At 55.9% G+C, this 230,686-nt stretch carries 160 protein-coding genes and 3 tRNA genes (1 of these 163 cut by a window edge); 74 read left to right on the top strand and 89 right to left on the bottom strand.

Translation table 11 applies throughout. The features are described 5' to 3' along the window. Positions 1 to 24: 24 nt before the first annotated feature. Positions 25 to 924 carry a hypothetical protein gene (locus Pan97_RS16810; protein ID WP_144974522.1) on the bottom strand — a complete coding sequence of 300 codons (900 nt, stop codon included), beginning with the start codon at positions 922 to 924 and terminating at the stop codon, positions 25 to 27. 103 nt (positions 925 to 1,027) lie between these two features. On the opposite strand from Pan97_RS16810, the gene Pan97_RS16805 reads away from it, so the two are divergent. The 5 genes from Pan97_RS16805 (at position 1,028) to Pan97_RS16785 (ending at position 6,805) form a co-directional block, all read left to right on the top strand. After that, on the top strand, positions 1,028 to 2,422 hold the full coding sequence (locus Pan97_RS16805) for an MBL fold metallo-hydrolase RNA specificity domain-containing protein (protein WP_144974520.1): 1,395 nt from the start codon (positions 1,028 to 1,030) through the stop codon (positions 2,420 to 2,422). Then, complete coding sequence (locus Pan97_RS16800) at positions 2,419 to 3,285, top strand: LOG family protein (RefSeq protein WP_144974518.1); 867 nt, start codon at positions 2,419 to 2,421, stop codon at positions 3,283 to 3,285. Before Pan97_RS16805 ends, Pan97_RS16800 begins: the two co-directional genes overlap by 4 nt. Further along, on the top strand, positions 3,282 to 4,079 hold the full coding sequence (locus Pan97_RS16795; RefSeq protein WP_144974516.1) for an SDR family oxidoreductase: 798 nt from the start codon (positions 3,282 to 3,284) through the stop codon (positions 4,077 to 4,079). Before Pan97_RS16800 ends, Pan97_RS16795 begins: the two co-directional genes overlap by 4 nt. Positions 4,080 to 4,231: 152 nt before the next feature. Further along, on the top strand, positions 4,232 to 6,130 hold the full coding sequence (locus Pan97_RS16790; RefSeq protein WP_144974514.1) for a TlpA family protein disulfide reductase: 1,899 nt from the start codon (positions 4,232 to 4,234) through the stop codon (positions 6,128 to 6,130). Between the two features lie 165 nt (positions 6,131 to 6,295). Next, complete coding sequence (locus Pan97_RS16785) at positions 6,296 to 6,805, top strand: peroxiredoxin family protein (protein WP_144974512.1); 510 nt, start codon at positions 6,296 to 6,298, stop codon at positions 6,803 to 6,805. Positions 6,806 to 6,807: 2 nt separating this feature from the next. Here the strand turns inward: Pan97_RS16785 and Pan97_RS16780 are convergent, their stop codons facing one another. The 3 genes from Pan97_RS16780 to Pan97_RS16770 form a co-directional block, all read right to left on the bottom strand. Next, positions 6,808 to 7,770 (bottom strand): transglutaminase-like domain-containing protein, encoded by a 963-nt coding sequence (locus Pan97_RS16780; protein ID WP_165698810.1) that lies wholly within the window; start codon positions 7,768 to 7,770, stop codon positions 6,808 to 6,810. Continuing rightward, complete coding sequence (locus Pan97_RS16775) at positions 7,763 to 8,728, bottom strand: transglutaminase-like domain-containing protein (protein ID WP_165698809.1); 966 nt, start codon at positions 8,726 to 8,728, stop codon at positions 7,763 to 7,765. The genes Pan97_RS16780 and Pan97_RS16775 overlap by 8 nt, the downstream gene beginning before the upstream one ends. A gap of 356 nt (positions 8,729 to 9,084) precedes the next feature. Next, positions 9,085 to 9,324, bottom strand: coding sequence for a hypothetical protein (locus Pan97_RS16770; RefSeq protein WP_144974506.1), 240 nt, complete (start codon positions 9,322 to 9,324; stop codon positions 9,085 to 9,087). A gap of 217 nt (positions 9,325 to 9,541) precedes the next feature. Here Pan97_RS16770 and Pan97_RS16765 point away from each other — a divergent pair, with 217 nt between their 5' ends. Continuing rightward, a complete protein-coding gene (locus tag Pan97_RS16765; protein WP_144974504.1) occupies positions 9,542 to 10,549 on the top strand; it encodes a hypothetical protein in 1,008 nt (335 codons plus the stop codon). 124 nt (positions 10,550 to 10,673) lie between these two features. Here Pan97_RS16765 and Pan97_RS16760 read toward each other — a convergent pair whose 3' ends face one another. Next, positions 10,674 to 10,910, bottom strand: a complete 237-nt coding sequence (locus Pan97_RS16760; RefSeq protein ID WP_144974502.1) for a hypothetical protein — start codon at positions 10,908 to 10,910, stop codon at positions 10,674 to 10,676. A 367-nt stretch (positions 10,911 to 11,277) separates the two neighbouring features. Between Pan97_RS16760 and Pan97_RS16755 the strand changes: the two genes are divergently transcribed. Further along, positions 11,278 to 14,286 (top strand): CHAT domain-containing protein, encoded by a 3,009-nt coding sequence (locus Pan97_RS16755; RefSeq protein ID WP_144974500.1) that lies wholly within the window; start codon positions 11,278 to 11,280, stop codon positions 14,284 to 14,286. 2 nt (positions 14,287 to 14,288) lie between these two features. On the opposite strand, the gene Pan97_RS16750 is transcribed toward Pan97_RS16755, so the two are convergent. After that, positions 14,289 to 15,389 carry a GNAT family N-acetyltransferase gene (locus Pan97_RS16750; protein WP_144974498.1) on the bottom strand — a complete coding sequence of 367 codons (1,101 nt, stop codon included), beginning with the start codon at positions 15,387 to 15,389 and terminating at the stop codon, positions 14,289 to 14,291. 501 nt (positions 15,390 to 15,890) lie between these two features. On the opposite strand from Pan97_RS16750, the gene Pan97_RS16745 reads away from it, so the two are divergent. From Pan97_RS16745 to Pan97_RS16735, 3 genes are all read left to right on the top strand, one after another. Then, positions 15,891 to 16,832, top strand: a complete 942-nt coding sequence (locus Pan97_RS16745; RefSeq protein ID WP_144974497.1) for an AAA family ATPase — start codon at positions 15,891 to 15,893, stop codon at positions 16,830 to 16,832. A 66-nt stretch (positions 16,833 to 16,898) separates the two neighbouring features. Next, entirely contained in the window at positions 16,899 to 18,146 is a 1,248-nt protein-coding gene (locus tag Pan97_RS16740; protein WP_144974495.1) for a DUF58 domain-containing protein, read from the top strand. Beyond that, entirely contained in the window at positions 18,143 to 20,608 is a 2,466-nt protein-coding gene (locus tag Pan97_RS16735; protein ID WP_144974493.1) for a transglutaminase TgpA family protein, read from the top strand. The genes Pan97_RS16740 and Pan97_RS16735 overlap by 4 nt, the downstream gene beginning before the upstream one ends. Here the strand turns inward: Pan97_RS16735 and ychF are convergent. The 11 genes from ychF to Pan97_RS16680 all read right to left on the bottom strand — a co-directional run bounded on the left by ychF (position 20,598) and on the right by Pan97_RS16680 (position 39,972). Continuing rightward, the gene (gene ychF, locus Pan97_RS16730; RefSeq protein ID WP_144974491.1) at positions 20,598 to 21,689 is read right to left on the bottom strand and encodes a redox-regulated ATPase YchF; all 1,092 of its coding nucleotides are present in this window, start codon (positions 21,687 to 21,689) and stop codon (positions 20,598 to 20,600) included. The two genes, Pan97_RS16735 and ychF, sit on opposite strands and share 11 nt — an antisense overlap. A 198-nt stretch (positions 21,690 to 21,887) precedes the next feature. Further along, positions 21,888 to 27,695 (bottom strand): hypothetical protein, encoded by a 5,808-nt coding sequence (locus Pan97_RS16725; protein WP_144974489.1) that lies wholly within the window; start codon positions 27,693 to 27,695, stop codon positions 21,888 to 21,890. Positions 27,696 to 27,836: 141 nt separating this feature from the next. Beyond that, positions 27,837 to 29,309: a type IV pilus modification PilV family protein gene (locus Pan97_RS16720; protein WP_144974487.1), complete on the bottom strand. Its 1,473-nt coding sequence runs from the start codon at positions 29,307 to 29,309 to the stop codon at positions 27,837 to 27,839. Between the two features lie 3 nt (positions 29,310 to 29,312). Beyond that, a complete protein-coding gene (locus tag Pan97_RS16715; protein WP_144974485.1) occupies positions 29,313 to 30,509 on the bottom strand; it encodes a prepilin-type N-terminal cleavage/methylation domain-containing protein in 1,197 nt (398 codons plus the stop codon). Further along, positions 30,506 to 31,495: a type II secretion system protein gene (locus Pan97_RS16710; RefSeq protein WP_144974482.1), complete on the bottom strand. Its 990-nt coding sequence runs from the start codon at positions 31,493 to 31,495 to the stop codon at positions 30,506 to 30,508. The genes Pan97_RS16715 and Pan97_RS16710 overlap by 4 nt, the downstream gene beginning before the upstream one ends. A gap of 13 nt (positions 31,496 to 31,508) precedes the next feature. Continuing rightward, on the bottom strand, positions 31,509 to 32,450 hold the full coding sequence (locus Pan97_RS16705) for a type II secretion system protein (RefSeq protein ID WP_144974481.1): 942 nt from the start codon (positions 32,448 to 32,450) through the stop codon (positions 31,509 to 31,511). Positions 32,451 to 32,611: 161 nt separating this feature from the next. Then, positions 32,612 to 34,003 carry a type II secretion system F family protein gene (locus Pan97_RS16700; RefSeq protein WP_144974479.1) on the bottom strand — a complete coding sequence of 464 codons (1,392 nt, stop codon included), beginning with the start codon at positions 34,001 to 34,003 and terminating at the stop codon, positions 32,612 to 32,614. A gap of 72 nt (positions 34,004 to 34,075) precedes the next feature. Next, on the bottom strand, positions 34,076 to 35,800 hold the full coding sequence (locus Pan97_RS16695) for a GspE/PulE family protein (RefSeq protein WP_144974477.1): 1,725 nt from the start codon (positions 35,798 to 35,800) through the stop codon (positions 34,076 to 34,078). 60 nt (positions 35,801 to 35,860) lie between these two features. Then, a complete protein-coding gene (locus Pan97_RS16690) occupies positions 35,861 to 36,961 on the bottom strand; it encodes a type IV pilus twitching motility protein PilT (RefSeq protein WP_144974475.1) in 1,101 nt (366 codons plus the stop codon). A 346-nt stretch (positions 36,962 to 37,307) separates the two neighbouring features. Beyond that, positions 37,308 to 39,032, bottom strand: a complete 1,725-nt coding sequence (locus Pan97_RS16685) for a GspE/PulE family protein (RefSeq protein ID WP_144974473.1) — start codon at positions 39,030 to 39,032, stop codon at positions 37,308 to 37,310. Between the two features lie 265 nt (positions 39,033 to 39,297). Next, positions 39,298 to 39,972 carry a hypothetical protein gene (locus Pan97_RS16680; RefSeq protein WP_144974470.1) on the bottom strand — a complete coding sequence of 225 codons (675 nt, stop codon included), beginning with the start codon at positions 39,970 to 39,972 and terminating at the stop codon, positions 39,298 to 39,300. A 172-nt stretch (positions 39,973 to 40,144) separates the two neighbouring features. Between Pan97_RS16680 and Pan97_RS16675 the strand changes: the two genes are divergently transcribed. Beyond that, entirely contained in the window at positions 40,145 to 40,999 is an 855-nt protein-coding gene (locus Pan97_RS16675; RefSeq protein ID WP_144974468.1) for an outer membrane beta-barrel protein, read from the top strand. 179 nt (positions 41,000 to 41,178) lie between these two features. Here the strand turns inward: Pan97_RS16675 and Pan97_RS16670 are convergent, their stop codons facing one another. Beyond that, complete coding sequence (locus tag Pan97_RS16670) at positions 41,179 to 41,646, bottom strand: hypothetical protein (RefSeq protein WP_144974467.1); 468 nt, start codon at positions 41,644 to 41,646, stop codon at positions 41,179 to 41,181. Positions 41,647 to 42,503: 857 nt separating this feature from the next. Next, the gene (locus Pan97_RS16665) at positions 42,504 to 43,784 is read right to left on the bottom strand and encodes a hypothetical protein (RefSeq protein WP_144974465.1); all 1,281 of its coding nucleotides are present in this window, start codon (positions 43,782 to 43,784) and stop codon (positions 42,504 to 42,506) included. A 219-nt stretch (positions 43,785 to 44,003) separates the two neighbouring features. On the opposite strand from Pan97_RS16665, the gene Pan97_RS16660 reads away from it, so the two are divergent. Then, positions 44,004 to 44,087 (top strand) — tRNA-Ser (locus Pan97_RS16660). A gap of 95 nt (positions 44,088 to 44,182) precedes the next feature. Here the strand turns inward: Pan97_RS16660 and Pan97_RS16655 are convergent. Both Pan97_RS16655 and Pan97_RS16650 read right to left on the bottom strand, forming a co-directional pair. Further along, entirely contained in the window at positions 44,183 to 44,944 is a 762-nt protein-coding gene (locus Pan97_RS16655) for a glycosyltransferase family 25 protein (protein WP_165698808.1), read from the bottom strand. A 174-nt stretch (positions 44,945 to 45,118) separates the two neighbouring features. Further along, positions 45,119 to 45,895, bottom strand: coding sequence for a DeoR/GlpR family DNA-binding transcription regulator (locus Pan97_RS16650; RefSeq protein ID WP_144974461.1), 777 nt, complete (start codon positions 45,893 to 45,895; stop codon positions 45,119 to 45,121). A gap of 234 nt (positions 45,896 to 46,129) precedes the next feature. Between Pan97_RS16650 and rpe the strand changes: the two genes are divergently transcribed. Genes rpe through Pan97_RS16635 form a run of 3 tightly spaced genes read left to right on the top strand, consistent with a single transcriptional unit; the run spans position 46,130 to position 50,077 of the window. After that, positions 46,130 to 47,815, top strand: coding sequence for a ribulose-phosphate 3-epimerase (rpe, locus tag Pan97_RS16645; RefSeq protein ID WP_144974459.1), 1,686 nt, complete (start codon positions 46,130 to 46,132; stop codon positions 47,813 to 47,815). Positions 47,816 to 47,874: 59 nt separating this feature from the next. Beyond that, complete coding sequence (locus Pan97_RS16640) at positions 47,875 to 48,951, top strand: galactitol-1-phosphate 5-dehydrogenase (protein ID WP_144974457.1); 1,077 nt, start codon at positions 47,875 to 47,877, stop codon at positions 48,949 to 48,951. A gap of 22 nt (positions 48,952 to 48,973) precedes the next feature. Continuing rightward, the gene (locus Pan97_RS16635; protein ID WP_144974455.1) at positions 48,974 to 50,077 is read left to right on the top strand and encodes a zinc-dependent alcohol dehydrogenase; all 1,104 of its coding nucleotides are present in this window, start codon (positions 48,974 to 48,976) and stop codon (positions 50,075 to 50,077) included. Between the two features lie 3 nt (positions 50,078 to 50,080). Here the strand turns inward: Pan97_RS16635 and Pan97_RS16630 are convergent, their stop codons facing one another. Then, a complete protein-coding gene (locus Pan97_RS16630) occupies positions 50,081 to 55,006 on the bottom strand; it encodes a PVC-type heme-binding CxxCH protein (protein ID WP_144974454.1) in 4,926 nt (1,641 codons plus the stop codon). A gap of 297 nt (positions 55,007 to 55,303) precedes the next feature. On the opposite strand from Pan97_RS16630, the gene Pan97_RS16625 reads away from it, so the two are divergent. The 3 genes from Pan97_RS16625 (at position 55,304) to Pan97_RS16615 (ending at position 60,082) form a co-directional block, all read left to right on the top strand. Beyond that, complete coding sequence (locus Pan97_RS16625) at positions 55,304 to 56,638, top strand: right-handed parallel beta-helix repeat-containing protein (protein ID WP_206668899.1); 1,335 nt, start codon at positions 55,304 to 55,306, stop codon at positions 56,636 to 56,638. Positions 56,639 to 56,744: 106 nt separating this feature from the next. Then, positions 56,745 to 57,881, top strand: a complete 1,137-nt coding sequence (locus Pan97_RS16620) for an HlyD family secretion protein (protein ID WP_144974450.1) — start codon at positions 56,745 to 56,747, stop codon at positions 57,879 to 57,881. Then, a complete protein-coding gene (locus tag Pan97_RS16615) occupies positions 57,878 to 60,082 on the top strand; it encodes an ABC transporter permease (protein ID WP_144974448.1) in 2,205 nt (734 codons plus the stop codon). The genes Pan97_RS16620 and Pan97_RS16615 overlap by 4 nt, the downstream gene beginning before the upstream one ends. A gap of 66 nt (positions 60,083 to 60,148) precedes the next feature. On the opposite strand, the gene Pan97_RS16610 is transcribed toward Pan97_RS16615, so the two are convergent. The 14 genes from Pan97_RS16610 to Pan97_RS16545 form a co-directional block, all read right to left on the bottom strand. Then, the gene (locus Pan97_RS16610; RefSeq protein ID WP_144974446.1) at positions 60,149 to 60,655 is read right to left on the bottom strand and encodes a DinB family protein; all 507 of its coding nucleotides are present in this window, start codon (positions 60,653 to 60,655) and stop codon (positions 60,149 to 60,151) included. Positions 60,656 to 60,775: 120 nt separating this feature from the next. Beyond that, complete coding sequence (gene acpS / locus Pan97_RS16605) at positions 60,776 to 61,186, bottom strand: holo-ACP synthase (RefSeq protein ID WP_144974444.1); 411 nt, start codon at positions 61,184 to 61,186, stop codon at positions 60,776 to 60,778. Between the two features lie 16 nt (positions 61,187 to 61,202). After that, complete coding sequence (trpS, locus tag Pan97_RS16600; protein WP_144974442.1) at positions 61,203 to 62,186, bottom strand: tryptophan--tRNA ligase; 984 nt, start codon at positions 62,184 to 62,186, stop codon at positions 61,203 to 61,205. A 134-nt stretch (positions 62,187 to 62,320) separates the two neighbouring features. After that, the gene (locus Pan97_RS16595) at positions 62,321 to 63,238 is read right to left on the bottom strand and encodes a dihydroorotate dehydrogenase (protein ID WP_144974440.1); all 918 of its coding nucleotides are present in this window, start codon (positions 63,236 to 63,238) and stop codon (positions 62,321 to 62,323) included. A gap of 193 nt (positions 63,239 to 63,431) precedes the next feature. Continuing rightward, on the bottom strand, positions 63,432 to 63,650 hold the full coding sequence (locus Pan97_RS16590; protein ID WP_105356031.1) for a hypothetical protein: 219 nt from the start codon (positions 63,648 to 63,650) through the stop codon (positions 63,432 to 63,434). Between the two features lie 124 nt (positions 63,651 to 63,774). Next, positions 63,775 to 64,215 (bottom strand): HU family DNA-binding protein, encoded by a 441-nt coding sequence (locus tag Pan97_RS26685; protein ID WP_206668898.1) that lies wholly within the window; start codon positions 64,213 to 64,215, stop codon positions 63,775 to 63,777. A 337-nt stretch (positions 64,216 to 64,552) separates the two neighbouring features. Further along, complete coding sequence (locus Pan97_RS16580; protein ID WP_144974438.1) at positions 64,553 to 64,984, bottom strand: YkgJ family cysteine cluster protein; 432 nt, start codon at positions 64,982 to 64,984, stop codon at positions 64,553 to 64,555. Between the two features lie 62 nt (positions 64,985 to 65,046). Then, positions 65,047 to 66,207 carry an aminotransferase class V-fold PLP-dependent enzyme gene (locus tag Pan97_RS16575; RefSeq protein WP_144974436.1) on the bottom strand — a complete coding sequence of 387 codons (1,161 nt, stop codon included), beginning with the start codon at positions 66,205 to 66,207 and terminating at the stop codon, positions 65,047 to 65,049. 147 nt (positions 66,208 to 66,354) lie between these two features. Beyond that, positions 66,355 to 67,362 (bottom strand): GTP 3',8-cyclase MoaA, encoded by a 1,008-nt coding sequence (gene moaA, locus Pan97_RS16570; RefSeq protein ID WP_144974434.1) that lies wholly within the window; start codon positions 67,360 to 67,362, stop codon positions 66,355 to 66,357. A 4-nt stretch (positions 67,363 to 67,366) separates the two neighbouring features. Continuing rightward, complete coding sequence (locus Pan97_RS16565; protein ID WP_144974432.1) at positions 67,367 to 67,810, bottom strand: molybdenum cofactor biosynthesis protein MoaE; 444 nt, start codon at positions 67,808 to 67,810, stop codon at positions 67,367 to 67,369. 9 nt (positions 67,811 to 67,819) lie between these two features. Continuing rightward, on the bottom strand, positions 67,820 to 68,065 hold the full coding sequence (locus tag Pan97_RS16560; protein ID WP_144974430.1) for a MoaD/ThiS family protein: 246 nt from the start codon (positions 68,063 to 68,065) through the stop codon (positions 67,820 to 67,822). Then, positions 68,062 to 71,043, bottom strand: a complete 2,982-nt coding sequence (locus tag Pan97_RS16555) for an anaerobic glycerol-3-phosphate dehydrogenase subunit C (protein WP_144974428.1) — start codon at positions 71,041 to 71,043, stop codon at positions 68,062 to 68,064. Before Pan97_RS16555 ends, Pan97_RS16560 begins: the two co-directional genes overlap by 4 nt. A gap of 281 nt (positions 71,044 to 71,324) precedes the next feature. Beyond that, a complete protein-coding gene (locus tag Pan97_RS16550; protein WP_144974426.1) occupies positions 71,325 to 72,452 on the bottom strand; it encodes a hypothetical protein in 1,128 nt (375 codons plus the stop codon). A 153-nt stretch (positions 72,453 to 72,605) separates the two neighbouring features. Continuing rightward, positions 72,606 to 74,201 (bottom strand): hypothetical protein, encoded by a 1,596-nt coding sequence (locus Pan97_RS16545; protein WP_144974425.1) that lies wholly within the window; start codon positions 74,199 to 74,201, stop codon positions 72,606 to 72,608. A gap of 270 nt (positions 74,202 to 74,471) precedes the next feature. On the opposite strand from Pan97_RS16545, the gene Pan97_RS16540 reads away from it, so the two are divergent. The 6 genes from Pan97_RS16540 to Pan97_RS16515 all read left to right on the top strand — a co-directional run bounded on the left by Pan97_RS16540 (position 74,472) and on the right by Pan97_RS16515 (position 81,186). Further along, positions 74,472 to 75,422 carry an AAA family ATPase gene (locus tag Pan97_RS16540; RefSeq protein ID WP_144974423.1) on the top strand — a complete coding sequence of 317 codons (951 nt, stop codon included), beginning with the start codon at positions 74,472 to 74,474 and terminating at the stop codon, positions 75,420 to 75,422. Continuing rightward, on the top strand, positions 75,419 to 76,735 hold the full coding sequence (locus Pan97_RS16535) for a DUF58 domain-containing protein (RefSeq protein ID WP_196782125.1): 1,317 nt from the start codon (positions 75,419 to 75,421) through the stop codon (positions 76,733 to 76,735). Before Pan97_RS16540 ends, Pan97_RS16535 begins: the two co-directional genes overlap by 4 nt. A gap of 110 nt (positions 76,736 to 76,845) precedes the next feature. Beyond that, positions 76,846 to 78,738 (top strand): DUF4129 domain-containing protein, encoded by a 1,893-nt coding sequence (locus Pan97_RS16530; protein WP_144974421.1) that lies wholly within the window; start codon positions 76,846 to 76,848, stop codon positions 78,736 to 78,738. Between the two features lie 75 nt (positions 78,739 to 78,813). Further along, complete coding sequence (nth, locus tag Pan97_RS16525; protein ID WP_144974419.1) at positions 78,814 to 79,464, top strand: endonuclease III; 651 nt, start codon at positions 78,814 to 78,816, stop codon at positions 79,462 to 79,464. A 188-nt stretch (positions 79,465 to 79,652) separates the two neighbouring features. After that, positions 79,653 to 80,225 (top strand): dCTP deaminase, encoded by a 573-nt coding sequence (gene dcd / locus Pan97_RS16520; RefSeq protein ID WP_144974417.1) that lies wholly within the window; start codon positions 79,653 to 79,655, stop codon positions 80,223 to 80,225. Between the two features lie 34 nt (positions 80,226 to 80,259). Further along, entirely contained in the window at positions 80,260 to 81,186 is a 927-nt protein-coding gene (locus Pan97_RS16515; protein ID WP_196782124.1) for a TIM barrel protein, read from the top strand. Positions 81,187 to 81,211: 25 nt separating this feature from the next. Here the strand turns inward: Pan97_RS16515 and Pan97_RS16510 are convergent, their stop codons facing one another. The 15 genes from Pan97_RS16510 to Pan97_RS16440 all read right to left on the bottom strand — a co-directional run bounded on the left by Pan97_RS16510 (position 81,212) and on the right by Pan97_RS16440 (position 110,284). After that, positions 81,212 to 82,051 carry a hypothetical protein gene (locus Pan97_RS16510; protein ID WP_144974416.1) on the bottom strand — a complete coding sequence of 280 codons (840 nt, stop codon included), beginning with the start codon at positions 82,049 to 82,051 and terminating at the stop codon, positions 81,212 to 81,214. Positions 82,052 to 82,183: 132 nt separating this feature from the next. Next, positions 82,184 to 83,320: a 5-(carboxyamino)imidazole ribonucleotide synthase gene (locus Pan97_RS16505; RefSeq protein ID WP_144974414.1), complete on the bottom strand. Its 1,137-nt coding sequence runs from the start codon at positions 83,318 to 83,320 to the stop codon at positions 82,184 to 82,186. Continuing rightward, positions 83,317 to 83,811, bottom strand: coding sequence for a 5-(carboxyamino)imidazole ribonucleotide mutase (gene purE, locus Pan97_RS16500; protein WP_144974412.1), 495 nt, complete (start codon positions 83,809 to 83,811; stop codon positions 83,317 to 83,319). The genes Pan97_RS16505 and purE overlap by 4 nt, the downstream gene beginning before the upstream one ends. A 253-nt stretch (positions 83,812 to 84,064) precedes the next feature. Next, positions 84,065 to 85,090, bottom strand: coding sequence for an NAD(P)-dependent alcohol dehydrogenase (locus tag Pan97_RS16495; protein WP_144974410.1), 1,026 nt, complete (start codon positions 85,088 to 85,090; stop codon positions 84,065 to 84,067). A gap of 50 nt (positions 85,091 to 85,140) precedes the next feature. Beyond that, on the bottom strand, positions 85,141 to 85,596 hold the full coding sequence (locus Pan97_RS16490; protein WP_144974408.1) for a cupin domain-containing protein: 456 nt from the start codon (positions 85,594 to 85,596) through the stop codon (positions 85,141 to 85,143). A gap of 298 nt (positions 85,597 to 85,894) precedes the next feature. Beyond that, positions 85,895 to 89,611, bottom strand: a complete 3,717-nt coding sequence (locus Pan97_RS16485) for a hydantoinase B/oxoprolinase family protein (protein ID WP_241676316.1) — start codon at positions 89,609 to 89,611, stop codon at positions 85,895 to 85,897. 176 nt (positions 89,612 to 89,787) lie between these two features. Continuing rightward, positions 89,788 to 91,182 (bottom strand): hypothetical protein, encoded by a 1,395-nt coding sequence (locus tag Pan97_RS16480; protein ID WP_144974405.1) that lies wholly within the window; start codon positions 91,180 to 91,182, stop codon positions 89,788 to 89,790. 26 nt (positions 91,183 to 91,208) lie between these two features. Beyond that, positions 91,209 to 92,690 (bottom strand): class I adenylate-forming enzyme family protein, encoded by a 1,482-nt coding sequence (locus tag Pan97_RS16475; RefSeq protein ID WP_144974403.1) that lies wholly within the window; start codon positions 92,688 to 92,690, stop codon positions 91,209 to 91,211. Further along, positions 92,675 to 94,027 (bottom strand): aspartate aminotransferase family protein, encoded by a 1,353-nt coding sequence (locus tag Pan97_RS16470; RefSeq protein ID WP_165698806.1) that lies wholly within the window; start codon positions 94,025 to 94,027, stop codon positions 92,675 to 92,677. Before Pan97_RS16470 ends, Pan97_RS16475 begins: the two co-directional genes overlap by 16 nt. Positions 94,028 to 94,076: 49 nt before the next feature. Continuing rightward, on the bottom strand, positions 94,077 to 95,567 hold the full coding sequence (locus tag Pan97_RS16465; RefSeq protein WP_144974399.1) for an SDR family oxidoreductase: 1,491 nt from the start codon (positions 95,565 to 95,567) through the stop codon (positions 94,077 to 94,079). Positions 95,568 to 95,588: 21 nt separating this feature from the next. After that, on the bottom strand, positions 95,589 to 96,353 hold the full coding sequence (locus tag Pan97_RS16460) for an SDR family oxidoreductase (RefSeq protein ID WP_144974397.1): 765 nt from the start codon (positions 96,351 to 96,353) through the stop codon (positions 95,589 to 95,591). Continuing rightward, the gene (locus tag Pan97_RS16455) at positions 96,350 to 97,513 is read right to left on the bottom strand and encodes an aromatic ring-hydroxylating oxygenase subunit alpha (RefSeq protein WP_144974395.1); all 1,164 of its coding nucleotides are present in this window, start codon (positions 97,511 to 97,513) and stop codon (positions 96,350 to 96,352) included. The genes Pan97_RS16460 and Pan97_RS16455 overlap by 4 nt, the downstream gene beginning before the upstream one ends. Further along, the gene (locus tag Pan97_RS16450) at positions 97,504 to 98,187 is read right to left on the bottom strand and encodes a 4'-phosphopantetheinyl transferase family protein (protein WP_144974393.1); all 684 of its coding nucleotides are present in this window, start codon (positions 98,185 to 98,187) and stop codon (positions 97,504 to 97,506) included. Before Pan97_RS16450 ends, Pan97_RS16455 begins: the two co-directional genes overlap by 10 nt. Beyond that, positions 98,184 to 108,983 (bottom strand): type I polyketide synthase, encoded by a 10,800-nt coding sequence (locus tag Pan97_RS16445; protein ID WP_144974392.1) that lies wholly within the window; start codon positions 108,981 to 108,983, stop codon positions 98,184 to 98,186. The genes Pan97_RS16450 and Pan97_RS16445 overlap by 4 nt, the downstream gene beginning before the upstream one ends. Before the next feature lie 467 nt (positions 108,984 to 109,450). Then, positions 109,451 to 110,284, bottom strand: coding sequence for an MBL fold metallo-hydrolase (locus tag Pan97_RS16440; RefSeq protein WP_144974390.1), 834 nt, complete (start codon positions 110,282 to 110,284; stop codon positions 109,451 to 109,453). 141 nt (positions 110,285 to 110,425) lie between these two features. Between Pan97_RS16440 and Pan97_RS16435 the strand changes: the two genes are divergently transcribed. After that, positions 110,426 to 112,699, top strand: coding sequence for an efflux RND transporter permease subunit (locus Pan97_RS16435; protein WP_144974388.1), 2,274 nt, complete (start codon positions 110,426 to 110,428; stop codon positions 112,697 to 112,699). 9 nt (positions 112,700 to 112,708) lie between these two features. Here Pan97_RS16435 and Pan97_RS16430 read toward each other — a convergent pair whose 3' ends face one another. The 11 genes from Pan97_RS16430 to malQ all read right to left on the bottom strand — a co-directional run bounded on the left by Pan97_RS16430 (position 112,709) and on the right by malQ (position 129,288). Next, positions 112,709 to 113,809, bottom strand: a complete 1,101-nt coding sequence (locus Pan97_RS16430) for a hypothetical protein (RefSeq protein ID WP_144974386.1) — start codon at positions 113,807 to 113,809, stop codon at positions 112,709 to 112,711. A 29-nt stretch (positions 113,810 to 113,838) separates the two neighbouring features. Beyond that, entirely contained in the window at positions 113,839 to 115,209 is a 1,371-nt protein-coding gene (locus Pan97_RS16425) for an FHA domain-containing protein (RefSeq protein ID WP_165698805.1), read from the bottom strand. Positions 115,210 to 115,214: 5 nt separating this feature from the next. Further along, positions 115,215 to 116,900 carry an FHA domain-containing serine/threonine-protein kinase gene (locus Pan97_RS16420; protein ID WP_165698804.1) on the bottom strand — a complete coding sequence of 562 codons (1,686 nt, stop codon included), beginning with the start codon at positions 116,898 to 116,900 and terminating at the stop codon, positions 115,215 to 115,217. A 365-nt stretch (positions 116,901 to 117,265) separates the two neighbouring features. After that, positions 117,266 to 117,883 carry a PepSY-associated TM helix domain-containing protein gene (locus Pan97_RS16415; protein WP_144974380.1) on the bottom strand — a complete coding sequence of 206 codons (618 nt, stop codon included), beginning with the start codon at positions 117,881 to 117,883 and terminating at the stop codon, positions 117,266 to 117,268. Further along, the gene (locus Pan97_RS16410) at positions 117,880 to 119,400 is read right to left on the bottom strand and encodes a DUF2271 domain-containing protein (protein ID WP_144974378.1); all 1,521 of its coding nucleotides are present in this window, start codon (positions 119,398 to 119,400) and stop codon (positions 117,880 to 117,882) included. The genes Pan97_RS16415 and Pan97_RS16410 overlap by 4 nt, the downstream gene beginning before the upstream one ends. A gap of 72 nt (positions 119,401 to 119,472) precedes the next feature. Further along, positions 119,473 to 122,340: a DUF3386 family protein gene (locus Pan97_RS16405; RefSeq protein WP_165698803.1), complete on the bottom strand. Its 2,868-nt coding sequence runs from the start codon at positions 122,338 to 122,340 to the stop codon at positions 119,473 to 119,475. Between the two features lie 64 nt (positions 122,341 to 122,404). After that, positions 122,405 to 123,112: a hypothetical protein gene (locus Pan97_RS16400; RefSeq protein ID WP_144974374.1), complete on the bottom strand. Its 708-nt coding sequence runs from the start codon at positions 123,110 to 123,112 to the stop codon at positions 122,405 to 122,407. A gap of 46 nt (positions 123,113 to 123,158) precedes the next feature. Continuing rightward, positions 123,159 to 124,496, bottom strand: a complete 1,338-nt coding sequence (locus tag Pan97_RS16395; RefSeq protein WP_144974372.1) for an outer membrane protein assembly factor BamB family protein — start codon at positions 124,494 to 124,496, stop codon at positions 123,159 to 123,161. A gap of 418 nt (positions 124,497 to 124,914) precedes the next feature. Further along, positions 124,915 to 125,820, bottom strand: coding sequence for a fructose bisphosphate aldolase (locus Pan97_RS16390; RefSeq protein WP_241676315.1), 906 nt, complete (start codon positions 125,818 to 125,820; stop codon positions 124,915 to 124,917). Beyond that, the gene (gene pgi / locus Pan97_RS16385; protein WP_241676314.1) at positions 125,817 to 127,538 is read right to left on the bottom strand and encodes a glucose-6-phosphate isomerase; all 1,722 of its coding nucleotides are present in this window, start codon (positions 127,536 to 127,538) and stop codon (positions 125,817 to 125,819) included. Before pgi ends, Pan97_RS16390 begins: the two co-directional genes overlap by 4 nt. A gap of 211 nt (positions 127,539 to 127,749) precedes the next feature. Then, entirely contained in the window at positions 127,750 to 129,288 is a 1,539-nt protein-coding gene (malQ, locus tag Pan97_RS16380) for a 4-alpha-glucanotransferase (protein WP_144974370.1), read from the bottom strand. 446 nt (positions 129,289 to 129,734) lie between these two features. Between malQ and Pan97_RS16375 the strand changes: the two genes are divergently transcribed. The 7 genes from Pan97_RS16375 to Pan97_RS16345 all read left to right on the top strand — a co-directional run bounded on the left by Pan97_RS16375 (position 129,735) and on the right by Pan97_RS16345 (position 139,441). After that, positions 129,735 to 131,381 carry a GntP family permease gene (locus Pan97_RS16375; protein WP_144974368.1) on the top strand — a complete coding sequence of 549 codons (1,647 nt, stop codon included), beginning with the start codon at positions 129,735 to 129,737 and terminating at the stop codon, positions 131,379 to 131,381. Between the two features lie 55 nt (positions 131,382 to 131,436). Further along, entirely contained in the window at positions 131,437 to 133,167 is a 1,731-nt protein-coding gene (araD, locus tag Pan97_RS16370) for an L-arabinonate dehydratase (RefSeq protein ID WP_144974366.1), read from the top strand. Positions 133,168 to 133,196: 29 nt separating this feature from the next. Further along, entirely contained in the window at positions 133,197 to 134,111 is a 915-nt protein-coding gene (locus Pan97_RS16365; RefSeq protein WP_144974364.1) for a dihydrodipicolinate synthase family protein, read from the top strand. 147 nt (positions 134,112 to 134,258) lie between these two features. Continuing rightward, entirely contained in the window at positions 134,259 to 135,893 is a 1,635-nt protein-coding gene (locus Pan97_RS16360; RefSeq protein WP_206668897.1) for an isochorismatase family protein, read from the top strand. 555 nt (positions 135,894 to 136,448) lie between these two features. Continuing rightward, positions 136,449 to 137,096, top strand: coding sequence for a sulfotransferase family protein (locus tag Pan97_RS16355; protein WP_261342356.1), 648 nt, complete (start codon positions 136,449 to 136,451; stop codon positions 137,094 to 137,096). Position 137,097: 1 nt separating this feature from the next. Then, a complete protein-coding gene (locus Pan97_RS16350; RefSeq protein WP_144974358.1) occupies positions 137,098 to 137,718 on the top strand; it encodes a hypothetical protein in 621 nt (206 codons plus the stop codon). 595 nt (positions 137,719 to 138,313) lie between these two features. Beyond that, complete coding sequence (locus Pan97_RS16345) at positions 138,314 to 139,441, top strand: ISAs1 family transposase (RefSeq protein WP_144970136.1); 1,128 nt, start codon at positions 138,314 to 138,316, stop codon at positions 139,439 to 139,441. A 569-nt stretch (positions 139,442 to 140,010) separates the two neighbouring features. On the opposite strand, the gene Pan97_RS16340 is transcribed toward Pan97_RS16345, so the two are convergent. Further along, positions 140,011 to 140,100 (bottom strand) — tRNA-Ser (locus Pan97_RS16340). Between the two features lie 226 nt (positions 140,101 to 140,326). On the opposite strand from Pan97_RS16340, the gene Pan97_RS16335 reads away from it, so the two are divergent. After that, entirely contained in the window at positions 140,327 to 141,901 is a 1,575-nt protein-coding gene (locus Pan97_RS16335) for a M20/M25/M40 family metallo-hydrolase (RefSeq protein ID WP_165698802.1), read from the top strand. A gap of 279 nt (positions 141,902 to 142,180) precedes the next feature. Here Pan97_RS16335 and Pan97_RS16330 read toward each other — a convergent pair whose 3' ends face one another. Beyond that, positions 142,181 to 142,948: an AraC family transcriptional regulator gene (locus Pan97_RS16330; RefSeq protein ID WP_144974354.1), complete on the bottom strand. Its 768-nt coding sequence runs from the start codon at positions 142,946 to 142,948 to the stop codon at positions 142,181 to 142,183. Between the two features lie 184 nt (positions 142,949 to 143,132). On the opposite strand from Pan97_RS16330, the gene Pan97_RS16325 reads away from it, so the two are divergent. Then, positions 143,133 to 144,191, top strand: a complete 1,059-nt coding sequence (locus tag Pan97_RS16325) for a DUF1559 domain-containing protein (protein ID WP_144974352.1) — start codon at positions 143,133 to 143,135, stop codon at positions 144,189 to 144,191. A 102-nt stretch (positions 144,192 to 144,293) separates the two neighbouring features. Continuing rightward, positions 144,294 to 144,701: a carboxypeptidase-like regulatory domain-containing protein gene (locus Pan97_RS16320; RefSeq protein ID WP_144974350.1), complete on the top strand. Its 408-nt coding sequence runs from the start codon at positions 144,294 to 144,296 to the stop codon at positions 144,699 to 144,701. Here Pan97_RS16320 and Pan97_RS16315 read toward each other — a convergent pair. After that, on the bottom strand, positions 144,698 to 146,245 hold the full coding sequence (locus tag Pan97_RS16315) for a cryptochrome/photolyase family protein (protein WP_144974348.1): 1,548 nt from the start codon (positions 146,243 to 146,245) through the stop codon (positions 144,698 to 144,700). The two genes, Pan97_RS16320 and Pan97_RS16315, sit on opposite strands and share 4 nt — an antisense overlap. Positions 146,246 to 146,872: 627 nt before the next feature. On the opposite strand from Pan97_RS16315, the gene Pan97_RS16310 reads away from it, so the two are divergent. Then, positions 146,873 to 147,400 carry an opioid growth factor receptor-related protein gene (locus tag Pan97_RS16310; RefSeq protein WP_144974346.1) on the top strand — a complete coding sequence of 176 codons (528 nt, stop codon included), beginning with the start codon at positions 146,873 to 146,875 and terminating at the stop codon, positions 147,398 to 147,400. Positions 147,401 to 147,407: 7 nt separating this feature from the next. Here the strand turns inward: Pan97_RS16310 and Pan97_RS16305 are convergent, their stop codons facing one another. Further along, positions 147,408 to 148,451 (bottom strand): FAD:protein FMN transferase, encoded by a 1,044-nt coding sequence (locus tag Pan97_RS16305; protein WP_144974344.1) that lies wholly within the window; start codon positions 148,449 to 148,451, stop codon positions 147,408 to 147,410. 188 nt (positions 148,452 to 148,639) lie between these two features. Here Pan97_RS16305 and Pan97_RS16300 point away from each other — a divergent pair, with 188 nt between their 5' ends. The 7 genes from Pan97_RS16300 (at position 148,640) to Pan97_RS16270 (ending at position 159,658) form a co-directional block, all read left to right on the top strand. Continuing rightward, positions 148,640 to 150,028 carry a Gfo/Idh/MocA family protein gene (locus tag Pan97_RS16300; protein ID WP_144974342.1) on the top strand — a complete coding sequence of 463 codons (1,389 nt, stop codon included), beginning with the start codon at positions 148,640 to 148,642 and terminating at the stop codon, positions 150,026 to 150,028. Between the two features lie 195 nt (positions 150,029 to 150,223). Beyond that, a complete protein-coding gene (locus tag Pan97_RS16295) occupies positions 150,224 to 152,011 on the top strand; it encodes a sensor histidine kinase (protein ID WP_144974340.1) in 1,788 nt (595 codons plus the stop codon). 171 nt (positions 152,012 to 152,182) lie between these two features. Beyond that, entirely contained in the window at positions 152,183 to 152,872 is a 690-nt protein-coding gene (gene phoU / locus Pan97_RS16290; protein WP_144974338.1) for a phosphate signaling complex protein PhoU, read from the top strand. A gap of 34 nt (positions 152,873 to 152,906) precedes the next feature. After that, entirely contained in the window at positions 152,907 to 153,665 is a 759-nt protein-coding gene (locus tag Pan97_RS16285; RefSeq protein ID WP_144974336.1) for a response regulator, read from the top strand. Between the two features lie 271 nt (positions 153,666 to 153,936). Continuing rightward, the gene (locus tag Pan97_RS16280; protein ID WP_144974334.1) at positions 153,937 to 157,380 is read left to right on the top strand and encodes a pyruvate carboxylase; all 3,444 of its coding nucleotides are present in this window, start codon (positions 153,937 to 153,939) and stop codon (positions 157,378 to 157,380) included. A gap of 488 nt (positions 157,381 to 157,868) precedes the next feature. Next, the gene (locus Pan97_RS16275) at positions 157,869 to 158,798 is read left to right on the top strand and encodes an IS110 family RNA-guided transposase (RefSeq protein WP_144971316.1); all 930 of its coding nucleotides are present in this window, start codon (positions 157,869 to 157,871) and stop codon (positions 158,796 to 158,798) included. Between the two features lie 71 nt (positions 158,799 to 158,869). Further along, positions 158,870 to 159,658 carry a biotin--[acetyl-CoA-carboxylase] ligase gene (locus Pan97_RS16270; RefSeq protein WP_165698801.1) on the top strand — a complete coding sequence of 263 codons (789 nt, stop codon included), beginning with the start codon at positions 158,870 to 158,872 and terminating at the stop codon, positions 159,656 to 159,658. Here Pan97_RS16270 and Pan97_RS16265 read toward each other — a convergent pair. The 8 genes from Pan97_RS16265 to metE all read right to left on the bottom strand — a co-directional run bounded on the left by Pan97_RS16265 (position 159,635) and on the right by metE (position 169,426). Further along, positions 159,635 to 160,468: a TrmH family RNA methyltransferase gene (locus Pan97_RS16265; RefSeq protein ID WP_144974330.1), complete on the bottom strand. Its 834-nt coding sequence runs from the start codon at positions 160,466 to 160,468 to the stop codon at positions 159,635 to 159,637. The genes Pan97_RS16270 and Pan97_RS16265 overlap by 24 nt on opposite strands. A 293-nt stretch (positions 160,469 to 160,761) precedes the next feature. Next, entirely contained in the window at positions 160,762 to 161,316 is a 555-nt protein-coding gene (locus Pan97_RS16260) for a hypothetical protein (protein ID WP_144974328.1), read from the bottom strand. A 97-nt stretch (positions 161,317 to 161,413) separates the two neighbouring features. Continuing rightward, positions 161,414 to 162,871, bottom strand: coding sequence for an OprO/OprP family phosphate-selective porin (locus Pan97_RS16255; protein WP_165698800.1), 1,458 nt, complete (start codon positions 162,869 to 162,871; stop codon positions 161,414 to 161,416). Positions 162,872 to 163,290: 419 nt separating this feature from the next. Continuing rightward, positions 163,291 to 165,003 carry a SulP family inorganic anion transporter gene (locus Pan97_RS16250; protein WP_144974324.1) on the bottom strand — a complete coding sequence of 571 codons (1,713 nt, stop codon included), beginning with the start codon at positions 165,001 to 165,003 and terminating at the stop codon, positions 163,291 to 163,293. A gap of 28 nt (positions 165,004 to 165,031) precedes the next feature. Further along, positions 165,032 to 165,646, bottom strand: a complete 615-nt coding sequence (locus Pan97_RS16245) for a carbonic anhydrase (protein WP_144974322.1) — start codon at positions 165,644 to 165,646, stop codon at positions 165,032 to 165,034. A 225-nt stretch (positions 165,647 to 165,871) separates the two neighbouring features. Beyond that, positions 165,872 to 166,192, bottom strand: a complete 321-nt coding sequence (locus Pan97_RS16240; RefSeq protein ID WP_144974320.1) for a hypothetical protein — start codon at positions 166,190 to 166,192, stop codon at positions 165,872 to 165,874. A 291-nt stretch (positions 166,193 to 166,483) separates the two neighbouring features. After that, complete coding sequence (locus tag Pan97_RS16235) at positions 166,484 to 166,906, bottom strand: Dabb family protein (RefSeq protein ID WP_196782123.1); 423 nt, start codon at positions 166,904 to 166,906, stop codon at positions 166,484 to 166,486. A gap of 231 nt (positions 166,907 to 167,137) precedes the next feature. After that, positions 167,138 to 169,426 carry a 5-methyltetrahydropteroyltriglutamate--homocysteine S-methyltransferase gene (gene metE / locus Pan97_RS16230; protein WP_144974318.1) on the bottom strand — a complete coding sequence of 763 codons (2,289 nt, stop codon included), beginning with the start codon at positions 169,424 to 169,426 and terminating at the stop codon, positions 167,138 to 167,140. Between the two features lie 167 nt (positions 169,427 to 169,593). Here metE and Pan97_RS16225 point away from each other — a divergent pair, with 167 nt between their 5' ends. Next, a complete protein-coding gene (locus Pan97_RS16225) occupies positions 169,594 to 171,045 on the top strand; it encodes an aminotransferase-like domain-containing protein (protein ID WP_144974316.1) in 1,452 nt (483 codons plus the stop codon). Here the strand turns inward: Pan97_RS16225 and Pan97_RS16220 are convergent, their stop codons facing one another. Then, entirely contained in the window at positions 171,046 to 171,987 is a 942-nt protein-coding gene (locus Pan97_RS16220; protein ID WP_144974314.1) for a YihY/virulence factor BrkB family protein, read from the bottom strand. It abuts the gene before it with no gap. Between the two features lie 208 nt (positions 171,988 to 172,195). Here Pan97_RS16220 and Pan97_RS16215 point away from each other — a divergent pair, with 208 nt between their 5' ends. Then, positions 172,196 to 174,220 (top strand): ATP-dependent helicase, encoded by a 2,025-nt coding sequence (locus tag Pan97_RS16215; RefSeq protein ID WP_241676313.1) that lies wholly within the window; start codon positions 172,196 to 172,198, stop codon positions 174,218 to 174,220. A 217-nt stretch (positions 174,221 to 174,437) separates the two neighbouring features. Here the strand turns inward: Pan97_RS16215 and Pan97_RS16210 are convergent, their stop codons facing one another. Next, positions 174,438 to 175,310, bottom strand: coding sequence for a hypothetical protein (locus tag Pan97_RS16210; RefSeq protein ID WP_144974312.1), 873 nt, complete (start codon positions 175,308 to 175,310; stop codon positions 174,438 to 174,440). A 562-nt stretch (positions 175,311 to 175,872) separates the two neighbouring features. On the opposite strand from Pan97_RS16210, the gene Pan97_RS16205 reads away from it, so the two are divergent. The 3 genes from Pan97_RS16205 to Pan97_RS16195 all read left to right on the top strand — a co-directional run bounded on the left by Pan97_RS16205 (position 175,873) and on the right by Pan97_RS16195 (position 183,145). Then, positions 175,873 to 177,093, top strand: coding sequence for a metallophosphoesterase family protein (locus Pan97_RS16205; protein ID WP_144974310.1), 1,221 nt, complete (start codon positions 175,873 to 175,875; stop codon positions 177,091 to 177,093). A gap of 50 nt (positions 177,094 to 177,143) precedes the next feature. Continuing rightward, positions 177,144 to 181,004, top strand: a complete 3,861-nt coding sequence (locus Pan97_RS16200) for an AAA family ATPase (RefSeq protein WP_144974308.1) — start codon at positions 177,144 to 177,146, stop codon at positions 181,002 to 181,004. 98 nt (positions 181,005 to 181,102) lie between these two features. After that, positions 181,103 to 183,145 (top strand): prolyl oligopeptidase family serine peptidase, encoded by a 2,043-nt coding sequence (locus tag Pan97_RS16195; protein WP_144974306.1) that lies wholly within the window; start codon positions 181,103 to 181,105, stop codon positions 183,143 to 183,145. A gap of 76 nt (positions 183,146 to 183,221) precedes the next feature. Here the strand turns inward: Pan97_RS16195 and mqnC are convergent, their stop codons facing one another. From mqnC to Pan97_RS16180, 3 genes are all read right to left on the bottom strand, one after another. Continuing rightward, the gene (gene mqnC / locus Pan97_RS16190; protein ID WP_144974304.1) at positions 183,222 to 184,349 is read right to left on the bottom strand and encodes a cyclic dehypoxanthinyl futalosine synthase; all 1,128 of its coding nucleotides are present in this window, start codon (positions 184,347 to 184,349) and stop codon (positions 183,222 to 183,224) included. Then, on the bottom strand, positions 184,327 to 185,145 hold the full coding sequence (locus Pan97_RS16185) for a menaquinone biosynthetic enzyme MqnA/MqnD family protein (RefSeq protein WP_196782122.1): 819 nt from the start codon (positions 185,143 to 185,145) through the stop codon (positions 184,327 to 184,329). Before Pan97_RS16185 ends, mqnC begins: the two co-directional genes overlap by 23 nt. Before the next feature lie 137 nt (positions 185,146 to 185,282). Next, positions 185,283 to 185,867: a hypothetical protein gene (locus tag Pan97_RS16180; protein WP_144974302.1), complete on the bottom strand. Its 585-nt coding sequence runs from the start codon at positions 185,865 to 185,867 to the stop codon at positions 185,283 to 185,285. 315 nt (positions 185,868 to 186,182) lie between these two features. On the opposite strand from Pan97_RS16180, the gene Pan97_RS16175 reads away from it, so the two are divergent. Continuing rightward, positions 186,183 to 186,902, top strand: a complete 720-nt coding sequence (locus Pan97_RS16175; protein ID WP_144974299.1) for a hypothetical protein — start codon at positions 186,183 to 186,185, stop codon at positions 186,900 to 186,902. 13 nt (positions 186,903 to 186,915) lie between these two features. On the opposite strand, the gene miaA is transcribed toward Pan97_RS16175, so the two are convergent. Next, positions 186,916 to 187,875, bottom strand: a complete 960-nt coding sequence (miaA, locus tag Pan97_RS16170; protein ID WP_144974297.1) for a tRNA (adenosine(37)-N6)-dimethylallyltransferase MiaA — start codon at positions 187,873 to 187,875, stop codon at positions 186,916 to 186,918. A 187-nt stretch (positions 187,876 to 188,062) separates the two neighbouring features. Between miaA and Pan97_RS16165 the strand changes: the two genes are divergently transcribed. From Pan97_RS16165 to Pan97_RS16155, 3 genes are all read left to right on the top strand, one after another. Beyond that, a complete protein-coding gene (locus Pan97_RS16165) occupies positions 188,063 to 188,419 on the top strand; it encodes a phosphoribosyl-ATP diphosphatase (RefSeq protein ID WP_144974295.1) in 357 nt (118 codons plus the stop codon). Positions 188,420 to 188,455: 36 nt separating this feature from the next. Further along, complete coding sequence (gene hisG, locus Pan97_RS16160) at positions 188,456 to 189,307, top strand: ATP phosphoribosyltransferase (protein WP_144974293.1); 852 nt, start codon at positions 188,456 to 188,458, stop codon at positions 189,305 to 189,307. Between the two features lie 104 nt (positions 189,308 to 189,411). Further along, positions 189,412 to 189,783 (top strand): endonuclease domain-containing protein, encoded by a 372-nt coding sequence (locus Pan97_RS16155; RefSeq protein WP_144974291.1) that lies wholly within the window; start codon positions 189,412 to 189,414, stop codon positions 189,781 to 189,783. A 63-nt stretch (positions 189,784 to 189,846) separates the two neighbouring features. On the opposite strand, the gene Pan97_RS16150 is transcribed toward Pan97_RS16155, so the two are convergent. Both Pan97_RS16150 and Pan97_RS16145 read right to left on the bottom strand, forming a co-directional pair. Next, a complete protein-coding gene (locus Pan97_RS16150) occupies positions 189,847 to 192,474 on the bottom strand; it encodes a protein-disulfide reductase DsbD family protein (RefSeq protein ID WP_165698799.1) in 2,628 nt (875 codons plus the stop codon). Between the two features lie 199 nt (positions 192,475 to 192,673). Beyond that, positions 192,674 to 193,681: a phosphotransferase gene (locus tag Pan97_RS16145; protein ID WP_144974287.1), complete on the bottom strand. Its 1,008-nt coding sequence runs from the start codon at positions 193,679 to 193,681 to the stop codon at positions 192,674 to 192,676. Between the two features lie 384 nt (positions 193,682 to 194,065). Between Pan97_RS16145 and Pan97_RS26895 the strand changes: the two genes are divergently transcribed. The 3 genes from Pan97_RS26895 (at position 194,066) to Pan97_RS16130 (ending at position 198,616) form a co-directional block, all read left to right on the top strand. After that, the gene (locus Pan97_RS26895) at positions 194,066 to 196,963 is read left to right on the top strand and encodes a zinc-dependent metalloprotease (RefSeq protein WP_196782121.1); all 2,898 of its coding nucleotides are present in this window, start codon (positions 194,066 to 194,068) and stop codon (positions 196,961 to 196,963) included. Between the two features lie 253 nt (positions 196,964 to 197,216). Continuing rightward, positions 197,217 to 198,164 carry a DUF1559 domain-containing protein gene (locus tag Pan97_RS16135; RefSeq protein WP_144974285.1) on the top strand — a complete coding sequence of 316 codons (948 nt, stop codon included), beginning with the start codon at positions 197,217 to 197,219 and terminating at the stop codon, positions 198,162 to 198,164. 59 nt (positions 198,165 to 198,223) lie between these two features. Then, the gene (locus Pan97_RS16130) at positions 198,224 to 198,616 is read left to right on the top strand and encodes a hypothetical protein (RefSeq protein WP_144974283.1); all 393 of its coding nucleotides are present in this window, start codon (positions 198,224 to 198,226) and stop codon (positions 198,614 to 198,616) included. A gap of 223 nt (positions 198,617 to 198,839) precedes the next feature. On the opposite strand, the gene Pan97_RS16125 is transcribed toward Pan97_RS16130, so the two are convergent. Continuing rightward, positions 198,840 to 199,643: an endonuclease/exonuclease/phosphatase family protein gene (locus tag Pan97_RS16125; RefSeq protein ID WP_144974281.1), complete on the bottom strand. Its 804-nt coding sequence runs from the start codon at positions 199,641 to 199,643 to the stop codon at positions 198,840 to 198,842. Positions 199,644 to 200,184: 541 nt separating this feature from the next. Beyond that, positions 200,185 to 200,754: a DUF1802 family protein gene (locus tag Pan97_RS16120; RefSeq protein ID WP_165698798.1), complete on the bottom strand. Its 570-nt coding sequence runs from the start codon at positions 200,752 to 200,754 to the stop codon at positions 200,185 to 200,187. Between the two features lie 171 nt (positions 200,755 to 200,925). Here Pan97_RS16120 and Pan97_RS16115 point away from each other — a divergent pair, with 171 nt between their 5' ends. The 4 genes from Pan97_RS16115 to Pan97_RS16100 all read left to right on the top strand — a co-directional run bounded on the left by Pan97_RS16115 (position 200,926) and on the right by Pan97_RS16100 (position 208,275). Then, entirely contained in the window at positions 200,926 to 204,210 is a 3,285-nt protein-coding gene (locus tag Pan97_RS16115) for a PSD1 and planctomycete cytochrome C domain-containing protein (protein ID WP_144974277.1), read from the top strand. A 42-nt stretch (positions 204,211 to 204,252) separates the two neighbouring features. Beyond that, a complete protein-coding gene (locus tag Pan97_RS16110; RefSeq protein WP_144978462.1) occupies positions 204,253 to 205,641 on the top strand; it encodes a DUF1501 domain-containing protein in 1,389 nt (462 codons plus the stop codon). A 183-nt stretch (positions 205,642 to 205,824) separates the two neighbouring features. Beyond that, positions 205,825 to 205,897 (top strand) — tRNA-Lys (locus tag Pan97_RS16105). A gap of 881 nt (positions 205,898 to 206,778) precedes the next feature. Further along, on the top strand, positions 206,779 to 208,275 hold the full coding sequence (locus Pan97_RS16100; protein WP_144974275.1) for a cytochrome-c peroxidase: 1,497 nt from the start codon (positions 206,779 to 206,781) through the stop codon (positions 208,273 to 208,275). Between the two features lie 62 nt (positions 208,276 to 208,337). Here the strand turns inward: Pan97_RS16100 and rsmH are convergent, their stop codons facing one another. Next, a complete protein-coding gene (rsmH, locus tag Pan97_RS16095; RefSeq protein ID WP_144974273.1) occupies positions 208,338 to 209,225 on the bottom strand; it encodes a 16S rRNA (cytosine(1402)-N(4))-methyltransferase RsmH in 888 nt (295 codons plus the stop codon). A 483-nt stretch (positions 209,226 to 209,708) separates the two neighbouring features. Then, positions 209,709 to 210,830 carry a glycosyltransferase gene (locus tag Pan97_RS16090; RefSeq protein WP_144974271.1) on the bottom strand — a complete coding sequence of 374 codons (1,122 nt, stop codon included), beginning with the start codon at positions 210,828 to 210,830 and terminating at the stop codon, positions 209,709 to 209,711. Positions 210,831 to 210,958: 128 nt separating this feature from the next. Between Pan97_RS16090 and queA the strand changes: the two genes are divergently transcribed. From queA to Pan97_RS16070, 4 genes are all read left to right on the top strand, one after another. Next, complete coding sequence (gene queA, locus Pan97_RS16085; protein ID WP_144974269.1) at positions 210,959 to 212,005, top strand: tRNA preQ1(34) S-adenosylmethionine ribosyltransferase-isomerase QueA; 1,047 nt, start codon at positions 210,959 to 210,961, stop codon at positions 212,003 to 212,005. A gap of 250 nt (positions 212,006 to 212,255) precedes the next feature. Next, entirely contained in the window at positions 212,256 to 212,873 is a 618-nt protein-coding gene (locus Pan97_RS16080; RefSeq protein ID WP_144974267.1) for a phosphoesterase, read from the top strand. Between the two features lie 38 nt (positions 212,874 to 212,911). Continuing rightward, positions 212,912 to 214,120, top strand: a complete 1,209-nt coding sequence (locus tag Pan97_RS16075) for a cysteine desulfurase family protein (RefSeq protein ID WP_144974265.1) — start codon at positions 212,912 to 212,914, stop codon at positions 214,118 to 214,120. Positions 214,121 to 214,284: 164 nt separating this feature from the next. Continuing rightward, a complete protein-coding gene (locus tag Pan97_RS16070) occupies positions 214,285 to 214,617 on the top strand; it encodes a HesB/IscA family protein (protein ID WP_105358952.1) in 333 nt (110 codons plus the stop codon). An 87-nt stretch (positions 214,618 to 214,704) separates the two neighbouring features. Here Pan97_RS16070 and Pan97_RS16065 read toward each other — a convergent pair whose 3' ends face one another. Next, positions 214,705 to 215,679 carry a phosphoglycerate dehydrogenase gene (locus Pan97_RS16065; protein ID WP_165698797.1) on the bottom strand — a complete coding sequence of 325 codons (975 nt, stop codon included), beginning with the start codon at positions 215,677 to 215,679 and terminating at the stop codon, positions 214,705 to 214,707. 128 nt (positions 215,680 to 215,807) lie between these two features. On the opposite strand from Pan97_RS16065, the gene cbiE reads away from it, so the two are divergent. Together cbiE and Pan97_RS16055 are read left to right on the top strand one after the other, a co-directional pair. Next, positions 215,808 to 217,064 (top strand): precorrin-6y C5,15-methyltransferase (decarboxylating) subunit CbiE, encoded by a 1,257-nt coding sequence (gene cbiE, locus Pan97_RS16060; protein ID WP_196782120.1) that lies wholly within the window; start codon positions 215,808 to 215,810, stop codon positions 217,062 to 217,064. 57 nt (positions 217,065 to 217,121) lie between these two features. Beyond that, on the top strand, positions 217,122 to 217,913 hold the full coding sequence (locus Pan97_RS16055; protein WP_144974261.1) for a PIG-L family deacetylase: 792 nt from the start codon (positions 217,122 to 217,124) through the stop codon (positions 217,911 to 217,913). Here the strand turns inward: Pan97_RS16055 and Pan97_RS16050 are convergent. Then, positions 217,871 to 218,827: an RluA family pseudouridine synthase gene (locus Pan97_RS16050; RefSeq protein ID WP_144974259.1), complete on the bottom strand. Its 957-nt coding sequence runs from the start codon at positions 218,825 to 218,827 to the stop codon at positions 217,871 to 217,873. The genes Pan97_RS16055 and Pan97_RS16050 overlap by 43 nt on opposite strands. A gap of 87 nt (positions 218,828 to 218,914) precedes the next feature. Beyond that, positions 218,915 to 219,973 carry a tetratricopeptide repeat protein gene (locus Pan97_RS16045; RefSeq protein WP_144974256.1) on the bottom strand — a complete coding sequence of 353 codons (1,059 nt, stop codon included), beginning with the start codon at positions 219,971 to 219,973 and terminating at the stop codon, positions 218,915 to 218,917. Between the two features lie 305 nt (positions 219,974 to 220,278). Here Pan97_RS16045 and mch point away from each other — a divergent pair, with 305 nt between their 5' ends. The 9 genes from mch to Pan97_RS16000 all read left to right on the top strand — a co-directional run. Next, complete coding sequence (mch, locus tag Pan97_RS16040) at positions 220,279 to 221,226, top strand: methenyltetrahydromethanopterin cyclohydrolase (protein ID WP_165698796.1); 948 nt, start codon at positions 220,279 to 220,281, stop codon at positions 221,224 to 221,226. An 8-nt stretch (positions 221,227 to 221,234) separates the two neighbouring features. Continuing rightward, positions 221,235 to 222,128, top strand: a complete 894-nt coding sequence (locus tag Pan97_RS16035; RefSeq protein ID WP_144974252.1) for an ATP-grasp domain-containing protein — start codon at positions 221,235 to 221,237, stop codon at positions 222,126 to 222,128. Positions 222,129 to 222,270: 142 nt separating this feature from the next. Further along, on the top strand, positions 222,271 to 223,944 hold the full coding sequence (locus Pan97_RS16030; protein WP_196782119.1) for a fatty acid CoA ligase family protein: 1,674 nt from the start codon (positions 222,271 to 222,273) through the stop codon (positions 223,942 to 223,944). A 282-nt stretch (positions 223,945 to 224,226) separates the two neighbouring features. Further along, positions 224,227 to 225,177, top strand: a complete 951-nt coding sequence (locus Pan97_RS16025) for a zinc ribbon domain-containing protein (protein ID WP_144974248.1) — start codon at positions 224,227 to 224,229, stop codon at positions 225,175 to 225,177. Between the two features lie 43 nt (positions 225,178 to 225,220). Then, positions 225,221 to 226,216 carry an NAD-dependent epimerase/dehydratase family protein gene (locus tag Pan97_RS16020; protein WP_241676429.1) on the top strand — a complete coding sequence of 332 codons (996 nt, stop codon included), beginning with the start codon at positions 225,221 to 225,223 and terminating at the stop codon, positions 226,214 to 226,216. Between the two features lie 64 nt (positions 226,217 to 226,280). Further along, entirely contained in the window at positions 226,281 to 227,534 is a 1,254-nt protein-coding gene (locus Pan97_RS16015) for a beta-ketoacyl-[acyl-carrier-protein] synthase family protein (RefSeq protein ID WP_144974244.1), read from the top strand. Between the two features lie 28 nt (positions 227,535 to 227,562). After that, positions 227,563 to 227,814, top strand: coding sequence for an acyl carrier protein (locus Pan97_RS16010; protein WP_144974242.1), 252 nt, complete (start codon positions 227,563 to 227,565; stop codon positions 227,812 to 227,814). A 182-nt stretch (positions 227,815 to 227,996) separates the two neighbouring features. Then, a complete protein-coding gene (locus Pan97_RS16005; RefSeq protein WP_144974240.1) occupies positions 227,997 to 229,388 on the top strand; it encodes a phytoene desaturase family protein in 1,392 nt (463 codons plus the stop codon). Positions 229,389 to 229,639: 251 nt separating this feature from the next. Continuing rightward, positions 229,640 to 230,686: the 5' portion of a phytoene desaturase family protein gene (locus Pan97_RS16000; RefSeq protein WP_144974238.1), read on the top strand. 405 nt of this gene lie beyond the right edge of the window; the window shows 1,047 of its 1,452 coding nt (coding positions 1-1,047); it begins with the start codon at positions 229,640 to 229,642; the stop codon falls past the right edge of the window.

The following is a 230,686-nucleotide window of genomic DNA, read 5'->3' as shown; positions in this document are numbered from 1 at the left end:
GACGATCGATTTGTCAAACGAAGCCTAGTCCGTCGCGACCCATTGAATTACTTCGTCATGTCCCGAGACCGACCCCACCAGCAGCCGCTCTCCCGCATCACCGGTCTCGTGCATGGCCGTAACGCGAACCTTATCTCCGGGGAGAAAACTCATTTCGTAGCCGATGTGATAGGAGACCAGTGGAATGCCGCTGGTGGTGTCATACGAAACGGGAAAGAGCAAACTGTCGTCACGTCCGCTGATTTCAAGCTCGCATTGTCTGGGCTCTGCAGACCGGAATGGGGTCTTTCTCTCGGGAGCCCACAATAGTTCTTCGTCCGTCAGGACTCCGCGAATGCTGAAACGCGTTCCGCGATAGAATCCTTGATTGCCCTTCCGCTTTAGCATTACCTCGAAAGTTCGATCGTCGACACCTGGGGGACGTTGCACGAACTGTTGGTCGATGTGTTCGATGTCATCGAACTGAAATAGCTCGTGCGAAGTGGTCAAGAAGCGTGTGGTTACGTCGCTCCCATAGATGACCAGGTCGACGTCGGAACTCTCGTTGCCAGTGCCCCAGAGTAGTGAGTCGGTGATGCCGATTTCCGATGCCGGAACGTCACAGTGCTCAGCAAGGATATGGACCAGGTCGATGGCCAACGTAAGAAGCTCGGAAGCTTGCTGCTGTTGGGCCAACAAGTGTCGCGTACGCTCCTGCGGTTTCAGGTGTTGCTGGACGCGATCGACGGGGACGCGAATCTTGCCGTCGGCATACGCGGGAAAGGAATCTCTCAGGAAGCGGGCCGCATCGTGGTAACTGTCGAGCCACTTCTTGCCGTTTGCATATTTCAAGCCAGCTGTTACAAATCCCGCGTCGTGTTGGTCTCCGAGTACGTTGAAGATCAGATCGTCTTGGGTCAGCAGGTAGTCTTTGTCGCGATACATGGAGCGTTTTCTCGTTATAAGGACATCCCATTGTAAACCGAACGCGGGTGGATCAGATTAGAGAAAGAGGAAGCCAGGCACCATAGGCACATGAGGTAGTCGAATGACGCGATTGACGTTTCACGGAGCGGCGGAAACAGTCACTGGATCAAAGTATCTGCTCGAAGCGGATGATGCAAAGGTCTTGATCGACTGCGGATTGTTTCAAGGACTGAAGGAATTACGTTTACGAAATTGGGACCCACTCCCATTCTCCGCCGACTCGCTGGATCGAATCGTGCTGACGCATGCCCATATCGATCATACCGGCTACCTGCCGAGAATCGTCAAGGATGGCTACCACGGCCCTATTCTTTGTACGCCAGGGACAAAAAAGCTTACGGAACTTCTACTGCTTGATTCCGCCGAAAACCAGGAGCGTGACGCCGAGTATTTCAATTTCAAGGGGTTGTCGAAGCATAAGCCGGCGTTGCCGCTGTACGACCCGAAAGATGCTCGCAAAGCAATCAAGCAGTTGACGGCTAAGCCACGTTCCCAGTGGCATCATGCGGCCGGTCCAATCTGGATTCGATTTCACGACGCGGGACACCTGTTGGGGTCGAACATGATCGAGGTCGAGATTCGTAATCAGGATCCTCCGCTGAGATTACTATTCTCCGGGGATGTTGGTCGCTACAACGCCCCGCTATACCACGACCCCCACGATCCGCCACGATGCGATTTTCTGATTTGCGAGAGCACTTATGGGAATCGCGATCACCCTGAAGGGGACGTGCTCGACGACTTGGAAACGACCATGAACGAAGCGATCGAGCGCGGAGGCGTGATTCTGATGGCTTCGTTTGCCGTCGGACGGGCTCAGCAGTTGATCTACCTGCTTCAGGTCTTGATGCACGATGGCCGAATTCCCAAGATTCCAATCTACCTGGATAGTCCGATGGCGATCGATGCTACCGAGATCTTCCGCGACTTCGCCGAAGACCACGACCTTTCTGAAGGGAGATTGAACGGCCCCGACAGCGTTTTGAATGCATCCAATGTGCACATGGTGCGTAGTTCCAAAGAGTCAAGGGAGCTGAACAAGTTGAAGGGGCCTGCGGTGATCATCGCTTCTTCAGGCATGATGACTGGGGGGCGAATACTATTTCACTTGCGGCAGCGACTCCCATGGCCACAGAATACGCTCCTTGCTGGGGGCTTCATGGCAGCTGGCACCTTGGGACGCAGGATCCAGGAAGGGGAGAAGACCGTCCGGATTCATAAAAGGGATATCCCGGTCAACGCTCATTTGGCGTCGATGTCTGGCCTGAGTGGTCATGCCGGTCAAAGCGAACTATTGCAATGGGTTTCGGGGCTTCCCAAACCGAAACTCGTCTTTCTGACGCACGGCGAACCGGAGAGTGCGTCGGTGTTGTCAGGCCTGATGCGGCGACGGTTCGGCTTTCGCACGCTCATTCCACGGATGGGAGAATCGTTCGACTTAGAGGAGCAAACATGATGAACCCCCAAGAACAAGAAAACCTAGAGCAAATAGTAAATTCCCCCAGCTATGTCCTGCCAGAATTGGATACCGATTTCCTCCAGAGCGAGGAAATGCGCGGCCTACGGATGCAGTTGGAGTACACCAAGCCTGAGTTGTATCTGCGGCGAAAAAAGATCAACTCGACGATCATCCTGTTCGGAGGAACGCAGATCGTCGAACAGTCGAAGGCTCAAGAGCACCTCGACAAGCTGAGGCATCAGCGAGAGCGAGAAGGAGGCCGCCCGGAGTTGGAACGTGCGATCCACCGAGCCGAACGGCAATTGGCCAAATCGAGGTATTACGACGAGGCACGTGACTTCGCCTCGCTTGTTTCACGGCACTCGTACAACAACGATCGTTACGATTATGTGATCGTCACTGGGGGGGGGCCCGGCATTATGGAAGCGGGTAATCGCGGGGCCCATGACGTGGGAGCCCCGAGCATTGGGCTCAACATAACGTTGCCGGAAGAACAACATCCTAACCCGTATATTACGCCAGGCTTGTGCTTTATGTTTCATTATTTCGCGATGCGGAAGATGCACTTCCTGATGCGAGCCAAGGCCTTGGTCGTGTTTCCCGGAGGTTTCGGAACGTTCGATGAATTGTTCGACGCATTGACTCTTCGCCAGACCGACCGGATGCAAGCCATCCCCATCATTTTGTATGGTAGAGAATACTGGAAGCAGGCCATCAATTTCGAATTCCTGGCCGACGAAGCGGTTATTCGGGATGAGCATCTGGAACTGCTCAGCTTTGCCGACTCGCCAACGGAGGCTTGGAAGATCATTCAGAAGTTCCACGAAGCGAATCCGGAAGCCAAGGTGATCGCCCCATGATCAACGGCAAGCAAAGAACATTCGGCGACGTTCGTCCTGTTGCCCTGGTTACCGGTGGTGCGAAACGTGTCGGGCGGGTGATCGCGCAGCATCTCGCCGATTGCGGCTATCGAATCGCCGTTCATGCCAATACATCGATCGACGAGGCAAAACGCTTTGCCGAGAGCTTGAAAGAGCAGGGGATCGAGGCCAGTGCATTCAAGGCGGACCTATCTCGAGAAGATTCCATCAAGGACATGGTGGATAAGGTTCACTTTTACTTCGGTCGAATCGACGTGTTGGTCAACTCGGCGTCCATCTTCTTTCCGACGCCGCTCGATGAGTTAACTTCCGAAGACGTCGAATCGTTGTTTCAGGTGAACACGTTTGCGGTCCTCAGCTGCAGTCGCTTCGTTGCTCAGCGAATGAAGGAGCAGGCCACCGGTGGGGCGATCGTGAACATCGCCGACTGGTCGGTGCAGCGTCCGGCCAAAGGGTTCTCGGCGTACATTGCCAGTAAAGGGGCGCTTGTTACGCTTACCAAGAGTTTGGCCATCGACCTGGCTGCTGAGAATCCGGCTATTCGCGTGAATGCCGTGTTGCCAGGGCAGGTTCTTTTGCCGGAAGACGCCGGCGAAGTCAAACGTCAAGCGGCAATCGATGCGACGCTCGTCAAGCGACTGGGAGAGCCGGAGGATGTTGCTCAGGCGGTTCAATTCCTGGTGGAAAGTCCCTTCGTGACCGGGGTTTGTTTGCCGGTGGATGGCGGCCGGACTATCTTCAGCGGGCAATTTGACGACGCTAGCGTTCACTGAAACGTCAAACTCGCCCCCTTTCTCGGTGGGTAGTTGCCAGCAGAATCGTCTGAAATCGGCGCTGTGTCCAATTGGCGATTGTTTTACAATCCCGCCGCGACTTTCCGTGGGCAATCGGAAAGGATCCGAGAAATTTCATCAGGAAGTGTTCCATGCGAGTTCGAGTGTTGCTGAACAAGTGTTGCTGGTCCGCGGTATTTGCGGCTTCTGCTGGACTGACTTTGGCCGGTTGCGGCGGCGGTGAAGCGAATCCACCAGCGGTGAGTATTGAACAATCGGGTAACCCTGCGGCATCGGCACCGGCTTCCACTCCGGCTCCGATTCATCAGCCTGCTGTTGAGGTCACCGCTTCCAGTTCTGTAGAAGCCCCGGCCAATCCCGCCACGGCTGCGGCAACGCAGCGTACGACTCCGGCTCAGTTAACTTCCACTCAGCAGCCACAAGCTGGTGGTGCTCAGGCTGCGAACATGGCGGCCCAGGGTGCTGCGGAGATGCAGATTAATGCCGGCGGGAACCCCGCCGCCGGTCAGCCCGAACTTCCACCGCCGCTTACGGCAGCCGAACTGGCGGCCGAGATGAACCTGGACAACGTGCCAGACGGAACGCCCACGGAACTGTTGACCTACATGAACAACCTGACGGCCGTTCCGTTTCCCGATAACGCCACGCCCCAGGAGCTGCGTCAGTTTGCGACCAAGGTTTATTCCAACGTGATCACGGCCGCCGACAAACTACTGGTCAGCCAGGGAGCCACTTCCGAAGAGCGTCGCAACGCGGTTCAGTTCAAATTCAATGCGTACGAAATGTTGATTCAGATTCTTCCGAATCAAGCAGAGCAGATTCGCCAGGAACGCATTCAATTTGCTCAGAACATTGCCCAATCGAACGATCCGGAGGTCTCGCGTTTTGCTCGCTTGTTCCTCTTTGAGCAGATGTTGGCTCAATTTGCTGCCGGAGAACCTTCGCTGTTTCAGCCTGTGCTGGAAGACGCGCGATATATCATCGAGGATCCCAACGCCGACATCATGCACTTCGGTGTCGCTGAAAACGCAGCGACGGTCTTTGCCCGGATGGGACATACCAACGAAGCCGTTTCGATATTGACGATGATGAAGAATTCCTTCACTGGGGCCAAGGACGAGAAGCTCGCTGCCCGTGCCGCCGAGTTGGACGACATGATCATGCAGTACAAAATCCTCGGTACGATGATGGCCGCCGCCAATGGTAACGAAGCCGCCGAGGATCAACTGATCGCTGCTGTCCGAGCATGGATTGCCACCAAGCCGAAGGAAGATCTTGAACCACTGCAAATGCTCTCGACCATCGAAATGCAGATGGAAGATTACCGCAAGATGCAGTTGGCTCGTAAGCTGGCCAACCTGATGCTTGAGTTCTACGGCAATCACCCTGATCCGCAGGTTGTCGAGTCGGTGAAGGTTTCGGTTTCCAACGCTGAAAAACGCACGGGCCTGATCGCCAAGCCATTCGTTGTCGAAGGCAACAACTTGAACGGCACCCCTTTCGACTGGAGCCAGTACAAAGGGAAGTGGGTTCTGGTCGACTTCTGGGCGACCTGGTGTCCCATCTGCATCGAAGAAATGGAAAACATCAAGCAGGTCTATCAGAAGTACCGTGCCAAGGGCTTTGAGGTGGTCAGCGTCAATCTGGACGACGATCCGCGTGCTCGTAGTGCGTTCTTCCAAAGCAATGCCCTGCCTTGGCCGACGGTGATCAGCGCCGACCCGGACAACACCGGTTTCGGGGATCCCAACGCCCAGCGCTGCGGCGTCGAGGCCTTGCCGTTCCTGGTCTTCGTTGGTCCGGACGGAACGGTCGTCGAAATCAATCCGCGTGGCGAACGCCTGGAAGAACTCCTGCAAAGTGTCCTGAACCAAGGGGCTGGCGGCGTTCGATCTCTGTCCAATCCGAGTGTGGGCGTCATGCAGCAGGTGCCAGGGGCCACGGCACCTGCCGGTCGCGGCCAAGTGTCGCCCCCGCAACAAGTTCCGTCCACTGCCGATGCGGACGTAAGCCTGAAGGTTGTCCGTTAATAACGCAGCGCCTTCAAGTCACTAGACACGATCGAAAGCCACGGATGATGAATATCCGTGGCTTTTTTTGTTGGAAGTGAGCCACGGCACGGTTCGAAAGTGGCATGGGTGTAACTCTATAATGGAACTTACCCTTCCACTTCCTCAAACACAGGAGAGTCTTCCATGTTTGCCAAATGGATTATTACTAGCCTCAGCGTTCTTGCCATTGCAGTCTTGGCATCGCCGATCATGGCTGACGAGTTGAAAGTCGGGGATAAGGCTCCTGAGTTCTCCCTGAGTGGAGAAGGGGCCGACACGATCAACCTGACGGACTTCAAAGGAAAGAAGCTGGTGATCACGTTTAATCGTGCCAACTGGTGTCCGTTCTGCATGAAGCAAGTGGTCGACTTGCAGAAGAATTATGACGCCATTAAAGATGCCGGTGCCGAACTGCTGATCATCTGGCGAGAAGAAGCGACGGGTTCGGACGGCCTTAAGAAGATTCGCGAGCGCACCAAGGCGACCATGCCATTCGCGCTGGATCTGGAAGCCGAAAAGACCGGTGCCTACAGTACCGAAGGCTTCGATGCATACGTCCTGGACGAAGAAGGCAAAATCACGGCAATCCTGGAAGGGACCAAACCAGATCGTGCGTTGGGGGAAGAGATTCTCACCGCGCTTAAGAAAAAGTAAGCCTAATTTGCCTGGGGGGGGTCTTTCCCGGGCGTGGGTAACCAAGTGACTACCGGGGGCGTTGACCCCTTGTAGTCGCGAATGGCAAGTTCTTGCTTGACGTAATGCTGCGGTTTTCGACTTCCTGGTATGCGGAAGTTGTCTCCCTTTTGCAGGATCGGTCGCTTCTCAGGCGATTGCCCGAATGGCCAGTTACCGGTCATTTCGACGGCCACCCAGCGATCGGTTCCGTCGTCGGTCTTGGTCAGGAATTCAGGGTAGCAATGACCAGGCACCCAAACCGTTCTCGCGGGAACTTCACCAGCACGACAGAGGGCGACGAACAAGGTCGTCATTTCTTCACAGTCTCCACGACCTTCATCCAGTGCAGCGACGGCTCCCTTCATGGGGCCGTTCTCGTAAGTCACGTTTTGGTGCACAAAGTCGTAATAAGCTTTCACTTGCTCCCAGGGGGTGGCATCGGGTAGCGCCAGTGAGTTGGCAACGCCTGTGATCTTCGCGTCGCGGCTTTCGACAAACGGGCTGGGTAGCAAGTATTTGCGTTGATCGCGATCCAGATCTTTGGTCGCGGGAAGCGTCAATTGTTGCGGTTCACTTGGTGGGGTGATGGCTTTTCGGGCAACTCGAAACCGAAGCAGTACCTTGGCGGTATCGCCGCCGGACAGGCGCGGAATATCGACGCGTGCCTGACGCGTGCCGTCCAGATTGACGAACCGCAAGTTCGCCCCGTTGGGGTGAAGCTCTTGATGCACCAGTTCGGCCTGTTGGTCTTCCCAATTCGTAGGAACGGGAAACGTGGCCGTGACTCCCAGTGCCTGTCCAGAGACTTGTAAGGTGAACCCGGTCTCAAACGTATCGCCATCGGCAAGCTGCGCGGCAGGGGTTTCAACCGGGCCGAACTGGGCGATTGCATTAGTACAGATCGCCAACAAGATCACCAGTGAGTAAGAGAGATTCTTAGCCACCGAGCACCTCGCGGACGAATTCGACCTTCGGTTTGCCACCGCCACGGATGGCTTTGCCACTTAGTTTCTCATTGACAAATCGAACGGGATCCTTGCGACCGGGGACGCGGAAGTTGTCTCCCTTTTGCAGAATCACTGGATGATCCGGCATTTCGCCGAATGCCCGGTCGCCGGCGACGCGGCAAGGATACCAGTGACCTTCTCCTTCTGCGTCTTCCAGGTAGAACTCAGCGTAGCTGGAACTGGGGATCCACACCGTTCGAGCAGGGATGTCCGCGGCACGACAGAGGGCAATGAACACGCCGGTGACGTCTTCGAAGTCCCCTTTCTTTTCGCGCAGGGCAGTGACGGCGTTGGTTGGTTTCATTGAGGTGAAGGTAATGTTCTCGCGAACCCAGTCGTAAATCGCTTCGACCTTTTCCCAATCGGAATCGATGTCTTCAATGATCTCGTTGGCCTGGCGGCGGATCTCACCGTGGCGTGACTCGATGTAAGGGCTCGATCCGAGGTAGCGTCGCATGGCCAGCGGAAGGCGCTTGGGAATCGTCAGGCCGGACGTGTCCTCCGGTGGTGCCGCCGAGCGTCGTTCGACCTCGACGGTAATGACGGCGACGGCTGTTTGTCCGGGATTGATGCGAGGAACCGTAATCATCATTTCTTTCACGGTTCCTTCCACCAGGCGGTAGCCCACGTTGCCAATCTCTGGCGAAATCTGTTCGTCGGCCAGGCGTACCGATTGTTCTGGCCAATCGGCTGGTACGGGGATGGTCGCCGTGAGCCCGCCACAGGGGCCGCCGACCGCTGCGATTTTCACGCCGACTTGGTATTTCGTCGTTTTTGACGTTCCCAGAACCGTGGCAGACTTAGCTTCGTCCGGCTGGACGTTCTCGAACTGAGCCCATGCCACTTGGGGACAAAGGACGTATAAAAAGAGCAGGGCAATGGTAGATCGGAGCATGAAACACAAGCGAGGTTGGAAGATCGAAAGGGGGTTCGTCTCCTCCATAAGAACCGTCGGGCAAGCACTCCTTCTCCCACCGCTCTCTACTCTATCTTAGTCAGACCGTGCGTGGCGGGGTAATCTGGGGCAGCGATTCTTGAGAGTTGGTAGATTGCCGGGGTGTTCTAAGTACGGCAACTGTTTTGATAGTCGTACTGGTTGCGCGGACTGGTGTAGATAAGCCGGGGCTTAGGCCATGAATGGTCCGAAGAGAGGTTTAGCCAACAAAAAAGCCCCCTCAGCATTGAGTTGATCTCAACACTGAAGGGGCCAATTGACCGTGTGTCCCTTGATGTTAGGTCAAGGTGATCCGCTTAGCGGGCAGGGGCCGGCAAAACGGTTTCCGGGGATACGATCACGGATGAGCCGTCGCCGTACGAACCGTCGTACGAGATGGCAGGATCGTAGGTGGTTACTGCAGGGCCGACTGTTTCAACCGGTCCGCAGCAACCATCGTTGCTCGATCGACCGCCGAAAAAATTACCCCCGCAGCGGCAACCGGCGGTCGCGGCAAGTAATGCCACGCACGTCAGTAGTAGCGTAAAGCGCTTCATGGGAGTTCTCCTCATGGGAACGTTGCGACTGGGGAAATGAACTAAGCACAGATTTGGCTGCCAAACACTACCCCATAAATAACGATGTGCAACTTCAACATGAGAAATTCCTGCAACATTGAATGTTGAAAAAAATCATCACATCGCACTTTTTAGATGGTAGAGTTGGTGCGATGGATTGCGTGACCGCCAAACTCCCCCCAAGCCAGCAACTTTGATGAACGCTTACGCTTTGCCTGCCTGCTCAATTCGTTTTGGTTTGTTCGCCATCGTGTTGTCGTCGGTTTTCTGCGCAAACCTCTTTGCCGAATCGGCTGGGTTTCGTCAGTCGATTGACGGTTATCCGTGCGGCTATGCGTGCAAGACACCACGCCCAGGCGACGAGATCTTTCTAGTCTCGACTCGCTGTCTGCCGGGAGGCTGTGGGTGGGAATTGCCAGTCGAGAAAATTCAGGTCTCGCAGTACCTGCCTGGGGAAGGCTGGGTTTCGATCGACTGGGAGACCTTCACGCAATCGTCATCTCCTGGCGGACTAACCAGCATTTACGTCCATGGTAACTGGATGAGCAGCTATTGGGCCGAACGTCGCGGGTGGGAGATGTACCACGAAGTGACGCGGAACCTTTCGATGGATCAGAAAATCCGCCACGTCATGTGGTCGTGGCCGACGCAGGAAGAACCTAAACCGCTGCAAACAGTTAGACAACATGCCGTTCGAGCGGACGACGATGCCTATTACCTGGCATCGTATCTCATGACCATACCAACCGAAGAACAGGTCTCGATATCGGCGTTCAGCTTGGGCTCGCGCGTGGCCATGGGAGCGTGTCATTTAATGGCAGGCGGATCGCTTCGCGGTCGAGTGCTTCCCGAGCATGAAACCAATGTGCATGGTTATCGCGTGGCCATGTTTTCCGCTGGCGTAACGTATTCCGCGATCTACCCGACCGGACGTAACGGCCAGGCGCTTGACGTGATCGATCGCATGTACAGTGCATTCAATAGTGCGGACAAAATCCTGCGTTTTTACCGGATGGCTAGCCAACGCAAGGGGGATGAGGCCGCTGGTTCCATTGGTTTCAGCCTGGCCTACGATCAGCGACAAAAGGTCGAACAGGTCAACGCCGCGAACATCCTGGGGAAAGAGCACAGCTGGGATAACGTCGTTTGTGCCTACTGCTTGATGGAACGGGCACGTGACTATTTGCAGTGGAAAGAGATTTAGTGGTCAGTTGCCCAGTCATGATCGGGTGACTGAATTCGATTCAGCCGGGCGCGCAGCAAAACACCGCGCTGCCGGGTGAATGCAACGCGGTGCTCCGTGTTGTTTGCTCTGTCGTGAAAGCGACTTAGTAGTTGCCTTCGAGGGCCGCTTGTTCCGCCTTGTAGGCTTCCATGGCGTCCGATTCACGTTGCAGTTTGAATTCCGGTCCTTCGGAATAGTACTGAACGTCGTCGCTCATGTAATAAGGGCTGGGAAGTGTCTGTCCACCGACATCCACTTGGCAACCAGTACCGGCCAGCAGAGCTAGACATCCGAGACCGGAGTACAACGTGGTCTGAATCCAGGTGCGTTTGGTTTCCATCCTTGGAAGTCTCCACCAGGTCGGCGACAGGTTCGTCCTGAACCACATCCAAATTTCGCCGCGGGCTGAAAGGGTCGCGTGAATGAACAACGCATGTGATGCGTAAAGTCGTTACATTCGGTATCGACCCTTCGTGGGCGAAACTTTGCACCAAAAAATGGAAAAACCCGTACAAGCATCCAAATCGGTTTATTCGGTGCAAATTGACACCGCTGGGATAGCCCGATCACCCCGGATGGGGTTCGTGTGGGCATTCATTTTGATGGTTAGGTGCCTAACGTTTGTGTCTTTTTCTGTGAAACGTTTGCATGTGGGGGGTAGAATGGCGTTATCACCACCGTTGACGCTAATCCCAAGGAGCTTGCCGATGTCATTGGCTAGCAGCCGCATATTCCTCGCGCTTATCCTCGCTATCAGTGCTGGTCTCGTGACGCCCACGCCGGGCTGGGCTCAAAATAGGGGAAGTTCGGTCGTCCCCAACGATGCCTATTACGCGGGGTTCATCCCTTTCTATCAGGGAGACTACCAAGGGGCAGGGGAAATCTTCAACGCTGCCGGGCGTGCGGGGGTTCGCTCTACGGAGGGGCGTTGGATTGACTCGATCTGTTACGCCACCATGCTCGGCGAATGCCACTTCCAGATGGGAAATAATGCCCAGGCACTCGAGAACTACAACACGGCGCTACTTTTATTCGTTCAGCATTCCAACTGGATGCTGCGTATCAATCCGGAGAGCTTACAACCCATCGGTCCTGTCAGTAATGACCTTCGCGCTAATGTGACTTGGGGAAAGTCGGGGCGAAATACGCTGATCGGAAATTACCCCGACTCGCTTCCGACATTCCAGGGGCAGACCGATGCCCAAAACCAGGCTGCCGTTCGCGGTGGCGGCGTTCTTTCTGCCGGTCGGATCATGCCTGTTCGCGCCGGCGAGATCGCGCGATGCATTGCCTTGGCGATTTACCGCCGACAAGAGATCATGGGCCCGATCAGCAAATATGACGGGCTGACCGGAAACCTGGTTGGCATCTTGCAGCGTCGTCCTGCCCCGCCGAACCATTGGACCGGGGCCTGGGTTGATGTTCAGCACGGCTTGGCATTGGCGGCGGCAGGCAAGACGGATGAAGCAGTCCAGACTCTCCAGCGAAGTCTTACGACTGCCGGCCAATACGATCACGCTCTGACTTCGTTGGCTCTCTTGCAACTAGGAAGAATCGCTCTCGAACAGCAAGACTTCGCGGCCGCGCAGACTTACTTCTTGGAAGCATCTTACTCGGCGGCGGCGTTTCAGCAGTATCAGCAGGTCGAAGATGCCCTCGATGGGCTGGCGAAGGTCAGCATGATCACCAAGGCAGGTCAGATGCCGCAGGGCTTGCTGGCGATGGCGAATTGGAACGAGCTTCGCAAGCTTGACGCGTTACGGGCCAAGCTGAATCTGGCACTGGCCGAGGCCAATTCGTACATGGGAAATCTTCCCGCTGCCAGCGGTGCGTTGGAAGACGCCAGACGAGCGATGAACCGCCGCTCGATGAGCAAAGGGCGAGTTGGCATCCGTTATGGGTACCTATCGGCTCTCTTGGCTTTTCAGGGAGGGAACGCTTCGGCGGGTACCAGCAACTTTGCTTCCGCGGTCGCTGCCAACCGATCCGCTTCGACTCGCGTCTATCAGACCGAAATGACCAATCAGTTGTTCGTGTCGAATACCATCACCGAGCGTTCGGCCCAGCTCCTCTACGATGAACTCCTGCGCGAGCCAACTGACGCCGATTGGATTTCGGAGCCATTTGAAACACTTACCGTCCTGCTGACTCCTAACCCGACGGCAATGGAGAATTGGTTCAACACGGCCATCATGCGTAAACAGCCGGAACTGGCTCTAGAGCTTGCCGATCGTATCCGACGTATGCGTTTTTTTGCCACGCTGCCCCTGGGGGGGCGTTTACTAGCGCTGCGCTGGGTGCTTGAATCGCCTGACGCCACGCTCGATACCAAGGGGAAATTGCAGCGGCAGGATTTGTTGGCAAAACATCCTGAACTGAAGACGTTTCAAGACGAAGCTAAACGACTCAAAGGAGAACTGCTGCAAGTCGACTTGCAGCCAGACGACAAAGAAACGTTTGTAAAACAACGAGATCTGGTCGAGAAATTGCAGAACGTTTCTGATGGTTACGAAGTGCTTTTGGCGGCCATCGCACTGAGACGGACGCCAAGCCAGTTTCTCTTTCCCCCTTTGAAGTCGACCGCCGAAATCCGCGAGAAGTTGGAAGATACGCAACTCGTGCTGACGTTCTTCTCGACGACACGCAGCGTCCACGCGTTTTTGTTTACCAAGAAAGACTATGTCCACTGGACGCTCGATAACCCTCGCGAGATTAAAGGGCAGATCGGAGACCTGCTGAAGCAGATTGGTTTGGTAAAACGTGACGCACCGGTTCAAGCAAAGGATCTGGCTGAGACCCAGTGGAAGACGACGTCAGCCGAACTACTCAAGCGGTTCATTCCGACACTCAAGCCAGGCTTTTGGAATACTTATTCCGAGTTGGTAATCGTGCCGGACGATGTGTTGTGGTACGTTCCCTTCGAAGCTCTTCACACCGATGACGGTCTCGGGGCAGGGCATACGGTCCCGGTCTCAGAGGTAATTCCGATTCGGTATGCGCCGACGGCCAGCCTGGCGGTTCCGCAAAAGGATGCCCGTCCGCGTCCGCAAAACACGGCAATCGTTGTGGGACGTTTGTTTAACTCGGATGACTCCGAAATTACGATCGAGCAGTTCGATCAATTAAAGGATGTCTTCGTCGCTCCGGATAAGATTGACCGCCCCCCGGTTGGGCCTTCGAGCCTGTTGGCCAAGGTCTGGGATCAGCTGGTTGTGATCGATGACAGTGAAGACGCCAATCGAGGCGACGTCTGGAACTGGTCGCCGGCGCAAGCCGATCGAAGCAAGCCCGGCAGCGAGTTAGCCGCGTGGCTGCGATCTCCTTTGGGGGGACCGGAAGTGATTTACCTCCCTGGATTTCACACCGGTGCTGAGGACGCATTGAAGGGGAACACGACCGGCAACGATGTCTTCCTGACGGCACTGGGACTCATGGCGACCGGTTCGGAAACGGTTGTCCTCAGTCGCTGGCATTCGGCTGGATCAGCCAGCGTGGCAACGGTAGAAGGGATTGCCAGCCGCATCGCCGAGATGCCTGCAAGCACGGCTTGGCAGGAGACGATGGAGGACGTCCGAAAGTTATCGCTCGATCCGAAAAAGGAACCGCGCCTGAAAGGAAGCGGAGTATCCATCCCCCAGACGCTTGATCATCCTTACTTTTGGGCCGATATGATGCTGATCGATACCGGCATCAACCCGAAGAAAGAGATGCCGTAGCGTCACGCCGCACCGCGGTGATACTTCCACCAGTGCCCCATCCGCAACACGTTGGCGGAAAGTGAGAGCCGGGCGTAGTGGCAAATCCGCTGCGATTCGAGCGTACGATTGATCCAGCGTGATTTGATTTCGTAGTGTTCGGGACCAAGATCGATGATCCTGTCTCCTCGCTCGATCGAGTCGCGAATCTGGTGCGACATCATCACGGTTCCGGGGCTAAGTTGCTTGCTATCCAACTCGTACCCCATTCGCATGCCCAGGATGTTGCCCAGATGATGAAAGTTGTAGCTAAACGCAATCATGCGATCTTTCTGGCGAAGCGTCATCATGTCGATCATCCCCAGTCGCGAGGCCTGAATAAAGCAGTCGCGAAAATAGTCTGCAGCTTCGGGATGTGAGATGGTCGTTCCGGTAGTGCTACACGCTTGCCACGTTCGTCGCGCGAGTAACACACACTCGTCATACAGGTCGAGATTGGGTTCCGCGTTTTCCGTTGGACAGACCATTGGCCGGTAACGATCACTGGTCACGCCCGCTTCGTTTGCTTTTCGAAGAGTTCGACGAATCACCGCGCGAAACTTGGAACTGCGCGTTGAAACGAACTTCTCAAAGTCATCGGGAAGCTCGATCGCGTACGAAGGATTCCACGGCAACACCTTGGGTGTCATCCCATGACATCGCATCGTATTAAAAATCCGACCGCGGTCGACGGTTGGGTCAACATAGCGGAGGTCGAGCAGATCCCAAGTGCGTGGCGTTGCTTGTAAGTACTGCATAGCCGCATAGAGTGTGGCGGTTTGATCACTGCCGATGGGACCGTAGAAAGGGCCCCAGCCATCCAGCGGGTAGGTGAGGATCCGTACGGGACCTGCCTTGGTCCGCTCGATTTGTTCGATAAGTGGTACGATTCCTTTGATCTCACAGTCGACCTGAACCAGTAATACCCGCAAGTTCTTTCCGTGACCAAAAAACTTCCAGTAAGTTTCCAACCAGGGCAGGGTTTGAAAGAATGTCGCGTTGGGGGTCTTGGCGTGCAACCGGTTCCAGAAGCAAGCGTAGCCTTGCAGCTCTTCGATTTCGTTGATTTCGATCACTTCTGACATAGCTCTTTCCCCGGATGAAGCAGCAGCAATGGCCCTGGGGAAATGACCTGCAACGCAGGTGCCACACCTGGGGGGATGCCATGGAATGTCCGCTGAAAAAATCCTAAGTCTCTGTCGATAGGCGGTTTAGGATGCACGGCTGCTTGTAAGTCAAAACCATAGAGAATGTTTCCGAAAATCAACGTTGTTTCGCGGCGGCAACATCGATGGGGCAATCTGCGGGTCGGCGACAACTGATTTTGCGTGCGGTAGTAACACTTGAAACTTTGCGGGGTTACAAACGGTAATGCGGTCAATCATGAGAATCTTTTCGGAGACTCTCGTTCTGAAACGAATCTCGGAACACTACTTTTCCACATTGATTCGCTATAATGAGGCAGCTCAGACGAATGGTGACGTGTCGAACCCATTGGACACCTCGTCAGCGTTCGTCGGGTTCGCCCACCACGAAGCGACACCGATGAATGATTAGTGAAGATCCGCACGCTCAAGGGATGTTGAATGCCAGCCGAGCTCTTAAGTCTCGTATCCGAGTTGGAAGCGAATATCAATCAGGTTGTGGTAGGGAAACCCGAGGTCGTGCGGAAATGTCTCGTGGCTCTACTCGCGGGCGAGCACATCCTGCTTGAGGACGTTCCGGGCGTTGGCAAGACCTTGGTTGGTAAGGCGCTTGCCCGTAGCGTATCCGGCCATTTCTGCCGATTACAATTCACACCCGATCTCTTGCCGAGCGATATCGTCGGCTCGAATATTTTCAACTCGAAGACGAACGAGTTCGTATTCCACTCGGGGCCGATATTCTCGAACATCGTGATTGCGGATGAAATCAATCGTTCGTCTCCACGAACGCAAAGTGCTTTGCTGGAAGCGATGAGTGATCGCCAGGTTTCGATTGATGGCGATACCCACAACCTGCCACGCCCCTTTATGGTGATCGCCACGCAAAACCCGTTCGAGTTCGAGGGTACCTATCCGCTTCCCGAAAGCCAGTTGGATCGTTTCTTGATGCGGATCTCGATGGGCTACCCCGACCGTGCCGCCGAACGCACGATTTTGGAATCGCACCGTATTGGCGAACCCGTGGAAGAGCTATCGCCGGTGGTGACGTGTGATCAGATCGCACAACTGCAGGATTCGGTGCGAAAGATCGAAGTCAGTGAGACCATCAGCGAATACTTGTTGGACATCATTGACGGTACTCGAACCAGTGATGACCTGGAGGTTGGGGCAAGTACCCGAGCCGGTCTCAGTCTGTTTCGGGCTGCCCAGAGCCATGCGTTGTTAGACGGTCGCGAATACGTCGTTCCAGACGACGTGAAGCATCTTGCCGTATCGGTGCTTGCTCACCGGGTGATCCCAAAAGGATTTCTCCATGCCGGGCAGCGAGAAGCGGTCGAATCGATGGTCGGCCGGATTGTGGAAGAGATTTCGATACCTGTGTAAGGATGTTCGGGCCGTTGATTCTCGCGGTCGATCGCATCCACACTGAAAGGACTAAGCAGCAGGCTTATGTCGGAAGCCGGTTCGAGGATGTTCTCATGGTTTCGCTTGCGTGGTGTCTCCATTACGCAAGAAGGAACATACTATTTTCTGGTATTCATCTTCATTCTGGCCGGGGCGATCGTCCGTAGCAACATCCAGTTGCTGATGATCTTGGCCTGCATGTTGTTGGGCCCTTTGCTGTTCAATTTATGGGTTGTTACAAGCAGTCTGCGCAACTTGAAGTTCTCGCGACGGGTTCCTTCGCTGCTTTCGTGTGACGACCCATTTTTCGTCGAACTTACCGCGAAGAATGGGGGGCGTCATGCCACGTACGCGGTTGTTATCGAAGACAAGCTTATGCAAGTCGAAGGGTACGACCCGGAGCCTGCTCAGGAAGTAGACGTCTTCTTTGCCAAGATCGGCAACAAGGACGAAGCGGCCATCTCGTACAAAGCGGTCATTCGCAAACGGGGTAAGTACCAACTGGGGCCCCTTTCGGCAACGACCGCATTTCCGCTGGGGCTGATGCGGAGCACGCGCTTGGACACGCTGGTTACCACCATCGTCGTCATGCCCCGTCTAGGACAGATGACGCCGGCCTGGCGAAGGATGATCCAGCAGGAGAAGTCCGGCTTCGCCTCGTCACGTCGTCAGCATGGTTTGCTGGAGGGGGACTTTTACGGCCTGCGAGAATGGCGAAACGGAGACCCCAAACAGTGGATCCATTGGCGTAGCAGCGCCAAGCAGGGAGAACTGGTCGTCCGGCAATTCGAGAAGCAGAACCAGCAGGACTTCGTGTTGATCGTTGATGCGTGGCTACCCGAAACGCCAACCGACGAAGACAAAGATCGTGCCGAACGCATTATCAGCATGGCTGCTACGGCGGTTCGCGAGTTGGCCGTCGTCGGGGGATGCCAACTACAGCTGATCAGTTGCGGTGAGTCGACCGAGAGCATCGTCGGGAACGTCTCGCAGGCATTCGTCGTTCAAGCGATGCATGATTTGGCTGTTCTGGTACCTACTGACGAGCATGACATCGGGTCGACGATGGCCAACTGTTTACGAACTTCTCGGCCAGGGTCACGCGTGATTCTTCTTACCACACGTAAGACCGATTTGTCAGATACGGAAGTCTTTGCCCCTGTCTGGAACGACGCAAAGCTGCGTAGTGAACTCGGACGAGTGAAAACGGTCTCGGCGGGACGGGGAGACGATGCCATGTTCTTTCACATGCCAACCCCGCGAAACACCAGGAAAACGGAGAGCTTGTCATGAAAGTAGAGCGGCTTCTCCAAATTAGCGTTGCCTTGTTGGCAGCCCTTGGTTCTCTCTTTCTCGCATTCGGACAAGGCGGTAACTCCGCGCTGCCTCTCTTGGCGACCATCGGTGCATTCCTGTCGGTTTACCTGACCGATATCAAGGGATGGATTACGCTGAATCGAAATCTGGCGAACTTCGCGGCGCTGATCGCAGTGGTGTTTTCTTTTTTCGACTTTTGGGACGATGGGAGTTCCAAGCTGGTTGCGATCGCGAAGCTGCTCATTTACCTGCAAGTCGTTTTGCTGTTCCAGCCGAAAACGACCCGCGTCTACTGGCATTTAGCGGTCTTAAGCCTGCTGCAAGTGGTGGTGGCTGCTGCGCTTGACTTTGGGGTTACGTTCGGCCTGATGCTGATTCCCTATATGTTCACCGCGCTCACGACGCTTTGTCTGTTCTTTGTTTATCGCGAGACGCTGCGCGTTGATCCAGAACTCAAAGCGGCTCACGATGCCGTCGAGAATCGCCCGTTGTTTTCCTTTATGGCCAAGAAGCCGGTCGAGTCGAATGACTCCACGGTTGTTTCCGCGCCGGTGATTTCGCTATCAGGACAACTGCCGGGCAACCTGGCTTCTGTCTTCTCGAGCGGTAAGATGTTTGCCCAAGTTTTGAAAATGGGCTTCTTCACGCTTTGTGCTACGGTTGTGTTGTTCTATTGCTTCCCGCGATTTGATCAGGGGCAATTGTCACAGTCTTTCGGTGGTGAATTTGGAGCCACGACGGGATTTAAAGACCAGATCTCGCTGAACGATATGGGGCATATCCTTCAAAGCGATCGATTCGTGATGCGGGTTAGACTGTCGGATTTAAACACCGGAACAATTATTGACACGGAATACGAGCCTTACTTCCGCGGAACGTCTCTCAGCACTTACTTTCCTAATAGCAAGACGTGGATTGTAGGCAACCTGAAGAACTATCAGGTTAGCGAACTGAAGCCTCCGCCGTTAAAGACGAACCTGGTTCGTCAGCAAATAGCTACGAATCAATCGATTCATTTCGATCGAACCAACGAAGGCGTGCTGCTGTTCAGTATTTATCCAGCTTATTCGTCACTGAACACGGCTCGCGACATCGTGGACAATCAAACGCTCGGTATCGTCTCGATGGCAACCGACGCGCAGGCCCAGGTTCGGCAGCCGGATCAATACGAAATGCTGGTTCCCTGGAATCCCTTTGGTGCGGATGCCGACCTAATCCCTTGCCGTCATCCACTCAGAGATCGCCAGTTCCATCACTACGTTCAAAACGATTTGACGCAGGTACCGCTCGATAAGGAGTTTGCCGATACGCTGTTTCATGGTTTGACGGAGACGGCCGACGAATTGGTAGCCGATATTCCCGTTAATGGGGACGAAAAGCCAACCCAATTCGCAATTGCCCAGCGTATGGAGCGCCACTTCGTGCTGGACGGCAACTATACCTATTCGTTGCATGTACCTGTGCATATGAAGAACACCCGTTTGGATCCCATCGAAGACTTCGTGGTGAATCACCGAACAGGGCACTGCGAGTTCTTTGCGAGTGCCTTGGCCATCATGCTGCGAACGCAGAAGATTCCTGCTCGGGTTGTCGTGGGCTACAAAGGGGGCGAGTTCAACTCGGTCGGCGGTTACTACGCCGTCAAGCAGAAGCACGCGCATGCGTGGGTCGAGTGTTTTCTTAGTCCCGACAATCTTCCTGTTGGGATTTCCAAAGAAGATTACCCCAATGGGGCCTGGCTGCGGCTGGATCCTACGCCTGCGTCACGTCCTTCACCGAACAGAAAGGATAGTGGTACCATCTTCGACACCTTCCTAGATTGGTTTGACTACGTCGAACTGGCCTGGCGTGACTATGTGGTGGGCATGAATAGCGAGCGCCAAGAGAAGGACATCTATAAACCCCTGACCGATAACCTGGTCAAGCCATTTGAAGGCTGGGTCAGCCGCGAGCAGTGGTCTAAGTTTTTCCGCGACAGCCTGGCCTCGATGGGCATTCACATGAGTGATGAATGGTTTAGCGGATTTGCATCGATCTTTACGATGCTAGTATTGCTCTTGTTAGTGGTGATCTTCGAGCTGATACGGACCCTCTTCCGACGCTATTGGACGAGCATCAAACGCTTGTTCTTGCGGTGGTTCCCAAGTAAGTCGCACCGCACGGGCTTCTATTTCAAGGTTGAGAAGCTACTTTCTAAAGCTGGGTGGCAGCGGAAAGAATCAGATACGCCGCGCGAGTTTATTACATCGGTTATCGCCGATTGCAAGACTCGTGGGATTGCCAGTGAGATGCTTTCCCCGCTGTCCGATCTTACCGATTGGTACTATCAGATCCGCTACGGCAGCAAAGATCTGGCGCCAGCTCAGCAAGACGCCATCAGCGAACATCTGCTGCTGATCGAGCAGCAGACGCTCGCCATGCGAAAGATTAAACGTTAAACAGGAAGTGAACGATGTCCCCATCCTTCATGACGTAGCTCTTGCCTTCGACGCGCAGCTTACCAGCTTCGCGAATCGCCTTTTCACTCTTGTACGTTTCCAGATCTTCTAGCGAATAGCATTCTGCCCGTATGAAGCCCCGTTCGAAGTCAGAGTGAATCACGCCGGCAGCTTGCGGTGCCGTCGCTCCAATTGGAATCGTCCAGGCTCGAACTTCTTTCTCACCGGCGGTGAAATAACTTTGCAGGCCAAGAAGCTTGTAGGCTGCCCGGGCGACAACCGCTAAAGCTGGTTCGTCCAGGCCAACGCTTTCGAGCATCTCTTTTCGATCGTAGTCGTCCAGTTCGCTCAGTTCCGACTCGATCTTGGCACATACGGGGACCACTTCTCCCCCTTCGGCCGCGGCCCGTGCACGAACTCGATCGACCACTTCTCCTTCGCCGGTCAGGTTGTCTTCGTCAACATTGGCCAGATAAAGAACGCTTTTGGCAGTCAGCAGCCCGTAGTTACGCACGATATTGAACATTTCAGGATCGTGCCAATCCGCCGAACGCAGAGGCTTACCTTCGGCGAGCAGGGTCTGGCATTGATTTAGAATCTCGACCTTGGCCTTGGCGTCCTTATCACCGGAACGGGCCGTTCGGGCGGCCTTGTCACGAGCCGATTCCACCGTTTGCAGGTCGGCCAGCATCAACTCGGTATCGATTGTTTCGATGTCGCGAATCGGGTCGACACTTCCGTCCACGTGGATAACGTTGGGCTCTTGAAAACAGCGGACGACATGTATGATGGCGTCGACCTCACGGATATGGGACAGGAACTTATTGCCCAGGCCTTCCCCTTCGGAAGCGCCCCGCACGATGCCAGCGATATCGACTAGGCGCAAAATGGCGGGAATCACCTTCTGGGTCTTGATGAAGCTCTGAATCACATCCAAGCGAGGATCTGGGACAGATACAATCCCCACGTTCGGTTCGATCGTACAGAAAGGGTAATTTTCGCTGGCGATGCCCGCAGCAGTTAACGCGTTGAATAGGGTCGATTTACCGACATTCGGCAGCCCGACGATTCCGGCTTCCATGAACTCTCGCTTGATTTGGCAAAAGATTCGCTTTTCGAGGCACTTTCGACGGGAACGTGCCTGCTAGACGTGGGATCCAAACCGGTGATTTTAACCGAAATGAAAAAGGCGACTAGTCGTCATGACCGGTCGCCTTCGCGTGGTGTTCAGATTAAGCCCCGCTCCTTTAGGCAGGAGAAGGGCCAAAGTGCCGATCGCTTACTCGATGAATCGCTTCAGCATGATCGTATCTTCGACGTTCAAGTCCTCGCCCGGGACATAACCGACCGGGATCGAGCGGTCGATGATGTAGAATGCACGGTGACGATTGATTTCGCCGGTGTCATTCCCAAGTTCCTCGGCCAGACGCCAGCCATCTGGGTGTGTCGGGCTGACCGCGACCGGTTCGACCTCGAAGTAGCCAATTGTGATCCAGACGGCAAAGACGTTTGACTGGGTACCAGCAATGTTGCCAAGACGCTGATAGGCCTGGTAGCGAAGCATTGGGTTGTCGTCGGTGCGGTAGTGCCGCATCTTGTCGTTGCCGAGGCTGCCATCTGCCAAGCGCAGATCGAACAGCGGTGTTCGATCTGCTTGGGACGAGGCATTTCGATCGACCGAGCGAAGAAGACCGGCTTCTTCTGGCGGAACGAGTAGCTTCTTATCCCCACCATGCAGCACCGGCATCATTTCGGCCGCGGCAGCAGGTCGGAAAGGATTCGAGAAGCCAGACGGGTAGGATGTATCATAACTACCCGTGTAACCGCGGCGGCTCTGCTTGAACTCATCCCAGGTTGCAAAATTGAAGTCCGTGCTTTGCCAGAAGGTCGGATCGAAGATCGAATCGTAGACCGCTTGGGATGGAATCGTATTCAGGTTGATCTTGCCTGGCTCGCGGAATTCGGATTGGCGGTTGAAGGGGAACATGTACCCCAACCGAGCATCCTCGGTCTTCGTGCTAAGGTTGCGAAGATCACCGGAAGTAGGATTAAACTGCGTGATGTCAAACCACTTGTTGGTGCCGTTGAACCGCGAAGGGACGTGTACGAAGTCGAACAGACGAACCAGTTGCATCGCCTTGTCGTCGTTGGCCGGAGGCGTTGCTGGATTCAGTCCATCGGTTTTGGTGCCGTGGAAGAAATTGAACAGGTACGCGTACGGTGCCAGTTGAACGGCAAGATTGTCGCCGTTGGTTGAGCCAGAATCGAAGTGGAAAGGTGTATCTGCGGTATTCGTATCGTTCTTGCGAGCGCCCGAATACTCGAACAGCAACCGTTGGGGCGAACTGGTTGGCACCATCATCAGATCGTATTTGCTGACATAAGGTGCGTTGGGCCAGTTGAGGTAAGACAGCGGGTTATTTTCGCAGTCGAATGCGGTACCCACTGTGTATGGATTAGGCTGGCGGCCACTTTCCAATGGAAGGGGGCTGTACTGATAGGCGGAGTTCACTGCAATCGCCGACTTGATCTGAGCACCCAGGTTGTGATTGACATACCCCATGGTATGCACCAGCTTACGGCCAAAGTGTTCGTCGGTAGCAGGGGCACCAGCGACTAGCGTCGTATCGACCGGAGCTGGGTGAATGGGAGGCGTCTGGTTGTATTCCTGGATCATATTGGAAAGATCTGTGGCGAGCGTACCGGTGATCTGCTTAATCCGCTTAAGCGTTCCCAGGTAGTTTCCGCTGGAATAGCTCGGTGTGGCCGATGAACCTTCCAGTTCGGCGATGGGTGGGTTATTGGCATGGTTATTGTCATCTCGACGTCCCTTTTCGCGGCTAGCGAAATAGACGTCATTGGAGCCACGGGCATGGTCGCCATCCGTATCTCCAGATTCATCGGGATCCCAGTCATCTTGGTTTGGGGCGCCGGCGTAGGTGGCGGAATGGATCTGGTAACTGTCCTCGCCGTTGAAGACGGTGATGTCGATGCCGAGGTGATCGACCGTGATGTAGGGATTCAACGCGGCATTGTGGTTGGACAAAGGGTTGGCCAGCCGCTGCAAAATGGCGGTCTTGTAATCCTTGATGACCGCGGTGTCTCCCTTGTCGCTCTTGTCGGGGTGAGTACCTGTATCGTGGAGTGCTGCACTTAGGCTAAGTGGGTAACCACGTCCACCGTCCGAATCGAACGGGGTGTCCGGGCACGTCACCGTAGGAGCGGCCAAAGGGTCGTCGCCATCGGTGTACAGGTCGTAGATCACCAAATTCGGAGCCAGGTTCTCAACGGTGGGCTCAGGGTAGTAACTAGTGTCCGGTAGCGGTTCTGTGACGCTGAGCCCAATCCCAGTGGGGAGACCATCGGGATCGTAGGCATTGGCATAGCTGGTCGGCAGGGCAGCCGTTACGGCGAAGTCGGTGTCACTAGCCCGGCGTAGTCCGCTGGGGGACTGGGTATTGTTGAACGTGTAGATGCCCTCGGTGTTACCCGAGAGAACGATCGACTGCGAACCCGGTTCGTTCACCCACTGATTCGCCGGATCCGTTCCGTTGCCTTGGAAAGGCTTCGATCCCAGGTAGGTCGTCTTACGCGGACCGATGATCGAGTAACCATCAGGCGCGATTCGCAACGAACTACTGCCACGATAGTAGAACGTCTTGGTCGGTTCGGCGATGGTGGTTGCCGGAGCGGTCGTAGGATTGCAGAACCAGATGATTCGTTCGATATCGTAGTTCTCGTCTGGCGTGCCATCTCCATCCAACATGGCAAAGTATGCGGGGTCGGTCGTATCGGTGATCAAAGTACGAGGCTGAAAATTGATCGTGTCGGGACGCGAGGCGATCTCGTCAAGGATATTGGTGCGAGCCGCCGGAGAAGTATCCAACTCATCATTGGTGATGACGATCCGCCAAACAGGATCACCGCCAGGCGTCTTGGCATCGAGCTTAAGCCCGCTGCTGTCATAAAGTTCAGGCGGAAGGTAATTGTTGTTTGTGGTCAGGTTGCGGGGATTATACAACTCGATGAAGAGCGAGCCTTGCGGGATACGGTACTGGTCCAGGTCAGGATCTTCCATCATCATGCTGGACTTACGCGTCTTTTCCGAGCGAGCGCTATCGTCCCAGGCCGTGTCCTTCGTGCGGCGATCGTGGAAGGCGAGCGTTTCCGAAAGCACCAGTTCCGGAGCTTCGGCTCCCCAAACAACACGGCGGAACGCAACGTCTTCCGTCGTCGACAAATTGCCATCGACGTTCCACGGATCATCGTTCGTGCCGTCATCATCCTTGAATGGATTGAGGTCGTATTCAAATGGAGTCATCACCGCATCGCGATCACGGAAGTCAACCACGTTGATTGCCCACTGGGCAATACGGCGTTGAGTCAACTCTCGTTTCTGGGTATCCGTCAGACTGGGGTCGATGGTTGGCAAGTGGTAGTCCGGTTCCATCAGCAGCAGAACCATCACGTAAAGGTAACGAGCCATCAACTGACGCGACGCACTATACGAAGTCGGGTTGGTTGCGTTGATCGGAGTCGGCAGGGTGGGGGACTTGCACCCGACGCCGGTCGTTCCGTTCAGCCAGTTCACAAACTGTGAATTCGGTGAGTTTGCGGCCGAGGTGCCGTACTTCGTCTGGAAGGTAATGTCGGCGACTCGCTGCAGTTCGAAGATGTCGTCGGTGCCGTTGCCATCCGCGGGGGCTTCCAGCAGTCGATTCAAATCGAACGGTTCACCCCGGAAGATCTCAGGCGGAAGCAGTTGGTAGATCTTTTCCTTGAACAACTTTTTGTCTGCTGCCGTTGTTGGGTCCCAACTGTTGTCTTGACGCAAACGTTCCTGCAGCAGCGTAACCAGGGTTGGAGCAGGGCGACGAGACAAGTAGCTCTTGCCATCAAACATCATGTTCTGCGGCGTGCCGGACATGTTGTTGGCTTCATCCCGTAAGTCGAAAGGAATGTCGACACGGTTGGCCGTGGGTACCTGGAAGCTGGCCGTGGTGATCAATCGGCGACGAGTTTGTGCCTCAACGGTAGACGTTGGTGTCGTCGAGTTTTGGGTTAGTGACAGCTGGGCCAGGTCCATCAAGCGGTCGTCCGACTGCGCGACTGTGCTTGAGTCGTATTCTTCATAGCGCAGAACGCGTTCCAGTTCCTGGTAGGTGAACGGCGTGTCGTAGCGATAACCGTGGATCGGGTCGAATTCGTACGGGTCATCCGTTCGTTGGCCAAAGCTGCCTGGCGTGGGCTGCGAGGTCAGTGCGCTACCGTCGACACGCGGTTGGAAACGGGGTCGCCCAGCGTAGTCGATGTACATCCGCCCCAGCCCCAGGCGATCAGGCGGAGTGCCGAACCGGTTGTTGGTCGTCGTGTTGAATGCGTCGGCCAGCCCAACGTTGTCCATGCGGCTACGCACGTCGTCCGTCGCGTCTTGGCCTGGCGTACCGGTGGTCGAGGTGAAGCTCGTTTGGCCTTTGTAGCGCGCATCCATCAAGTCGAACGCGTTTTGAGCCGTGAAGATCTGACGCAAACTCACTTCAGCAGGACCATAGCCGCTGCCCAGGGCAAGTTGCATGTCTTTGGGCTCGTAGGCCATTCCCATCGAGTCGAGATCCCACGAGGGAGAGAACTGATTGTGCTTATTGGTCATGCCGGAAGACGCTTGCAGTAATGTCGTCGCGTCGGTGGGCGTGCCCGATGGTGGGAACGTACCCTCGAACGATGCGAACTGCGAGTAGAATCCGTGCGTGTTCACATTGATCAGCCCGTCCAGGTCTTTCACCATGATGGCGGCCAGCGGCCGGTAGCGGCGACCTTGACGATCAGTTTTCAGAGGCAGACCGACGTCGATCCAAATACTGTCGGCAATGCCGTCCAGGTCGTTGTCGATGTCCCAGCGGGCGTTTGAGGCTGTACCCAGAATGTCATAGTTCGCGTTGCTGCCGGTGAAATTTGGATGGTCGGTCTTGCTGGGGCGAAGCGTGAACTTACGGCGGAACGCCCAGGCGGCATCACGCTGGGCCTGGGTTGGTGCGCTCATCCAACTGCTTGTGTCGAGATCCGGGTTTTGCATGAACGCGTCCGGATCGTCAAACATCCCCACGGTCATGGAGTTCGCGGCGATGTACTGCCGGAACCAATAACGAACCAGATCAGGGCGATGGAACGAGGGCAAAATGTCGGCCGTGACCGTGGTGCGGCCACCGTCGACATAGGCCAAAAACATATTCTGGACGTCTGGGGCATCGTACGGTTCGTCCGCCCCACCAGCCTCAATTGAAACGGCGCCTGCTCGGCCATCGGGGAAGTTGTACAGGATATTGGGGAGCAGCGCGACCGGGTCGCTGCCACTGAGAAGGCTAAGCGTACGCTTGTTGCTACCAGTTGGGGCGGTTGGGTCAAAGCCCAGGCCGGTACCGTTGAATGGAGGGTCGTTCACGACGAAGCCGTCGCCATCGACGGGGGCGATGCCGCCATCACCATTCGAGTCGACCAGGTTTTCGCGGGGTACGATTGGATCCTGGTCGATGACAAAGACCACCCCGTCCTGGGTCACGGTCCCCATCATGTCCGTCTGGAACTTCATGCGGTAATGCAGAATGCGATGCGACTGCCCCTTCAACTCACCAGAGGTGAATGTCAGGACCGAGCCGGTGTAGTACTGTTCAATGCGGAAGAGATTGGAAGGCACGACGTTTTCGTCAACTTCAATCTCCCAAAACTGAGTGATGTCGTTGGAAGAGGAATCCTTGGGGCGATCGATGTCAATCTGGGCGGCCGTACCGCTGATGACCACTGACTGATTGCCCCACATATCACGGAGGATCTCGTGCGACAGAATCGAACTGGCCGTGCCGGGGCGGGGGCCACGCAGCAATTGCATCATCACGGCATCGGCTTCGTTAGGAGCCTCGCCAGATTGGCGGTTGCTTTCCAGGTTGGCCTGGGCGCCGGTGTTGAAGGCCAACGCCGACACGACGAAGGTCAGTCCGACCAGCGCGAAGAGGACCAGAATGCTGAGAACCACCAGTAGCAAGGCACCGCGGCGCGGCTGCTTGGTTTTCATGAAGTTCTGGGTGCGTTTCATAAGTCGTCTATCCTTGCTCACTCAAAAGGAAACCAGCCCCCGCAAAGTTTCCGAGTTTGCTTTCTATGTCAGGCTCGGCCTGGCTCGCCGAGTTTTAGGTTTGGCTATAAATGGGAACAGGAATCGTGATGAGTTGCCTGATCACGGAGACCAGGGTGTTTGCGTTTCCAATCGAACCCGCTTCGAGTACACGCCCACGACGCCGTCGACAATGATCGCATGGGTGGGAACGCTCAGCAGCGTACCAGCGGTACCGTCGGCGTCAGTTTCTTCCACCGGCCAGTCGGGACCGTTGATCGTCAAGCGACGACTGTAGTTGCCACTGCCATCGGGAACCACGTCATCGACCATGACGACTTTATACCATTGGTAAATATCGCCACGCGGATAACGTGAGTTGGTTCGCGTGGGTGGCATCCCAGGGAAGATGCGACGTGATGGTAGACGCCGTGCCAAGCAAATCCAATCTCCGTTGCTAATCTTCAGTGTTTGGTCTTCAGCTTGTTCGAGCGTGCCGCCTTCTTGAAAGATCGTGACTTCTCCGGTCGAGAAACCGCCACTGCCGAAGAAATCGGTCACTCGTAAAACGCGTTCGTTGGTGTATTCGAGCGATTCGGGGTCGGATGTGTCTTCGCCATCCACCGCACCGGATGGAGTCGTGGTGGTATCCCCATCCGGAATCAGGCCCAGTCGGTTACGCATGATGATCACGTGAGCCGTGTATTCGTCGGTTGCCTTGGCCTCGACGATGCTTCGTAAATCTGCACGAACGGCGGTCGTGACCGTGGAATCGATATGGTTGTAATTGATCGGAGGATTCAGCCAGTTTTCGTAGGGACGGGTGACGGTGTTGCTCAACGAACCGCGGCACTCATAGGTCTCGGTTGGTTCGGGAACCAGCATCACCATCCAGCTGTATTCCCCTAAGGCCTGCCGTCGAACTCCGCTTCCGCCACGCTGATAAAAACGCTGGAATGAGGAGAGGTCGCCATCATCTGGGCGTTCGAAGGCGAGGTCGTCGTTCGACTGAAAAGCAAACTTAGACTGAGCAAGCGACAAGCCAACACCCGATGAGCGCTCGACGCCGAGACGCCACATTCGAATCAACTTGTCGCCATCGGAACCTACACCATTGATGAGGGTCGACCCATTCCAGGTCGTGGTCATGTTGGCGTCGGTATAGGCATCGGGAGTCGTTGAACTGTCGTTACGGGCAAACGTCGTCGGATACGGAAAGTAACGTCTTGAGGGATGAACGGCTGTCCCGCCGAAGAAAGTTGGGTCAATTAAGTAAGGCTGACGAACCAGCATGGCCGGTTGTGTTTCAGTCATGAACGCAAGGGTTTGTTCGCCGGAGGGGGTCGTCGTTTGCGTGACCCAGTTGTTCGGATTGAACACGCCGCGGGCACGGGCTTCGTGGAAGGCACGCGGACCCAGGCTGGCGATCCGGTCGGCGCGAACGCCCCGCTCGGTCAGGTGGGTCCCCAGCGGAATCAGCGCGACCAGGCCTAAGATGCCCAGGCTGACCACCATGGTGGACATCATCACCTCGATCAGCGTAACGCCGAGATGCACGCGGTGATGAATCATCTTGGGATGTGGCAAACGAAACATAAGTTAGTTATCCCCTTGTCCCTGAACGATCAGAACGCTACGGGCAAAGTCGCGCGATTCGGCCAGGATGGCCTGATTCTTTTCCGACTGCGACAGCGTCGTAAACGTGCCGCTGTTGAGGAACGAATTCTGAATCAACTTGTTCCGCGTGGTTGTGATTTGCCCTGTCAGGAAGTTCACCGATACCCACATGGCCGTGGCATCGGCAAGATTAGTGTTCAAATCAGTATTGGATGGAGTGAGGTAGTCTTCGTAGTTCACCCCGCCAGCCATCGGAACGACGGTTACTTCGTTGATTCCATCGGTACCCATCACGTCGAGCGCGTCGACGGCATAGTCGTACTTGCCAACCAACATGTGCAGGTTGCCTGCTGGGATTCCCCAGGTGCTTCCGTTGACCGAAACACGGTCGACATTCCCGCGCGGGCTGAACAAGAACCGAATCGAGTTGTTGGATCCAGCGACCCAGTTAGCGAACTCATTGCCGACGTTGCCGATGCCTGAGCATGTCAGATCGATGCACATATCGGTCGGCAGTTGAAGCGGAGTCGTACTGGTACGGCCCGGTTGCAGGTAGATCTGAAAGGGGACGAACTGTCCCGTGTAAAACACCTCGCGATTGTCTGCCGGCAGCGTGACCCGAAGTCGGAATGGAGTTGCTGGCATGCCGCTAGAGTGCATGGTTATCACTTCCGCGGGGTATTTCGGTCCCCGATAATTCAAGCGAATTTCCACAATATCGCCTGCGCTTAATAGCGTAGAAGCCGATGTCGCCACTCGATTGCTCGGGTCATCAATCAGGTCGATTTGCGTGAGTGACGGTGAGTCGACGTAAAGCCCTGCGGAAACCGTATCGCCAGCATAGGGGGGCGGGGTTTCGATGGTATACATCAGCAGCGAGGCGTTCCCGATCCCGGTATCCGTGCCAGAGGTAAAGTCACCGCTGTCATCGACATCAGTCAGGTTACGAACGATCTCAATCCCCACACGACGATTGACTTGCTGTGCTTTGGCTTGGGCTGCCGCGATGTAAGCGTTCACCTGGCGAGCCGCTTCCCGCTGTTTCTTGCCACGCGTACCGGTTTTGACCGCCGTGGCGGCGATGCCCAGCAGAATGGCAAGCACACCCAGCACGACGAGCAACTCCACAATCGTCATGCCGTGGCGAACTTCGCGGTGGTTTCGCTTGTATAAGCTCATTGACTATTCCCCGCGATCACGAGTACATGATTGGTGATGTTGTCGAGTTCTTCGCCCGAAGTGTCGGCGATCTGCCCAACTCGTTGCGGAGGCGTTCCGGAGACCTCCATGTAAGGATTGTTGGGAGGTGTCGTTGTGCTGTAATCCTGGCCAATATCCACTTGAATGTTGTAAAGCCCGTCGGGACCAGCAGAAAAAATCAACGGATAAAGTGGAAAGTGTGCGTATTCGATTCGAGGCGACGTGGATGTCGTCGTGCGGCCACCGCGAACTCCGAGAGGATCGAACGGATCGGGTGACGTGTTGTCCATCAATTGGGACAACCCATTGCGGCGTTCACCCGATGTCGAGGTAGCGATTTCCGGATACCCGAAGGGCCATCGGATGAACAGAATCGGTTGTCCCCACCCGTCCAGAATCTCCGGCACTCCATCATCGTCGGTATCGCCAATTTCCGATGGCTTGAAGAAATCAAGTCCGTTCGTCTCGCCACTCTGGATCGATGCCAGAATCATGTAGAGACATTCGGAACTTTCATGGTCACTTGTCCAAATCGATTGGGCTGCCGTGAAATTCGCAGCGCCGGTCGCATTGGTCACCGCTCGCTGATAGCGAAGCTGCAACGCAGGAGTGCTGTTCAGCGAAACGGGAGCATCAATGACGTCGGACATGCGGTCCGGCATCTCGATACGCATCATTTCGCGAATCCGATCCACCCGAGCCGTTTGCCGGGCCCGGACATTTCCCGATTTGCTGGCTTGCACTCGGCGATACCGATATTCTTCCCACCGCGGCATCAGCAGCTCGTGGATTTTTTGGACCTGGCTGCGAGTGCGGTTGGCGCGGGCCTGTTCGGCGGCCGATGAGAGGCCGACCAAAACCAGGCTGCTCAGCATCGCGAGCACTCCCATCACGACCAGCAGTTCCACCAGGGTGAACGCGGGACGCGTCAGGCGTATTGCGAATTGTCTTGCCGTAATTGGCATCGGAAAATTCCTCTTACAAATCGGTGTCGCTCTCGAGCGTAGCGGCCTCGCCGAAGTTCACGATGTTGTCGAAGTCTTCCAGCGAGTAGGCAACGCTGGTCGAGGCGACGCTTTGCGTTGTGCCGGATGGGTACATCTTCATTTCGTCGGGGTCGGTGTAGCTGCCGAAATGGCCATCGAGCCCGGCACAGATCAGCTGAAACTTGCCATCTTCGGCCCAGGCAAAATCGCCGTTGGCGTTGATCGTGCCGTAGGGGCGGGCGATGCCGTCGGCCAGGCCGGGATCGCTGGTGAAGTCGTATTCGGCGACGTTTGTTCCGTCGTCGTAAGTCTTCGCGTTGAAGTAGACGTATTCCGCTTCAGTAAATTTCGGATGATACGACCACCAGCCATCGTCGTCTTCGTCGGTCAGGCGAGTTTCATCAAACTCAAAAATTGGCGTGCGTTCGCCGGTGCCGGTGATCGGGTTTTCGACGTCGGGGCTGAAACCCATCAGAAACAAGACGTAGGCTTCGGTCGGGTCGAGCGCGGCGAAGTTGTACGCGTCGGTGTCCATGGCCCCGTCCCAGGCACCATCACGAATGATGCCGGTGTCTTCTGCAATCTGCTTGATGTAATCGCGCCCCGTCGAGGTGCTGGTATCAAAAACGTCCGTCCCGCTATTTCGTTGAGGGAAGATCTTTTGCAGGTGTCGATTCAACGCGGTCGTACGCTGGGTCGCAGTGAGGACGATGGTGTTGCCATCTGGCGGGTAAGCACCATTATCTTGCTTATAGAGGTCGAGTGCCTGGGCAATGTTGGCGACTTCAACTTTCATTGCCGCATTCTGTGCCGCGACAACGGCGGTTCGGATGCCGACCAGGGCGAGACCTGCCAGAATGCCGATGATGGTGATGACCACCAGCAATTCGACGAGGGTAAAGCCACGATGGCATGCGCGTGGACGGGATGTCATGGTAGACCTTTCCTAGTACGAAGCGGAGCTTCGCCTCTGTGTTGGTAAATGGACTGACGCTACGGCGCCGGTCTGGTTGTTGGATGTCAAGATGTTGGATTCCCAGTCATGGCGTCCCGAAACCCCTGAAACCGGGACGCCGTGTGAGTCGCCGGATATCCTTAACTCAGGTTCTGAATCAAGTCGACCAGCGGAAGGAACAGTGCGATCACGATGAACCCGACGGAAAAGCCGAGGAACACGATCAGCAGCGGTTCCATGATTTTGGTGAGCGAGTCGGTGAGAACCTTGACGTCTTCGTCGTAGGTATCGGCCACCTTGTACAACATGGTGTCGAGTTCACCCGTCTCTTCCCCCACGTCGATCATGTTGGTAACAAACAGTTCCACCATTCGTCGCCGCAGCGTGAGGAAGTACCAGCCGGCCCCAACCGCACCGGCCACGCCGACTGCCTGCCAGGCAAACGGCTGCATCGCGGGAATGAAAAAGAATGAAATGAAGGGGGCTACCGGGAAGATAACCCACAGGAAAAGCGCGATCGGATGGAAGGGTGCTCGGCAGTTCTCTTCCATCGGTTTAAAAATCGATTCACCCTCTTTCACCGATTCCGAAACGTTGTGATACATCCGCTCGAACATGGCGTTGCCGCTCGTGTCACGGGCGATGTTCAGGCATTCCAGAATCGGAACACCGGACGAAATCAGCGTGCCTAGCGTACGCGTGGTACGGGCAAGGACGTTCTTCTCGACCAGGCCGCCGAAGATGGGGATGTTCAGGAAGAACAAGTCCCAGCCCATGCGGCCATGTTTGAATTTGCGGAGTAATTTAACGAACAGGAACACGGCCACCGGAATCAGCGGGATGCAGTACCAGTAGTTGACCACACCGTTACTGATGGTGATCAGCAGCTCGGTCATGGCCGGCAGATCTAACTCGAATTCCTCGAAGATCTGACGGAACGTCGGCACGATCTTGATCATGATGAACGTCAAGATACCGACGGCGACCGTGATCACCACGCACGGATAGATCATCGCACCTTGCACCTTGCGGCGAAGGTCGGCGTCGCGTTCCATGAAGTCGGCCAGACGCATCAGAATGACTTCCAACGCACCGCCCGCTTCACCAGCACGAATCATGTTCACGTATAGGCGATTGAAGCACTTGGGGCACTTGGCCATCGCTTCGGAAAGGCCGGCACCTGATTCGATGTCTTCGCAGACGTCCATCAAGCTGTTTTTGAGTCGGCCTGGCTTGGCTTGTTGTTCGAGAATTTTCAGGCTTCGCAGAATCGGCAGACCGGCGTTCTGCAGAATAGCCAACTGACGCGTAAACGTGGTCAATTGACGATGGCTGACGCCGCCGATGGCGAAGCCGCGGTTGGCCTTTTTCCCCTGGGCCTTCTTTTCTCGCGATTTCTTTTCGTTGATGCGAGTAACGAAGTAGCCCATCTGCCGAATAGTAGCCTGGGCATCGTCTTCGGTTGGGGCCTCGATGACGTCGCGGATCTCCTGACCTTGAGCGTCCATCGCTTCAAATTGATAGGTTGGCATGGCTACGTCCGGCTCTTGCTATTGGGGTCAAATTTGGGTGTACGTTGATTGCTGGCCAGCAATATTTGTGCGTTAATCGACGACCGTTTCGCGAAGCACTTCGTCCAGGGTGGTTAGCCCGTCAAAGGCAAGTTGAAGCCCGGCATCGCGCAGGGGCGTCATGCCAAACTTCCTGGCTTCGTCTCGCAATTCGTCGGTGGAGGTATTTTGCATGATCAACGAGCGAAGCTCATCGTTCATGATCATGAGTTCAAAAATGCCAATACGGCCTTTGTATCCGGTTCCGTTGCAGTTTTCGCAGCCGGTTCCCTTGAAGAACTTTCGCCCTGCCAGCTCTTCTTCTTTCATTTCCAAAAGGAAGATGGCATCCTTCGAGGGCTCGTGTTCCTGACGGCATTGGCTGCAAACACGGCGGACCAGACGCTGGGCCAAAATGGCTTCGACGGTCGCCGTGATCATGAACGTGGGGATCCCCATGTCCTTAAGTCGCGTGATCGTGGAGGGGGCGTCGTTGGTGTGCAGCGTGCTGAACACCAAGTGCCCGGTGAGGGAGGCCTGAATGGCGATTTCGCCGGTCTCCAGGTCACGAATCTCACCCACGAGAATCACGTCGGGGTCTTGTCGCAAAATGGCTCGCAGGCAGTTGGCAAAAGTATTGCCGATGTCTGGATCGATGGGAATTTGGATGATGCCGTCGATGTCGTACTCGACCGGGTCTTCGGTCGTGATCAACTTTTCGCTGACTGAGTTAAGTTCGCTCAGCGCCGAATAAAGGGTCGTGGTCTTGCCTGAGCCAGTCGGGCCGGTCACCAACACGATTCCGTTCGGCTTGTGCATCACCTGACGGAATTCCTTCAGGGTTTCGTCCCCCATTCCCACTTTCTCGATGTTGAGCGAAACCACGCTACGGTCTAGGAGCCGCATAACAACGCTCTCGCCAAACATGGTCGGCAGCACGCTCACGCGAAGGTCGACCGGGTGACCACCCACCGTCAATTCGATACGACCGTCCTGCGGCATACGACGTTCGGCGATGTCGAGGTTGGCCATCACTTTGATACGCGTCGTGATCGCGAAGGCCAAGTGGCGCGGCGGTGGAACCATTTCAAAGAGAACGCCGTCCGCTTTGATGCGGATACGGAACTCTTCTTCGAAGGGCTCGAAGTGGATATCGCTCGCATGGTCCTTGATGGCCATCAAGAGCACCATGTTCAACAGCTTGCGAACCGGGGCGCTATCGGCGAGGGCTTCGGCATCGGTAATATCGATCGGGCCGTCCCCTTCCAGGGCCGCGGCCGCTTTGGCAAGGTCGTTGTCATCTTCCAGGTCGCGGACGAGACCTTCGAAGCTCTCGGAATCTTCCGAGTAGTATCGATCCAGCGTCTTTTGAATATCGCGTTCAGTCGAAACGACTGTTTTGACTTCGTAACCCAAAAACTGCCGCAATTCGTCTTGCGTCGACAGGTTCTGTGGTTCACAGGTTGCCACCGTCAAGCGGTTGAGATCTTCCTCGTACGAAACCGGGATGACCTTGTATAACTGAGCCATCGGCTCGGTGATACGGCGGAGCAGGTCCGGGGCAATCGAAACGTCGTCGAGACTGATCACCTGCATGTGCAGTTGTTCGGCTAGCGCCTGAGCCAACTGGTCGTCGGTAATCAGATTCATATCCTCGGCGATCTTGCCGAGGGGCTGATGTTCGGCCTGGGCTTCTTGCTCTTCCAGCAGCAGTACGAGTTGCTCGTCGCTGATGAAGCCAAGGTCGACCAGAATCTGTCCAAGTCGGCGAACTGCCATGAAATCGTCTCGTTGTCCGTCAGGTAGTAAAAAGGAAAAGGAGAGAGGAGAAGCGGTTGATTACGCAGCACCTTCTCGATCGTCGACATTTCCGCGTCGGGCGTCGGCGATACGCTTTGCCAGGTCATTGGGGTTTTGGGCTTTAGCCAGCGCGTCTTCCATGGTGATGCGGTCGGCCCGCCAGTGATTAAAAAGGGAGTCGTCCATCAGAATCATCCCGTGCTTCGAGCCGGTCTGAATCATCGATGGAATACGGAATGTTTTGTTTTCACGAATCAGGTTGGAAATACCGGAGGTGACGTTCAAAAGCTCGTAAGCAGCACAGCGTCCACCGCCGATCTTGGGGCACAGCGTTTGAGCGAGCACGCCCAAGAGGGCCGAACCTAACTGCGTACGGATCTGATCCTGCTGACCGGAGGGGAACACGTCGATGATACGATCGACGGTACCTGCCGCACTGTTGGTATGCAGCGTCCCGAACACCACGTGCCCGGTTTCCGCCGCGGAAATAGCAGCCTCAATGGTTTCCAGGTCACGCATTTCACCCACGAGGATCACGTCGGGGTCCTGGCGCAACGCACGACGAATGGCTTCCGAGAACGAAGGGACGTCAACGCCGATTTCGCGCTGATTGACCGTCGACTTTTTGTGGTAGTGATAAAATTCGATCGGGTCTTCGATCGTGATGATATGGTGGTCGACGGTTTCGTTGAGGTGGTTGATCACGGATGCCAACGTGGTCGACTTACCAGAACCCGTCGGACCGGTAACCAGGAACAAGCCGCGCGGCCGATGGCAAAGCTCGAGGACTTTTGCCGGCAGGCCCAGCTGTTCGGGGGTGAGCATGTCATTGGGAATCTGCCGCAACACCATCGAGATGTTTCCGCGCTGACGGAAAATCGACACGCGGAAACGGGCCAGGTCGGAGAACGCGAAACCAAAGTCGGAACCCCCCGATTCCTGGAGCTCTCGTTGACAGCGTTCGGGCGTAATACTCTTCATCAGCGAAACGGTATCGTCTGGTTCCAGCGATTTCGTATCGAGCTGTCGCATGCGACCGTGCAAACGAAACACCGGCGGCTGACCCACCGTGATATGGATATCGCTTGCGCCCTGCTTCACAGCAGCCTGCAACAACTTGTCAATAAGAATCGTCGCCATTGGCTCCCTTTACCGCTGAAGGATTTACCACCTTGGCGGGGCATCATGAATGAGCCCTGCTGAGGAAGAAGATCCAGCCTCTTTCGGATCGCGGTCGCTGAGATGATGTCTGTTTCGGGCATCGCCCATCCGAGGCGAACGCGTAAACTCCCAGTGTGCCGACCCGACCGTGAACTGCTGATGAATTTAGGTTGAAAAGCGTTGGAAAAGCTGTCCCGATGGCAGAATTGTTGGGGCCTGCGATCGAAGACTCAAATAAGTCGTATCATTTTCGCGTTGACACACCTAACGTGCGTAAACGCTTGTTTCTTCTTGGTTTGCTGTTTCAGCGGACGTGAAAGAACTACTAAGCCTTCTCGACCACCTTGGCCACGCGGAAGACTTCTTCCAATGTGGTCTTGCCCAGCATGGCCTTTTTCACCCCGTCGTCAAACAGGGTGTCCATGCCGGTAGCAATGGCCGCCTTGCGAATATCCTGCGTTGCAGCCCCTTGGAATGCCAGCTCTCTAAGTCGTGCGTTCATAGGCATTAACTCGAAAATACCCATACGTCCCTTGTAACCACTTCGCTGGCAGTTACCACATCCGCGACCCTTCATGAAGGTCGCTCCTTCGGCCATCTCAGGCGTGATCCCGGCAGCCTCCAGGGATTCCTTGGTAGGCTTGATCGGGGCCTTGCATTTCTCGCAGATCACCCGGACCAGGCGCTGTGCCAGCACTCCAATAATTGTACTGGAAACGAGATAAGAGGGAACACCCATGTCGATCAAACGTGTAATGGCACCGGGCGCATCGTTCGTGTGTAGTGTACTGAAAACCAAGTGTCCAGTTAGTGAGGCTTGAATCCCCATGGAAGCTGTTTCACTATCGCGCATTTCACCGACGAGGATGATATTGGGTGCCTGACGCAGCATTGCCTTAATAATCTTCGCAAAATCGAGCCCAATACTGTGACGTACCTGGGTCTGGTTGATGCCTGGCAGGTAGTATTCGACGGGGTCTTCGGCGGTGATGATTTTGGTGTCAGGCCGGTTAAGTTCGTTGAGGGCCGCATAAAGGGTGGTCGTCTTCCCCGAACCGGTGGGGCCGGTTACCAGCACGATCCCATTGGGACGCTTGATGAGGTTGTTGAACTTGACGAAGTTTGAGTCCGAAAGACCCAGCTGGCGAATCCCCACCTTGATACTGTCTTTATCCAGAATCCGCATCACGATCGATTGTCCGTGATTGGTGGGGATCACGCTCACGCGGAGGTCGATGGTCTTGGTGCCGACATCGGCCTTGATACGTCCGTCCTGACAGCGACGCCGCTCGGCGATGTCGATACCCCCCAAAATCTTTAGACGGGAAAGGATCGCCCCTAGCATACGTCTGGGGGGGCTGTCACGTTCGATTAAACGGCCGTCGATGCGATAGCGAATGCGAACTCGATCTTCAAAGGGTTCGACGTGAATGTCGGATGCTCGCAGCTGAACCGCTTCGTTGATCATCAGTTGGACCAGCCGAACCACGGGAGCGCTCGTCTCGTCGATCGTTTCTTCGCCGGCCATCGTCATGGTGTCTTGTTCCATGGTGTCGGTGAAGTCGATCGCCGTATCGGTGAATTCCTGCAGCATCGTATCTGCGGATTCACCTTCCTGTTGACCGTAGTATCGGTTGATCGATTCGAGGATGTTTTCGCGCGGGGCAAGCGCGATTTCGACCTTACGATTGAGAATGAATCGGAGCTTGTCGATCGTTTCCAGGTCGAGAGGGTCGGCGATGATAACCTTCAGGGCACCATCGTCTTCGGCCATCGGCATCACCACATTTTCACGGGCGACCGATTCCGGCACCAATTCGACGGCCGACATGGGGATCCGGACTTCGTCCAGGTCAATGAACTCAAGGCCGTGCTCTTCCGCGACCGCTCGCATTACGTCGTTGGCGCCGACATAACCAGAGCGGATCAGCGCCTCGGGAACCGGGATTCCCTGGGCATCGGCCATGGTTTCGGCCTCGCGCAATTGGTCAGGACCAACAAGGCCGCGTCGAATCAGAATGTCCGCAAAATTTCCCAGGGTTCCAGCCAAAGCGCTATCCTCCGAGCGGAATAGAGATAGGGAGTTGTGATCTAGAGAAAAAAGATAAGTGCATACTAAGCCTACCATGAGGCCGAGAATGCCGTTAAGCCTTTTGTGCGTGAAATTTACGTCTATCTACGCAATCTTATCATCCTTAAAGCCAAGGGGCTTCGTCAAGCTCCTGCTCTTCTAGGGGGGATCTACTGCATTTCATGCCTGACGCATGTTATATAGCGACAGGCACGGACGTCCTCTTTGGAATCAAAGTTGGTGATTAGCGTGTTTTGGGTTCTGAGGAGCTAGGAACACCGAATTGCTGGCTGGGAGCTGAGGGAGCACGATAAGTTGGAGCTGGTTCCCGAGGGCGATTGTTGGTGGGGGGATGATACTCTGGGGGAGCCCAGTGCGGAGTTGCCACTACGGGCGGGGCGGCATGAGGCGGAGTCGCCTGCCAAGGGTTGTGATATTGCCGAGTAGAGCGGGGTTTCGATAATTCTCGCGCGTGTTCCCATTGATGGCGAGCCATTTCTCTCAGTTGGTCCGCGAGGCCGTACTCGGACATCTGTTCGGCTTGGGCTGCTAGTTCTTCCAGGTGCCTGGCATTGTGGCGGAATTTGCCTACCAACTCGCGAACCTCTTGGTAGAGCTGTGTACCAGGCCAATCTTCGGTAGGACGCCACTCATCGTCGGCGGATTGCGGTTCCCTTCGGTCTCGCTCAATCCCCAGCTCTTTAGATTCAATGGAAAACTCGGGCCCAAGTTGTTTGCGGATTTCTTCCACTTCCTTCAGTGCTGGCCCGCCAGGGACTTGGTCGAATTTCCGATTCTCATGCTCCGTATTGGATGGCCTCGATTCCTCATAGATTGCAGGCTCCTTGTCGTCTGCTAGCAAAAGATTGGAGGCCAGAAGCGTCAGGGTCGCCGCCAAGAGTAACTGGTTCTTCATCATGCCATTCCATGAGTTGAGGGGTGAACTACTAGCAAGCAGCCTTAAAATTAGCAAATCCAATAAAGTTTACCAACTTTGACTTAAGAATCTGCATTGACGCCAGAGGAGGACGTTTCGATAATCCGCTGCCCAATTGGGGTAGCTATCAGTGGATGTCCGCGAAGGTTGGTGGATGGGTTGCAAGTTTAGCCAAGGTTTCTCGATGCTGTTGACGCTCAGCGTCATGGCTTGCGTTGCGCTGGTATCAAACGCTCAGGAGATGTCCCCTTCCGAATCCCCCGCGTTTGAAGAGATTGAGCCCCTGCCAAAGTCGATTCTTGAGGCGGACACGATCGACGTCGACCCTGTTCAAACCTACGAGAAGCCAGGTTCCACTGAAAATTGGTTTGGTGGAAAGCATGGCCACGGTCAATTCGCTCATCGGTTCGATTTGGTGCATAGTCATCCCGATGATCCGGCTCGGCATATTGGCTTTGGGCAACCTCTTACTGGAATGAGTTGGCGCAATCGCCCCATTCATGCGGACTTATTTGCCGGCGCGATCATGTTGCAGAATCTGATTCCAGGGGAAGTCGAGCAGGAAGGGGCGTTCTTCGATGGGGTTCGCTTGGGATACGACTTCGATCATTACTGGGGTGCCGAGGTTCGATTAGGTATCGCAGAAGGGCGTCTCAACTATCCAACCAATGCCTTTTCGTCAGGAAAGAGCCAACTGATCTTGCTTGACTACAACGTGCAGTTTTATCCCTGGGGTGATTCTGCCTGGCGACCCTATGCCACGATGGGTTTGGGAGCAGCCATGTTTCAGTATGAAGACGCACTGGGGCGCGATCGTGGTCAAGCCCAGGTTTCGATGCCCTTTGGGTTGGGGCTGAAGTACTTCCTGCATAAGCGTCTGGCTCTGCGATTTGAACTGCTCGACAACATGACTCTTGGCGGAACCGATGCAATGTCGGCGAGCAATTTCTCTGTCACCGGCGGATTCGAATATCGCTTCGGTGGAAGTGCCCCAGGCTACTACCGCTGATCTCTATCACGACAGAGAAATAGGTAAGTTCCTCCTGTTTAGCGGTTGCGTCTTTTCTTTTATCTCGAGCGAAGGTGGAGATAGGGCATTCATCGCAAAGGGCCGTTGGCCAAGAAAAAAAGAGACGCGGTCCCAATGTGACCGCGTCTCTTCAAAAGCCCCCCTGGCTATTAGTTTGATTACATGCTTCCGCGACCGAGGTTGTGCGGATGGCGTCCAGTGGTGGACGTGGGGTAGCTTTGCATCGTTCCGGCGTTCATTTCGTACGTCATCTGATCGGATGGCGATGCGGGCGTTGGTGTGCTGTACGGCATGGAAGATTCCGAGTCGTACAAGATCGTCGATTCGCCAGGGAGCATCTGTTCGTAGCTCACAATTTGTGCCTTAGCCTGACAAGCACAGCTATTACATGGGATGCCTTGATCGCACATGCTCGAGCAGCAATCGTCGCCGCGGCGAATGCCAATGATGCCAGGACGGCAACGGCCGCCAACGGGGCCAACATAGTGTCCGAAGCAATCGCATGGATCGCACTTCGGTGGATCGGAAATCCATTCACCCCAATACACTTCATCCGAACAACCGGCTGTACAAGTCAGGTTGTTACGCAGGTGTTGGCGAATCTCGGCGAAGGGGGGCTTGGGCAAGCAGACTTCATAATTTGGCCCGCAACTTTTACCGCAAGTCGATGCGCAGCCGCACGAACTTCCGCAGGTGGCACCGCAGTCGTCACATGCGCAACTGGAGTTTGGGGCAACTTGTCCCATGTGACACGAGTTACAGCTGGGAACGGTTCGACATCCGACTGCGGCCAGCAGCACAGCGGTGAATAAACAAGGGATCAAGTGGCGTGACATCATGTCGAGACTTTCCTGGTTCACATCAAACGAACCACCCTGAAACAGCAGGGCAGGGGGGAGTGGGAACGTGACTCAAGAACGGGTATCGGTCAGAAAAGTTCGCATAATCGAGAGAATTGCCGTAATCGGCAAAGTTTGCCACAAAAAGGCGTCGATGCCATCAGTGAATGCATAGTCGTCAGCGCATGAAAAAACCGTTGTGATCCGCCCCCAGATACACAACGGCTTCCTGCTCACGATCGAGATCGCGGCATATCGGTTATAAGAACATCGGTCAGCCTGATAGATGGCGCGGAAGGAGTTGCCACGAAATTCGGGGAACCGCAGCACGCCACGTTAGTGGATTGCGCGAAAAAAAAGCCGTCAAGTGGGGCAGGTACTTGACGGCCTTGACCAGGCAACCGAAGTCACCCGTCATGATTTCTGTGAACGGACAGCGTCCGTGTGGAGTTTAATCGGCGTTCTTCTCAAAAGAAAAGATCACAATTGAGATTGATGTTAAAACTTAGCCTATGACAGAGAATTTGAAGGAATTAGCTTGCTGATTTGCTGAAGAATTTGAAAATCTGAAAATAGTCAGAATTAGGTTTTACTGGTTAAGCAGTTGAATCGCCCTGCCGATTTGGTTGTACGGCATGTGATGGTTATTCCGACGCAAGATCATCTGGCTTGGGGGCGCGGTGGAAGAAGCTTTTCCAAAGCGTGTTCCAGGCAGACTTGGCCATTGTGCTCAATCGAAAGTCATGAATCTCACTCGTCTTGAACACTGCGGCTAGAGCTTCTTCTTGTCCGCGATAGGAAGCCGCGAAACGAACCACCAGTTGGGCGCCTTTGTCGGTTTGAGCCAGAAGTCCGGGGAATAGCGAGCCTTTGGCAATGACATAGGGGCCTGGTGTAATCGTGATCGAATGCGTGGGGCCTATGGAAAATCTGCGATAGGTAAACGTCCAAGTGTCGTCCTTTTTGATCAGCTTGCCGAGGGTTATCCAGGGGAGTAAGCCGCCAAAAGAAGCGAACGCCGTAAGTCGCTCGGAGTCTTGTTCGACCTTGTCTGAGCGGAACAGAATGACATCGCCGGCAAGGCGAAAGCCGAGAAACATCGTTCTCAAGGACCGCTCGAAGGTAATGAGAGATACGATCAAAATGGGAAGGGCAATGATGCCACCAAGAGCCGGATGGATCCAGCACGCAGCGTACATCACGAGAAGAACGCAAATCCGGCTGACGCGCAGAAACGTGTCCACCAGCGGAAATGGGTTGATGAGAATCACCACCTCGAACACGTTGCTCAGCACCCACACGCTCGTATAAAACGCAAACATCAAAATGATGATCGCGACCGATAATACGGTGCCCAGCGGACCTCCTTCGCCTCCGAGGTTGATATCCAAAAAATGGTAAATGAGTCGGAAGCCAAGCAAGAAGCCGATCAAGTGAAACAGGATGCCCAGAATGTCTAGGGGCATCTTCAGGTAGCTGGCAAACGTCAGTACCGTGTCCTTGAACGCCATCAACATCGTTACCAGGATGATGGGAATGAAGAACCACGGTTGGTAGAGGAAGATCAACTCGCCGCGCTGGTCTGCTTCGGTCAGAAAGTAAACCACGGGTGAAGCAATCGAAAGGACCAAAAGTGGTGATAGGCCTGTGGCCGTGATGCCGACCAGGTCTTCCAGCCCATTGACCACCATGCCAGCCCGACGTCTTCCGAAGAAATCCGCCAAGATGCTTTGCGGTGACGTGTAGACTTTGTCATTTTCGTCGTCATCCAGCACATCGACTGGAATTGAGTAGGCTTCTTCGCCCCCGGTGCTGGCGTCCTGTGCGGAGGCCAGGGGTACATGATCAGATAGGCTCCAACCGGCTACCAGAAGCAACAGGCAACCGATCCAAGTTCTGGGGTTTCGATGCGTGAGATAAGTCATACGAGTTAGCTTGGATTCACATCGTGGTTGGTCTTACTCTGGCCTATCATAACGTTATTGTGCTGCCGAATTCGATTCTTGAGCGAGGCACGCAAGAAAATGAAAAACGCGGCTTGTTGAAAGGCATGATGCGGCCGGGCAATCGTTGTAACCCAGCCAAGTAGGCCTGCGTCCCGTTGACATAAATCCCGGGGCTCGTTAGCGTTAACGAAGATAAAAGGAGGCGAGCCGAATTGGTTAGGGAGCGGATTTGAAATCCGTCGCCGGTTACGCCGGTTGCAGGTTCGAGTCCTGTCGCCTCCGCTTAAGAAGCCTCGTTGCCATTTTCGGCAGCGTGGCTTTTGACTTTTCGAATGGAAGCGAACGTTAGATCCGCAGCGCTTTGCTGACGTGATTCGTTAGGCCGCCTGGCATTCATGCCAGAACCGCTCTTCACAGGTCTCATTCATGATATCGCTGTGGTCGGCCGCTTGGCCGACGAGCCATGTCGTGGGAGCGTAGACATTTGACTGCAAAAGCCGATGAATCGCGCCGAAGTGATGGTCGACGTGAATCGACTTTTCTGCGTTCGACTTCGACCAGAGGCTTTTGGGACGTGTAAGGACACGCTTCGCGTAACGAGCAACGGGGCTCGAGTTGCGTTGCTGATATTGATCGATGGTCGGATAGGAAATCAAGTAATCGTACGCCTCACGGAGGTAGTCACCACGCAGTGCATGGGCATGGGTGCGGTGGACTTGGATTCCACGGACGACATGATCGTTGATGGCAATCGGCGGTTTCATGTGCTCGCCGCCGAAGTAGAGGTGATCCCAGTCGTCCGGGACGTGCTGTAAGAAATCGACGATTCCCTGTAGTGTTTTGCTATTGAGCAGGGCATCGTCTTCCAGGATCAATATTGAATCGTGTTGGTCAAGTAAAGCATCCTCGAGGATGCGGAGGTGGGACTGATAGCATCCCCATGCTCCGGGGCAATCACGATAGCGGCCTCGCACCCAAGGCGGTGGAGGGCAGACGCGACCGTCAACTGCTCGGAATCTTTCGATCTTTGCAAACGGCCAATCGACTCGAGCTAAATTCTCACAAAAGCGATCCCAGCGGTCTGGTCGGCTATTCAGGTTGATGCAAACAACGCGTGAGAAAACTGCTTTCAGAGACATCTGTTCGACTTTCTGCGTTGAGGTTTCGGGCCAATCATTGCGAGTGAATACCGGATACTCCTTCGGTTGGGGGTTGTACTGAAAAGCCCGGACACGCGTCAACGCGAACAAAAAAGTCAGTGTTCGGTGGGGCATTTCACCAAACATGCATTGATTTTCGGTGGTTCTGAGAGTCTAGGGGAACTGACTCGTATAGATCAATTTAAGCTTCGTTCCTCGGCGACCCTCAAACGGCAACGAGGCCTCAGTTCGCCGATTGGTGACCAAGTAGTCGAGTTGATCCAGGTTCGCAATGTGGCGCATCGCGTGATGTCCGAACTTGGATTCGTCGGCAAGAACGGCAACACGATCGGCGTGTTTGATCATCAGACGCTCGCTCTCAACCACGTGCTCGTTGTCGTTGAAGATGCCAGTCTCGGTGATGCCCCCGGTTGAAAGGAGTGCCCAGTCGGCGTGGTATTGGGCAATCGAGTATTGCGCGCTTGGTCCCACCAGTAGGCCTGTTCCGGGGAAGAGGTATCCGCCGGTCAGAAAGACTTCCCATGGTCCCCTTCCCATCATGCGTCTTTCGATCGCGGCGGCCAGGGTCAAAGAATTCGTAATGATGCGAAGTTTGATCGGTGGAAGGCTGTGAGCCAACTGAAGGGTGGTCGTTCCTCCATCGACGAATACGACGTCTCCTTCGCTCAGCAACGCCGTCGCTCGTCGGGCAATCTCCAACTTCTCGCCAGAGTTCTTCACTTCACGGGCACGAAACGGAAGAAGATCGACTTGATTGACGAGCTTGATCCCACCACGAATACGTTCGACCAGTCCGGCTTCCGCCATCTGATTGAAGTCTCGGCGAATGGTCGCTGGGCTCGATTCCAGACGCGCAACCGCTTCCTCAACATGCAGTTGGCCGGTCTCTGAGAGGAATCGCAGAATCTGCTCTTGTCGGGTAGGTTTCATGAGCCAATTTTATACCAGTCAATATCAATCAAGAATGGTCACTCTTCATGGTCTTTTCTGATTGAAGTTGAGGCGAAATTTCTAAAGTTGGATAGAGTTTGTCGAAATATAGGCTAATTTTACGTGTATGGATAGTGATCGTAGTTGATTGTTTTTGATTGATTCGTACGATACGGGCGTTCTTTCCAGTGACTTCGATTCCCCTCAATTGTCCGTCATGCGGAGCGCCCCATCATGGCTCTTAAGCTAAATCTTGGTGTTAAGACCGACCCGATTGAGTACCGCTACTCGTTTCCTTGGCTCTTTCGATTGTTGGCCGAAGAAGGAATTCAGCTCGTTCAGCTGGGAACTTGGTTTGAGCTATATCAACTGCCGGACGAGTTCTTTCTGAACCTTCGTCGCGAAGCTGAAGATCACGGCATTCAGATCGCCAGCATGTTTACGGCCCATCGCGAGTTGGGAGGCTTCTTCCGCACGGAGGCTGGTTTCGAGCAAGTTGCCCGACGGAATTTCGAGCGACTGATCGAAGTGGGCGCATTGCTCGGGGCGAAGTCTGTCGGCTCGAATCCTGGGGCTGTCCTGCGAGATCAGATGGGGACGAAGCCCAAGGGGGTGGGCTGTTATGTCCGCCACATGAAGGAACTGATGCATCTGGCACACGAGAAAGGTCTTTCATGGTTGACGATCGAGCCGATGTCATGCCTGGCGGAGCCGCCGACGTTGCCGGAGGAAGTCGCTGACATGGGGCGGGAGTTGACGGAGTATCACCGTCAAAATCCCGGCTCGACCGTGGCCATTGGCTATTGTGCAGACATCGCCCACGGCTATATCAATCAGCAGGATCAAGTGGGATACGATCACATCCAGCTGTTTGAAGCCACCTATCCTTGGCTCTACGAAGTCCACCTGAAGAATACCGATACGCGATTCAATTCAACCTTCGGCTTTGGTCCTGCGGAACGCGAAAAAGGAATTGTGGACGTTCCTCACTTTCGTGACTTGCTGAGAAAAAACGCCGACAAGTTGCCTGTTCAAGAGATGACCGGCTACCTCGAAATTGGCGGTCCGAAATTGGGACGCGACTACAGCGACCATCAATTGGAAGACCAATTGCGTAGCTCACTTCGCTATTTGAAGGAAGCGTTCCTTGGGGACACGACAGTAACACCAGCGATTCATGCGATCCATGAGTCAGCCGGATCCACCCCGGCGAAAGCCCCAGTTGAAATCTCACCATCGATGATGTGTGTCGATGCCCTCAACTTCGAGTCGGCGCTCCGCCAGGTAGAGTCGCTTGGCGTCGATATGCTGCACATGGATATTATGGATAGTCACTTCGTCCCCAACATGCCCATGGGGTTGGCAGTGCTCGAACGCCTGCAAGACGCGACGCAGTTGCCGCTGGATGTGCACTTGATGGTCTCCAATAACGACTTCTTCGTGCAGGAACTGGCCAAGATGAGGGTGAGCCAGATATCGGTTCATCTAGAGTCGGCCCTTCATCTCGATCGGACGCTCTCGCATATCCGTGATCTGGGGATCAAGGCCGGTGTTGCGATCAATCCAGGCACGCCACTATCGGCAATCGATTATGTGCTGGAGCGGATTGATTACGTGCTGATAATGACGGTAAACCCCGGTTACGCCGGGCAAAAGATGACGCCGGCATCGCTGCGGAAAATCGCCGATTGTCACAAGCTACTCTCGGCTCGTGGCTTTGATTTGCCGATTCAAGTCGACGGTAACGTCAGCTTCGAGAACATCCCGGGTATGGTCGCTGCCGGGGCCACGAATCTTGTGGCAGGCACCAGCAGTATCTTCCACAAGTCGGGTTCAATGCTGGAAAACAAGCGGCGCATGCGCAAGGCAATCGAGGAAGGCCTGGCGGCTCGCAAGAAGCCAGAACTTGCCACTGTGTAATGCCTCTTGCTCCGACGGTTCTCGAAACCAGCAAACCATCTGCCTACATGTGAAACGATATGAGTACAACTGAAGACAAGAAGATGGAAGCCATCGTCCTGCATGCCGTGGGCGACCTGCGGTACGAAGAAGTGCCGGTTCCCGAGGTCGAGCCTGGCAAAGTACGCGTGCGAATTGGTTTCTGCGGCGTTTGTGGATCGGATATCCCACGCTGTTTCTCGAAGGGGACCTATAGTTTTCCCACCATCTGCGGTCATGAGTTCGCCGGTACTGTCGAAGCCTGCGGAGATGGCGTTCAGAACTTTCAGCCTGGGGATCGTGTGGCCGTGTTTCCTCTGCTTTGGCGAGATGATCACGCTGCTTGCGAACAAGGGAAGTATGCCCAGTCAGACGGCTACGATTACCTGGGATCGCGTAGCGATGGCGGTTTCACGGAATTTGTGATCGCTCCTGAGCGAAACCTGATTCGGGTGCCAGATAACGTCTCGTTAGAGGAAGCCGCGATGACTGAACCAGCGGCCGTTGCCCTGCACGCGGTGCGCCGGGCCAATGTTCGCTTGGGGGACTCGGTTGCCGTGTTTGGCCTCGGGCCCATCGGCTTGATGGTCGCCCAGTGGTTGAAAGCATCGGGAGCAGGTCCCATCCTGCTATTCGACATTCAGCCAGAGAAGCTGGAAATCGCCAGGAAGCTTGGCTTCGAGCATACGTTCGATAGCCGCGACGGCAACGTGAACGACGTCGTCAAGCAGCACACGAACGGTCACGGCGTTCATGTGGCAATCGAAGCGGCTGGTGTCCCGCCAACCATGTTGGCGACGATTGAAGTCGTCCGTCGATCAGGCCGAGTGATTCTGCTGGGAAATCCGGCAGCGGATGTTACTTTGCCGGCGCCACTTATATCCCAGGCAATGCGCCGCGAGATCGACATGCTCGGTGTGTGGAACTCCGACTTCAGCGTCTACAGCGATGATGACGACTGGCGAACGGTCCTCGCCGCGATGAGCAGCGGAATACTCAATCTCAAGCCGCTCATCACACATCGTGTTCCCTTGGGCGAAGGAATTGCTGCACTAGAAATGATGCACAAGCAGTCCGAGTTCTTCACCAAGGTCCTCATTCATCCCCAAGCAAAGTAGCCCCCAATAGCACGCAAATACCATGAATGCTCAAGTTCAATATCTCGATCAGCCCGGCGGAACGTTCACGACGACTTCTCAGGAGATCGCAGCCCCAGGCCCTGGCGAGATTCGTCTTCGCACCGTGACGACTTCGGTTTGTCAGTCCGACGTAGTGATTTACAAGCAGGGACTGCCGCGGATTAAAAAGTGGCCTGCGATTCTGCTTCACGAAGCGGCTTGTGTCGTGGATGAAGTTGGGGAAGGAGTTTCGCAATTTGAACCGGGCGACCTGGTTGGTCTGGGCTGCGATATTCCTTGTGGCGATGCCGAGTGCATTTACTGCGGCGAAAACGGAACCGGCGATTGGACTAGTTGCCCTAATACCTGGGCGACTGGCCACGAGTTCGACGGCTTTGCCCGTTCGCATGCGGTGCTGCCAGATTGGTTCGTGAAGTATGGTCCGATTGTCAAGTTCCCCAAAGACTTCAATCCTTCCCATGCCTGTCAGTTGGAGCCGCTCGCGTGTTGCTTGGAAGGGATGACGCGCGTTAACCACTGCATCGAGAATCGGATCGTGGTTTTGATCGGGGCTGGCTCGCAAAGCACATACGCTTTGCAATGTGCCCAGGCAATGAATGCTCGAAAAATCATCATGATCAACCGAGGACAGGAGCGGCTCGAACGGGTGATGCGAGATTTCGGCGCAGATAACGTTGTCGGGATTCGTTGGGACGAGAACGTTGTCGAAAACGTCTATAAAGAATGTCAGCCGTTCAACGAACCGCACTTCGTGATGGTGAACGCTCCGGTCGCGGCCGCCTACGAACTTGCTCCCAAGCTGATGGGCTACGGAACGGTAATGGACGCCCATGCTGGCGTTAAGGGGGCGAGCGGCAAGCCGCGACTGGCCTACGAAGTCGACTTGAATAACGACATCCACTACCGCTTGCAGTGTTACCAGGCCACACACGGCTCGAGCATGCGTGGCATTCGACTGGCTCACGAGTTTCTTGCGGAAGGACGGCTGCCGAAAATCGACTTGATGACGAATGATACCGAGCGATTTGGCAGCGACGATATTCAGGCAGCCATTGCCCGGGCCGCAGACCCGGACAGCCTGAAGGTGATCGTTCACTGGGATTAGCCGTTATTTCTTCGGCAAGGGAGATTTCAAAAACTCGAGCAAGTTGGCCATATGTTCCAGGGAAATCTCCTTTTCCAGGCCCTCGGGCATAAGCGATTGATCGCTTGTGTGGAAAAGTTCAATCTCACTTCGTGGGATCTCCTGCGTCTTGCCATCAGCCAGTTGCAATAGGATGGCCTGCGGAGACTGATACATGACGATTCCACTGTAAGTCTGACCATCGACAGTCAGGATTTGGCTGGCAGCATACTTCGGTTCGACCTTTCCACTGGGATTGAGTATGTCGAACAAGATGGCTTCCGGTGGTCGATTAGAGGAATCGGCAAGATCGGGGCCGACACTTGTCTGTCCGGCTTCCCCTGGTACATGGCACTTCGCGCACTGCTTCAAGAAAACCTCGCGTCCAGCCAAAGGACTGCCGATCGTCCGCGTAGCCGATTCGTACTTCTGAAGAACAGCGGTTCGGTCGCTACTTGCTACGCGCCCCAGCAATTGCTCGGCGCGTTTGCGGATGGAATCATCACGATGTTTTTGGAGTAGTGACTGTTGGTCAAGACTCAAGGAGGTCGTACTTACGGTTCCTTTCTGAAGGCCGGTAAGGATGAATTCGACTCCGCGTGTTGTCTTCAATAAAAGTGAAAGCGCCGTCTGCTTGGTGGATGGTTCTAGTTCTGGCCAGAGGTCTGCAAGCAAAGTTTCTCGAGCACTGGTGAGCGAACCAGCGAGTGCGGTAACGGCGGCCTGCTGTACCAATGGTGGTTCACGCGACGAACATAGGTTGGCAAAGAACTCGTCTTCGGCAAGCGATGAGAAACGAAGCAGCCCGATGGCATCGCTACGCATCTGTGGTGATTGGTTCTCTGCTTGAGCCCAATCTAGAAGCTTCTGCGTGAGATCGTGCTTGCCGTTGGGGACACGGGAAACGATAGCCTCGAAGCGTTTCCCTTGGGCCATTCCGTCCGCGAGTCCTCGGAGCACCGCTATCTGGTGATGGGAATCGTCTTGCTGCAGGGCTACTTTGAAAGTCGTTTCCGTTTCAACTTCGTTGGATTTGGCTCCCACTATTTTCGCCAACCGATAACTGAGATCACTGGCGTTTTTGCTATTGCTGTTGGCGAGAACCGAAGCGGCGCACTCTTGAGAAGCGGCGACGATCGCGTCTGCAAACGTGGGGTCTTTTCCGTCGTGAGATATCAACGCACTAAGAACATCAACCTTGCGAGGGTCACTGGTCAAGCCCATGGCCAGAGCAAGTTGATAGCGGACCCAAGGTGAGGGGTCATCTGTCATCGTGAAGACACTTTTTAAGGTCTCTGGTCGTTCGTCCCAATGGCGCGAGGCGAGACGAATCGCAGCTGCACGGACCTCGCTGTGTTCGTCATGGAGCGCCTTGCCAATGGTTCCATCGTCAAGCTGGTTCAATCCTTCCAAGGTCCACAATGCGTGGAGGCGTGCCAGAGGCGATTTTGAACTGCTGGCCAATGCGATCAGGGCATCGGTTGCGTCCGTATCCTGCTCTTCGACAAGAAGCTGCTGAGCCGTGCGCCGCCGCCAGCCATTGGCGTCTTCGAGCATCTGGACAAGTCCCGTGGTCGTTTTCGGGAGCTTGTAGCTCGCCTGAGAAGCCGTGTTATCCGGCACAATTCGCCAGATTCGTCCGCGGTCGTCACCAGCTCGCCAGTCGAGTTGGGCCGCGATTTCCGGTGGAAGGAATTTAGGATGCTCGACCCAAAGTCGATACATGTCAGCCAGGTACAACATCCCATCAGGTCCGTTGGCCAGGCTCGCGGGACGAAACCATGTATCGGTCGACGCAATGAAGTCCGCATCTTCTCGGGCACGCTGCGATGAAAGCTTGGCTCCGTCACGCTTGACGATCGCTCTGGTAACGAGGTGTCCAATCGGTTCGCAGGCCAGAACGCTGTTTTCCATGGCTGGACCTAGGCCATCGCCAACATAGGCCGTAGTGCCACAGGCCGATGTGTGGGTTCCGGCGTGCGAAAGCCAGTTGCTTTTCATGGCCACCAGGGGGAATACCTTCGAGTCGCCGCCAGACGGAGCGACGTCATATTGAACGCGATGAAGCGGGGCGTAACGATTGCGGGCCGCTTCTTCGGTCGACATCGTGGTGGCGATGATGGGATTGCGATTGGTACTGAACAGCCGGTCTCCCCAGGCCGTAAACGTATTGCCATATTGGCCTGTTCCACTGGCGGAACCAAATTCATAGGTGAGCGGATTAATCCAGAATTCCGTACGACCAATCGTCGTGGGTTCCTGCTGGCCTGGGCCTAGAATCTTTCCTACTCCGTAGTTGAAGTAGATGCGATTGTCCAAACCCCAGCGTGGACAGCCGACTTGCATCTGAGGATGTGCTGGTTGAAAGCCGCGAAAGAGCACTTCCCGCGAGTCTGCGACGTTGTCGCCATTCTGGTCCTTGAGGAGGATCAATTCGGTTTGAGCACACGCTAAGATCCCCCCCTGAAGCGGCATCAAACTATGGCAGAAGTTCAGCTTGTCGGCAAAGACGGTTCGCTTATCCATCTGGCCGTCGTCGTTCGTATCTTCTAGAAGCACGATTCGAGATAGTGGTGGTGCTCCTTCTTCGGATGGGCCGATGGGGTAGTCGCCGTATTCCGCGACGAACATTCGCCCTTGGGCGTCGAATGCGACCGCAACGGGGTCCATTACCAGCGGTTCCGCGGCGACCAGTTCCAGGCGGAAACCGGGCTCGACTTGGAATGTCTTCAATTGCTCCGCGGCTGACTTGGGTAGCGGTGTCGCCTCGTCTACCCAGTGGCGTCCGCCTTTGGTTTTGTCTTCCTCGCTGAGCTTGGCGGTTGTGTCACTGGGTGTGGCTCGACCATCGTCCGCGAGGGTGGAGATTTCTTCTGGGGATAGGGTTCGATCAAAAATCGCAACTTCATCCAGGCGGCCTTCCCAGTTACTGGTGTTGTTGGCATGTCCGCCGATGTAAACCTGATCCGACCCTGAAACGGAGCCGGCCTGGGATTCGATTTCCAATTTTCCGTTCAGGTAAACGCGTAGAGTCTCGCCGGAGCGAACCAATACGACGTTCGCCCAGGTCCAACGTTCGATGGGCGTTTTGCCGTACGAAAACTTAGAATCCGATGTTTCCAGAATGAGTTTTCCTGCGTGATCCCCCTGACCAGCGATTCCAAGTGTCACGCCATGGGATAGAAACCAGCCTGCGATCGGCCGGGCCTTCAGGTCGAGGCCGTTCCAGATCCACTGACTGATCGTGAATGAATCTCCGATCTCAGGAATGTCGGCAATGATCCGACCATTGGCGAAATGTGCAGCACGATTCAACTCGGAATCTGTCGCCAGAGCCGGCCCATCGGCGCCCTCCAAAAAGAAGACGACTCCGTCCTCGATGGATGCCGGTTTCGCATTGGGAGAGAAATCGCGGGCAGTGGGTCCTTCCATGTCGTGCAATGGGAAATAGCGAATGGGTTTCAGCATCCGAATCGATGCCGCCATCTTGCTGTCCGGGGGAAGGGACTCACGGCGAGCTTTTCCTACGACCTTTTCCAGTAGTTCCAGGTCGGCCTCGACAATCTTAGGCTCGGCGGTTGTTTCCAGACCTGCGGAACGAGCCGCCCACGTGTTGTAGCCTCCGAGGATATGTTGCTCTGGCGGAGGTATGTAACCATCGCCACCGTTGGCAAGTTCGATCACCATCGTCTGTGGCAGGGGACTACGGCGTTTGAGCTTGAGGCCAGTCAGTGCGTATGTCTCGTTGGGAGTGGTCGCAATCGCAATCGAGCCAATTCGCAGGGCCTGGAGCACGATCTCCGTTGATTGCCGTTCATCCAGAATGATTTGCTCGCGGGCATAAACTTCCGCTGGCGTTTTGGGGCCTCGATCTCCCATCTCGGCGACGATCCCCTTGGCCCATTCGAGACGCTCGGCGCTGGGAACCCGGTAGTTCAAACGCATTCGGGTTTCAGCCATCGCTAAAGGTGCATCGCGTTGGTACTCGATCCCTTCCAAGGCGTACTGGGTCTTCGCGACCATTCCGTCGACGAAGCCATCAAAGGTTTGGTTGGTGCCGGTCCGGTAATCGACGCGCCAGATATCGCCGCTGCAGCCATGAGACATCACCGCAACGAAATTCGGCCCGTCCTTACCGTTGTTCCCCAAAGCTTCTTCGAGTTTCTCGCAATAAGCACCAAAGTAGTCGGCCGCGCCGCCGCCACTGAAGTAGTGCATCGAAAAATTGGCCAGCAAGGCGATTGGCTCACCTTCCAGCGATTGAAATGAAATAACCGACAACTCGGGGTCTTCGGGGCCAGACTCTCCGGTGACGTTCTCAAGGTTGTTTTTGGCCGTGTGCATGCTCGCGCGGACGGTCTTTTCGCCGAAGGGGTCTTCTCGCTCTTGGCCAGGACGCAGGATCCATCTTCGCAAGGCGGTGAACTCGTTGGCGTCTGTCGAACCCCAGCCTACCTGGGCAGGCTGCAGGTTCTTTTCGGCTTCCAAGATCGCTTCCGCCAACTTGATTCGAAGGTAAGGGACGTAGGTCGGATCGGCATCCGTTCCCAGGGCACCCATCGAGGATGGTGCCGTATGCGTATGGGTTGCCGAGATGAGCATATGATCAGGCCGAATCTTTGCCCGCTGGGCGGCGAGTTGCTTGGCGCTGTCAACCAGGTCCTTCGGCAGCATGCAACTATCGGTAACGACGATGGCGATCCGCGTTTCGCCATCGTCCATGACGATCGCCCTGGCATGAATATCCTTGGGTTCCCCTTGACGAGAATAAAAGCCGCCGTTGATCAAGACCGGAAAGGATTGCGGAGTGATGTCGACCGAAGCGGCACCGACTTGTAGTTCGGCTTGAAGCGCAAGTGGAAACACCAATAGGAAGAGCAGTGCGAAAGCAACGCAACCACGAAGTCGCATAGTGTGATCTCCGGTCGAGGATACCGAATTGTTGGAAGGAGGGATGCGATGTCAATATGCCACTTCGCCCGCGCTGACGCAAACATTCTTTTGGCTCTGAAAGCGTTTGCGGAACAAAAAATTGAGAAATATGATGTCTCGTGGTATGTTTTTAGACGTTTGGCGTCACAGGGCGCAACAATAACCGTTCACAAGAGGGGTAACGTGATGTCGCTCGACCAGTTTCTGAGAGACCGCATGAACCGCAATTTTAAGCACAGAGCTTGCTCACGCAGTCAAACGACTGGCCTGCGCCCAATGTTGCTGGCCATCATCGTAATGAGCGTGAGCTTGGCGAACGCGGATGAGCCGGAACCAATCCCGCTGACCATGGTAGACGTCGATACGACCGTTCGAGCGTTCGGTGCCGGTGGCGATGGCGTCAGTGATGATACCGAAGCCATCCAAAACGCAATCAACGCAGGCTCAACTGCGATTCGCTTGCCGCGAGGAACGTATCGGATTTCCAAGCCGCTGGTCGTGGACCTCGACAAAGTCGGAGTAACGTCGATTGTTGGCGATGGAACGGCCCGCATCATGATGACCGGGCCCGGGCCGGCCATTCGATTCGTGGGAACGCACCAGGGGACGGCGTCCCCTAAGACCGTCAAGTCAAATGTGTGGCAAAAAGAGCGCATGCCACTAGTCGATGGAATCGAAATCATCGGCACTCACGACGAGGCCGACGGAATCGAGGCGGTGCGAACCATGCAGTTGACGATCTCTCGCGTCATCATTCGCCATACCCGCCATGCGATTCACCTGGTCGAGCGGAACCGCAATGTCATTCTTTCCGACTGTCACCTCTACGAAAACCACGGCGTCGGCGTGTTTCTCGACAATGTGGACCTGCATCAAATCAATCTTTCGGCGTGCCATGTCAGCTACAACGATGGCGGTGGGTTTGTCTCGAAGGGGGGCAATGTGCGAAATATTCACATCAGTGGATGTGACCTGGAAGCGAACGTTCAGAATGTTTTGATCGACAGTGACGGATCCAAGTATGGAACGGCCGAAGTTGCGATAACAGGCTGTACGATCCAGCATTCTGGCGGACCAGGTTCAGCCAACGTGCGTTTTATCGGCGCCAACCCAGAGGGTGAACGTTGTTGGGGACTGGTGACCATCGCCAACAATATCTTGAGCGATGTCGAAACGAATATCGACATCCAGCAGGCCCGCGATGTGATCATCAACGGAAACACGATTTCCAGCGGTTACAAGTTCAATCTTCGCGTCGAAGACAGCATGAATGTCGTGGTTGGCCCTAATGTTCTGGCCAGGAATCCGCCGTATCGCGATGAGGACACGTGTGACAATGCGGTTCTGTTTCGCAATTGTAATGGTGGGACGATTACCGGATTACATGTCCATGAAACACGTCGTACGGAAGCCGGAATCATGCTGGATGCTTGCCGACGGTTCCACATGACCGGCTGCACGGTGCTAGATTGCGACAATGCCGGCCTCTTGTTGAAGAATCTGGAAGATTGCCAGATTACCGGCAATATGCTGCGTCATGGGACAGCAACCAAGGAAAAATGGCAGCCGATGATCGTACTGGGAGGGAGAGAGACAAAGATCGCCCCTTAGCGTAAGTATGGTGCCTGTGTGACCGTCGTGTGGGACTCGGTAGAATGGTAGGCAAAGCCTGGCGTTCTGTACGAGTTCACTTTCTACGCATAAAAGATCGGCATCGATGATATACCGTTTCCTGGTAATTGGTTTGGTGATTATCGTTCTGGGCGGATTGGTCGCGTACAGCAAGTTGGTGCCTGAGCCCAATATGGTCTCAGGTTTTCTGGAGGCCGACGAGATAAGAATTGGTTCTCGCGTTGGTGGCCGCGTGAAGTCCGTGCTCGTGGAAGAGGGAGATCCTGTCGCGAAAGGGCAGCTTCTGATTGAGCTCGAACCTTTTGATCTTCTTCAACGAGAGCAAGAGGCTGTCGAATTACTGGCTCAGCGAGAGGCCGACTATCAGCGTTTGAAGGCCGGTTTTCGCGTTGAGGAAATCGCCCAGGCTGAAGCACGCTCCCTGCAAGCCCAGGCCCACCTCGACAAACTGAAAGCAGGTCCGCGCGAGCAAGAGATCCAAGCGGCTCGCGGACGAGTAGAAGTCGCCGACGCGGCATTGGTACTCGCAAAACAGAACTTTGCTCGTCGTAATGAACTTTTTGAGAAGAACACCATTTCTCGCGAGGAGTTCGATTCTGCCACCAAGGAGTTAGAAGCCGCGAACGCGGAGGTTGCGGTTCGTCGCCAGGAACTCGATTTGCTTAAAGCAGGGACGCGTGAAGAAGAGATTCGTGAGGCGGAAGGTCGACTTGCCGAGGCGAAAGCTGCCTGGGAGCTGATGAAGAATGGATCACGTGCCGAAGATGTTGCCGCGGCAAAAGCCGCTCGCGATGCAGCCCAGGCATCGGTCGAAGTGATTCGTGAGCAAAAGAGAGAATTACAGATCACTAGTTCCGTTAATGGATTTGTCGAGGCGCTCGATCTTCAGCCTGGTGATCTCGTTGGCGCCAGTGCGCCGGTGCTCTCGGTGCTCGATCAAGAGAATCTTTGGGTACGTTGCTACGTCCCACAGAATCGACACGCGATTGAAGTTGGCGAAAAATTGCGTGTGACCGTCGATGGATTACCTGAAGAGGAGTACGTCGGCGAGGTCGTCTTTGTCTCGCGACAGGCTGAGTTCACACCTAGCAATGTGCAAACGCTGGAGGACCGCTCGAAACTCGTCTTTCGCACGAAAGTGGAACTGAATGAAAAGGTCGGACGGCTTCGTCCTGGAATGACGGTCAACGTATCGCTTGATCCCGTTGAGGAAACTCCATGAACGACAGTGATGTGGTCATCGAGGTTCGGGATTTGACGCGACGATTTGGCGACTTTACCGCGGTTCGGAATGTCAGCTTCGCGGTCAAGAGAGGAGCGATCTTCGGGCTATTAGGCCCCAATGGCAGCGGTAAGTCGACAATTATTCGCATGTTGCTGGGGATTCTGCCGCCTAGCGATGGCGGGGCTACTGTCCTCGGCAAAGATGCCTACGTTGATTCGGAAAGCATCAAGCCGCGTGTCGGATACATGTCCCAGCACTTCAGCTTGTACGCCGACCTGACGGTTCGAGAAAATCTGGAATTCTACGGCCGCATCTATGGGCTAAGTTCCGAGCGGCTCGAACAACGCAAGAAAGCGGTCATGGATTTGACCGGCATTAACGACTTTGTGAACCAATTGGCTGGAACACTTTCAGGAGGTTGGAAACAACGCTTGGCACTGGCTTGTTCCTTGATTCATGAACCGGACCTGTTGTTCCTCGACGAGCCAACGGCTGGGATCGATCCGGTGGCACGACGGCATTTGTGGGACCTACTGTTTGAACTATCTGGCCGCGGCGTTACTCTGGTGGTCACGACACATTACATGGACGAGGCGGAACGCTGCACGGACGTGGGTTATCTCTATATGTCTCGACTGCTGGTCCTGGGGAAGCCGGGCGAGTTGAAAGCGTTACCTCAGATCACGCCTGAAGGCACCAAAAGATATGAAGTGAGAGTTCCCCGCGCGACCGAGCAACTTTCTATGCTGCGCCAGCAACAAGGCGTTCGTGACGCTACCCTCTTCGGCGAGACGTTACATGTGCTGATTGACGAAAGCGTTTCGCCTGAAAAATTGAAAGAGCATCTTGGGCTGTCCGATCAAGAAGTTGAACTGCGTCCAATATCCCCTTCGCTGGAAGACGTCTTTGTTACGCTGACAGCCAATGCTGAAAAAGAAGGAGCGGACGAGTTAAAAGAGGAGATCGCCGAAGAGTTATCGGATGAACCAGGTGAAGCCCAGGTTGGCCCAACTTCTATGCCCAAATCGGTTGCGAAGCGCAAGCCTGGCAAAACCCTGTTTGGGCTCTGGGCAATTCTGATGAAAGAGTTCTTTCATATCCGCCGACAACCGATCACTCTGTTTTTTATGTTGGTGGTTCCAGTAATGCAGACCATCATCTTCGGATATGCCATCGATACGGAAATCGAAAACATCCCCATGGTCGTATTGGATCTCGATGGTCGACAGCATGCCCGCGAGGTTGTAGCGGCATTTCTCAATACGCGAAAGTTTCAACTCGAGCAGCGCGTTTATGATTCGGAGTCGTTTCATCGTGCCCTTACGTCAGGACGGGCAAAGGTCGGATTAAAGATCCCTCCGAACTTCTCGGATCAATTGCTCAGAGGAGAGCAGGTTCAACTTCAAGTGCTGATCGACGGAAGCGATTCGCAGGTTGCCACTACGGCACAAAGCACCGCTCAACTACTCGGGCTGAACCTTTCGATGGGAAGGGCCAAGAGTGTTGCTGAAACCCTCAGTGTTGCCCCGGCTCGTGATGAAAATGGAGAGATTGCCCTGCCGATTGATACGCGTACGAGACTGCTCTACAACCCGGATCTCGACAGTGCCCACTTTTTTGTACCGGGGTTGATTGGGATCATATTGCAACTGGTAACCCTGTTTCTGACGTCATTCGCGATCGTGCGAGAACGCGAACATGGAACACTCGAACAACTCTTCGTCACGCCAGTCGGCCGAATGGGGCTACTTTTGGGAAAGCTTTTTCCCTACGCGATGATTGGCTTTGTCGAACTTTTGATCGTTTTGTCGGTGATGATTTACGCTTTTGGCGTCCCCGTGAACGGTAGCATCTTGCTTTTGCTTGCACTGTCCATGTTATTCATGGTTTGCTCGCTAGGGCTTGGATTGTTTGTCTCCACGGTAGCCACAACGCAGCTTGAAGCCGTCCAGTTTGCGTTCATCATCATGCTGCCATCGGTCTTGTTGTCCGGATTCATGTTTCCGCGAAGTGAAATGCCGCTACCTATTTACGTGATTACGTTTGCGATTCCCGTAACCTACTTCATTGAAATACTTCGCGGCATCGTATTGCGGGCCGCCGACTTTTGGGATTTGATTCCGTCAGTATTAGGATTAACCCTTTGTGGACTTGCCGTTCTTTCAGGAAGCGTAATGAGATTCCAGAAGCGACTCTAAAAGCAGAGCGATCAGGCGTCACAGAGGACGAAGGACGCCTGATCGCCAGCAAGTCATGCTTCCTGCTTACATCGACTCGTCACCCGACGGTCCGTACAAGGCGGGGACAGGTACATCGTTGACGCGGAAATAAACCGTGAGAATTGCACGATGATGCACGAGGTGATTGATGACAAATGTCCGCATTACAGCGAGTTTGGGCATAGTGAACAGAACATTCCCACCATCAAGCAGTGACCAAGGTTTACTCAAGTCTTCTTCAGTGATGTTTGCGATTGCAGCTTTCGCGGAGGCCACGTTCTTGTCGAAAAGTGCCAAGGCATCGGCGTGACTGTTTAGCAGCGGTGGCTGGTAACCAGGACCATCTGGAGGATTCATATCCAATTGGTCATGATTCCACGTCGATGCGGTCCAACCAGGGATTTCGGCCAGGTGGCCAGCGACCCAGCCGATCGTGTTCGACTTTTCGTGGATTTTCCAATCCCATTTATCGTCAGGCACACGCTCCAGCGTTTTACGTGTGTTGGCGATCTCTTGGTCAAAATCGGCAAAGACAATTTGACTGAGGCTCATAGCAGTCGTCCCTAATTCAAGAGTGAATCTAATAAAACGAGTTCCTGCCCCCAGAACGCTTGCAATGTATACAAACGTTCAGTATAGTGCAACTGGTTCTACGAGATTTCTCTTGAGCGTTTAGGGCCGGGGATTGCTCAGCTGAGACGTGTCCCCTAAGGCTAACGCATAGGCGACGGCATGCGTGCGGCAGTGACTGATGCTGATCTGAACTTCTTCGATCCCGCGTCGTTTGGCGGAATCCAATGCTCCGCCATAGAGGTGAATGATCGGCTTGCCGCCAAATTGATTGGCAACTTCCACATCGCGCCAGGTGATCCCTTTGATCCAGCCGGTGCCGATGGCTTTGAGTACCGCTTCCTTAGCGGCCCAGCGACCAGCGTAGTGCTGCGTAGCTGCTTTGCGTTCGCTGCAGTATTCGATTTCGTGCTGTGTGTAGACGCGGTTGATGAACATCTCGCCGTGGCGCTCGATCATTTGAGCGATCCGCAGGCACTCGATAATGTCGGTTCCGATTCCGATGATTTCCATGGACATAGTCGCCTGCCTACTTCAGTTTTGCGTGCCAGCTGGAAATACCGGAAGCCTCTTGTGCCCGGGTGAGGACTTCGCGGGCCTTCTTTCGCGCGACCTGGGCACCATCCCCCAGAATCTCTTTCAAGCTAGCCGGATTGGCAACCAACTCAGCGCGGCGCTGGTGCGCTTCAGCAAAATATGATTCCGCGGCATCGGCCAACGCCTTCTTCACATGCCCATAGCCGAAGCCACCTTTGCGGTAAAGGTCGGCCATTTCCTGCAGCGGTTCTGGTTCGGCAAACAGCGAGTACAACTGATAAAGGTGATCAGTCTCTGGATCTTTGGGATCTTCCATCGGGCGCGAGTCCGTCACGATCCGCATGATCTTCTTGCGAGCCTGCTTGGGTGGCTCGAACAATTCGATTGTGTTGCCATAGCTCTTGGACATCTTCTCGCCATCGGTGCCAGGGACCTTGGCCGAGGCGTCCAGCACTTTTGGCTTAGGCAGCACGAAGACTTCGCCGAACTGATGATTAAAGCTTTGTGCAATGTCGCGAGTGACCTCGATGTGCTGGACCTGGTCTTGCCCGACCGGGACAATGTCGGAGTCGTAGCCCAGGATGTCGGCCGCTTGCAAAACAGGGTATGTAAAGAGCCCCGCGTCTGCTTTAAGTCCGTTGTCCTTTTTGTCCTTATAACTGACGCAACGTTTCAAAAGGCCCATGCCGGTGCCGGTCATGAGGATCCAGCACAGCTCGCTGATTTCAGGCACATCCGACTGGACGAACAACGTCGCCTGATCGGGATCTAAGCCGAGGGCCAGAATATCGAGGGCCATGTCGATGGTTGCTTGCTCGAGCTTCTCACGGTCACGGACCGTTGTCAGGGCATGCAAATTGGCGATGAAGTAGAACGACTGCTCGTTGCCTTGCAGATCGATATACTGCCGAATCGCACCAAAGTAGTTGCCCCAGTGGGGACGTCCTGTCGGCTGAATACCGGAAAGAACACGCATGGATCTTGTCAGATTACGGGGAGGAACAAAGTCAAAACCAGCGGGTCATTATGACGAACAATCGGGGAAAGTGTCACCCCGGGGCAAGAGAAGGGAACCGCCGATAAGACGGGTGCAGTGAAATGCGCAGCAGACTACGAAGGGAGTTGGAGCGTCCCGACGACTTCCTTCATGCTGGATGCCCCTAGCGTGCTGATTGCCCCAGGTAGTTTGTTGACTATTCGGTTAGACAGCGTCGGATCGAAATAGTTCGCCGTACCAATCTGAACGGCCGTTGCTCCAGCGACCAGGAATTCCATGACGTCGTCCAGGGTGCTAATTCCGCCGATACCAATGATCGGAACACTTGTTGATTGGGAAATCTGAAAAACACATCGCAGGGCGATCGGCTTGATGGCCGGACCGGATAGTCCACCAATCACGTTGCCCAGCATGGGCTTCTTGCGTTTCCAGTCGATCGCCATCCCTTGAACGGTATTAATTGCCGAAACAGCGTCAGCCCCGCCCGCCTCGGCCGCTTTGGCAACCGCAGCGATGCTGGTGACATTAGGGGTCAGCTTGGCGATGATCGGATGGGGACACGCGGCCCGGACTTCTGCTACTAATTTCTCGCAGGTGGCGGGATCGGTTCCGAAGTCGATGCCCCCACTGACATTGGGGCACGAGATGTTCAATTCGATGGCGGATACCTGGGCGTGCTCCCCCAATTGAGCGGCCATGTTGACGAAGTCCTCCTTCGTCTTGCCAGCGATACTTACGACCAGTGGCGAACCAAGCGAACCTAAGTAGGGGAGGTGATTGGCAATGAAGTAGTCGATGCCATCGTTATCGAGCCCGATGCTGTTAAGCATCCCTCCGGTGGTTTCGACCGTCCGCCACGGCTTATTACCTGGACGCGGGCTGCTGGTGATGGTCTTCGGCAAGATACCACCCAGCCTGGCCAGGTCGACAATGCCAGCCATTTCCTTCGCGTAGCCAAACGTACCGGAGGCGACCAAAACAGGATTGGGGAGCATCAGTCGCCCCAACTGAACGGCAAGATCAACAGACATGCGTTTTCGCTGGCGAAGGAATCGATTGGGCGCGGTCTTTACCGCAGAAAGCTACGCCAATCGTATCGGGGCATATTGGATCTCGCAACGAGGGCGAAACGGCATGGCGCAAACGAAAAGACACCACCAACCTGCGCAGCGGCAGACCGGTGGTGTCTCGTTTCACGGTTTCGGAGTTTTCGTGCGAGCGGCGTTAGATAATACCGCCGTGGGTACGGTACGGAGCCAAGTGGCTAGGCTGGTCGAGGAACCAGATGCGTTGCCATTCTTCCAGAACGTGCCGCAGGTTTTCCGAGGTGTAGATCAATTCGGTCGTTCGAACGCTTGGGTCGGCCGAGTAAATCGGCAAGAAGCAACCGGTGTTGCTCATCAAGGCGAATCCAAGCAGCAAAGCGATGATGAAGTTACGCATCTCATTTCCTCCGTGAAACTTATGAAGCGGCCATCCTGACCGTTTGCGTTCATTTATCCATCGACCAAGGATTGAATCTTGGAGAGTTCGGAGAGACCTAACTTACCGTATGCTGCCACTCAGCTCAGCCGCTGTAGTCACCGGGTCCAGAACTCGGTGGGTTGGGCGGGCTGGGATAAGCCGATGGGTAACCGGGCCCGTCATTCGACTGGGGAGGGGAGTAGGGCTGCTGCTGAGGTGGTGCCGATTGTTGCTCGGCTTCGAGTCGGCCCTGTCGGTCCTTCTCTTCCAACTGTCGCACCCGTTCTTCCATCTCCTTGCCAGGCTTGAAGGTAACGACGTACTTTTCGTCGACGTCGACCTTGGCACCTGTTCGCGGATTGCGGGCCTTGCGAGCGGCACGCTTCTTGACCTCGAAAACGCCAAAGTTTCGCAGTTCGATGCGACCATCCTCAACGAGGGTAGTTACGATAGCATCGAACGTCTTCTGGACGATCTCTTTCGTCTTGAGTTGTGTGAGCCCGATCTCTTCAGAAATCGTCTTCACAATCTCTTTTTTGGTCACGAGGCGACTCCCACACGAGGATGAATTGAGTTGTCGTAAGTTTTCCAGACTTCCGTCAGCAATTGCTCCAAGTGTAAGTGCCACAAGCACTAGAGTCAAGCTCATTCTGGGCTTGCGCAGATTTAACGCGATACCAGCATCTTGACTTCCGCCCTTTTTCAGGCTTCTCCGAACTATCCAATTTTCAAAGATCCAAGGGTCCGGAGGCCGCAATTTCAAGCGAAAAACAAGACTTTTCAGGCTCGCCGTTCGAACGTACCGGTCTCCGTGCAATCGTTATCGACGGAATAATCGGTAAATCTTCAATCCAAACCGGTCAGTTGGACCCGAAAATTCCTTAAATCCGGATCTCGCTCGCTCGGTCCTGGATTTCCTCGAGGCTGTAGAGACGCCCCTTACCGCTGCCGGGACAGAAATCGCAGGTAGCCTGCCAGTCTTCCGGCGTCTTGATGTTTGAGTCCCAGAATGGCCAAGTACGGCACTGTCGGGGCCTTGCCGAATAAACGGTACAGCCCTTACTTTCGGTATCGAGAAAAACACAGTCGCCAGTTGAGTATTCCTTCAAACTCTTTCGCAAACCGACTTCACGGACATAGACCGACTCGAATTGCTCGACGGTCATGCCTGCAAAGTCTGCCATGGCTTGGATTTCGGTCGCATTCACCCAAACGTAACCAGGGCCACCGGTGCAGCATCCGCCGCACTGGGTGCACTCAAACTGGAGGCCATCCTGGTACCAAGGTTTGCTTTGATCGGGTTTCTTATTCATGGCGATGTTTTGAAATCCATCCGTGTGTTGCACCGTCGGCATACGGCTTATGTGCCCAGCTGCTATCGCACGATTGCCTGCATTGCTTCCAGGGTGCGATCAATCTGTTCAGCCGTGGTGAAGATACTCAGGCTGAATCTCAGTGTACCGCCCGAGCCCAAAGTGCCCAGGTGCTGGTGCATCAGAGGGGCACAGTGTAGTCCTGCTCGGCATTGCACGCCGAACGCGGAATCGAGGGCCGTCGCAAGTTCGTGCGGGTCGAATGAATCGACCTGGATGCTAACGACCTCCGTACGATGCTCCAGATTCTGCGGTCCCAAGATGCGTACCTGGGGCATCGATTGCAGACCTTCAATCAGCCGGCTGACGTTTTGCATGGTATGACGATGCAGGGCCGTGACCGTTTGCTCGCGAATGTATTCAACACCGGCACGGAGCCCTAAGATGCCGGTGACATTTGCGTTGCCACTTTCAAACTTGGCGGGCAGTTCGTTGGGCTGCTCGTCCGATTCGCTCTTGGTGCCGGTTCCGCCTTGGCGCTGAGAGTGCAACAACTCCGCCACTTCTGGCTGCAGAATCATCGCGCCGGTTCCTAGCGGCCCCAACAGACCTTTGTGTCCGGAAAAAGCCACCATGTCGACCGGTGTCTCGCCCAAATTGAGGTCAAGATGCCCTGCCGACTGCGCCGCATCGACGAGCATGCGGACGCCGCGATTCTTAGCGACCTGGAAAATCTCTTCCACCGGCTGGATCGCACCTGTCACGTTCGACACATGGGTGAGTGCGACAAGACGCGTATTATCTTGGATTGCGTTTTCGATCGCATCCACAGAGACACGGCTATCTTCGCCAGCTTCGACGTGAGTCACTTCAATTTCAAGCATTCTTTTCATGGTCGAAAGGGGACGCAGGATCGAGTTGTGTTCGACCGTGGTAGTGATGACGTGATCACCCCGCTGCAAGAACCCATGCAAGGCCAGGTTCAGCATGTCGGTGCCGTTGTAGCCGAAGATGACGTGCTCTTGCGAATGGGTACCGAATAAGTAGGCGATTTGTTTCCGCGTATCCCCGATCAGTCTTTCGACTTCGTTGGCCTCGCGATAGCCACTTCTGCCGGCACACGCCCCCAACTCGGTCATATGGTGCTGCACGGCTTCCACAACGCTGGCAGGCTTAGGCCAACTTGTTGCCGCATTGTCGAGGTAGATTCGTTCTCTTGCCACCGTGATGTCGTTTCCTTCTTGACCGTTAATTCCCCGATTGCATCGCAAGGTTGGGGAGGCAGTGTGAAGTATTTAACGCTAGACTTTCAATGAAAGTTGCAATCTTTAGTTACTGGATTGCGACTGCCGAGAATTCAACGTCTATTGCTATCCCCCGATTTGGTACATGGCTCGCTCTGGTGGAACGAACTCAGGGGAGTCCATTCCGTGCGAGGGCTTCTTGGCCTGGACGCAGTCGTGCAATCGTGCGGACAAGTCGGCGTCTGTTCCGCTGTTTCTCAAAACCTGGCGTGCATCCCATTCTTCGGTTCCGAACAGGCAGTTTCGCAGTTGTCCTTCCGCCGTAATTCGGAGTCGGTTGCAAGTTCCACAAAACGGCTCGGTTACGCTGTTGATAAATCCAATTCGTTGTCGACCATCGGCATAGTCGTAGTCGACTGCCGGTTGGCTTTTGTCTGGGCGATCGACGTCTCTTAAAGGAGCGACTTCTCTTGAAATAATCTCCCGCAACTGTCGTCCGGATAGAACCTGGTTCTTATCCCAAGCTCGATCCGCATCCAAAGGCATGAATTCAATAAAACGTAAATGGAGATCGTTTTCACGCGCAAAATTCGCCAACGGCACAATTTCGCACTCGGTGAGATTCTGAATCGCGACCGCGTTTAAGCGTATATTGCGGAAACCAACTGCTTGTGCTGCTGCAATTCCGTCCAATACCTTCTGAACGCCTTGGCGGCGAGTGATTCGCTCGAACATCGCTTCACTCATGGCGTCGAGACTGACATTCAATCGATCAAGACCCGCTGACTTTAAGTCTGCGGCCTGATCGGTCAGAAGGATGCCGTTGGTGGTGAGGGCAATTTCCTGGATGCCCGGCACCTCTTTGAGCATCCGAATGAGATGAGCAAGGTTCGATCTTACCAGAGGTTCCCCTCCGGTAAGTCGCAATTTTGTGATCCCGTGTTCCGCGGCTACACGAACGACACGCGTCATCTCTTCAAATGTCAGCAATTCGTCACGAGGTTTGAAGCGAACATTCTCTAGCGGCATGCAATAGAAGCAGCGAATATTGCAGCGATCGGTCACACTAATGCGCAAGCTTGTGTGCACGCGTCCCAGGCGATCGATCAGTGGTGTGTTCGGTTCGATAGACATACTACTATTGTAACGTATTTTCGTTCGGTCGCTGAACCAATCCGGGATGAACCCAGTCAGTCGATCCACCTGACCAATGCTCTTTTTTCCATACCGGGACCAGCTCTTTGAGGCGGTCCATCAGCCAACTGGCAGCTTCGAAGGCATCGCGCCGGTGCGGTGTGGACACTGCCACGGCCACGCTGGCCTCGCCGATGGGGACTTCCCCCAGACGATGAATGAGAACGCATTGATCGATGGGCCAACGTGCTTTCGCTTGCGACTCGAGCTTTTCCATCTCGCTGGTTGCCATGGGGGCATACGCTGTGTAGGTCAGCGTGACGGTCTCCTTGGCGTCGGTAAACTGCCGTGTGGTTCCCAAAAACAAGACCACCGCCCCCGATGTGGGCGAAGTCACCGTGCCGGTGATCGCCGGAACATCAATTGGCTTTTCGGTAAGTTCAACCATCGCGGATCGTTACCCTCCACTTACCGGAGGCAAGCAAGCAACTTCATCGGTCTCCTGGACCATGACCGAGTCCAGGGCGTACTCATTGTTTACCGCGAATGCGCAGCTGCCGAGTACCGGTTGCAAGACCTCAACCGATTCACCCAGGTTTTTACGAATAGCACCGACCGTGACAGGCTCTTCCAGGTCAAGTGACACTTCCTCGCATCCCGCCAGGTCTTGGGTCAAGGCAAACAGTTTGACGCGTACGATCATGTCACAAACAAATCATGAGGAGACTGAGTGAACAGGTCGGAGTCTGGCTCAAGGACACCGTACGACTTCGCTAAAAGTTTGATCGGGTGAACAACGGCCTTGTTACCGGCCTGCTCGATCTGCATCTTACAGGCACTGCATTCCGTGGAGCCAATTTGAATTTGCTTGGCCCGCATCGCCACGATCAAGTCCCAGCCAATTCGCAGGCTGCTGCGGAAATTGTTGCGAGTCAGGCCAAACGTACCGGCCATGCCGGAGCAACCTTTTTCGATGGGGCGCACTGAAAGACCAGGAATTAACTGCAAAATGCGTTGGCCGTACGAAGCCTCGTGCAAGGCGCGTAGATGACATGGGACATGGAATCCAACGGTAAGGTTCATGGGTTTCAAATCGAGTTCTAACTCGCCATGGTGATGGAGGTCCCACAGGAATTCACATGCTTCACGGGTATTTTCGGCCACAATCTTGGCGTCATCAGAGTCCAGCAGGTTGAGGTATTCGTGTGTCAGCGCCATTACGGCAGAGGGTTCGGTTGCGACGATCGTGTAGCCTTGGCGAACGGCCTCGGCTAACGCTTTCACGTTTTTGTGGGCCAAGCGTGCCGCCATCGTGACGGCCCCTTGCGAGATCGACGGCATCCCGCTGACCTGTTGGTTGGGGTGAACGTAGACCGATATGCGATTGTGGTCTAACACGTTCACAAAAGCTTGTGCGAGTTGCGTATCGAAAAGGTTCGCGTAAAGATCCACAAAGTAAAGTACTTTACGACCAGTGCGGCGGGTAGCAGTCGTCAGGCCTCTTCGCGCGGCTTGCTTTACGAAGCTGCGATTGGCCAACCGCGGCAGCTTACGCTGTTTGGCCAGCCCGATAAAGCGTTCCATCAACCAACGCATAACACGATTGCCCAGGGCCCAGTTGGCGATGCGAGGAAAGCGATTACCCCAGAGGGCCCAGCGATGAATCTTGGCTTGCAGCGATCCATCCTGCGTTAGGCCATTGGCATCGACGTTTCGTGCTCGCATTTCGAGAACGATGTTAGGGATGTCGACGTTGGATGGACAATCGATTCGACATTGGTGGCAGTGGAAACAGGTGTCAAGGATTTCCTTGGTTTCCGCCGAGTCCAGGCTTTCCGGCGGAAGCTGACCGGAAAGAACGCCACGCAGCAAGTTGGCTTTGGCCCTCGGCGATGCATCTTCGCGAGAGTCAAAGCGGAAGACTGGGCACATCCGCGTATCGGCACCGTACGTACGGCAACGACCACAGCCGTGACAACTTCGCGCCGCGGTTGCCATTTCCTGTGGTGACCAGGTGAGAATGGGAAGCTCAAATTCGGAGGTACCGTCGTCTTTCTTTTTGGTCGAATTCGTGGAATCGCTGTCTGATTCCACTTGAGGGACTAACTCGACACGCCGTACCAGTTCCATGGGAGAGAATGTCGATGAAAGGACTTTCTTTCCCGGATTCAAGATTCCGGCCGGATCGAAAAGGCGTTTGATTCTTCCGAAGAGATCGTATAGCGGTCCGTATTGCCTCGGGAGGTAAGGCGTGCGGCTGATGCCGTCGCCGGACTCGCCGCTAAGTGAGCCGCCCACCCGGAACAACTCTTCGTAGGTCTCGTCCGCAATGCGTTCCAGTTTGGCCAGGTCGTCCCGGTCAGCCATGTTCAAGAGTGGACGAACGTGAAGATGTCCGTGAGCCGCATGAGCAAAGATTGACGCGATCGTCTCGTGCCGCTTCATCACATCCTGAACTTTCGTCAGGAAGTTCGGTAGTTGATGCGGCGGAACGGTCATGTCTTCAATGAACGGAAGAGGACGCGTATTTCCCTTCAAGCGGTAGAGGATCGGCGTCATTCTACGAGCCAATTCCCAGTAGGTACCGACTTCTTTTGGGCTTGTGGTAATCAGCGAATGAAATGCCAGCTTGCGACGTCGACGAATTCGGTCCGCGATCTTTTCTAGTTCCGCGTGAACATCCGCTTGGGTTTCGCCAGAGAATTCAACCAGAAGCATGGCTTCGGTATTTTCTGGAATCAGGTTGGAGTAACGTGGATCGGTTTCCCGGGCGATTGCCAGGATTCGGCGATCCAGCAAATCGCAGGCGCTGATCCCAGCGGTGCCCAACTGCACAGCTGCTTTGGCGGCGTTGTCCAATCGCTCGAAGAAAAGCAACACCAAACCGCGTGACTTGGAGCGAGGCGATGTCCGCAGTTTGGCCTGTGTTATCAAGGCCAGGCTTCCTTCAGAACCGGCAAGAATCTTTGCCAGGTCAACGACTTCGTTTTCGACCACGCCTGAAAGTCGATACCCACTACCTTGGTTGAAAGTTTTGGGCAAATTGCCTTGAATTTTGTCGGCATGCGATTCCATCAATTCGGCAATGCCTGAAGTGATCCGCACCAACTCAGGCGATTCCAAATGAGCCACTCGATCGAGATGCGTCGGTTTGATCGTGACGACTTCGCCGTTGGCCAGGACGACCTGGAGTTCCAGGATGTGATCTCGGGCGGATCCGTGTTGCGGCCAGTGACTGCCTGAGGCGTCCAACGCAATAACACTTCCCAGGGTCGTCACGCTACGTGTCGCTGGATCAGGACCGAAGATGCGGTCTCGCTGAGCGAGATGCCGATTCAAGTTCGCCAGCACGACACCGGGTTGAACGCGGATCCAGTCGTCGCCCGTTTCCAGGATCCGCCGCATCGAGTGGGCGAAGTCGAGCACGATACCGGTGCCGAGTGATTCGCCGGCCATTCCTGTGCCGGCTCCGCGAGCGTGAACGGGTATCTGGTTTTCGGCCGCATACTGAACCGTTGCCGAGACATCGGACGTGCGCCTGGGACGTACAACTGCCAGCGGTTTGACCTGAAAAAGGCTGGCGTCGGTCGAATAGAGTTCCAGGAACGTATCATCACAGCGGATCTCACCATCGAGGACACCACGGAGATCGGCTCGTATTCGTTCTCGTTCTAAATCCATTCGGTTGCGAGTCTGAAGGGACCCGTCATAGAGCGAATCCCGCAGCTTACCTAATACTCAGGTTCAGGCTTGATTGAAATGAAAGTGGGGCCTGCGAGACTGAAAACGCCGAAGCTGCCCCCGACGTTTCAATGGTAATCCCCAGAAGCGACTCTGCACAGGGATCCCCTTACGGCAAAGCAAGTTACGTCAGCCGTTAAGGATTAACCTGATCGCCTGGCTTGTTGAGCAATTATTGGTGCCTGATGCTCGGAATTCTATAGCGAAAATTGGAGTTTGCTTTAGCCGTAGAATTTCTTTGACAGCAAGGTCAACGCTCCGATCACCACGATCGCACCGCCGACAATGTATAGGACAGGGTAGCGGACGTACCAAGGGTCGACCGGAGGCCCAGTGCCAGGGGTGACCCATTCTTCGAGGAAGACATTACATCGCGGGCAGTGATCCCCAGGACCGACACCTTGGGGAAGTTCCATGCGGCAATTGGGGCAGTATCCTGGCTGAACTCCATTGGACTTGTTCCGAAAACGATTGCTAAAACCTGGGGAAGAGTCACCACCACCGGTTTGAGAATTCGCATCGGTACCGCCATTGTTGGGTACATTGGCCGCGACCATCCCTTCGCCAAAGCCATTGCCGGGAGTGTTGATATTCGCGGAATTGTCGTTCCCATTTTGATTAGGATCGGAGGATGCGCCGGGGTTGGATGACATCGGACTGGTCGGGTTTCCGCCAGAATTCATGTTCTCGCTCGGCGGCTGGTAGGGAGCGTTCTCTGGAGGAACGTAAGCTGGCGGTCGCGAATCGACAGGCTGGTTGTTTCCTGATTGGCCAGTGCCTGGAATCGTAGCACGTCGGGCCATGTATTGATCCATTTCCTTATGGACATCCGGATCATCCAATTCCATTTCTTCCCGCGGGATGATTTGATCCTCTTCGCCCCGCTTTTGTAGGTGAGCTCGAAGCCAATCCTGGTCTTTCTTGTTCAGGATGTAGAACGAGACTTTTTGAGCATTGGCACCTTGCAGCAGGATTACATAACCCTCGTGCATACGCACGAATTTGGCCTTAATGGACTCGTCTTTGTAGTCGCTCCAGTTGCGATTCTCGAAAAGCGTTTCGTCGCTCTTGTCGATCTTGGGCTTCGGCGACGTCATCGGTTTGCTGGCGTTGGCTTGCTGCTGCTTGGCGTATTGTTGGTCCGCCTCGATAAAGGCAGTCAGCGGAATCACGAAGATCTCACCGTTGGAATCAATGCGGACGTTATTCTCCGCCGTTAATTCCAGGAATTTTCCGCTCAGAGTTCGGCCGTTGGCGTCCGTCCACTCACGAACTTCTTGCGCATTGGCAACGACGACAAAAAGGCAGATCAGAAAAGGCACATATAGAAAATGTCGGCTGGCCAACATCGGTGAAACTCCCAGGTTCAGGGATGAATGGACAAGTTGGATGGATGATTGAGCGAGGGGCGATTCAGGATGAACCCTTCGTATTGGATTAACTCTACCTGAGAAGATATGTCTTCACATAGGTAAAGCCAATCACAAATGTTTCGGCTGAGTCTAGCTTACGCCCATCAAAAGGCCAAAGCCCCCCAACGTGAGGCAGATACCAAGCAACATTCCCAGCAAAGGAACACTCGACTTTTCCGTATCGGAAAATCCTTGAACAATTGCCATCCCTGGGATCAAGCTACGCAAGCCGACTTCAAGGCTTTCCAGAAACGCCAGGGCGATCAGCCAGAGGTAACCTCCTGCGATCATTAAACTGCCCAGTGCCAGTAGCATGACACCAAACATCTGCAGATTCCAGTCAGCCGTCGTGAATTCACGGTCTTCAACGGTTTGCAGTGGAGAGAAATCGGAACTGGGTGTATAGGTATGCGTTTTGAAATCTTCGTCGGAAACCGAAGGTGTATTCGATCCGCTGTTTGGAGATGAAGTTTTCGCTCCATTCGTGGGTGGAGTGCCGGTAGTCGAAGTTGGTGACGTCGGCGCCATGTTGTCTGGCGACTGGGGGGAACCTGATGAATCGGCGGGAGTCGCCGAGCCGAATCCATTGGACCGACTGGGGACCGAAGCTACATCAAAAAGTGGACGTTCCGAAGTTTCCGATTGAGCACTTGAGTTATCAGTGATGGTCGATGAGGGGACGCCCACTTTGCCGGAATTGGTTGACGACGGAGTTGGAACGGAACTGAACGACCCGTGATCTTCCGTCACCTCGGACGGTTTGCCCACACTTCCAAATCCGCCGGAAGGTAGTTTCACGGTCGAATCCGAAGAGGAATCTACCTGACTTGACGAGGACGGCGTTCCGAAGCCGGACGGTGGCAGCTTTACGTTTGATCCTGAATCGCTTGAGGCGGGGCTTCCGAATCCGCCAGGCGGCAACTTCGTTGTTTCCTCAGCGGCGCCAAAGCCGCCTGGTGGTAGCTTGACGTTGTCGCTGGCACTACCAAATCCGTTATCAGGAAGATTCACTTGGGTTTGTGCTGGGGGAGACTTCACCGGGGCAGGCATGGGCGAAGATGGAACCGGTGGATGATCGCGATAGGAAGGAACATCGCTCGTTTGCGGTTCGGCATCCAAAAGGTCTGGCCGTACCGGCGGAATCAGCGCTGCTTTTCCAATGGCTTTATGGGCATCAGCAAGAAACTGGCGATCGTCGACGGAAAGATCGTAGAACTGAATGCGATGGTAGCGGGCCCCTTCACGCAGAATGATGGTTCCTTGAACCATACGGATAAACTGGGCTTCCACCGCAACCCCTTCGCGGGAACGCCAAATGCGTTTGGCCTTTAGCCGAACCGGATCGGCTTCGTTATCTTTGTCTCCTCGCTCGTCTTCCGACACGGCCTCGTCGATCTCTCGTTGTAGCTCGGCATCAGATAGCGTTGGCATCGAGTCTTGCAGGCCCTGGATGTACCCCCGATCTTTCGGGGATAGTCGTTCCAAAGGGACCGTGAATCGATTGCCCTTCACGTCCAGAATTACGGCTTTACCATCCTGGACGACTTCGACCAGTTCAGCTTCGACCTCTTTCCCCTCCAATGTCGTCCAGGTGCGTGCGTGCGCGCTGGAAAGAAGGCAAAGCCCTGCGCAGACTGCGATTAGAGCCCAGTTGTACCGCCAGAAGTCGGTTGGTTGCCTGAACATGGGAGTCTCTTTGATGCTGGCCAAGGGAGTAAATGCCGCGCACATTTCCCCCAGGTATCATTCGTTATACCATCGTTTCGATAGCTATGACGAAATTGCTTGGGAAACGGATTTCGTTACACCTCTGAAGAGGTATTTGATGATATTCTTCGTGGTGTACGCCCGTCAATTAGAAAATTCCAATCTTAACGCGGGCAATTCACCCAAATCTTTAGATAATAACGATATTCGCGAATCGACCGCCTTAACTCGCCTCAGAAACTAACTTCTATGGATGTCGCCTCAACGGTCAAGAAAATTTTAGGGAATGTTGAAAAAGTCATTCTCGGGAAACGACAGCAAGTTGTCTTCTCGCTCGTCGCCTGGCTTTCCGAGGGGCACGTTCTCATGGAAGACGTCCCTGGCGTCGCGAAAACGATGCTAGCGAGGGCACTCGCTAAAAGTGTCGGTTGTACACTCAAGCGGGTGCAGTGTACCCCTGATCTCTTGCCCAGTGACGTTACAGGCACGTCGATCTTCAATCAGAAGACTTCGGAATTTGAGTTCCGCCGTGGCCCTGTCTTCACCAACATCCTGTTGGCCGACGAAATCAACCGTACGACTCCCCGTACTCAGGCCGCTTTGTTGGAAGCCATGGCCGAGTCACGCGTTACTATTGATGGTGAGACGCACGAACTCGAGCCGCCGTTCCTTGTTTTGGCCACACAAAATCCAATCGACCACGAGGGAACCTTCCCACTACCCGAGGCCCAACTCGATCGCTTTCTGATGAAGTTCAGTCTGGGCTATCCGAATCTGGAAGACGAACTCAAGATGCTCACGGCTTCGCGAAAGCAGCATCCGTTGGAAACGATTGAGGCGGTAGTCTCCAAGGAAGAACTGCGAGCCTGTCAGAAGGCCAGCCGCAGCGTCAAATTGCACGAGAAGGTCCAGCGTTACATTGTCGAACTGGTCCACGCGACCCGGCGGCATGATCAGCTTTTGCTGGGCGCAAGCCCCCGGGCATCGCTCGCACTGTTTCGTACCAGCCAGTCGTTGGCGGCAATCTTGGGACGCAACTATGTTCTTCCCGATGACGTCAAGCGAGTCCTTACGCCGGTGATGGCCCATCGCTTGATCCTTCGTCCCGAAAGCCGTCTTCGCAAAGTGACAACTCAAGACGTGCTGGACGACATTTTGCAGGAGGTCCCGGTCCCGATGCTCGACGAGGCGACGGTATGATGCGTTGGGTCTTGGGAACTGCGATCCTGCTCGCTCTTTCCTTTGCTTTTGGCCTGGGACTGATGACCTATGCCATGTATGCATTGGTAGCGGTGATGCTCGGTTCCAGGGTTCTGGTTCGCTATTGGCTGCGTCACCTTTCGGCGACTCGACATGTCAGTCAGGTGGATGCCGAAGAGGGAGACGTCATCACGGTCGCTCTGACCGTGCGCTACTCCGGGGCCATTCCTATGCCATGGATTCTAGTCGAAGACCTCTTGCCTCGGCACGCCGTAATCACGCGGCCAGCGGCGCTGGAAGTGGAGGGGAAGCGGATATTCCTGGCGATGCTATGGCCTCGTGCGACCAAGCTACTGACCTACCGAATTCAATGCAATCGCCGCGGGTACTATCAGATTGGGCCTGCCGTACTCGAAACGGGAGATGTGTTCGGCCTCTACAAGCAGTTCAAGATGATTGCCGAGCCTGAGTTCATTACCGTCGAGCCTGCCATTATTCCCCTGGAAGGTTTCGATCTCGTTTCGAAGCGTCCCTTGGGCGAGATCAAGATGCAATCACGGCTGTTCGAGGATCCGTCGCGCATTGCTGGTATTCGTCGATATCAGTTGGGTGATCCTCTCAATCGCATTCATTGGGCCTCAACGGCTCGTACCGGCCAACTGCATAGCAAACAATACGAAGCAACTTGCATCGCTGGTGTGAGTATTATTCTTGACTTGCACCCGGATAGCTTTCCGGAAAAAAATGAGCCGATTCGTAGTGAGTTAGCAATCAAATGCGCCGTGGCGATCGCTAACTCGGTTCATTTGATGGATCAGCAAGTGGGTATCTTCACGAATTCCGTCGATGCGGCGCAGCGGATGAAGTATGAAGGTTGGGATTTTGATGCCCGCACACGTGACGCAGCCAGAAAGAGCGCCGGGCGAATTGATCGCGATCCTCGCTTAAGCCCCCAGAAGGTGCGAACCAAACGGGGGGCCCACCAGTTTCAGCAGATCCGGCATATGATGGCCCGAAGTGAAAAGAATGAAGGCCTGACACTGCCTTCGCTCCTGCTGGAAATCGAAAGTGACTTGCCACGCGATGCTACCGTCGTTCCGATCCTGAGCAAAGTTACGCCTGAGGTCGCGATGGCATTGGGTAACCTGGTCCGCGGAGGCTACGCGGTAACACCGATCGTCAATTGCTGGGATGAATACGAATTCGCCCAGGCCGCCGGAATGCTGCTCGCCGAACGCATGCTTGCCAAACAACTCAAATCGTTGGACACCATCAGTCAGATCTGCCAGGAACAGGCTTACCCGTTGTTTTAGAAGGAGTGTGAAGTGTTCAGTTTTCGGTGTTCGGCGAGGCAGATTTGATGACGACGGTCACTCGCTTGTTGAACTGAAAACGGAATACTTCCAACGGAAAACCAATTACCATGCGTCCCCGACTCACCGAACTTGACTATGCCATTATCGCCGTTGCCCCGGCGCTGATCATGGTATTGGTCGGTAGTTTGGTGCTGTTTACGGTGGGGGTATTTTATGACGGCCCCCATGACTGGCGGCTCAATTTCATCATGTGCATGTTCGTGTTGGGGATCGTCGCGAATGCTCGCGTCGGGATCGAGGAAGGCGGAGCGAGAGCCGTCATGCTCGGAGGAATCCTCGGTGTTTGCGTCCTTGCGGCCGTGATGCGTTTCGTTCCCGAGGCGGTCATCTTAACGGCTATCCTGCTGGGGGTCATCTGGTGGCTGAGTACCCGCCTGGTGTACGACTGCACGGTGATGGCGGGCTCGGTCGATGCTTCGAAAAAGGGGCTTATGCAGTGGATTCGTCGAGAGCAACCGGATGAAGATTCCCAGGAGAAAGTTCCCCAACCCATTGAAGAAACGCAGGGCGTCACAGGGCAATCGGAAGAAGATTCACAAGACCCAAAAACCTTCCTGCAAAAGCTTGATGCCTGGGTAAATCCCACGAATACGAAGTTTGCTCCAGGTGCATGGGTAGTCTACTTCTCGCTGGCAGCGCTTCCCATTTTTGGCTTCGGCCAGGCACTTGCCGGCAGTCAGGTTGCCGACAAGAAGTGGTATCTGTTTACTCTGCTGGTCGCTTACGTCTTCGCGGCGTTATGCCTGTTGGTGACGACAAGCTTCTTAGGCCTTCGGCGTTACTTGCAGACGCGAGGTTTAATGATGCCGTTAAGCATGACCGGCACGTGGCTTGGGGTGGGGTTCGGTGTCGTGGCGTTGGTGCTGATCGTGGTGTCGATTTTGCCGCGGCCCAACGCCGAATACGAACTGGCCCAGTTACCCTTCTACCAGGACGAGCAAGAACGAAAAGCATCGCAGGTTGCCGTGAATAAAGACGGCACCAAAGACAATCGCCAAGATCGGTCAAAGACGACTGACAACCAAGAGCGTACCGATAAGAATTCACAAAAGTCCAACGAAACAAAAAAAGACGGAAAAGACCCCAGCAACCAAACCGATCCGAACGCTGAAAAAAAGAAGCCTGGCGAGTCGAAAGAAACGGATCAGCAACAAAGCGAGAACTCCAAAACCAACGACAAAAGTAAAAGTGAAGACAAAAAAGAATCGGAGTCTCAGGAGAAGTCCTCCGATCAGTCGAAGTCACAAGAGGGTGAATCAGAACAGAAACAAGGCGACGAATCTTCCGAGAAGTCTGAGCAATCGCAGCAGAATCAAACGCAGTCAGACGCGAAACAAAACGAATCGGAGGAAAAGGGCTCCCAAGAAGAATCGACAGAAGAGTCATCGCCAGAGCAATCCAATCAACCACCTCCTGAGTCGCCTGGTTCCTCGTTTTCCAACCCGCTGGCTTCTTGGGGAGATTGGCTGAAGGTACTGGTCTACGCAGCGGTGATAGGGGTTGTGGCCTTCTTTGTGTGGAAGTTCTGGGACGATATCGTCAAAGCGTGGAATGAATTCTGGGCGAGTCTCTTGGGCGGAAAGAAAGAGCAAGAGCCCCAGGAAGAGACTGCTCCCGAGCCGGTAAAGAAGCCTCGGCTTGCGTTCTCAGCCTTTCGCAATCCATTTCACGACCCGAGTTGGAAAACGAAACCGCTGGAAGAGTGGGTTCGGTATTCCTTCGCTGCGCTCGAAGCCTGGGCGGCAGAGCAGGGGAGCCAGCGCCGAGAAGAGCAAACCCCTGGGGAATTCGCCTCAATGCTGGAAATGCAGCATCACGAACTTGCCAGCACCGTCAGGCCCACTGCCGATCTGTACGGCCAGGTAGCGTATGGCAGTGGCAAGGCCCCTAGGGAAACACTCGAAATTCTGCGAAAACTGTGGGAGAGACTAAATGGTTGAGAGAGCATCTGTCGTGGTCGATTCGCCTCTCTTCCACTGAAAACTGAACACTTCCATTTGAAAATCTCTCTCCCAATGATCCAAGACCTCCAAGAGCGTAAAGCTCAGGCCCGTCGAGTCGTCCGACAGTTGAAAAAGGACTACGCCGGTGCTGAGTGCGCGTTGAATTACGAGACCCCCTTTCAACTGTTGATCGCCACGATTCTATCGGCTCAGTGTACCGATGTGCGGGTCAACATCGTGACGAAGGAGTTGTTTGCCAAGTATCCCGATGCCGACACCATGTCGCGGGCACCGGTTAAGACGTTGGAGAACATGGTCAAGACGACAGGGTTCTTCCGGAACAAGGCCAAGAATATCCACGCCGCATCCCAGGCGATTGCCGACGAGTTCGACGGTGAGGTGCCGCAGGATTTAGCAACCTTGGTTGCCTTGCCGGGCGTCGGTCGCAAAACGGCAAATGTCGTGCTGGGGACCGCGTTCGGAATTCCTTCTGGCATTGTGGTCGATACCCATGTCGGCCGGTTAACCTGGCGGATGGGCCTGGCCGACAAGGGGGACGCAGTCAAGGTCGAACGCGAGCTGATGGAGGTCGTCCCCAAGAAAGAGTGGATCGATTTCTCGCATCGGCTGATCCACCACGGCCGGGCAGTCTGTGCGGCCAGAAAGCCCAAGTGCGAAGGATGCCATTTCCTGAAGTTCTGTCCACAGATTGGCGTAAAGTAAATCCGCCGGAAACAGGGCCTCAGTCGAGGGGAAAAGGGGGCGTTAAGGCCTATCACGGATTCTCTTCTCAAGGAAAGAAGTCCGTTTTAATTTCGTGAGATCCCTCTATAATCAGCACTTCGGCATCATCCAGGACTTTTCGCTTACGCGGCTCATGACGACCGTGGCGGACAACCCAAGGCCCATCCATGATTCTTTCCGGTAACGAGATTCGGAAACATCTCGGCAGCAAGATCTTTATCGAGCCTTATGACGAAAGTCGTTTAAATCCCAATAGTTACAATCTGACGCTCAATGAAGAATTGATGACTTACGAGGAACTTATCCTCGATATGCGCCAGCCTCACCGGATCCGGCGAATTACAATACCGGAAGAAGGTTACGTGCTGAATCCAAATCAACTGTATTTGGCGCGGACCAATGAGATGACCGAAACGCACGGTTTTGTCCCCATGATCGAAGGTCGTAGTTCGATCGGGCGACTTGGGCTTTTCGTGCATGTCACCGCCGGCTTTGGCGATGTGGGGTTCAAGGGTTTTTGGACCTTAGAGATGTTCGCCGTTCAGCCGATTCGGATTTATCCGAACGTGCCTATTTGCCAGATCTTCTATCATGAGATCACCGGCGACATTACCGAATACGTCAGTGACAAGTACCAGAACAATCATGGAATTCAGCCCAGCCTGCTGTTCAAGGAATTGAATCCCGGGGCCCAGCCACCGGATGAATCGCAGTTGGCCTTTCCCTTTGATAACTCCTAAGCTTCCCCTCCAATAATCAAGCGAGAGCACTGCCATGCCTCAAGACAAAACTCGCCTATCTCGCCGTGATCTGATCAAGTCGGCCGTTGGTACCTCCGTGGCTGGATTGGTCATGGCGTCAACCGTCCAGGCCGCTGGGCCTTCCACGGAAACCAAAGTACCGGCGGAAGACTTCAAAGCAACGGGAAGGAACATCAAACAGTCGGTGATGGCCTGGTGTTTCAATCCGATGCCTATGGAAACCTTCATTCCCGCGTGCGCAAAGATGGGGCTCCAGGCAATGGAAGGTCTGGACGTCAACTGGTACCCACTGATGAAAGAGCACGGCTTGAAGGTTTCGCTGTGCTCCGGACACGGCTTCAAAGATGGTCCGGTCAATCCCGACAATCACGCGATGTGTACCGAGAAACTCAAGGGAGCGATCGATACCGCCGTGAAATGGAACTGCCCTAGCGTGATCACATTCACCGGGATGAGCGAAAAGGGAATCGGATTCGAGCAAGGCACCAAGAACTGCGTCGACTTTTGGAAGTCGGTTATTCCCTACGCCGAAGAAAACAACGTTCAGCTTGTACTCGAGCATCTCAACAGTCGAGATGATTCGCACCCCATGAAGGGGCACCCGGGCTACTTCGGCGACGATGTCGATCATTGCCTGGACATGATCAAACAGGTCGATTCACCCAAGATGAAGCTTCTGTTCGATTTCTACCACGTGCAAGTGATGAATGGCGACGTCATTCGACGTTTTCGCCAAAGCCTGCCCTACATCGGGCACATTCACACGGCTGGCAATCCAGGTCGAGGCGAACTGGATGAAACACAAGAGATGAACTATACCGCCATCATCAAAGCCGTTGCCGAATCGGACTACGATGGCTATGTCGTCCAGGAATACATCCCAACCTGGGACGATAAGCTTGCCTCGCTGCGGCACGGCGTCGCATTGTGCGACGTTTAAGATCATGTCGCTTTGATGGGGTTCGTCAGCGAGCCCCATGTTCTTGCAGGCTTTGCTTCAGAGCCGAGTAGAAGGCCCGCTGTTGCTCGTATTGGTCTTTTGGGATCTGGTACTGGAAATAGTCCAGGTAGTCGAGCATTTGCTCGGTCAGGCCGGTGTACGAGTAGTTGGAATCGGCCTGCGGATTAACCCAATTCGGATCGCCAGGCTCGGTATGGCTGACGTAGCGTCCTTGGTCATCGACATGAATGTTGGCCAGCAGCGTGGGAAGCTTCATCTGCAGTTCGTAGAAGCTCTTTTCCATCGGGTCCATGTCGGCGGTCGTCTCGTTCCAGGCATTGACTACCGCTTCTGGTGTACGGCTATCAGGGAAGCGAATCATGTAACCTTCCCCAACCTGAGTTAAGCCATCGTAATTCAGGTCGATTTGTGCCGGTCGTGGGATCAACAGGTTTAGTGCGGCTTCCGGGGTCAGGTCATCCACGTTGATCGGATCGGCCAGGCGGTTCACATGTTGCACCGTAGCCAATTCATCTTCGGACAGGCTCTTCAGAAAACCTTGCGGGTCGGCGTAACCCCCTTCGTTGTAGGTACGAACAAGCAAATCGCCGTAGTTGCCTGGAAGGGCTTGGGCATCGACTTCAGTCGAATAGTTGCCGGTATTAGCCACAGAGAACCAATCGTCCCAGTCTTGCCGGATGTCGTCCTGGATCGAATTCTCAGACTCGTATTTTTCTGCCGAAGCGTAACCAGGCTGGCCAGCCGCGGTCAGGATTTCATTGAAGAGATTTTGAAGCTGCTCGCCTGCGGCATCCTGCTTTTGCTGGCGGGTAAGCGTAGACGAAGGTTGAGTCTCGATGCGCATCACAAAGTCTCAAAAGGCCGAAGTTTGTATCTAGGTAACATCTTCGGTCGCTCAGCAGTGCGAATTCAGTCTGAATCCCCACTGCAGCAGTTGACTGTTAGGATGCAGGCTCGGCGCAAACTGGAGAAGCTGTCACTTGCCTATGAGGCGGGATTTGGCGGCATAGGCAGACTCAATAGCCGCATCGACTGATTCCGCCGTAACGGTCATGTGCCCCATCTTTCGGCCTATTCGTGGTTCGTGCTTGCCATAAAGGTGCAACTTGACGTCTGGATTAGAACACGCGGCTGCCCAATCGGGTGGACCTGGTTCCCAGACGTTTCCCAGCAGATTGATCATCGCAGCTGGTCGCAGTTGCCGAGTAGAACCCAACGGAAGACCACAGATCGTACGAATTTGTTGCTCGAACTGACAGGTAACGTGGGCATCAATCGTCAGGTGGCCTGAGTTGTGCGGACGTGGGGCAAGCTCGTTGATCAGCAAGGTATCGCCAGGAGCCAGAAAGAACTCAACACACAGTACGCCTACCACATCTAGCTCGGTCAAAACTGCCTTAGCGATCTCCATCGCCTCGGCCGTTGCTTTCTCGGAAAGTCGGCCGGGTGAGACCGAGACATCCAAGATGTGATTCACATGGATGTTTTCGATTGGCGTAAAGCACTCGACGTATCCATCCATTCCCCGGGCAGCAACCACTGAGAACTCCTTCTCGAAGGGGACGAGTTGCTCGAGGATAGCTTCCTGCTTGAGTTCGTCTTTCCATGCGGTATTCAGTTCGTCGCGATTGGCAACTTTGACTTGCCCTTTTCCGTCGTACCCCCAGGCAGCTGTCTTGAGTACGCCTGGTAGGAGTTGATCGGGAACCGCATCGAGATCGGCAGCTTCGCCAATGGCGTGGAAGTTAGCGACCGGAAAGCCATGGTCACGCAGAAACGTCTTTTCGCGAAGTCGATGCTGCGTCGTATGCAGGACGCGTCCGGCTGGTCGGACGGGCACCTTCTGGTTTACCACATCGACAGTTGCCAGGGGAACGTTTTCAAACTCGAACGTGACGACATCGACCTGCTCGGCGAAGCGGGCAACTGCGTCCAAGTCGTCATAGCTGGCGGTGATCTCTACGTCAGCGACTTGCCCTGTCGGCGTGTCCGTTTCCGGAGAAAGAACGTGAACGCGGTAGCCCATGCGACGTGCGGCAATGGCGAACATTCGACCAAGTTGTCCACTGCCAAGAACTCCGAGGGTTCCACCGGGAAGGATGGTCTTTGTCACAGTTGGGAATCCTCGAGAACTTTCTGCGTTTGTTCTTCCTGAAACTTGGCGAGCCGCTTCTGGAGATCGGAATCAGTCGTTGCCAATATCCGTACCGCCAAGAGGCCAGCATTCTTAGCACCCGCATCACCAATCGCAAGCGTGCCGACAGGAATGCCGCCGGGCATCTGGACGATCGAAAGCAGCGAGTCTAGGCCATTGAGAGCACGACTTTTTACAGGTACACCCAAGACTGGAAGAGTCGTCTGCGAGGCGACCATGCCTGGCAGGTGAGCCGCCCCGCCTGCTCCAGCGATAATGATCTTGATCCCGCGACTTTGTGCCGTCGTGGCATATTCATTCATCCACGCAGGTGTACGGTGCGCAGAGACGACCCGTTTCTCGTAGGGGACGTCAAATGATTCTAAAATCTCACAGGCATTCCGCATCGTTTCCCAATCGGACTTGCTGCCCATGATTACGCCAACCAGCGGTTGGTTTGGTTGGGACATTCCTGCACTCTCCATCGTCGGTCTTGACCGAGCATCGACGAAACGTCGCGATGCTCCAAAGGTCAAATGTTAACCCGAAACGCGACTTCTCGCACCGGGATAGGGTGCATCATGAGGTCAAATTTCCGCACGGCACACGGCATTTTTCGGAAAAGCAGCAAAGATTACAGGTAACGGAATTAGCGATCCGCGCATAAAAAAGCAGCGAAGACCCGGGGGGAGGTCTTCACTGCGAGGGGCAGAACCGAAGGTGCTATTGTTCTGAATGCGGTCGTTCGTCTGGTATGTCTTTCAGAACATGCAGTACGATCTTGCCGACGACGTGCCCCCCTTCGCTCTTACGGTGTGCCGCGGCAACTTCATTGAGTGGAAAAACCGTGTCCAATACCGTGCGTAGTTTCCCCTCATTCACCAAGGCAGCCAGCGACTTTAGGATATCTCCATCAGGTCGAGCCAAAACGACATGGCACGACTGCTTCTGAAATTTCGAGATCAACGACATGCCCACGCTTTCCACGGAAGGCAAAGTGGCAATATAGTGCCCCTCTGGCTTCAAGATTCGCCGGCATTCGTGGAACGACGATTTGCTCACGGCATCGAACACGATATCAAATGTTCGAGCAATTTGGGTGAACTGGGTTGCGTGGTAGTCAATGGTTTCGTCCGCGCCTAAATCACGAACCAATGCGTGATTGTCGGAACTACACACGGCGGTCACTTTGGCGCCTAATGCCTTGGCGATTTGAACTGCGAACGACCCGACCCCACCGGAGGCACCATTGATAAGAACGTCGTCCCCTGCATGAAGTTGGCCGAGCTTGACCAATGCTTTCCAAGCCGTGGTCGCAGCCAGCGGAATGGCGGCGGCTTCTTCGAAGGAGCACTTCTCTGGCTTGGCAACGATCACTTTTGAGTCGACGGCAACATATTCGGCGTAACCGCCACCGAACGTCTTATCGGAAAACGCCATCACGTGATCACCGGTATTCCAGCCCTGTTGTTTGGCGCTATAACCGACTTCCGCTATCTCTCCGGCGACGTCAAAGCCGAGGACAGCCGGTAGCTGTTCCGGAAGGATCCACTTGAGCATGCCCTGACGAACCTTCCAGTCAATTGGGTTGACGCTGGCAGCGTGAACGCGGATTAGTACTTGATCGGCGGTAATCTTTGGGCGGGGAACGCTCTTGATCTTCAGATTCTCTTCGCCGCCGTACTGATCGAGGACGACCGCCTGCATCACGTCGGTATGAACTTCAGGATCTGCTTCTGCTGTGGCCACTAGAATTCTCCTTGGTCGTTACGTTTAGTCCAGGGCAACGTTTTGGGTCACTAAGTAATCGTCGAGTTGTAACTCGGGGGATCACTCGCTGGAAAAGATTCTTCCAATGCTTCCTGAACCTCGTCATCTCGGTGAACCGACGATGAATGACTTGCAATTGTTCCGTTGCTCAGGTTTGATTTGGCAGCCAGTGAAGTTACCAAAACGGCACTATCGACTCGTGCTTCGAGTCGGAAGGGGCATCCAGCCGGAACGTGCAATAGTTGATTGGGTTCAAGCACGTGGTGATGTTGATGAACTTTCGCGTCGAGCTTACCTGCAACGCAGAAAATCAATACTTCGCCAGCGGAAGCATGGGTTCCAATATGTTCGCTTTCCCTCAGCGGTAGGTATCGCGCCTCTGCTTTTACCTGCGCGAGCGCATCCGAGGGCAGTTCAAATATGGGTGTTTTTTCGCCGAGACCAGGTAAGTCAGCAATGGCAAAGTTCGTAGATGAGGTAGACATGGCAAACTCCTTATGTGAGTGCAAGCTAAATCATAGAGGTGCACATCGCATACCAATGCCATATTGGCGGTTCAAAGTGGAGAGGAGGCCAGCCGATCCTATTGAATTGAGAATTGGTCCTGCTTACGGCCCGGCATTTGCCTCTTGGAGTTCGTAGGTGATTCACCTAACTTTCAAGCAAGCAACGCGGTCATTACGGTTTCCCTAGGTACGGCAAGCGTTGGTAAGTGCGCGATCATCTTGAGCGGATGGTGATCAGGAAGCTGCGCAGGGTAGGCAAAGAATAGGCCATAGATGGTTATTCCGTTTCTGGTTTCCCGAATCCGCCGCCGCCAGGCGTCCTCACGATGAGGATGTCTCCTGTATTTACCGACAGACTGGTCGTATTGGGTAAATGAGTTTCTACCTCGTTCTTGCGTTGAATCAAATTTTCGCCACACATCCCAGGCCGCCCTCCATTCAGACCGTACGGTGGATAGGGGCCGCGGCGCTGAGTGAGAAGTGAGACCTCAAGCGGTCGTAAGAATTCTATTTCACGAATAATCCCATCACCACCGCGATGGTAACCGCCTCCGCCTGAGCCCCGGCGTACGGCGAACCGTCGAATTCTCGCCGGGAAGCGTAGCTCAAAGACTTCAGCATCCGTGAGTCGCGTGTTGGTCATATGGGTATGAACGGCAGATGCACCGGGAGCATTTTTCGTCGCCCCGGATCCTCCACAGATCGTTTCGTAGTAACCGAACGTCGCGTCTCCAAAGGTCAAGTTGTTCATGGTTCCTTGGCTGGCGGCTGCCATGCCGAGCGCTCCCAAGAGGACATCCACGATCCGCTGCGACGTCTCCACGTTACCGCCGGCGACAGCTGCGCACATTTCTGGTGTTGGTTGCTTCGGTGGATTCAGGAAACATTCAGGAAGAATGATCTCGACCGGTTCGAGCACGCCTTGATTCAAGGGAATGTCTTCACTGAGTAGGCACCGCAAGCAGTACATGACCGCCGCCGTTACAATCGCTCGATTCGCGTTGAGATTGCCGGGTAGCACAGGCCCGGTGCCAGAGAAGTCGATCGTTGCGGTTTCTCCCTGCAGGTCGATGGCAACGCACAGAGGAGAGCCATCATCCAGGTGGTCGATGAACTCGTAACGCCCTGGTGGGATCTTCGCGAGTGCCGCACGTGTTTTTCGGGAGGCGGCCGCCTGAATATGCTTTGCATAGGCCACCACGGTATCTAACGAGTTTTGATGCACCATCCGTTTGAGGTCTTCGATCCCGTGATGATTCGCGGCGATCTGGGCGGCAATGTCAGCCAGGTTGTCGGAAACTTTGCGAGAGGGAAATGGTGCCTCGGTGAGAATCTTTTCCAGTTCTTCCCAGTGTGGAGTGCCTGCCTCGATCAACCGGAAATTTTCGATCAGGACGCCTTCTTCTGCCAGGTTCAGCGACCCAGATGGCATCGAGCCGGCGGCAATACCTCCGATCTCAGCGTGGTGTGCCCTGCTGGCGGCGAAAAAAGTGGGCCGGACATCGGAATCACGGACGAACATTGGCGTAATCACCGTAACGTCTGGCAGATGGGAACCGCCATGGTACGGATCGTTGGTAACGAACACATCGCCACTTCTCATGTTCGGGTGATATGCAATCGTTGCTTTGACCGTTTCCGCCATCGCACCTAGGTGAACCGGTATGTGAGGTGCGTTCGCGATCAAGTCGCCAGCAGAAGTGAATAACGCACAACTAAAATCAAGACGTTCCTTCACGTTTACGCTGACGGATGTGTTTTGCAGGGCAACGCCCATTTGCTCGGCAATGGCCGCGAATTGATTGTTGAGGATCTCGAGCAGGATCGGGTCGGGAATGTTGAGTGAATCTAAGGAGCCCTGATCGTCTGACTCGTTTTGACGAGCAACTCGCCGCGCCAGCAGTTCACCTGCACTTAGCATTTCCGCTTCCCAGCCTGGGTCGATGACGGTCGTCGCCAACGGCTCGGCTATGAGCGAAGGTCCGACTATCTTTGCCCCTGGCCGCAGTTGGTCTCGGTCGTAAACCTTGGTGTCGACTTGATCTCCTTGGAACACAAGAGGAACGACCTTGACTGCCTCTGGTTCGTACGAAGGGCGAGGCTCGCTGAGAACCGAGTCGGTAGTGCCGTGGCTGATCGCTTCGACACGGGCCGCGACGACCTCGATCGGGTGTTCGGTACGATCATAACCGTAGCGGCGGCGATGCTCCGCGTGGTAGCGTTGCTCAAGGCTGTCGAGGGGGTCTGCCTCAATCGTCAGCGAAGCTTCAAGCCCTCGATACCTTAATTCGATCTGCTTCTGATAGGTAATCGAATTCTCGTCGACGTCTTCTTCATGAAGCTGGGTATTTGCGGTCTGTTTTAATGCCTCAAGTGAAGATTCCAGCTCTGGGGATGCCTCCTCGAAAGCCAGGTAGAAGGGTTGGGTTGCGAACCGGGATGTCTCCGCTGCACCGATGCCCACAGCGCTAAGGATGCCGGCGTTGGGGTGAAACAAAAGTTGTCGAGCCTCAAGGATTTCTGCGACGGCACAAGCATGTTGGCCGGCCGCTCCACCGAAGGGGACGAGCAGGTAGGATCGCGGATCATAGCCTTTGGCGACCGAGATCGTGCGAATCGCTTCGGCGATGTTGGCATTGGCAATCTGTAGGAAACCAGCAGCTAGTTCCAGTGGCGTTCGCTTATGACCGGTTGCTACTTCAACCTGTTGGCAGACTTCCGCCAATCGTCGATCAACCGCTTCGGCATCGAGCGGAAAGGGAAGCCGGGCTGCTTGTAACTTGCCGAGGGCATAGTTGATATCAGTAACCGTTAAAGGACCGCCTCGGCCATAGCACGCCGGACCGGGGTCAGCACCGGCGCTCCGTGGGCCAACCACCAATTTCACGCCATCAAATGCGCAGATCGAGCCGCCACCCGCTGCGACCGTTTCGATTGCCATCATGGGCGCGACGATTCGCACGCCTGCCTTTTCTGTTTCGAATTGGCGTTCGTAGGTGCCATCGAAGCGGGAAACATCCGTACTGGTCCCTCCCATATCGAAGCCAATGGCTTTGTTGAATCCAACGGCTCTCGCAGCCGCTGCAAACCCCACAACGCCACCGGCCGGCCCGGAAAGAATGCTGTCCTTGCCCGAGAAAGATTCCGCAGCGACCAAGCTCCCGGCGGAAGTTAACAAGCGAATCTGGCTGCTCGGATCTAGCTTCGATTGAATTTGCCGGACGTAGTCCCTGAGAATTGGGTTGAGGTAGGCGTCCACTACCGTGGTGTCCCCGCGCGAAACGATCTTAATCAGCGGAGCGGCCAAGTGGGAAACGCTGACATCCGTGAATCCGACTTCGCTTGCAATCTTTGCCGCGATTCTCTCGTGCTTGGGTTCGCGGTAAGCGTGTAGGAAGCAAATCGCCACGCTGCGTATGCCGGACGCGTAAAGACTAGTCAGCTTTTCTTGGAGGTCGACCTCATCGATTGAAACAAGGGTGCTGCCTTGAGCATCGAGTCGTTCTTTCACTTCGACGATTCTCGATACGAGCGAACTTGGCTTCTTGATGTCCAAGTTGAAAAGATGCGGGCGACTTTGTGAACCGATTTCTAGAATGTCGGCGAAGCCTTCGGTAATGACCAGGCCGACGTCGGCGCCGGTCCGTGTCAGTAGGGCATTCGTGCCGCGCGTTGTTCCCAGGCGAATATTCACCGCAGGAGTGGGATCACTTAGGGATAGCCCGAGCAAGTACCGAATGGATAGCAGAGGTGCTTCTTCGTGCCCCGTCAGTTGGTAGACATTTCCCGGTTGCGGCATCTCGGCGAGCGGACCTGAGAGCATTAACTGACCGCTGGCAGGGTCAAACTCCGAAACTAACTGCGACTCAATCCATTGGCCACGGTGGTCAAACAGCTCGAGGTGATACCCGCGCCATATGCCGGGAGGATCTTCGCACCGAATCGGATCGAAGATGGAATGACGGGTACTTCCCTTGCCAATGGTTCCTTGCATTTTGCCGGAACTAAGGACCTTTTTTCGGCGAGTCGCTTGACCTGTTAAGTGAAGCAGGCAATCTGTGAACGTTCCTCCAACATCAATCCAGAACTCAGGGCGCATGTATCCGTCGCAATTGGCTTTGAGAATTAACGAGTTTCCATGGAAACCCTTATGATAGGCCAAAATAGCGCTTAGGCGGAAGGACCGACGGCGCTGCTGGTAATCTGGTCGATATAGCGCGAGAGCAGTTCGTGAGATTCATCCAGCGTGTAATGAAACGGATCATGCTTCAGACTGACGAAGATTTGATCCGCCGAAGTGCAGACGCAGAATGCCGCTGCCGTATTGGGGCGGCAAGGTGGCGTTCCGGTAAGGCCATCGTACACGAGATTGCCCGCGGTGAGGCCACCCTCGGCTGGAGGAAGTTTCGCTTGAAATCGTCGCCACGAGTTGCCGAAGTTTGTAAGTACGGCCGTCGAAAAACAGGACGATCCATTGAGCATCCATGGAAGGAGCCCCAGGGATTGCACCGCGGCAAGGCCACCGATGAAATGGCGGGAGAGATTGTCTTTGCGAATGGCCGCCGTCTCCGGCGCGAGTGATCTTAACAGGTCATCGGGTGTGCGAATGAGATCGCCACGGCGTGCCATAAACGCGAAGCCGATGTCGTTCGTGGTTGGCATCGCTCCGTCACCTCTTCCTCGCAGGCTTTGCGGCATGAGGATTCTCAGGTGACGCGAGCCAATATCGATGCCTTGGTCCGACATCCAGTCATGAAGCGTAACGAACAAGTCGCGTAGCAAAACGTCATTAACCGTGACCTTCTCAGCGGAGGTCCATTTGCGCATGGCCAATGTGGCTTCCGAACTGACCGCCTTGGTGATGTGTCCGTTCTGTTGTCGCGTCGCGTCGTCTGCCAGGGACGAGTGCTTGGCGGTCATCGGCAGGGGGCGTTGCAGGAAAAAGTTGCTGGCCCCGTAAATGCCGCAATAGACGTCGTACAGGCCTCGTCTCCAGCCTGGGTTGTCTAACGAGGAATTGCAGCGGTTGAGTAAACGCTCAGGTTCCCACTTTCTGGGCTTAACGAATTTCGTGCCAGGGGTCGCATTGTGGTAGGCCGTCAACAAATCTTCGACAAACGCGATCGAACCGACGCCATCAGAAGTGGCATGATGAAAATGTAGAAGAAACGAGGATCTATCGCTTCCCGATCGAACGAAAATGCGGAGCCCCAACTCTTGAAAGAGATCGACAAGCGAGTCGTAACCATTCAAACAGGGAACGCCGAATTCATCCCATTCGACTTCTGGCATGCGATTGGTCAGCTGCCAGACTAAACCGCGTTTCTTGTCTTTCTCGACAATGCTTTGAAAGAAAGGGGCCCGTTGAATGGCAAACGCGAGGGCTTCCTCAAATGGCCCGCGTTCGATGGTCCCTTGGACATGGACTTCGATGTCACACATCATAGGGTACTGCGAGCGTCCGTCGGCCAGCATGAACGCTTCGACTGGTGAAAGAGGCAAGGGAAACAGCTTGGCCAACTGAGACTTGGTTTCGGAATTGGGCTGCATGGCAAGCTGTGACATATGGATATCCTGCGGGTGCTAAGCGATCAAGGAAGCTCTTTCACTTGAATCTTGCCTGCGGGGTTTCGGGGTAGCTTGTCGACAATCGCAAAGTCTCGCGGACGCTTGTAATAAACAAGATGTTCATCGCAATAGGCCTTCAAGGCGGCCTCATCGACTCCGTCATCGACGGCTACCGCGGCTTTGACGATCTCTCCCTTGGACTTTAGCTGCCCGGCATAGACTTTGACTTCACGAACGCCAGGCATCGCCGCGATGACCTCTTCGACCTCGCATGGTACGACCTTCAGCCCCAGGACATTGATCATTTCGCCGGTGCGACCGCGAAGATGAATCACACCGTCTTCCACCACCTTCGATAGATCGCCCGTCTCGAAGAAGCCATCTTCGTCCCATGGTGTGAGCACTTCACCGGTATCGGAAAGATATCCAGTCATCATGGAAGAACTCTTCACGTGTAGCTTGCCTACGCCGGGTTCAAGCCCAAGTTCGTCGGCATTGGCGGGGGGGTGTACGCGGACTTCGACACCGTCCATCGGTGGTCCGACGCGTCCATCAACATCTTGGCCATCCGCAATCGTCGCAACTGAGATGCCCCCTGTTTCCGTGGTGCCGTACAAGGGACAAACTGTTACGCCAGTCTTTTTGCGGAATTGCACGGCCGACCGTTTTGGCATCATCGAGCCCGCGGTCAGCAGCCATCGTAGGCGTCCGAAATCGATGCCACCGCCGAAGAGGAGGATATCGATGTGAGCAGGAACCATCGGCAGTACGGTTACGGGGAACTCACGTAAGACGCGTGCCAGTTGCTTGACGCTGAACTTTGCCGTGGTGACGATACTCGCCCCAGTCAGCAGGGGCACCATGGTCGTCACGCCGTAGCCATAGGCATGGCTCATCGGCGGAATAGCCATCATGCAATCATCTTCACAGATGGCCATTGTTGCCGTGTAATGACGGGCTTCTTCCATCGCTGGAAAACCCGGACGAAGCGCAATCTTGGGTAGTCCCGTCGATCCAGACGTGGGATGGAGGGGCACTCCGCGTAGCTCGGGACCTGGAATGCTGGTCGGTTCGGGAAAACGTCCCAACAAGAGGCTCCAGTCATCGCCAGCGAAGATCATGCCATGTCGTTCGAGAACCGACTCGGCTTGTTCGTCACCGCCTGAAGAGATGAGCCACTTCACGCCGAATCGTTGGGCATAGCGAGCCAACTCGGCAGGGGGCGTCATCACGTGCACCAACAGGGGAGAAGCTTCGCACTCGAGCAAAGCCGTGAGTGCGATCGGGAATATCGGTCCATTAGCGATCGTGACCAGAACACGATCGCCAGCAGCGATGCCTTTCTGCTTCAGGGTTTGAGTGAGTTGTTGTCGCAGGCGTTGAAATTGATCGGAAGAGACACTGCGGCCAGAATCTATGTCAAAGATCTTACCGCGATAGCTCTCTGCTGCCTTTAGTATGGGAGTGGGGCTCCATACTGATTTTGGCGTTAACGTACCAGGCATTGGCGTGCACCTTCTTCCCAACGCTCGAGGACTTCGTCGATGTCACGCGACGAATGAGCGATGGACAGGAACATCGGTTCGAACTCGTTGGGGTGGAAATAGACGCCACGCTGTTGCATCCAGTGTTGGAACTGAATGTAGCGATCAAAGTCGGCGTGACGACGAACATCGCGATAGTTGTAGAGACCTTCCGTCTCTTCCTTCGTAATCATGGCTGCCATCAGCGGACCCAGGTGATTGACCTGAGCCGGAATGTTCAGACGCGAGTAGATGTCCTTCACGCCATTGGCGAGCTGGTCGGAAACGGCATTCAAGTGACCGTAAATGCCCTCTTTGTCTGCCAGGACCGTATCGAGGACGGCTTCCGCGGCCGACATCACAATCGCATTTCCAGAGAAGACGCCGCCATGGAACAGTGGGCCTTTCACGATGCACTGCATCATCTCGGCCGAGGCACCAAACGCGCTGACCGGGTAACCACCACCCATCGCCTTGGACATGACGGTGATGTCAGGGCTGACCAGGTAATGCTCTTGGGCACCACCCGGCGAGACTCGCATGCCGGTGATAACTTCATCGAAGATGAGCAAAGCACCACAATCGTGGGCCATTTCCCGGACCGTTGCCAGGTAACCATCCTTGGGCATCAGCAAACCGGCGTTGCCTGAAATGGGTTCCATCATTACCGCGCACACTTCGTCGCCGTGTTCGGCTAGGGCTCGTTCCAGAGCATCCAGGTCGTTCCACTGAACCGTGATAACGTCCTTAATGCTATCCCCCATGCCGGAAGTGCCGGGAATGGCCTGACCGTAGCCTTTCTCGGGAAGCTCATCCAGGGGAGCATGGTACTTGGTAAATACTGCTTCGCTCCAACCGTGGTAATGGCCTTCAAACATGATCAGCTTGTTCCGGCCGGTATACGTCTTGGCGAGACGTACGGCGGAAGCACATGCTTCGGTTCCTGAATTGGCGAAACGAAGTAGCTCGATGCTCGGGAAGAGCTTCTTGATCTTTTCAGCCACACGCATCGTGACTTCCGTTGGGAAGCCGAGTTGGCTGCCTTGCTCCGAGATTTGGCGATAGACCGCTTCGATCACGGCCTTGGGGCGGTGACCTAATAGCAAAGGGCCGTACGACATGTTGAGGTCGATGTATTCGTTACCGTCAACATCCCATAGTCGGCACCCTTGGGCACGGTCGGCAACTAGTGGAATGTGGTAAGGCAGAACCCGCATAGTGCTGCTGTCGCCACCAGCCAAGCTTTTTTTGGCGCGGTCGAGGACCTGCGAGCTTACGGTGCAATTGGCGGCTTCAAACTTGGAAACAGTACCGGACATAATAAAACCCCTGTGATTCGCTGACGATGTTGTCGATCGTGTCTTGTATTTATTGGATGAAACTGGAAGGACTCTCGGCCTTGGTGGCGGTCGAGAACTCTTGGAAACATCGGGCGATTTCTTCGGAACTGGTAGCATTTCCAGCTGTGAACAATCGTCCTGATTGCAGTGCGGCTTCCCAACTAAGCTGACCGCGGGTGAGGCGATGGAATGTATCGGAGTTGAGATAGCAGGTTGAGCTGTCTCCGTTTTTCAGGCCAGATCCTACGCCCACCAGACGGCCGTGATCCAAAATCATGTGCCACTGGCCACCGCCGTTTCCGCTAATACGCAGGCTGACGTAACGTCGATCATCGGAGTTGTCCGACGAATCGCTGGGACTCATCCAGGGGGCCAGCTCTTCGGCAATGGGGAACTTGCGGCTGACTGGCGTTTCCCGCGGCCAACCGAAGTTCTTGTCGATGGCGTACTTCACCAACAGGTCCATCAGTGACTGATCAACCTGGGGACAGGGCAGGTGAGGCAAACACGTTTCCGTGCGCGTACTATCGAAGGTTGGGTCATCACTCCAATAGGACTGATAGACCTTCATCTGATCGCGGAACGACTGCATCATCTTTTCCGCGTCTTCCGAGAGCTTCGATTGATCCGCTGCTTCATGCTTGGCCAAATCAAGAACCGCTTCTCCCATCGATGCCAGCATGTCTGCGACCGTCGCTGCCTTGGGATTGGTGAAGTGATAGGTCTCGCCATGAAGATCTTCACGAGCGATCACTTCGGTCATCGCAGCCGAAACCCAATCGACGGGAACCAGGTTCTTTCGTTCGTCGCCTGAGAGTGCCAGCGTACCTAGCCAGTCTCCCTGGGCAATCACATCCCATGGCAAGGTCGTAACCAGCGTATGCACCAGGCGAAGCGGCGTGTAAAAGCCGTGGTATGAAGTGGTAAAGCCCGTTTGGGAGTCTCCTACAATGATGGACGGTCGATGAACCGTTAACGTATCGAAGCCTGCGGCACGAACCTCCTTTTCCGCCGTAATCTTGCTTGCTTCGTAGTCGTTGCTGGGAAGTTGGCCGACATCCAACTCATCTTCGCGAATGACTTCCCGTCGCTGACCACAAACGTACGCGGTCGAGACGTGATGGAATTTGCGAATGCCCGTCTTGCGGCAGAGTTCGAGCATGTTTCGGGTGCCATGGATGTTGCTGCGCCACGGTTCCCCGTCGTCTTCTTCCGCATAGAAGGTCAGCGAGGCCGCTGAGTGAACGGCGGTATCGCAGTATTCCTGAACCCACCGTTGATCTTCAGGGGACAGGCCACACATCGGCTGCGTGATGTCGCCCTCCAGGACGATGGGCCGCACCAGTGCGTGTCCCAGTTCCCTTTCCCAGTAGGTCATGGCCGTCTCAATGCGACCCAACGCGGATTCAATTCGCGAGGGGCGCACGATGACCGCCAGCGGAATATCCGCCAACGTCAGGTCGCGAAGTAGGTAGCGGCCGAGTAAGCCTGTGCCGCCAGTTAACAGGTGATACTTCATAGTTGCCTATACTTTGCCTGCTTAAACGTGAACCGCCGCGCCGCCATCGACGACCAGCGTTTCTCCTTGAACCAAGTCGGAAAGAGGAGACGCCAGGAAGATCACCGCGTTAGCGATGTCTTCGATGGAAAGCATGCGATCTCCCATCATCGTCTTGTCCTTGCGGTGGGCGAACATCTGATCCGCGCCGGGAAGCCGCTTCGTCGAATCGGTTTCGACGAGACCGGACTTGACGATGTTAACGTTGACTCCTTTGTCGCCGACTTCGAGAGTCAGGTGACGCGCCAGGCTTTCCAAAGCGGCCTTCGAGCTTCCGATCAAGCCGTACCATGGCAAGGCCATGTCACTGCCATGGCTGCTGATGCCAATCACCTTCGCGCGGCCCTTACTCTTTTCCAAAAGTGGCATGCCGGCTTGAACCAGGTACAGCATGGCTAGCACGTTCGTGTGGTACGTGTTCTCGAAATGCTTTTCATTCGCGGCAAGCAGGGGGCGGAATCCACCCGTGGCTGCGTTGCTGACGATGATGTCCAATTGCTGGATATGTTCGCCGATGTATTCCATCATCGATTCGACATCATCCTTTTGGCTGACGTCGGCCTTCACGACGAACGATCGACGACCCATCGCGCGAATTTCCTTGGCCGTTTCCATGGCAGCGGATCGGGAGGTCACGTAGTTCACAATGACATCCGCCCCTGCTTCCGCCAGGCGAAGCGCACAAGCACGGCCCATGCCTCGCGAACTACCGGTGACAAGTGCCATTTTTCCGGTCAAATCAATCATGAAGTCTTACCTTTATAGTGAATCGGAATAGTGTCTCGTGCAGGCTCGCCGCGTCGGTCGTTCACGGCGCGGTCGACGTAATGCTGAAAGTGATATACGCGTTCTTCGCGCGTTGAAATCAGGCCACCCAAGGGCTGGTCGATGGAGCTTAGTCCGTGCTGGACTTGTGTCATGACCTGGGCATCTTCCTCACCCACTTGGCACAAGAAGTCTTTGGCCCAGCGGCTAATCAGGTAGCGATTCCAGAGCCGCCGTAGTTGCCCTTTCTGCCCGACGTGGCACATCAGGCGGACGATCGAGGTCGAACTACCAGGCGATACTGGAATCACGCATTCCACCCAGCGGTAAAGCGAAAGGTGGGCGATCATGACGTTCGGATAGTGGGCAACGTGGCGATACACTGGGGTTCGCTGGTGACCGACGAGCCAATGGCCAAACTTGTCGAGCGATGCTCGAAAAGACTTTTCCTGGCTAAAGTCGACTTTGAGGACGCTTCCCCAGTCTTCCAATTGATGTTCGCAGTCCTCCTCGGAAGGGGACTCGCCAAATGTCTTGGGGTGGACCTCGGTCGTGTGATAGCTTTCCAGGGCGTTCTCGACCAGGCACTTCCAATTTGCTTGAATCGGTCGATTGAGGATGATTGCCGTATGCATGTCAGGAGAAAACCACTCCTGGTACGTCGAGTACATCTCGCCCAGGAATTCCCGTAGCGAAGGACCCTCATCGACAAGGTTGATGAAGATCAACTCTCCGCAAGTTTCCAGGCGATACTTCTTTAGGCCCAGCATGCCCTGCTTCAGCGGGCGAAACGACTTGGCATCGGGGATTTTGCGAACATTGCCGGTCTCGTCGAATTGCCAACCGTGATATTGACAACGAAGACGTTCACAGGTGCCACACGCATCGCTACGCAGTTTCGAGTAGCGGTGTGAGCAAACATTCAAGAAACAGTGGAATTGGTCGTCGTATCGCCAAAGAATAAGCGGACGACCATACATCTCGAACGTAACGTAGCTTCCGTTTTTAGGAAGCTCACTCTTGAGGGCAACTGCATGCCAAGCGGGAAGAAGAACGGAGTCGATTTCTTTCTGCAAGACTTCTTCGCTGGTGTAGCAGTCGCGCGACAGGATCTGTGGATGGTGCTCAGTGCTTAAGAACATAGCGTCACCTCCTGGTTTGCCGTGTCGCTCCAGACCGCGGTTGCGGCCCCGGACCTTGTGGTACGGACCCACATCGTAAGCGGAGCGACATCGACGCCATGAATACGGCTATGGACACGATTCTTATCGATCGCAACAAGCTCGACCGACCGAGGGTCCCACTTGCGCTCGTTGCCGCAAGCCTTGAAGATCGATTCCTTCAACGCCCAGGCAACCGGCAAGCGAATTGGAGTGTTGGTTTCAATCCACTTCACTTCCTTGTCGTTAAACCAGCGGGATCGAAAGCCGGGCGTCAGGGGGACTCCCGAGGCCACATCGACGCCAATCCTCGCATCGCTACTAGTCATTCCAACCAGAATCGCCTGATTGCTGTGCGAAATCGAAAGACGGCATGAAATGCTGATTCCGCCAACGGTAATCGTTGGACTCTTTCCAAGGCCGTCTTTACCTCGGGATAAGATCTCCACTTCACGCAGTAGGTCCACATTCAACGAGCGAGTAACAAGACGCTTGGCGAGCCAACGCCCGGCCAGCCACTGGTTTCGTCGTGACGAGTCTTTCCAATAGGAAAGCTCCGACAATTCCAGGTCGGTCAACCAGGATTGTGCTGGGAGAATGCCCAACTTCTCGGAATTCGAAACGTAGCGAACAATGCGTGGGTAGGTGGAAATCATTTGACCTCCCCTCGCATGAGAATCACCTTCTCGTAGCCAGATGCTTTCAGGATGACGGTGCCATCCTGCCCGACGACAACCATGTCGTACAACGCGGACTTTTCGGCGATGTTGCGACAAGTGAAATGGACGTAGCAGTTCTCGCCATCTTGAGGAACGCGTCCCAGTTCAAGCAATTCGATTTTGCGTGGCAGAGAAACCGCTCCCTCGCCATGCAGATACAGGTGGCATCCGCAAGCGTAAAGAGCCGAATCGAGAACACACGAAGGAATGATCCAGCCGTCACGCTTCGACTCGCCGGTCAAATCAACCAAAGGTTGCGCCAAAATGTGTCCCCAACCACTGGCCGCTTCACAGCTAATCGCTTTCAAGCAGCGGAAAGGTTGGCCATGATAAATGGCGCTGTCTTCCGGGTACTGAACCGCGTGCCACTCACTTGGAAACGTGGGTAGGGTTGTTGTCGGCGTGGAAGGTTCGTCGGCCACGACGGCTTTGGCTTCCAGGTAAAGTCGATCCTTTTGAATCAGCCCCCCGGTACGGTTGCGGAAGTCGCACGTCCAGCGGCACTGAACCAGTTGATCGTCGATCACTTCTCCGCGGGCCTGGGCCGTTTGCGGACAATCGGTATGGAAGACGAGGCCGTCCACCATGTCGACGTCACGGAAAGCTACCACGGTCTTACCACTGGCAAGGGCAGCCGCTTCACGCAGGGCTTCCAGAGTTGCCACAACCGGCATGATGGGTTTGCCACGCAGGCGATGTTGGATCAGGAATGGATCCGCCGTCGGGTCGAGTGGAACGTCTCCAATTAACTCATTGCCTTCGCGACGGGTCGACTCGATCAGTGGAACGTCGCTGGCTTCTTCACCCGAACGTGGTTGAAATTCCCCAAGCGGGTATTGCTCTTCGGGGTAGAACATCGGATAGAAATCGCCAAACGTGTAGAGCGTTTCGGCTTTCTTTCCGCCACCGGCCATTTCTTCTTCCAGCCGGCGAACGCCTTCTTCCGGCAGCATGTATTTCATCTTCATGACGCTGCGCGGACCCCAGGCAAAACGGGACAGAGTCGCAATCCCGGCTCCTTCCCAAGATTCCCAATGAATGCACAAAGTGGTGCAATCTGGGCGGGCTTTGCGATGCCAGTCGAGGGCCTTCGACATCGAGTCGTTCCCGGCGGCGTAGTCGCTGAGTCCGTTACCACCGAACCGACCGCTGATCGAACCGAAGCCGATGCAGTGCGTCAGAGGATCATTTTTGGTGAGTGCCAGCAGGTGCATGAGTCCGTCGAACTTCGTGCGGACGAGCTTCTCGACGAAGCCACGCCGCTTATGCTCAAATCGACCTGGCTCGATGAGCCCGGCACCATGCATGAGCCCTGTCACCGGGCCGTCGGTAGCCCGGACCTTATCTAGTGCGGCCGCAAGTTCTTCTCGGCTGGTAACGTCACACTGATGGTAAGTTGCCTGGATACCTGCTTCAGCAAACTTTTGCAGATTGTTGAAGATCTCGCAGTCCTTCAAGACTCGGTCCCAGGCCGCCCCGGGGGATTGCCCATCGGCGACCGCCTGACGGGTAATCTGGGTCTTGTAGGTCTTGAGTTGCTCCTCGTCGAAATTACGCCATGGGGCGTTTTCGATCGGTGGCGGACTCTTGCCGAAGAGATGGAGTTTCCAGCCATAGCGTCGAGCAAGTTCTCTTGCTGCAATTGCCGTGATGCCTCGTGCACCGCCCGTCACTACCCACACGCCACCCTGGGGAATGTTGGCAATTGGCCCCAAGGGAAGATCAACCTGAATCGGGCGGACGACGCACCGTTTGCCAGCGACCCAGCTCACTTCGACTTCAGGGCGATCCGATGCCGCTTCGCGAAGCAGAGCGTCGGCAACGGTTTGTGGCGTCTCGTTGGCAGGAGTATCAATCACTTTGCAGCGTGCGGCACGCTCTTCTCGCCGTGAGTCTTCGATATGCAGCGATTTGACGAAGCCAGCCATGCCACCGCCATCAGGCAGCGAAACGGTTGACTCGAAGCCAAAGTCACCACCAAGACTCGTCGCCGCGACAAGTGTGCCAGGACCGTACTCCGGCGACTTGATCAGCCGTTTGTACCAGGCTTGGGCGATAAAGAACGGAGCGATGATCCCATCATGCCTCCGCTTCTCGATCGCTTCGGCCGAGAGCATATCCCCCTGCACCGCATCGCGAGTCGAGAGGAGGAATAAGTGACCCGCGGGACGATCGGGATGCAACCCTTCCAACTCGGCCAACTGGGCATCGAGGTCTTCGCGAACACCAAAGCGATACACCTCGGCGCCGAGTCCGGCCAATTTAGCCTCCAGCGCAACAGCATCCGCGTTCTCTCCCACAATCCATACCGGAGTTCGGAAAGTTGGAGTCGCCGGACTGCCGTCAGCCAGAGGAGCTTCGATCAGTTTCAGCTCGCAGCGCTGCGTACGTAGCTCGACCGATGCATCGGCAGGACCTAGCGGCTCGGTTGATGGGAGCGAAGGTGCTACCTCTTGGGCTGGATTGTCGCGTTTGCTTTCTGCCAACTGACCGAGGCCATCGGCGAAACGCTTCCAGTGACGACGTTCGGTGATCAGAATCTCGCTTCGTGGCGTGTCGGCTTCGATTTCGCGTATGAAGTGTCCCAGTCCCTCGGCCAATGGCATGAGAGTCAAGTCACTCTTTTCCTGCAAAACGCTTTGCGTTTCCGGACGAGCCGCCATGCCGACTTCGTCCCAGCCATGCCAGTGGAAGCCCACGGCACGAACCCAAGGGCGCTGGCGACGGTAGGCACCCAACAACTTGCATAGAAGATCGCTGGCCTGGCAGTAATCAGCCTGACCGAAGCTACCCAGGCGGCCGGCGATCGAACCGAATCCGATCACATGACGAATCGGATCCTTACGCGTAAGAGCCGCCAGGTGAACCAAGCCGCCAGCTTTGATGCCGATCGTGGCATGGACGACGTCGAGTTTTTTCTTTTCAAAGCGACACGATTTATCAATGCCGGCGCCGTGCAAGATTCCGGTGATTGCCCCATCGGTACGACGAATGTGCTCAAGCACGTTGGCAAGCGAATCGCGGCTGGAAACATCGCAAACATGGTATGTCGCCGAAACGCCGGCTTCGTTAAACGCTCGCAGTGAACGATCAATCTCGAGACTCTTCTGCACCCGTTCCCATGCTTGAGGAGCCGGTTGTCCAGCCTTGCGGGCAGCGATCATTGTCTCTGCTTTGAGCTTCTTCAGTCCTTCGTCATCCAGGGACCGCCAGCTTGGGTCGATTTCTGGAAGGGGGCTGCTTCCCAGCAGATGAAGTCGCAAACCATATCGTTTGCCTAGTTCCAAGGCGCAAGCAGCGGTAATGCCACGTGCACCACCGGTAACTACCCAGGCACCATGAGGAAGACTCGAGTCGGCAGCGACGCTCTCTGCGGCGATATCGACGGCAAACGGAACACGCCGCGAACCGCCTGACCATGAGACCTCGTAGTCGAGGTTTCCGGAGGCCAGTTCGCGGAAGATGTTTTCGGTAACTTGAACTGGGCAATCGCTTGCGCAAGTATCGAATGCTTTCACGCGGGGGCCTTGGCCGCCACGCATTACCGTGTACTCGATGAAAATGGCTTTCATCAGCCCGGTCAATGCTCCACTATGAGCACCGATTGAACCCGAGTTAAAGCCAAAGTCGCCACCGAGCGAGGTCGTGGCAACCGCGGTAGCTTGGGGTAACCAGCCTTGCTTGTCGGCGATCGCCAGCCACTTCTGGCAGACGAATAGCGGCGTCTCCATGCTTGATCGTTGCTGCGACTCCCACTTCGCCTGGTCGGCCATCGCGACGGATGAATGGCCATCTCGCCCCGTGGTGATAAACAGGTGAGGTGCGGGCCCCGCTTCGCAGATTGCTTCCACTTGCGAAACGGCTGCATCCAGGTTCATCGCATCTGCGACGTGATGGACGACGACACCGCTATCTCTCAGCTTCGCGAGGAGAGCATCGGCCATTTGTCCCGAGCCCAATACGATAGCGGCCCCATGCCAAGTCATGCGCGCTACCGCTGAAGCCGACAACGGTGCATCACGCATCTCCATCTCGAAGCGGGCCGTGACATTTGGTGGCGTGAGGGGGAGACGGGCGACGGTTCTCTGACTTCGCAATCTCGGCTCAGGCGTCGCTTTCAATGCGGCAAGATTGTATGGGACTGCCTCTGATTGACCAAGGCGATGCTTTACCGAAAGCGTTTCCGCGGCGAAATCGAAGGTGATGACCAATGCGTCCTGGTTATCTTGTTCGACCAGTTGACTTGGCTTTTCATCACTCCAATTGGAATCGGTCATCGAGAGAGACGAAACAGTGGAGACAGCAACCAATTCTGGTTGACGCTGCCGCGCAACGGGACCGTCACTGGCAATCTGAACACCTTGCGGGGCAAGTTCAAGCGTCGCGAGGCGCTGCGTCCTTGGCTCGCTGAGAGTTACGTTTCCATACGGGTGACTTCCTAGCGAAGATGTCGTGTCGATGGCCTCTTCGAGGGATGGTGATGTACCCAGGATTTCGAACAAATTGGGATCGCCGGTTGCCGTAGCGGCAAGACCATCGCGGTTCATCCCACCCACGCAATAAACCGTACCAATGGCGGTAACGCCGACGTGAGGGATGCCTTCCAACGGCTGTCGCAGGAACGTCGCCAGACGAATGGTTTCCCGTAGAGGTCCGGTTGCTTCGGATAGGATCCTGGCGGCATGCGTCATGCCCGATTCATCACCTCCTTCGGCAGCAACCTGTTCGGATTGAGACAGGAGTTCCGCCGTGACGAAGTGATGAACTAGTAAATTAGTCAGAGGAACTTCGACCGCATCCGCAATTCCTTGCAGTTCATCCAGTTGGTCTGGAGAAAGCAACTGATAGGCTTGCTGACAGCGACGCGATCCCGGCAACTCGTCGACCGATTCACCTACATACTCAGCATATGTTTGCAAAGTTCGACGGATAACGCTACGGAACACGCTGCCGTGGGTATAGCCCATTTCATAGGGGGTACCAGCGACCGTTTGCAGGGACGAAGTGCCCTCGTTCGACTCATTATCAGTAATGTCCGTAGCTTCAACTTCCGTGGAAGGAGCAGCTACGGCCGGCGCGATGGTTTTAGTTTCCCTGGCCGGCGCCGGAGCGGCCGGGGAAAAAGACGATGCCTCGTTGGCGTTGGAGTTCGCGGAGACTTGTTGGCCGTTTGCCGACAGGAAGTCGAGCACGTGCCTGAGCGTTGGGAAATCGTCGAGCGACAACTCGGTAGCCGAGGTACTGATCTCGAAGTATTCCTGCAACTCGCCGAACAGCTGAGCCTTCTTGATGCTGTCGATACCCAGGTCAGCTTCCAGGTCGGCGTCGAGGTCGACCACTTCCGGCGGGTAGCCCGTCTGCTCGACGACGAAGTTTACCAGGAACGATTCCAACTCGGCTGGGTTGGCGGAAGATTCCGACGCCGGGGTGGTTGATCCGTTTGTGGCACCATTGGTTAAAGGTGCTGGTATGGGGGGAGAAGGTTCCGGCGGTGGCGGCGGAATTGGTGCGGCCATAGCGGCTGGGGCAGGAGAGGCCGCTGCGGAACTCGAAGCCTGTCCGTTGGCCGACAGGAAGTCGACAACGTGACGCAGCGTCGGGAAATCATCGAGCGACAACTCGGTGGCCGAGGTACTGATTTCAAAGTATTCCTGCAACTCGCCGAACAGCTGAGCCTTCTTGATGCTGTCGATACCCAGGTCAGCTTCCAGGTCGGCGTCGAGGTCGACCACTTCCGGCGGATAGCCCGTTTGCTCGACGACGAAGTTTACCAGGAATGCTTCCAGTTCGGCTGGGCTCGTGGAGTTTGTCGGAGCCGCTGGTTCCGGGGAGACGGCTGGGGGTGCTGGTGCAGCTACCGGAGGAGCAATTGGCTGCGGAGCTGGAGCCGGAACCGGAGGCGCGGCAACTGGCTGTGGGGCGGCGGCTGCCGGCGTACTGGCTGCGTCCCCATTGGCTGACAGAAAGTCGACGACGTGCCGTAGGGTTGGGAAGTCATCAAGCGACAACTCAGTGGCTGAGGTACTGATCTCGAAGTATTCCTGCAACTCGCCGAAGAGCTGAGCCTTCTTAATGCTGTCGATACCCAGGTCAGCTTCCAGGTCGGCGTCGAGGTCGACCACTTCCGGTGGATAGCCGGTCTGCTCGACGACGAAGTTCACGAGGAACTTTTCGAGATCCACCGCGTTGGACTTTGGAGCGGACTTGGCGGCTGCGCCGTTGGCCGAACCGTTCGCCGAGCCATTGGTATAGTGGTTCCCCGAACCGTTCATCGACGGCGTGGCTGGTGGAACAACCGGCTGCGGAGCCGCAGGGACTGATGGCGGTGTAATTGGTGGGAGCGGCTTAGTAGGGGCCGGTTGAGTCGGCGTCGATACCTTGGGCGGGCTGACTGGCGGCGGAGCAACAGGCTGAGGCGGAGTTGCCGGAGGGGCAGGTTGTGCCTGCGGTGCGGCAGCTACCGGGCGATCCGAAGCTCCTCGCATCTTTGCTCTTCGACGTTCGGTCGCATCAAAGTGCGGAATATCGTCCATCAGGTTCATCTCGTGGGAAGGTGTTAACGCGGATTTCGCAGCACGCTGCGGTGCTGTAGAAGTTTCAGAAACAAAGTTTGGTTTGAAAGGTTTGGGCTGGGCCGAAGCCTCCCCCACGCCGAGGCAATCAAGCAGTGCTTGAACGCCCAGTAGGGACTCCAAGGCCCCTCGCTTGGGATTGTCGACAGCGATGACGTTGGCCTCGGCCGACAAGATCTTTCGGTTCAATTTGGTCAGCGTCTGTTGAGGGCCGACTTCAACGAACACAGTGGGAGCTTCTTGATCAAGCTGCTCAATCAAGGGGACGTATTTAACAGGGGTCGTTAATTGAATCCCCAGATTTCGCTTGATGCGTTCGACATCGGTGATTTGTTGATTGTCGACCGTGCTGACAAATGGAGTCGAAGGAGGAGCAAGTGACGCGGTTTCCAACGCTTGTTGCAAGAGCCGGCTGGAGCCTGCCATGAGGGGCGTATGGAACGCCGCCGGTACCGCCAAAATACGAGCTGGGTAGGATTTTGCTTTAAGCGCCGTTGCCAACTGTTGCAGAGCGACCAGCTTTCCGCCGATCACGGTCTGGTCGGGAGCATTGAAGTTGGCCAGGTAGGCCTGGCAACCGCAATCGGCAATGAGCCGCTTGATCTCGTCAGGAGCGGCAGTCGTTGCCAAGAGTCCGGCATCGTTCTTGGAAGTTGCCAGAATGCCATCGCAGCGAGCTTTCGTCATGCGAATGACATCGTCCAGGTTCCAAACGCCAGCGGCGTACAGTGCGGGAAATTCTCCGTAACTGTGTCCTAGAACCAAATCAGGTGTAATCCCTTGTTGCTTGAGCGTTGCCAGGCACGTCAGGTCGGCCAGCAGCATGGCGATCTGCGTTTGAAACACGTCCTTGCCAAGTTGGGTGGGAACTTCCCAGGCCAACTGCGAAAACGTCGGGAATCCCTGACGCTGCATGGCCGCGTCCGCTTCGGCGACGGTCTTCGCTGCTTCTGGCGAGACGGCGACTAGTTCCTTCAGCATTCCTTCGTATTGCGAACCTTGCCCCGGAAACACGAATGCAACGCGAGGTGGTGTTTGTGGCCGCTGACGATAGAAGATGCCTTGTTGTTCCAGAACCTGCTGAGCCGAGGCATTCCCCATTTGGCTTGACGCCATCACGAGCTTCTTGGAAAAACTAGCGAGGCTATCCGCAACGATCGCCAGTCGAAACGCATCACCAGGGTTGAACTTCTCGGAAGACGGACCATTCCAGATCGACTCGGCGCGGCTCACGGCATCGCTAAGACGCTCAAGCAATTGTTGGTGGCTGGTCGCACCAAGCCGGATGATCTTCGCCTCAGAATTTACTGGTGCCTGATCAACGACAGGAGTCGCGGCTTCTGGCTTGGGCGTAACGTGCGAACCGTTGTCCAGCAATAGATAGAAAGCCTGACCCTTGGCCCAGTTGGCGACACCACCGAGGCCTCGTTGGCTCAGCTTGGTGTTTCCGCGAAGCACGGATTCCAGGTTCGGGCCCGTTCCTTTCCGAACACCGATCCCTTGTGCGACTTCCTGTTTTTGCGACTCGAGTGCGGCTTTAACCAATGCCAGCATCGGACCGCCGCCACCCATTTGGCCGAACTGGGCGGTGGTCGATGCGAGATTGAGCGGATGCTGCCGTGTTCCCTCGACGTGAGAATGAGCAAGCATCGCCAAGGATGACGAGCAAACTTCACGGCTCTCGTCTGTTTCTAGATCGACGAATTCGACTTCTGATGGGTCGATGCCCGCCATCACCGAGGATCGCTCAACAGCCAAACGCATGGCTTCAGCCGGGTTGTCATGCGTGCCGACGCCAAGACCTCGAATAACCGCGCGAATCTTGTCCCCGTCCCGACGGGCATCGGCAAGACGCTTCAGTACGACGACTGCAACCCCTTCACTTGGGACAATGCCACTGAATTCGGCGTCCCACAAGTCTTTCGCTTGGCCATCTGTGCTGAGCAAGCCAGCCGCTTTGAGACCATCGTAAATGGTAGGGCCCATGCGTCGTTGACCAGCGGCGCAAATCATCATGTCGTTGTCGCCGGAGAGCAATGAGTCGATGCACAAGGCGATGCCGGACATGCCACTGGTGGCGCCACTGTCGATAGCGACGGCTCCCCCTTTGAGGTCAAGCGTTTTACTAATCCGCGAAGCCAACGTACTGCTGGTAAAGCTGCCAGTTTCATCAACTAGCGCTGGCCACTTCTTCAACAGGTGCTTGCTGAAGTTCTCGTTGATGGTACTGATTTGCTCAGGCGGCAATCCCTTTTCGGCCAGCCGCCGCGCAAGGATGGCCTGCATTTCGGGAATTCGAAGTCCCATCTCGAGTTGATCAGAAAAATCGCCACCGAATTCAGTACAGACGACGACGCCTGCGAGTTCTTTCGGGATGGAGTCGCGATCGTAGCCGGCATCGGCCAAGGCCTTCTCGCTGGCATCGAGAAACATGAACTGAAGCGGATCCGCTTCCTGGACTTGTTTGGGAGGGACGCGATGTTTACGCCAATCGTACTCGTACTTTTCGATGAAGCCCCCCAGCGGAGAATAACCTTCCCGGTTTGCTCGCTCGCGTGACTGTTCGGACCAGCGATCAGCAGGTGGCTGGCTCTTGGGATCGGTGCCTGATTGAACGAGGTTCCAGAGTTGGTCGAGTTCATCAGCACCTGGAACGATACACCCCATGCCGACGACGGCGATGGCTCGATCCTCGGCCGATTCCACAGCAGGTTTACTTGGTCCGCAAATCTGTTCGGTCGTCTGGCCGACGTATTCATCGATCACGACATGCATGTTCAGTCCGCCGATGCCAAACGCATTGACGCCGGCACAGCGTGGGCCGCCATCTTCCGGGGCTTCCCAAACAGCGGGTTTCATCGGTACGAAGAATGGAGAATCGTCCCACGGTACTTTCGGATTCAACTGCTGAATGTTGATTGCGGCGGGGAACTGCTTGTGCTGCATGCACAAGATCGTCTTGATCATCCCCGCGATGCCAGCAGCTTCGAGCGAGTGCCCAATGTTGGCTTTGGCACTGGTAATCGGAATCTTCTTCCCCGGTGCGAATTGGGGCTGAAGCACTTCGCGCAGCGTTTCCAGTTCGGTGGCATCACCAACCTGGGTCGCGGTCGCGTGGCACTCCTGATATTGCAAACGCGAAGCATCTGCACCGCTGCGATAAGCACGACGCATCGCTCGCATTTGGCCTTCCTTCCGCGGTGCCCAGAGGCTTTTGCCGCGTCCGTCGGTGGCTACACCCAGCCCGCGGACGACTGCCTGGATCGGGTCACCGTCGGCAATAGCTCGGTCGAGCGTCTTCATGACCAATGCGACGTACCCTTCCGACATGATCAGACCGTCGGCATTGGCATCGAACGGACGGCTGTCATCCTTCGTCAAGGTTTGCGCGTTGGAAAAGAGTACCAGCGAGTCTGATTTGCAGTCGGAGGCTCCACCCACAACCACGGCGTCGGCACGACCACGCTGCAGGGCCCGGGCACCCATCAGCATCGCGTGAAGCGAAGACGCACATGCCGAGTTCAATGCCAGCCAGCTACCATCGAGGCCGAAAGCCTTGGCGACGGTCCCGGCAACCATGTTGCAATTCAGAAAGCGTGTGGAGTCAGGACCCGGCGGCAACTGCTGATTCAGTTCGGCCAGCAATTCCCGCTCGGCGGCTTGGCGCATTTCAAGCGGCAGTTCCTGGAAGCCTGGCGTTTGTTCCAGCAGGGCAATCGCATCATCCAGGTAGGTCTGGAACGTTAACTCTCCCAGCCGAGAGCTTCCCTGAGCGTGACCGATAAAGACGGAAACGTTTCGATTGGGCAGTTGAAACGGATCGTAGCCTGCGTGCCGAAAGGCCTCGGCAGCGACCTCCGTCATAAGTAGATGCGTGTTATCGACCGACTCGATCAGCGATTGCGGAAGCGGGCAACGCTGACGGTTGAACGTACGATCGGTTAGGAGAGCAGCCTTGGTGGAGTATGTTTTGCCCCGAGTTCCCTTTTCGGGATGGTAATAGATTTCTCGATTCAGTCGATCCGGCGGTACCTCGCCAACTGCGGACTTGCCCTGAGAAATAAGTTGCCAGTACTGCTCTAGATTTGCCGCGCCCGGAAGCCGGCAAGCCATACCAACAATCGCTACCGGAACATCGGTTCGATCGGTCGTGATTGACATCGAAAAATCCTGAAGGCCGACCGTGACACCTCCTTTCGTTCGGTCATAGCGCAATGGAACATTGATTTACTCCATCCGTGTCGTGTCTGCCTGATGCGTGCACATGTGTACACACCCGATCGCTGCAGTTCCAAGCTGCTGGAACTAAGCAAATATTAACGATTGGGTAGGACTTGCTAGCTACATCGCTAAAGGCAGGATCAACGAAGCTCTATAATTACACAGAATGGGTAAAGAAGGCAATAAACACCGGGGGTTTTCCCATGGAAAATCATGGGGGGTAGGCTCAGCAAGTGTCTGAAATAAAAGAGATTTGGTGGAAATCCTTCTTGGTTATGTGGGGTACGATTCCTCAAAAACGCGAAAACTGGGGGGTAATGTTCCGTACCGCGAATATCGAGCGTCACACGTTTGTTTGCGTGCTTGGATAAGGGCATACCAAGTTTTTACTTGCGATCTGGGAAAATCTAAATCTCAACCAGATATTCACGTTTCGGATGCACGGCAATCCGGCTCACGGGCACATCAACATCATGATTCCATACAACGCGATAAGAGTTCTGAGCGGCGAAGTCAAATAGTTGCTTTTTGACCTCTCGCGTGCGAATCAGATCAAGGTCGTATGATGTGCACCACAGTTTTCTGATGTGGTGAGACGTGGGACCGATGTCTCCGAGGTAGATCAGGCCGTTTCCTTTGGACTCAACGAGCACGGCTTGATGCCCCAGGGTATGCCCTCCGGTCTGTAAGACCTGGATACCCGGCACGACCTCTTCCAGGTGATCCACTAACCGTAGCTGTCCTGACTCGTCGAGCGGTAGGAAATCCGCCGGCATGTAGCCGCCGGATCTCTCAACTTGTCCCGAGGTAGCGTCAGCCCACTCTTGTCGATTAACGACGTACTGGGCGGAGGGAAATGTGGATTGAATCGAACCATTCACCTTGGAGGTTGCTCCCCCGCTATGATCCCAGTGCAAGTGACTGAGGACGACATGGTCGACCTGCTGGGGCGTGACACCCAGCCCGGCAAGCTCGTCGAGCAGCGGCCAACCAGGCAAAAGTCCGTGCGATTTCCGATCCAGAGGCGAAAGCTTGGAACCATGCCCGGTGTCAATAAGTACGCAGTGTGAGTCGCTTCGGGCCAGGACGCAGTTCATCGCCAAGGGAACCAGGTTCTGCGAATCGGCTGGCTGGACGGTCTGCCAGATCGACTTGGGGACAATCCCAAAAAGCACGCCTCCATCGTGTAAAAAGCGTCCGCCAGAGACGATGTCGATTTGCCATTTTCCGACTTGAATCATGAATTGTTCCCGAGAAATGCCGAGTTCGCCATGCTAGTCCTTCCTATTTCATCCTATTTCAAGCACGATGCATGTGTTATTCTCAATCGACGAATTTCGCAGCTAGTCGTCGCCCATTGATTCGCAACCTGGTTTTTTTTCATGTCCCAATCCTCGTGGCAGGACCGATTCGGTTGGTTCATCCTGGTATTCTTTCTGGCCGTAACTCCCATCGTCATGATCGGGACCAAAGGGGCATGGGACGGCATCAAGAATCGGGTCGAAGACTGGTTACCGGAAACGTTTGAAGAAACGCAGCGGTTGATATGGTTCTACGAGCGATTCGGTACTGACGAATTGCTGATGGTGAGCTGGAAAGGATGCACGCTGGAAGACCCTCGGGTCGCTCAATATGCTCAGGCAATTGGCTCAGCAATGGAAGTCGATGGCAAGGAAGTTGTTTGGTTTGGTAAGGTGATCACCGGACCAGATGCCCTGAAATCGTTGACCTCCGAGCCGCTGGAATTACCGAAGAGCCTGGCAATAGATCGACTCAAGCAGTTGTTGATCGGTGAAGATGGGGAGCAGACGTGTGTTGTCGCCGTCGTCTCGCCCCAAGGGGAAGAGGACCGAGCCGCGGCGATTGAATTCGCGCTTGAGGCGGCCAATCAGGTTGATGGGCTAAGTCGCGAAGATCTCATTGTCGCAGGTACCACGCTGGACGGCGTGGCGATTGATCAGGCCAGCAAAGGTTCGTTGGCCGCATTGAATCTTGGTTCATTCGCCGTGTGCATTCTCATCATGGCGGTCAGTTTTCGCAGTGCCAGGGCAACGATCATCGTTTTCGTTCTGGCGATCTTCTGCGAGCAACTCAGCATGGCCATCATGTATTTCAGCGGCCAGCAAATGGACTCGGTGCTCACGCTTGCCTCGAACCTGACGTACGTCTTGAGCATTTCCTCAGGCGTGCACTTGATGAACTACTATCGAGAGTCGCTTGCCGAGCGTTCTGCGAAGGAATCGGTCGGGTGGGCACTACGTTCCGCGCTGGTTCCTTGCTTGCTTTCAGCCGGAACGACGGCGGTCGGGATGTTGTCGTTAACCGTCAGTCAGATCCGTCCAGTGACCAACTTTGGGGCGTATGCGGCGGCATCCATCCTGGCTGCAGCGGTCGTTTTGCTGATTTGGGTACCCGCCGCGATGTACAAGTTTCCCATCGATCCAGCGACCTGGCATCACAAAAGCACGTCGGCTTCCCGGCTGCAACCGGTTTGGGATGCGCTTTCGCGAGACATGAGTTTTGCCAAGTGGCCCATCTTCGTAGGCTCTCTCGTCGTCCTTTTAATTTCAATGTTTGGTGTGCGGAAGATCTCGACGTCAGCTCAACTGCATGATCTGTTTTGGTCCGATGCGCCCATCTTGCGAGATTACGACTGGTTGGAAGCAAACGTAGGCCCTCTCATTCCGATTGAAGTCGTCCTGCGAATCGACCAGCCGGAGGAAATTCAAACGGACGAACGATTCCGAATCATCGATCACGTGCAGCAAAGCATCCAGGACGTCGAAGGAGTCTCGGCAACCATGTCCGCCGCGACATTTGCCCCGGTGATTCCTCCCAGGGACGAGAAAGGGTTCCGCGCCGTGATGCGCCGTGCATCGATTCGCAAAATCCTGGAAGGACGCCTGTCGAACTATGTCGATATGAATTACCTGAGACTCGAAGATGGGGACGAGCTTTGGCGAATCAGTGCTCGCGTGCATGCGGCCGACCGTTTGGATTATGGTGCGCTGATGGAACGGCTGCGGGCAAGTGTTGATCAGTCCCTGGAAAACTATCCGACCGTCGAGCCCATTTACTCCGGCTCGGTGCCGCTCATCTTCAAAGCTCAAAGCGAGATGCTGAGCGACCTGGTCAAGAGCTTTGGCCTGGCGTTCGTGATGATCGCCGTCATCATGATGATTCTGCTGCGGAATTTCGTTACCGGCCTGTTCAGCATGATTCCCAACGTCCTGCCTACGCTTCTGGCATTCGGCACGATGGGCTTCCTGGGAGTTCAAGTCGAAATCGGTTCGCTGTTGACCGCTAGTGCGGCGCTTGGAATCGCAGTCGACGACTCACTACACTTCATTAGTTGGTTCAATAAAGGACTTCGCGCCGGTAAATCCAAGACCGAGGCCACTCGGCTTGCCTACGAACACTGTGGACTGGCGATGATTCAAACGTCGTTGATTTGCTCGCTGGGGCTGCTGGTGTTTGCCCTGAGTCCATTTACCCCGGTGTCTCGCTTCGCGTGGCTCATGTGCGGGCTGCTGCTGACGGCACTTCTCTGTGATCTGCTCATCTTGCCGGCGATTCTGCTTTGTTTCACAAAAAAGCCCAAGCCGACGACCGAATATTCGGAAGCCGGCTTGGGTGACGTACGCGTAGAGGACTAAAGACCGCGACTACGGATTGGGATTGGGATCAGCGGCTGAAGTTGCAACGTAAAGGCTCTTCGCCATCTCAAACAGCTTTTGATAGGTATTCTCGTTGCCTGGCTCAGGCGGGGCAAATTCAACCCCGTTGCGAACCATGTACGAGAGGAGCGAGGTCAAGTTCTTACCGTCAACCGAAGGGTTGTAGCCATTGATGACCAAGGCTCCATCCGCTTTGCCAACTCGCTTCAAACGGCGAGCTGCATGCGACAGGCTTTGCAGGTGTTGCTCCGACTCGCGGTAGAAGTAGTACTCGGCGACTCCTTTGCGGGCCATCGCCTGTCCATCGACTTCCTGAAGGAATTTGTTGGCCAATTGCAGAATCGAGTTTTCGAGTTTATCGATCAGAATCGGATCGATTTCCGTTTGCTGGGAAGCAGCCTGACGTACTTCTTCCAGATTGTTCTCGATCTTTTCGCGGTCTTCCTTGAATCTCTCGTTCTGCAGAAGATGAGGCCACCATTGGAAGCTGCCGAGCTTGCCGGTGTCGGCCTGGAATACGCCTGTCTCGCCACGGACGTTGGTCAGTTTCAGATTGATCTTCGAGAGGTCGTCAGGCGTCAATTGGAAGCGAGCCATCAACTCGGCCACTTCGATGTCATCGTTCAAGTAGTCAAACGAAAGAACGCTTGACCGCAGTGCTTCTTTCATCGTGTTTAAAGCCGCTCCGTTGGTGATGCCTTCTCCGGTGAGATCCGGATGATCGACCAATCGGCGGAGCGCCTTTTCCTTGCGGGTATCGGCCTCGTCGAGATGATTCTTCAGGACCTTGGCATCTCGCACGGCGCGGCGTTCGAAGTAAATCTCAACCGCTTTCAGGGCGTTGTCCAATTCCTTGTCGTAGGCATCGGCTGCAATTGCGCGAGCCGTTTGATAATCAACGGCAGCTTCGCCTTGGGCTCGGATCAGTTCGGCTTGACCGAAGATGAGACCGACTTCCATGTGCGGCGAACGCGAGTAGTACCAGGGACGCGAATCATCTTCGACGACAACTTGTTGTGCCTGAGCCGCGACTGCCGGTGCAAACAGCACTGCCAAGCATAGGCAAATCAGATTGGTGGGTCGGGACATCGATCTATATTCCTCTGCTCTAAACACGATTAGTTTTTTGAAAACCGGCGGATAAACGGCATCACGTCGGGAATCACGGTCGCGTCGAACGTTTGACCCGTGGGGGGAGAACCCAAGGTCATTTCCGGTGTGAGACGCGAGTAGATGGCAACGAGTTCTCCTTGAGAATTCAGCAGAGCGGATCCATTCCAGTTCGTTTCAAGGTGAGCGGTAGGGGTAAGCGAATCAAACTTGGCAATCAGCAGCCGGGCATTCTCTTCTGCGCCGGCTTCGCCCACCGAACTTTGAATGCGTACGGTCTTCTCGTCGATCGGCAATTCGCTATTGGGCGGAATAAATGGCGCGACTCGATCAAAGCCATGCCCTACAAGGGTCAACTTGGAAAGTGGCGGCAGCGTTGCGGTATCGGCCATTGGCAGCCAGTAAGGAAGTGTCTCTTGCACATGAATGACGGCCACGTCGTAGTGATGAGGTTTCTCCGCGATCACCATGAAATGGCGATAAGCATCCTCAAGCGTTTTCTTTAGATCGCCACTGATGTCGTTCATGTCGATCTGTGAGTAGATGTTATGAAACCTGGCCTCAGCCCCGTCTCCTTCCTTCATCGCCGCCACATACGTGGGATGCGGAACAAACTGAGTGATCGTCAGCTTTTTGGGGCCGAGCAGCATCAATTCAGGAAACCTTTGCCGGGCAAGTTCAGAAATCGTCTTGGCGGTCCCCGTTGTAAGAATCGTGTGGGGACCAATCGCGAGCCCCGTTCCTATGCGATACGGCTGTTCAAGATTCTCATCGGCAACCGCCAGCACGTAGATTGCCTCTTCGGGAGAGTGCTGCGCGACGGTCTCTTGAGGCTTTGGCGTTGGTTCCGGGGGATTATTCTTGGGTGGCTGTGGCGTGGGATCGTTGCTGGGAGGATTGTTCTTGCCGGGGCTCGGATCGGTCAAGCCGACGTCTTCCTGGTTGTCGGCGACCGGCGGGCTTTCCTTAGAGCCGCCGCTCCAAGCCATGATAGCGAACAGGATGATCAAAAGAAGTATCGTGACGCCAACGCCACCGGCGATCATCAAATGTGCGGGGAAGGGCGCTTCTTCCGCACTACCTGCGGCCGAAGCACTTTCCTTGGGCAATTCCGGCGGAGGCTTCGGACCGGAAAGCTGCGAGGGCATGGGCATGGTGACGTTTCGCCCCAGGGTCACCAGTGCGTCGGGATGAATCTGTTTCTTCTTGTAGATCCGTTCGCCGTTGATAAATGTGCCGTTGGTGGACTGGAGGTCCTCGATGAACACTCGACCGTCATCGAATTCCAGACGGCAATGTTCGCCGGATACCGTAGGCTCATCGATGACGATGTCGCAGGTATCGCGAGCACCAACGATCCACACCTTCTTCGATCCCATCCGCTCTACAACCATCCTTCCTTTTTCATAACCACTCGAAGCGCGTTTTGCATTTCACGAGCATTGGGGAAACGTTCACAGCATTCCGTCTGCAGCGACGTGTCGAGCACATCGGCCAGACCAGGGTGAAAGCCAGGGTAGCGCTTTCGCAGCGGCTGAACTTCGCCGCTGAGGATCAGCGCCAATGGATCGCTGCCTTTCTCGTCACCACGAGGGTATCGGCCGGTGATGATGCGATAAAAACTGGCGCCCATACTGAAGACGTCGCTGGCAGGGTTCACGTACTTGTAGTCGGTCAATTGCTCGCGCGGCATGTAAGGGAAACTACCGGTGTAGGTGCCGGTCGCCGTCATTCCGGAAAAGCCTGCCTTTTCAAAGTCTTTGGTCAGACCGAAATCAGCAATCTTGGGAATCCAGCGTTTGTTGCGTTTGGCAGCCAGCAAGTTAGAAGGCTTCAGATCGCGATGCACGAGCCCCTTTTCGTGAGCGAATGCCAGGCCGTCTAGCAGCAAGTAGAGCGAAACGGCAATGTGTTTGGGCTGCACGTTCGTCTTTTTCTGACGAAACAATTTGGCGAGTGGCCCGCCGTCGCAGTACTCGTTGATGACGTAGAATTCGTTGCCAATGCTGCCAGTCCCGAAGGACTGCACGATATTGCGATGACGAAGTCGACCGCTGACTTGCATGCTCTTCAAGAAGGCGTCACGTGCATCATGGCTTACGTTGATGCGAGATCTCAAGAACTTGACGGTCACGGGGCTGTCGTCGATCGTTCGCCGAGCAAGGTAGACCTCGCCCAAGCCACCCGCGCCCAGAAATTCTTTGAACTCGAAACCATCCAGAATGGGGAACTCGCCTGGCTGGCGTTCAGGGGCTTCGTAGGCATGATCGCTATGACCGATCCGACTGCCAAATGCACCATTCGGAGCATTTGCGCCTTCGACCATCGTGGCTCGTCCGGCGACCTGTGAAATGTCGGCCGGTGGCGGCATCTCGTTGATCGTCTGCCTGCCGACATTCGATCCGGGGGCCGGTTGAGGCAATTCGTTGATCGTTTGTCGCCCCGCATTGCCGGGCATCGACGGCGGTAATTCGTGCATCGTTTGCCGGCCAACCGCCGACGAAGGACTGGGAGGTGGCAGTTCGGTAATGGTGCGACGAATATCACCACCCGAGGAAACTTCCTGCGAGTCTTCCTCCACGAACTTATCGAAGACACATGTCGCCGTTATGGCTTTCTTTTCTTCGACAAAGACCTGGAAGACGGTCTTGCCAGCTGTGATGACGTCGCCGTTAGTCAGGTCGACCGATGAACCGCCGACTTTGCCTTCATTCTCAAGGCTGGCAAACGTCACACGGCCACCATGTTTCTTTCCGTTGACAAACGTGCCGTTACGGCTTCCCAAGTCACGAAGCCGAGAGAGGGGCGGATTGACCTCAAGCAAGAAATGATGACGCGAGACGAACGGATCTTCCTGGATCGAAGCGTGACAATGCTGCTCGTCGCGCCCGAAGAGGAAAATATCGTGTCCTTCAAACTCATAGACCCGACCTTGCATCGGGCCCTTCTTCACTTCAATCCGAATCAAATCATCGCCTCCGCTGGGAAGTTCACGCTTGGTGGCTCCGAACCTAATCAGGCCCAGGCAGCGGCTCATCGGCATGGGACGCGTTGCAATCGCTCGACTCAAGCACATCCCTGAATCGCTGAAATTAGCATCCCGCTATTCCGATAATCTGTCGAAGTTATCGAAACGGTTGCGCAGCTGTTGCCAAAAATCCCCCAATAAGGTGTCAATAAAAGACCACAGATGGTTACGCAGAGATCCATCCAGGCGTTTCGCCAACTGGGGAACTTACTACCGTGATTTGCGAAACTTCCGCTCCAGTAAGACCTTAATGAATTAGGCTCCCCCGATTTTACGTTGCATCAATCGACCGATGCAAACCAATTTCAAGGTGAAAATCCGTGGGTAAGAAATGACCCCCAAAGTGTCAGTCAGGGGGCCGCGATTGGTTATATGGTGTTTTTCACATGGATTTCGCGAGTAAATCCCTACGGAACCCAGAGCAGCCAGGCAACGACCAAAAGGATGGTGCCCGCCACGGTCACGATCAGCCCCGCGTTGCGTTGACGCTTTAGGAACAACAAAAGGACGAGACCTGTCACGGAAACCAACACCATAAGAATCGCCGAGACGTCGATCACCCACGACCACTCTGGGCCGGAATCGCGGCCCTTATGGAGGTCATTCATGATGGCGATTGCCCCGCTGGATGCCTCACTGACCGTATACTTGCCGGTCTCGCGGTCGATGAACACGTCTGCGACATAACCGGGACTCTTGAAAGTTACCATGCAATCGAAGTCCGAGACCTCAAACTCGGCAACTTTCCCTTGGAGATGATGCGTGGCGCGAAGGTGCTCAGCAATCGATAGCTTATCCACTTCATCGGCCAACTCGGAAGTTGGGAACGAGCCTTCATACTCGCGAATAACGACCTCGTCTGCCCCGAACCAAGTTGGATGGTTCAGGGTGAGTCCTGTGGCGGAGAAGAAGAGCAGCGTCGCGAAACTAATCATCGACAAATAGGTATGTAGCCAACGCGTTAGCTTGGCACTAGCGGCATACCATGACCGACGACGGCGAGGCGTCTGTTCATCCGACCTCATGGGGCCTCTTTGTCCGTGGCTGCCAGGGGAACGAAGCGATATGACATCGATCCGACTTCCACGTTCCCTTTCAGCTTCTTCTCGGCGATCGGCTTATCGCCCCACTCGAAGGTCTCGCGAATGATCTGATATGTTCCATGTTCGCGTGCGACTTCCAGGCACAGAGTATATTTGCCGGCGGCCAGCGGCAGGTCGAGATTGTCGGTTCCGTCGAAGTGAGCTTTGTATTCGCCTGGGCCACGCGTTACCCCGGAAATGGTGTCAATCAGATCGATGTTCTCGACCGTTTTGCGGAGGCGGTCATTGCGATACCAACGCGTCAAATCGCGATGCCATCGAGGGCCAGGCTGCTCCGTTTGCATCCAGAGAATTTCCGTTTTGACCGGAAAACCTTCAGCGTCTTCCAACCACATGGCAACATACGGACGGCGATATCGCCCCCCTTCGGCTCGCTGAATTGTGAAGTCGACGAACAGACCGTGTTCGGCTTTCGGCGCGTCCTCGTTGGCAACGAGCTTGAGCGAGTTTGCTTCTCCAGTGCCGAGCGGCCATCCGCTGGAGGTCACGAGTTTTCCCGAGGCGGTGACGAGGCAGCACTCGGTGTCCTCCAGGCTTTCAATTAAAGCGAGCCCATCCACCGGCCCCAGAACACTCACCGAAGTGGCCAGGGCATCGGCATCAATCGCCAAAGTGCTGACGACCGTAACCGATTGAGTAAGTTCGGCCGGCAAGCAGGTTCGGGGATCGAGAATATGCGACACCCGGCGATCGCCAAGGGTCTGATAGCGGCGGTAACTTCCACTGGTCGCTATCGCGATCGGCTGAGCGACGACAAACGTTTGTAGTGGTTGAACGCCCTCCGAGGCATCGCGAGGATTCTCGATCGCAATCTCTAGCGGCTGGTCTCCCAGTTTTCGCAGGTCACCGCCGATGTTGATGAGAAAATCACGTGTCTCAGGATATTCTCGCTGCACGAGATCACACACTCGATCCAGAATGTAGCCTTTGGCGAGGCCGTCCAAACTGACGACCAGGTCGTCACCTCGCCCGATTGATCCGTCACTGGTGCATGCGTAGGGAGCGGCTTCTAGCTTAGCGGCGAGTTGTCGTCGCTGCGTGTCGGTGGGAGCATGGCCATTCTTAGCAGCGTCCCTCCACATGCTAGATATGGCTTCCGCGCGAACGTCGAACGCATGGCGGGTGGCGTTTCGCCAATAGTCCGCACGCTGTAGAACGGTGGCGAGATCTTCAGAGACTAAGGTCGTATGGCCAGCTTGCCAGGCCATGAACTCGCTTTGGTCGTCCCAGCGGCTGAGCACGCCGTCGAGTCGATCAATTTCCTGAAGGACGCTTCGCTCAATGATGGAGGCCCTCGCTTTGTCCTCGCATGAAATGGCCAGGTGCAAAGACGTCCCGAGCACATGTTCATGGTGAAAGTGAAAGTCGTCAGCCATCAGAGGCACTGCCGTGGTGGCCAGCAGCGCCAGAAAGACAAGGTTCCAGATTCGGAGTTTCATGCGTTTGCTATTCAAAGGGTTTCGAAAAACCGCGTGTAATAACCATTGATACAGGGCAACAGATGATAGAGCCTATGCTTCGTCCTTGTCCTCATTTGATTTCGCTTGCTCTTCTTGCTTCTTCAAGGTCGCGATCAACTCTTCCTGCGTCAGCAGTCCGTCCTTGTTTTCATCGCCTGACTCGATGAGCGAACCGAGACGATCTCCCAACTCATCGGCCGAAAGTTTGCCGTCCTTATTGGTATCCTTTCGCATCATCGTCTTGGCGTTGGCCTCGGCGTCGCTACCTCGACGACGGACTGAGAAGTTTAAACCTTCCGCCTCGGCGGGAGGTTCGCGAGGGTTGGGATCAAACAAGACGAAATTGGCCTGACCGTCTTTTCCTCGGTCGATACCGTAGAATAGCAGACGACCTCCAAAATTGAACATTGCCATCGAGCTATCGATACCAGGCAGTTCCTCTGCGAGCACTGTCCAGCGGTTTGCCGCTGGATCGTAAACCTCCAGCGAGGGTTCCGGCGAGAAGTGCCCATTGGTATTCGAGAATCCTCCGAATAAGTACAGCCGCTTGCCATCGCTGGCCAGACTGGGAAACACACGGTGCTTATGCGGTGGGGCAATCGTTCGCCAAACGCGATCTCTCAAATGGAAAACATCGACCGTCTCGACGATGTTCCCTTCCCCCAGGCCGCCTACCATGAAGTATTCATCCCCGATCTGGGCACCACCAAAAGATCGTCGTGGGTGAGGCAGGGTGACTTCAGGAAGAGGAGCGATGGTGGTCTCGTCACCCCACCAATGCAAGACATTCGCGTTCAAACCGCGGCTTTTTCCAGCTTCGCTACCGCCGAAACACCAAACGGCGTCATCGTAGCTGATGGCATCGAGCATCCCTCGCGGCGTTGGCAGCGTCGAACTGACGGTCGTCCAGGCTTGGCTCTCAGGATTGAATGAGAGCACCTGGGAGAGCGAACCAAACTCCCGGCCTGGCATGCCGAGGCCACCCAAAACAAGCAGATGCTTGTGTTCGCTCGTTTGAGCATGACGAACCGCGGTGCCACTTTGCAGGGCATGCGGCATATCGGGCAGACGTTCGCCAGTTTGGTTGGCGATATCGTAAACGAACGCTTCCTTGAGGATCGTTTCCTTGGTAAAGTCATGCGGCTTCCGGCTGGAGTTCCCCCCCAGGGCGTACAGATTCGTGCCATCGAGGACCAACGTTTGGCTTTGCTTGGCTTTGCCGTCGAACGGTACCGACCAATGGACAACATTCGGACCAGACGATTTTGTTTGAACCGGAACCGATTCGATCGCTGCCAGCCGACCTCCCAGCATGGACGTTCCACCCACTGCCAGAAGGCGATTTTCGGTGACCGGCAGAAGTCGCAAAAACATGCGTGGGTACATGAGTCGCGTTTCGACTTCCCAGTCGGTACCGTCGTCGCTCAGGCGATAGAGGATGCCAGAACTACCCGTGACGTACAGATGACCTCCAGTCGCGAATGAACTGGTCGCGAAGCCAGCGGCGCTGCTGTCGGCCTTCAGCTCAGGCGCTGTCGACCAACTCTCGGATTTGGGATCGAAGACGGAGACTCTACGGGTAATCCCCTTCTTCTGAATGCCGCCGAAGAGGTACAGCTTTCCATCATGGGCGGCAACCGAAACGGCTCGGGTCAGGTAGCCGGGCCCTGGAAGAGACTCCCATCCCTTTTCGGGATGATCGAGATCAAACCGCAAAATATCGTCGTGCCAGGGAGCATCGCTGGATGACTCGCCTTGCAGATCCCAACCGCCAGCAACATAAATGTGCCGCCCCAGCACGGCTGCATCCAACGACGAACGAGGTTTGGGCAGCGGAGCCAGGTCGGTCCACTCGTTTTTCTCGGCATCGTACCGCGTGAAATGCGTTGTCGATTTGAAGTTGGTCTCTTCGTCTCCCCTGTTCAGGAAGGTGAGCCCACCGATCCGGTAAATGTAAGTGTCATCGGTGACCAGGGCGGTACTTTGGGCAGGCTCCTGCTTGGCAAGTTCTTCCCACTGGGCATTGGGATCATCGAACTTGATCCGACGGAAATGATCGGCCAAAACGTCTTTGCCGAAGCCATGGGCATCCCCATCATGTCCGCTAAAGACATACAGATAGTCACCCATGACGGCCGCCCCGAAACTAGTCAACGATTCCGGTAGCGGCTTGTGCAGTTTGACCACACTTGGCTCGCCCAAATGCAACTGGTGAGCCGAGAACTCGAGCTTGCGAACAGAACGCTCACCCTTCTCGCCTGTCTTCACGGTGTAGCAGTGATCGGGCAGGTAATAGTTTCCGACTTTCTTCCAAGCAAAGTTGTTGCTTAGATTCGACTCGATGTTGCCGGTGTCAGGATCTCGGAAGGTGACCGACGTGGTTTGCGGCAGTACTTTGCCGGCCGGGGTCGTGAAGTTCTCAAGCGTGGTGATCTCGAACCAGGAAGACTCGTTGCGGCGGATGACTTCCTTGATTTGACCATCCTGAATCCGGAAAATCCCGGATCCGTCGTTCTCGGCAATCAGGCGGCCGGCAACATGTGGGGCGTCTTCGTCTTGGAACGAGACGTCGTACCGTTCGGGAGACGCATGTGGCTCACGATGCGAGATGACCGAGCGTAGTTTCGACTTCAGCCAAGTCTTCTGGCCTTCTTCTGGGATGTTGAGGACATACTCGAAGTCCTTCTCGACGCGAATCGTTCCCTCGAATCGCTGCGAATCTTCGGAAACCACAATGTTGGCCGTGAAGCCGGGGAAGTTGTGCCAGACTTCGCGACTATCGTGAGCAGCCTGACGAAGACTGGCAGCCGTCGGCTCCGATGTCTTGGCGGTCGTTTGCGTTTCGGCTTCGATGGCGTAGCTTGGAATCGCCATGGCGGCGCCCAAAGCAATGCACAGATAGGTAAGATGGGTTCGCATCGGTTGATTTTTCATTGGAATGGATAGGAAATGAATGCCACAGAGCCAAGAGTGAGGGAAAACACTACTTCTCGAAGTCTTGCGGATCCTTAAACGTTACGGTCAGGTAGTGGGATGCTGATTCGTATTTCTTGTCATTCAGCGAGCCGTTTTCATCCTTCACGGTGTGCCCGACCATGATGCCGTTGAGGCCGTCTTCCACTTCTTTGTCGGTGAAAGAGACTTTGCCTTTGCTGTCAGTTTTTTTGGAAGCTTCCTGGTGTCCTTCTTCGCAGAAAAGCAGAACGTCGGCGTCGGTCAGCGGCTGGCCTTTCCAAGTGATGTAAGCATCGACGCCATGCTCGGCGTCGACAAGGTCGGCCTTCAGTTCGAGATCGGTGGAATGCTTTTGGGCGTCTTCTCGCGAGGCAGGCAACTTGCCGCCGTGGTGAACGGTGTAGTAGTCAAGTCGCGAGCCGTGATAGATGCCGAAGGTAACCTTTGATTGAAGCAGCGAAGCTTTGTCGACGGGCTTGCTGGTGGTGCGCCCCACGAAGTCGTCTTTTTCGACTGCGTTCAGTTCCAACTTTTCTTTGGTGCCCTTGGCGGTAACCAGTTCCACTTCCGATTTGGCGATGGAGCCTGGTAACTTGTAGGTGCGATCGGCGGGGTTTTCGCCGAAGAAATACTGCACATTCCCTTCTTCATTGATGATTACCCAGGGAAAGTGAGCGTAGGCTGGTGTCGCCACGGCCATAAGGCATAATGTAACGAGGGTCTTCAATAGTTTCATGGACCTACCTTAGGGGAAGGTGAACTCGCTGGTGGGTGCGATTTCGTTAGCTGGATGGTTTCTCTTGGATGGCGTACAAGGTGCTACCTGTACGAAGAATCAAGTAAGGGGAAACGGGAACCGCGGAGTAAATGATCTCTGACGACGACTCTTCTCCGTCGGCGCCTTCCAAGGTCGCCCATAACGAGTTCTCCGCGATTGTCTCGCCGGAGGTCATATCGAAGATCGAAGTGGTCCCATTCGAGCCGAAGATGTACAGCCACTTGCCTTGCTGAAGTGGCGTCGCCCAAACACCTCCGGCAGCCAGCCGGGCTGTGGTGGTTTGCTTGCCGGTTTCCTGATTGACGCCAAACAGAACTCCGCTGCGGTTGATAAACCAAGCGGTTCCGTCAGCCACGATAGGGCTGCCAAAGCTCGATTTTGCTTTCGCGGCCTGCCAGGCGAAATCTGCCGAGTAGGTGCCGTCATCTTGCTTGGCAATCTGGATCACGCCGTTCGATGTGCCATCGGTTTGCGCGGCCGCTTCGCCGCGTCCCTCCGAGGCGCCGATCAGAAATCGACCATCACCCAGTGGAATGGGAGTGCAGGTCGTGTTGTTCGCGATCTGGTCGAATTGCCACAATCGCTCGCCGCTTTCTGGATCGAACCCGGCAATCTTGCCACTAGCGCTGCATACCAGGTGCGCGGTATTGCCGACTGGAACCAGGCGCGGCGTACTCCACGACGTCGTGCCGAGTCCCTCGACTTTCCAGACGGTTTCTCCGGTCGATTTGTTGAGAGCAGCCAGGTAAGGCTCTTCCGATCGTTCCACCCAAACAAAGACGAGGTCATTTTGTTGTTCCAGCGAGGAAGACAGACCATGTCGCGAACTGATCGGACCGTATGCTTTAACCAAGTCGCGTTTCCAGCGAATACTTCCATCATGCGAAACGGCGACCACCAGTCCCCCTTCGTAGTAGGCAATGTAGCCTGCGTCATCCGCGATGGGGGTCGGGGCAGCGCGGCTGACGTACGTGGTGTTCTCGACGGGGCTGGGATTTTTGAAATCCTGTTGCCAGAGCTTTTCCCCTTTTTCCAGCGAATAGGCGACCAGGTGATAGTTCTCTTTATTGGGACCACTGGTCGATGTCACGATAATCTGGCTGCCAGTCACAATCGGGGTCGATTGCCCGTAGCCGGGAATCTCTGCTTTCCAGGCGATGTTCTCGTCGGCGGACCAGCGCGTTGGAAGTGGTTCGCCGGCTACCGACAGATGTCCGCCGTTCTGGAAAGAGGGCCAAGCGATCGGCCGAAATTCCTCGGCAATAGACTCGCCGACAAGCAGGACGACGAGCGGAGTTATCCAGAGGAGGAAAGCAAAGCTATAAATGGGCACGTATTTCATGAAGGATACCTGGCGAATGCTCGTTAGTGATGACCGCTTAGCCGCGGTTATACGGTTGATTAGGGCACGCATGGCCGCCAAACGATCGAGAAAGTGAAAGCGAAAACAGCATCCTTAAGAAACTACAAATCGCGTACTTGGTCTACGTGATTGTGTGTTGGTGTGCCTGGACGCTGGCAAAAGAGGCTGGCGGCAGATATTGATATTGAATCTCAGTACTTTTTAAGGATACCAGCCTCGGACAAGCTTGCAAGGGGCTCTGCCGGAAAAAATGATCATCGCTGACGGATTTCGCCGCTTGTCTGCTAAGTTCCTTCGTGTAAATGCTTAAGAGTGGATGCAAAAAACTACTCCGCCCAATTTTACGGCCGATCACACAGGTGTAGGATCGGCCAATGGGTACTGCTGTTCGGCTTTTTTAGGTGATCGATGCGTCGTAAATGCTTTGGATCGATCGATCCAACATGGCGTCGAACTCTTCCGGGGTTTGCTGGGCGGTCAGCCCTTCGGTGAGAGCTCGAGAAAAGCTCGCCACGACACCGTGATTGCGTCTCAGACGCTCGTTGGCCTCTTCACGTGTGTAACCGCCGGACAGGGCGACGACTTTCAATACCTGAGGATGTTCGACAAAAGCTCGGTAGAAATCATCTTCCTCAGGCAGCGTGAGTTTCAGCATCACGTACTTATGGTCGGGAAGATGCCCCAAATGGCTGGCAAGGCATTCTTTCAGCAGGGCTTCCGCTTGGGCTTTCTCCGGGCTGTGGATATCGATCTCAGGCTCGATAATCGGAACCAAGCCGGCTGCGATGATCTTTTCCGCAACCTCGAACTGCTGATCGACCACCTCTTTGATGCCGATGGGGTTGGCCAATTTGATGACCGAGCGCATCTTCGTGCCGAAGATGCCATTCTTTTTGGCCCGCGTCAGCAGTTCGTCCAGTTGCGGTATCGGCTTCATCAGTTGGACCCCTTTGTCCTCGGGGGCCAAGCCCTTGTCGACCTTAAGGATCGGTACGATCTTTTTCACATCCCAAAGATAATAAGCCGTTGGCACCCCTTCGATCTCGCGATCCATCGTGTTCTCGAAAAGGATCGCGGCGAGAATTCGATTGCCGTTGAAACTGGGGCTGGTGATGATGCGTGTCCGCATTTGATGCACCAGTTCGAACATCTCTTCATCGTTGGACCAGGCATCTTCTTTGATGCCGTAGAGACGAAGTGCTTTGGGCGTGCTGCCGCCGCTTTGATCGAGCGCGGCGACAAAGCCGGGGGTGGTCTGGAACTTCAGGAACTCCTCGCTGGTGACACTGATGATGGACATCATTTCTCCTTTATGGCGCGATAACGGCGGATGAGGTTGTTGGTCGAACTGTCATGCTGAAGATCGGGCGTCTCGCTGCTTTCCAGTTCGGGAATGATTCTCTGGGCGAGCTGTTTACCTAGTTCAACGCCCCATTGATCGAACGAATTGATCTGCCAGATGCTACCCTGGGCAAATACGCAGTGTTCATACAACGCAACCAGTTGCCCCAAGACCGACGGGGAAAGCTCATCGGCGAAGATCGTGTTGGACGGACGATTCCCTTCGAATACACGATGCGGTACCAGCCAGTCAGGCGTTCCTTCCTCTTTCACCTGAGCCTCGGTCTTACCGAACGCTAACGCTTCTGACTGGGCCAGGACGTTGGCGATCAACATGTCATGGTGCCGTCCCAGGGGATTGAGCGATTTGCCGAAGGCGATGAAATCGCAGGGGATCAACTCCGTCCCTTGGTGGATCAGTTGATAGAACGAGTGCTGGCCGTTGGTGCCAGGCTCGCCGAAGTAGATGGTGCCGGTTGTGTAGTCAACGCGGTTGCCGCTTAGCGTGATGTACTTGCCGTTGCTCTCCATGGTGAGTTGCTGGAGATAGGCCGGGAACCGCTTCAAGTACTGCTCGTAAGGAAGGACGGCAATCGATTCCGAACCGAAGAAATTGCTGTACCAGATCGACAGCAACGCCATCAGAACGGGAATGTTCTTCTCGAAAGGAGCAGTGCGAAAGTGCTCGTCCATTTGGTGGAACCCATCGAGCATCGCCTTGAAGTTGTCGGGACCGATGGCCAACATGGTCGAGAGGCCGATCGCCGAATCCATCGAATAACGACCGCCGACCCAGTCCCAGAAACCAAACATGTTGGCCGTGTCGATCCCGAAAGCCGAAACCTTATCGGCATTGGTCGAAACGGCGACGAAGTGTTTGGCCACCGACGAAGCGTCTCCATCAAACGCGGCCAACAGCCAGTCACGGGCCGTGTTGGCATTGGTCATCGTTTCCAGCGTAGTGAACGTCTTGGAGGCGACGATGAACAAGGTCTCGGCAGGGTCGAGATCTTGAACCGCTTCCGCGAAATCGGTTCCGTCGACATTGGAAACAAAGCGGAACGTCATATCGCGCTGGCTGAAGTGCTTCAATGCTTCGTATGCCATCACGGGGCCCAGGTCAGAACCGCCAATACCAATGTTGACCACATTGACGATGCGTTTACCGGAGTGCCCCTTCCAGTCGCCGTTACGGACGCGATCCGAGAAAGTCGACATTCGGTCGAGAACCTCGTGCACGGCGGGAACGACGTTCTCACCGTCGACGATGATCGTCTTGTCCTTAGGGGCACGAAGAGCCGTATGCAGGACGGCGCGATCTTCGGTGATGTTGATCTTCTCGCCACTGAACATGGCATCGATTCGCTCGCGCAGCTGAGACTCTTCGGCGAGCTGAATCAGTAGCTTCAGCGTTTCGTCGGTGACGCGGTTCTTCGAGTAGTCAAAGAACAGGTCACCCCCTTCCGCTGTCAGCCGTTTTCCTCGCTGAGCATCTTCTGCGAATAGCGTACGAAGGTGTGTCGACTGAATTACTGAGAAGTGATCAGCCAAGCTTTTCCAGGCGTTGAGCTGCGTGAGGGGAGTCGTCGTCGATGCCATCATGAATTCCTTGTCGTTCAAGCCTGGGCGATACCACTGGGGGATATCTTCGCTGGGCGAATAACTTCCAATTGACCACATTTCGTAGGAGAAGTCGAAGCAAAGACCTCCCTCTAACTACCAAGATAACCTTTGTGGGGTCGGCTACCAGTGGAGCGATGATCACGTGCCAGCGAAGAGTTGGGACAAACCCGCAACTTGACGCGAATTGCGTTAGATGAAGATTACGTGACGCCAATGGGGGACCAGGGCGATCGGTGACGGCATCGTCGCTCAGCTGGAAGCGAAACGGCTACGGCTTCTCAACGCGATTGGTTTGCTCGGTAACTTTCTTCAAGCAGTCAAAGTAATGACTATCGAGCAAATCGCTCGGACATCGCCAGTTCCAATTGCCATCGGCCTCGCCGGGGACGTTCATCCTGGCTTCGCCCCCTAAGTTAAGCACATCTTGCAGGGGAGCAATTGCCAGCGCGGCATTCGATGACCAGGCCGTGCGAATCAATTGCCAGGTCACGTCCTCTGGGGCGACCGGGTCGATATCCAACATCCGCCAGACGACCTCGCGAGCCGACTCGGGAAGTTCCTCGTACCATTGCCGAGTGGTAGCGTTATCGTGGGTTCCGGTGTAAACGACCGCGTTGTGTACGTAGTTCTCTGGCAGGTAGAAGTTCTTCGGATCACCATCGAAGGCGAACTGCAGGACCAGCGTCCCTGGAAGGTCGAACTGATCGCGAAGTTCGTAGACGTCTTTCGTGATCGTCCCCAAGTCCTCGACGATGTACGGTAGCGCACCCGTCTCGGCTTGGATTGCCTCGAACAGTTCGGCACCCGGTCCCGGAACCCAGGCACCATCGACTGCCGTGGTGGCCTTGGCGGGGACATTCCAGGCGGCGGCAAAGCCTCGGAAGTGGTCGAGGCGAATCGCGTCGGCGTATTCCAGCAGCGATTGCAGTCGATCGATAAACCAGCGGTAACCGTTGCGGCGATGTGCCTCCCAGTTGTAAACCGGATTGCCCCACAACTGACCGAGGGCACTGAAGTAATCTGGGGGAACGCCAGCGACAAACTTCGGTCGTTTGTCTTCGTCCAGCATGAATAGACTGGGATTTGCCCAGGCCTCGCTTGATTCGGCGGAAACATAGATTGGAACATCCCCGACAATGCGAACATGTTTCGCCCGGGCATGGTCGCGAACACGCCCGGCATGACCAGCCATTAAATATTGGAAGAAGCGAAACTTGCGAACCAACGTTGAAAGTTCTTGATGGGCCGCTTGGAGCGCACTCGCTTCACGGTTGACCAGTTCGTGCGGCCAGATCAGGAAGTCGGCGTCGTCGTACTTCACTTTTAACGCGCGAAACAAGGCGTAGTCTTCCAGCCAGTGGGCATGGTGATCGCAAAACTGCTGAAAGCTTGCCTGCTGTTCTGCTGTCGATTCCTGGAAACTCGACCAGGCCTTTTCCAGCAAGTCATATTTGAAGGTTGTGACGTTCTCGAAATCGACCTTGCCTTCGGGGAGGCGCGTCTCCACATCCGAATCGGAGATCCACCCATCCTCGATCAGCCAATCAGGACTGACGAGAATCTCGTTGATGGCGAACGACGAAAGGGGTAGGTATGGCGAGCCGCCGCGGCCGGTAGGCCCCAGGGGTAAGACCTGCCACCACGATTGACCTTTTTCATGCAGCAAGTCAATCCAGCGGATGGCTTCTGGACCGAAGTCCCCAATCCCGTACGGACCAGGCAAGGAGGTCACGTGGAGCAAAATTCCCGAACCGCGATATCCATCAGGAAAGGGAGGGATGTGACCAACCGAACCATCGTCTGCCATTTTTAACCGTTTCCAAAAAGTCAGCGGCGTAAGCTGGGGGCGTTTACGCCATCCATTTCAAGGGGTTAGCGAACTCGTCGATGCCATGCAAAAGGGTGTCTCATGCGCTTGTTAGTGATGATCATTGCAAGCAAACGTTATTATTTGAAGGCTCTCAGAAATATTTTGGTCAGGTTTTCCCAGCGGGAGGAGAAAACGAGATGACATACAATATCTGACGCGGGCTCTATCGTTAAAGAGGTTGCCGTTCGGTCGACGCCAATGGTTGAGAATACGTCAAAGAACAGCTCTCAGGAATTGTGCGAATCCTTCCCATCTGATACCTTCTGGCATCGACGGCACGGCTTTTAATCGCCCGAATCCAGTCAGGCGATGATTGTGCCGGTCGTCCCTCCTTGATTTCCTCCTCCCGCCCCATCCTTTCACTTGATCAGGCGATCCAAGAAATGCTCGCGATTGTTCTAGGAATGTTGATCGTCAATTGTGGCGTTCTCTTCTTACGCATGCATGCCTTCCTCGCATTGTTTTTTGGGGCACTGGCCGTCGCGGCGGCAACGACTTCCCTGTCGGTTTCGCAAAGCGTACTGCATCGCGCGACGGCTGGGATTGCAGAAATACAGGGAAACGAGATCGTTCTCACCGACATCGAGGAAGGCCTGCCGAAAAAGCCGGGGGCCTACTACATCGCGAGCGATCCTTCCTTCGTTCAGTCCAAGCAAGAGCCAGTTTTGGTATGGGTCGACCGATTTGAGGAAGAGGACGAAATCACCAAAGCCTACGTCGCCCGCGATTTGCCGACTGATATGGAAGTGGCAAGTGCCCGGTTCGTTTCCCAAGATACGTACCGGGAAGCCAAGCAATTAGCCGGCAGCAGTGCAATCAATCGCGTCGCCGATTCGTTGGGATCAACGTTCGGCAAGATTGGAATCCTCATCGCCATGGCATCGATCATTGGGCAGTGTTTGCTGTCGAGTGGAGCCGCCGAGCGAATTGTCTACGGAATTCGCCACGCGATGGGGGAACGCTGGACGGCATTAGCCTTTGTGATCAGTAGCTTCGTTTTAGCGATCCCGGTGTTCTTCGACACGGTTTTCTTTCTCATGCTCCCGCTCGCCCAGGCCATGGCACAGCGTACCGGGCGAGACTACTTGAAATACGTCTTGTCGATTGTCGTGGGGGGAACGCTGGCACACTCGCTTGTACCTCCTACGCCTGGTCCCTTGTTCGTGGCAACGGAACTTAACGTGAGCATTGGGGCGATGATTCTCGGCGGGATCGGTGTCGGCATCTGGGGCGTGATCGCAGGCTACTTCTACATGCTTTGGGCGAATCGAACGTGGCAAATCCCGCTAAGAATTGAGGCCCAAGAGGCGATTGCCGAAGAGCCCAATGCAGAAAGTGATCTGCCCAGCTTTGGGTTTTCGATTCTGCCTATTTTGATTCCTATCGTGCTGTTGGGACTGAAGACGGTCAGTCAAACGGCCTTGCCAGCATCGACCAACGAATACTGGAATACGGCGATTTCCTTTCTCGGCGACAAAAACATTGCCTTGTCGATTGGTGCTCTGTTGGCCCTGGCGACCTTATTTTGCAAGCCGGCGATGACCTGGGTGGGATTAGGCAAGTCGGTCCAGAAGGCCCTGAGTGAAGGGGGCGTCGTGGTTCTGATCACGTGCGCCGGGGGGGCGTTTGGCGAGATGATTCGTCAGACGAATATCGGTGCCGTGATTGCCGAGTCGCTTCCAAGTTCCGTGGGCGGGACCGGCCTCTTGATCACCGCTTTCATGATTACTGCCATCATTCGGGTGATACAAGGTTCGGCTACGGTGGCCATGATTACGGCGATCGGGATCGTCGTGCCGGTCGCCATGCAGATCGGCTTGCCCTTCCATCCGGTTTACCTGGCCTTGGCGATTGGGTGCGGATCGAAGCCCCTTCCCTGGATGAACGATAGCGGTTTTTGGGTCATTAGCCGGATGAGCGGGTTTACCGAGAAGGAAACCTTGAAAACGTTTACCGTCCTGTTGACCATCATGGGGCTGGTATCGTTTCTGGCTACCCTTGTTTTTGCTATTCTTTTTCCACTGGTTTAACCTCCCGCGATTGGCCAAAACGCTTCGCAGAATCCCCCAGCAGATTGATTGATCGATGGCATCGAACCCGTCAGACGAATCGAAACTTCGTAGTGGCCGCTGGTTTGACCCGGACTCCCTCCGAGGGTTCGGGCACCGTTCGCGGCTCAAGGGCATGGGGTACGACGACCAAGATTATCGCGGCAAGCCGGTCGTTGCGATTCTGAATACCTGGAGTGACCTCAATACCTGCCATTCGCATTTCCCCGAACGCGTACAAGAGGTGAAACGGGGGATCTGGCAGATGGGCGGTTTTCCGGTGGAAATACCGGTGATGTCGCTGGGCGAAATGATGATGAAGCCCACGACCATGCTTTATCGCAATCTGCTGGCCATGGAGACCGAAGAAGCCCTGCGCTGTCATCCGATTGACGCGGCTGTTCTGATGGGGGGCTGCGATAAAACGGTACCGGCGATGATCATGGGGGCCATTTCGGCCGACCTTCCGGCTATCTTTTTGCCGGCCGGCCCGATGCTCAAGGCTCGCTGGAAGGATCAAACGCTCGGCAGCGGGAGTGATGCCTGGAAGTACTGGGACGAACGCCGTGCTGGGAACCTGTGCGATGAAGCCTGGGGCGAGATCGAGAATTGCATTGCCCGCTCGGCCGGAACGTGCATGACGATGGGGACCGCATCGACCATGGCGGCCATCGCTGAGTCCATGGGGCTGACCTTGCCGGGGGCTTCGTCGGTGCCGGCCGTGATTTCGGAACATTCCCGCCTGGCCGTTGCCACAGGGCGACGGGCCGTTCAGTTGGCGCAAGAGAAACTTTGCCCTTCCGATTTATTGACGCCGGAGTCGTTCGATAACGCTATCGTCACGAGCATGGCGATCGGCGGTTCGACGAACGCGATTGTGCACATCATCGCGATGGCTCGCCGCGCCGGTTTTGATTTGACGCTCGAGCGTTTCGATGAACTCTCGCGTACGACGCCTGTCTTGGCGAACATTCGCCCGGCTGGCAAATTCCTGATGGAGGACTTCTTCGACGCTGGTGGTCTGACGGCGCTGTTGAAGCAATTGGGTGAACACATTCAAGGAAGTTGCCAGACTGTGAATGGTTCGACGCTGGCAGAAAATATCGCGCGCGCCGAAGTAATCGATCCGGACATCATTCGATCGACGGGCGATCCGATCTCTCCGACCGGCGGCACGTTCGTGCTTCGAGGAAACTTGGCACCGTCAGGATGCATTATCAAGCCGACTGCTGCTTCGCCGCGCCTATTGGAGCATACGGGATCGGCGGTTGTGTTCGACACGTACGCCGAATTGAAAGCCAAACTGAACGATCCTGACACCGGCATTACCCCCGATTCGGTTCTCATCCTCAGGAATGCAGGCCCCCAGGGAGGACCTGGTTTTCCGGAGTGGGGAATGCTGCCGATCCCGGATCATCTGCTGAAGCAGGGGATTCGTGATCTGGTGCGAATCTCGGACGCTCGGATGAGTGGAACAAGCTACGGAACGTGCGTCCTGCACGTCGCCCCGGAAGCAGCCGTGGGTGGTCCGTTAGCTTTGGTGCGTAACGGAGACATGATTCAACTCAGTATCAAAGAGCGGCGGCTCGATCTTTTGGTGGACGACCAGGAGTTAGCCCAACGCCGAAAGAGTTGGTCGGCACCGAAACCAAAATACGAACGCGGCTACGGTGCAATGTTCCTCAAACACGTCACTCAAGCCGATGCCGGTTGCGACTTTGACTTCCTGCATCACGGCGAAGAAACGCCTGATCCCGAAATTTACTAAGAAGCCATTATCAGGAATTGAGATAGGCCATGGACACTCAACCATTAACCACCGAAACGATTGCTCGCTCTGTTTGGGCCGTTCCATCTCTTGCCCGCGGTGCCGATGGCTCGCTGAGCCGAGCGGAAAATGAGAAGATCATCCGTCACATCGAACAAGGCGGAATCACAACGCTGCTGTACGGTGGCAACGCGATCTTCTACCACCTGACGCTTGGCGAGTACCGTACAGCACTGGAATTGGTCAGCGAGTTGGCAGCGGAGAAGACCCTGGTCATCCCTGCCGTCGGTCCCGCCTACGGCACGATGATGGATCAAGCCGACGTGCTGAAGGATTTCGAGTTCCCCACCGTGATGGTCTTACCGCAGCGTGACGTGATCACTTCGTCAGGTTTCGCTACCGGTGTTCGCCGATTGTCAGAGAAGCTCGGCAAACCCATCGTTCTGTACCTGAAGTACGATGGCGTGATGACCGCGGAGGACGCGACGTCTCTGGTCGACGATGGCTTGATCTCCGCGATCAAATATGCCGTGGTTCGCGAAGACTACACGCAGGACAGCTACCTGAGTTCGCTCACCAGCAAGATCGACACGAAGCTGATTCTGAGCGGTCTGGGGGATCAGCCAGCGATCGTGCACATGCGCGACTTCAAGTTAGGTGGCTTCACTACCGGCTGCGGATGTGTGTTTCCGCAGCTTTCGATGGACCTGCTGCGCGCGATTCAGGCGGGAGATTTCGAGCAGGCCGAAACGATCCGAGAGAAGTTCCTTCCACTGGAACAGCTGCGCGATTCGCTCGGTCCGATCACGATTTTGCATCGAGCCACTGAACTAGCCGGAATCGCACGAACCGGGCCTGTCTCGCCTCTGCTTTCCGAGCCAGCAGCCTCGATCCAAGAGAGAATCACGGCATCGATCAAGCAGATTCAAGCATCGGTCGGCTAGGCTGGCCTTGGATCCAGAGGCTTGGCGAACGATTTGCGGAATATGGCCGGGCAGAGTGTGATTTAGTTGTGGATCGATCGATTGATCGTTATCCTGCGGTTACTTCCCACCACTTTCCCGCCACTCATCGACATGAGAACTGCAATCATGTACCAGCCGCAAATCGTCTCGTGCTTGTTAGCCTTGGTGTTTGCCATTCCCTGTGCGGCAGGCGACCTGGAGATGACGCTTCGTTATCAGCAGGAAACCAGCCCTGACAGTGGGCGTTACCATCAGTTGACGCGAGAAGAGATTTGGAAGCCATCAGAGACGGCCATCATCGTTTGTGATGTATGGGATCTGCATCATTGCCAGAATGCGGTCCTGCGAGCCCAAGAATTCGCGCCGCGTCTTAATCGCTTACTAGCCCACGCGCGTGACCAGGGCGTGACCATTATTCACGCGCCCAGTGGCTGCATGGAGCACTACGCTCAGCACGCTGCCCGGGCGCGGGCCAAGCTTGTGGCTCCGTCGCCGACACTGCCGGATGAGATCACCAAGTGGTGCTACCAGATCCCATCCGAAGAGAAGGGCGTTTACCCGATCGATCAGTCCGATGGTGGTGAAGACGACGCCCCGGAGCAGCATGCCAAGTGGGCGGCCGAACTCGAAGGGCGAGGGCTCAATCCGAAGGTCCCCTGGTCGAAACAGACCGACCTCCTGACCATTGATTCCGAAAAGGACTATATCAGCGATAAGGGGGACGAGGTCTGGAATATTCTCGCCGCGAAGGGAATCGACAACGTCATTCTGACCGGCGTTCACACGAACATGTGCGTGCTGGGAAGGCCATTCGGCTTGCGGCAGTTGGCCAAGAATGGAAAGAACGTGGTGCTCATGCGCGACATGACCGACACCATGTACAACCCAGGTGCCTGGCCGTTCGTAGGCCATTTCACCGGCACGGATCTGATCATCTCTCATATTGAAAAGTTCGTCGCACCCACGGTCACCAGCGATCAGATCATCGGCGGCCGACCGTTCGTCTTTGAGGGAGATACCCGCCCTCACGTTGTGATCGCCATGGCGGAAGCCGAATACGAAACCAATCGTACCTTACCGGAATTCGCCGGTGCTTACCTCGGTAAGGACTTTCGCGTGAGCTACTGCTATGCAAACGATACTAATCGCGACGACATTCCTGGTCTGGATTCCGCACTTGAGAGTGCCGACGTGTTGGTTTTAAGCGTTCGCCGTCGTGCCCTGTCGAAGAAACAGATGGAAGCTCTGCGAAAGTACGTAGCCGCAGGCAAGCCTGTGATCGGAATCCGGACCGCTTGCCATGCGTTTAGTCTGCATTGGAAGCAGCCACCGGAAGGGACAGAGACCTGGGAAGCGTTTGATCCTGAGGTGTTCGGAGGGAATTACCACGGTCACTATCCCAACAAGATTACTTCGCGGGTCAAAGCTGCGGATGCTGCGGTCGATCATCCGATCATGCAACACGTTCCGCTCGATGGTTACACGCAACATGGCTCGCTTTACAAGACGTCACCGATCGCGGATTCGGCAACGCTCTTATTGACCGGCCAAATTGAAGACAAGTCCCAGGAACCCGTTGCCTGGACGTTCACGAGAGCCGACGGTGGCAAGTCGTTCTTTACGTCGCTTGGTCACAAAACCGATTTCGACCAGCCCATGTTTCAACGCCTGCTCTTGAACAGCATCTACTGGGCCGCCGAGAAACCTGTTCCTGAAGAATTCAATTCAGATTGGCCGGCTGAGCCTGCGAAGAAGTGGTAACAGGTTAGGTGAAACTCGGCGACGAATTCTTACTTATTGTGAAGGCCAGTCTTGTCTCAATGCGGCCCGGTTTGACTGGGGCGAAAACAGGACGCGCCATACAGTTTTCATTACGAAGATCTAGCGGGCCTTACGCTGAAAGCGAAAAAAACGGGGGACTGCGCCAGCATTTTTGCAACTTGTTGCACTTGTAAGTGTTGTTTGGGCTGAGGTTCATGACTCGCGACTTGAGGGCAGACTCGTTTCGAAAGCGAAAAGGGAAAGCTCATTGAGTTTCCTCAATTTGATGCGCTAGACAGTCGTCTGAGTGTTGATCGTCCTATTAACGGGATCGATTGGTCGCAGCAGTTGAATGCATGCTCTGTGGGGCCAATCGGGAATTGGCATCCGTCATGGTGATTGCGAAAATGTTAGCGGTGATGATCGGTTCGGATGAGGTTCGACTTCTATGGATATTCCCGATATATTTCGTGAATGTTGTCCATGTCGATGGACCTGAAATGCTTGTTAATAAAGTTCCTGCCGATATTCGTAGGCATAGGATGAGTAAATATTTTGGCTAAAGTTCATTCCAAAAGCGCCGCTAAGATTTTCGGAATCGGAATGCCAAAGACTGGAACGACCAGTCTCAATCAGGCGTTAAATGCGCTTGGTATACGAACGCTTCATTGGCTTTCCGAGAAGCGGACTCTCGATCAATTAGAAAAGGGGGACTTGCGTCTTGATGCTTTGCGAAACCACGATGGCGTGACGGATATTATTGGAATGCTCTGGTACAAAGAACTCGATCGGATCTTTCCGGGGAGTAAATTTATTCTAACCGTTCGCCAAAAAGAGGATTGGCTGGAAAGCGCTTCCCATTTTTGGCCCAAGAATGAGGCGAAGAAAAAAGAACGGGCCCTCTACTATTATCGAACGTCCGTCTTTGGGTGTCTCGACTTTCGTCGCGATCATTTTTGGGACGTTTATGAAGATCATCGACACAACGTTCGCCGATATTTTGTCGATCGTCCGCAAGACCTGCTTGAAATCGATATTTGTTCAGGCCAAGGCTGGGAAAAGTTATGCCCCTTCTTGAATATCGAAACCCCGGACATACCGTTTCCCCATCTCAATCACTATCGCAAAAAGTCTGAGCCTGGCGACCAGCAAGACGCGAACTCTTTGAACCATTTTATTCAGATCGATTCTACGCAGATTTAGCATGTTTGCCTACCTGATAAGCTTGCCCCATTCCCCTCGCACGGCCCCGGCATTCGAGCGATTGACGACGAGTTTCCCTGACTTTACCTGGATTGTTTCACCAGGCGTACGAGTTGCCGAGACTCGCCTTACCTACGAAGAAATGCGAGAGCTTGAGTGTTATCGCAATTGGAAAATGCTGCACGACGGTTATCCGGCAAGAGCTGTGGGATGCCGCCTGGCAGGGCTTCAGGCGATTTCGCAGGGTCTGCAAAATGCACTGTTGCGAGGCGACCCTTACTTCGCGATTTTCCAGGACGATGCCACCCCAAGCGACGACGCGTCGCAGCGGCTTCAATCTTTGCTCCACGTAAACGGTGGCGATTGGGAGTGTCTGTGGCTGGACGAAACGCAATTAATGTCCCCCAAGGGGCCCAATGGGCAACTACTAGGGGCTCGACTTGCGACCGGAATGGTTTTGCGAACGGAATACGCTTCCGACATTGTCGAGCGATTGTCGGAAGCAAGTTGCGAATGGGATGTCTGGATGCATCGAGAGATGGCGAACGGGCGAAAGTATTTCAGCGATCAAATCGTGCGCCAAATGTCAGGCGTCAGCGAGATCACGGGGAGACTTAAATAGAGTTGGAAGCGGTCATCCCGTCTAGCGGACGCTACCGAAGACCGATGCAACTTCCGCTTCTATTCCAAAAATTCCGCCAACGAGCCCAAGTCGAAACCCTGATGAGCATGATCAAGCGTCGCCAAGGCAACTTCATCCGAGGAAAAACGGAGCCAAGCCGCGACAAAGAATTACACCTGATAGTGCTGACCCACAATGTCATGATTCTCTGGTGGGCTTGAGTTTTCTACAGAAATAGTCCTGACACCTTTTCTTCCTCTTTTCTTCCTCACATTAATGGCTGAGAGAGCCTGTGAAGTCTAGTGGTAGGAAACATTTGAAATCCGAGAATTGTGACTGATTGCTCATGCTTCTTTAGTGTAAGAAATACGCCGAACTTGACTTCTTCACTCGTCTCACCATCTTCCACAATTTTGTTGTTATGGTCAAAGTACCAACAGTAGTCGCAATCATCCATTGATTGAGATCCAGTGAGGTTCCTGGGCACGGCGATTGCGCCATGATGGGTTATCTGCGACACTGAGGCAATGGCGGTCAGGCGATTTTGTGACGGAGGTTGTCGCGGCCTGATCCGGTGTTCTCAGGTGCCTTTCTCATGTCGTCACGTTCGCCTGTTTCCCTTCAAGAGTGCTTTGCCGATCTGACCGATCCGCGGACTCGCAAGGTGACTTATCCGTTAACGAATATCGTGACCATCGCGCTGTGTGCGGTGATGAGTGGGGCGGATGATTTTGTGGCTATCGCCGACTGGGCCGAGATGAAGAAGGAGTGGCTGGGTAAGTTCCTTGATTTGAGTTCCGGCATCCCTTCGCACGATCGCTTTAATGCGATCTTGGCTTCGCTGAATCCGGCTGAGTTTGAGAAGTGTTTGCTGACTTGGATCACCGCCTTACACGAAATCACCGACGGGCAGATCATCGCGATTGACGGCAAGACGCTGCGGCGGAGTTTCGACAAGGCCAGCAGCAAGGCGGCCATTCACATGGTCAGTGCCTGGGCGACTGCCAATCATGTGAGTCTCGGCCAGGTAGTAACCGACGCGAAGAGCAACGAGATCACCGCCATTCCCAAACTGCTTGAAATCGTCGAGGTTTCCGGCAGTTTAGTGACGATTGACGCTCAAGGTTGCCAACAGGACATCGCTCAGAAGATCGTCGACCAGGGAGCCGATTATTGCCTGGCCGTGAAGCGCAATCAGCCGACCCTCCACGATTCGATCGAAGATTTTTTTGTCGCGCAGCAGGAAAGCAATTTCAAGCGAGCCAAAGTACACCGTCACGAAACGCACGAGAAAGGGCATGGTCGCGAGGAGTCGCGTTCCTATTATATCTGCCCTGTGAACGACGAGATCATCACACGAGATCGTTGGTCGAACTTGAGGGCGATCGGGATGACGATCAATATCGTGAAGCAAGGCGGGAACGAGACGAGCGAGGTGCGATACTATATCCTGAGCAAGTACCTTTCCGGCAAGCGTTTCGCCGAGGCCGTTCGCGGTCATTGGGGCATTGAAAACAGCCTGCACTGGCAACTGGACGTGACGTTCGGTGAAGATCAATCTCGCATCCGCAAAGGGCACGCCGACGCCAACTTTAGCCTGCTACGAAGGACGAGCCTGAGCCTGCTGAAGAACAACAAGACAGCCAAGGTCGGCGTGAAGAACAAACGATTAAAATGCGGCTGGGGCGATGACTACCGCATGGAAGTCCTGCTGGGACGGTGAGTTATGGTGCAATCGCCGTGGTTGAGTCATCGAGGCACACTGCAGTTGCAAATGTCCTCTCTATCTCGGCTGAAATAAAGTCAAAAAATGTGTCCATGAATTCAATCAATTCGCTCGATGTCGTATTTCTTAAATAATGACTCAAGGATTTCGTGTGTATCAGAATAGGTGTCAGTATCAGAAAAGGTGTCAGGACTCTTTTTCGTCACTACCTGTTTTCCTTGGTCGGCCTCTGGGGCGTAGGGTCGAGTCTAGGTTTAAGCGCAGGGCGGTTGTCAGGGTCCATTCGGGGTCGCCCAGGGGCGAGCCTCGGCGGATGGCGTGTTGGACAGCGTTGACTTCGGTCTCGGACATGCCTTGGTTTACACGCTCTTTCCAGCGAGGTGGTCTCGCCATCGGCCACGGCGAAAGAAGCTTGAGGGAAAGAAAAAGAGTCCTGGCACCTGTTCTCGTCGGCTCGTAAGGGATGCCGTTTCGGTCTTTTTTGTCTCAGCCACTGAGACAAATAAGACCACCTCAGCGCAAAACAAAAGCCGACAACGACTTACGTTGACGGCTTCGCTAGAAAGCGGAGAGAACGGGATTCGAACCCGTGGAACGGTTTTACACCGTTCACCGGTTTAGCAAACCGGCGCATTCGACCACTCTGCCATCTCTCCTGTGGGAAAGCGAAAGTCTACACCCTTTTCCCGTAGCCCTCAACGGGACCTCCTTCGCTTTTTCCTAATATGGCCTATGGTTACGGTGAAATAAGCCGTTCAAAATGGGGCTTACGCCCCCACGATCGCCAAATTCGGAATAACCATGTCCCCATTTACTCAAAGTGTGCCTTTTATCACCTTGGTGAAGGTGGGCACCTCTCAGGGATTCTTAGGGAAAGCAGCCATGATGTTACGTCTTGGGACAGTTGCCGCGCTGGTGGGGTTCGTTAGTTTTCAAGCCAGCTTTGCCGGCGAGCTTTCGCACTCGGCCGCTTTGGATACGATCCGGAAAGAAGACGTCAAGCGGCATGTCGATATCCTGGCCGACGACAGCTTCGAAGGACGCGAAGCCGGTAGCCGGGGAGGGCGTGCGGCGGGGAATTACCTCGAAGGGCTGTTTTCCAAATACGGTCTGAAACCAGCCGGTGATAACGGCACGTTCTTTCAACTGTTTCATGGCGGCTCGCGAAATATCTTGGGGATCTTGCCAGGCGAGAAGGGGGCCGACGAAGGTGATCTGATCGTCGTGGGGGCCCATTACGATCATGTCGGGTACGGGAGTCGATCCAACAGCTTCGGCCCGTTTGGCTATGTCCATAACGGTGCCGACGATAATGCAAGTGGCACGGCCGCTCTGCTGGAAGTCGTTCAGGCCCTGACCGAGATGAAAGCCAAGCCCAAGCGCACTATTCTGTTCGTTCTGTGGGACGGTGAAGAGAAAGGGCTGTTGGGATCGAAGTACTGGGTCGAGCACCCGACCGTCCAATGGGATCGAATTCGGTTGTACGTCAATCTCGACATGGTCGGCCGGTTGCGACCCCAAGGGGTCGAAGTTTACGGAACGCGGACTCTGCCAGGGCTTCGCCAGAAGATTGCTCGGGCCAACATGACCAGCGACCTGAAACTCGACTTCCGCTGGGAGATGACCGACAACAGCGATCACTACACCTTCTATTCCCGTTCGATCCCGACGCTCATGTTTCATACGGGGCTGCACGGTGAATACCATCGTCCACAGGATGACGCTCATTTGATCAATCACGACGGCGTTCAGGCCGTGGCTCGACTTACGGCGGAAACGATTTGGGAGGAAGCCAATCGGGACGTCTTTCCCGCGTTCCGGACGCGATCTCGCCTGGAATCGGAGTCGGAGCGGAAGCGTTTCGAGGTGGCTCGGTCGGTGAATCGCTCGCGACTGGGCATTCGCTGGAATTCCGAACAGCAGCAAGCAGGTCAGGGACTGCTCATTGCTTCGGTGACCCCGGACGGTCCCGCCAGCCGCGGCGGAGTTCAGGCCGGCGATCGGCTGGTCGAGTTTGCCGGCATCCCACTTACCAGCGTGGAAGAGTTCCTGGCCCAGGTTCAAGCGGCGCCTATGAATGTTGTGCTGAAGGTCGAGCGAGAAGGGGAGGAGGAACCGCTGCCACTGGAAGTGACGCTCAACTTGAACCCGGCACCGGTTGGTATCTCTTGGACGAACGATCCGGCTGAGCCTGGCTCGATCATGTTGACCAACGTGACGACAGGTTCGGTCGCCGATCTTGCGGGGCTCAAGCCACTGGACCGCGTTTACGAGGTCAACGGCTTTCCGGTGGAAAGCAGCGATCACTTCAAACATCTGGTGACCCAATATCAAGATCCGACCACGCTGCTGGTCGATCGGCAGGGGCATATGCTGCAGGTCCAGTTGCCGCTGGAGGCAATCCGATCGCTTCTTAATACAGCGGAAGAAACAGCGGAACCGGAAGTGCAGCCTTAAGGAATGCTTTTCTCACAAACATTCCTCGGCAAAACTCGTTTTTGTCAATTCTCGACACTCAGCGTATCGAGAAATGCCAAGACGATGAACTCGTTTGGCAATATCTTACATAGCTGAAATTGTGGTCCGCAGGTTCGTCTGTCCGATCAAACAGAACGCGGACTGTTTCACTAGGTGAAAACAAATAGCCGGGGAATAACCATGACCACGCAAGTCGTCGTCGAGACCATCGACGTATAGTCAAAGTGCTGGAAAGGTGGCCGCAGGACGGGCAGAACGCTACTTCCCGTCCTGCGTCATCTTCCGGTATTTCAGTGGCGACAATCCGGTGATTCGTTTGAACTGTTTGCAGAACGAAGGCTGATCGCTGAAGCCGCAGTCCATCGCCACGGCGGCAACGTTCTTGCCACCGTCTCTCAGCATGACGGCGGCGGCCTCTACGCGTTGCCGAATCAAGTACTGCGAAGGCGTGATCTGAATCATGCTTCGCATCAGTCGTTCGAACTGGCTGACCGATAGCCCCGATTCTTCGGCCAATTGTTGAATTCTCAAAGGCTTGGCGAAGTCAGTCTGCATGCGTCGCAAGGCAACGGAAAGCTTGTTGTAGCGATCGTCCTTTTCGGTCGGAGCGTGCAGATCCCGCGACATGCCGATGATCGCAATCACCTCCTGGGCCACGTTCTTGGCCAGAACCTTGCTGGTGATGTACCAGCCTAACGATCCGTCGGGATTGGTAATCATCTCCAATTGATCGTGCAGATTTTGCCCGCGACTTAGTAGCTGCCGGTCCTGCTGCTGGTAGCCTACCGCCAGGGCCTGGGGATAGATATCGAAGGCCGTTCGACCAATCACTTCTTCTCGACGGAGTTTCGGAACGCTGCGCAAAAATGCACTATTTACGCTTAGGTAACGTCCCTCCAGATCTTTGATGCAGAGGTTCACATCGTCGAGCCGGGCGAATAATTCTTCGACCAGTGCCAGCGTTGGGGCCTGGGCAAAAAGACGATCGAGATGTGCCTCCCATTCGTTTTTGTATTTATTCGGCATGCTGGCAGTCGATTCGATCAAAGACGAAATCGGAAGTTTCAATGAAAATAAGTCGTGTCGTTGGGAAATAAACTCTTTAGCGATGCCCCTTCTCCATCATGCCACTTAGCGAGAAGCCCCACCACCTCGCTGAGCCAATCATATTTCATTTTTTCTTACATGATTGAAATCTGGAGAAGTCCCTATGTTAGCTCGAATGGGTACCGAGAAGCGAGGTTTTACGCTTGTCGAACTATTGGTCGTGATTGCGATCATTGGTGTCTTAATTGCTTTGCTGTTGCCGGCCGTTCAACAGGCCCGCGAAGCGGCTCGCCGGATGCAGTGCTCGAATAATCTCAAGCAGATGGCCTTGGCGACGCACAATTACCATGACGTCCACCTGCAGTTTCCGCCTGGGCATGTCGCCGAATCGAACACGCCTAATGGCTGGGCACGACGTGGTTCCTGGATGGTTCGCATCCTGCCGTTCATCGAACAGAAAGCCGCTTACGATCAATCGCAGTTGCCTGGGGGCGGCCTCGATAACCATAGTGCAGGCTGGGCCGCACCGCTTCTGGCCTGGCAGGCCGTGAACGAGGCTCGTGTCGATGGGTTCTGGTGCCCTTCGAGCCCGTTGCCCAAGACGTACACGCAACCTACTTCGTCCGCTTCGCAAAGCGCAGGGGCTCCTGCCGAAATCGAAGTCCAGATCTCGGACTATGCGGCTAATGCGGGATGTGCTTTCAAGGGAGGAACCACGAACACGGCTCACTCAACTCAGTTTTGGGGTTGGGGTGGACGTCTGGCAGACAATGGCTTCCTGCCAACATTCCTCTCGAAAGCTGTTTCGACTCAGCCTCCGTGGTATGGATCGAAAGTTGACTTCGCGGCTGTAACCGATGGTTCGAGCAATACCATCGCGATCGGCGAACAAGGAAACTTCTATCAGCAAGATAAGGACGTTCGCGCAAGCTATGTCCGCGGCGGTTGGTGGAATGGTGGATCGACCGATGCCGAAGGCTCGGACATGGCGAACTATGTTTGCACCTCGTATCCCATCAATGCCGTTAGCGTCGGTTGGATGGGAACCTCGCGCAACGAAAACGTCACCTACAACGAGACGGCATTCCGTTCGGCCCATCCAGGCGGAGCTCAATTCGCTTTGGGGGATGGTTCGGTGAAATTCATTGCCGAAACGGTCGACTTTGCCACCTACACGGCACTAATGGATCGGGCAGACGGCGTCCCGGTCGGCGAGTATTAGGGGATGAACCAGGGGGCTGACTCCTCGTAGGAGTGGGCCTCCTGGTTTTCTACCTTCCTAAATCGATTTCATTATTCGTCTCTCTGAAGCCGGAAAGGTGTCATGAATAAAATATCTATCGCATTATGCCACTGCGCCCTTGTTGTCTCATTGTTTGCTCTGGTGGGGTGCTTCGGTGGGCCTGACGTGCCGGTCGGAAAGGTGACCGGAGTGGTCACCGAAGGAGGTAAGCCACTCTCCGGAGCGACGGTAACCTTCTTTCCTGAAGGGGGCCGACCATCGGTTGGAATGACCAATGACTCGGGACACTACGAACTGCTGTTTACCGAAAGCGTCAAAGGCGCGATGGTGGGAACGCATAAAGTGAACATCAGCTACGGCGGCCCACCTCCACCGGGTGAAGCCAGTCGCGAGAGGAAGGTGAAGCGGGGCCTGCCACCCACCAGCGTTGATTGGCCGGATCCCATCGAAGTAACCGATTCGTCCAATACGATCGACTTTGATCTTTAAGCGAGTTTCCAGTCGCTGCGGAGCTGCTCCGCATGATGGCGAATCTCGGCGATTTCACCTGAGTTTCTCTTTCGCTCGACATGCTTCATTTGCAACTTCATGCGTGAGCTGGTTTGAAGCTGGTCAAAATGTCGATCGAGAAAGTCCCAATAGAAGGTCGTGATCGGGCATGCCTCTGCCCCCACGGCCTTCTTGTGGTTGTAGGCACACCCTTGGCAGAAGTTGCTCATCTTGTCGACATAATTGCCGGTCGAGCAGTACGGCTTCGTCCCCACGATGTCCCCATCGCCATGCTGGCTCATCCCCAGCGTATTGGGCAGCGAGACCCAGTCGACCGCGTCCAGGTACATCGCCATGTGCCACTGGTGAAACTTGTAGGGATGCACGCCGGTCGTCAGCGCAAAGTTGCCCAACACCATCAGGCGTTGGATATGGTGCGCATAGCCATACTTCAAAATGTGAGAAAGCGACTGCCGGATGCACTGCATGTCGGTTTGGCCATCCCAGAAGAACGATGGCAACTCGGCTTGATGGTCGAAATGATTCATCTCGGCGTACTGCGGCATCTGCGTCCAATACACGCCGCGGATGAACTCACGCCAGCCCAGGATCTGCCGGACGAAGCCTTCGACACTGGCCAGGGGGGCCGCGCCTTCCCGGTACGCCTCGACCGCCGCGGCAACGCATTCTCGCGGATCTAGCAGCTTCAGGTTCATGCTCGTCGAAAGCCGCGAGTGATGCAGAAACGGCTCGTCGGTCCACATCGCATCTTCGTACTTGCCGAAGTCACGCAGATGATATTGGACGAAGTCCGAAAGCATCCGCCGGGCCTGGCCAGGGGTGACCGGCAGGTTGAACGAGTCGACCTCGCCGGGATGATCGGCGAATCGCTCTTTGACCAGCTTGATCACTTCCTTGGTAATGTCATCGTGCGAGAACGAAGTCGGTCGACCAAGATCGCCGGGGCCCTCTTTCGAGAACGACTCGCGATTGTCGTGGTCGTAATTCCAGGTTCCGCCGACCGGCTTGCCGTCTCGCATCAGGACGTCATGTTCCCGGCGCATCTGGCGATAGGACGTTTCCATCAGCAGCGACTTGCGTCCCTGGGCGAACTTATGAAACTGGTTCACCGTGCAGTAGAAATGCACGTCCGGCAGTATGTCGATCGGCACATTGTGCTTGGCGGCGGTTTTTTCCAGTAACTCCTTCACGCGGTAGTCGCCCGGCAGAACGACACGGATCGCTTTGGGCTTCTCCTTCTTGATCGTCTGGGCAAGGAGTTCGCCGAAAGACTTGCCGGAGTCCTTCCGCTTGTCGGCGTAAAGCTGATGGTATTGAACGGTTCGGCCTGCGTCGCTGAGTTCTTTGCGAAAGTGACGCATGGCGGATAGAAACAAGACGATCCGCTGCTTGTGGCTGGGGACGTAAGTAATCTCGTGGTCATTCTCGGCCATCCATAGCAGGTCCTTCTGTGGATCGTAGCCGTCGAATAGGGCCGAGTTGCGATCGAGTTGGTCGCCGAGTATCAATAGCAAGTGTCGCATAGGCTATACCTCTCTGTCGGTAGGGCAAACCTTCATAACCGAACGAATGTTAGTTAGACAACCAAGCGAGAGGGAGAACCAAATCGAGACTGCCATGGAGAACACATGCAATTTAGAATCCTTCACCTGTGTGCCCTCATGCTGGCATTCGGCTTAGCGTTTTGCGTCTATACACTCTCGCAGTCTTACTGGTATGCCTACGTATCCTTTGCGGTGCTCTTCTACATCGTCCTTGTTTTGCGACCCTCTGATGATACGCATTGGTTATCCACTAGCGTCAGGAGGATCTTGTTGGGCGTTCTATCCAGCTTAACGGCGACTTCCCTTGTTGCAGCCGTGCATGCATATGCTTACACCGTCTGGCGCGATTCTGGAGGTAATGTTGTAGTGAAACTCAGCCCTGAAGCGGCGGTTATTCAGACCATATTTGTAATCGTCAGCTACGGACTTCTCTTCATGCTCCCTGTAATTTGTTTCCAGTGGCTGGTTGGAAAACTACGACGATCCTTGACACCAGCGAATGATCGACCGGACGACCCGGCCACGTAGGCCGAATTATCTCGCCAAGCGGTCAACAATTGCCTATTGTTAACGGTAAGTCATCGCCTCGCTTTAAGGAGAGTCAACATGACGTCGCGCGTTGTCGATTTCTATTGTCATGAGGGAACCGATGCCCAGGGGCGAACGGTTCTCGATATGATCGCGATGACCGACAGCGAGTTGGAATCGCACCACGATATCATCCAGTGGATGTTTCCCCTGCATGAAACGTCCAGCGTGAATCCCGATTGCCCATTGGTCGACGAGCATTCGGCACACGTCTTGCGCGAGAACATCGATGCCCGGCAGCGGATGCACGAAATGATCACGCGGTTCGGACGATTTCTCGGATTCGAACTCGAAGAAGAGGGACAGTTCATCCCTGACCCGAGCCTGGAAAGCAACCGCGAGAACTGGCACTCTCCCATGAACCACAACCACTTGCGTATCACGCGGGTCATTCGCAGCATGAGGTTGTTTGGGTTTGAGAAGGAAGCCCAGGCGTTCTTCGACGCCGTATCCAAGTCGGCCATCGAGTCGCAGTGCGCGACCGAGCGAACACTGGCCTATTGGAAACAGGCATTGGAAGACCCCGTGTTCGCATCCATTCGCTGACCAAGCTCTATTTCTTCTGGCTATGCTCGCTCAGCCAGGTGCCCAAGTTTTTACTAGCCCAGGTAATCGGCTTCTCGTCGACCAGCACTTCCATCCAGGCCGCGATGCCGGGCTCTTGCTTGAGTACCTTCGGCGTCTGGACGGGGCCAAGGACACAGATGGCCGACGCCCAGGCATCCGCCTCGGTTGCCGTTTTGGCGAAGACCGTCACCGTAGCGCGATGATCGACCCCGTAGCCTGTCCGCGGATCAAGGATGTGCGAATAACGTTTGCCGTCATGTTCGAGAAACTGAAACGCGTCCCCGGACGTGGCAACCGCGCACCCAGAGAGGTAGGCGACCAGTATCGGCGGCTGCTTCGGATCGAGCCCGGCAATGCCGACTCGCCAGCCTGGCTCACCGCGCGGAGCACCCGTTACGGCGATGTCTCCGCCGGCATCGACCAGCGCGCGCGTGATGCCATGTTTCGTTAGCACTTCGATCGCTCCGTCGATGGCGTATCCTTTCGCGATGCCTCCGAGGTCGATCCGCATGTCGCCGACGGCCAGGCTCACCGCGTGCTGCTTTTCGTCAAGCGTCATGTGCTGAGCACCCACGCTGGTTCGTACTTCTTCAATCCGCATGGGGTCCAATTGGCCGCGGCGGCGGAATCTTCGCCACTCTTTGGTCAGGGGGCCGACCGTCACGTCGAAGGCCCCATGCGACGCTCGATTGACGGCGTGAGCCTGATTCAGCACGTTCCACAGGTCGTCGCTCACCGAAATGGGCTCGGAAGTGGGAGATTTTGCAGAAAGCAGAAGCACCTCGGAATCACTCCGATAATCGCTACAAATCTGCTCGATCTCACGGATGCGTGCGAAGGCCTCGTCTGTCGCTTTTTGAAAAAGCTGGGCATCCTCGCAATCGGCCACTATGCGGACGATTGTCCCCATGTGCGGCTGGCTGACCGTGAGAAGGGAAGCCTCGTCCGCGCACAAATGTGATGCGGTCGCACTGAGAGCGACAAGAAATGCCCCCCAGATTACGGCTGCGTTTGAGAATGGTAACGTCATGATCGCTCCGACATATCGCACAGGAGGGGGCAAAAAAATTTCACGCAAGCCCTTATCTCGCCTGGAAATAATTGAATCGAAATTGAGAATCCAGTATGCTTTAAGCTTACCCTCATGGTACGACGCACGTCTAAATTTTTCCCACCTCGCCCTATCTAATATTTACGCTTAACGGAGAGTCTCCATCTATGGCTAAGAAAGATTCGAAGAATAAGACCGACGCAGCCCAGACTTCGCGGCGCGACTTCATTAAGACTGGTTCGTCCATGCTCGTTGCCGGTGGTGCCATCGCAGGTACGCTGAGCATTGCCCAAAGCGCCCATGCTTTCGGTAGCGATCAAATCAAGATTGGTTTGGTTGGCTGTGGTGGTCGTGGTACCGGTGCTGCCGACCAGGCCATGAACACCGAGGGCGACACCAAGCTCGTCGCGATGGGCGACGTCTTTGAAGATCGTCTGCAACAGAGCCTTCGTTCGCTGAAGAGCCGTCACGCCAAGCAAATCGACGTGCCGGAAGATCGTCAATTCGTTGGTTTTGACGCCTATAAAAAAGTGATCGATTCCGATTGCGATCTGGTGATCCTGGCCACCTCGCCTGGTTTCCGCCCGCTGCACTTTGAAACCGCAGTGAACGCCGGCAAGCACATCTTCATGGAGAAGCCAGTCGGGACCGACGCTCCCGGCATTCGCCGCGTGCTGGAAGCCAACAAGATCGCCAAGGAAAAGAACCTGGCCGTCGCCGTTGGTCTGCAGCGTCACCATGAAAAGGCCTACATCGAAACGATCAACCGCCTGAAGGATGGCGCGATCGGCGACATCATCTTCTGCCGAGCCTACTGGAACTCGGGTGGCGTTTGGACTCGTAACCGTTCTGCCTCGCAGACCGAACTCGAATACCAAATGCGTAACTGGTACTACTTCAACTGGCTGTGCGGCGACCATATCGTCGAGCAGCACATCCACAACATCGACGTCATCAACTGGTTGATGGATGGTCCGCCGGAAACCGCTGAAGGCCAAGGTGGTCGCCAGGTTCGTAAGGGTGCTGACAACGGTGAAATCTACGATCACCACATGATCGAATTCACCTATCCCAACGGCGTAAAGATGCTGAGCTCCTGCCGCCACATTCCTGGCTGCTGGAATAGCGTTTCGGAACATGCCCACGGCTCGAAGGGTTATGCCGACATCAGTGGCGGCAAGATCTACGATGCCAAGGGTGATCTGGCTTGGAGCTATGGCCAAGGCGGCCGTGGTGGTCACCAGGAAGAGCACCACGACTTGTTCGCTTCCTTGCGAAAAGGCGAACGTCCGAACGAAGGGGACTACGGTGCCCACAGCACGATGACCGCGATCTTCGGTCGTATGGCTACCTACTCCGGTGGTCACAGCGGCAAGGGTGGTCAGGTTCTAAAGTACCAGGACGCCTTGAATTCGGAAATTGCCCTGGCTGACTTCGACAAGTTGACCAGCATGGACGACGAAGCACCGGTCAAGCCAAATCCAGAAGCCGCCGAAAAGCAGCGCGAACAGTCCCCTTACGTCGTTCCGATGCCAGGCGAATCGATCACCATCTAAGTGTTGGTGCATTGATGTAATGCGAGAAAACCCAAGAGGGGGCGGGCCGGATGGCTCGCCCTTTTTTTGTAACTCTTGCCGATTATGAATGGAACTTCATGAAAACAGGCCCGATTCGGCCCTGCCCAAATGCCCGGCCCTTTTTATGATACAAGATGGCAATTTCTTCGCAGGGACGATTACTGACGAGACACCATGGTACGGTCACGCATAGGAACCTACATCTTACTGCTGGTAGTAGCTTTAAGCTTTGTGACCCTGGTGGCCATGACCTGGGCCGCCGGTCGAGAACGGCAGGCAGCCGTTCGTCAGGAAAGAATTCGGAACCTGGAAACGGCTGTCGAGTTGGTGAAGGCCAGCGTTCTCAACGAAGAAGACCCCAACCTGCTGGACGAAGACCGACTTCAGCGCCACGTCAAACGATACGCCGCCGAGTCAGGCTTCTACCTCACGATCATCAGCGATGGCGGCCGAGTCTTGGCCGACTCCCTGTACCCGCCAAGGCGGATGGAAAACCAACGCGATCTGAGCGAGTTTCGCGATGCCGATGCACGGAAATTTGGTTACGCCGAGCGGCTGCTGGTCGATCAAGACGTGACCATGTTGATGGTCGCACAGCGGGTTGTCCACGACGGAAATACGATCGCGTTCGTCCGTGCCGGGATGACCAAGTCCAATCTCGACAGTTCCGGCGGAGCGATCGCACTGGTCGTGGGCTGTATCGCCATCGGGACGATCATCGCCGGTGTCGTGCTGACCCGCATCGTCGAAACCAAAGCCGTCGATCCCGTCATCGACCTGACCGATGCCTGCGACGCGTTGGCTGAAAATGGCGAGATGAAGCACCTCTGGAATTCGTCGCGCGATGAACTGGGACAACTGGTGCGGCATTTTCAAGCCATGGCACTGGCCGTCACGCAGCGCGAGACGGCCCTCCGTGATCAAGCCAACCGGATCGAAACGGTGCTGGGAAGTATGGTCGAAGGAGTTTTGGCTGTGAACTCGGACCGCGTGGTGCTACTGGCGAACCACGCTGTGCGGCGACTATTGGGGATTCGCGTCGACAAGGTCGAAGGCCGCCCGTTGATCGAAGTCACCCGCATTCGCGCGCTCGACCAGTCGGTCCAGCAGGCCATGACGACCGGCGAAGCATGTTCGACCGAGTTCGAGGTTTCGTCCCCTTATCGCCGGGTGATCAATATCCAGGCGAACTGCCTGCCGGGCGATCCGTGCCCCGGCGTGGTGTTAGTGCTGCACGACATGACCGAACTGCGTCGTCTGGAAAACCTCCGGCGCGAATTCGTGGCGAACGTTTCCCATGAACTCAAAACACCCCTGGCCGCGATTCGCGCCTACGCCGAAACGCTGCACATGGGGGCCGTCGACGACGCCGAGAACCGCGACTACTTCCTCGGACAGATCACCGATCAGAGCGATCGTCTGCACGATCTGATCATGGACATGCTGCAGTTGGCCCGCGTGGAAGCCGGACAGGAAGTCTTCGACATCACCGACGTGAACGTCGCGGACATCGCCCAGTGGAGCGTCGATTCCCTGCGCGACAAAGCAGCCGCGAAGGATATTCGCCTGGTGGTTGAATCGGCCGAGGACGACGAGGTGTACGTCCGGGCCGATGAAGAAGGCTTGCGAACGATCGTCGGGAACCTGGTCGACAATGCCGTGAAGTACTCGGGCAAGCCCGGTGACGTGCTCGTCCGCTGGAAGACCGAAGGGGATCAGGTCGCCATCTCGGTGCAAGATCATGGCATTGGCATTCCCCAGGAAGCCCAGGATCGGATCTTTGAGCGGTTCTTCCGCGTCGATAAGGCTCGTTCTCGCGAAATGGGTGGTACTGGCCTGGGGCTTTCGATTGTGAAGCACTTGGCCAGTTCGTTTGGGGGTGGCGTCGACCTGGAAAGTGCCCCAGACGAGGGGTCTGTCTTCACAGTTCGGCTGAAAAGAAGTCGGGTTCTTACAAATTAACAATTGCGTTTACATTGTCTTAATAGTTTAGGGTTAACATAAGGTTCATCGAAAGCACCTCATTTCTGCCTCCTATGGCAGCCCCTGCGGGGAAAGAGGCCATTGCTTTCGATCCGAAGCCGGCGGAGCCGAGCGGACCACGGACCTAAGATATCCCTCGTAAGACACACGATGCCACTCCATCTGCAACGCGATCTCGATCACCTCCATCACGAGGTGCTATCGCTATCTGGAGTGGTCGAGGAAATGCTTGAGAAAGCAACGCGAGCACTCTTTGAACGCAACGCGCACATTGCCAACGAAGTGATTGATATCGACATCATCGTCGACGAGCGCGAAGTACAGATCGAAGAAGAATGCCTGAAAGCTCTCGCGCTGCACCAGCCTGTCGCCGTTGATCTCCGACGCATCGCGACGGTTCTAAAAGTCAACAACGACCTGGAACGGATGGCAGACCTCACGGTGAACCTGGCCGAGCGAGCCAAGAGCGTGATCGAGTTCCCCACGTTCGTCATTCCCAAACGCCTAGCCCGCATGGTCGACATGACCAAAGGGATGGTCTCGGACGTGCTCGACTCGTTCGTCAACATGGACAGCGCCGCCGCTGCCCGAGTCGGCGCGATGGACTCTCAAGTCGACCGCATGAACTGCGAGATCATCGAAGAGCTTCAGAAGGTGATGCGTGAACGCCCTGATCAAGTCGTTCCGGCGCTGCACTGCTTTTCGGCCAGCCGACACATCGAACGAATTTCCGATCATGCCGTCAATATTTCGGACGACGTGATTTACATGGTAGAGGGAGTCATCGTCCGGCACCGTTTTTCTGGCGGCGGCGAAGCAGACTCCATGACACGTGACTGATAACCTTTTTTGTTTTAGTAAATTGGACCTAAACATGGCCCGAATGAAAATTCTGATTGTCGAAGACGACCGAGCTTTGGCGGACGTGTTGGCTTACAACGTGCGTCAGGCCGGCTACGAGGTGCTCTCCGCCTACGATGGTCAGGATGGCTTAACCCAGGCGCAAGTGAAGACGCCGGATATGGTAATTCTGGACCTGATGCTTCCGGTCGTCGACGGCCTGGAAGTATGTCGCCGGCTGCGGGCAGACCCCGCCACCAAAGACGTGATGGTGCTGATGCTGACCGCCAAGGCTGAAGAGTCGGATCAACTGATCGGCTTCTCGCTGGGCGCGGACGACTACGTCACCAAGCCATTCAGCGTGAAGGTTCTGCTGGAACGGATCAAAGCCTTGGAACGTCGCCGCCGAGGCACCGAAGCGACCACGACCGATGTGGTTGCCAGCCAAGGCGTGACGATCGACCGTCGCCGCCATCGTGCCACCGTCCATGGCAAGCCGCTGCAACTGACCCGTAGCGAGTTCCGCCTGCTGGAAACGCTCACTCGCCAGCCAGGCCGCGTGTTTGACCGCTCGGAACTGATCGACGCTGCTTTGGGTGAAGACACCGTCGTGATGGAACGAACGATCGACGTTCACGTGCGGGCACTTCGCCGCAAGATGGCTGAGTTCGCCGACCTGATCGAAACCGTACGCGGTGTCGGTTACCGCTTCCGCGATCCAGGTGCCAGCCCCAGCAGCGATGCCGACGCCGACGAGGATTACGCTGAGCCAGCCAGCAGCTCGCGAGCGTAACTTTTTCTGGACGTACTTCAACCGGTCCAGCGAAAACTATCAAGAGAACGAGCAGAACGACTCGTTCTCTTTTTTGTGCGCCCAGCCATGGCGAATCGTCGGCATAATCCTCTCAAGCCGTCATCGGCAGTGTCTGATTCGATCAAATTGATGACCGACTTGCGCTCGTTTCTTCCGCCTACATTCTGGTATACTGGCTGGCTTTACCCCACAGCATCTCTCCCATCTGGCTTCCCAATCACGGGCAGCTGGTTGTTGAATACGGCCGACTATGAAAAAGATCACCAAGCTTCTGGCAGCCAACCGTAGTGAAATTGCCATCCGTATCTTCCGCAGTGCCCACGAACTGGGAATTCGGACGGTCGGGATGTATTCCTATGAAGATCGTTTCGCTCTGCATCGTTTCAAAGCGGACGAAGCCTATCTGATTGGTCAGGAAGGTGAGCCGGTTCGGGCCTATCTCGACATCCCCGGCGTGATTCACTTGTGCAAGACGCACGGCATCGATGCCATCCATCCGGGTTACGGCTTCATGTCTGAAAACCCCGACTTGGCCGATGCCTGCGAGAAAAACGGCATCGTTTTCGTCGGGCCGTCGAAACGCTGTTTGGAGATGCTGGGCGACAAAACGGCTGCCCGGAACGTGGCCAAGCAGGCGGGCGTGCCGATTCTGGGTGGTAGCGACGCCGCGATTGAAGATGTCGCGGCTGGTCGCCAGCTGGCCGAAAAGATGGGCTTTCCGATCATTCTGAAAGCCGCCAAAGGGGGCGGTGGTCGCGGGATGCGAGTCGTGAAGACGTCGGAAGAATTCGAGGCCGCCTTCAAAGAAGCCCAGCGCGAGTCGCTTAACGCGTTCGGCAGCCCCGACATCTTCATCGAGAAGTTCATCCAACAGGCACGCCATATCGAAGTGCAGCTCTTGGGAGACAAACAAGGCAACCTGGTGCACCTCTACGAGCGTGACTGTAGCGTGCAGCGGCGTCATCAGAAGGTGGTCGAAATCGCGCCGGCACCCAAGCTCGATCCCCAAACGCGGCAAGCCCTATGCGATGCGGCCGTCGCTATTGGTAAGGCGGTCGATTACTACGCCGCGGGTACCGTCGAGTTTCTGGTCGATGCCCAGACGGGCGAGTTCTACTTCATCGAAGTGAACCCGCGCATTCAGGTCGAACATACCGTCACCGAAGAAATCACCGGGATCGACCTGGTGAAGTCGCAGATTCTCGTCGCCCAGGGGGAATCGCTCGATCATCCCGAGATCGGCATTCCTAACCAGGAGTCGGTCGTGCCGTTTGGCTTTGCCCTGCAGTGCCGTGTCACTACCGAAGACGCCTCGAATAAGTTCATGCCTGACTATGGCCGCGTGACCCACTACCGCAGCGGCGCCGGCATGGGCGTGCGTCTGGATGCCGGTAGCGCGTTTAGTGGCGCCGTGGTGCATCCTTATTACGACTCGCTGCTGGTGAAGGTCACCGCGCGGGGGCGCCGCTTCGTCGATGCCGCGCGTCGCATGGAACGCGTGCTGCAAGAGTTCCGCGTGCGAGGCGTGAAGACGAACATTCCGTTTCTCAGCCGATTAATGAAACACCCCACGTTCATCGATGGCATGTGTACCACGCGCTTCATCGACGAAACGCCTGAGCTGATGCAATTCACCCCGCGAAAAGACCGCGCGACGAAGCTGCTCAAGTTCCTCGGTGATATTGCCGTCAACGGGAATCCCCTCGTCAAAGATCGAGCAATCTCCAAGCGTCGCGATCCGGCACCTACGCCAGCGATCGATGAAGACGCGCCGCTGCCCAAGGGATCGCGTGATCGCTTCAAGGAACTCGGCAGTGAGAAGTTCGCCCAGTGGGTTCGCGACCAGAACCAACTGCTGTTCACCGATACGACTTTCCGCGATGCCCACCAAAGTCTCTTGGCCACGCGGGTGCGTACCAACGACCTGCTGAACATCTCGCCGGCGTATGCTCACAACTGTGCCGATCTGTTTTCGATCGAGATGTGGGGCGGGGCGACCTTCGATACGACGATGCGATTCTTGAAGGAATCGCCGTGGCAGCGGCTGGCCGACATGCGCGAGCGGATTCCGAACATCCTATTCCAGATGTTGCTGCGGGCATCCAATGCCGTCGGCTACACCAACTACCCCGACAACGTCGTCAAGGCATTCGTTGAGGAGGCCGCTCAGGCCGGGCTCGATGTGTTCCGCGTGTTCGATGCCCTCAACTGGGTGCCGAACATGAAGGTCGCCATGGACGCGGTCATCGAGTCAGGTGCCATCTGCGAAGCTTCGATCTGTTATACCGGCGACATCAGCAACCCGAAACGCGACAAGTACACGCTGCAATATTACGTCGACCTGGCCAAGCAGTTGGAATCGATGGGGGCCCACTTCCTGGCCATCAAAGACATGGCCGGGCTATGCAAGCCTACCGCTGCTCGCAAGCTGATCAAAACGCTGCGCGAAGAGATCGGCCTGCCGATTCACTTCCACACCCACGACACGGCCGGCATCCAGGCCGCTTCGATCCTGGAAGGGGCCGAGGTAGGGCTCGACATCGCCGACGCGGCCATGGCGCCACTCTCTGGAGGCACCTCGCAGCCGAACCTCAATACGGTCGTCGAGATGCTGCGAGGAACACCGCAGGAAAGCAAGCTCGGCACCAGGCAGATCGACGAAATCGCCGAGTACTGGCGATCGGTTCGCGAGTTCTACACGCCGTTTGAAAGCACCGTGCTGCCAGCAACCGCCGACTTGTATCGGCACGAAATGCCTGGCGGTCAGTACACCAACTTGTTCCAGCAAGCCCACGCACTGGGGCTTTCCGATCAATGGTCGGACATCTGCGAGATCTACGCCCAGGTAAACGAAATGCTGGGGGACATCGTGAAGGTGACCCCCACGTCGAAAGCCGTCGGTGACATGGCGCTGTTCATGGTGGCCAACGAACTGACGCCCGAGGACGTACTCAATCCCGAACGTGAACTGGCCTTCCCGGCTTCGATCAAAGACCTGCTGGGGGGACGCATGGGACAGCCGCCAGGCGGTTTCCCGGAAGGCCTCCAAAAGCGGGTGATGCGGGACGAAGCAATCCTGACGACCCGTCCTGGCGAAAGCTTCGAGCCTGCTGACTTCGACGACGCGGCAGCCAAGGTCGAGAAGATCCTGGGCCGCAAGCCAAGTCGCAACGAAGTGGTGTCGTACCTTTTGTACCCCAAGGTATACGAAGAGTTCGCCAAGCATGAAGTCGAGTTCGGCGACATCAGCAATCTGCCCACGCCGGTCTTCTTCTACGGCCAGGAGCCAGGGGAAGAACTGGTGATCGATATCGAAAAAGGGAAGACGCTGATCGTGAAGTTCCTGACGGTGAGCGATCCGCACCCCGATGGCACGCGGGTTGTCTTCTTCGAACTCAACGGCCAGCCGCGCGAAGTCAGCGTGCTGGATCACTCGCTCGAATCGGACGTTCCCAAGCGTCAAAAGGCGGATGCTGCCGACCCGAAACAGATCGGTTCGTCGATGCCTGGCATGGTGGTGACCATCGCCGTCGAGCCAGGCGAGAAGGTCGCCAAGGGACAGAAGCTACTTTCGCTCGAAGCGATGAAAATGGAAACCACCGTCTACGCCGAAGTGGCCGGAACGGTCGAAGAGGTTCTGGTCAAACCAGGCAGCCAGGTCGAAACCGGCGATCTCATGATTCGCCTGTCGTAATTCCTGTCCCCTCTCCACCGTCTGCGCATAGAGAGGGTGAGGAGGCAGACCGCAGGTCAAGCACTGCATGCGAAGCTAGTGTTCCCATCGCCGGGCCACAAGCGGCTCATGCATCGAGTAGGAACAAGAGGGATGGTTTCCATCTTGGTAACGTCCATTCATTAGCCGCTTGTCGGCGATGCCGACCCAGAGAGGAATCTCTCTGGGCCACCCCTGATTCGTTGGGCGATACGAGGGAAACGTCGTTCCAGAAACCCTTGTATGTTGAAATCTGTTTAGATTTACATTGGAATCAAGCTATCCCACGTAGTGAGCGTAGCGAACGGAGTGGGATAGCTTTGCGGATCGCGAGATCGATAACCCTCGGGTCGTCAGAGGCCGTGGGTGAGCTAGATACCGGTCCGCTTTTTTGAGATTTAGCCCGAACAGTCGCTGGGGCCGCTGCCTGGCAAGCCCGCATTAGCAAGGAAGGGAGAAGCTCGAATTTGATGTTTATTGGAATTGATGTCTCGAAAGACAAACTTGATGTTGCGATCGGTGACGCCGTACGGCAATGGCCCAACACGCCGGAAGGCCATCAACAAATTGTTCAAGAGCTGAAGTCGCTCTCGATTGACGGAGTCGTTCTGGAAGGCACTGGTGGATACGAGAAAGCCATCGTTGGTGAACTGGGCGCCGCATTACTTCCGGTGGCAGTCGTCAATCCACGGCAAGTACGAAACTACGCTCGCGCGACCGGCAAGTTGGCCAAGACCGACGAGATTGACGCGTGCATCCTGGCCGAGTTTGGCCAAGCCGTTCGCCTCACGTTTCGGCCGATTCCCAGTAAAGAACAGCTGCGTTTGCAGCAGCAAATCGCTCGTCGACGACAATTGATTGGCATGCTGACGGCGGAGAAGAACCGCCTCCAACAGTCGGATGACAAGCTTGTCCAGCGCAGCATTAAGGCCGTGATTCGAACGCTCCAAAGTCAGCTCGATCAACTAGATGGCGACCTCCAGCAAACCATTCAGCAGACGCCTGTTTGGCGAACCAAAGACGATCTGCTCAAAAGTGTTCCTGGCATCGGTCCCCATACTTCACTGTCTCTCTTGGCGGAACTTCCCGAACTTGGCAGCTGCTCGCGGCATCAAATCGCGGCGTTGGCAGGCGTGGCCCCGATCAATCGCGACAGCGGCAAGTTCCGCGGAGTGCGCACCACGTGGGGAGGGCGTACGACCGTTCGCTCCGCGCTCTACATGGCGACGCTCTCAGCGATCCGCCACAATCCCAAGATTAAACCGTATTACCGTCGACTGCGAGACGCCGGAAAGCGTGCGAAAGTTGCCATCGTGGCGTGCATGAGAAAGCTACTGTGCATCCTCAACGCCATGCTTCGAGAACAAAAAACATGGCAGACCACGCCCCAAACGGCTTGAAATTAAACACAGTCGCTCACTCTAGCCCTCTCCCTGCGAAGGAGAGGGGACAAGATATCAGAAGATCTTTTATGAGCGATTGGTTTCCTGAACCTGCAAAACGCGAGATCGAGCGTCAGGCTGCTTTCTCGCTGGTCGATGTTTTTGACGAGTTGCCATCGACCAGCGATCACGCGCTGGCCAACCTGGCGGCGTACAGCCAGCGTCTGCCGGCGCTGGTCGTGGCGCGCAGGCAAACCAAGGGGCGGGGCAGGGGATCGCGCAGCTGGTTTGCTGGCGACGGTGCGCTTACGTTCACGGCGATGTTGGGCACGCAGGATACTCCGATCGAGCCCTGCAACTGGCCGCGGTGTTCGCTCATCGCTGGGGTCGCGATGTGCCAAACGTTGGAAACATTGAGTCAGTCGGAAGCCTTTCAGCTGAAGTGGCCCAACGACGTCTTCCTGGCCGGAAGAAAAGTGTGCGGCATCCTGGTCGAGAAGCGAGACGCGGCAGAGCCTGTCTTGTGCGTCGGGATTGGCGTGAACGTGAACAACTCGCTGGAAGACGCCCCGGCCGACGTGCAGCAAAGAGCGATCGCCCTGACTGATGTTACTGGCGTGCAGCACTTTCTGCCGGAGATCTTGCTTGACTTTCTGACGCGATTTCAAACCCTCTGCATGCAGAACGTTGATTCGCTGGCCGGACTGCTGCCTTACTGGCAGACGCATTGTTTGCTGACGGGACGCGCGATTGAAACTCGTCAGGCCGATCAGACGATCTCCGGAGAGTGCCGCGGCATCGACGCGACTGGGGCACTGCTTGTCGAAACGCCTGCCGGGTCGTGGCAAATCGTCTCAGGCGAGATCGTCCGCTGGTGATGAGGCCTGCATGTGGCAGAAGTGGTACAGGAAGATGCCCGTGGCCATCGCCACGTTCAGCGAGTCACTGCCACGCTGCATCGGGATGGTGATCTGATGCGTGCAGTGGGCGAGCGTCTCTTCTTCGAGCCCGTACCCTTCGTTGCCAACCAGCAGCACGCTGCGCGGTGCTCGGCTGACTTGTGATAGGGGCGTTGCCGCGTCGGAGAGCACCGTCGCGAAGGTCTCGAAGCCGAGTGCGACAAGCTGCTTCAGATCGGCGGTGAAGTCTTCGCTTTCGACGATGGGGATTTTGAACGCGTGCCCTGTCGATACGCGCAGCGAACGCCTGGCGAACGGATCGGCACAGCCGTCGTCGAGCAGGATGGCATCAGCGCCAAACGCACAGGCCGCACGAATGATCGCCCCCAGGTTCTCGAAGTCTCCGATCTTCGAGGCCGCCAGGATCGTGGAAGTCGGCGGCACTTCGCCGGGGAAGACCGAATCGATACGGCTCCGCTTGGGACGCACGCCACAGGCCATTATCCCGCGATGAAAGTTGTACCCCACGAGTTCCTTGATATCGCTGCGCGACAAGACGTAGATCGGAAACTGGCCAATTCGCCGCAGGGGGAGTTCCGGGATCTTGGCTTCGTCGTCGACGAGAATCGACTCGACGTGAAACGGGCTATCGAGCAGCCGCTGAACGAGAAACTGGCTCTCGGCAACGAAGCAGCCGTCACGCATGTGGCTCTTCCGCTCGAACTCGCGTTGATAGCGAACGAGTTGGGGATCTTGGGGCGAGTTGATGTGGAGGATGTTGGGCGTCATAGAGGGCTATTCTACCGATCGATGGCCATTTCCCTAGAGGTACTCTTCTTGCGTGTGCCACTGCCGCCCTCGGCAGTGTGAATGCCTGGTACGTTCGATCCATTGGTACCGGGACGAATCACTGGAATACTTGTCACAAGATGTATCCCGCTTCTAGCTCACAATCAGCTTCTCACTGCCAAGGGCGGCAGTGCCACACATAACGAAGGCCTTCGAACGTAAAAAAGCCCTTGGAGCTGGGAACTTCCAAGGGCTGGGTCGGAATTCCTCTGAGTCGAGGTGAGAGTGACTCGTTAGCGGGCCGGAGCAAAGAAGGTGGTCTGCTCGATCACGACCGGCGGCATGGGGGGAACTTCGGAAGGAGACGTTTCCGGAGTTACCACGGCAGGCATCGGCTGAGGGGCTTGGCTGGGCATATAGTCCATGCTGTAGCCACAAGCGGGATCGCCGCAACCAACACCACAGGCTCCGCCGCAGTTGTTTCCACAACCACAGCCGTTGCCATTACCGCAACCGTTGCCGTAGCCACAGCAGCCGTTGTTGATGACGTTCCACTTCACTTCGCAGTCAGGGCACTTGTATTCCCACTTGGTCAATTGCTTGACCGAGCGAACTTTACCGCAACGCAGCGGCGAGCAGCAATCTTCCCAGGGGAAGCGTACCGCGGGAATGCAAACGTCTTTGCACTTGTCCGCGTAGCAGTTGTGTTCGACTTCTATTTGTTTCACTTCCGGCGAGCAGGTCTTGCCGTAGGACGAGCAGCACGTCGGCGTGCAGCACTTCGTCGCACAGCACCCGCTGCCGAAAAACAGCAGTCCGAGGCCAACAATGGCGAGGTAACGGTTCATGGAGATCGCTCCGTACTAATTGTTTTGCTTAGTTGATTTCCGCTGGTTGCCTGGCTCTTTAAGAGAGCCTGGCAATGGGTTTCATTCACGGCACACGCTAGAAGTCGACACTAAATCGACAGCCGATCATTTGATACCAGCCTGCGTCCGTGCTTACTCCGGAAACTACACGTTCAGACAAACGCCCTTGAATGTAGTTCAATTGCCAGTGAGCGTTCGGATTCCACCACCAGTTCAAACCGAAGGTCACACTTTCACCGACACCACCGAAGACGTCTTCATCCGTGAAATCGCAGTACGAGTAGCGAGCGGCAACCTGCCAAGCACCCCACCCGTAGCTTTTGCATCCATCACAACGATTGACCAACCAAAAGTTCTCGATGGGCTTGGGGCGATCGAGTGTGCCCGAATCACGACTCCATGGCGAATATTCGCCGGTGAGCCAGTAAGCAAGATAGAAGTAACCGCCATGGAAATTGGTATCAGGTTCCGCGCCACGATCAGCGTGAACGGCCATGTACTCGCCGACGAACGAGAACGCACCAACGTTAACGACGCTTTCAAGCCCGATCATCTGGTAGTTCGCCGCTCCGAGAACGCCGGTGTCGATCCAGCGTTCATCCGATCTAGCTTCGGGGCGTGTGCGGAAACGGTCAGCACCGCCACTACTTGGGAACGCAGCCGTACCCGAAACGGCCCAGTGAGCGTAACCGCGTCCACCGGAGGTTTCGTCGTACCAGATGGTATTGGCCAATCGCCCGGCGAATTCTGATTGGTAGTTGTCGGTGTATTGTCCGCCGGATCCCTGGAGATCATTCATGATGTAGGCACCGTAACGCCAGTTCCAAGCCTGATCGTCAGACAAACCATACGACGCGGCACCGACACGCCGAGCATCTTGGTTGATTGCTTCAACGATGAAAGGACGTTCCATGAAGACGTTGTAACGACTGGAGTTTAAGTGATCCAAACCATAAGGACGCTTCTGGTTACCAATGAGTACCGTGTGCAGAAATGGTAGATCATCCCAGCCGAAGTAAACGTCTTTGATTACCATGTCGTTAGGTTGGGCGAAGTCGAATTCGCTTTTGTAGATCATCGTCTCACTAAGGTTGCCCTGGATGCCGAGACGAATTCGACGGAAGCCAAGAAAGTCTTCCGGGCTTTGATCCACGTTGTCGGTTTCAATGAAGTTGGGGAGTTCCGAATCCTCAGGGAAATGCCAGTAGTCAGCATGAATACGCCCTGTCCACTTCTGAGTGGGTTTCATCAGGATGTCGACTTCTTTGCAAGCTTCCTCAGCCGCTTCTGCTTCCAGCTTTTCAACACGCTCGAGCAAGTTGTAGTACGAAGCGGCTGAAACCGTGTCGACAGCAGGCAGCGCTTGTGGAACTTCCGGAGCGGCGTAGAACTGCTGCGGTTGCTCGTAGGTGTTTTGATGCGTTGGCGCGCCTGCGTACGGTGCGCTGTAGATCGACTCTTGACCGTAGCCAAGAGCAGGTGCCAATGCGCCCAAACAAATCCCCAGGGCGCGGCAAGTCCAGCTAGTTTTCATCGTGTGGGTTTCCATACTTCACAAATTACGTTCATCCTGAACGGAAAGTGACCAATGCCTAGCTGCGATAATCGGAATGTGCTGCAAACCAGGCAGATCGATTTCAAGCGGCGCGGAAGAACCCAACCGGCTGTAAGATTTGCTAGAGAAGTTGCTTCAAGAGTTTCCCGAACAAGCGATAAAGCACACAAATCCGGAACGAGCAACTGATACGATCGTCATCGGCGGTGCTAGCGTCTCAAGGGAAATGATTCGCAAGAGCGGAATAGACCTCACGAACGTTCAAAAAAAGAACTCGGCACACCGGATGGAGTGCGCCGAGTCCACATTGGTAAGGGGCAGCTTACCAACATATTTACGCGGTATTCATGAGCCGCGAGGACTGGATGGTTGGATTGTATTGCTTTTGACGAACCGTATCAGGTTATGCCTCCCCCAACGGGAGTAGACTGTCTCTTGGCCTTGCCATTTCTTTGAACGTCCGTAGTCCCATTGGGCCGGATGTCGACTTCCTTTTGAAATTTGCCATGCAGCTGACTCCAATCGATCACTAGCGTGCCGCCCGTCTTCTCGTGCTGTTTCGCCCAGTCCATCAGCGACTCGAAGCAGGCATGGTCAACGTAAGTGAGGTTGCTCAGATCGACGTGCAACTCAACGTTATCGGGAATCTCTTCCAAACGCTGCGCCAGGATCGGAAGCCGCAGGAAGGTGGCCGCCCCATGGAGACTGAGCGAGGCCTTCTGCTCTTCTTCGTTGACGTACAGATCGGCCTCGAACCGCGTGAACGTCACCAGCAGTTTGATCGCCGAAAGCACGATCCCCGCGATCACGCCGATCAAAAGATCGAAGCTGACAATCAACACGACCGTCGTCGCATAGATCGCGAACTCGGACCAGCTTGTTTTATAGAGTTCCTTGATCTGCTTAATGTTCACCAGCTTGAAGCCGGTGTAAACCAGCAGGGCGCCCAGTGCGGCACGCGGCACCAGCGTCAAGATCTGGGGCAAAAAGACGATGAACAGCAACAGCCAGGCACCATGCAGGATGGTCGCCCCGCGGGTTTGACCCCCGGCGTTGACGTTGGCCGAACTTCGCACGATCACGCCGGTCATCGGCAAGGCACCCACCAGACCGCAGGCCATGTTGCCGATTCCCTGGGCGGTGAGTTCCTGATCGTGGTTAGTTTTGTGCCCGGGCTTCATCTTGTCGACAGCCGTCGCACAAAGCAGCGTTTCGGCACTGGCCACCAAAGCGATCACCAACGCCGAGATGTAGACCGATGGATCGACGACGAAGTTCATCCACTCAGGCGTCGAGTTGAGAAACGAGACTTCGTCCAACAGGTTTTCAGGGATCACCAGGTTTTGAATCTCGAAGCTAAGCACCATGGCAACGACGGTTGCCAAGCTAATCCCCAGCAGGGCCGCCGGAATCAATTTGAGCCTTTTGGGTGCGAATGATTGCCAGAGCATCATTGTCGTGATCGTGACGATTCCAATCGCGCCCGCGAGGTGATGGTGCGGAGTGCCCTCGGTCAGGTCGAAGCACTTCCAGATCGCTTCGGGAATGGTGGCCATGTATTGCAGACCACCGTGCGCTTTGTGGCCGTGCCACAAAGCCTGGTGATCGAGCATCACGTGAAACTGGCTGACGATGATCAGGATCCCGATCCCGGCCAGCATGCCGTTGATCACTGCCGGCGAAACCGCCTGGAACCAGCGTCCGATCCCAAGTTTTCCCGCGACGGCTTGAATCGCCCCGGCGACCAGCACCGAAAGCCCCAGCGCGGACAATGCATAGGTCATCGCAGCCCCGTCCGCGGCTTCTTCCGGCCCGGAGAAGAAACCGAGGAACTTCGCTTTCTGCTGGGCGATGATGTCCGCCACGATGACGAACAGCCCCGCGGCCGGCCCACTGACTTGCAGAGGCGAGCCGCTAAAGATGCCCACGATCAGGCCACCGATGATGCCGGTGATCAGGGCCCTCGCGGGATTGACCCCCACGGCGACCGCGATTCCGATGCAAAGCGGCAGGGCAACCAGGAAAACGACGATCGAAGAAACGAAGTCTTTCCTGAACGTACCTGCGAAGTAGCCACCGGCATCCGTTTGGGGTGTGTCTTGTTTAGCCATGGGGTTGCTTCCGTGAAAAAAAGTTGGTTCAGGCAATTCGAACGTTGCAGTCAACGAACCGATTGATTTCTGGAGCAAGGACAGTCACCTTGCCGGTCTCGAAGTCGTAAAGCCAGCCGTGCAGTCGAAGGCTGCCCGCTTCGACTGCGTCGGCGACTTCAGGGAAGGTCATCAGGTTTCGCAGTTGGAGGCGAATATTGGCTTCGACGATCTGCGTCAAACGATCCACGTGAGGATTGACGGACAGATCTTCGAGTGCTTTTTTCGACAACGAGACCCACTTGCCAACTTCCGGCATGCTGGTGACCGCCTCCGGGGTCATCAGTCCCTGCATGGCCCCGCACTTGGCATGACCACAGACAATGATTTGCGGGACTCTCAACGCTTTGACGGCATACTCGATGGTGGCCGCCATACCCAAGTCGGCTTCACCCTTACGACCGACGATGTTGCCTGCGTTGCGAATGACGAAAATTTCGCCCGGCTCGCAGTTGGTAAACAGCTCGGGATTCACTCGGGAATCACTGCACGTGATGAACAGGGCTTCAGGGCTTTGGCCCCGTCCCAGTTCTTCAAAACGGCTCTTCTTTTTGGGGAAGGTGTTTTTCTGAAATTGCGTCACACCGGTTAATAGATCGCGCATGGAATCGTCTTCTTTGCGAATAGCAGGCTCTTAGGGGGAAGAAACCCAAGCTGCCGTGGTGCTGATATACCAGGGACCAAGCGGCGCCAGGGAAACACGATTTCAGATGCCGCTTTGAACGAAAGTCAGCGGAACTGAGACCGAGAATGGGCGGCTGCTAACAGAAATTGCGCAACGTGGTTTCGTTAAAACGAACCGTACAAGCGCATAGCAGCCTGCTAAGAGCTAACAGTTGATGTTTCCGCCGAAACCGTTGTGGGTGGCCACCATCACGGACGGAATGCCAGAACGAGCGGACGTGAATCGACTCCATTGGGGAAGCGAGTATGCTTCCAGCGTCGATCGCGATCCGCGGGCAATGCGTTGTGTTTGACGCGAGGAGGCCGTTCGTTCGTGAACTTCCTCTTCCTCGGTCTGGGTATTGCTGCCTTGCGATGCTTCCTGCAATGGCGTGCTTCCAGCGGTCATCGCACCGGCCAGCCGCGGGCGGGTAGCCGGCAACAGCAGGGCGAGAATCAGCAGAAGGTAAAGCCAACGGGGTTTCATTCACGCAGCCTATCAGAAAACGCCAAGCATATCTCTCCCTTTACGTAAGGAGAATGCTCATCGTTCATATCGGCAATGAAATCGGAAAACCCGAAGTCATTGTCCATAAAGAAGGATAGGTAAGCCAGATGCTGTCGTCCAACCCAGAATGATACTCTTCGCGCGGAATTCAGCGAAGAAGGTATTTAATGCGGGTTTTGGCAACCTTAGCAGCTAAAAAAGGAAAGGGGACCCGATTATCCGGTCCCCTCACGGCATCGAAATTTAGCGGCGTGCGGCTGCCAGCTGCGATTACTGGGCCCAGTAATCGATGACGAACGCTTCGTCCAAGTGTGGACGCAGGATCGAAACGAACTTCTGGTGGGCCGGGTGCGGAAGATAAGCCGCACGGTCTTCTTCGCTGGCGAACGTTACCAAAAAGCAGTGAGTGAAGCCTTTGTCGAGCATTTCAGGGCTGTTGTTGGTGCCCCACTCGTAATCCTTGATGACCGGAATCTTCTTCGGCAGGGCCGCGAAAGCCTTTTCGACCTTCTCGATATCTTCCGCCTTGGCCGATTCCTTGAACTTGAAAATCACCACATGACGAAGCTTGCGGGCCGAATCACCGGCATCTTTATCTTCAGCTTGAACCATGGCAGTCATCGAAAACGCGCCCACCATCAGCAGGGCGCAACACAGAGACAAAGAGCGGAGTTCCATACCGGGAAACTTCATGGGAGGCGGGACCTTCTCGGAAACAGTAGGGAGGTGGGAATTATCGCTGGCGGGCAGTCTTCTAATTTGACACGAATGCGTTCTCTTTTCAACGGCTTTCACCAAGAATTAATGCCCACCTTGCCGAGAAAATTTCCCGGCAAGGCAGGCAAAAAGTCGATCTCCGTCCCAAAACGCCAGGGTGGTTCAGAGAGAAATCTCTCTGAGCCACCCGACGGATAGAGGCAGTTGCTACGCCAGTAGCGAACGCACCTCGCGGGCCGCTTCCACCATCGACTGCAGCGCCGCTTCCACTTCGACCCACCCGCGAGTCTTTAGGCCGCAGTCAGGGTTCACCCACAAACGCTGAGCCGGAATGACGTCGACTGCCTTCTTCAGCAGGCCGACCATCTCGCTGGTGGCTGGCACTCTTGGGGAGTGGATGTCGTAGACGCCAGGGCCGATTTCGTTGGGGTACTGGAAACTGCCGAACCCATCCAAGAGTTCCATTTTCGAGCGACTCGTCTCGATCGAGATCACGTCGGCATCCAGGGCCGCGATCGACGGGAGGATCTCGTTGAACTCGCAGTAGCACATGTGCGTGTGGATCTGCGTCTGGTTGGCCACCCCACTCGAGGCCAGGCGAAACGCCTCGACCGCCCATTGAAGGTACGACGCTTGATCGGCCTTTCGCAGCGGCAGCCCCTCGCGAAGGGCTGGCTCGTCGATCTGAATCACGCTGATGCCAGCTGCCTCGAGATCGGCCGCTTCGTCGCGAATCGCCAAAGCGATCTGCTGGCACGTATCGCGCCGCGGTTGATCGTCGCGAATGAACGACCAGAACAGGATGGTCACCGGTCCCGTGAGCATCCCTTTCACCGGCCGCGAGGTCAGCGACTGAGCGTACCTGGTCATCTCGACGGTCATCGCGCGGGGACGATGGACGTCGCCGAAAATGATCGGCGGTTTCACGCAGCGCGAACCGTAGCTCTGCACCCAGCCGTTCTTCGAGACGACGAATCCTTCGAGCTGCTCGCCGAAGTATTCGACCATGTCGTTCCGCTCGAACTCGCCGTGAACCAGCACGTCGATCCCCAACGACTCTTGCCGGGCAATGCACTTCTGCGTCTCGGTTTGCAGGAACTTTTGATACTCGTCCGCGGCTAAGTCCCCTTTGCGATAGGCAGCCCGGGCCTGGCGAACTTCGCTGGTTTGCGGGAACGAGCCGATCGTCGTAGTGGGGAGCAACGGAAGGTTCAAGCGTTCCTGCTGCTGTGTTTTGCGGGCCGCATAGTCGGCCTGGCGACGCAGGCTCTCAGGCGAAATGGCCTTCTGGCGATCCCGTACCAACGGATCGTGCGTGCGACGCGAGGTCCGTCTGGCTTCCATCGCGGCCGCGTTCTCGTGCAGTTGCCGGGCGACCGATGCCTGGCCTTCGTTAATCGCTCTTGTGAGGATCACAATCTCGTCCAGCTTCTGCCGGGCGAAGGCCAGCCACGATTTGACTTCGCTGTCGAGTTCGGCCTCGTGCGCCAGGTCGACCGGGCTATGCAGCAGCGAGCAGCTTCCAGCAATCAGCAGTCGATCCTTACCGATCGCAGCGGCGGCTGTTTCGGCTAGTTCAAGTGCCTTGGCCAGGTCGGTCTTCCAAACGTTGCGTCCATCGACCAGGCCGAGCGAAAGGAACTGCTCCGGTCGGATGTGCCTGAGCGCGGCGGGCAGTTGCTCGGGTCCATAGACCAGGTCGAGATGCACCGCATCGACTAGCAGCGAGAACGCCAACGGAAGGTTCTCGCGCAGCGACTCGAAGTAGCTGGTCAGAACGAGCTTCACCGAACCGCGCGACTGGGAGAGGGACTCCAGGCTGTGCTTCAGGGCCGCTTGAACGTCGCCGTCCAGATCAAGTGCCAGGATCGGTTCGTCCCATTGAACCCACTTCACGCCTGCTTCGTTGAGCTTCGCCAGAAGCTGTTGATAGACCGGCAGAAGCTTATCGAGCAGCACCAGCGGCGACGCACTGCTTCCCTTGAGCTTACCCAGCAGCAGCAAACTGACCGGGCCCAGCACCACGGGGCGGACCTCTTTGGAAACGGTTTGAGCAGCGGTGATCTCGGCCAGAAATGCATCGGCGTTCAGCTCGAATGCCTGATCGGCGGACCATTCCGGGACGATGTAGTGGTAGTTGGTGTTGAACCACTTGGTCATTTCCAGGGCCGGCAGGTCGGCCCCTTTCTGCGTACCGCGGGCCATCGCGAAGTAGCGATCCAGTTCGCTGACCAGCTGCGGCGTTTGATAGGCGGCCGGTACCGCGCCAACGCGGAGGGCCCAGTCGAGGACGTGGTCGTAAAGCGAGAAGTCGCCAACGGGAAGCTGATCGATGCCTGCCTCGGCCTGGCTTTTCCAGTTGGTTTCTCGGATCTTATGGGCTCCGGTCAACAGGTCATCCGCTCCGATGGTCCCTTTCCAGTACTTCTCCAGCAGCCATTTCAGCTCCCGCCGGCCTCCGATGCGGGGAAATCCGAGGTTGGTTGCAATCGCCATGGGGTTACAGTCCTTTATTGTGGGTAAAATGTGATAACACTTGCGAGTCGAAGCAGTTTATCGCTACGATAGTGGTGGATACAGTTTTGGATTCGTGTTTTGTCTTGGGTTACAGATCCAGCTTGGCGTCAGGCCGGATCAGATTTCCCAGGGAGCATGGGTGACAGATGAAATCGGCCCCCAAATCAGACGTTTCAACCGGCGAGGACGAGAACACGCTCTACTACCAATTGGCGGACAAGCTGCGCCGGTTGATTCAGTCCGGCGCGTTCGAACCAGGCGAAAAGCTGCCGTCGATCCGCCGACTGAGCGAAGAGCATCGCGTCAGCTTGAATACCGCTAAAAGCGCGCTGGCACTGCTCGAGGACTGGCGAACGATCGAGGTCCGTCCTCAATCAGGCCATTACGTACGTCGTCCGCCGGAGGAGTTGCCGAAGCTTTCGACGACTAAGCCCAACGGCGAAGCGTGCGTTATTCAAACGAACATTCCGACCCGCATGAACGCCGCGATTGGCTCGGGGGCGGAACCGACGCTGGGTGCCGCCGTTCAGTCGACCCAACTGATGCCGCTGGCTGTGCTGAACAAGTCGTATCAAAAGGTGATGCGAGACTTGCCCGATGCCTGTTTTGGCTACGACGGCGTGCCAGGGCACGAGACGCTTCGCAAGTCGATCGCCAAGCGCGGTACCGAGGCAGGCTACGTCGTCAGCCCCGACGATATCGTCATCACCAGCGGGGCCAAGGAAGCCGTTTATCTCTCGATCAAATGCGTGGCCCCGCCTGGCAGCATCGTGGCGATCGAATCGCCAGCGTATTACGCCCTGCTGGAAGTGCTGCAATCGCTGGGGCTCAAAGCGGTCGAAGTGGCCTGCGATCCGGAGACGGGCATTCAGCTCGACCATCTCGACCATGTGCTGGGTAAGTACGACATCTCGGCCTGCACGATCGTTTCCAACTTCTCGAACCCGACCGGCAGTTTGATGCCGGAAGAGAATAAGAAACGGCTGGTCGAAATCTTGAACCGGTATCAGGTTCCCCTGGTGGAAGACGACGTCTACGGCGATCTGTCGTTCCGGTCTCCTCGGCCGCGAGCCGTCAAGGCGTACGACACCCAGGGACGTATCCTTTACTGCGGCAGTTTCAGCAAAACGCTTTCGCCAGGGCTGCGACTGGGGTGGTGCATTCCGGGGCGGTATCTGCAGCAGTTCCAGTTGATGAAGCTGGTCGTCAATCAGTGCACGTCAGTCGCTCCGCAGCTGGTGGCGGCCGAGATCCTCGAAACCGGGGCCTACGATCGCCACTTGCGGAAAGTCCGTGCCCAGTTTGCCGAGCAGATGGACGACGCACTGCGGGCCGTGCGAAATTGTTTTCCCGAAGGGGTCCGGGCCTCGCGCCCATCCGGCGGTCACGTTCTGTGGATCGAAATGCCGCGGCATGTCGACGCCATGAAGATGTACCACACGCTAAGCGAGGAAGGGATTCAGTTCGCCCCAGGACCGATCTTTTCTCCCAGTGGCGCGTTTAAAAACTTCATTCGCATCAACACCGGGTTCCCGTGGTCGCCGTTTTTGCATCGCCAGGTCGAACGGATGGGGCAATACATTCGCACGGGCAAGTAGCTAGTCTTCGGGCTTCGGCTTGTATTTCTCGAACGGCGTCGTCGCCGGGGCGAACAGCATGTGCCCGATCTCGGCGGCGAACAGCAGCACGTGCGTCGACAGGAAGATCCACATCACGGTCACCACCAGCACGCTACTGGCGACGTAGGCCTCGGCCACGACGTTTTCGTTGGCCAGGGGGATCAACAGGTACTTGCCCAGTTGAAACAGGATGGTGCCAATGATCGAGCCGCACAGCACTTCCCGCCAGGGTGGCCGTCGCATCGGCAAAAAGCGGAGCATGGCGAAGAAAATCGCCAGTACCGTCAGCCACGAGATGGCCATCGTCGGCAGCCAATCGGGCTTGCCGGGGTTAATGAAGCCTAGCAGGGGCGTCTTCACGAAGACGGTATGCGACCACGCACTCAGCAGCGTCGCCACCGCGAGAAGCAGCCCCACACCGATCGAAAACACGGTCGCGCGCACCCGCCCCAAAAGCACGGCGATCACTCCTTCGCGGACCGTTTCCGCCGCGAAGCCGTTGATGCGGTTTAGTGCGTTGCGAAGCTGGACGAAGGTCGCCGAAGCACTCCAGACGGCAATCACGCACAGCGTAACCGTGCGAAACATCGAGCCGTCTCGAAACGCCGTGATCCGCACCTGTTGTACGATCTGCTCTCCGTAGGTCACCCCCTCGTTGTTTTTCATGCCCCCCAGGCTGTTATTGAGAAACGAGATTGCTTCGGCCCGGGCATTTTCGTTGCTGTCGAGAACCTCGCCAGCGATCGCAATCGAGAAGACCAAAATCGGAGCCAGCGAAAAAATCACGTAAAACGCGATCGCGGCCGCCGACGTGGAATGATCGTTCTCGATCCAGCGGACGAAGAATCGAGAACAAAATTTTTTCCACGGCTCGAGCATGACGGATTGGGAGGCGGATTTTTCTGGTGCTTCGCTAAACATTCAAACGCCATTCTAGCCAGGACTTGCGTCGCCGCGTAGCTCGTGGGTTGTCGTAAGTGTGGAAAGTTAGGCAAGACCCCATTGAAAATCGTTGGGGCAACTTCGTACCATCAATGGGCTCTGGAGGCCAATTGGCCCTAGCCCTAAACGCGACACTTGGCTCGCTATCGGGCAGCGAATTCTTCGAAAGCGAACGGACGAGAAACGGGTGAACGGACTCAATCCGCCACAATTGGAAGCGGTAAACACCTTGTCGGGCCCTATGCTGGTGCTGGCCGGGGCCGGCTCGGGCAAGACCCGGGTGGTGACGTTCCGCATCGCGAATCTCATCAGACATGGCATCAAGCCGCAGCGCATCCTGGCGGTGACGTTCACCAACAAAGCCGCCGCGGAAATGAAGGAACGTGCCCTTAAGCTGCTGGGAAAAAATACGCAGTCCGAGGACGAACCGGTCGTTTCGACGTTCCACTCTCATTGTGTTCGTGTTCTGCGGCGACATATTAACCATTTAGGATATCCCAACACGTATACGATTTACGATCGTAGCGATCAGGAAATGGTTGCCCGGAGTGTGCTGCGAGAGATCCGCGTTCCCAACGAGACCCTTCGCCCTGGCGATATGCTCAACTTCATCAGTCGCTGGAAGTCGGCCGGCATTCGTCCCAAAGAGGCCTTCGCCCATGCCGACACCGACAAGGCCCACCTCGCCGCGGTCGCGTTTCGCCGCTATCAGAATGCGCTGAAATCTTGCGGGGCGCTCGATTTTGACGACCTGCTGCTATGCACCGAAGAACTGTTCACGAACTTTCCCACCGTGCGCGAGCAGGAAGCGGCCCTGTTCGATCATGTGATGATCGACGAATACCAGGACACGAATGCCTCGCAGTACCGTATTGTCCGCGGTTTGACCGAAGGGCACCGCAACTTGTGCGTGGTGGGGGATGACGACCAGTCGATTTACTCGTGGCGCGGAGCCGAAGTGAAGCACATTCTCCGCTTCAAAGAGGACTGGCCCGAAGCCAAGGTCATACTTCTGGCCGACAACTACCGCTGCACCAACGCCATTTTGACGGTGGCCAACCGCCTGGTGGCGTTCAACAGCACGCGTTACGACAAGGTCCTGAACGCGGCCCGGCATGGGGGCGATCAGCCGAAGGTTCTCTACTTCAAGGACGAGGAAAAAGAGGCCGAGGAAGTGGTCGGCGACATCGCTCGCCGCATCCAGGATCCGGCCGTAGAGCCCCGCGACTTTGCGATTCTATTCCGCACCAACGAACAGCCTCGCGCGTTTGAGCAGCAGTTCCGGGCGATGAACATACCGTACACGCTGATCGGCGGCATGTCGTTCTTCGACCGGAAGGAAGTCCGCGACATTCTTTCCTACTTGAAGCTGATCAACTCGCACCAGGACGAAGTGGCCCTGCTGCGGATCATCAACACGCCTCCGCGCGGCATCGGCCAGAAAACGGTGAAGGATCTTCTGGATCATGCCACCAGCGAAGGGAAGCCGCTGTGGGAAGTGCTGCCCCAGGCCGCCGCGCTGCGGGGAGGGGCATCGACCACGACGACCGAGGCAATCAGCAAGTTCGTTCGCTTGATTCAGCATTATCACGCTCGCTTGGGTAAGGATTCGTTGACCGATATCGTCCGCGACTTGATCGGGGCGATCGGCTATCAGCAGGAACTTCAGCGGCTCTATCCCGACCCCAACGACCGCGAATCACGCGAGGCCGCGATCGAGCAGGTCGTCAATGCCGTGAGTGCCTACGAGGAAAAGAAGAAAAGCAAAGCCACCCTGGCCGGTTTCCTCGACGACACGGCCCTAGCCGGGGACGGTTTCGACAACGAGAAAGAGAAACAGCTCAAAAAAAACGGCGTCATCCTGATGACGCTGCACGCCGCCAAAGGGCTCGAGTTTCCTTTCGTTTACATGGTTGGCATGGAGGAAGGGATCCTCCCTCACAGCCGCAGCCTGAAAGATGGCGACGAAGCGATCGAAGAAGAACGCCGGCTCTGTTACGTCGGCATCACCCGAGCCCAGGAACGGTTGACCTTCTCGTTCGCATTGGCTCGCAAGAAATGGGGCAAACCACGCCCCACCGAAACGAGCCGCTTTCTGTATGAACTGACCGGCCAGGCCGATAACCCTAATGCCGTCGCCCCCGAAGCCCGGAAGCCAGCAACACCCAAGTCAGGCCAGAAGCGACCCTCGGCTGGGGCGCGTCGACGATAGACACATTCTTGTCCCCTCTCCCCCGAGGGGAGAGGGATAGGGTGAGGGGTTATCCCCGCCGGCCTGAAAGCGCATGCGTGGCCTATGTTCGCGATGGATTCGGAACTTTCGACCAGCGATGTAAGGCAATAACCGCACAACAAACCCTCACCCTGGCCCTCTCCCTGCGAGGGAGAGGGGACAGGATTTTCTTGTCAGCCCCTTGGGGCTATCACGATCAAGGCGGGCCACGCTCGTTAGCCGTTTCGACTTGCTGTGTTTCCATCGCGGACGCCATGTCCGCGTGGACACGCTTTTCGATCACGCGAAGCACACGTTCGCGTCGTGTGGGCGTGATGATCTTCTGGGTTTCGCTTCGGGAGACTACTTGAGGCTGCGTTTCGCTTTCGGATTGTTCTTCGCTCGAAGCCTGTTCGACGGGTGCGTTGAGTTCCTCTTCCAGCGCATCGATCTCGGCCTGCTTCGCGGTGATCTCCTCGATCAACTGCAGGTTGAGCTTTTTCATCCGGTAGAACATCCACGCGTACAATCGTGCGGCTTCATACGTGAGCGGTTCGCGCAGCGGCTGCCGTAGCCGGTAACGCTTTCGTTCCTCGTAACGCGTCACCGCGTCGCGTTCGCGGGGCTCGCGGTATTCGCCTGAGTCACTTCGCGAACGTTTGGGCGTTCGGCCGTTTGGGACCAGGGGAGGATCGATTTCGGGGAACTCGTACGCCGCGACCTCCGGATCGATTTCAACCACGATGCTGTCGGCCCGGTAATGGGGCCGGTCGGGGTCGAACGCTTCGTCAGGCGGCTCGTCGTGGGAAACGTCCTTCGTCATCGCAGCCTGAAACGCGGCTTCCTCCTGGGCCTCTTGCCGGCGAATGATTTCGTTGAGCGTGGCCGACTGCGGCCGAGGCGTTCGTTTCGGAGGGGCCATTTTCGGCGGCCAGAATTTTTTGGGCTGCGACTCGTTGGCCGGCTGTTCCTGCAAGACCATCAACACTTCTCCGCAGCAAGGGCAGAGCAGTCGATTCCCATCGCGCACGGCAACCTGCGGAGCGTGCGCTACGTGTTTTTCAGGTTGTGGTGCGTGTTGATGGGACATGACGTTTTCGAGTGTTGAAGGTTTGCGTGCCCACGCGGACGTGGGCTTGGCACCCGGAAGCGTGATGCTTCGTCGGGTGTACGTGCAATTTAGAGGACTAGCGCTTCAGTGAGATAGTGCGCGCGGGAAAATTTTTTGACCACGGATGATGCGGATATCACGGATGGGAATGAATCGAGAACGGGTACCAACTTCGCACTGCCGGGGGCGGCAGTGGCACCCGTTCTCAAGCTTTCCGATCCGTGTTCATCCGTGTCATCCGTGGTTGGTCTTCTCTTTTTTGCATTTGAGAAGCTGGTACCTGGTTTGCCCTTCACCCTGGCTCTCTTCCCATCGGGGCGAGGGGAGTGGAGGGTTGGTTGTGGTTTGCTTGCTTCCTTTTTCTCTATCTTGCCAAAATCCCCTCGCCCGAGCTGTCTGGTGCTGTCGGTCGCACAGCTTCTGACCTTTAATAAATCTGGATAGGCGAAACTTTGACGTTTCGCTAAACTACTCCCAGTGTGCAAGCATGCATGATGCTATCGCATGATATTTTGAAGGTCGTCAGCCATGGAGAGAGGCCGTGACGCCTGGTTCCCCGTTCAGGTTCATTCAAACCGGTGATATTCATCTCGATCAGCCGCTAGGCGGGCTCGCGGAAGTCCCCAAGCATTTGCGCGAGATCTTCCTTAGTGCGCCGCGTCAGGCGATGCAACAAGTGGTCGAGAACGCGCTGCTGCATGAAGTCGACTTCGTGCTGATCACCGGAAACGTGCTCGACGTGCGGCATAGCAGCCCGGTCATCGTCGGGTTTCTGCTAGATCAATTGGAAACGCTCAGCGACGCCGGCATCAAAGTGTATTGGCTCGGTGGCGAGAGCGATCCTCCGGCACGTTGGCCTGCTTCGATTCATCTGCCATCGAACGTCCACACCATCGGCCCCGGCAAGCCGGTCGAAATCCTGCATCAGCGCGGCGACGTCGCCATCTGCACGATCATGGCCCAAGGGTACACCGGCCGCGAGCCTGGTTGGAGCCAGTTTCGCCCCGACGCCGCAGGTCTGTTTACCATTGGGGCCTTGAACGGCGAGTTCGAGTCGGACGCGATTGCCCGTAGCGGCATTCCTTATTGGGCCCTGGGCGGCAAAGAGCTGCGCGACAAGCTGAACTGCTCGCCAGCGATTGCCGTCTACGCAGGTTCACCCCAGGGGCGCTCGATCACGCACAACGGTCAACGCAGCTGCACGCTGGTGGAAGTGGACGAGGAAGGGGACGTCGCCATGGAAGCGATCCCGACCGACGTCTGCCGCTGGCAAAGTGAAATCATCGAGCTGGAAAACTGCAAAAAAGTGAGCGACCTGGCGCAGATCATCAAGAACCGGCTCAACACGCTCAACACCACCAAGGGGAATCGCCAGTTGATGATCGACTGGCGGGTGATCGTGGCCAACGAAGCGACGCGAGACCTCCTCAGGGAAGAAACCTGGCAAGAGATTACCGACGAGCTGAACAAGCAGTTCGGCCAGGAGCCGATGGGTTCGTGGACGTACGAACTGACGGTTGAAACGGCCTCGGTGATTCCTGAAGCGTGGTATCAGGAACAATCGATCTGCGGCGATTACCTGCGCTTGACGCGGGAATTGGCCGCCGATCCCAGTCTGCCGATCGAGCTTACGCAGTTCCTGGCCGAGGGGCACGAGGAAAGCCAACTAGCCGACGCAGTCTCCATTGAATCAAGAGAAAATCGCCGCCGTGTGCTGCAAGACGCACGCCGCCTTGGCGTCCGATTGCTGCGAGCCGAGTGAACAAGAATTCCGCCGGCTGCCAGTGATGGGCCATCTTCAGGAGTGAAGGGATGCAACTCAATCAAATTCAAATCGACGGTTTCGGCGTCTGGCACGACCTGAGTGTCGAGCAGCTTTCGCCGACCATCACCGTTCTGTTCGGCCACAACGAAGCGGGCAAGAGCACGCTGTTGCACTTCCTGCGAACGATGCTGTACGGCCAGGAACCCGATGCCGAACGCCGCTATCTGCCGCCTGTGCATGGTGGCGAGCCAGGCGGCGCCTTGCGCGTCAACGGTTCGATGGGACGCTTCAAGGTGGTGCGCCGCTTTAATCATGACGGCAGCGAAGAACAGGTTTGGATCGAAGCGAAGGACGGGACTCGGCAAAGCCGCGCGCAGCTGGATGCGCTGCTGGAAGGGGTCGATCGTCTGACCTACAGCAATATCTTCGCCGTCGGTCTCCGCGAGATGCAGCTTTTGGCGACGCTCGACGATAGCGTGGCCGCCCAGAAGATTTACGAACTGACCAGCGGGCTCGATCGCATTTCGCTGGCCGAGGTAATGCGCGAACTGGAGTCCTCGCGTTGCCGGTTGATCTCTGGCGGCGAAGAAGAGGCGCTGGTCGACCAGCTGCTCGAACGGCACCAGGTGCTGAAGAAGGAAATCGAGCAACTCCGCGGCGGAACGCAGGAATGGTCGAACCTGCTCAACCAGCGTCGGGCCCTCGAAACGCAGATCAATCAGTTTCAGTTCAAAACAGCCGACCTGGAAAAGGTCGCCCAGTTCGTCGAGATGTGCCAGGAAGTCCGGCCTGAGATCAATCGCCGTAACAAGCTGATGGAGAAGATCGACTCGTACGGCGAGTTGCCGGAAGTTTCGCGCGAGACGCTCCGGCATCTGCATTCGTTGCAGGATCAGATCGCCAAGAAGCGGACCAAATGCCGCGATCTTCGGGCCAGCTATACCGAACTGCGCGAGAAGCACAGCTCGATTCCCGTGAACCAGGAACTCGCCCGCCAGGCCGCCCGGGTCGATGCCCTTGGTGAACAGCGGCAATGGATTTTGTCGCTGACGCAGCAGTTGGAGCGCAACGAAGAAGAAGTCGCCCAGATCAATTCCGAGATCGACGATTTGTGGGAACAGACAGGCATCAAGACGCGCGGCGGCAAACGCCCCGACTTGTCGCGGAAGCAGCTGCGTTCGCTGCGTGACCCATTGCGTACTCTGGAGAACGCGACGCAAGAGTTGGAAGAAGCCAAGCGTCACACATCGACCCATGAAGAAGAGCTACTGGGTGTCGAGAGCGAAGTCGAAGAGTCCCTTATCTCGCTGGGCGAAGAAGACCTGAACAAGGCCCTCACCAAGGCGGGCGACCTGGTCAATCTGCTGCGTCGCCGCATTCAGGTCGAAGACAAGATCGACCAGATCCGCATCCAGTACCGCGAGTCGGAAGCGGAAACGCACGACCTGCTGGAACATCAAATGATGCCGAAGCCAGAGATGGTGTTCCTGGGGGCACTGTTCATCGCCGGCGGCTCGATGACGCTGATGTCGATCTTCGGCAATGCCCTGATGATTGGCTCGGGTCTGGGGCACTTCGGCTGGATCTTCGGCTCGATGGCAATGGTCGCTTCGTACAGTCTGAAGCGGAAGATGGACAACGAGACCGCTCAGCAGTTCGATTCGGCCAAGCGTCAACTGATGCTGCTGGATCAACAGCTCGACAAAGCGGTGGCCGAACAGAAAGAGCTAGACGTCTCGCTGCCGCGCGGCAACGGGGCGCTGCTGGCTCGGCTGAAAAGTGCCGAAGATCACCTGGCCCGGTTGGAAGAGTTGATCCCGCTGGGGCACAAGCTGGGGGAAGTTCGCGAGAAGCAAGAGTCGAGCACGCGTCAGATCAGCGACATGGAAGCCGCCGTCGTGCGAGCCCGCAAGAACTGGAAAGACGCCCTGCGGGTTCTCGATCTGCCGGAAGACATCAACCCCGATCGCGTGAAGTCTTTGGGCCGCTTCCTGGCTCAGATTCACCAGTATCGCAAGCGTCTGAAAGCCATTCGCAGCGAGAACGAAATCGCCGAGCGCGAACGCGAATCACTCTTAGGTCGCATTTCGCACCTGGCCAAAGACGTCGGAGTGCAGCCGAAGACCAACGACGCGCTCTTGCTGCTGGGGCAGTTGGAAGACGACCTGTTGCGTCAGGAAGGGAAGCACAAGCAGCGAACAGCCTTGTTCGAGCAAGGTCAGAAGGTTCGCGGCGAGTTCCGCCGAGTCGCGGAAGAAGCGAAGGAACTGATCGCCGAGCGTGAACAGATTCTGGAAGAAGCCAACAGTGCCGACGAAGAAGAGTACCTGACCTGGATCGTCAAGACGGAAGAAGTCGAACAGCTGCAAGCCAAGCTGGAAGAACAGAACGAGAAAATCGAAGAAAAGATCGACGGCGAATGCACCGTCGAGGAAGTCGAAGCGTGGCTGGAAACGACGATCAGCAAAGATGCCGACGAGCAGTTGGCCAAGCTGCTGGCCGATCATCAGCACGCTGAAAAGCGCATGCAGGAATGCTTCGAGCGTCGCGGCGAGTTGAAGGTTCAACTGGAAGCCCTGGAAAAGAACGACCGCCTGATGCACGCCCAACTGGAAGTTTCCGAAGTGGAGGCCCAGCTGGAAAAGGCGATCGAAAAGTGGCAGACGCTGGCCACCACGTCGTGCCTATTGGAACAGATTCGCCGCGTTTACGAAAACGATCGCCAGCCTGAAACGCTGCGATTGGCTTCGTCGTATATGAAGAAGCTGACCGACGGCCGTTACACCCGCATTTGGACGCCGCTGCACGAGAACACCTTGTTCGTCGAAGAACGCGAAGCCGACTCGAAGAGCCTGGCTCACCTCAGCGAAGGGACCCGCGAACAGGTCTTCCTCAGCGTTCGCCTGGCATTGATTCACTTGTTCGCCCGCCAAGGCCGCGTGCTGCCGGTGATTCTGGACGACGTGCTGGTGAACTTCGACTCGAAACGCTCGAAGGCCACGGCCGAAGTCTTCAAGGAGTTTGCCGCCGAAGGGCATCAACTGCTGATCTTCACCTGCCACGAGCACATCGCCGCGATGTTCCAGGACATGGGAGCCGACGTCCGGGCACTGCCGAAGTTCACCGGTATCTGCCGTCCTGGTTTGATCGAAATCGAAGATCCGCTGCCCAAGATGGAACTGGCACCTCCCAAGCCGGAACCCGCACCTGAACCCAAGCCTGAGCCGAAACCGGCTCCGAAGCCAAAAGTCAAACAGCTTCCGCTGCCCGAGCCGAAGGTCACCGTTCATATCGAAGACCCGAAGCCTGAGCCGGTACCGCCGCCAACGTACGAGTACACGGAAGTCGTGCTGCCGGAGTACGTGCCGATCCAATACGAAGTGATCAAGCACGTCGAGCCTGAGCCCGAACCGTTGCCGATCGTGCAACTGCCCAAGGAAGAGCCGGTACGACTTCGCTGCGACGTCTTGCAGGAAGAAGTCAGCTACCGCCTGAAAGGAAGCGACGTCACCGCCAAGTACTACCTGTCGCTATCCGACTTCGGCGTCGAGATGAACGGCAACGTCAACTATCGGCTGAAGGATGCCGACGGAAGCCGGGCCAACCAGATCGATTGGGATGCTTTGCTGGAAGAAGAGCCGGTCGAAGAAGAACCGGTCGAGGAAGAATTCCCCGTGGCCGATGCCATCGTCGAGCCGGAATCGCAGTGGGAACCAGAGCCTGAGCCGGAACCCGAACCGCTGCCAGAACCACCCAAGAAAAAGATGCGGATTCGTTACGTCTACACGGCCCACGACGAATTCGGATGGGACTCGCCGCGCCGCTGGTACGAACAGAAAGATCCTCGCAAGGATCACGATGAAGTGATCATTCGCGAAGAAATCGTCAACGAGGACGATGCCTCGTAGGGCCTTGTTTCCTCGCAGGCAAGCAGCAGTTAAAATCAATCCAGCCTGGCCGACGTGGGTATCTGTCGGCCTTCTGCCCCCCTGCCTGGATTGTCCTCATGCGAAACTGCCTCCTGTTTGCCGCTGCGTTCTTCCTGTCTGCAACTTCCCTGTGGGCCGATGGCCCGGCCGATAACGTCCCTGCCAGCGTTCGCCCGATTCCGCCTGAGGGGATCGAGATTCCGGCCGAAGATGCCGCGGAACTATCGCAGGGGCTCGAGCGGCTGGATGACCTGATCAAGAAGCTGGCGATGCGTCGCGACGCGAAAACGCCGCGGATGCTGCCGGACGTCGAGATCTTTTCCCGCGCCATCCACCAAGCCCTCAAGTACCGCGAGTTCTTCAAGCCGGCCGATATCGCCGCCGCCAAGCAGACGTTGACCGAAGGATTGAACCGGGCCGAAAGCCTGATGGAAGGAAAGACCCCATGGACCACGCAAACCGGCCTGGTCGTTCGCGGGTACCGCTCGAAGATCGATCAAACGGTGCAGCCGTACGGGCTGGAGATTCCTGACGACTACAATTTCGATTCGATCGACGCGTTTCGTCTGGATATCTGGCTGCACGGTCGGGGCGAACGCAACACCGAGGCCAACTTCATCGCCGAACGGATGAAGAAGCCAGGTCAGTATCAGCCTGCCGGAACAATCGTGCTGCATCCGTTTGGACGGTACTGCAACGCGTTCAAGTTCGCGGGCGAGATCGACGTTCTGGAAGGGATGCAGCACGTCAAAGATAGCTACCGCATCGACGACGACCGCGTCGCGATTCGCGGGTTTTCAATGGGCGGGGCAGGGTGCTGGCAGATGGCCGTGCATTACCCCGACTTGTTCTTTGCCGCCAATCCCGGGGCAGGCTTCTCGGAAACGCCGTTGTTTTTGGACGTGTTCCAGAAGGAAACGCTGGAGCCGACCTGGTACGAAAAGAAACTGTGGCAGTGGTACGACTGCCCAGGCTACGCCGAGAACGTCTTCAATCTGCCGACGGTCGCCTACAGTGGTGAACTCGATATTCAGAAGCAAGCCGCCGACGTAATGGAAGCTGCGATCGCCGCCCAGGGGATGCGGCTGACGCATATCATCGGCCCCGAGACGAAGCACGCGATTCATGCCGACTCGAAAGAGATCATTTCGGCGAAGCTCGATGCCCTGGCGAAAGTGGGCCGCATCACCACGCCTGGCGAGATCCGCTTCGCCACGTTCACCCTGCGTTATCCACGGATGCACTGGGTAACCGTCGCCGGTCTGCAGGAGCACTGGAAGCAGGCCAGCGTGCATGCCAAAGTCGACTCGGCGAGCAATACGATCGTGATCGGCACGCGGAACGTTACCCGCTTGGAACTGAACTTCCCGCCCGGGCAAACGCTGTTGGACGTCGACCAGCCGGTGAAAGTTCGCATTGCCTCGTCCAGTGATGGCGTTCAAGGCGACTACACCGACCTGACGGCATTGCAGCCAGAGACCGACCGTTCGTGGGCGGCCCGCTTGGAAATGACGCCCGCTGGCTGGCAGCTTGGTTGGAGCACGCCTACCATGCTGGCGAAAGTGCCTGGGCTGCAAGGTCCGATTGACGACGCGTTCCTCGATAGTTTCGTCGTGGTCAGCCCGACGGGCGAGCCGTGGAACGAAGCGGCTAACGCCTGGGCCGTTGGCGAGATGAATCACTTCGTCGAACAATGGCGACAACAGTTCCGCGGCGATGCCATCGTGAAAGCGGACGACATGCTAACCGAGGCCGACATTGCCAGCAGTAACCTCATTCTGTTCGGCGACCCCGGCAGCAACGTAGTGCTAGCCAAGATCGCCGACAAGTTGCCGATTCAGTGGACCAAGAATGAGGTGACCGTTGGCGGGAAGACCTACAAGGCAACCGAGAACGCCCCGGTGCTGATCTACCCGAACCCGCTGAACCCGGCCAAGTACGTGGTGATTAATAGCGGCTTCACCTATCGCGAGTACGCTTACCTGAACAATGCCCGCCAGGTACCCAAACTGCCCGACTGGGCGATCGTGGAAGTGACGACGAAGCCGGATGCGTTGTGGCCGGGGAAGATTGTGGATGCCGACTTCTTTGATGAGCGTTGGCAGGTGAAGTCAAAATAGTTCGGCAATCATCTGAAAGACCCTACGTTCCTGTCCCCTCTCCCTCGCAGACGGTGGAGAGTGGACAGGATGCTACTTAAGACAACGTCACCAGCTCTTGGTTTCTTAGAGCGTTGGCCTGGACGGCTTTCATTTCGTGTTCTTTGGGGAACAGTTCGTAATGAACGTTGCGTTGGCGGGGCTCGTAGCCGAGTTCGCTGATCGCGTCGCGGATTTCCTGGAGGGTCAGGAAGTGAACCGTACCGGCCTCGGCGACGACGTTCTCTTCGATCATCAGGCTGCCCATGTCGTTGGCCCCGTATAGCAGCGCCAATTGGCCGATCTTCAGGCCCTGGGTGACCCAGCTTGATTGAATGTTGGGGACGTTGTCGAGATACAACCGCGAGATGGCCTGGGTCTTGAGGTACTCGAACGTGCCTGACGGCGGAATGTGGCTCATATCGGTATGCTCTGGCTGGAAGGTCCAGCAGATGAATGCCGTGAAGCCGCCCGTTTCGTCCTGCAACTGACGGACGCGCTCGAGGTGTTCAATCCGTTCGGCCAGCGTTTCGACGTGCCCGAACATCATGGTGGCGGAACTGCGTCCCCCGATCTCGTGCCAGACTCGCATCACATTCAGCCAGTCGTCGGTCATCACTTTGCCGCGGGTCAGTTCACGGCGGACGCGATCGTTGAGGATCTCGGCGCCGCCCCCCGGCAAACTGCCCAGGCCGGCGTCTTTCAGCCGCTGCAGCACTTCCTTCAGCGGAAGTTTGTTGACCTTGGTGAAGTGATGGATCTCAGGCGGGCTGAACGCGTGCAGGTTGACCTGCGGGAAAGCCTTCTTGATGTCTCCCAACAGCTCTTCATACCAGTCGAGTTTGTACTCGGGGTGCAGGCCGCCCTGCATGAGGATCTGATCGCCGCCGAGGGCGACCGTTTCTTCGACCTTCTTGAGGATCTCTTCGCGTGGAAGGACGTACCCTTCGCTGCTTTTCGGGCTGCGGTAGAACGCGCAGAAGTGGCAAACGGCCGTGCAGACGTTGGTGTAGTTGATGTTGCGATCGATGTTGTACGTGCGATAGTTTTCCGGATGCATTCGGCGCGTGACCGCATCGGCGGCGCGGCCGATCGCCAACAGGTCGTTCGACTGGAGAAGCTTCAGGCCTTCTTCCGGGGTCAGTCGCTCGCCGGCGACTGCTTTATCGAGCAATTTCGCAATCATCGTAAATCGGTGTCCTGCCGCTGGGTGCTAGATCTAATCCAACTGCATAGTCGTAAAAACGCGTGAGGGCCGCTTTCTCTTGCGGGCCCAGCGTGAAATGTAAATTATCGTGAAAATATTGGAAGCACTCGCTGGTGGTCAGCCGGTAGTTGGGGGCTTCCCGCTCGGCGATTTCCTGCAGGTTTTCCAGTCCGCGGTTTCTTGCCTGCATCAAGTGCTGGGCGATCGATTCGGTGGGGACGCCTGGCCGGGCAACCCACATGGCGAAAACGAACGGCAGCCCCGTCCAGTCGACCCATGTTTCCCCCAGGTCCCACACTTCGACGGCGTCGATCGCCGGTGGATGGATCGCTCGGTCGCCAATCAACAGGATCGCATCCGCTTCGCAGTCCCGCATATCGCTACCCAGAGGGAGCGCCTGCAGGCGGGGCCGAACGTCGAGTCGCTCGGCCAGCAGGATCTTTGCTAGCGCGGCACTGGTTCGCGAGCCTTCGTCCAAGGCCAGCGTTTGAATCTGCCGGGGAGGAACGCGGAAGAAGATCTTCACGCTCCAAACCGGTCCCAGGCAGCCAATGCAGGCGTCGGTAATGATTCGGTAGCCGTCCCCCAGGAAGTATTCGATCGAGGGGATCAACGCCACGTCTAACAGGCCCAGGGCAAGCTGGTCGGCAAGGTGGCTGGGGTAATCGAACGAGAGGGTGAAGGGAGTCTCTGCGCCATCCAGACCGTGAACCAAGGGCTTGGTGTTCAAGTAGCGAACGGCTCCTACGCGGGCCTTCATCTCGACGGCGTTCACGGCGTTATCTTGCACGTTGAATGGAAACGGGGTGCCTAAATCTGCTAGAAATTGAACCGCCCATCTGCAGACGGCGTAACCCCATAAACCATGCAGGGATGCGGATTAAGGGTAATCAAGCTTCTAGCGTACGCGGATTAGGCGTCGAAGGGAAGGTCGGCCAGGCCGTTGACCACCAGCCGGCAGACCGCTTTCCAGGGGATCAGATGGATCTGGTACTTGTCGGATTCCCCCTTGCGGACGAAATAGCCAAGTTCCGGCGAAGATTTCTCGGGGGAGTAGTGGTGAGGGACGAAGACTTCTCCCTCAGGTAGGTGGATTTCGAAGGAGACCTCGGGGGCATGCGTCTTCCAGAGATGGGTGAACTCGACAAACATGCGGCTATGACCCGCGACGATCGGGGCCCCCGGCTGCTTCGATCCGATCGAAGAATGCAAGACGTCGGAGGTCTCTGCGTCGTCTCGCAAGCCCAGATCCGACAGATCCGGCAAATCGCCCGCCGACCTGATCTCGCTGGAATTCCTCAGTGCCGAGGCACCGGTAGAAGAGGCCGAGGACGCGATCGCATGCGTATTATCAGCCGATTCAGGCGTGACGTTCGGGACACGAAACCGCACGTTGCAGTGAGGACACTTTCCAGGCTGCCCCTGCAATCGTTGCGGAGCGTTTAATCGATGCCCGTTGGGACACAGGAACATAATTGTGTCGGACTTGGTATTCACCTACGCTCCCATTTGAGAAAATGCCGCCTAGCGGCCGCGTCGTGCGCTTTTTGAAGGCTTAGGACGCCCACGATAACCGTCCCAGGATACGGGCTGGATTTAAACAAATGATGAATTCAAGCCCTGCGATCCGTAAAAAAGAGTTACTTTCGCCGAAGTTTCACTCAGACCTCGACTTAAGACCGCATGATATGTCACATTATCAATCGCGCAGCAGTTGACTAAAATGTGGCCCCCGGGCAAGTTAAAGGCCCGGTTCAGCTTATCTCCCTGTCGCCTTGGAAGCCCTGCTTTCGATCCTTATCGCGGAACAACATGGCCGAACAGCAAGAAAAAATACGCGTAACATGTCCCAGTTGCTTCAAGCGCTTTGAAGTCAGCGCCAAGTTTGCCGGGCGCGAAGGTCCGTGCCCCAGCTGTAAGAAGCCGATCAAGATTCCGGAACTGACCGAACAAGTCGTCCTGCGCGAGAAGGAGCAGTTCGGCGGCGTTAAGTCGAAAGAGGGGAAGCTGGTCTTCAAGCCGGTTGCCCGCGAAGACGCAAAGTTTTCGACGACGGCCCTGGCGGTGGTGCTGACGGCCGCCATCTCCGCGTTTGCGATCGCCTTCTTCATCGGGCATTCGACCGAAGACAAAAGCAACTTGACGTTGATTGTCGCCGCAGGCTCGTTCTTGATGGCACTGCCGATCTGTTGGAGCGGCTATTGGTTTCTGCGCGACGACGAGTACGAAGCCTACTCGGGCCTGGAACTGTGGGTGCGCGTCGCCGTGTGCTCAGCCGCGTATGCACTGATTTGGGGAATCTATGCGTTTCTGGTGGGTTACTGGGAACTGAGCCCCAACCTGAACGAGTACCTTCCCTACTACGTGATCACGGCGGTCGTCTGCCTGATTGGTGGTGGCTTTGCGGCAGCCGGCGCGTTCGATATTCAGCCGTTGTCAGGCTTCCTGCACTTCTCGTTTTACATCCTGATCACGCTGCTGCTGCGGATGACGATGGGGCTGTCGGCCTATTACGTGAACTGGTGGGACTAACTCCCGATCGACCTCAAGAGGCGGTCCCCATTTCGTAGATTTGCTGGGCGACCGCTGCGGCATCGAGCGTGCCGCTGAGCGTCACTTCGCGGCATTCGGGCAAGCTGCGAAACCACGTGCATTGACGCTTGGCGAATTGCCGCGTCCGGGCTTTGACGCGATCTTTGGTCGACTCCAACTCTTGATTGTCGGCCAGGTAGTCGATCACTTCCTGGTAGCCGACCGCCTGCATGGCGGTGGTGCTCAGTGGGGAATAGGTATCGAGCAGACGCCGTACTTCCTCGATCAGGCCGACGTCGAACATCGTATCGACGCGCTGGTTGATTCGATCGTGCAATACCGAGCGATCCCAGGAGAGCCAGAACGCCTTGCAGTCTTCCGGTTTGACGTGATCTTCAAACTCGAACTGGTAATGGCTCATCGGCCTACCGGTAGCCTGGTGCACTTCGAGGGCGCGGATCATGCGGCGGGTATCGTTTTCATGAATGCGGGCCGCGGCAAGGGGATCGACCAGTCTTAGCCGGGCATGCAGGGCCGCGTTACCCACTTTGGCCGCTTCCTCTTCCAAGGCTTTTCGTAACTCGGGATCCGGGGCTGGGCCTTCGGAAAGACCTCGTAGTAAGGCCTTCAAATAGAGCGGGGTACCACCCACGAAGAGGGCCTCTTTGCCGCGCCCGCGGATCTCTTTAACGGCCTGTTCGGCCATCTCCAGGTAATGGGAAATGCTGGAGTTTTCGTTCGGATCGAGCACGTCAATCAGGTGGTGCGGGATGACGGCTTGCTCATCCAGTGTCGGCTTGGCGGTGCCGATATCCATCGCGCGGTAGAGGGACATCGAGTCGAGGGCGATGATTTCCGCGTTAATTTTCTCAGCCAGGTGAAGCCCGACCCGCGTTTTTCCGCTGGCGGTCGCCCCCGAAAGAAACCAGCAGTCCAGGAAGGTAAAGTCTTTGTCAGTCGTGGGATTGGTCATGCTTATGGCGGTCGATTCCAGGGAAAAACCCTGGTTTCTGCGGATGTTAAGGTTCATTGGGGGTGCAATTTTCAGTTTACCCCCAGCTGACTACAATACTAGATTCCCGGCCACTCGACGAAGGGGGTTGGGTTACTCGACGAAATGAACTTCCCCAACTGCATTACCTCAACAAGGGGGCCGTACTTTGTCCGGCGAACCTAACGCAAATCCTTCCGTGAACGTCCTGGCAGCGCTGATGGCCGTGATCGAAGATCGCCGCGCCAACCCGCCAGAGAAGTCGTACACCACCAAATTATTCCAAGGTGGCGTGCCTAAGATCGGCGAGAAGATCATGGAAGAGGCGGCCGAAGTGGTCGAGGCCGCCGGCGAAGAGGGAGAAGAGGGGCGTCAGCATCTGATCTATGAAGCGGGCGACCTGATCTATCACCTGCTGGTCATGCTGGGGCATCGCGAGATTTCCCTGGCCGAGGTCGAAGCCGAATTGGGACGCCGATTTGGCGTTTCTGGTATCGATGAAAAAGCGGCCCGCGACCCGAAGTAAACTCTGCAATCACCATCCAACCCCCAGCGAACCATCATGGAAAACTTCCGGATTGGCATTCCCAGCAAAGGGCGACTCGCGGAAGTCGCTACCGAACTTCTCGGCGACGCCGGCCTGAAATTTCGTCGCCAGGATCGCAGCCTGTTTGCTCGGGTTCGCGATATGCCGATCGACATCACCTTCCTGCGGACCGATGACATCCCGGTGCTGTGCGCCGAAGGGGCCATCGACATGGGGATCACCGGTAGCGACCTCGTCGAGGAAGCCGAAGTTGACGTCGAGACCCGCATGGAACTGGGCGTGGGCAAGTGCCGCCTGGCGTTGTGCGTGCCGGAAGATACCGATTGGAAAAGCGTCGAGGACATGAAGTCGTGCCGCGTCGCGACCAGCTTCCCCAACGTTACCAACAGCTACATGGTCGCCAACGGAGCGCAGCCTCATTTGGTGAACCTGTCAGGCTCGGTCGAAGTGATGATCTCGCTGGGCATTGCCGACGCGATCGTCGACCTGGTCGAGACCGGCAGCACGCTGGCCGCGAATCGCTTGAAGATCTTTGCCGAGATCGGCAGCTACCAAACGGTGCTCATCCAGAACAAGCAGAAGCGTCAGCCTGAGCTTGCCGACCGGATCGTTCGCCGATTGGAAGGGGTGGTGATCGCTCGCGATTACTCGCTGCTGGAATACAACATACCCCGCGAAAAGCTCGCCGAGGCCGAAAAGATCACCCCGGGCTTCAACTCGCCGACGATCAACCCGCTGGAAGACGACGCCTGGTGCGCGGTGCGGGCCATGGTCAAGCGCAAGGAAGTGATCGACGTGATGGAACAGCTGGAACAACTCGGCGCGTCGGCCATCCTGCAAACGAACATCGCCAACTGCCGGTTGTAAGACGGGCGGCTGTAAGATAATCGCGTATCACCTGATGAGAGGCCTCTATCAAATCTTCGTTCCCTCTCCCCCGAGGGGAGAGGGTTAGGGTGAGGGGTTATTCAATGGAGCCCAACCAACCTACCAACTCTCAACGCCGCAAATCTCTCCGCCAAACTTCTACCAAACCAGAGCAACTAATCTGGTCGGTTCTGCAAAATCGTAAACTCGCTGGCTTGAAGTTCAGACGGCAACATTCCATCGGTCCATGGATAGCGGACTTCGCCTGCATGGAGAAGATGGTCGTGATCGAAATCGATGGTGGATATCACGACAAGACTCAAGACAAAGATACTGAACGCCAGCGTTACCTTGAAGCGGAAGGATTCAAAGTGCTTCGCTTTCAGAACGAGGAGGTGCTCACGAATCTTGAAGGCGTCAGCATTGCCATCCGGCGATTGTTGGGGTTGCCCGATGAAGATAACCCCTCACCCTAACCCTCTCCCCTCGGGGGAGAGGGGACGAAGATTTGTTAGGCGAATTTGAGATTGAAGCGAAAGCTACTCCTGCATCGCCGTTTGCTTTACCAGGCTGCTCGATTCCTGTTGGGCGGCGTTCAAGCTTTCGATGACCTTTGACTCGGTCAGCAGGTCGCTCAAGACGTACACCTCGCCTGCTTTGCCTCCGGGGAAGATGGCCAGCAGTGGGATGCTGTTCGAGCCCAGCTTGTTGATGAACTTCTGCACCTGGGGGCTGTTATCGTGCGTGGTGTTGGTCCAGTCGACCAGCATCGGGACGATGCCGTGTTGGTTGACCACTTCGCCGACGCCGTCGGTGTTGATCGCGGTGTAGTAGTTCACCTTACAGGTCGGGCACCAGTCGGCGGTGAAATCGACCATCACCGTTTCGCCGGCTTGCTGTCGGGCGTAGATGTCGTTTTCCAGGGCTGGCCAACGTTCTTCAGCGTACGTGTCCCAGGCGATGCTTCCTTCGTGGGTATCCCCTTCAATGAGGTTATTGTACGAGAAGATGCCGATGCCGATCGCGACGACGAACGCACCGATCGTAGTGGCGATCTTCGAACTCTTGTGCTCGAGCGTGTGCACCTGACCAAGCATCCAGCACCCGGCACCCAGGCCTACCAGCAGAGTCAGCGTCGGCACGACGTACTGATCGGGCATGGTATACATCAGATAGACGACCGTCAGCATCATGACGAAGCCCATCAACTGCTTGAAGGCCACCATCCAGTTGCCTGGTTTGGGTAGGAAAGCGATCAGGCGTGGGTTCATGCCGATGATCAGGTAAGGGGAAGCCATCCCCAGGCCGATCGATCCGAAGACGATGAACGTCACGTACGTTTCCTGCGAGATGGTATAGCCGAATACCGGACCCAGGAACGGGCCGCTGCACGGCGTCGACAACAGCGTGGTGACGATCCCTTTGAAGAACGCCCCGCCATAGCCTGACTTGTTCGAGGCGTTGGCGACGCTGCCACTTCCCAGGAAACTCGGCATCGTCAGTTCCCAAACGCCCAGCATGCTCAGGCCCATTGTGTAGACCAGGACGATCATCGCCAGGATGTATCGCCAGTCGCCACTCCACTGCCCCCAGGCCAGCCCGTCGGCTCCGCCAGCGGCGGCTTCGCCAGAACTGAAAGCGCCGACGATGAGATTCAGCGAAGACGAAACGACCGCCAGAATCATGAACACGAAGATCACACCCAGCGAGTAGATCAGGTTCAGCATGAAGACCTGGCCGCGATGTTTGCCGGCCTGATTCACGAAGGAAAGGATCTTCAAGCCGACGACCGGCAGCACGCACGGCATCAGGTTGAGGATCGCCCCACCGATAAAGCTCAGGACGATGATCCAGCCCAGGCTGGCCGTCTCTGGCGGGTTGAGCACCTTCCACTGGATGTTATCGTTCATCGGGACCGGTGGAGCCATCGCGTTATGATCTTTTGGCTGCTCACGCGTCGGTGGATTGATGATTTGGCTGGTCTTGTCACCAGTGGCGTCTTGAACTTCCGCGTGCGTGATCTTGGCTCGCTCGGCCGCCTTGGTGTACTTGGCCGGGGAGAACGCGAACGGAGCGGACTCGTCTTTCCCTTTCTCGCCGACTTGAACGACCCCTTCGAACATCGCGCCCGAAGGACGATCGCAGGTCGTATCGGTGCAGGTTTGATAGCCGACATAACCGACCAGCGGATACTTGCCAGGCACGGCGTCGATCGGAACCTGAACGGTGAATTTCCAGGTCGTTTCCCCTTCGTGATAACGTACCGGTGGGAAGCCTTCGATGAGGGCCTTTTCGATCACCGGGTTTTGCGTCTTGGCCTGCGTGGCCAGCCAGGGTGTGACTTCCGCCAGGGCGACTTGGGTCGATTTGTAGCCGATGGTCGAATCGGTCGGTGAGTAGGCATAGACGTGGTAGTTACCTTTGGGCTTGAAGCTCAGCGTGACGGTGACTTCATCGCCGGGCTCGACCTTGGCGGGCTCGAACTTACCACTTAGCACGCCATGACCACCTTCGGTCGAGTAGTCCCCCATGGTCCCTTGGATTTTATAATCGGCCGGGGGAATGGCTCCGCCTGGGGTGGCAGCTTTTTCTGGCAACAAATTCTCTGGTTTAGGCACTTCCTTTTCCCCGTCGAACTTCGCGACGGCATTGGCCGTGACCGGAAAGCACGTTCCTTTGTCGTGACAACTTTGGCCACTTAGTTTGACCTTTAAGTCCAGGTCGTCTGGCTTGGTGCCAGGAGCGAGCAAAATGGGAGCGCTCCAGGTAACCTTCTCGTAGAACTTCTCTTGCGCGACGCGGATGATGTTGTCGGGTGGTACGACCTTGGGTTTATGATCGGGGGTGAATTCACCCACGGCGGTGATGCCTGGGCTGTCTTCGATCTTCAGCTTGGTCGCCATCGGCCCGCCTTTGGGCTGCGTGGTCGAGTAGAGACACCATCCGCTGCCGACTGTGGCGGTGACGTCAATGCGTCCGTGCGTGCCAGCCGGATCGACGACGTACTTTGCGGTCAGCTTTAAATTCGGATCACTTTGGCCGCCACCGCCGAAATCGTCGAAGCCTTCAATGCCTTGGAACAGATCCCCACCCAGCCCTTGGGCCATGATCGTGGTGGGAAGCAGACAAAGCAGTAATGTTAGAGCGATGGGGGTAAAACGCTTCATGAGAATATTCATTACCGAGGAAAAAGCTGGTCAGGACCTAAATGTCGGTCTGAAACCATCTTCGGAAAAAATGGTGGGTTCGTAAATGCGGAATTCGTAATTCAGGCAAACGGATGTCCGAGCCAGTCGAGGTATTGTTCACCGCAGCCTGGGCTGAGTCTGTGATGTTGAATACGCACGTGGGTTTCACATTGCTGGATCATATCTTCCAGGCTGCGTGCTTCTCTATTTTCGCTAAACGATCCGTTAGGTGAGACAGCCGGGAACTGACATGGTCACAGTTGGCGAAACGGATCTCATCAATCACTAGCCACTGTACCCAATTCAACCCCGTTAGCAGAACATTTGCCGCGTCCAGGACGATTGCCAACCGCTCTTCCGAAGGGGTAAGCGGGCGAATTGAGTCGACCGCTTGGAAGGCAAATTCCCAGTCGACTTCTCCATCCAGGGACACTTCGCTCGCCATTCGCGATACATCCAGAGCAATGTTATCCCACCGCATCGACCCCAGATCGAATAATCCGGTCAGCTGATCTCCCTGGAATCGAAAGTTTTCCGGGCGCGGATCCGCGATGCAGTCTTCAAGCAAATAGGTCTCGTCCTCAAGCGATAAGAGCAGCGGACCCAGGCGTGGGTGATAATGTACTAAACTGTCTAGGAATTGCTCGAGCGCCCATTTCCACTGCGGTTGCCCGAAGCTGTGAAGCGAGGGGAAGTGGCCACGCACATGCTTCAGGCGCCACGCTTCGCAGAGTTGGATACGCGTCTGAATTCCGGGCGATACGTCGGTTTCTTTCGGGGGCGTTTCGTGCTTGTCATGAAACTCGGCAACCGCGTGAAACATGGCCTTCTTTTGCGGAAATGTGTAGGGAAGGGTGGGCGGCGATCCATTGATCCAGGTTTGAAGTTCCCACAGCCGATCATCCGTCTGCACATAAGTCTGGCCGGATGCCGCCGGCAGGTACCCGGCCAGGTAGGTCATGCCCCGGCGGCGGCGATCGTTCGCCGCATGGTGGGCCGCCAGTAGACGATTGACGGAAAAGTCGGGCGGCATAAGCTTCAAACAGTAACATGCCTGAGCCGTTTCGACCTTCCATACCTCGCTTCCGCTAAGTCCTCCTTCACAAGCTACGATGCCGCGCACTGTCGATGTGGGAAGCTGAAAAGCTGCCAGGACCTGGATTAGCGTTTTGTCGTGGTTCGTCATTTTTTGGCGTTTTCAAGCAACTTTTCCCACACGGTTCCCGGCAAGGTTTATGGATGAATCGGTGACTCTAATCGTTTTTATTGGTATAAACGGCTTTTCTTTCCCAAAATCCCATGCGCAGAATAGAACAAATACGGCAGTCGCTTAGAGTGGGGTATATTTTCCCAGCGATCTAAAACTAGCCGTAGTGGAAAGTTTTCCGAATTTCGTTGTCCAATCTCGCAAGATTTCGCGGTGAGAAGCCTCTACCTGAGGGGCGATTGCTGCCGTCGCGGTGTGTGGCAATCGCCTTAGGCAACCCAATTGAGAACGATATCCGGATAACTTATCGAAATCTCCCTCCCTTTTTATTGTACGAGAGTTGTACGCATGAAGGTGTTTACATTGTTGCAACGGTCAACGGCTTGGTGTGCGACGGCGATGGTCGCCCTGGCCGCAACCGGTCTGGCCATGGCGGACGAAACGAAGACGGACGGAGACATGGCCGATGCTGCCGTCCCATCCGAAGTCGCCGCGACGACAGGCGGATCGAGTTCCTCGAGTTCCGGTGGCAGTAGTTCCAGCGGTTCGAGTACGCCGGCTCACGCCGCGATCCTGAAGGACTTCAAGAAACAAGACGGCCTGATTCCCACTTATCACAAGGGGAATCGGATGTTCTTTGAACTGAACAACACGCATTACAACGGCGAGTTCATCGTGCTGATTTCGATTGCCCGCGGTGCCGGTGTTGAACCGCTGTACGGCGGCATGTCGTGGGGCTTCGGTGACGACTGGGTCTGGAGCTTCCGCAAGGTCGACGATCGCATTCACATCGTTCGCAAGAACGTGCGCTTCAAAGCCCAAGATGGCAAGCCTGAATCGCGTGCCGTGAAGCATGCCTACAACGACAGCGTGCTGTTCAGCATTCCGATCGCCACGAAAGGTCCCGGTGGTGGTGACCTGGTGGAAGTGACCCCGGTCTTCATGAGCGACCTGCCGATGATCGGCGACGTGCTGCCAGGCTTCGGCTTCTCGGCCAGCAAATCGATCTTTGGTGCAGTGAAGGGCTTCGAGAAGAACCTGGAACTTCAAGTTGAAGCGACCTATCAATCAAGCGGCCGCTCGAACATCGACTCGGTGCCCGACTCACGTGGTTTGACGATCGACGTACACTACTCGATCAGCAAGATCCCATCGGGCGGTTACACTCCGCGCGTCGCGGACGATCGCGTCGGTTACTTCCTGACCGCCGTGAAGAACTACTCGAAGTCGGACGACAACCAGTTCGTGCGGTACGTCAACCGCTGGAAGCTGGAAAAGGCCGATCCTGCGGCGAAGATGTCGGAACCGAAAGAACCGATCATCTTCTACATGGAAAACACCATTCCGTATAAGTATCGCAAACCGATTCGCGATGGGATTCTGGAATGGAACAAGGCCTTCGAAAAGGCAGGCTTCATCGACGCGATTCACGTTCGGCAGCAGGAAGACGACGCCGATTGGGATCCGGAAGACGTCCGCTACAACACGTTCCGCTGGATCACTTCGGACGCTGGTTTCGCGATGGGGCCGAGCCGTGTGAATCCTTACACGGGGCAAATCCTGGACGCCGACATCATCTTCGATGCCGACTTCCTTAACTACTGGAAGCAGGCCTTCGAGAACTACAACCCTCAATCGACGGAAGCGTTGATTGGCGGTCCGCTGGACGTCAATAGCCAGGAAGAGTTCCTGAAGCGCGTCGGGTCGATCTCGCCGCGCCACCAGTGCATGCTCTCAGGCGGCATGTCGCAGCAGTTCGCTTTTGGTGCTGCCGCTGTCTTGGCCGACGTCGAGAAAGAAAAGGCTGCCAAGAAGAAGAAAAAGAAGAAGGACAAGGAAGAAGCCAAGTCCGAAGAAGAGATGAAAGAAGGCGAAAAGTCCGAGGATAAGAACGCCGAGGAAAAAGCCTCCGACGACAAGAAGGAAGATAAAGAAGAAGAGTCCAAGGAAGAGGAAGAAAAGAAGCCTTCGGCCGAAGAGGTCAAGAAAGAGCGAGAAGCCTTGCTCGAACGCATGATCATGGAAGGTCTGAAGGAAGTGGCCATGCATGAAGTCGGGCACACGTTGGGCCTGCGTCATAACTTCGTCGCCAGCAAGTACCATAGCCTGGCCGAGATCGCCGATTTGGAAGATGGCGAAGCGACCGTTTCCAGCGTGATGGACTACGTTCCCCCGCACATCGCCCCTCCCGGCGAAAAGCAGGGCGCGTTCTTCCCGCAGTCGATCGGCGTCTACGATATGTGGGCGATCGAGTACGGTTACAAGCCATTTAGCGGCGGAACCGACGGTGAGAAGGGCGAGCTGAACAAGCTGGCCTCGAAGAGTACCGAGCCTGGTTTGGCCTACCTGACGGATGAAGACACGACGAGCCTTTCGCCAGATCCGGATTCGAATCGCTTCGACTTCGGCAAGGATCCACTCGAGTTTGCCAAGAACCAATCGGAAGTCGTGAAAGCGGCGATGGATGGTCTGGCAGATCGCGTGGTGGAAGATGGCGAGGACTACTCTCGTGTTCGTCAGGCCTTCAACACGCTGCTGAACACCCATGGTCAAGCGATGTACTTCGCGTCCCGCTACGTCGGCGGCGTGCACGTCAATCGCTCGCACAAGGGCCAGGCCGACGCTCCGGCACCGTTTGAAGTGGTGGACGTTGAAAAGCAGCGTGAAGTCATGAAGCTGCTCTCGGAACAGGTCTTCAGTGACGAGCCATTCCAGTTCGACCCCGAACTGTACAACAAGTTGGCTCCTTCCCACTGGAACCACTGGGGTACCAGCTTCGACATCCGCGGCGACTACCCGATCCACGACACGATCTCGCGATGGCAGTCGACGATTCTGTCGCGATTGTTCTCGTCGATCACCCTGGACCGGATGCATGACGCGGAGTTGAAAGTCCCCGCCGATCAAGATGCGTTCACGACGGCTGAAATGATCGAGAGCCTGACCGATGCCATCTTCAGCGAACTCGATTCACTGGAAGAGGGTGACTATACGGTTCGCCAGCCAGCGATCAGCAGTCTGCGCCGCAACTTGCAGCGAGACTACCTGCAGCGATTATCGACCTTGGCCATGGGCAATTCGTATGCTCCGGCCGATTGCCAGACGATCGCCTATGCTCAGCTGATCGACCTGCACGAAAAGCTGCGGGACCTGGAAGAAAAGGAACTGGAACTCGACGCCTACACGCGTGCCCATCTGTTGGAAACGACGCGTCGGATCGAGAAAGTTCTGGATGCCGAACTAACGCTCTCGCGTCCGTAAGCCTGCCAAGCTTTCCAGCCTACTGAATTCGAGAAAACGCCGGAGTGATCACTCCGGCGTTTTTTTAGGCGCGATTTGGGATCCTGGTGGCATTTCATAAGCTGAGAAAATTTCATTCCATCTGATGGGGGTGGTGTAAAATAATTGACGGTATTGTAAAAAATATATGAATGTCGATCTAAGCGTCTTTATAGAATGTGTGTGATGGAAACTCTTCCTTTATCTATTCGTTTTACGCTTGAAGGATCACATCATGACGCTCAAACGGACGGGCTTCACGCTCGTCGAACTACTGGTTGTTATCGCAATCATCGGGGTATTGATTGCGCTTTTGCTGCCAGCGGTGCAGCAAGCCCGCGAAGCCGCCCGACGCATGACGTGCTCGAATCACCAAAAGCAACTGGGCCTGGCAATGCACAACTACCACGACACGCACGGCGTATTTCCGCCGGGCGTGTTTGCGGATGGTTTGAATGACCAACTGGACACCAATCCAAGAGCGATGTCCTGGATGCCGGTCCTTTTGCCATTTCTGGAGCAGGGGCCACTTCACGATCAGCTTCAGCCGTTTATGCAATCGAGAAGTTCCGCTGCATTCCCTAGCGATCTGATGAACACGAAGATCGAAACGTTGATGTGCCCGTCCGACCCCAATCGCGGGCAGACCGGCGAGGTTCACGGAACTGCCGATCCACCGCCAGACTTCAACGATGGTTTCCACGGCAACTACTTGTTGTGCCACGGCAACGAAGAGATCACGACGACAACCGATAACAACGCGACTGGGATGTTCTACTACCTGTCAAAGACTGATTTTTCTTCCTGCACGGACGGGACTGCCAACACCGTAATGGCGGCAGAAATCTTGCTGGTGAAATCGAATGTGTCTGGGGCACGTGACTGGCGTGGTCGTTATTACCGTGCCGACCACCTCAGCAGCATTGTCAGCACGCGACTTCCGCCGAACACCACGGCTTCGGACAAGATGCGTACCTGCCAGGGTTCGCCTCCTAACCCGTCTTACGCACCTTGTGCGCAGGACACCAACACGCAGGTCATTTATGCCCGCAGCCAACATCCAGGTGGCGTGATGATGACCCTGATGGATGCCAGCGTGCAATTTGTATCGGAAACGATCAATACTCAAACGTGGCAAGACCTGGGAACGAAAGCTGGTGGCGAAGTACCGGGCGAATATTAATCGAATCGCTTCCCGTATCCGTTCTGAATTTGAAAGACTCGTTTCCAGAAAGGAAAACGATGCATTACGCGTTGAAGTCGATGGCCCTGCTCGTCGTGCTGGGCCTTCTCATACCACTGGCCGGCTGTGGTGGGCCGCGGGAAATTGTCGTCAAGGGGACGGTTACCTTCGAGGGTGAACCGGTCGAAACAGGCGAAATCATTTTCATTCCCGCCGACGGTGTCGGCCCTGTCGGAGCCGGTCCAATCAACAATGGGGAATTCTCTTTCATCGCCCCACCTGGAGAAAAGAAGGTGGAGATCACCGCTAACAGGGTCGGTGACAAGCCAGCTCCCGATGGTCTGCCGAACTACATTCCGTACATTCCCAAGAAGTACAACACGGCGACGACCCTGACGGCAACCGTGGAAAACAAGGCAGAAAACACCTACACTTTCGACCTTGAGAAGTAAGAGCATTTAATTAAGAAAACGCCGGGCAGACCATCCGGCGTTTTTTTATGCGCAGCGATCAAATACTTGCTGACTTTGCCACCTTCGTATATCGATTGGGTTGACGGAACAAAACAGAGACGCAAGGTCGCTCTCGCTCCGAGTATCTGTACCAAGCATTCATCCAATTGCCCCAGATGGGACCGCCGTGCAGAAACGATCTGCTTGCCCAACGTATTGATGTTTATCGTTTGGGAAGATGGCGAGGAAAAACTAAATTGGCCCATATGGGTTTGTGGTCTGATAGCGGCTGATCCAATTCAATGATGCTGCCATCGGTCGCCGACGCACCAGAGGACGTGTTGTACAGGATGTGGTCGATGACCCTTCCCTGGTACTTGCCCATGGGGTCCAGCGCGTTGTACGTGAACCGGTTGGACAAATCCAATTTCAGGTCCTTCCAACTGGGCTTCATTCCTGCGTTTTCAATGGTGTTCATCGCCTCATCGCCAATCTTGTTGTTGTAATCGCCAACGACGATGACCCGCTCGACTGACTCTTTGGGCAAAATCTCTGATGCAAGTTGATAAGCATGCCCGTTGTCGCGACCCGAAGCACAGATATGCAAAGAGTAGAATGCGATTGGAAGGCCATCAATTTCAGTAACCGCTCGGACCGCCGACGCAGGATTCCAACCCCGATCGACGCGCAGCGGGTACTCTTTTGTTTCGCGCAGTGGCGTCCGACAGAGAATCGATTTGTATTTGTCCTTGTGGTTTGCCGACGAGATCTTCCCGACGTAGTAGTGTTTCATGCCCAGTACTTTTCCCACACGGGCGGTCCAGTCACCATCGGGAACCTCGTCGAATCCAATGATGTCCAGGTTATAGGGCTGGAACATTTCGCCAACCTGTTCCGGTGTTGTACTCCGGCTGAATTCGACATTGAAAGAAGCAACGCGAACAGCAATCTCCTGGGCCTTAGCCGGAGCGGCAAGACAGGCACAAACCCCCAATGTAACAACAGAAAAGTATTTAAGACCGTGCACTTGTTGTCCTTAGACGTGTTGTTTCTTGTTTCGTAATTGATCCCGTTAATGATGAAACGCCATATCTAGCACGCCAGCTTTCGAACAACAAGTCCCAGCCGTTTTTCAGGAGCCGTTGAAGGGGTTTCCCACTAATTCTAAGTGCTCTTTGCGGCTAGTTTTAGCGGACAAGAAAAAGAGAACTCCGCAAGTCCACGGGGGACTTGCGGAGCCTCATTGGTAGCCTGATCGGATTCTCAGAAGAGGTTCCGATAGGAATGTGGTTGCCTACCGGCAACCCGCCGGTAGCCGTTAGGCAGAGCCACCTCTACGGCTGGTACAGACATATTCCACTGGAACACCTCCTTTCTACTAAAGCTTACCCTTGGCCGGACAGAACGCCGTGTAGAGCCGACCGCAGGTCTTCAGTAACGTCGCGCTGCGTTAACGCGACCCTAGGTAAGTCTCACTTTGAACCAAGATTTCTGAAATGGCAAGGCCATTTTTCCAATCTCGGTTCTCCGCGAACGCCCCCGTAGGACAGGGCAGTAGAATTGTAGGTTCACGCACCTAGCGCGGAAAGTAGCAAATTCTTGCGAACGTGAAAATCAGCATCGGCAACCACCGGCTGTAAGTCGCCTGTTTCCAAGGGCTTGGGCAACTCGACCCAACTCTTACAACCGGCCATCGCGTCGGTCGGCGTGATGGCCGGTGGCTGGCTTGCTTCGTAAGCACGTACGACCAACAAGTGGATCCCTGGGGCCCGATAGTGGTAACGCATGTGCAGCGCTTCTCGGCTTAAGATTTGCTCGAAGAGGGACGCATCGAGCTTCGCTTCGTCTTCCAGATAGATCGCGTCGGTCACCTCGCACATCAGGTGCATCGTCACTTCCGGCGATGCCGGGGGCTGCAGGAACTCGGGATGCTCTTGCAGCAGCATCTTACCCAGACCGTTGAGTTTCGACTCGGCCTCGTGGAAATGGGTGGGATACAGCCAGAAGCGATTCTTGGGCAACGCGAATTCCCCCTCCGGCTCGGCAATGCCACCCTTGCGGGCCAACACAATCTGTTGGCCGCGAGCGATCGCTTCGCAGACGACATTCCACTCTTTGAGGGCAAGTTGGCACGCCATAACTTCGATTTTACCCGTAAATAAGGTTGATAGATTGACTGCTAAGTTGAGCTGGGAGGTAAAATAGATTAAGGAAATATGGCAATTCAAGGCCCGAATTGCTAAGGTAATAGCCATCCTGCCTTCCCGCCTTCGACGACTCCTGCCCCAGCGGAAACCATGGTGCCACTCTTGATACGGTCCAGCTTGGCTGCCTGTTTATCGATCACGGCGATGACGCTTGGCGTCGTCGCTGCCGAACTCGATACGCCGCAGTTCGATGATGCCCAACTCGAGTTCTTTGAGAAGGAGATCCGTCCTATTCTGGCAAAGCGGTGTTACGAGTGCCACGGGCCTGACTCCGAAACGCCGGGTGGCGGATTGTTCCTTACTTCGCGTGGAGCGCTGCTCGCAGGAGGGGACAGCGGCGCGTCGATCGTCGTCGGCAAGCCTGACGAAAGTTTGCTGATCGAAGCGATCCACTACGACGGCATCTACCAGATGCCACCCAAGTCACGGATGCCGGAGGATGAGATCGCCAAGCTCGAACAGTGGGTCGCCAGCGGAGCCGCCTGGCCGGTCAGCGACGAAAAGAATACACCCCAAAAGGAAGTCTTCGATCTCGAAAAGCGAAAGGCCGAGCACTGGGCCTGGCGACCGGTCACCCGTCCGCAGTTGCCGGCCGTGAAGAACGAGGCTTGGGTTAAGGATCCCGTCGATCGTTTCATCTTGGCAAAGCTCGAAGACGCAGGCCTCGCGCCCAATGGCCCGGCCGAACCAGCCCTTCTGATTCGAAGGCTTAGCTTCGACCTGACCGGGTTGCCGCCTAAGCCGGAAGAGGTCGAGGCCTTTGTGGCCGACCCATCTCCGGCCGCCATCGAGAAGGTCGTCGACCAGCTACTGGCTTCGCCGCGCTTTGGTGAACACTGGGGACGGCATTGGCTCGACCTGGTACGCTATGCCGAATCGCGAGGGCACGAGTTCGACTACGACATTCCCAACGCTTACCAGTATCGCGACTATGTCATTCGTGCGCTGAATCAAGATCTCCCGTACAACGAGCTGGTCGTTGAACACATCGCTGGCGACCTGCTCGAAAGGCCGAGGACGAACGCCGAGACCGGCAGTAACGAGTCGGTCCTGGGGACAGGCTTTTGGCACTTGGGAGATTGGGTCCATTCGCCGGTCGACATTCGCAAGGACGAGACCGATCGCTTCGATAACATGCTCGACGTCATGAACAAGGCGTTCCTGGGGCTGACGGTAACCTGTGCCCGCTGCCACGATCATAAGTTCGACGCGATCTCGCAGGCCGACTATTACGCCCAGATGGGGTTCCTTCAAAGTTCGTCGTATCGCCAGGTTCGTTTTGAAACGGCCGAGCACAACCAGAGGATCGCGGACTCGCTGGATAAGTTGAAGGACGAATTTCAGAATAAAGCCAAGGCGGCCTATCAAAGCGGTATCGATCGAGTGTCCGGCCGCTGGGAGAAGGAACTGCTGACGCCCGGCTCGCCTTGGAATCTGGTTTTGGCGGAAGCTGCCAAAGACGCCAAACACCCGCTGCACTACTGGGCGAAGTCTTTCAGCGTTACCGACGAACAGCGTCCCCTGCTATTGGAAGAGGTGCACAAGCTGGCCGAGCAGCAGCGTTTGTCCATTGCGGATTACCCAGGGCACGTGATTCACGACTATGAGAATCTGCCTAAGACGCAGTGGCGAACCGATGGTGTCGTGTTTGGAAATGGCCCGGAGAAGCCAGGGGCATTTCTCTGGAATTCTTCGAACGAACCTGACGTGATCGGCGTTCGAACGGACGGTGCGGCAGTCTACGACACGCGCTGGAGCGGACTGAAGCTAAAGCCGGGGGTTCAGGATGATTTCGGAAAGACACGCGGCTGGAATCGTGCCGGACGTACGCTCAAGACCGATACCTTTACGCTCAAGGACGGACGCGTTCACTACCTGGTGAAAGGAAGTGGTTATGCTTTCGCCGTAATCGATTCCCATCGGATGGTGCAGGGGCCGCTTCATGGAAAGTCAGGCAATCGCTGGGAGTCGAAGGACGCCAGCCAGGTTCAGTGGATTCGGCACGACCTGCGAGATTATCTCGGACACTCGATTCATCTTGAGTTTACTCCGATGGATGACCAGCCGTTGGAGGTCTTGTTGGTCGTCGATGGCGAGCAGATGCCTCCCAGGGCGAAGGACGCGGCGAAAGCCGCACTCGCGTTCGATCAGGCTGCGTCCAGCGGTGACGTCAACGCCCAGCGCTTCCTGCAAACATTGAAAGGCGCGATCGATACCCCGGACGGTGCCTCCCTGGCAAATTGGCTGGTTCGCAATTGGGATAAGCTGATGCCAGGCGAGCCCAATCCGTTCAAGGATTTGGCGAAACAATACCGGGATCAATCCCAGGCACTGTTGGCGGACGTGCGGTGGGAATCATGCACCGCTCCCGGCATGTGGGATAACTCGGCTGAGAAGGAATCCCTGTTGATCCGGGGCAATACGAAAACCCCGGCCGGGCTGGTCGAGCGACAACTGCTCACCGCGATTACCGGCACGGACAACTCGTTCGATCCGCACGGCAGCGGACGTTTGCAACTGGCCCATCAGATGATGAACGCCGACAATCCGTTCGCTTCGCGCGTGGCCGTGAATCGTGTTTGGCATTACCTCATGGGACGGGGCATCGTTCGTTCGGTCGATAACTTCGGCGTCCTCGGCGAGTTGCCAACGCATCCGCAGCTACTGGATTACCTGGCAGCCGAGTTCGTCGAAGATGGCTGGTCCCTCAAGCGAATGATTCGACGAGTCGTGCTGTCGCAGACCTACCAGATGTCATCGACGCAGGCAGGCTCCGCCGAACAAGCCGATCCGAAGAACGACCTGTTCCATCGAGCCGAAGTGAAGCGTCTGTCAGGCGAGGCCATCCGGGACAGTCTGCTGATGGTCAGTGGCCGTCTGGATGAAAAGATGTACGGCCCAAGCGTGCCGGTGTACCTGACTTCGTTCATGCAAGGCCGTGGTCGTCCTGGTCAAAGTGGTCCCGTTGACGGGGCAGGGCGGCGCAGCGTTTACCTGGAAGTCCGACGTAATTTCCTCGCGCCGATGATGCTGGCCTTCGATACGCCCCAGCCGATCACGACGATCGGTCGCCGCAATCAATCGAACGTGCCGGCGCAATCGCTGATACTTCTCAACGATCCGTTCGTCATCCAGCAGTGTGAAATCTGGGCCAAGCAGGCCATCACCCAGACGCCTGACGACACGCAACTGCGAATCGAGCGTATGGTCGAGCAGGCCTTCTCGCGCAAGCCGACCGCCGAGGAACTTACGCTAGCCAAACAGTTCCTGGAGAGCCACGGGCAGACGTTGTCGATCGCCCCGCAACAGATGGCTTCATCGGTCGAGTTGTGGCGCGATCTGGCGCATGTGCTGGTCAATGCCAAGCCGTTTATTTTTGTTCGTTAAGTGGGGAGTTGCCGCGTGGATTGTTGTCCTCGACCTTCGGGAATGCTGAGCCGTCGCCAATGGTTAGGCCAGGCCGCTTGCGGTTTTGGTTCGGTCGCGCTCAACTGGATGCTGCAGCGCGACGCGGCCGCGGCGGATGGACTAGGCCTGCTGGGGGCTCCACACGCGTCGCCGAAAGTCCGTAGCGTCATTTTCCTGTACATGGACGGGGGACCTTCCCAGGTGGATACGTTCGACCCGAAACCCCTGTTGAATAAGTACGATGGTCAGCCATTTCCAGCGGAAACAGAGCCGACGCAGTTCAATAACCTGGGCGGAACGCTGGCGAGCCCTTGGAAGTTTCAGAAGTACGGACAAAGTGGCATTGAGGTCAGCGAACTCTTCCCGAATGTGGCCAAGCACGTCGATGACCTGGCCCTCATTCGCTCGATGACGTCGAACTTCTCCGAACATACCAACGCCAATTACTTCCTGCATACCGGCAGCGGCTTGCAGGGACGCCCCAGCATGGGAGCTTGGACGACCTATGGTCTAGGCAGTGAGAACGACAACTTGCCGGGGTTCGTGGTGCTCAATGGTGGGCTGATCCCGCCGGGCGGGCTCGATAACTTCAACAGCGGTTTCCTGCCGGCGGCATTTCAAGGGTCGATCTTCGCCGCCAGTGATCCGCCGGTGGCCAACATCCGCTCGCGCGATAAGAGCCCGGCGGCGCAGCGCAGTAAGTTGGATTTATTGAATAAGCTTGACCAACTGACGCTCGATCAGGTTGGCAGGAACGACCAGATGGAATCGGCGATTGCCAATTACGAACTGGCTTATCGGATGCAATCGGCGGTGCCCAACCTGATGGATCTCGCCGACGAAACTCCGCAGACGCTGGAAGAATATGGTTTGAACCATTCGTACGACCCGACGAAGACGTTCGGTCGGCTGTGTCTGCTTTCACGTCGACTGGTCGAACGAGGCGTTCGCTTCGTTGAATTGACGGTGCCCAATGTCGGTCACGATCGCTGGGATCAGCATAGCAATTTGAAGGATGGGCACGAGAAGAACTGCCTGGCCGTCGACCAGCCGATTGCCGCCCTACTGGCCGACCTGAAGCGGCGCGGCATGCTCGATTCGACGCTGGTCGTTTGGGGAGGCGAGTTCGGACGGACTCCCTTCGCTCAAGGCAAGAATGGCCGTGATCACAATCCGTTTGGCTTCACCATGTGGATGGCCGGTGGAGGGGTGAAGGGAGGCACCGTCTACGGCAGCACCGACGAGTTCGGCTACAAGGTGGTCGAGAACCGCGTCGAAATGTACGACCTGCACGCCACCATCCTGCATTTGCTGGGGGTCGACCATCGCCGCCTGACCTTCCGCTTCAGCGGCCGGGACATGCGATTGACCGACGTCCATGGCCACGTGCTACACGACATCCTGGTGTAGATTCCAGGAAGAAATTCACGCCCCGAAGGTGAACATATCCCTGGCAATGCGGTCTACTGGAAAAGAACGAGCGAAGTTCATTTCGCAGCAAAACGTCCGCCAGTCACCAGTTACGACGAGGGCGTTCTTAACCGCCCCTTGACAATCCAGCCCATCCGGCGGAAACTGGTTCCCTTCCCAAGCGAGACCGTAGCTCAGTCGGTAGAGCAACGGACTTTTAATCCGTAGGTCCTGGGTTCGAGCCCCAGCGGTCTCACTTGTTTCGCCACTTCGCTCTGTGTGAAGTGGCGTTTTTTGTTTCTTGGGGCTGACCGTGCGTCTTTCTATACAGCCCCTCCTTTCTGGTGCCTGAATTATCCCATTTTGTTGGTTAATTACGCATCGAAGTTCGTTGACTTGATCGTTCTGCGGGTTTAGAAAGAACTCGCGTTCAAAGTCAAAGTTTGACGAATGCGCGGTTTGCATAAACCTTGGGGGGCAGCGCGGGCTACCTCAAAAAAGTCGTTTCCAGGCCAAGCGGTTGGAATGGATTGTGTTGTGGGAGACTGGATCAGTCGACACAGCGCAGTGGCTTTTCGAGGCGTAACAGGTCCAGTAAATCCTCTTAAGAATCGGGCGTCGCTCACCTCTTTTATGGGTGAGGTCTTAAAGACGTTGTGATGTGTTCTTTGCGAAGTGCGCTCGAAGTCAACAGCGGAGAGCAATACCAGGGAACCTACGTCAGTCCATCTGCTTTCCCTCGTGTTCGCAAGACGGGTTGCGTATCGCCGTGAAATAGGTGCGCGAGCCCGCGAAGTCGAAAATGAGTCCCGCATCGAACGCGCATAAAAATGGCCAGTAAGTCCCAGCGCCAACCGGAAGACTTACTGACCGATGTATCGAAGAGCGCTATTGGTATGCGCTCAGGACACGTACTTCAGATTTTAGCGCAAGGGCATGGATAGTAAAGATCGAAACTCTCTATTCGATCTCCCTGAAGCGATGACGTCGGCATCGCTTCACTTGTCCTTTTTTGTCTTTACGCTGCTCTGTCTTCTGGGGAGGCTGATCGCCCGTCCACCCCCTGGCCGCATGTCGTTGACACCTTTGATTTGATGAAACATGTGAGACGAAAAATTTATTCGGGGGAAATAGACGATGCCACTTAAACTCAAGCCACTTAAGTATTTGCTAAGCGTTTTGACGCTTTTAGCCGGTACCCAGGCAGCCACAGCTCAAGGGCTATTTGGCTTTCCGCTGGGACCGCAGCAGGAAACGCTCGATCCGATGGAGCAACTCGGACGCGAGTTGTTCAACGACACCAATCTTTCAACGCCACCAGGGCAAGGCTGCGTTACCTGTCATGCACCGGAAGTCGGGTTCGTCAGCCCGAATTTCTTTGTCAATCAGTTCTTTGGGCCCCACTTCGGGGCGATACCGCATCGCTTTGGTCCTCGTAAGCCGCCGTCGGCTGCCTATGCAGGCGATTCTCCTGACTTGCGATTCGTCGCGGATCCGGCATTTGCCGTGAACTGGGAAGGAGGCGTGTTCTGGGATGGTCGTGCTGCGGGCCAATTGCCGCTATTTCCGGAATCGGACGACAGCCCTGAGTTCGATCCACTTGCCGAACAGGCCCTATTTCCGTTCTTGAACCCAGTCGAACAGAACGTCGCCAACGAAAAGATCGTGGTTCGCAAGGTAGCCTTCTCGCGCTATCGACGGCTCTTCCTGCAGGTCTGGGGCCGAGGTTCGCTTGATTTCCAGGACGATGAGGTCGTTGCCCGGGCATACGATCGGATCGTGACGTCGATCGCGGCCTTCGAGCGGTCCAGCGAAGTGAATCCCTACAGTTCCAAGTTCGATGCCTGGCTCGCTGGTGAGGCGGAATTGACCGAGCAGGAAAAGCTGGGGCTATGGTTGTTCGAGAATCCATTCGATGGGCAGTCGTTGCTGACGCCCAACGAGGACGAGGGGCGGACTGCATTCCCACAGGGGAATCAAGGCAAGGGACGATGCGGCGTTTGCCATTCCGAATTGCCAGGGCCCAACGATGAGCCACCTTTGTTCACGGACTTCGCCTACCACAACTTGGGCTTGCCGAAGAACCCGGACAATCCGTTTTACTTCATGCCGCGGCGGTTCAATCCAGATGGTCGCGATTTCATCGATCGCGGTCTGGCCCCGACGTTAGAGACGATCGGCCAACCCGATAACTGGACTCCATCAGGCGCCATTACCTCGTGGCAAGAGGAAATCGACAACGCGGAAGGCCGTCACAAAACCCCGACCTTGCGAAATGTCAACAAGCGACCTTTTCCAGGATTCGTCAAAGCGTACATGCATCACGGCGGACTGAAGTCGATGAAGGAAGTCGTGCACTTCTACAACACGCGTGACGTGCCGGAAGAAGCCTGGGGCGAACCTGAAGTCGACTTCGGTAACATTACCGGCGGTATCGTGGGGGACCTGGGGCTTACCGACGAAGAAGAGGATGCCATCGTGGCTTTCATGGCGACGTTGTCCGATGGGTATCAGTCACCCCCTTCCGGACCACAACTGCCTCAACTGCCGCAGTTGCCGACACCGCCATCGCCTCCATCACTGCCGACGTTACCGTCGCCGCCGTCACTGCCCACGATTTTACCTTTCCCGTAACGACCAACATTTGGCAAGTTAACTGATGAGGACGCCCTCTGACTGCGAGGGCGTCTTTTTTGTTAGACTCGCTCGGCCACGCGCAGTTTCGCCGTTCGGCTGCGCGGGTTCTGGGCAATCTCTTCATCGCTGGCCGTTACCGGTTTTTTAGTCAACCGATTCAGGCGGGGGTCGTCGAGGAACGCTTGCTTCACCGGGCGGTCTTCCAGCGAGTGGAAGCTGATGATGGCCAACCGGCCCCCTGGCTTCAGGCGATCAGGCAGCGTTTCCAAGGCCGTTTCCAGCGAAGACAGTTCGCGATTCACGGCGATCCGCAGCGCCTGAAACGTGCGCGTCGCCGGATGGATTCTTCCGCGGCCACTTCCGGCGACCGGTGGATAACAACTGGCGACCACGTCGGCCAACTGCTTGGAGGTCTCGAAGGGGGTTTCCTTGCGAACGTGGCAGATCTTCTTGGCGATGCGGCGGCTCAAGCGTTCTTCGCCGTTCTGATAGATCAGGTCGGCTAGGTCTTTTTCTTTCAGATGATTGACCAGGTCGGCGGCGGTCTTCTTGTCACGCATATCGAACCGCAGATCGAGAGGCCCGTCCGATTCGAAGCTGAAGCCCCGATCGTCGTCGGCCAGTTGATCGCTCGAAAGTCCCAAGTCGAGCAAGATGCCATCGACCTTGTCGATCTCGAGCGAATCGAGAATCTTGGGGATCTCGACGAAGTTGGCATGAGCGATCTTCACCGGCAGACCCGCCAGAGTCTCTTCGGCCCGCTGCAAGGGAATGACGTCGCGGTCTACCGAAACGACAAAGCCGCTCTCGCCGAGCTTTTCGGCCATCATACGCGTGTGTCCGCCGCCGCCGAGCGTGCCGTCGACCAAGATCTTTCCCGGTTGGGGGTCGAGCCAGTGCAGAACTTCCGCTGGCAGAACAGGGACGTGAACGGTAGGAGCGGCCATAGGATCGGTGGAAAGAACTCGGGCAAAACGTCCAGCTTACCGAAGCAATCGGCCCCGCGGCAGGGCGGGAAAGAAAAAATCCGTCGTGGCGCATCCGTGCCCCACATCGACGGATCTTGTGGAGTCACCGCTGCACTAGCGACTTCACAGGGCTTGCCCGACCCGGCGTCAATCTTTGATTCCGTGACGGCACACGTTTTCCCGACAGTGGCCTGATCGGGGTGGCATCGTCGCGCGGAGCAAGCTTCGGACGTAAGAAATTACTTGTTAGTTGATAAACTGTTGTTCAGCAAAACATCAACAATCGATGTCGCCTGATGAGCATGTGATTGAGGATATTCGGTGCACATTTTTCGTCAATCCAGAAACACGCTCGAAAATTTTGCTAGCAAATTACGCTAGCGTGATTAACGATTGGCCATCGCGAGAGTTGCGACGAAGCCCCCCGCTGGAAAAAGTTTTGCAGCTTACCGAAACGGACTGCTAGCGTTTCGGTGATGGGCCGGAAAGTACGTCGTCCAGCGTGGTTTCGTAAGACTGGATCATTTGGCGAAGCGAGAAGTGTGTTTCGATCTGCCGGCGATTGGCTTGACCAAGCTGCTGGCGAAGGGCTGGGTCCTCGATTAGTCGGCGAAGCAGCGCTTCCGCTTCGGGCATTTCCCAGTGATTAACTTTTTGCACGGCGAGTTCGCCAGAAAGTAGTTCACGCACGCCTTCCACGTCGGTAGCGATCACCGGTAAGGCATGGGCCATCGCTTCGATCAACGCATTGGGCATCCCCTCCCAGCGGGAACTGAGCGCGTAGATCTCGCTCTCGCGAAACCAACTGGGCAAGTCGTCCTGCCAGCCAACAAGCCTGACAGAGTCGTTCAGGTCTTCGGATTCAATCTGTACCAGCAATTCCGGAAGAAGCTGGCCGTCCCCGATGATCACCAGTTCCCACTCCGGTTTCTCGCGCAGCAACTGAGCAAGGCGAAAGATCAACCAGTCGAATCCTTTTTGATCGTCGAGACGTCCCACGGCAACGATCCGATGCTTGCGATCGACGGGTTCGGCATAGGTTGTCGGTACGATCGAGTCGACGTCGATGCCGTTGGGAATGACCTGAAGTTTGGACTCCGGCACGCGAAGTGTCTTGGCTGCAAACTGTCGAACCCCTTCGCTGACGCACAACACGCGATCGGCACGCTGGGCAGCCCACGATTGAAATCTTCGACGCCAACTCCCCTGTTCGATGACTCGCAGCGATTGCAGCTTGCGGATGCTCATGCCGCGGGTAGCCATCGCCGAGACGATATTGGCGTGAAACAGAAAGCTCCAGACGGCATCGACCTCGTTCACCTGGATGATTCGCTTCAACCGATTCACGGCCGACAACAGCTGCCACTTGGTACGGCAACCCAGGAATGTGACAGGGATCTGAGCGTCCTCAAGCTGCCGCACCAGCGCATCTTTCGGGTCTTCCGGCGGCGGCGCCAGGGCCACCACGTGCACCGGGAACTTGGACGGATTCAGTCCGCAGGCCACGTTGGCCACGCATCGTTCGGCTCCGCCCATGCCCAGTTCGGTGGTGACGATCAGGATGGGCTTGGGGATTGAGGACATGGTGCTGGCAGCCAATGACGGTATGTGCGGGCCTAGTCGACTTCCCCGCTGACGGCATATACTCAACCATGGACGACACAAAGGACAGGCGTCGTTCAGCGGTTTTTCATTGATGTTTTGCGAGTTCTATGACCAATATCGACCAGTACGACTACCATCTTCCTTCCGATTTGATTGCGCAGCAACCTTTGGAGAAAAGGACCGACGCGCGGCTCTTGGTGGTCAATCGTCAGACGCAGGAAATCTTGCACCAGCATGTGCGAGACCTGCCGGAATTCCTGAAGGCCGGCGATAGCCTGGTGCTGAACAACACCAAGGTCGTCCCAGCACGATTGATGGGCCGAAGAGCCAATACGGGCGGTCGCTGGCAAGGGTTGTTCGTTGAAACCGATCCCCAAGGCCACTGGCTGGTCCTGGCGAAAACACGCGGCAAGATTCAGCCCGGCGAAAAGGTCATTCTCGAGAATCGTGAAGCCCGCGAAGACACTGAACTGGAGCTACTGGCCAACCTGGGTGGCGGGCAATGGGCCGTCAAGCCGCTGACCTCGGAGTCGCCGTTTGACGTGCTCGAACGCGTCGGCCGGGTCCCTCTTCCGCACTATATTCGCGGCGGCGAAATGATGCCGGAGGACTGGAAAGACTATCAAACGGTCTTCGCCGAAACCCCCGGCGCGGTTGCGGCTCCGACGGCGGGGCTGCATTTCACGCACGAACTTTTGAACAAGATCAGCGCCCAAGGGGTCGATCGGCAATTCGTCACCCTGCATGTCGGCATGGGGACGTTCCGCCCAATCGGCGTCGAGAACATCGATGAGCATGAAATGCACTTCGAGTACGGCGAAATCAACCAGGCCACGGTCGATCGTTTGAAAGAGGTCAAAGCCAACGGCGGTCGCGTGGTTTCCGTGGGAACAACCGCCACGCGGGTTCTGGAAACGGCTGCGGCGAGCGGCACGCTCAAGCCATGGGTGGGTAAAACCAATCTGTTCATCCGCCCCCCGTATCAGTTCAAAGCGGTAGATGTCCTGCTGACCAACTTCCACCTGCCCAAGTCGACGCTATTGATTCTGGTGCGGACGTTCGGTGGAGACGAGCTGCTACGCCAGGCTTACCGCGAAGCGATCAACGAAGAGTACCGCTTTTACAGCTACGGCGATGCCATGCTCATCCTGTAGTTTTGCCGTTAATGGTGCGGAAAATCGCTTTAATATACTTTTCTCGGAATTCCGGTGATTTCGCGGGTAATTATCGCGGGAAATGGTTATTGTGAGAGAAGGAAAAACGAATCTTCTCGTCTTGCGTGAAAATATATTCTTCGGTCGTCCTGCGGCACGTAAGAGGGGGAGTCGATAGCTTGATAGCAATTGGGTACGATAGCCACGTGGAACGTTCCAGAGTCAGCCCCCACATGGAAGGGAATACGAAATGAGCATAGCGGAAGTCGAACAGGTCTTAGTGGTACCAACCGAGAAGTTCCACGAGATCGGGCAGTTTCAGGGGTTTCACGACGACGTCGAAACTTACCTGAATCAACTGCTGACTCCAGAACAGATGAGCTTCCGCCCGCGCGACGTCATGGAAAAGTCGCCTGAATTCAAGCAGCTCATTCCTTACGTCATCTTCGAATACAAAGACGATCAAGGGACCCAGCACGTCTTTCAGTACGTTCGCGGCAAGGGACAAGGCGAATCGCGTCTGCACAGCAAGCGAAGCGTCGGTATCGGCGGTCACGTCTCGTCGGAAGATGCCCCGGACAGTGACCAAGATCCTTTCCAGCAGGGAATGCGACGCGAGTTGGAGGAAGAAGTCAGCTTCCATGCTCCGCACGAAATGGTTTGTGCCGGCCTGATCAACGACGACGAATCGGAAGTCGGTCGCGTGCACCTGGGCGTCGTTTATCTCTGCAAGATCGAACGCCCCGAGGTGATGCCCAACGAAGAAGACATCCTCGACGCCGGTTTCCGCCCGGTTGGTGACCTTCTAGCCAAGCTCGAAGAATTCGAGACTTGGTCGAGCATCTGTCTGAAAACGATCTACGGCTAATTGGCAGGCACGCCTATCGAGTACAATGGTGACCGTTAATGATCCGGTTCACCATTTTGGCTCTCGCAGTGCCCATTTACTTCGACAATCACGCTACTACTCAAGTCGATCCTCGCGTCGTCGAGGCGATGCTGCCGACGTTTACCCAGACCTACGGCAACCCGTCGAGTGTCGGGCATCTGTTTGGGGAAGAAGCCAATCAACTCGTCGAATCGTCGCAGCAGTCGATTGCCGCGGTGATTGGGGCCGAGGCCAGCGAGATCGTCTTCACCAGTGGTGCGACCGAAAGCAATAACCTGGCGATCGGCGGCATCCTCTCGCAGCGTCGTCGTCGCGGCAACCATGTAGTGACCGTCACGACCGAGCACAAAGCGGTGCTCGATCCACTAGAGCAGTGGGAGCACCAAGGCTTTGAGATAACCCGGCTTTCGCCCCGCCAGGCTGGCCAGCCGCTGGCCGGCATGCTCGATGCCGAGCAAGTTCGCGAAGCGATACGACCAGATACGGCGCTCGTTTCCGTGATGCTTGCCAATAACGAGATCGGCGTGATTCATCCGGTCGCCGAGATCGGAAAGATCTGCAAAGAGCAGGGCGTGCTGTTGCACTGCGATGCGACCCAGGCCGTGGGCAATCTGCCGGTCGACGTCGAGCGGCTAGGCGTCGATCTGATGAGCTTTTCCGCGCATAAGATGTACGGTCCCAAGGGGATAGGGGGACTGTATGTGCGGAAGCGCCATCCGCGGGTTCGGCTTCAACCGGCGATCTTCGGCGGAGGCCAACAGCGGGGCATACGCAGCGGAACGCTCAATGTCCCAGGCATCGTCGGCCTGGCAGAGGCAGTCCGTCTGAGCCTGGCCGAAATGGATCGCGAGTCACAGCGGTTAGCCGAATTGAGGCAGCGGCTGTGGTCAGGACTGAACGAGCGGATCACCGGCCTACAACTCAACGGCCCGGAACTCGCGGTCGCAGGTGCCCGTCTGGCCGGTAATTTAAACTTCGCAGTCGAGAAAGTCGATGGCGAGGCGTTGATGATGAACGTTCGTGAAATCGCCGTTTCCAGCGGCTCGGCCTGCACTTCGGCCAATCCCCAACCCAGCCATGTACTTAGGGCCATTGGGCTATCCGAAGACCTCACGCGAAGCAGCCTGCGGTTTGGGATCGGCCGGTTCAATACAGCTGAGGAAGTCGATATTGCCGTTGACGTTGTGTCACGTGCGGTGGATAAACTACGTAAGCTGATTGCCTAACAGGGCTTCGGCTGACCGCACCCTCGATTTTTGAGGTAGAATCGGTAACAATGGGGGCGTTGGAAATTCCCCAATAAAATTTGCACCCTTTCCCCGCTTCGGGGCATCGATAATAATAAACACATACAAGTTTGCGTTAATTTAACGTCTGGAGTGAACAAAACATGGCAGTCGTCATCACCGAAAAAGCGGCCGGCGAAGTCAAGCGAATCCTGGAAGATCAGAAGTACGAAGAAGGCACCAAGCTGCGTATCGGTATCACTGCCGGCGGTTGCAGCGGTTTCTCGTACAGCCTGACGCTGGAAAAGGAATACGACGAAGAAAAGGATTCCAAGTACGACTATCACGGCGTCGAAGTGGTTGTCGATAAGAAGCACGCGTTGTACCTCGACGGTACGACGGTCGATTTCTACGACGGGATCGATCGCCGCGGTTTCGCCTTCAACAACCCGAACGCTACCCGCAGCTGCGGTTGCGGTTCGTCGTTCCAGGCCTAAGTGGTAAGTTCCGCATAGCGAACACACGAAATATGCCCCTGGCAAATGCTGGGGCGTTTTTCGTTTCTTGACTGCGAGGGACCGAGATCACCACTTCCAGGTCGGCTTGACTTCGGGGTTCACGATATTCGCCGCCGGCCACTGGCCGCGATGCAGGGCGATGATATTCTCCGCGGCCATTGTGGCCATCGCCCGTTCCGACTCCAAATCCATCCCGGCCATGTGCGGGGCGAGGATGACGTTCTCGAGCTTCAACAGCGGATCGTCCGGCTTCGGTGGTTCCTCGTGGAAGACGTCGAGCCCTGCCGCCAAGACCTGGCCAGACTGAAGGGCCTCGGCCAGGGCGTTCTCGTTGACCAGCCCTCCGCGGGATGTATTGACGATAACGACGCCCCGTTTCATTCGCTCGAGCGTTACGTGATTGATGATGTTCGCCGTTTCTGGCGTACACGGTGCGTGCAGGCTGACGATGTCGGAGTCGCTCCAAAGCCGATCGAGCGTCACCAATTCGATCTCATCGTGTGGCGCGGCGACCGGGTCGTAGGCGATGACCTTCATGCCCAGGGCCAGAGCTTTCTCCGCGACGCAGCGACCAATCAGACCCAGGCCCAAGAGTCCTAGTGTTTGGCCCGCCAGACGCGGCCAGCACGTCCGTTTCCAATGCCCCTGGCGGACCTGACGATCACGCTCGATGACGTTGCGAGAGATGGCGAAGAGAAAGGCCAGTGTCTGTTCCGCCGCCGACTCGTGCAGAATTCCCGGCGTGCGGCAGACGACGATGTTGTTCGCGGTGGCCGCTTCCAGGTCGATCGAATCGAAGCCCACTCCCAGCCTAGAAAGGACGCGAATCTGGCACTTATCCAGGAGATCGGCCGGGTAGGGCTCGGTGCTGCACATGACCGCATCGCAGCCAGCAAGCTGCTGAAGCAACGTGTCCGGCTGGTTGAGGTTATTTTTCACAGGATCGATGAAGCGGACTTCGTACCCGGCCTTGGTTAAGATGCCGTAGTACTGCTGGTGGGGAAAGTGGAAGTGATCGCCGGTGACCGCGATGGTAGGCATGATTGGGGCCTTCTGGAAAAGAACGGGACGTCGGGGCGAGGGAGTGGGTGAACTTTCCAGAGATCGTCGCATCTCGTAAAATCGACGCAAGTCTTTTCTACTTCAGATGCTTGGAATTGGAATAATCGGTGAGTACCACTCCCAGAACATTTATCGTAGGTATTGGCGACGATGGTCTCGACGGGCTGACGAGCCAATCGATGCGAATCTTGGGCGATGCCCAGGTCATTATCGGAAACCCTCAAGTCCTGGTCCACGTCGAGAAGATCACCGCCGAGAAGGTGCCGGTCAGCGGTGACTTGAACGAGATCGTCGAAGCCTTGGAAAAGCACAGCGACAAAGACGTCGTCATGCTGACCAGTGGCGATCCGCTGTTTTACGGTGTTTCGCGGTACCTGTGCGACAAGCTCGGCAAAGATCGCTTCCACGTCATTCCGCACGTCAGCAGTATGCAGTTGGCGTTTGCGCGAATCAAAGAAAGCTGGGACGACGCCCACCTGGCGAATCTGGCCAACCAGCCGCTGGAATCGGTGGTCGCTGCCGCACGGATCTCGGAAGCGATCGGTCTGTTCACCACCGAAGAGATCCCGCCGCGGGAAGTTGCCAAGACGCTTTTGGGGCACGATCTCGACTACTTCCATGCCTACGTCTGCGAGAATCTCGGTTCGCCGAACGAATGCGTCACGCAGGGGGATCTGAAAGAAATCAGCGAGCAAACGTTTGGCCCGCTCAATGTGATGATCCTGGTTCGCAAGCCAGACGTGCCGGACCGGCCGATGTCGCTGGTAGGCAAGCGTAAGTTCGGCAACCCGGACGACGTCTTCCGCCAGGCTAAACCAAAACGCGGTCTGCTGACGCCAATGGAAGTCCGCTGCATCGCGCTTTCGCTGATGGACCTGGGAGACTCCAGCGTCGTCTGGGATGTTGGTGCCGGAAGCGGCAGCGTCTCGATCGAAGCAGGCATGATCGCTGAAAAGGGTTCGATCTACGCGATCGAGATGGACGCCGAAGACCACGGCCTGATTCGCGCGAATATCGAGGCCTTCGGTGTGAAGAACGTTCAGGCCGTGCTCGGCAAAGCACCCGATGCCTGGGCCGATCTGCCCGACCCCGATTGCGTGTTCATCGGCGGGACCGGTCGCCAGGTGCGCGGCATCTGCGAACAAGCGATGACTCGCATCAAGCCCGGTGGCCGCATCGTGTGCAACTTGAGCAGCATCGAAAACCTGGCCGAAGTGCATCAGCTATTCGACAGCGAGATGGAAGCGGCCAAGGTCACGATGGTAAACATCTCGCACGCGACCTACCAGTTGGAACGCCACCGCTTCGAAGCTTCAAACCCAACGTTCCTGGTAAGCGCTAAGAAGCCGCTGAAGAAGAGCTGACATTTTCCTGTCCCCTCGCCCCTTGGGGGAGAGGGGACGAAGAGGAGAGAGAGTTCGTTGACTGTTGACGTCGAAAAAGAATACCCTCAGATCGAAATTCTGGCGGTCGGTGCCCATCCCGATGATGTCGAGATTGCCTGTGGCGGAACGCTGGCCAAGCTGGCGGACCTGGGGCATTCGGTAGGCATCATCGATCTGACCGATGGCGAACCGACGCCTCGTTCGCCTGACCCGGAAACGCGGCTCGCGGAAGCCGCCGAGGCCGCCAAGGTTTTGGGCGTACAGAAGCGAATCACGCTCGACCTGCCCAACCGCAAGCTGTTCGACAGCTTCGAAGCACGCGTGGCCCTGGCCAAAGAGTTCCGCAAGTATCGTCCCAAGGTGGTGATTGGGTTTGGGGATCGCACGCCGATGGCTTCGCCTGATCATTGGCAGGCGATGCAGATCACCGACGCGGCGGTTTTCTATTCGCGGCTGACGAAGTGGGACGATAAGTTCGATCACCTGCCGGTGCATACCATCGGCCGGCAGTTGTACTTCAAGCTCGCCTTCGAACCGATCAACAAGCTGGATGCTCCTGGCAGCTTCGTGCACGACATTACCGATTGCCTGGAGCGGAAGCTGGAAAGCATCCGCTGTTACCAGACGCAATTCCCCGAAGAGAAAGCATATGTCTTTGAACGCGTGAAGGGAGCCGCGATCTACCTGGGAGCCACGGCCGGGTACGGAGCCGGCGAGTTGTTCTACACCACGCGGGCCATCGGCACGCCGGACATGATGCAGCTACTGTATCCGGGTGATCGCGTTTACACCGAGCGGTACTTGCGCAAGACAACCAGCGTCGAGTGAAGGTCTTCCGGGATCGGCGCCTCGAATTCGAGCGGCTCGCCGGTGACCGGATGGTTGATCTTGAGTCGCCGGGCATGCAGCGCGGTTCGAGAAAGAACGATTTGCTCGTCGTCGGTTCGTGCGATTTCCCCGACCGTGATTCGCGCCCGATTGCCGTAGGCGCGATCGCACAGCACCGGATGCTTGATGTGGGCCAGGTGCACGCGGATTTGATGCGTGCGGCCGGTCTTGGGAAAGACTTTGAACGCCGCGAACCCGTCAAAACGCTCGGCAACTTCGTAAAACGTCTGGGCTTCTTTCGCCTCGGGATCGTCCCGCACGATCGACATCCGCTCGCGATAACGCGGGTGAGGGCCGATCGGTTCGTTGATCACGTCCCGGTCGCGGTCCGGGCAGTTGGCGACGATCGCCAGGTATTCTTTCTCGGTGATCCGGTCGGCGAACTGCTGCGTGAGGGCCTGGTGGGCTTCGTTGTTCTTCGCGATCACCAGCACGCCGCTCGTATCACGGTCTAAGCGATGCACAATGCCTGGTCGAGAGGCCCCGCCGATGTCGCTCAGTTGACTGAACTTCGCAAGAAGCGCGGCGGTCAGCGTACCGTCCCAGTGGCCTTTCGCCGGGTGGGTGACCATGCCCGGGGGCTTGTTGATCGCTGCCAGGTGTTCGTCCTGATAGATGATGTCGAGGTCGACGTGTTCTGGCTTCTGTTCTTCCTGCCGGGCATCGATCTCGGGGTACTCGACGACGTCCCCGACGCGAAGCTTGTACGACGGCTTCGTGGCCTCATCGTTGATGGTGACCTGGCCCTCGTCGATCGCCGAACGTACCTGGGCGCGGCTCGCCGTCTTGATGCGGCGGGTAACGAATTGATCGAGCCGCTGACCGGCATCTGTTTTGTCGACCGTATAACGCATGAAATGAGACCCAAGAAAGAAAACATGGCCACCGGTAAGTGGCCATGCCGATATTTTATCGCGTGAGTCGCCGAAGGGGAGGTTTGCTTATTCCGCTTTCTCTTCCGCGGCCTCTTCCTGCGCCGGTTGTTCAGCAGCGGGCTTTTCTTCCGCTGGTGCTTCTTCGGTCGATTCCGCAGCAGGCTTGGCAGCCTCTTCGCTCTTTTCTTCGGTAGCCGCTTCCTTCTCTTCGCCCATTGGCTCGGCTGCCTTGTCGGCGGCTTCTTTTTCCTTCTCGGTGAACGAGGATGGCTTTGGAGCGGTACCTTCGCCGCCAGCACCCTTGAGGTCCATGCTCGGCGTGAACAACGGATCGCTACCGGCACCTGGCTTGTTTGTTCCTGGCGTATCGAACAGGCCACCACCCGGGTTCTCCAGGTTCATGTCCATGCCTGGCAGTCCACCTTCCAGCGGAGCCCGGTTTTCTCGTTCGACTTCGGCGGCACGAGCGACGAAGTCTTGATCGCGGTACCAGGCATAGAAGCCATCGACCCCTTGGTTGTCGAGACGCTTGATACGTTCTTCGGCAAGCAGCGAAGTGTTGGTATCAGGCCAGATGACCATAACTTCTTCGTAGTTGGACTTCGCTTTGGCGAGCGACTCTTTGGTGGCCTGAAGTTCGTAAGCTTCGGCCATGCCCCACAGGGCTTTCACCTTAAGGACTGGGAGGTCGGCCGAGTCGTAGACCTTCTGGAATGACTTGAGCGCTCGCTCGATATCGGCAGTGGCTGATTGAGGATCACTGAACGCCAGGTCGCTGGCTTGTGTCAGGTTCTGTTGACCATAGAAGTACTCGGCCCACAAGGCAGGACGCGAAGTACCAAAGTCGGTCGAAAGCGTAGCGAACTCTTGAGCGACTTCCTGGCGTTTGACGTCGTCTTCGCCGACGCGGAACGATTGATCGAGAGTCGAATAAACGGCGCTCCACTCTTCGTTCTTTACCACACCGCTATCGGTATTGAGGATGACGTAACCCACGAACCCCAGCAACAAAGCCAAGGCCACCCCGCCGATCATCGTCGCGTGAGGTTTGGCTTGTTCCACAATACCTTCGAGAAAGTGAGCCAGGGAATTCTCTTGAATTTCGTGCCGACGTTCCGACTTCATCGCTGATTTAACGCTTTAAGAGTGGGGCCTGCGGGAAACGCGATCGCAGCGGGATTGCTACTAAAGCGTTTCATATAAAATGCTTACATACAAGCGACTGAGTATAGGAGAATGCGGCAAAAAGCGTCAATAGCACTGCCGGCACCCGGCTGGGGGCGTCATTGCAGCATTTAGGAAAGGCAGGGATGATGGAGGGGCTTCGCCAGTTGGAAGTTTTCAGTGTTCCGTTTTCAGCAAGAGCTGGAAAAGCCGCTGCCTGCCCCCAAGTAAATCACGCAACGAGTATAGGAACCAAGGAGAAAATCTTGGAATTAAACCAGCGGGCTCATGCCCTGGTACAGCCGATTATTGAAACCCCGCGAGAAATCGGAGCAGAGCTGGTTCAGCTTGCGTGCGGCGCGAAAGTGCTTGATTTGGGGGTCACCGCAGGGCGAGGGGGGCTTGAAGCTGGGCGACAGATGGCCGAAATCTGCCTGGCTGGGCTCGGGGAAGTGTCGTTCTCGCTGGGGGATGCTCCGGGAACGCGAACGTTCGTGAACGTCTGCACCGATCGCCCGGAACTGGCCTGTATCGCATCGCAGTACGCCGGCTGGCAGATCAAAACCGAGAATTTCTTCGGGATGGGCTCGGGACCGATGCGGGTCAAGGCGGCCAAAGAGCCTGTCATTCAGGAGCTGGGCCTGACCGATGACTACCCCGTTGCGGTAGGCGTGCTGGAAACGTCGCAGCTTCCGGGAGATGAAGTTTGTCAGAAAATCGCCGCGGATTGCCACGTCGACCCGAAGAAGCTCGTTCTACTGGCCGCTCGCACGGCCAGCATTGCCGGGCATGTGCAGGTGGTTGCGCGCAGCGTTGAGACATGTTTGCACAAGTTGCACGAACTGAAGTTCGACCTGTCGAAGATCGCCAGCGGCTTCGGAGCCGCTCCGCTGCCGCCGATTGCCGCCGACGACGTGGTGGGCATTGGCCGCACGAACGACGCCATCTTGTACGGCGGCACGGTCACGTTGTGGGTCAACGAAACGTCAGAGCGTTTGAGCGAGTTCGGCGAGAAGCTCCCCAGCGGAACGTCCTCGATGTACGGCCAGCCGTTTGAAAAGATTTTGCGCGACGCGAAGTTCGACTTCTACCAGATCGACCCACTGCTGTTCAGCCCGGCGGAAGTTTGCCTGGTGAGCTTGCAAGATGGCAAATCGACCATCTTCGGTCAGCGCAACCTCGAAGTGCTGGTCAAGTCGTTCGGGCAAGGTTAACCGCCGCGATGGATGCAAATGCACGACTACCACGCATCGGCGTGTTGGCCAACGAAGATAGCTGGTACTTCCAAGACCTGCAGCGCGCAGCCATTGGGAAAGCCCAAGTCCAGCGTCTGGAGTTCTCGGCTTTGCAGTCACGCATTGGTGGCAGGGAGTCGATTTCCGCCGATGCGGTGTTGTCCGACAACTTCGACGCGGTGATCGTGCGTTCGATGCCGCCGGGTTCGCTCGAGCAAGTCGTCTTCCGCATGGATGCATTGGCCGGGCTCGAGCGGCAAGGGGTGTTGATCATCAATCCGCCCAAGTCGATGGAACTGGCCATCGACAAGTATCTCTCTCTTTCCAAACTATCGGCCGCAGGCTACCGGGTCCCTCAGACGCACGTCTGTCAAACGTGGCAGGATGCGATGGACGCTTTTGAAGAATTGGGACCGTCGGTCGTCGTCAAGCCGATCTTCGGCGGAGAAGGGCGGGGGATCATGCGGGTCGAGGACGCCGACCTCGCCCATCGCGTCTTCAAAACGCTGCAGCAGATGGATCAGATCATCTATCTGCAGAAGTTCGTGCCCCATCCCGGCTACGATCTGCGTGTGCTCGTGCTTGGCGAAATGACGTGGGGCATGCGGCGGACTTCGGCCGACAGTTGGCGAACGAACCTCAGCCGCGGTGCCAGTGCCTCGGCGGAGTCCATTCCCGACGAGGTCGCACAAGTAGCGCTCGACGCGGTGAAGACGCTCGATCTGTCGATCGCCGGGCTCGACTTTTTGCCCGACGGCGTAGGGGGCTGGTATTTACTGGAAGCCAATGCTGTCCCAGGATGGAAAGGGCTGGCGAAGGCCTGCGATGTAGACATTGCTGCGAAATTGATCGATTACGTAATCGCGCGAGTTACTTCCTAACCGGGGGCCCAGAGAGAAATCTCTCTGGGTCACCCACCTGGGATGAGTGCGCGTTGGCATTGCGACCCTCGAAAGAGTTCAAACGAAAACCCCTCACCCTAACCTTCTACCCTCAGGGGCGAGGGGACAAGAGAGAAGCTTGATGGCGGATGCCACGATGACATCGACCGTTTTCAATGTGGGGCTACTTCTGGATGAAGTGGCACTCACTTGCCCCGACGCAATCGCGATTGCCGTAGCAGGCCAGCGCGATGCCCAGGGGAAGCGGCATTACGATACGATCTCGTTTGCTCGGCTGGCCGAAGATAGCACGATCATCGCGGCCGGTTTGTCGCAGATGGGGGTGGTCCCGGGTACGCGTTTGGCGCTGATGGTTCGACCAGGGATTGATTTCGTTTCGCTCGTGTTTGCTCTCTTCAAGGTCGGGGCAGTCAGCGTTTTGATCGATCCCGGGATGGGAAAGAAAAACGTCTTGTCTTGTCTCGATCAGGTCAAGCCGGAAGGGTTTGTGGGCATTCCGATCGTGCATGCCGTACGCAAGCTGTGCGGACGACGTTACCGCGATGCCAGGCTGAATGTGACCGTCGGTCGCAAGTGGTTCTGGGGAGGTACAACGCTCGACCAGCTGCGCGAAACGGAGGTTGGCGACTTTCAGCCATTTGCCGCCACGGCCGACGACAGAGCAGCGATCATCTTTACTTCCGGCAGTACGGGACCGCCGAAGGGAGTTGAATTCCGGCACGAAGGATTCCGCCGCCAGGTGCAGTTCATTCAAGAACGTTACGCGATTGAGCCCGGCGAGATCGATGTGCCTGGCTTCCCCCTGTTCGGGCTCTTCAATAGCGCGATGGGAGTGACTTCGGTCATCCCTGACATGGATTTCAGCCGCCCGGCGACCGTCGATCCGCGGAACATATTGGAAGCGGTTGCCGACTGGGAAGCGACCCAATCCTTCGCTTCGCCGGCGGTATGGAACGCCGTGGGGCAGTTCTGCGAACGCGAAAACCTGTGGATGCCGTCGCTTCGGCGCGTGCTTTCGGCCGGAGCCCCTGTTCCGCCGCATGTTTTGAAGCGTATGAAAAAGGCGGCTCCCAATGCCGAGATGTACACGCCCTACGGGGCGACCGAAGCGTTGCCGGTGGCTTCGATCTCGGCCAGTGAGGTGTTAGGGGAAACGATCGAGCGTTCCAACGAAGGAGCGGGCACTTGCGTTGGCTCACGTTTCGAGGGAATCGACTGGCGGGTGATCGCCATTTCCGACGAAGCAATCGAGACGGTCGAACAAATCAATCCACTTCCACGTGGCGAGATCGGCGAACTGATCGTCCGCGGCCCGGTGGTTACGCGGCGGTACGCGACCAGTGACGAGGCGACGCGATTGTCGAAGATCTACGATGGCGACGCAGTGTGGCATCGCATGGGAGACGTCGGCTATCTCGACACGCAGGACCGTTTCTGGTTTTGCGGGCGGAAGTCGCATCGCCTGGAGACCGCCGATGGGTCGATGTTCACGATTCCAGTCGAATCGATCTTCAACACGCACGAAAAAATCTTTCGCAGCGCGCTGGTAGGGCTCGGCGAGCCAGGCAGTCAGATTCCGGTGGTGATCGTCCAGCCGTGGCCTGGGATGTACCCTGATACGCCGCAAGAGATCGACCAACTGATGGACCAGCTGCGGGAAATCGGCAATAAAAAACGGTTGACCGAGCGAATAGAACATTTCCTGCTGCACCCCAATTTTCCCGTGGATGTGCGGCATAACTCGAAGATTTTCCGCGAAAAACTGAAGGTTTGGGCCGAGGAACGGCTCTCCTAATCTAGTCCCCTCTCCACCGTCTGCGGGGGAGAGGGTTAGGGTGAGGGGGCTTGTCGCCGACATCTTTTGGAAACGCGGTCAGGGTTCCATTCGATTAGCTCGGTACTTAGTCTGGCGATGTTAAATTAGCGTCGCTCAGAAAACCCTCACCCTGGCCCTCTCCCTGCGAGGGAGAGGGGATAAGAGTGGTTCGCCTGACGTGACTCCTGTGAAGCCAATACTCCTGGTAAACTCATCCCTACTGTTGATGACTAATTTGTCGATCGAAGGCTTTTCCAACCTATGCATCTCAAGTGCCCTCATTGTTCGACCGTTCTGAATGTGACCAGTCCTGCCGGGACTCAGGTTCAATGTCCGACTTGCCAGGGGATGTTCGTCGTTCCCCAGATGACGCCCCAGGTCAATGCACCGGTAATTACGCCGAGAGAGCCTGGGAGCAAACCGCTGCGAAAGAAAGCCCAGCCCAAGACCGAGCAGGCCGAAGGGGCAGAGGATGCCGAAGGAGAAGAAGAACTCGAATCGGGGGGAATCCCGGTCGATCTGATTCTGAAGATCGCCAAGATCGTCGTCCTGCCGATGTTCCTGGCCGTGGTTCTGTTCTTCGGCCTTGTGGCGATGGGCATTTTGGAAATCGGATCGGGGGATGACGTCGTCGATGAGTCGCCGTACGTGAATGACGGCGTGGCCAATAGCGGCAACCAGATTCAAGACGTCATGGAAGCGGCCGAAAAAGGGGACATCTACATCAATTGGGTCCCGGCCAAGAATTCGGCCACCATGGAAGGCTTCAAGGTCAAGATCAACCACGTCGATTGGGGTGAAGTCCGCGGTCGTGACGAAGGGGGCGAACTGGTTACCTCCAACGGACGTCCCTACATGAACGTCTACCTCGAACTGTCGAACCGGTCGGACAAGACGTTTGACTTCAAAAGCTGGTATGGCAATCAATTTACCGCAGAAAATGGGGCAATTCGCACCGCCCAGCTTTCCGACGACGACAAGAACATGTACTATCCCCTCAAGTTTGATGATCTTGCCGACCTAAAATGGTGGACCCCCAGCAAGACGTTTAAGCCTGCGGAAGAAGGGACCGATGCGATCGTCTTTGACGTGCCTGAGGACTTCGACCCCAACAAGGTCGAGAATCTCTACCTTGATTTGCCAGGCGAAGCGATTGGCAGAAGTGGTTCGTACCGGTTCAAGATCCCCAAGTCCATGATTCAGGGGCTCTAACAGGCCCCAGCGACAAGATAGGCATCCGGAGCAACACTTGAGCGTGCTGGTCACCGGCGGAGGGGGATTCCTCGGCCGATACATCGTCGAGCAGCTACTTATGCACGGGGAACACGTGCGAGTTCTCTCGCGGCAGCGGTATCCGGAACTCGAAGCACTTCGCGTCGAGTGTATTCAGGGGGACCTTCGCGATCGGGCGGCGGTCGAAGGGGCGGTGAAGGGATGCGAAGTCGTCTATCACGTCGCCGCCTTGGCCGGCATCTGGGGACGCTGGGAAGATTACTACGGCATCAATGTTGAAGGGACGAAAAACATTATCGATGCCTGCCTGGCTTGGAATGTCGAACGTCTGATCTACAGCAGCAGCCCGAGCGTGACCTTCAACGGAAGCGACCAGAAGGGAGTCGATGAATCGGCCCCCTATCCGGAAAAATGGCTGGCCCACTATCCCCATTCCAAGGCCATTGCCGAACAGGCCGTGCTTAAGGCGAATCGACCTGGGGCGCTGGTGACCTGTGCTCTGCGGCCTCACCTGATCTGGGGACCGCGCGACGGTCACTTGATCCCGCGGCTCATTCAGCGGGCAAAATCGGGAAAGTTACGAATCGTCGGGGACGGAAAGAACCTGGTCGACATGGTTTATGTCGAAAACGCCGCCTCCGCTCACATCCAAGCGGCCGGGGCTTTGGTGAATACCCCAGAGAAGGTCGGCGGCAAGGCCTATTTCGTCACGCAAGGGGCTCCGGTTCGGCTGTGGGACTGGATTAACGAGATCCTGGCCATGGAAGGGATTCCCCCGATTCGGAAACGCGTTTCGGCAAACGTTGCCTATTATGCTGGTGCGGTCATGGAAACGACCTATAAAATGATCGGTCGGATGCATGAAGAACCACGCATGACACGCTTCCTGGCGAGGCAGCTTGCGACCCATCATTATTTCGATATCTCCGCTGCCCGACACGACTTGGGATACTCCCCGAAAGTCTCGACCGAGGAGGGGATGCAGCGTCTGGCCGGCGATTTGGCTTGCCGCAGGTGACTTGCCAAGGTTCCTGGGAATCGGTAGCTTGAACGGTTTCCGTTAAATTGCCGAGGATGGGCAAATGATTGCCACCGCTGAACAACTTCCCGATTCGCAGCGCATTGTCATCACGGGCATCGGTTTGACCGCGCCCAATGGCAATTCGTATGCTGAATACCGAGCTGCCCTGCTCGCGGGGAAGAGCGGCGTCCAGAACTACGAAATTCGCTACGTCGGCGAGACCCTGGCCGGCATCTGCGACTACGAAGCGACCCGCTACCAGAAGAAGCGGGACATCCGCCGCGGCACGCGGGCCGGCAGTATCGGCATCTACTGTGCCGGCGAAGCGATCGCCGATAGTGGCGTCGACTGGGAAAACACCGACAAAAGCATGGTTGGCGTCTACATTGGCGTGACTGAGCACGGCAATGTCGAAACGGAAAACGAAGTCTACAACATCAAGGGTTATGACTACGATACCTCGTTCTGGTCGCACCACCACAACCCTCGCACGGTGGCCAATAACCCAGCCGGCGAAATCTGTCTGACGCTGGGAATCATCGGCCCGCACTACACCATTGGTGCCGCTTGTGCCGCTGGCAATGCCGGGCTGATTCAGGGTGCCCAGATGCTGCGTCTGGGAGAATGCGACCTCGCACTGGCGGGCGGCGTGTCGGAAAGTATTCAAACTTTCGGGATCTTCGCAGGCTTCAAGAGCCAAGGTGCCTTGGCCCATCACGAAGACCCTACCAAGGCCTCGCGCCCTTTTGACACCCAGCGAAACGGCATCGTCGTTTCCGAAGGTGGCTGTATTTATACGCTTGAGCGGTTATCCGACGCGAAAAAACGCGGTGCGAAGATCTACGGCGAACTGGCCGGATACGCGATGAACACCGACGCGACCGACTTCGTGCTGCCCAACCCCGAGCGACAAGTGCAGTGCATCAACCTGGCCTTGAAGCGAGCCGGGATGAACGCGACCGACATCAATATCGTCAGCACGCACGCCACCGGCACAACGCTGGGCGATCAGCAGGAATGCACGGCGATTCGCGAAGTCTTCGGCAAAAGCGAAACGACGTTCGTCAACAATACAAAAAGTTTCATCGGTCACGCGATGGGAGCGGCTGGGGCATTGGAACTAGCCGGCAACCTGCCTGCGTTTGAAGATGGTGTGTGTCACGCCACGATCAACGTCGACGAGTTGGACCCGGAATGTGCCATTGACGGTTTGGTTTTGAATCAGCCGCGGGAACTCGGAAAAGCTCATGTCATTCTGAATAACTCGTTCGGAATGCTGGGCATTAACTCAGTAGTAATCATCAAGAAGCTGTAAAGCACACGGTTGAAGGAGCCAGATCGGGATGACGCCAGCGGAAATCCGTGAAGAAATTTTGGACATTTTGCGGGACATCGCTCCGGATGACGACATCACGGATATCGACGACGATAAGCCCTTTCGCGACCAGCTGGAACTCGACAGCATGGACTTCCTGGACATCGTCATGGAACTCCGCAAGCGTCACCGAGTCCAAATTCCGGAAGAAGAATACCCGGAACTGGCCTCGATGAGCAGCACGGTTGCCTACCTCGAGCCGAAGATGAAGGATTTGTAAGGTTCAAGCAAACGTCCCTTCTCCCCTCAGGGGAGAAGATGCCCGAAGGGCGGATGAGGGGCGAACCCGGTACACGGTCGATTGATCTCGTCACGCACTAATTGAAAAACCCCTCACCCTAACCCTCTCCCCTCGGGGGCGAGGGGACTCGATTCGGACGCCACAAGGACTTTCTCGTCACGATGTACGACACGATCATTATCGGCGCAGGCATGTCCGGGCTGGCGGCCGGGATTCGCTTGGCCTACTTCGGTCAGAACGTCTGCATTCTCGAGCGTCATAATACGATTGGCGGTTTGAATTCCTTCTATCGGATGGCTGGCCGCGACTTCGACGTCGGCCTGCACGCGGTGACCAACTTCACCAAGAAGGGGGAAAAGAAGGGGCCGCTCGGTCGGCTGCTGCGTCAGCTCCGCTTCAAATGGGACGAGTTCGCTCTGTGCCCCCAACTGGGCTCGAAGGTGATGTTCCCCGGGGTCGAACTGAAGTTTGACAACGACATCGAATTACTACGCAGCGAGATCGCCCAACGCTTTCCCAAGCAGGCCGATAATTTCGATCGCCTGCGCGGGCAGATCATGGACTACGACGACATCACTCCGGACAACTACGCCGGCTCGGCCCGCACGCGCCTGGCCGAGATCATCAGCGACCCGTTGTTGATCGAGATGCTGCTGTGCCCGCTGATGTGGTACGGCAACGCCCGAGAACAAGACATGGACTGGGGCCAGTTCTGCATCATGTTCCGCAGCATCTACATGGAAGGCTTCGCCCGTCCGCTCAAAGGGGTGCGGCTGCTGCTAAAAAACCTGGTCAAGAAGTTTCGCGAACTCGGGGGGGAACTCAAACTTCGCACCGGTGTTTCTGCCCTCAAGATCGAAGAGGGGCAGTGCGTCGGGGTAACGCTCGACGACGGTACCGAACTGATGGGCCGCAAGGTCGTTTCCTCCGCCGGTTGGTGGGAAACGATGCGGATGTGCGAGGAAGGGATCAAACCGCCTGCCGGCGAGCCAGGCCGCTTGAGCTTCGTCGAAACGATTTCGGTCATCAAGAAGCAGCCGGCCGAAGTGGGTTACGATTCGACGATCGTCTTCTTCAACGACTCCCAAAAATTCCACTGGGTCAAGCCGGAAGACGATTTGTGCGACGTCCGCACCGGCGTCATTTGCTCCCCCAATAATTTCGACTACCAAGACGGAGCAAACCTCGACGAAGGGTACCTCCGGGTGACGGCCCTGGCCAACTACGATCGCTGGGTGAACCTGCCGGAACCGCAGTACCGTTTCGAGAAGAACCGCTGGTACGATCTGATCAGCGATAGTGTCGTGCGGTTCATTCCCGAGTTTCGCCGGCACGTGGTGGCGGTCGATATGTTCACGCCGAAGACCATTCATCGATATACCTGGCACAAAAACGGTGCCGTGTATGGTGCCCCGGAGAAACACCTCGACGGCACCACGCACGTAGATAACCTGTACATTTGCGGAACCGATCAAGGCTACGTCGGCATCATCGGTTCGATCATGAGCGGCGTATCGGTCGCCAACCGATACTGCCTGCAAGACGCCGGCTAAACCTATGGCGGCTAAATCCACGCCGGCCTTCGCCTGGTACGCCTGGGACTTTAGTCCCAGCTAAGTCCCCTCGCCCCTGAGGGGAGAGGGCTAGGGTGAGGGGCTAATGCCGCCAAGACAAAACACAACCAGCAGCGAAGGTCTAGAACACCTTCCGAATTTAAGCACCAAAGGATCAGCGAAGCCAAAACCGCTTCGCCCCTCACCCTAACCCTCTCCGTGCGAGGGGCGAGGGGACAGGAATTAGAATCATGCCGAAAGACTTTTTGAAAGACACTCAGGACGAGTACGACGTTGTCGTCATTGGCAGCGGTCTGGCCGGGCTGACCGCCGCCAACACGTTGGCCCGCCAAGGACGTAGCGTGCTGCTTTGCGAACAGCACTACAAACTGGGGGGGATGGCAACCTGGTTCAAGCGTCCCGGCGGGCACATCTTCGACATCTCGCTGCACGGCTTCCCGATTGGGATGATCAAAAGCTGTAAGCGCTATTGGACCCGCGAGATCGCCGATTCGATCGTGCAGCTGAAGAACATCCGCTTCGACAACCCGATGTTCTCGCTGTCGACCACATTCAACCGTGAAGACTTCACGCAGCTCTTGATCCAGCAGTTCAACGTGCCCGAAGCGACCGTCAAGGAGTTCTTCGACACGGCGCGCGGCATGAACTTCTACGACGATCAAGGCATGACGACGAAGCAGCTGTTCGACAAGTTCTTCCCCGGGCGGGAAGACGTCGTGCGGCTGCTGATGGAACCGATCACCTACGCCAACGGTTCGACCCTGGAAGATCCGGCGATCAGCTACGGCATCGTCTTCTCGAACTTCATGAGCAAAGGGGTCTTCACCTTCCAAGGGGGAACCGACCGGCTCATTCAACTGATGCACGAAGACCTGAAGAAATCAGGCGTCGACGTGCGCATCAATGTCGACGTCGAGAAGATCAACCTCGAAAATGGCCGCGTGCAAAGCATCGTGGCCAACGGCAAAACGATCAAGTGCAAGTCGATCGTGTCGAACTCGAACCTGAAGCTCACTATCTTCGACCTAGTTGGCGAGCAGTACTTCGATAAGAAGTTCATCGAAGACGCCAAGGCGGTGCGGCTCAATAACTCCAGCACCCAGGTCTACATCGCCATGAAGCCGGACGAGCAGATTCCCGAAGAGACCGGCGACCTCCTCTTCAGCAGCACGGCCCCGGCGTTCCGCACCGATCTGCTGCTCAGCCGCGACATCACCAGCCGGACGTACTCGTTCTATTACCCGCACACGCGTCCCGAAGGGCGTCCACGATCGCTG

This window comes from Bremerella volcania (assembly GCF_007748115.1).
GTDB classification, from domain to species: Bacteria; Planctomycetota; Planctomycetia; order Pirellulales; family Pirellulaceae; genus Bremerella; species Bremerella volcania.
The sequence above is the reverse complement of the archived record's forward strand: the minus strand, read 5'-3'. Positions and strand labels throughout refer to the sequence as shown.

What these genes read in the sequence shown, in the direction of transcription:
- Pan97_RS16030 (WP_196782119.1), top strand. Translation starts at nt 222,271, where the DNA reads ATGGCGGATGCCACGATGACATCGACCGTTTTCAATGTGGGGCTACTT.
- Pan97_RS16210 (WP_144974312.1), bottom strand. Translation starts at nt 175,310, where the DNA reads ATGTCCCATCAACACGCACCACAACCTGAAAAACACGTAGCGCACGCT.
- phoU (WP_144974338.1), top strand. Translation starts at nt 152,183, where the DNA reads ATGCCACTCCATCTGCAACGCGATCTCGATCACCTCCATCACGAGGTG.
- Pan97_RS16275 (WP_144971316.1), top strand. Translation starts at nt 157,869, where the DNA reads ATGTTTATTGGAATTGATGTCTCGAAAGACAAACTTGATGTTGCGATC.
- Pan97_RS16070 (WP_105358952.1), top strand. Translation starts at nt 214,285, where the DNA reads ATGGCAGTCGTCATCACCGAAAAAGCGGCCGGCGAAGTCAAGCGAATC.
- Pan97_RS16560 (WP_144974430.1), bottom strand. Translation starts at nt 68,065, where the DNA reads ATGATCGTACGCGTCAAACTGTTTGCCTTGACCCAAGACCTGGCGGGA.
- Pan97_RS16655 (WP_165698808.1), bottom strand. Translation starts at nt 44,944, where the DNA reads ATGTCTCTGAAAGCAGTTTTCTCACGCGTTGTTTGCATCAACCTGAAT.
- Pan97_RS16335 (WP_165698802.1), top strand. Translation starts at nt 140,327, where the DNA reads ATGATGTTACGTCTTGGGACAGTTGCCGCGCTGGTGGGGTTCGTTAGT.
- Pan97_RS16255 (WP_165698800.1), bottom strand. Translation starts at nt 162,871, where the DNA reads ATGAAAACTAGCTGGACTTGCCGCGCCCTGGGGATTTGTTTGGGCGCA.
- Pan97_RS16390 (WP_241676315.1), bottom strand. Translation starts at nt 125,820, where the DNA reads ATGATGTCCATCATCAGTGTCACCAGCGAGGAGTTCCTGAAGTTCCAG.
- Pan97_RS16665 (WP_144974465.1), bottom strand. Translation starts at nt 43,784, where the DNA reads ATGACTTATCTCACGCATCGAAACCCCAGAACTTGGATCGGTTGCCTG.
- Pan97_RS16425 (WP_165698805.1), bottom strand. Translation starts at nt 115,209, where the DNA reads ATGGGATCGAAGAAGGTGTGGATCGTTGGTGCTCGCGATACCTGCGAC.
- Pan97_RS16395 (WP_144974372.1), bottom strand. Translation starts at nt 124,496, where the DNA reads ATGAAATACGTGCCCATTTATAGCTTTGCTTTCCTCCTCTGGATAACT.
- araD (WP_144974366.1), top strand. Translation starts at nt 131,437, where the DNA reads ATGGCATCGAACCCGTCAGACGAATCGAAACTTCGTAGTGGCCGCTGG.
- Pan97_RS16475 (WP_144974403.1), bottom strand. Translation starts at nt 92,690, where the DNA reads ATGCCTGGTACGTTAACGCCAAAATCAGTATGGAGCCCCACTCCCATA.
- Pan97_RS16130 (WP_144974283.1), top strand. Translation starts at nt 198,224, where the DNA reads ATGCATTACGCGTTGAAGTCGATGGCCCTGCTCGTCGTGCTGGGCCTT.
- Pan97_RS16100 (WP_144974275.1), top strand. Translation starts at nt 206,779, where the DNA reads ATGCCACTTAAACTCAAGCCACTTAAGTATTTGCTAAGCGTTTTGACG.
- Pan97_RS16635 (WP_144974455.1), top strand. Translation starts at nt 48,974, where the DNA reads ATGAATGCTCAAGTTCAATATCTCGATCAGCCCGGCGGAACGTTCACG.
- Pan97_RS16535 (WP_196782125.1), top strand. Translation starts at nt 75,419, where the DNA reads ATGATGCGTTGGGTCTTGGGAACTGCGATCCTGCTCGCTCTTTCCTTT.
- rsmH (WP_144974273.1), bottom strand. Translation starts at nt 209,225, where the DNA reads ATGGCCGCTCCTACCGTTCACGTCCCTGTTCTGCCAGCGGAAGTTCTG.
- Pan97_RS16735 (WP_144974493.1), top strand. Translation starts at nt 18,143, where the DNA reads ATGAAAGTAGAGCGGCTTCTCCAAATTAGCGTTGCCTTGTTGGCAGCC.
- Pan97_RS16485 (WP_241676316.1), bottom strand. Translation starts at nt 89,611, where the DNA reads ATGCAAGGAACCATTGGCAAGGGAAGTACCCGTCATTCCATCTTCGAT.
- Pan97_RS16155 (WP_144974291.1), top strand. Translation starts at nt 189,412, where the DNA reads ATGGAGCCCAACCAACCTACCAACTCTCAACGCCGCAAATCTCTCCGC.
- Pan97_RS16810 (WP_144974522.1), bottom strand. Translation starts at nt 924, where the DNA reads ATGTATCGCGACAAAGACTACCTGCTGACCCAAGACGATCTGATCTTC.
- Pan97_RS16245 (WP_144974322.1), bottom strand. Translation starts at nt 165,646, where the DNA reads ATGCGCGATCTATTAACCGGTGTGACGCAATTTCAGAAAAACACCTTC.
- Pan97_RS16240 (WP_144974320.1), bottom strand. Translation starts at nt 166,192, where the DNA reads ATGAAACCCCGTTGGCTTTACCTTCTGCTGATTCTCGCCCTGCTGTTG.
- Pan97_RS16480 (WP_144974405.1), bottom strand. Translation starts at nt 91,182, where the DNA reads ATGTCACAGCTTGCCATGCAGCCCAATTCCGAAACCAAGTCTCAGTTG.
- Pan97_RS16770 (WP_144974506.1), bottom strand. Translation starts at nt 9,324, where the DNA reads ATGAAGCGCTTTACGCTACTACTGACGTGCGTGGCATTACTTGCCGCG.
- hisG (WP_144974293.1), top strand. Translation starts at nt 188,456, where the DNA reads ATGGAAAACTTCCGGATTGGCATTCCCAGCAAAGGGCGACTCGCGGAA.
- Pan97_RS16790 (WP_144974514.1), top strand. Translation starts at nt 4,232, where the DNA reads ATGCGAGTTCGAGTGTTGCTGAACAAGTGTTGCTGGTCCGCGGTATTT.
- Pan97_RS16225 (WP_144974316.1), top strand. Translation starts at nt 169,594, where the DNA reads ATGAAATCGGCCCCCAAATCAGACGTTTCAACCGGCGAGGACGAGAAC.
- Pan97_RS16765 (WP_144974504.1), top strand. Translation starts at nt 9,542, where the DNA reads ATGAACGCTTACGCTTTGCCTGCCTGCTCAATTCGTTTTGGTTTGTTC.
- Pan97_RS16350 (WP_144974358.1), top strand. Translation starts at nt 137,098, where the DNA reads ATGTTTGCCTACCTGATAAGCTTGCCCCATTCCCCTCGCACGGCCCCG.
- malQ (WP_144974370.1), bottom strand. Translation starts at nt 129,288, where the DNA reads ATGGCAGACGATGGTTCGGTTGGTCACATCCCTCCCTTTCCTGATGGA.
- Pan97_RS16250 (WP_144974324.1), bottom strand. Translation starts at nt 165,003, where the DNA reads ATGGCTAAACAAGACACACCCCAAACGGATGCCGGTGGCTACTTCGCA.
- Pan97_RS16150 (WP_165698799.1), bottom strand. Translation starts at nt 192,474, where the DNA reads ATGAAGCGTTTTACCCCCATCGCTCTAACATTACTGCTTTGTCTGCTT.
- Pan97_RS16700 (WP_144974479.1), bottom strand. Translation starts at nt 34,003, where the DNA reads ATGCCAACCTATCAATTTGAAGCGATGGACGCTCAAGGTCAGGAGATC.
- mqnC (WP_144974304.1), bottom strand. Translation starts at nt 184,349, where the DNA reads ATGATTGCGAAATTGCTCGATAAAGCAGTCGCCGGCGAGCGACTGACC.
- purE (WP_144974412.1), bottom strand. Translation starts at nt 83,811, where the DNA reads ATGTCCCAACCAAACCAACCGCTGGTTGGCGTAATCATGGGCAGCAAG.
- Pan97_RS16435 (WP_144974388.1), top strand. Translation starts at nt 110,426, where the DNA reads ATGTCCCAATCCTCGTGGCAGGACCGATTCGGTTGGTTCATCCTGGTA.
- Pan97_RS16195 (WP_144974306.1), top strand. Translation starts at nt 181,103, where the DNA reads ATGCGAAACTGCCTCCTGTTTGCCGCTGCGTTCTTCCTGTCTGCAACT.
- Pan97_RS16010 (WP_144974242.1), top strand. Translation starts at nt 227,563, where the DNA reads ATGACGCCAGCGGAAATCCGTGAAGAAATTTTGGACATTTTGCGGGAC.
- pgi (WP_241676314.1), bottom strand. Translation starts at nt 127,538, where the DNA reads ATGTGGTCAATTGGAAGTTATTCGCCCAGCGAAGATATCCCCCAGTGG.
- Pan97_RS16680 (WP_144974470.1), bottom strand. Translation starts at nt 39,972, where the DNA reads ATGATGAAGAACCAGTTACTCTTGGCGGCGACCCTGACGCTTCTGGCC.
- Pan97_RS16610 (WP_144974446.1), bottom strand. Translation starts at nt 60,655, where the DNA reads ATGAGCCTCAGTCAAATTGTCTTTGCCGATTTTGACCAAGAGATCGCC.
- Pan97_RS16015 (WP_144974244.1), top strand. Translation starts at nt 226,281, where the DNA reads ATGATTGCCACCGCTGAACAACTTCCCGATTCGCAGCGCATTGTCATC.
- Pan97_RS16400 (WP_144974374.1), bottom strand. Translation starts at nt 123,112, where the DNA reads ATGAAACTATTGAAGACCCTCGTTACATTATGCCTTATGGCCGTGGCG.
- Pan97_RS16280 (WP_144974334.1), top strand. Translation starts at nt 153,937, where the DNA reads ATGAAAAAGATCACCAAGCTTCTGGCAGCCAACCGTAGTGAAATTGCC.
- Pan97_RS16235 (WP_196782123.1), bottom strand. Translation starts at nt 166,906, where the DNA reads ATGAAGTTTCCCGGTATGGAACTCCGCTCTTTGTCTCTGTGTTGCGCC.
- Pan97_RS16675 (WP_144974468.1), top strand. Translation starts at nt 40,145, where the DNA reads ATGGGTTGCAAGTTTAGCCAAGGTTTCTCGATGCTGTTGACGCTCAGC.
- Pan97_RS16135 (WP_144974285.1), top strand. Translation starts at nt 197,217, where the DNA reads ATGACGCTCAAACGGACGGGCTTCACGCTCGTCGAACTACTGGTTGTT.
- acpS (WP_144974444.1), bottom strand. Translation starts at nt 61,186, where the DNA reads ATGGAAATCATCGGAATCGGAACCGACATTATCGAGTGCCTGCGGATC.
- Pan97_RS16580 (WP_144974438.1), bottom strand. Translation starts at nt 64,984, where the DNA reads ATGAATAAGAAACCCGATCAAAGCAAACCTTGGTACCAGGATGGCCTC.
- Pan97_RS16555 (WP_144974428.1), bottom strand. Translation starts at nt 71,043, where the DNA reads ATGGATTTAGAACGAGAACGAATACGAGCCGATCTCCGTGGTGTCCTC.
- nth (WP_144974419.1), top strand. Translation starts at nt 78,814, where the DNA reads ATGATCCAAGACCTCCAAGAGCGTAAAGCTCAGGCCCGTCGAGTCGTC.
- Pan97_RS16075 (WP_144974265.1), top strand. Translation starts at nt 212,912, where the DNA reads ATGATCCGGTTCACCATTTTGGCTCTCGCAGTGCCCATTTACTTCGAC.
- Pan97_RS16630 (WP_144974454.1), bottom strand. Translation starts at nt 55,006, where the DNA reads ATGCGACTTCGTGGTTGCGTTGCTTTCGCACTGCTCTTCCTATTGGTG.
- Pan97_RS16025 (WP_144974248.1), top strand. Translation starts at nt 224,227, where the DNA reads ATGCATCTCAAGTGCCCTCATTGTTCGACCGTTCTGAATGTGACCAGT.
- Pan97_RS16805 (WP_144974520.1), top strand. Translation starts at nt 1,028, where the DNA reads ATGACGCGATTGACGTTTCACGGAGCGGCGGAAACAGTCACTGGATCA.
- Pan97_RS16460 (WP_144974397.1), bottom strand. Translation starts at nt 96,353, where the DNA reads ATGATTGATTTGACCGGAAAAATGGCACTTGTCACCGGTAGTTCGCGA.
- Pan97_RS16715 (WP_144974485.1), bottom strand. Translation starts at nt 30,509, where the DNA reads ATGAGCTTATACAAGCGAAACCACCGCGAAGTTCGCCACGGCATGACG.
- Pan97_RS16345 (WP_144970136.1), top strand. Translation starts at nt 138,314, where the DNA reads ATGTCGTCACGTTCGCCTGTTTCCCTTCAAGAGTGCTTTGCCGATCTG.
- Pan97_RS16450 (WP_144974393.1), bottom strand. Translation starts at nt 98,187, where the DNA reads ATGATTTCCACCTACCCACGCATTGTTCGCTACGTTTCGAATTCCGAG.
- metE (WP_144974318.1), bottom strand. Translation starts at nt 169,426, where the DNA reads ATGGCGATTGCAACCAACCTCGGATTTCCCCGCATCGGAGGCCGGCGG.
- Pan97_RS16725 (WP_144974489.1), bottom strand. Translation starts at nt 27,695, where the DNA reads ATGAAACGCACCCAGAACTTCATGAAAACCAAGCAGCCGCGCCGCGGT.
- Pan97_RS16690 (WP_144974475.1), bottom strand. Translation starts at nt 36,961, where the DNA reads ATGGCGACGATTCTTATTGACAAGTTGTTGCAGGCTGCTGTGAAGCAG.
- Pan97_RS16330 (WP_144974354.1), bottom strand. Translation starts at nt 142,948, where the DNA reads ATGCCGAATAAATACAAAAACGAATGGGAGGCACATCTCGATCGTCTT.
- Pan97_RS16545 (WP_144974425.1), bottom strand. Translation starts at nt 74,201, where the DNA reads ATGTTCAGGCAACCAACCGACTTCTGGCGGTACAACTGGGCTCTAATC.
- Pan97_RS16710 (WP_144974482.1), bottom strand. Translation starts at nt 31,495, where the DNA reads ATGCCAATTACGGCAAGACAATTCGCAATACGCCTGACGCGTCCCGCG.
- Pan97_RS16775 (WP_165698809.1), bottom strand. Translation starts at nt 8,728, where the DNA reads ATGCTCCGATCTACCATTGCCCTGCTCTTTTTATACGTCCTTTGTCCC.
- Pan97_RS16595 (WP_144974440.1), bottom strand. Translation starts at nt 63,238, where the DNA reads ATGTCTGTTGATCTTGCCGTTCAGTTGGGGCGACTGATGCTCCCCAAT.
- Pan97_RS16265 (WP_144974330.1), bottom strand. Translation starts at nt 160,468, where the DNA reads ATGACGCCCAACATCCTCCACATCAACTCGCCCCAAGATCCCCAACTC.
- Pan97_RS16295 (WP_144974340.1), top strand. Translation starts at nt 150,224, where the DNA reads ATGGTACGGTCACGCATAGGAACCTACATCTTACTGCTGGTAGTAGCT.
- dcd (WP_144974417.1), top strand. Translation starts at nt 79,653, where the DNA reads ATGATTCTTTCCGGTAACGAGATTCGGAAACATCTCGGCAGCAAGATC.
- Pan97_RS16200 (WP_144974308.1), top strand. Translation starts at nt 177,144, where the DNA reads ATGCAACTCAATCAAATTCAAATCGACGGTTTCGGCGTCTGGCACGAC.
- Pan97_RS16305 (WP_144974344.1), bottom strand. Translation starts at nt 148,451, where the DNA reads ATGACGTTACCATTCTCAAACGCAGCCGTAATCTGGGGGGCATTTCTT.
- Pan97_RS16405 (WP_165698803.1), bottom strand. Translation starts at nt 122,340, where the DNA reads ATGCGAACCCATCTTACCTATCTGTGCATTGCTTTGGGCGCCGCCATG.
- Pan97_RS16320 (WP_144974350.1), top strand. Translation starts at nt 144,294, where the DNA reads ATGAATAAAATATCTATCGCATTATGCCACTGCGCCCTTGTTGTCTCA.
- Pan97_RS16640 (WP_144974457.1), top strand. Translation starts at nt 47,875, where the DNA reads ATGAGTACAACTGAAGACAAGAAGATGGAAGCCATCGTCCTGCATGCC.
- Pan97_RS16415 (WP_144974380.1), bottom strand. Translation starts at nt 117,883, where the DNA reads ATGAGGTCGGATGAACAGACGCCTCGCCGTCGTCGGTCATGGTATGCC.
- Pan97_RS16740 (WP_144974495.1), top strand. Translation starts at nt 16,899, where the DNA reads ATGTCGGAAGCCGGTTCGAGGATGTTCTCATGGTTTCGCTTGCGTGGT.
- miaA (WP_144974297.1), bottom strand. Translation starts at nt 187,875, where the DNA reads ATGACCAATCCCACGACTGACAAAGACTTTACCTTCCTGGACTGCTGG.
- Pan97_RS16530 (WP_144974421.1), top strand. Translation starts at nt 76,846, where the DNA reads ATGCGTCCCCGACTCACCGAACTTGACTATGCCATTATCGCCGTTGCC.
- Pan97_RS16145 (WP_144974287.1), bottom strand. Translation starts at nt 193,681, where the DNA reads ATGACGAACCACGACAAAACGCTAATCCAGGTCCTGGCAGCTTTTCAG.
- Pan97_RS16745 (WP_144974497.1), top strand. Translation starts at nt 15,891, where the DNA reads ATGCCAGCCGAGCTCTTAAGTCTCGTATCCGAGTTGGAAGCGAATATC.
- Pan97_RS16515 (WP_196782124.1), top strand. Translation starts at nt 80,260, where the DNA reads ATGCCTCAAGACAAAACTCGCCTATCTCGCCGTGATCTGATCAAGTCG.
- Pan97_RS16035 (WP_144974252.1), top strand. Translation starts at nt 221,235, where the DNA reads ATGGATGCAAATGCACGACTACCACGCATCGGCGTGTTGGCCAACGAA.
- Pan97_RS16445 (WP_144974392.1), bottom strand. Translation starts at nt 108,983, where the DNA reads ATGTCAATCACGACCGATCGAACCGATGTTCCGGTAGCGATTGTTGGT.
- Pan97_RS16800 (WP_144974518.1), top strand. Translation starts at nt 2,419, where the DNA reads ATGATGAACCCCCAAGAACAAGAAAACCTAGAGCAAATAGTAAATTCC.
- Pan97_RS16365 (WP_144974364.1), top strand. Translation starts at nt 133,197, where the DNA reads ATGGACACTCAACCATTAACCACCGAAACGATTGCTCGCTCTGTTTGG.
- queA (WP_144974269.1), top strand. Translation starts at nt 210,959, where the DNA reads ATGACCAATATCGACCAGTACGACTACCATCTTCCTTCCGATTTGATT.
- Pan97_RS16440 (WP_144974390.1), bottom strand. Translation starts at nt 110,284, where the DNA reads ATGATTCAAGTCGGAAAATGGCAAATCGACATCGTCTCTGGCGGACGC.
- trpS (WP_144974442.1), bottom strand. Translation starts at nt 62,186, where the DNA reads ATGCGTGTTCTTTCCGGTATTCAGCCGACAGGACGTCCCCACTGGGGC.
- Pan97_RS16260 (WP_144974328.1), bottom strand. Translation starts at nt 161,316, where the DNA reads ATGAACCGTTACCTCGCCATTGTTGGCCTCGGACTGCTGTTTTTCGGC.
- Pan97_RS16615 (WP_144974448.1), top strand. Translation starts at nt 57,878, where the DNA reads ATGAACGACAGTGATGTGGTCATCGAGGTTCGGGATTTGACGCGACGA.
- Pan97_RS16470 (WP_165698806.1), bottom strand. Translation starts at nt 94,027, where the DNA reads ATGTCCGGTACTGTTTCCAAGTTTGAAGCCGCCAATTGCACCGTAAGC.
- Pan97_RS16090 (WP_144974271.1), bottom strand. Translation starts at nt 210,830, where the DNA reads ATGTCCTCAATCCCCAAGCCCATCCTGATCGTCACCACCGAACTGGGC.
- Pan97_RS16050 (WP_144974259.1), bottom strand. Translation starts at nt 218,827, where the DNA reads ATGCGTTATACGGTCGACAAAACAGATGCCGGTCAGCGGCTCGATCAA.
- Pan97_RS16455 (WP_144974395.1), bottom strand. Translation starts at nt 97,513, where the DNA reads ATGTTCTTAAGCACTGAGCACCATCCACAGATCCTGTCGCGCGACTGC.
- Pan97_RS16785 (WP_144974512.1), top strand. Translation starts at nt 6,296, where the DNA reads ATGTTTGCCAAATGGATTATTACTAGCCTCAGCGTTCTTGCCATTGCA.
- Pan97_RS16065 (WP_165698797.1), bottom strand. Translation starts at nt 215,679, where the DNA reads ATGCCTACCATCGCGGTCACCGGCGATCACTTCCACTTTCCCCACCAG.
- Pan97_RS16120 (WP_165698798.1), bottom strand. Translation starts at nt 200,754, where the DNA reads ATGGCGTGCCAACTTGCCCTCAAAGAGTGGAATGTCGTCTGCGAAGCG.
- Pan97_RS16540 (WP_144974423.1), top strand. Translation starts at nt 74,472, where the DNA reads ATGGATGTCGCCTCAACGGTCAAGAAAATTTTAGGGAATGTTGAAAAA.
- moaA (WP_144974434.1), bottom strand. Translation starts at nt 67,362, where the DNA reads ATGTCTATCGAACCGAACACACCACTGATCGATCGCCTGGGACGCGTG.
- Pan97_RS16720 (WP_144974487.1), bottom strand. Translation starts at nt 29,309, where the DNA reads ATGTTTCGTTTGCCACATCCCAAGATGATTCATCACCGCGTGCATCTC.
- Pan97_RS16620 (WP_144974450.1), top strand. Translation starts at nt 56,745, where the DNA reads ATGATATACCGTTTCCTGGTAATTGGTTTGGTGATTATCGTTCTGGGC.
- Pan97_RS16270 (WP_165698801.1), top strand. Translation starts at nt 158,870, where the DNA reads ATGAGCGATTGGTTTCCTGAACCTGCAAAACGCGAGATCGAGCGTCAG.
- Pan97_RS16695 (WP_144974477.1), bottom strand. Translation starts at nt 35,800, where the DNA reads ATGGCAGTTCGCCGACTTGGACAGATTCTGGTCGACCTTGGCTTCATC.
- Pan97_RS16045 (WP_144974256.1), bottom strand. Translation starts at nt 219,973, where the DNA reads ATGAAGTCGGAACGTCGGCACGAAATTCAAGAGAATTCCCTGGCTCAC.
- Pan97_RS16005 (WP_144974240.1), top strand. Translation starts at nt 227,997, where the DNA reads ATGTACGACACGATCATTATCGGCGCAGGCATGTCCGGGCTGGCGGCC.
- Pan97_RS16465 (WP_144974399.1), bottom strand. Translation starts at nt 95,567, where the DNA reads ATGAAGTATCACCTGTTAACTGGCGGCACAGGCTTACTCGGCCGCTAC.
- Pan97_RS16285 (WP_144974336.1), top strand. Translation starts at nt 152,907, where the DNA reads ATGGCCCGAATGAAAATTCTGATTGTCGAAGACGACCGAGCTTTGGCG.
- Pan97_RS16110 (WP_144978462.1), top strand. Translation starts at nt 204,253, where the DNA reads ATGCTGAGCCGTCGCCAATGGTTAGGCCAGGCCGCTTGCGGTTTTGGT.
- Pan97_RS16410 (WP_144974378.1), bottom strand. Translation starts at nt 119,400, where the DNA reads ATGAAACTCCGAATCTGGAACCTTGTCTTTCTGGCGCTGCTGGCCACC.
- Pan97_RS16705 (WP_144974481.1), bottom strand. Translation starts at nt 32,450, where the DNA reads ATGACATCCCGTCCACGCGCATGCCATCGTGGCTTTACCCTCGTCGAA.
- Pan97_RS16795 (WP_144974516.1), top strand. Translation starts at nt 3,282, where the DNA reads ATGATCAACGGCAAGCAAAGAACATTCGGCGACGTTCGTCCTGTTGCC.
- rpe (WP_144974459.1), top strand. Translation starts at nt 46,130, where the DNA reads ATGGCTCTTAAGCTAAATCTTGGTGTTAAGACCGACCCGATTGAGTAC.
- Pan97_RS16550 (WP_144974426.1), bottom strand. Translation starts at nt 72,452, where the DNA reads ATGTTGGCCAGCCGACATTTTCTATATGTGCCTTTTCTGATCTGCCTT.
- Pan97_RS16490 (WP_144974408.1), bottom strand. Translation starts at nt 85,596, where the DNA reads ATGTCTACCTCATCTACGAACTTTGCCATTGCTGACTTACCTGGTCTC.
- Pan97_RS16750 (WP_144974498.1), bottom strand. Translation starts at nt 15,389, where the DNA reads ATGTCAGAAGTGATCGAAATCAACGAAATCGAAGAGCTGCAAGGCTAC.
- Pan97_RS16300 (WP_144974342.1), top strand. Translation starts at nt 148,640, where the DNA reads ATGGCTAAGAAAGATTCGAAGAATAAGACCGACGCAGCCCAGACTTCG.
- Pan97_RS16625 (WP_206668899.1), top strand. Translation starts at nt 55,304, where the DNA reads ATGTTGCTGGCCATCATCGTAATGAGCGTGAGCTTGGCGAACGCGGAT.
- Pan97_RS16760 (WP_144974502.1), bottom strand. Translation starts at nt 10,910, where the DNA reads ATGGAAACCAAACGCACCTGGATTCAGACCACGTTGTACTCCGGTCTC.
- ychF (WP_144974491.1), bottom strand. Translation starts at nt 21,689, where the DNA reads ATGGAAGCCGGAATCGTCGGGCTGCCGAATGTCGGTAAATCGACCCTA.
- Pan97_RS16590 (WP_105356031.1), bottom strand. Translation starts at nt 63,650, where the DNA reads ATGCGTAACTTCATCATCGCTTTGCTGCTTGGATTCGCCTTGATGAGC.
- Pan97_RS16375 (WP_144974368.1), top strand. Translation starts at nt 129,735, where the DNA reads ATGCTCGCGATTGTTCTAGGAATGTTGATCGTCAATTGTGGCGTTCTC.
- Pan97_RS16565 (WP_144974432.1), bottom strand. Translation starts at nt 67,810, where the DNA reads ATGGTTGAACTTACCGAAAAGCCAATTGATGTTCCGGCGATCACCGGC.
- Pan97_RS16510 (WP_144974416.1), bottom strand. Translation starts at nt 82,051, where the DNA reads ATGCGCATCGAGACTCAACCTTCGTCTACGCTTACCCGCCAGCAAAAG.
- Pan97_RS16650 (WP_144974461.1), bottom strand. Translation starts at nt 45,895, where the DNA reads ATGAAACCTACCCGACAAGAGCAGATTCTGCGATTCCTCTCAGAGACC.
- Pan97_RS16315 (WP_144974348.1), bottom strand. Translation starts at nt 146,245, where the DNA reads ATGCGACACTTGCTATTGATACTCGGCGACCAACTCGATCGCAACTCG.
- Pan97_RS16220 (WP_144974314.1), bottom strand. Translation starts at nt 171,987, where the DNA reads ATGTTTAGCGAAGCACCAGAAAAATCCGCCTCCCAATCCGTCATGCTC.
- Pan97_RS16755 (WP_144974500.1), top strand. Translation starts at nt 11,278, where the DNA reads ATGTCATTGGCTAGCAGCCGCATATTCCTCGCGCTTATCCTCGCTATC.
- Pan97_RS16360 (WP_206668897.1), top strand. Translation starts at nt 134,259, where the DNA reads ATGTACCAGCCGCAAATCGTCTCGTGCTTGTTAGCCTTGGTGTTTGCC.
- Pan97_RS16325 (WP_144974352.1), top strand. Translation starts at nt 143,133, where the DNA reads ATGTTAGCTCGAATGGGTACCGAGAAGCGAGGTTTTACGCTTGTCGAA.
- Pan97_RS16080 (WP_144974267.1), top strand. Translation starts at nt 212,256, where the DNA reads ATGAGCATAGCGGAAGTCGAACAGGTCTTAGTGGTACCAACCGAGAAG.
- Pan97_RS16310 (WP_144974346.1), top strand. Translation starts at nt 146,873, where the DNA reads ATGACGTCGCGCGTTGTCGATTTCTATTGTCATGAGGGAACCGATGCC.
- Pan97_RS16430 (WP_144974386.1), bottom strand. Translation starts at nt 113,809, where the DNA reads ATGTCCCGACCCACCAATCTGATTTGCCTATGCTTGGCAGTGCTGTTT.
- Pan97_RS16175 (WP_144974299.1), top strand. Translation starts at nt 186,183, where the DNA reads ATGGCCGAACAGCAAGAAAAAATACGCGTAACATGTCCCAGTTGCTTC.